At 71.8% G+C, this 166,592-nt stretch carries 148 protein-coding genes and 1 pseudogene; 67 read left to right on the forward strand and 82 right to left on the reverse strand.

Going from position 1 to position 166,592, the window contains the following annotated elements; genetic code table 11:
• Nucleotides 1-113: 113 nt before the first annotated feature.
• Complete coding sequence (locus IEZ08_RS12295; RefSeq protein WP_068926962.1) at nt 114-344, forward strand: DUF3107 domain-containing protein; 231 nt, start codon at nt 114-116, stop codon at nt 342-344.
• 429 nt (nt 345-773) lie between these two features.
• Here the strand turns inward: IEZ08_RS12295 and IEZ08_RS12300 are convergent, their stop codons facing one another.
• Entirely contained in the window at nt 774-1,424 is a 651-nt protein-coding gene (locus IEZ08_RS12300; RefSeq protein ID WP_068926964.1) for a ferritin-like fold-containing protein, read from the reverse strand.
• 669 nt (nt 1,425-2,093) lie between these two features.
• Here IEZ08_RS12300 and IEZ08_RS12305 point away from each other — a divergent pair.
• The 3 genes from IEZ08_RS12305 (at nt 2,094) to IEZ08_RS12315 (ending at nt 5,873) form a co-directional block, all read left to right on the forward strand.
• Nucleotides 2,094-3,884, forward strand: a complete 1,791-nt coding sequence (locus tag IEZ08_RS12305) for a DEAD/DEAH box helicase (protein WP_084780697.1) — start codon at nt 2,094-2,096, stop codon at nt 3,882-3,884.
• Nucleotides 3,885-4,008: 124 nt separating this feature from the next.
• Nucleotides 4,009-4,881 (forward strand): alpha/beta fold hydrolase, encoded by an 873-nt coding sequence (locus IEZ08_RS12310; protein WP_068926968.1) that lies wholly within the window; start codon nt 4,009-4,011, stop codon nt 4,879-4,881.
• Nucleotides 4,882-4,955: 74 nt separating this feature from the next.
• Nucleotides 4,956-5,873 carry an oxygenase MpaB family protein gene (locus IEZ08_RS12315; RefSeq protein WP_068926970.1) on the forward strand — a complete coding sequence of 306 codons (918 nt, stop codon included), beginning with the start codon at nt 4,956-4,958 and terminating at the stop codon, nt 5,871-5,873.
• Nucleotides 5,874-5,895: 22 nt separating this feature from the next.
• Here the strand turns inward: IEZ08_RS12315 and IEZ08_RS12320 are convergent, their stop codons facing one another.
• From IEZ08_RS12320 to IEZ08_RS12335, 4 genes are all read right to left on the reverse strand, one after another.
• Entirely contained in the window at nt 5,896-6,855 is a 960-nt protein-coding gene (locus IEZ08_RS12320) for a RecB family exonuclease (RefSeq protein WP_068926972.1), read from the reverse strand.
• A 5-nt stretch (nt 6,856-6,860) separates the two neighbouring features.
• Complete coding sequence (locus tag IEZ08_RS12325; RefSeq protein ID WP_068926973.1) at nt 6,861-7,574, reverse strand: MBL fold metallo-hydrolase; 714 nt, start codon at nt 7,572-7,574, stop codon at nt 6,861-6,863.
• A 75-nt stretch (nt 7,575-7,649) separates the two neighbouring features.
• Nucleotides 7,650-8,264, reverse strand: a complete 615-nt coding sequence (locus IEZ08_RS12330; protein ID WP_068926976.1) for a MarC family protein — start codon at nt 8,262-8,264, stop codon at nt 7,650-7,652.
• 43 nt (nt 8,265-8,307) lie between these two features.
• Entirely contained in the window at nt 8,308-8,949 is a 642-nt protein-coding gene (locus IEZ08_RS12335) for a DUF6758 family protein (RefSeq protein WP_068926978.1), read from the reverse strand.
• Between the two features lie 89 nt (nt 8,950-9,038).
• Between IEZ08_RS12335 and IEZ08_RS12340 the strand changes: the two genes are divergently transcribed.
• Complete coding sequence (locus IEZ08_RS12340) at nt 9,039-9,443, forward strand: NUDIX hydrolase (RefSeq protein WP_268249328.1); 405 nt, start codon at nt 9,039-9,041, stop codon at nt 9,441-9,443.
• Here IEZ08_RS12340 and IEZ08_RS12345 read toward each other — a convergent pair.
• Nucleotides 9,406-12,693, reverse strand: a complete 3,288-nt coding sequence (locus IEZ08_RS12345; RefSeq protein WP_189242167.1) for a YML083C domain-containing protein — start codon at nt 12,691-12,693, stop codon at nt 9,406-9,408. The genes IEZ08_RS12340 and IEZ08_RS12345 overlap by 38 nt on opposite strands.
• A gap of 488 nt (nt 12,694-13,181) precedes the next feature.
• Here IEZ08_RS12345 and IEZ08_RS12350 point away from each other — a divergent pair, with 488 nt between their 5' ends.
• A complete protein-coding gene (locus tag IEZ08_RS12350; RefSeq protein WP_189242168.1) occupies nt 13,182-13,844 on the forward strand; it encodes a hypothetical protein in 663 nt (220 codons plus the stop codon).
• Entirely contained in the window at nt 13,844-14,419 is a 576-nt protein-coding gene (locus IEZ08_RS12355; protein ID WP_229803067.1) for a DUF6529 family protein, read from the forward strand. Before IEZ08_RS12350 ends, IEZ08_RS12355 begins: the two co-directional genes overlap by 1 nt.
• Here IEZ08_RS12355 and IEZ08_RS12360 read toward each other — a convergent pair.
• Nucleotides 14,409-15,350 (reverse strand): HpcH/HpaI aldolase/citrate lyase family protein, encoded by a 942-nt coding sequence (locus IEZ08_RS12360; protein ID WP_068926988.1) that lies wholly within the window; start codon nt 15,348-15,350, stop codon nt 14,409-14,411. The two genes, IEZ08_RS12355 and IEZ08_RS12360, sit on opposite strands and share 11 nt — an antisense overlap.
• A 160-nt stretch (nt 15,351-15,510) precedes the next feature.
• Here IEZ08_RS12360 and IEZ08_RS12365 point away from each other — a divergent pair, with 160 nt between their 5' ends.
• Together IEZ08_RS12365 and IEZ08_RS12370 are read left to right on the forward strand one after the other, a co-directional pair.
• Nucleotides 15,511-16,080, forward strand: coding sequence for a biotin transporter BioY (locus tag IEZ08_RS12365; protein WP_068926990.1), 570 nt, complete (start codon nt 15,511-15,513; stop codon nt 16,078-16,080).
• Nucleotides 16,081-16,144: 64 nt separating this feature from the next.
• Entirely contained in the window at nt 16,145-16,510 is a 366-nt protein-coding gene (locus tag IEZ08_RS12370; protein ID WP_068926992.1) for a hypothetical protein, read from the forward strand.
• Between the two features lie 6 nt (nt 16,511-16,516).
• Here the strand turns inward: IEZ08_RS12370 and IEZ08_RS12375 are convergent, their stop codons facing one another.
• Nucleotides 16,517-17,461, reverse strand: a complete 945-nt coding sequence (locus tag IEZ08_RS12375) for an EamA family transporter (protein ID WP_068926994.1) — start codon at nt 17,459-17,461, stop codon at nt 16,517-16,519.
• A gap of 130 nt (nt 17,462-17,591) precedes the next feature.
• On the opposite strand from IEZ08_RS12375, the gene IEZ08_RS12380 reads away from it, so the two are divergent.
• On the forward strand, nt 17,592-18,839 hold the full coding sequence (locus IEZ08_RS12380; RefSeq protein WP_229803068.1) for a magnesium transporter MgtE N-terminal domain-containing protein: 1,248 nt from the start codon (nt 17,592-17,594) through the stop codon (nt 18,837-18,839).
• The gene (locus IEZ08_RS12385; protein WP_068926996.1) at nt 18,829-19,326 is read left to right on the forward strand and encodes a DUF1003 domain-containing protein; all 498 of its coding nucleotides are present in this window, start codon (nt 18,829-18,831) and stop codon (nt 19,324-19,326) included. The genes IEZ08_RS12380 and IEZ08_RS12385 overlap by 11 nt, the downstream gene beginning before the upstream one ends.
• Before the next feature lie 52 nt (nt 19,327-19,378).
• On the opposite strand, the gene IEZ08_RS12390 is transcribed toward IEZ08_RS12385, so the two are convergent.
• Complete coding sequence (locus IEZ08_RS12390; protein WP_068929176.1) at nt 19,379-19,840, reverse strand: MarR family winged helix-turn-helix transcriptional regulator; 462 nt, start codon at nt 19,838-19,840, stop codon at nt 19,379-19,381.
• 208 nt (nt 19,841-20,048) lie between these two features.
• Here IEZ08_RS12390 and IEZ08_RS12395 point away from each other — a divergent pair, with 208 nt between their 5' ends.
• On the forward strand, nt 20,049-21,191 hold the full coding sequence (locus IEZ08_RS12395; protein ID WP_068926998.1) for an Mrp/NBP35 family ATP-binding protein: 1,143 nt from the start codon (nt 20,049-20,051) through the stop codon (nt 21,189-21,191).
• 210 nt (nt 21,192-21,401) lie between these two features.
• On the opposite strand, the gene IEZ08_RS12400 is transcribed toward IEZ08_RS12395, so the two are convergent.
• The 4 genes from IEZ08_RS12400 to sigE all read right to left on the reverse strand — a co-directional run bounded on the left by IEZ08_RS12400 (nt 21,402) and on the right by sigE (nt 25,182).
• Nucleotides 21,402-21,773 (reverse strand): sec-independent translocase, encoded by a 372-nt coding sequence (locus tag IEZ08_RS12400; protein ID WP_068927000.1) that lies wholly within the window; start codon nt 21,771-21,773, stop codon nt 21,402-21,404.
• Between the two features lie 185 nt (nt 21,774-21,958).
• Nucleotides 21,959-23,557, reverse strand: coding sequence for a S1C family serine protease (locus IEZ08_RS12405; RefSeq protein WP_068927002.1), 1,599 nt, complete (start codon nt 23,555-23,557; stop codon nt 21,959-21,961).
• A 373-nt stretch (nt 23,558-23,930) separates the two neighbouring features.
• A complete protein-coding gene (locus IEZ08_RS12410) occupies nt 23,931-24,473 on the reverse strand; it encodes an anti-sigma factor family protein (RefSeq protein ID WP_068927004.1) in 543 nt (180 codons plus the stop codon).
• A gap of 76 nt (nt 24,474-24,549) precedes the next feature.
• The gene (gene sigE, locus IEZ08_RS12415; protein ID WP_068927005.1) at nt 24,550-25,182 is read right to left on the reverse strand and encodes an RNA polymerase sigma factor SigE; all 633 of its coding nucleotides are present in this window, start codon (nt 25,180-25,182) and stop codon (nt 24,550-24,552) included.
• 171 nt (nt 25,183-25,353) lie between these two features.
• Here sigE and IEZ08_RS12420 point away from each other — a divergent pair, with 171 nt between their 5' ends.
• The gene (locus IEZ08_RS12420) at nt 25,354-26,004 is read left to right on the forward strand and encodes an O-methyltransferase (protein WP_068927007.1); all 651 of its coding nucleotides are present in this window, start codon (nt 25,354-25,356) and stop codon (nt 26,002-26,004) included.
• A 91-nt stretch (nt 26,005-26,095) separates the two neighbouring features.
• Here IEZ08_RS12420 and IEZ08_RS12425 read toward each other — a convergent pair whose 3' ends face one another.
• The 3 genes from IEZ08_RS12425 to IEZ08_RS12435 form a co-directional block, all read right to left on the reverse strand.
• A complete protein-coding gene (locus tag IEZ08_RS12425) occupies nt 26,096-27,394 on the reverse strand; it encodes a serine hydrolase domain-containing protein (RefSeq protein ID WP_229803069.1) in 1,299 nt (432 codons plus the stop codon).
• Nucleotides 27,395-27,819: 425 nt separating this feature from the next.
• Nucleotides 27,820-29,244, reverse strand: coding sequence for a leucyl aminopeptidase family protein (locus tag IEZ08_RS12430; protein ID WP_068929177.1), 1,425 nt, complete (start codon nt 29,242-29,244; stop codon nt 27,820-27,822).
• Nucleotides 29,245-29,399: 155 nt separating this feature from the next.
• Nucleotides 29,400-29,567 carry a DUF3117 domain-containing protein gene (locus tag IEZ08_RS12435; RefSeq protein ID WP_068901342.1) on the reverse strand — a complete coding sequence of 56 codons (168 nt, stop codon included), beginning with the start codon at nt 29,565-29,567 and terminating at the stop codon, nt 29,400-29,402.
• A gap of 191 nt (nt 29,568-29,758) precedes the next feature.
• Here IEZ08_RS12435 and IEZ08_RS12440 point away from each other — a divergent pair, with 191 nt between their 5' ends.
• Genes IEZ08_RS12440 through IEZ08_RS12450 form a run of 3 tightly spaced genes read left to right on the forward strand, consistent with a single transcriptional unit; the run spans nt 29,759 to nt 31,630 of the window.
• Entirely contained in the window at nt 29,759-30,541 is a 783-nt protein-coding gene (locus tag IEZ08_RS12440; protein ID WP_068929178.1) for a PaaX family transcriptional regulator, read from the forward strand.
• 29 nt (nt 30,542-30,570) lie between these two features.
• Complete coding sequence (locus tag IEZ08_RS12445; protein WP_189242170.1) at nt 30,571-31,353, forward strand: enoyl-CoA hydratase-related protein; 783 nt, start codon at nt 30,571-30,573, stop codon at nt 31,351-31,353.
• 58 nt (nt 31,354-31,411) lie between these two features.
• Entirely contained in the window at nt 31,412-31,630 is a 219-nt protein-coding gene (locus IEZ08_RS12450; protein ID WP_068927013.1) for a hypothetical protein, read from the forward strand.
• A gap of 88 nt (nt 31,631-31,718) precedes the next feature.
• Here the strand turns inward: IEZ08_RS12450 and IEZ08_RS12455 are convergent, their stop codons facing one another.
• Both IEZ08_RS12455 and IEZ08_RS12460 read right to left on the reverse strand, forming a co-directional pair.
• Nucleotides 31,719-32,267 (reverse strand): DNA-3-methyladenine glycosylase I, encoded by a 549-nt coding sequence (locus IEZ08_RS12455; protein ID WP_068927015.1) that lies wholly within the window; start codon nt 32,265-32,267, stop codon nt 31,719-31,721.
• Entirely contained in the window at nt 32,264-32,959 is a 696-nt protein-coding gene (locus tag IEZ08_RS12460) for a hypothetical protein (RefSeq protein ID WP_068927017.1), read from the reverse strand. Before IEZ08_RS12460 ends, IEZ08_RS12455 begins: the two co-directional genes overlap by 4 nt.
• Before the next feature lie 40 nt (nt 32,960-32,999).
• On the opposite strand from IEZ08_RS12460, the gene IEZ08_RS12465 reads away from it, so the two are divergent.
• On the forward strand, nt 33,000-33,380 hold the full coding sequence (locus IEZ08_RS12465) for a hypothetical protein (protein WP_068927019.1): 381 nt from the start codon (nt 33,000-33,002) through the stop codon (nt 33,378-33,380).
• Between the two features lie 31 nt (nt 33,381-33,411).
• On the opposite strand, the gene IEZ08_RS12470 is transcribed toward IEZ08_RS12465, so the two are convergent.
• The 3 genes from IEZ08_RS12470 to dapE form a co-directional block, all read right to left on the reverse strand.
• Nucleotides 33,412-33,999 carry an LOG family protein gene (locus tag IEZ08_RS12470; RefSeq protein WP_068927021.1) on the reverse strand — a complete coding sequence of 196 codons (588 nt, stop codon included), beginning with the start codon at nt 33,997-33,999 and terminating at the stop codon, nt 33,412-33,414.
• Between the two features lie 9 nt (nt 34,000-34,008).
• Entirely contained in the window at nt 34,009-34,803 is a 795-nt protein-coding gene (locus IEZ08_RS12475) for an LOG family protein (protein ID WP_068929179.1), read from the reverse strand.
• Between the two features lie 456 nt (nt 34,804-35,259).
• Nucleotides 35,260-36,321: a succinyl-diaminopimelate desuccinylase gene (dapE, locus tag IEZ08_RS12480; RefSeq protein ID WP_068927023.1), complete on the reverse strand. Its 1,062-nt coding sequence runs from the start codon at nt 36,319-36,321 to the stop codon at nt 35,260-35,262.
• Nucleotides 36,322-36,443: 122 nt separating this feature from the next.
• Here dapE and IEZ08_RS12485 point away from each other — a divergent pair, with 122 nt between their 5' ends.
• Entirely contained in the window at nt 36,444-37,280 is an 837-nt protein-coding gene (locus IEZ08_RS12485; protein WP_068927025.1) for a hypothetical protein, read from the forward strand.
• Between the two features lie 114 nt (nt 37,281-37,394).
• Here the strand turns inward: IEZ08_RS12485 and IEZ08_RS12490 are convergent, their stop codons facing one another.
• The 3 genes from IEZ08_RS12490 to fdxA form a co-directional block, all read right to left on the reverse strand.
• The gene (locus IEZ08_RS12490) at nt 37,395-38,072 is read right to left on the reverse strand and encodes a DUF4178 domain-containing protein (RefSeq protein WP_068927027.1); all 678 of its coding nucleotides are present in this window, start codon (nt 38,070-38,072) and stop codon (nt 37,395-37,397) included.
• Between the two features lie 11 nt (nt 38,073-38,083).
• A complete protein-coding gene (dapC, locus tag IEZ08_RS12495; RefSeq protein ID WP_084780700.1) occupies nt 38,084-39,163 on the reverse strand; it encodes a succinyldiaminopimelate transaminase in 1,080 nt (359 codons plus the stop codon).
• Nucleotides 39,164-39,319: 156 nt separating this feature from the next.
• Nucleotides 39,320-39,646, reverse strand: coding sequence for a ferredoxin (fdxA, locus tag IEZ08_RS12500; RefSeq protein ID WP_062339033.1), 327 nt, complete (start codon nt 39,644-39,646; stop codon nt 39,320-39,322).
• 160 nt (nt 39,647-39,806) lie between these two features.
• Here fdxA and IEZ08_RS12505 point away from each other — a divergent pair, with 160 nt between their 5' ends.
• From IEZ08_RS12505 to IEZ08_RS12530, 6 genes are all read left to right on the forward strand, one after another.
• On the forward strand, nt 39,807-39,980 hold the full coding sequence (locus IEZ08_RS12505; RefSeq protein ID WP_425312315.1) for a putative acetyltransferase: 174 nt from the start codon (nt 39,807-39,809) through the stop codon (nt 39,978-39,980).
• Between the two features lie 64 nt (nt 39,981-40,044).
• The gene (locus tag IEZ08_RS12510; RefSeq protein WP_068927031.1) at nt 40,045-41,142 is read left to right on the forward strand and encodes an ABC transporter substrate-binding protein; all 1,098 of its coding nucleotides are present in this window, start codon (nt 40,045-40,047) and stop codon (nt 41,140-41,142) included.
• 123 nt (nt 41,143-41,265) lie between these two features.
• The gene (locus tag IEZ08_RS12515; RefSeq protein WP_068927033.1) at nt 41,266-42,018 is read left to right on the forward strand and encodes a class I SAM-dependent methyltransferase; all 753 of its coding nucleotides are present in this window, start codon (nt 41,266-41,268) and stop codon (nt 42,016-42,018) included.
• Between the two features lie 109 nt (nt 42,019-42,127).
• Nucleotides 42,128-44,392: a hypothetical protein gene (locus tag IEZ08_RS12520; protein ID WP_176728606.1), complete on the forward strand. Its 2,265-nt coding sequence runs from the start codon at nt 42,128-42,130 to the stop codon at nt 44,390-44,392.
• Nucleotides 44,393-44,395: 3 nt separating this feature from the next.
• A complete protein-coding gene (locus tag IEZ08_RS12525; RefSeq protein ID WP_068927037.1) occupies nt 44,396-46,501 on the forward strand; it encodes a UvrD-helicase domain-containing protein in 2,106 nt (701 codons plus the stop codon).
• Nucleotides 46,502-46,550: 49 nt separating this feature from the next.
• Nucleotides 46,551-48,398 carry a sigma factor-like helix-turn-helix DNA-binding protein gene (locus IEZ08_RS12530; RefSeq protein WP_068927039.1) on the forward strand — a complete coding sequence of 616 codons (1,848 nt, stop codon included), beginning with the start codon at nt 46,551-46,553 and terminating at the stop codon, nt 48,396-48,398.
• A gap of 98 nt (nt 48,399-48,496) precedes the next feature.
• On the opposite strand, the gene IEZ08_RS12535 is transcribed toward IEZ08_RS12530, so the two are convergent.
• The gene (locus tag IEZ08_RS12535; RefSeq protein WP_203863363.1) at nt 48,497-49,306 is read right to left on the reverse strand and encodes a class I SAM-dependent methyltransferase; all 810 of its coding nucleotides are present in this window, start codon (nt 49,304-49,306) and stop codon (nt 48,497-48,499) included.
• Nucleotides 49,303-49,935, reverse strand: a complete 633-nt coding sequence (locus IEZ08_RS12540; RefSeq protein WP_068927041.1) for a maleylpyruvate isomerase family mycothiol-dependent enzyme — start codon at nt 49,933-49,935, stop codon at nt 49,303-49,305. Before IEZ08_RS12540 ends, IEZ08_RS12535 begins: the two co-directional genes overlap by 4 nt.
• A gap of 132 nt (nt 49,936-50,067) precedes the next feature.
• Here IEZ08_RS12540 and IEZ08_RS12545 point away from each other — a divergent pair, with 132 nt between their 5' ends.
• From IEZ08_RS12545 to IEZ08_RS12555, 3 genes are all read left to right on the forward strand, one after another.
• On the forward strand, nt 50,068-50,889 hold the full coding sequence (locus tag IEZ08_RS12545; RefSeq protein WP_068927043.1) for a hypothetical protein: 822 nt from the start codon (nt 50,068-50,070) through the stop codon (nt 50,887-50,889).
• A 30-nt stretch (nt 50,890-50,919) separates the two neighbouring features.
• Nucleotides 50,920-51,399, forward strand: a complete 480-nt coding sequence (locus tag IEZ08_RS12550) for a GNAT family N-acetyltransferase (protein ID WP_141704248.1) — start codon at nt 50,920-50,922, stop codon at nt 51,397-51,399.
• 85 nt (nt 51,400-51,484) lie between these two features.
• Complete coding sequence (locus IEZ08_RS12555) at nt 51,485-52,885, forward strand: ATP-binding protein (protein WP_068927047.1); 1,401 nt, start codon at nt 51,485-51,487, stop codon at nt 52,883-52,885.
• 12 nt (nt 52,886-52,897) lie between these two features.
• Here the strand turns inward: IEZ08_RS12555 and rraA are convergent, their stop codons facing one another.
• Nucleotides 52,898-53,374 carry a ribonuclease E activity regulator RraA gene (gene rraA, locus IEZ08_RS12560; RefSeq protein WP_189242171.1) on the reverse strand — a complete coding sequence of 159 codons (477 nt, stop codon included), beginning with the start codon at nt 53,372-53,374 and terminating at the stop codon, nt 52,898-52,900.
• Between the two features lie 110 nt (nt 53,375-53,484).
• Here rraA and IEZ08_RS12565 point away from each other — a divergent pair, with 110 nt between their 5' ends.
• The gene (locus IEZ08_RS12565) at nt 53,485-56,031 is read left to right on the forward strand and encodes a penicillin acylase family protein (protein WP_189242172.1); all 2,547 of its coding nucleotides are present in this window, start codon (nt 53,485-53,487) and stop codon (nt 56,029-56,031) included.
• A 23-nt stretch (nt 56,032-56,054) separates the two neighbouring features.
• Here IEZ08_RS12565 and IEZ08_RS12570 read toward each other — a convergent pair whose 3' ends face one another.
• Genes IEZ08_RS12570 through mshB form a run of 4 tightly spaced genes read right to left on the reverse strand, consistent with a single transcriptional unit; the run spans nt 56,055 to nt 58,428 of the window.
• Nucleotides 56,055-56,501 (reverse strand): hypothetical protein, encoded by a 447-nt coding sequence (locus IEZ08_RS12570; protein ID WP_068927053.1) that lies wholly within the window; start codon nt 56,499-56,501, stop codon nt 56,055-56,057.
• 14 nt (nt 56,502-56,515) lie between these two features.
• Nucleotides 56,516-57,013: a flavin reductase family protein gene (locus IEZ08_RS12575; RefSeq protein ID WP_229803071.1), complete on the reverse strand. Its 498-nt coding sequence runs from the start codon at nt 57,011-57,013 to the stop codon at nt 56,516-56,518.
• An 18-nt stretch (nt 57,014-57,031) separates the two neighbouring features.
• A complete protein-coding gene (locus tag IEZ08_RS12580) occupies nt 57,032-57,511 on the reverse strand; it encodes a DUF6113 family protein (RefSeq protein ID WP_068927057.1) in 480 nt (159 codons plus the stop codon).
• A gap of 11 nt (nt 57,512-57,522) precedes the next feature.
• On the reverse strand, nt 57,523-58,428 hold the full coding sequence (mshB, locus tag IEZ08_RS12585; RefSeq protein ID WP_189242173.1) for an N-acetyl-1-D-myo-inositol-2-amino-2-deoxy-alpha-D-glucopyranoside deacetylase: 906 nt from the start codon (nt 58,426-58,428) through the stop codon (nt 57,523-57,525).
• A gap of 59 nt (nt 58,429-58,487) precedes the next feature.
• Between mshB and IEZ08_RS12590 the strand changes: the two genes are divergently transcribed.
• Nucleotides 58,488-60,581 carry a S9 family peptidase gene (locus IEZ08_RS12590; protein WP_189242174.1) on the forward strand — a complete coding sequence of 698 codons (2,094 nt, stop codon included), beginning with the start codon at nt 58,488-58,490 and terminating at the stop codon, nt 60,579-60,581.
• 3 nt (nt 60,582-60,584) lie between these two features.
• Here the strand turns inward: IEZ08_RS12590 and IEZ08_RS12595 are convergent, their stop codons facing one another.
• Together IEZ08_RS12595 and IEZ08_RS12600 are read right to left on the reverse strand one after the other, a co-directional pair.
• Nucleotides 60,585-62,330, reverse strand: coding sequence for an ABC transporter ATP-binding protein (locus IEZ08_RS12595; RefSeq protein ID WP_189242175.1), 1,746 nt, complete (start codon nt 62,328-62,330; stop codon nt 60,585-60,587).
• Nucleotides 62,331-62,335: 5 nt separating this feature from the next.
• Nucleotides 62,336-64,039, reverse strand: a complete 1,704-nt coding sequence (locus tag IEZ08_RS12600; RefSeq protein ID WP_189242176.1) for an ABC transporter ATP-binding protein — start codon at nt 64,037-64,039, stop codon at nt 62,336-62,338.
• Nucleotides 64,040-64,141: 102 nt separating this feature from the next.
• Between IEZ08_RS12600 and IEZ08_RS12605 the strand changes: the two genes are divergently transcribed.
• The 3 genes from IEZ08_RS12605 to IEZ08_RS12615 all read left to right on the forward strand — a co-directional run bounded on the left by IEZ08_RS12605 (nt 64,142) and on the right by IEZ08_RS12615 (nt 65,921).
• Nucleotides 64,142-64,375: an RNA polymerase subunit sigma-70 gene (locus tag IEZ08_RS12605; protein ID WP_068927066.1), complete on the forward strand. Its 234-nt coding sequence runs from the start codon at nt 64,142-64,144 to the stop codon at nt 64,373-64,375.
• Between the two features lie 2 nt (nt 64,376-64,377).
• Nucleotides 64,378-64,938: a Clp protease N-terminal domain-containing protein gene (locus IEZ08_RS12610; RefSeq protein WP_068927068.1), complete on the forward strand. Its 561-nt coding sequence runs from the start codon at nt 64,378-64,380 to the stop codon at nt 64,936-64,938.
• 74 nt (nt 64,939-65,012) lie between these two features.
• Nucleotides 65,013-65,921, forward strand: coding sequence for a helix-turn-helix domain-containing protein (locus tag IEZ08_RS12615; RefSeq protein WP_068927070.1), 909 nt, complete (start codon nt 65,013-65,015; stop codon nt 65,919-65,921).
• Between the two features lie 104 nt (nt 65,922-66,025).
• On the opposite strand, the gene IEZ08_RS12620 is transcribed toward IEZ08_RS12615, so the two are convergent.
• The 3 genes from IEZ08_RS12620 to IEZ08_RS12630 all read right to left on the reverse strand — a co-directional run bounded on the left by IEZ08_RS12620 (nt 66,026) and on the right by IEZ08_RS12630 (nt 69,560).
• Entirely contained in the window at nt 66,026-66,763 is a 738-nt protein-coding gene (locus tag IEZ08_RS12620; protein ID WP_068927072.1) for a succinate dehydrogenase/fumarate reductase iron-sulfur subunit, read from the reverse strand.
• 17 nt (nt 66,764-66,780) lie between these two features.
• Nucleotides 66,781-68,703: a fumarate reductase/succinate dehydrogenase flavoprotein subunit gene (locus IEZ08_RS12625; protein ID WP_373294347.1), complete on the reverse strand. Its 1,923-nt coding sequence runs from the start codon at nt 68,701-68,703 to the stop codon at nt 66,781-66,783.
• 74 nt (nt 68,704-68,777) lie between these two features.
• On the reverse strand, nt 68,778-69,560 hold the full coding sequence (locus IEZ08_RS12630) for a succinate dehydrogenase cytochrome b subunit (protein ID WP_084780702.1): 783 nt from the start codon (nt 69,558-69,560) through the stop codon (nt 68,778-68,780).
• Between the two features lie 367 nt (nt 69,561-69,927).
• On the opposite strand from IEZ08_RS12630, the gene IEZ08_RS12635 reads away from it, so the two are divergent.
• The 8 genes from IEZ08_RS12635 to IEZ08_RS12670 all read left to right on the forward strand — a co-directional run bounded on the left by IEZ08_RS12635 (nt 69,928) and on the right by IEZ08_RS12670 (nt 78,780).
• Nucleotides 69,928-70,869, forward strand: coding sequence for a LysR family transcriptional regulator (locus IEZ08_RS12635; RefSeq protein ID WP_189242177.1), 942 nt, complete (start codon nt 69,928-69,930; stop codon nt 70,867-70,869).
• Between the two features lie 100 nt (nt 70,870-70,969).
• Nucleotides 70,970-72,124 (forward strand): PP2C family protein-serine/threonine phosphatase, encoded by a 1,155-nt coding sequence (locus IEZ08_RS12640; RefSeq protein WP_229803072.1) that lies wholly within the window; start codon nt 70,970-70,972, stop codon nt 72,122-72,124.
• A gap of 107 nt (nt 72,125-72,231) precedes the next feature.
• Nucleotides 72,232-73,878 (forward strand): sensor histidine kinase, encoded by a 1,647-nt coding sequence (locus IEZ08_RS12645; protein ID WP_068927079.1) that lies wholly within the window; start codon nt 72,232-72,234, stop codon nt 73,876-73,878.
• The gene (locus IEZ08_RS12650) at nt 73,871-74,311 is read left to right on the forward strand and encodes a response regulator (RefSeq protein WP_068927081.1); all 441 of its coding nucleotides are present in this window, start codon (nt 73,871-73,873) and stop codon (nt 74,309-74,311) included. Before IEZ08_RS12645 ends, IEZ08_RS12650 begins: the two co-directional genes overlap by 8 nt.
• Before the next feature lie 328 nt (nt 74,312-74,639).
• Nucleotides 74,640-75,434 carry a succinate dehydrogenase subunit SdhC gene (sdhC, locus tag IEZ08_RS12655; protein ID WP_068927083.1) on the forward strand — a complete coding sequence of 265 codons (795 nt, stop codon included), beginning with the start codon at nt 74,640-74,642 and terminating at the stop codon, nt 75,432-75,434.
• Between the two features lie 18 nt (nt 75,435-75,452).
• Nucleotides 75,453-77,378 carry a fumarate reductase/succinate dehydrogenase flavoprotein subunit gene (locus IEZ08_RS12660; RefSeq protein WP_068927085.1) on the forward strand — a complete coding sequence of 642 codons (1,926 nt, stop codon included), beginning with the start codon at nt 75,453-75,455 and terminating at the stop codon, nt 77,376-77,378.
• 4 nt (nt 77,379-77,382) lie between these two features.
• Nucleotides 77,383-78,147 (forward strand): succinate dehydrogenase/fumarate reductase iron-sulfur subunit, encoded by a 765-nt coding sequence (locus IEZ08_RS12665; protein WP_068927087.1) that lies wholly within the window; start codon nt 77,383-77,385, stop codon nt 78,145-78,147.
• Nucleotides 78,148-78,408: 261 nt separating this feature from the next.
• Nucleotides 78,409-78,780: an effector-associated constant component EACC1 gene (locus IEZ08_RS12670; RefSeq protein WP_229803073.1), complete on the forward strand. Its 372-nt coding sequence runs from the start codon at nt 78,409-78,411 to the stop codon at nt 78,778-78,780.
• Between the two features lie 146 nt (nt 78,781-78,926).
• On the opposite strand, the gene IEZ08_RS12675 is transcribed toward IEZ08_RS12670, so the two are convergent.
• From IEZ08_RS12675 to IEZ08_RS12735, 13 genes are all read right to left on the reverse strand, one after another.
• Entirely contained in the window at nt 78,927-80,450 is a 1,524-nt protein-coding gene (locus tag IEZ08_RS12675; protein ID WP_189242179.1) for a hypothetical protein, read from the reverse strand.
• A gap of 132 nt (nt 80,451-80,582) precedes the next feature.
• A complete protein-coding gene (locus IEZ08_RS12680) occupies nt 80,583-81,890 on the reverse strand; it encodes a hypothetical protein (RefSeq protein WP_141704250.1) in 1,308 nt (435 codons plus the stop codon).
• Nucleotides 81,891-81,965: 75 nt separating this feature from the next.
• Nucleotides 81,966-82,358, reverse strand: coding sequence for a (deoxy)nucleoside triphosphate pyrophosphohydrolase (locus IEZ08_RS12685; RefSeq protein ID WP_068927095.1), 393 nt, complete (start codon nt 82,356-82,358; stop codon nt 81,966-81,968).
• A 51-nt stretch (nt 82,359-82,409) separates the two neighbouring features.
• Nucleotides 82,410-83,501 (reverse strand): C40 family peptidase, encoded by a 1,092-nt coding sequence (locus IEZ08_RS12690; protein ID WP_068927097.1) that lies wholly within the window; start codon nt 83,499-83,501, stop codon nt 82,410-82,412.
• Complete coding sequence (locus tag IEZ08_RS12695; RefSeq protein ID WP_189242180.1) at nt 83,498-84,160, reverse strand: hypothetical protein; 663 nt, start codon at nt 84,158-84,160, stop codon at nt 83,498-83,500. Before IEZ08_RS12695 ends, IEZ08_RS12690 begins: the two co-directional genes overlap by 4 nt.
• Nucleotides 84,161-84,162: 2 nt before the next feature.
• Nucleotides 84,163-86,580: a type IV secretion system protein gene (locus IEZ08_RS12700; RefSeq protein WP_189242181.1), complete on the reverse strand. Its 2,418-nt coding sequence runs from the start codon at nt 86,578-86,580 to the stop codon at nt 84,163-84,165.
• A complete protein-coding gene (locus IEZ08_RS12705; RefSeq protein ID WP_068927104.1) occupies nt 86,577-89,069 on the reverse strand; it encodes an ATP-binding protein in 2,493 nt (830 codons plus the stop codon). Before IEZ08_RS12705 ends, IEZ08_RS12700 begins: the two co-directional genes overlap by 4 nt.
• A gap of 94 nt (nt 89,070-89,163) precedes the next feature.
• On the reverse strand, nt 89,164-91,860 hold the full coding sequence (locus IEZ08_RS40230) for a TcpE family conjugal transfer membrane protein (RefSeq protein WP_189242182.1): 2,697 nt from the start codon (nt 91,858-91,860) through the stop codon (nt 89,164-89,166).
• A gap of 48 nt (nt 91,861-91,908) precedes the next feature.
• Nucleotides 91,909-92,229 (reverse strand): hypothetical protein, encoded by a 321-nt coding sequence (locus tag IEZ08_RS12715; protein ID WP_141704251.1) that lies wholly within the window; start codon nt 92,227-92,229, stop codon nt 91,909-91,911.
• Nucleotides 92,230-92,359: 130 nt separating this feature from the next.
• Nucleotides 92,360-93,397, reverse strand: coding sequence for a conjugal transfer protein (locus IEZ08_RS12720; RefSeq protein ID WP_189242183.1), 1,038 nt, complete (start codon nt 93,395-93,397; stop codon nt 92,360-92,362).
• 488 nt (nt 93,398-93,885) lie between these two features.
• Nucleotides 93,886-94,062, reverse strand: a complete 177-nt coding sequence (locus IEZ08_RS12725) for a hypothetical protein (protein WP_176728608.1) — start codon at nt 94,060-94,062, stop codon at nt 93,886-93,888.
• Between the two features lie 230 nt (nt 94,063-94,292).
• Nucleotides 94,293-95,381 (reverse strand): redox-regulated ATPase YchF, encoded by a 1,089-nt coding sequence (gene ychF / locus IEZ08_RS12730; protein ID WP_068927109.1) that lies wholly within the window; start codon nt 95,379-95,381, stop codon nt 94,293-94,295.
• 11 nt (nt 95,382-95,392) lie between these two features.
• A complete protein-coding gene (locus IEZ08_RS12735) occupies nt 95,393-96,226 on the reverse strand; it encodes a hypothetical protein (RefSeq protein ID WP_189242184.1) in 834 nt (277 codons plus the stop codon).
• A gap of 133 nt (nt 96,227-96,359) precedes the next feature.
• Here IEZ08_RS12735 and IEZ08_RS12740 point away from each other — a divergent pair, with 133 nt between their 5' ends.
• The gene (locus IEZ08_RS12740) at nt 96,360-97,673 is read left to right on the forward strand and encodes a DNA recombination protein RmuC (RefSeq protein ID WP_176728609.1); all 1,314 of its coding nucleotides are present in this window, start codon (nt 96,360-96,362) and stop codon (nt 97,671-97,673) included.
• 79 nt (nt 97,674-97,752) lie between these two features.
• A complete protein-coding gene (locus tag IEZ08_RS12745) occupies nt 97,753-98,286 on the forward strand; it encodes a DUF6542 domain-containing protein (protein ID WP_068927112.1) in 534 nt (177 codons plus the stop codon).
• Between the two features lie 44 nt (nt 98,287-98,330).
• Here IEZ08_RS12745 and IEZ08_RS12750 read toward each other — a convergent pair whose 3' ends face one another.
• A complete protein-coding gene (locus tag IEZ08_RS12750) occupies nt 98,331-99,302 on the reverse strand; it encodes a 4-hydroxy-3-methylbut-2-enyl diphosphate reductase (RefSeq protein ID WP_189242185.1) in 972 nt (323 codons plus the stop codon).
• Between the two features lie 109 nt (nt 99,303-99,411).
• On the opposite strand from IEZ08_RS12750, the gene IEZ08_RS12755 reads away from it, so the two are divergent.
• Together IEZ08_RS12755 and xseA are read left to right on the forward strand one after the other, a co-directional pair.
• Nucleotides 99,412-100,380, forward strand: a complete 969-nt coding sequence (locus IEZ08_RS12755) for a hypothetical protein (protein WP_189242186.1) — start codon at nt 99,412-99,414, stop codon at nt 100,378-100,380.
• A 52-nt stretch (nt 100,381-100,432) separates the two neighbouring features.
• Nucleotides 100,433-101,644 (forward strand): exodeoxyribonuclease VII large subunit, encoded by a 1,212-nt coding sequence (xseA, locus tag IEZ08_RS12760; protein WP_189242187.1) that lies wholly within the window; start codon nt 100,433-100,435, stop codon nt 101,642-101,644.
• Here the strand turns inward: xseA and IEZ08_RS12765 are convergent.
• Nucleotides 101,619-102,092 carry a GNAT family N-acetyltransferase gene (locus IEZ08_RS12765; RefSeq protein ID WP_068927120.1) on the reverse strand — a complete coding sequence of 158 codons (474 nt, stop codon included), beginning with the start codon at nt 102,090-102,092 and terminating at the stop codon, nt 101,619-101,621. The genes xseA and IEZ08_RS12765 overlap by 26 nt on opposite strands.
• A 51-nt stretch (nt 102,093-102,143) precedes the next feature.
• On the opposite strand from IEZ08_RS12765, the gene IEZ08_RS12770 reads away from it, so the two are divergent.
• Nucleotides 102,144-102,368, forward strand: coding sequence for an exodeoxyribonuclease VII small subunit (locus tag IEZ08_RS12770; RefSeq protein WP_068927122.1), 225 nt, complete (start codon nt 102,144-102,146; stop codon nt 102,366-102,368).
• 77 nt (nt 102,369-102,445) lie between these two features.
• On the opposite strand, the gene IEZ08_RS12775 is transcribed toward IEZ08_RS12770, so the two are convergent.
• Complete coding sequence (locus IEZ08_RS12775) at nt 102,446-103,084, reverse strand: DUF4245 domain-containing protein (RefSeq protein ID WP_189242188.1); 639 nt, start codon at nt 103,082-103,084, stop codon at nt 102,446-102,448.
• Between the two features lie 38 nt (nt 103,085-103,122).
• Complete coding sequence (locus IEZ08_RS12780) at nt 103,123-103,728, reverse strand: TetR/AcrR family transcriptional regulator (RefSeq protein ID WP_068927126.1); 606 nt, start codon at nt 103,726-103,728, stop codon at nt 103,123-103,125.
• Between the two features lie 84 nt (nt 103,729-103,812).
• Here IEZ08_RS12780 and glpX point away from each other — a divergent pair, with 84 nt between their 5' ends.
• Nucleotides 103,813-104,847 carry a class II fructose-bisphosphatase gene (glpX, locus tag IEZ08_RS12785; RefSeq protein ID WP_068927128.1) on the forward strand — a complete coding sequence of 345 codons (1,035 nt, stop codon included), beginning with the start codon at nt 103,813-103,815 and terminating at the stop codon, nt 104,845-104,847.
• A gap of 72 nt (nt 104,848-104,919) precedes the next feature.
• On the opposite strand, the gene IEZ08_RS12790 is transcribed toward glpX, so the two are convergent.
• A complete protein-coding gene (locus IEZ08_RS12790) occupies nt 104,920-105,522 on the reverse strand; it encodes a DUF1707 SHOCT-like domain-containing protein (protein ID WP_229803075.1) in 603 nt (200 codons plus the stop codon).
• Nucleotides 105,523-105,670: 148 nt separating this feature from the next.
• A complete protein-coding gene (locus tag IEZ08_RS12795; protein ID WP_068927130.1) occupies nt 105,671-106,279 on the reverse strand; it encodes a TetR/AcrR family transcriptional regulator in 609 nt (202 codons plus the stop codon).
• Nucleotides 106,280-106,379: 100 nt separating this feature from the next.
• Between IEZ08_RS12795 and IEZ08_RS12800 the strand changes: the two genes are divergently transcribed.
• Nucleotides 106,380-107,555: an MFS transporter gene (locus tag IEZ08_RS12800; protein WP_189242190.1), complete on the forward strand. Its 1,176-nt coding sequence runs from the start codon at nt 106,380-106,382 to the stop codon at nt 107,553-107,555.
• Nucleotides 107,556-107,654: 99 nt separating this feature from the next.
• Here the strand turns inward: IEZ08_RS12800 and iolD are convergent, their stop codons facing one another.
• The 7 genes from iolD to IEZ08_RS12835 all read right to left on the reverse strand — a co-directional run bounded on the left by iolD (nt 107,655) and on the right by IEZ08_RS12835 (nt 116,084).
• Complete coding sequence (gene iolD, locus IEZ08_RS12805; protein ID WP_068927134.1) at nt 107,655-109,505, reverse strand: 3D-(3,5/4)-trihydroxycyclohexane-1,2-dione acylhydrolase (decyclizing); 1,851 nt, start codon at nt 109,503-109,505, stop codon at nt 107,655-107,657.
• Between the two features lie 26 nt (nt 109,506-109,531).
• The gene (gene iolB, locus IEZ08_RS12810; protein ID WP_189242191.1) at nt 109,532-110,368 is read right to left on the reverse strand and encodes a 5-deoxy-glucuronate isomerase; all 837 of its coding nucleotides are present in this window, start codon (nt 110,366-110,368) and stop codon (nt 109,532-109,534) included.
• A gap of 91 nt (nt 110,369-110,459) precedes the next feature.
• Entirely contained in the window at nt 110,460-111,356 is an 897-nt protein-coding gene (locus IEZ08_RS12815) for a class I fructose-bisphosphate aldolase (protein WP_189242192.1), read from the reverse strand.
• A complete protein-coding gene (iolC, locus tag IEZ08_RS12820; RefSeq protein ID WP_189242205.1) occupies nt 111,356-112,378 on the reverse strand; it encodes a 5-dehydro-2-deoxygluconokinase in 1,023 nt (340 codons plus the stop codon). Before iolC ends, IEZ08_RS12815 begins: the two co-directional genes overlap by 1 nt.
• A gap of 89 nt (nt 112,379-112,467) precedes the next feature.
• A complete protein-coding gene (locus IEZ08_RS12825; protein WP_229803076.1) occupies nt 112,468-113,331 on the reverse strand; it encodes a TIM barrel protein in 864 nt (287 codons plus the stop codon).
• Between the two features lie 101 nt (nt 113,332-113,432).
• Nucleotides 113,433-114,416 carry a Gfo/Idh/MocA family protein gene (locus IEZ08_RS12830; protein WP_189242194.1) on the reverse strand — a complete coding sequence of 328 codons (984 nt, stop codon included), beginning with the start codon at nt 114,414-114,416 and terminating at the stop codon, nt 113,433-113,435.
• A 168-nt stretch (nt 114,417-114,584) separates the two neighbouring features.
• Nucleotides 114,585-116,084 carry an aminotransferase-like domain-containing protein gene (locus IEZ08_RS12835; RefSeq protein WP_068927144.1) on the reverse strand — a complete coding sequence of 500 codons (1,500 nt, stop codon included), beginning with the start codon at nt 116,082-116,084 and terminating at the stop codon, nt 114,585-114,587.
• Nucleotides 116,085-116,252: 168 nt separating this feature from the next.
• On the opposite strand from IEZ08_RS12835, the gene IEZ08_RS12840 reads away from it, so the two are divergent.
• Nucleotides 116,253-117,173 (forward strand): DMT family transporter, encoded by a 921-nt coding sequence (locus tag IEZ08_RS12840; protein ID WP_203863365.1) that lies wholly within the window; start codon nt 116,253-116,255, stop codon nt 117,171-117,173.
• 33 nt (nt 117,174-117,206) lie between these two features.
• Nucleotides 117,207-118,220, forward strand: a complete 1,014-nt coding sequence (locus IEZ08_RS12845) for a TolB-like translocation protein (protein ID WP_189242195.1) — start codon at nt 117,207-117,209, stop codon at nt 118,218-118,220.
• Between the two features lie 20 nt (nt 118,221-118,240).
• Here IEZ08_RS12845 and IEZ08_RS40235 read toward each other — a convergent pair whose 3' ends face one another.
• Nucleotides 118,241-118,372, reverse strand: a complete 132-nt coding sequence (locus IEZ08_RS40235) for a hypothetical protein (protein WP_268249327.1) — start codon at nt 118,370-118,372, stop codon at nt 118,241-118,243.
• Between the two features lie 322 nt (nt 118,373-118,694).
• Here IEZ08_RS40235 and IEZ08_RS12850 point away from each other — a divergent pair, with 322 nt between their 5' ends.
• From IEZ08_RS12850 to IEZ08_RS12875, 6 genes are all read left to right on the forward strand, one after another.
• Nucleotides 118,695-120,347 carry a fumarate hydratase gene (locus IEZ08_RS12850; protein WP_068927148.1) on the forward strand — a complete coding sequence of 551 codons (1,653 nt, stop codon included), beginning with the start codon at nt 118,695-118,697 and terminating at the stop codon, nt 120,345-120,347.
• Between the two features lie 118 nt (nt 120,348-120,465).
• Nucleotides 120,466-121,824: a serine/threonine-protein kinase gene (locus IEZ08_RS12855; RefSeq protein WP_268249329.1), complete on the forward strand. Its 1,359-nt coding sequence runs from the start codon at nt 120,466-120,468 to the stop codon at nt 121,822-121,824.
• Nucleotides 121,825-122,175: 351 nt separating this feature from the next.
• Nucleotides 122,176-123,318, forward strand: coding sequence for a serine/threonine-protein kinase (locus IEZ08_RS12860; RefSeq protein ID WP_068927153.1), 1,143 nt, complete (start codon nt 122,176-122,178; stop codon nt 123,316-123,318).
• Nucleotides 123,319-123,353: 35 nt separating this feature from the next.
• On the forward strand, nt 123,354-125,675 hold the full coding sequence (locus IEZ08_RS39515) for a serine/threonine-protein kinase (RefSeq protein ID WP_068927155.1): 2,322 nt from the start codon (nt 123,354-123,356) through the stop codon (nt 125,673-125,675).
• Nucleotides 125,676-125,858: 183 nt separating this feature from the next.
• Nucleotides 125,859-127,250, forward strand: a complete 1,392-nt coding sequence (locus IEZ08_RS12870) for a class II fumarate hydratase (protein WP_068927157.1) — start codon at nt 125,859-125,861, stop codon at nt 127,248-127,250.
• Between the two features lie 34 nt (nt 127,251-127,284).
• Nucleotides 127,285-127,671 carry a tautomerase family protein gene (locus tag IEZ08_RS12875; RefSeq protein WP_068927160.1) on the forward strand — a complete coding sequence of 129 codons (387 nt, stop codon included), beginning with the start codon at nt 127,285-127,287 and terminating at the stop codon, nt 127,669-127,671.
• On the opposite strand, the gene mca (IEZ08_RS12880) is transcribed toward IEZ08_RS12875, so the two are convergent.
• The gene (gene mca, locus IEZ08_RS12880; RefSeq protein ID WP_189242206.1) at nt 127,661-128,554 is read right to left on the reverse strand and encodes a mycothiol conjugate amidase Mca; all 894 of its coding nucleotides are present in this window, start codon (nt 128,552-128,554) and stop codon (nt 127,661-127,663) included. The two genes, IEZ08_RS12875 and mca (IEZ08_RS12880), sit on opposite strands and share 11 nt — an antisense overlap.
• Nucleotides 128,555-128,659: 105 nt before the next feature.
• Nucleotides 128,660-129,562: pseudogene (locus tag IEZ08_RS12885) on the reverse strand (RNA polymerase sigma factor); the annotation flags it as partial.
• Nucleotides 129,563-129,953: 391 nt separating this feature from the next.
• Between IEZ08_RS12885 and IEZ08_RS12890 the strand changes: the two are divergent.
• From IEZ08_RS12890 to IEZ08_RS12905, 4 genes are all read left to right on the forward strand, one after another.
• On the forward strand, nt 129,954-130,712 hold the full coding sequence (locus tag IEZ08_RS12890; RefSeq protein WP_189242197.1) for a 3-hydroxybutyrate dehydrogenase: 759 nt from the start codon (nt 129,954-129,956) through the stop codon (nt 130,710-130,712).
• A 67-nt stretch (nt 130,713-130,779) separates the two neighbouring features.
• The gene (locus tag IEZ08_RS12895; RefSeq protein ID WP_229803077.1) at nt 130,780-132,717 is read left to right on the forward strand and encodes a helix-turn-helix domain-containing protein; all 1,938 of its coding nucleotides are present in this window, start codon (nt 130,780-130,782) and stop codon (nt 132,715-132,717) included.
• 127 nt (nt 132,718-132,844) lie between these two features.
• Entirely contained in the window at nt 132,845-134,203 is a 1,359-nt protein-coding gene (locus tag IEZ08_RS12900) for an MFS transporter (RefSeq protein ID WP_189242198.1), read from the forward strand.
• Complete coding sequence (locus IEZ08_RS12905; RefSeq protein WP_203863366.1) at nt 134,200-135,609, forward strand: tannase/feruloyl esterase family alpha/beta hydrolase; 1,410 nt, start codon at nt 134,200-134,202, stop codon at nt 135,607-135,609. Before IEZ08_RS12900 ends, IEZ08_RS12905 begins: the two co-directional genes overlap by 4 nt.
• Here IEZ08_RS12905 and IEZ08_RS12910 read toward each other — a convergent pair.
• Both IEZ08_RS12910 and IEZ08_RS39520 read right to left on the reverse strand, forming a co-directional pair.
• On the reverse strand, nt 135,594-137,570 hold the full coding sequence (locus IEZ08_RS12910; RefSeq protein WP_084780706.1) for a glycosyltransferase family 2 protein: 1,977 nt from the start codon (nt 137,568-137,570) through the stop codon (nt 135,594-135,596). The two genes, IEZ08_RS12905 and IEZ08_RS12910, sit on opposite strands and share 16 nt — an antisense overlap.
• 92 nt (nt 137,571-137,662) lie before the next feature.
• The gene (locus IEZ08_RS39520) at nt 137,663-138,448 is read right to left on the reverse strand and encodes an aggregation-promoting factor C-terminal-like domain-containing protein (RefSeq protein ID WP_229803078.1); all 786 of its coding nucleotides are present in this window, start codon (nt 138,446-138,448) and stop codon (nt 137,663-137,665) included.
• A gap of 304 nt (nt 138,449-138,752) precedes the next feature.
• Here IEZ08_RS39520 and IEZ08_RS12920 point away from each other — a divergent pair, with 304 nt between their 5' ends.
• The 3 genes from IEZ08_RS12920 (at nt 138,753) to IEZ08_RS12930 (ending at nt 141,448) form a co-directional block, all read left to right on the forward strand.
• On the forward strand, nt 138,753-139,427 hold the full coding sequence (locus tag IEZ08_RS12920) for a response regulator (protein WP_068927170.1): 675 nt from the start codon (nt 138,753-138,755) through the stop codon (nt 139,425-139,427).
• A 72-nt stretch (nt 139,428-139,499) separates the two neighbouring features.
• Nucleotides 139,500-140,906: an ATP-binding protein gene (locus tag IEZ08_RS12925; protein ID WP_068927172.1), complete on the forward strand. Its 1,407-nt coding sequence runs from the start codon at nt 139,500-139,502 to the stop codon at nt 140,904-140,906.
• Entirely contained in the window at nt 140,903-141,448 is a 546-nt protein-coding gene (locus IEZ08_RS12930) for a hypothetical protein (protein ID WP_068927174.1), read from the forward strand. The genes IEZ08_RS12925 and IEZ08_RS12930 overlap by 4 nt, the downstream gene beginning before the upstream one ends.
• 19 nt (nt 141,449-141,467) lie before the next feature.
• Here the strand turns inward: IEZ08_RS12930 and phoH2 are convergent, their stop codons facing one another.
• The 7 genes from phoH2 to abmR form a co-directional block, all read right to left on the reverse strand.
• The gene (phoH2, locus tag IEZ08_RS12935) at nt 141,468-142,790 is read right to left on the reverse strand and encodes an RNA 5'-3' helicase PhoH2 (RefSeq protein WP_068927176.1); all 1,323 of its coding nucleotides are present in this window, start codon (nt 142,788-142,790) and stop codon (nt 141,468-141,470) included.
• Nucleotides 142,791-143,030: 240 nt separating this feature from the next.
• A complete protein-coding gene (locus IEZ08_RS12940; RefSeq protein WP_068927178.1) occupies nt 143,031-143,798 on the reverse strand; it encodes an isoprenyl transferase in 768 nt (255 codons plus the stop codon).
• 186 nt (nt 143,799-143,984) lie between these two features.
• A complete protein-coding gene (locus tag IEZ08_RS12945) occupies nt 143,985-144,431 on the reverse strand; it encodes an SCO6045 C-terminal-like domain-containing protein (RefSeq protein WP_068927180.1) in 447 nt (148 codons plus the stop codon).
• Nucleotides 144,424-145,230, reverse strand: coding sequence for an MbnB/TglH/ChrH family RiPP precursor modification enzyme (locus IEZ08_RS12950; protein ID WP_189242199.1), 807 nt, complete (start codon nt 145,228-145,230; stop codon nt 144,424-144,426). The genes IEZ08_RS12945 and IEZ08_RS12950 overlap by 8 nt, the downstream gene beginning before the upstream one ends.
• A gap of 40 nt (nt 145,231-145,270) precedes the next feature.
• Complete coding sequence (locus IEZ08_RS12955; protein ID WP_068927184.1) at nt 145,271-146,245, reverse strand: TIGR04222 domain-containing membrane protein; 975 nt, start codon at nt 146,243-146,245, stop codon at nt 145,271-145,273.
• 237 nt (nt 146,246-146,482) lie between these two features.
• Complete coding sequence (locus IEZ08_RS12960) at nt 146,483-148,282, reverse strand: phosphoenolpyruvate carboxykinase (GTP) (RefSeq protein WP_068927186.1); 1,800 nt, start codon at nt 148,280-148,282, stop codon at nt 146,483-146,485.
• Nucleotides 148,283-148,574: 292 nt separating this feature from the next.
• Nucleotides 148,575-149,102, reverse strand: a complete 528-nt coding sequence (gene abmR, locus IEZ08_RS12965) for an ATP-binding transcription factor AbmR (protein ID WP_068927188.1) — start codon at nt 149,100-149,102, stop codon at nt 148,575-148,577.
• Between the two features lie 102 nt (nt 149,103-149,204).
• Here abmR and IEZ08_RS12970 point away from each other — a divergent pair, with 102 nt between their 5' ends.
• Entirely contained in the window at nt 149,205-149,804 is a 600-nt protein-coding gene (locus IEZ08_RS12970) for an acyl-CoA-like ligand-binding transcription factor (RefSeq protein WP_068927190.1), read from the forward strand.
• A 71-nt stretch (nt 149,805-149,875) separates the two neighbouring features.
• Here the strand turns inward: IEZ08_RS12970 and IEZ08_RS12975 are convergent, their stop codons facing one another.
• From IEZ08_RS12975 to IEZ08_RS12985, 3 genes are all read right to left on the reverse strand, one after another.
• Nucleotides 149,876-151,201 (reverse strand): C40 family peptidase, encoded by a 1,326-nt coding sequence (locus IEZ08_RS12975; protein WP_229803079.1) that lies wholly within the window; start codon nt 151,199-151,201, stop codon nt 149,876-149,878.
• 249 nt (nt 151,202-151,450) lie between these two features.
• A complete protein-coding gene (greA, locus tag IEZ08_RS12980) occupies nt 151,451-151,954 on the reverse strand; it encodes a transcription elongation factor GreA (RefSeq protein ID WP_068927194.1) in 504 nt (167 codons plus the stop codon).
• Between the two features lie 103 nt (nt 151,955-152,057).
• Nucleotides 152,058-152,486, reverse strand: coding sequence for a DUF4307 domain-containing protein (locus IEZ08_RS12985; protein WP_068927196.1), 429 nt, complete (start codon nt 152,484-152,486; stop codon nt 152,058-152,060).
• 223 nt (nt 152,487-152,709) lie between these two features.
• Between IEZ08_RS12985 and mca (IEZ08_RS12990) the strand changes: the two genes are divergently transcribed.
• Both mca (IEZ08_RS12990) and IEZ08_RS12995 read left to right on the forward strand, forming a co-directional pair.
• On the forward strand, nt 152,710-153,594 hold the full coding sequence (gene mca / locus IEZ08_RS12990) for a mycothiol conjugate amidase Mca (RefSeq protein WP_068927198.1): 885 nt from the start codon (nt 152,710-152,712) through the stop codon (nt 153,592-153,594).
• 34 nt (nt 153,595-153,628) lie between these two features.
• Nucleotides 153,629-153,841: a hypothetical protein gene (locus IEZ08_RS12995; RefSeq protein ID WP_068927201.1), complete on the forward strand. Its 213-nt coding sequence runs from the start codon at nt 153,629-153,631 to the stop codon at nt 153,839-153,841.
• A gap of 3 nt (nt 153,842-153,844) precedes the next feature.
• Here the strand turns inward: IEZ08_RS12995 and IEZ08_RS13000 are convergent, their stop codons facing one another.
• The gene (locus tag IEZ08_RS13000) at nt 153,845-154,993 is read right to left on the reverse strand and encodes a hypothetical protein (protein ID WP_068927203.1); all 1,149 of its coding nucleotides are present in this window, start codon (nt 154,991-154,993) and stop codon (nt 153,845-153,847) included.
• 134 nt (nt 154,994-155,127) lie between these two features.
• Here IEZ08_RS13000 and IEZ08_RS13005 point away from each other — a divergent pair, with 134 nt between their 5' ends.
• Complete coding sequence (locus IEZ08_RS13005) at nt 155,128-155,994, forward strand: alpha/beta fold hydrolase (RefSeq protein ID WP_176728610.1); 867 nt, start codon at nt 155,128-155,130, stop codon at nt 155,992-155,994.
• A 67-nt stretch (nt 155,995-156,061) separates the two neighbouring features.
• On the opposite strand, the gene fxsT is transcribed toward IEZ08_RS13005, so the two are convergent.
• The 4 genes from fxsT to fxsA all read right to left on the reverse strand — a co-directional run bounded on the left by fxsT (nt 156,062) and on the right by fxsA (nt 163,958).
• Nucleotides 156,062-159,949, reverse strand: coding sequence for an FxSxx-COOH system tetratricopeptide repeat protein (gene fxsT, locus IEZ08_RS13010; RefSeq protein ID WP_084780708.1), 3,888 nt, complete (start codon nt 159,947-159,949; stop codon nt 156,062-156,064).
• A gap of 2 nt (nt 159,950-159,951) precedes the next feature.
• Nucleotides 159,952-161,181: a TIR-like protein FxsC gene (locus tag IEZ08_RS13015; RefSeq protein ID WP_068927205.1), complete on the reverse strand. Its 1,230-nt coding sequence runs from the start codon at nt 161,179-161,181 to the stop codon at nt 159,952-159,954.
• Between the two features lie 104 nt (nt 161,182-161,285).
• Entirely contained in the window at nt 161,286-163,763 is a 2,478-nt protein-coding gene (locus IEZ08_RS13020; protein ID WP_189242201.1) for an FxsB family cyclophane-forming radical SAM/SPASM peptide maturase, read from the reverse strand.
• A gap of 21 nt (nt 163,764-163,784) precedes the next feature.
• Nucleotides 163,785-163,958 (reverse strand): FxSxx-COOH cyclophane-containing RiPP peptide, encoded by a 174-nt coding sequence (gene fxsA, locus IEZ08_RS13025; RefSeq protein WP_068927209.1) that lies wholly within the window; start codon nt 163,956-163,958, stop codon nt 163,785-163,787.
• A gap of 509 nt (nt 163,959-164,467) precedes the next feature.
• Here fxsA and IEZ08_RS13030 point away from each other — a divergent pair.
• The gene (locus IEZ08_RS13030; RefSeq protein ID WP_189242202.1) at nt 164,468-166,522 is read left to right on the forward strand and encodes a thioredoxin domain-containing protein; all 2,055 of its coding nucleotides are present in this window, start codon (nt 164,468-164,470) and stop codon (nt 166,520-166,522) included.
• The last annotated feature ends 70 nt before the right edge of the window (nt 166,523-166,592 follow it).

A 166,592-nucleotide genomic window follows, 5' to 3' on the forward strand; every position in this document is an offset into this window, starting at 1 on the left:
ACTTCTGACGGTACGGGCACGCCACGGCGCTGTTCGCTTGACGCGATCAACCGGCGCGTCGGATCCCCGATGGAGCGACGATGGACGGGCAGCCCTCGTCGAAAGGGGACAGTATGGAAATCAAGATCGGGGTGCGTTCCGTGCACCGCGAGCTCGTGGTGGAGTCCGACCTCACGGCCGAGCAGGTGGAGCAGGAGCTGGGCAAGGCGCTCTCCGCTGATCGCGGCATCTTCGCCATCACCGACGTCAAGGGCCGCAGGATCCTCGTCCCGATGGCCTCCCTCGGCTTCATCGAGATCGGCGAAGAGGAGGCCCGGCCGGTCGGCTTCGGCGGCACGCTGTAGCCGCCCCTCCGGCGTCCTGCCTGACAAGGGGTGTCCCGTGAGTCCTCCATGACGAAGGTCCACAGGGCATCCCTGAAGGGGCGTCCTGTGGAACTTCGCCGTGGACAGGACCCGAGAAACACCCCTCCGGATCCGGGGGCGGCAGCCGGGTTCAGCCGCCCGGGCACTCCTCCCGCCCGGCGAACCCGCACCCGCGTGGGCGGCGGACATGACGGACGGCGGCATCCCGTCCTTGATCGGTGGCCGGGCAGTCCGCGCTCCCCCTCCGCAACACCGCGCGTGTGACCCAGCGATTCGGCCCACATCTCGTCAAGGAACTGCCGTAGCGGCGCGAGGCCCTCATGTCTCGCACGGTACAGCCCTTTGGCGCCTCCACGCCGCCCGATCAGCAGACCGGTTCGGGACGCGTTTCCCGGCACGCGCCGACGATCAGGGGCCCGGGGTCAGGCCCAGGGCCTCCATCCGCTTGCCGTGCGCCTCGGTCAGGCGGGTGAACATCCGGGTGATGTCCTCCCCCGCGGTGTTCACCAGCAGCGTCGCCAGCTCCGGCCGGGCGGCGGCCACGTGCTGCCCCTGGCTCAGCGCCTCGCCGACCATCCGCCTGGCCCACAGCGCCAGCCGGCCGCTCAGCTTCGGATCCTCCTTGAGCGCCGCGCCGACCCGCTCCACCGCGAACTCGGAGCGTCCTTCGTCGGCGAGCACCTCCTCGACCAGCTGCCGGGTCTCCTCGTCCACGTGGGCCGCCGCCTCACGATAGAAGTCGAGCGCGATCCCGGTGCCGACGTACGCCTTGACGAGGGCCTCCAGCCAGTCCCCCGGCCTGGTCTGCTCGTGCCAGTCGTCCAGCGGCTTCACGAACGGCGCCATCGCCTCCTCCGGGTCCACGCCGAGCGCGGCGAGCCGGTCGCGGAGGAGTCGGAAGTGCGTGTACTCCGTCGCCGCGAGGTCGCCGAGGGCGGCCCGGTCGTTGAGCGTGGGCGCGTGACGGGCGGCGTCCTCCGCCAACTGGAGGAAGGCGGTCAGCTCGGCATAGGCGAGGACACCGAGGAGGTCGGCGACGCCGGAAGATGAACCACTCATGAAGGCAGCTTACGAGCCAGGCCACCCACGAGGGAGCCCGAGCGCAGCGTCATCGTCAACCCGCGAGGGGGCGCCGGTGAACCAACGGAGGAGCGCCCGCAGCGAGGAACGAGCGAGGACGTGACGACGGAGGGAGCCGGTTACCAGCCCCCGAGCCGCGACGCGCCAGCGTCGCCATGGACACGCGAGGGGGCGCCGGTGAACCAACGGAGGAACGCCCGCAGCGAGGAACGAGCGAGGACGTGACGACGGAGGGAGCCGGTTACCAGCCCCCGAGCCGCGACGCGCCAGCGTCGCCATGGACACGGCCATCAACACAGACGACTCGCCCATTCATTGGGAATACCGAGAAATCGGTTCTCCGTTGTGGTATCGGGTACACTGCTCAGTGAAAGTGCGACCGCACTGTGTTAATCCGGGGGATCCCGCTCCCGGACGCCCCCCGAAGTCGGCGTGACGCCGCAGCGGTCGTTGATGAAATGAGAGGGCTGGCCCTTCCGAGAGGACCCGGCACGGGGAGACTTTTCAGCCCGTGGTCCCGGCAGGACTGCCTTCAACGGAGATTTTAGGCAGGCCAAGCTGACGACCTTCCGAGACCTCGGAGTCACCCCAGAGATCGCCGATGCTCTCGAGACCGAGGGCATCACCACGCCGTTCCCGATTCAGGAGATGGCACTCCCCCTGGCCCTCAGCGGCCAGGACATCATCGGCCAGGCGCGTACCGGCACCGGCAAGACCTACGCCTTCGGCGTGGCCATGCTCCAGCGTGTCGGTAAGCCCAGGAAGAACCGGAAGAAGCCGCGCGGGCTGGTCGTGGTGCCGACCCGCGAGCTGGCCCTCCAGGTCACCGAGGACCTGGTCACGGCCGCAGGCAAGCTCGGTTCCCGCATCCTCACGGTGTACGGCGGGCGCGCCTACGAGCCCCAGATCGAGGCGCTCAAGCAGGGCGTCGACGTCATCGTCGGCACCCCCGGCCGGCTGCTCGACCTGGTCAAGCAGAAGCACCTCGACCTCAGCCAGATCAACGTGCTCGTGCTGGACGAGGCCGACCGCATGCTCGACCTGGGCTTCCTGCCCGACATCGAGCGGATCATCAAGCTCGTCCCGGACGAGCGGCAGACCATGCTGTTCTCCGCGACCCTGCCGGGCGAGATCGTCGGGCTGTCCCGGCGTTACCTCAACCGCCCCACCCACGTGCGGGCCGAGACCAACGACGCCGAGGCCGAGGCGACCCCGCAGACCACGCAGTTCGTCTGGCGCACGCACCGGATGGACAAGATCGAGATCGTGGCCCGCCTCCTGCAGTGCGAGGGCCGCGGGCTCACGATGGTCTTCTGCGAGACCAAGCGCGCCTGCGACAAGGTCGTGGAGGAGCTCAAGGACCGCGGTTTCGCGGCTGCGGCCGTCCACGGAGACCTCGGCCAGGGCCAGCGCGAGCAGGCGCTGCGCGCCTTCCGCAACGGCAAGATCGACGTGCTCGTCGCGACCGACGTCGCGGCGCGCGGCATCGACATCGACGACGTCACCCACGTCGTCAACTACGACTGCCCGCAGGACGAGAAGACCTACGTGCACCGTATCGGCCGCACCGGCCGCGCGGGCCGTACGGGCGTCGCGGTGACCTTCGTGGAGTGGGAGGAGCTCACCCGCTGGAAGGTCATCAACAACGCGCTCTCGCTCGCTTTCGCCGACCCCGTCGAGACCTACTCGACCTCCCCGCACGTCTTCAGCGACCTGGGCATTCCCGAGGGCACCAAGGGCGTGCTGCCGCGCGCCAACCGGTCCCGGGCGGGCCTGGCCGCCGAGGAGATCGAGGACTTGGGGGAGACGGGCCGGATCCGTTCGCGCGGTCCCCGCAAGGGGCGGGACGAGGAACGGGAGGAGCGCCGCGAGCGCCCCGCCCGCACTCCTCGCGAGCGTCGCCGCACCCGCGGCGGGCGGAGTGCCGCCGAGGTCGTCCCGGAGGCCGCCGAGGCCCCCTTGGCCGAGGAGGCCGAGGAGATCGTCGAGGCCGTCCGGCCGGAGCGCCGCCGCGACCGCGTCGCCGACACGGCCCCGGCGCCCGCCGCGGAAGTCCAGAGCCCTGTCGTCGAACGCCCGGTGGAGGCGGACGTGGCACCGCGTAACGACCAGCCCGCGCCCCGGCGCGGCCGTACTCGCAAGGCCGGTCTCAACCCTGAGGTCAGCCTCGGCGAGCCGGTGGCCGAGACGACCCCCGAGCTCCCGGGTCTGGAGGTTCCGTTCCCGGACGACGCGCCGGTGGAGCCCGCGCCCCGGCCCCAGCCCGAGAAGATCATCCCGGCCAGCCCGTTCATGGTGATCTTCCAGTCCCCGGACCTGGCGACGGACGACGACGAGATCGCCCCCTCGGCGGCCTCCGAGCGCGCCCAGAGCCGCCGCCGCAGCCAGCCCAGGAGCGGCGGGGGCCAGCGGGGACCGCGCCGCGGCGGCCAGTCGTAGGACGACGGCCGCGGTGACGCGGAGGAGCACGGTACGGAAGGGACGCACCCCGCGGGGGGTGCGTCCCTTCGACTCTCTCCGGAGACACCGAGTCATACCGACCGTAGAGGTATCGTGGTCTCACGTGAGTACGCCGCGTTTTCTAACCCTGCCTCCTGGCGTCCGCTCTACTTCGATCGAGACGACGGCGGGTTCCTTCGCCGCGCTGGAGGCGCTGCCCGTCAGCGGCGTGCCCGAGCGCTGGCCCGCCCTCCTGGTCCCCGGTCTCACGGGCAGCAAGGAGGACTTCATCGCGGTCCTCCAGACGCTCGCCCAGTCGGGTCGCCGGGTCATCGCGATCGACATGCGGGGCCAGTTCGAGACGAGCGGTCCCGACGACCCGGCCGCCTACACCTGCGCGGCGCTGGGCAACGACATCGACCTCCTGGCGCAGGAGATCAGCGAGGGTGAGCCGGTCCACCTGGTCGGCCACTCCTTCGGCGGCCTGGTCACCCGGGAGGCCGTGATCGACGGCCGCAGCAAGTTCGCGTCCTACACGCTGATGAGCTCCGGCCCCGCGGCGATCGTCGGTCCCCGCGAGCGCGCGGGCCGGGCCATGCTCAGCGAGCTGCCCGAGCTCGGCATGGAGCAGCTCTGGCACAACCGGATGGAGCCCGAGGCCCTGGCCGCCGGGGTGCCGGACGAGATCGTCTCCTTCCTCCGCAAGCGGCTGTTCTCCAACTCCCCCACGGGCATGGTCACCATGACCCGGGAGGTCCTGTCCGCACCCGACCGGTGCGGGGAGCTCACCCAGGTCGAGGTGCCGCTCCTGGTCCTGTACGGCGAGCACGACGACGGCTGGCCGCCGAGCATGCAGGCCGAGATGGCGCTGCGGCTGAACGCCGACTGCGTGGTGGTCCCCGGCGCGGTGCACTCCCCCGCCGTGGAGGCCCCGGAGACCACGGCCGCCGCCCTCATCCGCTTCTGGAACACCGCCGAGGCCCGGCCGCTGAGCTGAGCGCCGACACGCGGGGGCGCAACCGGACCCCTTGTTGGACGGCCCGTCGAATGCCGTGTAATTATCTACTTACTATGGCGAGCATCGAAGACATCGTCGTCCAGCCCCCGCACACCGCCACCTGGCTGGTGCACATCGACCGCTCCATGTGGGTGGGCGGGGTCCGGGGCCTCATGCTCCAGGCCCTCCACCCGCTCGCGATGCGCGGGGTCTGGCAGAACTCCGACTTCCGGCGGGACCCGTTCGGCCGGCTGCGCCGTACCGCGGACTTCGTGGGCCGGGTCACCTTCGGCAGCCCGGACGAGGCCGACGAGATCGGCCGCCGGGTCCGGGTCATCCACCGGAGCCTGCGAATCGACGATCCCGACACCGGCAGGACGCACCGGGTGGACGACCCGGAGCTGCTGCTGTGGGTGCACTGCGCCGAGGTCTCGTCCTACCTGTCCGTGGCGCGGCGGGCCGGCCTCGGACTCACCGACCGGCAGGCCGACCGCTACCTCGCCGAGCAGCGGCGCAGCGCGACCTACGTGGGGCTGCACGCCGAGGACGTGCCGGGCTCGCTGGCGGAGATGGACGCCTACTTCGCGCAGGTACGGCCGCGGCTGAAGGTCACCCCCGAGGCCGCCGAGACCGTCCGCTTCCTGCTGTGGCCCCGGCTCCCGGCCGAGCTGCGCATGCTGAACCCGGGCAAGCCGGTCTACTTCCCGTTCGGCGCGCTGTGCCATCTCTCGCTGCCCCGCTGGGCCAGGCGGATGTACGGCGTGCTGCCCGAGGTGCCGGACGGCACGGTGACCGCGGCGCTCAAGGCGTTCCGGCTGGGCATGAACGCCCTCCCCGAGCCCGTCCACGACCGCGCGTTCATGCCGTCCACCCGGGCCATGCTCGACGCCTCCCGGCGGCGGCTGGGCGCGGCGGGCTACGACGTGAGCCGGGGCCTGAAGGGCCTGACCGACCCCCGTCGCTGGCCCGAGGGCGTCGCGAAGGCCGCCTGAACCCGGCGGGCCGGGCGCTCACTCACTCGGCCAGGCCGTCCCAGGGGGCCTTGTCGGGGGCCGCGGCCCGGCCGTCGGGGCAGTGACGGCGGAAGTCGCACCAGGAGCACAGGGGACCGGTGTTCGGCGGGAAGAGCGCGTCGATCTCCGGCGGGACCTCGGGCGGCGCCTGGACCGCACCCGCGGAACCCGCCGGACGGGAACCGGAACGGCCCGCCGTACGGGAGCCCTGCCGCCGGGTGCCCGCCGTACCGGAATCCGCGGAGCCTGCGGAGCCCGCCCAGGCCCGGTACCCCTCGTCGGCCTCGGCCGCCTCGGTCCCGATCTCCTCGGCCCGGCTCAGATGGCGGGCCAGGGACTCGTCGGTGTGCTCCCACTCGACGACCTCGCCGGTCGGCAGGTGGTGGAGCTCGACCTTCCGGCACGGACGGCGCAGCATGCGGGAGGAGGCGACGGCGTAGACCGCCAGCGCGAGCGAGGTCCGGGCGTCGTCGGCCGTCAGCGGCCGGCGGCCCGTCTTGTAGTCGACCACGACCAGCTCCTCGCCCCGCAGGTCGAGCCGGTCGACCCGGCCCGAGAGCGCGAGGACGGACGTGCGGGTGGCCACGGTCCGCTCCACGCCGACGGGCTCGGCGGAGGGGTCGAGGGTCCCGGCGTACCCCGTGACCATCCCCCGCGCCCGTTCACGCCAGGCGGCCGACTGCTCCGCGTCGCGGAACCCGTCGTTGATCCACGCGTTGCCGAGGAGGACCCCCGCCATCTGCGGAGTCCGCCGGTCGTACGGCTCCCGCCACCAGGCGGCCAGGGCGTTGTGCACGCTCACGCCGACGCTGTTGTGCGCCCACCTGGGTCCCCGCTGCGGAGCCGGCCGGTCCAGGTAGGTGAACCGGTAGCGCCGGGGGCAGTCCAGCCAGGTGTTCAACCTCGACGGGGTGCAGGAGTACAGCCGCCGCGGCATGTCCTCCAGGGGCAGCTGGTCCATGCGGACTAGTCGCCGTCCAGGTTCAGCCGGATCCCGGCCGCGCGCGTCCCGTCGGTCAGCGGGCCCTCCTGCTCGGGCTCGGCGGCGCCGGTCAGCCCGCCGGACAGCCAGGAGTCGAACTTCGGCTCCAGCTCGCCGATGACCGTCTCCTCACCGTGCGCGGGCAGCACGCGGGTGCTGTGGCTCAGGGTGAACAGCCGCCCGCCGATCGTGCTGAGCTGGTCGGCCAGCGCGGGGTACTCGCCGTTGACCTTGCCGGGGCCGTCGGCCAGCAGCGTCTTGCCGGTGAAGACCGCGTCCAGTTCCTCGCAGAAGAGCGAGATGCCGCCGTGGGTGAAGCCGGGGGTCGCCATGACCTCCAGCTCGACGTCGGCGACGGCGAACACGCCCTCGTCCTCCAGCTCGATGTCGGGCCAGGTGTCGGGCCAGGTCCGGCGCCACAGCGGCTTGTCCTTGGGATGCATGGCGATCACGGCCTCGTCCCGGGCGGCCACCTCGATGGCCGCGCCGACGTGGTCGGGCAGGCCGTGGGTGCAGATGACGGCGAGCACCTCCCGGTCGCCGACCTTGTCCAGGATCTTCTCCGCGTCATGCCCGGCGTCGATGACAATGACCTCCTCGTCGTCACCGACGATCCAGGTGTTGTTCTCGACCTTGTGCTCGACGCCGTCGACATCGACGACGCCCTCGGTCACCACTCGCTCGATACGCGCTGTCACGTTTCAGAACTTTACTGCCCGCAGCACACTGTGTTGATAGCGATGCTGCGTTGATAGCGATGCTGCGCGTCGCGGTTATCCCGTCTTCAGGAGGGTGCGGACCGCGGTGATGATGAGCTGCACGGCCAGCGCCGAGAGCAGCAGGCCGGCGATGCGGGTGACGAGCTCGATGCCGTTCTCCTTGATGACCCGGACGATTCCCACCGAGAACCGCATGAACACCCAGAGCAGGATGTGGACGGCCGCGATCGCCAGGGCGAGGGACAGGATGCCGCCGCTCTTGGCCTCCGCCTGCTGGGAGAAGACGATCGTCGCGACGATCGCGCCGGGCCCGGCGAGCAGGGGTGTGCCGAGCGGGACGAGCGCGACGTTCACGTTGGACTTCATCGTGTTGGCCGGCGGCTCGGTCTCCCCGGTGAGCAGCTGGAGGGCGACCAGCAGCAGGAGCAGGCCGCCGGCGATCTGCATGGCCGGGACCTCGACGTGCAGGTAGCCGAGGATCGCCTGGCCGAAGACCGCGAAGACGACGATGAGGCAGAACGCGACGATGGGCGCCTGCCAGGCGACCCGCTTGCGCTCGGCCGTGCCGCGGCCGCTGGTGTAGGCCAGGAAGAGGGGGATGACGCCGGGCGGGTCCATGATGACGAACATCGTGACGAACGCCTCGACGAAGAACTGGACATCGAACACGGATCCCCCCTGAAATCATCCAGGGGGGAAGCGTAGTGGCCGGTCAGGTCTTCTCCCCGCCCAGGCGGGGAGAGAACGCCCCGAACGGAAGCTCGTACGCCTGGCCGTCGTCACGCAGATCGCGCAGGGAGAGCTCGGCGAGGGCGATCAGGCAGCCCGCCTCGGCGGGCCAGGCGATGGTCCACAACCAGTCCCCCAGGGCCTCGCCCGCGTAGGCCGCCCGGTCGGAGCCGGAGTCCACGCACCAGAGCGCGGCCGGATGACCCTTCACGTCGATCTTCGCGTGCGGCGGGCCGTCGCCGAACCCGTCTCCCGGGTCGGGTCCCTCCAGCCCGGCGAACGCCGCGCCGAGCCCGATGCCGGGCTCCTCAGCGATGATCAGAAGGTCTGCGGGCCCGTGGGTCACCGAGGGTCCGGAGAGCGCCACGACGGTGGCCCTGCCCCCGCTGCGCTCATCGCCCACCTCGGCGAAACCGGTGACCAGCCAGCCGGTCGGGAGCGGCCACGGCAACCAGACCGGCACGCGGGCGTTCTGGCTGATCGCCTCCACGGCGGCCGCCGACGGGTGTCTCGGCGGCTGGAGCGGCAGGACGTCACCGTGCAGGCCACACCGCCAAGCGCTTGACCAAGCACTCGGCGGACGGAGCGGGCCGAAACAGCGTGGGCAGGTAGGCGAGGCTCTCACGACTACCCACGGTGCGCTCCTGGCGACCCTTGAGTCAAGGCCGGAGCCCGTTATCCAGCCGTAATCTTGTCCATGTGCGCGTAAATTGTGTGGGAGCGATCATCTTTGACAGCTCTGGACGGATGCTGCTCGTACGCCGCGGGCACCCGCCGGGGGAGGGGCTCTGGTCCGTTCCGGGCGGCCGTGTCGAGCCCGGCGAGTCCGACGCGGAGGCCGTCGTCCGCGAGGTCCGGGAGGAGACCGGGCTGACGGTCGCGGTCGGCAGGTTGGCGGGCACCGTGGACCGTCCCGCGCCGGGGGGCGCCGTCTACGAGATCCGCGACTACCTGGCGGAGGTGACCGGCGGCACGCTCACCGCCGGTGACGACGCCGCCGAGGCCCGCTGGTTCGGCCCCGGCGAGCTTCCGCGTCTGCCACTCGTTCCCGGTCTGCTGGAGGTCCTCTCCGGATGGGCGCTCATCGATCCGCCGCCAGGGTCGAGCGCCACAGGGTGAGATGGTCGGCGTCGTAGGTGGTGGACCGGCCCAGGGCCACCACCTGGTCACCGGAGACCGCGACGGCCGTGAGCCACTGGGCGCCGTCCCCGGCGAGCCGGCCCTCGGTGGGCTCGTGCCGCTGCCACGACAGCCCGTCCTCGGAGGTCCAGGCCGCGCTGTCGCCCTCGCCCGGCACCCCCTGCCGGCCCACCGCCACCACGCCGTCCGGGGTCGCCGCCAGGTCGAGGACGGCGGCCGCCCCGTCGGGTGAGAGCCAGGCCGTCCGCCACGTCGCCCCGTTGTCCCGGGAGACCGCGCCGAACGCCCGCGGCCCCTGCGCGGTCTCCGCCGTTCCGACCGCGACGACCTGGCCGCCGTAGGTGACCACGTGCCGCAGCCCGGCGGCGGTCGCCCCAGCGGGCAGGAGGGGTTTGCGCGCGGTCCAGTTCACGCCGTCGGCCGAGACCCACACCACTCCGGTCTCCTGCGTGCCCGCGCCGGAACCGCCGACCGCCATGTACCCGGAGGAGGTCGGTGAGACGTCGTGCAGGCGCACACCCGCGCCGCCCGCCGGCAGCCTGCCCACCCGGGTGTAACGCTTCAGGTCGGTGGAGAACCACAGGACGGCCGTGGTCGAGCCCAGGTCGCTCTCCTCTCCGGCGAGAACGTAGCCGGACGGGCCGCCCGCGACCGCGTGCGCTGCGAGGAAGGAGCCGTCCCCCCGCGCGAGGGAATCCGTGATCGGCACCCTGCGCCAGCTCCGGCCGTCGGTGGAGACGACGAGAAGCGGTTCGGTGGAGGAGACGCTGCTCATCGTGCTGCCCACGGCCAGCCAGCCCCGCCTGCCGTACGTCACGTCGCCGAGCGCCTGCCAGTGCTCGCCGCCGAGGATCTGCGCGGGCCCGGCGGGCTTCCACGCCTCGCCGTCCTCGCTGGTCCAGATCCCGGCGTCGCCGGAGGCCGCACCGACCGCGACGAACCTGCCGTCCCCGGCGGCCAGCCCGGCCGTCTCGCGCGCGACCCGGTTCAGGCCCTCGATCGTGTCCAACGGGACCGCCTTCGCCTCGCCCCCCTTGGCCGCCGCGATCAGGACGAGCCGGTTGTCCACGCCGACCGTGCGCTGGTCGCCGCCGACGACGAGCGTGCCCTCGTCGGAGACCGTCAGCGCCCGCAACGCGCCCGACACCGTGCCGAGATCGGTGGAGCGGGCCCACACCCGGCCGTCCCGGCTGGTGTAGACGACATAGCGCTCCGGTCCCGACTCCGCGACCGCGAACGCCCCGCTGGAGGAGGACGTCAGGCGCTTGACCCCCGACCCCTGCGGGTCCAGCCCCTCGATGACGCCGCAGCGGTCCCAGGACCCGCCGTCGGCCGAGCAGTGGACGGGCACCTCGCCCTCGGCGGTGCTCTGCTGGGTGGGGACCGCCACGAAACGGTTCCCGGCCACGGCGAGCGTGCCCGGCTGCGGGACGACGCCGTCCAGTTCCCTCCCGGCCCGGATCCAGGACCTCCCGCCGTCTCCGGAGCGCAGGACGATCGAGGACCGTTTCCCGCCCGCGGGCTCGGCCAGCGCGACCACGGCGTCACCGCGGGCGGTCACGGCCCGCAGCCCCCGCGCCTCGTCGGGCGCGCCGAGGTCGCGTCCCCGCACGCGGGTCCATCTCTGCCCGTCGGGCGAGGTCCACGCCACCGGCCCGTGGGTGCCGTCGTCGAGGATCGTGACACCGACCGCGACGAACCCGGACGAGGTCCGGGCGAGATCCACGATCTCGTCCCCGGCCTCGAAGGCGGTCAGCCCCTGGGGGTTCACCGGGTTCCAGTTCTGGCCGTCGGAGCTGGTCCACAGGCTCGGCGGGACGCTCGGCGACTCGTTCCCGGCGGCGAGCCAGCGACCGTCGCCGCCCGCCACCAGCCCGACCGTGGTCGGCCCGGCCTCCTGCCCCACCGGCCCGCTGACCTTGCCGAGCCGCCAGGTGGTACCGCCGTCGGAGGACACCAGGAACAGCGGCCGGCGGACGGGGTCGGTCCGGTCACTCCCCACGGCGACCACGGTGAAGCCCGCCGAGGCGAGGTCGTTGAGCACCTGGCTGGAGCCGTCCGCGCCGTCGGCGATCGGGGACACGAAGCTCTCGTCCCCCGACTGGAAATCGTCTCCGACCAGGCGCAGGCCGGTCGTGAACGGGCTGCTCACCCAGCCCCACAGCACCAGCCCTCCGCCGACCGCGGCGGTCAGGACGAGGACCAGCAGGAAGGGGATCATCAGGCCCCGGCCGCGCCTGCTCCTCGTCGGAGTGGAACGGCGTACGGCCGACGGCGCCGCGGCGGCACGGTGGTGACGCCCGCCGCTGGGGCCGCGCCTGCGGGGCGGGCCCGAGGCGACCAGCCGGTCCGGCCGGGCCGGACGCCCCCCGGGCGGGCGCCCGACCCGCCGTACCGGTTCGAAGTCGTCGAGATCGTCGGGCCCGTCATGCTCCGCCGGGCGGGGAGCCGTACCCTCCGGGCTCCGCGGTTCGGAGGGCAGGTCCCCCATCGGCCTGACCGGCCTCACCGATTCGTGCCGCTCCGGGACGGGAATCCCCGCAGTCTCCGGGGTCTCCGGGGTCTCGGCCCCGGCCGCGGTCTCGCCGGTGGACGCCCGTTCCCGCGGTGGTCCCGAGGCCACCAGCCGGTCCGGCCGGGGCCGCCGGAACCGCAGGGTCCCCTCTTCCTGCTCCCGGGTCCCCTCTTCCTGCTCCCGGACCTCCTCAGACCGCCGGGGCTGTCGCGGCGGGCCCGAGGCGACCAGCCGGTCCGGCCGGTCCACCATTCTGCGGCGCGGTCTCGGCCCGGCGTCCTCGTTCCCCTCTCCGGGCCCCTCTCCGGGCCCCTCTCCGGGCCCCTCTCCGGGCTCCGCGGACCCCGCCGCCCCCGGAGGCCGCTCCGCCGCGCCCGGAGACCGGCCGGGGGTCTCGGAAGTGGGCGGTCCGCCGGTGCCCGTGGAGCCCGCGGCGGGCGTGTAGGGCTGGGCGTAGGGGCGGCGGCGCTCGGTGGGCGGGCGTGGCGGGTCGGGCTCGTCCGGTGCCGGGGCGGCGAAGGGCGGGGACATCCACGGGGAGGACAGCGGCAGTCCCCGGGTGCGGTCGTCGGAGGGACCCGGCGGGGAGTGCTGGATCGTCGGCGGGGACGGGTGGGACTCCTGGGACCCGCTCGTGTGCGCCGTGCTGTCGGGCGCGCCGTCGTCATCCGGCCGCCATTCTCGCGAGCGCGGGTCGTGAGGGCCCGAGGCCACGCTCAGCACCTCCTCGCAGGAAGCCTACGTTCCGGTTTCACCGATCACCGGACCGTTCCAGTTATCCACGTGACACTTAACCGCAAACCCCTACGGGAGCGGCAAATCCACGCGACCCTACTCCTACCCTGCCCGACCGAAACGATCACCTCTCACCTCCGGGGCAGGACGCACACATCCAGAGCAACATGCTCGGGCCGCCATGACGAGACCTCTCTAGGGAGATTCATCAGATCATCGTCCGATTTGTCGCTCTTTACGCGCATGATCCGAATTCCCTTGTCCCGGAGGGAGCAGCTGGATCTCACGTCCCGCGTCGGCGGGACGCTTCGGGACCCTCTGGGGCGCTCCTGGACCCTCTGGGGCGCTCCGGGACCGATCTCGCGAGGAGATTCCGCTGTGATGCCGTTGTGCGGATTACTTCACAGACACCCCGGCCGGTGAGACCTTTCATGGGGGCAGTGAAAGCCCAACCCCAGGGAGCAACCATGAAACGGCTGGGGCCCGTTCTCACGCTGATAGCCGGTGCGGCGATGGCCGTCGTGCTCGGTGTGCTCAGCGCCGCGACCGCACCCCCGACACAGAGTGTCAACGCACAGGGCGAACCCGCCGTACCGGCGGCCGAGGCCACCTCGGAGGCGTCGCCCGAACCCAAGCCCACCAAGACCGTCAAGCCCGTCCCGGCCAAGGCCGACTACGCGGGCCGGGTCCAGGGCAACGGCGGACTCATCGCCATCTCCATCCGGAACGGCAAGGCCATCGGCTACTTCTGCGACGGCAAGGTCGAGGCCTGGCTCAAGGGCAGGGCCGCCGACGGCCGGGTGACCCTCTCCGGTCCCGGCAAGGCCTCCGTCGTGGCGGACCTCGGCGGCGGCAAGGCCGCCGGGACGCTGGAGTTCGGAGCCAAGGAGTGGGACTTCACCGCGCCCACCGTCAAGAAGCCCTCCGGCCTCTACCGGGCCAGCGCGATCGTCCGCGGCGCGCAGGTCCGCGCCGGGTGGATCTACCTTCCCGACGGCAGCCGGGTCGGCCTGACCGTCGTCGACGACCAGCCCGTCGAGAGCGAGATCCCCGAGCCGGGCGAGAACGCGACCGTCGACGGCGTGGAGGTCGATCCCCAGGACGTCGACGAGTTCATCGAGGGGTTCTGATGAGCGACATGGAAACCACGCAGGTCTCACGCCTCCCCCGGGGGCAGCGGCAGGGTCTCGGACCGCTGCTCGTCCCGCTCGTCGTGGGCGGGCTGGTCGCGATCGCGCTGGGCGTGTACGGCCGCGTCCACGCACCCACCGGTTACGCGGTCGGCCCGTCCGGCTTCTCCGCGCCGCTGGCCATGAAGTCCTGGCTCACCACCGGCGCGTTCCTGCTCGCCGTCGTCCAGGTCTTCTCCGCCCTGGTGATGTGGGGAAAGATCAAGATGAACGCCCCGTGGGCCCCCGCCCTGCACCGCTGGTCGGGCCGGGCGGCGTTCATCCTGACGATCCCGGTGGCGTTCCACTGCCTGTACGCGCTCGGCACCCAGTTCGACGTCCCGCGAGTGATGATCCACTCGCTGCTGGGCTGCTTCTTCTACGGCGTGTTCACGGTGAAGATGCTGGCCCTGCCCAAGCGCGGGACGCCCGGCTGGACCCTCCCGCTGCTCGGCGGGCTGACGTTCACCGCGCTGACCGGGCTCTGGCTCACCTCGTCGTTGTGGTTCTTCACCACGATCGGCGTCAAGCTGTAGGCGGAGTGAAGGCGCTGGTGCGCGGGAGTCCGGCGGCCCGTCCCTTGGCCGCCACCACCAGCGCCATCTTCCGCGACGCCTCGTCGATCATCTCGTCGCCGAGCATGACCGCGCCGCGCCGCTCCACCGTCGTGTAGTACTCGTACGCGTCGAGGATGAGCTCGGCGTGGTCGTAGTCCTCCTGCGACGGCGAGAACACCTCGTTGGCCGCCTCGACCTGCGTGGGGTGGAGCACCCACTTGCCGTCGAACCCGAGCGCCGCCGAGCGCCCGGCCACCCGGCGGTAGCCGTCCAGATCCCTGATCGCGAGGTACGGCCCGTCGATGGCCTGCAGGTCGTGTGACCGCGCCGCCATCAGGATGCGCATCAGGATGTAGTGGTAGGCGTCCCCCTCGGTGTAGCCGGGCGGCTGCTCGCCGACCACCAGGGTCCGCATGTTGATCGAGGCCATGAAGTCCGCGGGGCCGAAGACCAGCGTCTCCAGGCGGGGCGACGATCCCGCGATGGCGTCCACGTTGACCAGCCCCCGGGCGTTCTCGATCTGCGCCTCGATGCCGATCCGGCCGACCGGCAGCCCGTTGGCCTTCTCGATCTGGGTCAGCAGCGTGTCCAGCCAGACCACCTGGGTGGCGTCCTCGACCTTGGGCAGCATCAGGCAGTCGAGGAACTCCCCCGCGCCCTCCACGACCTCGATGACGTCGCGGTAGGTCCACTGGGTGCCCAGGTCGTTGACCCGGACGACCCGTACCTTGCCCGACCAGTCGCCCTCACGCAGGGCGGTCACGATGTTCTTGCGCGCCTCCTCCTTGGCCAGCGGCGCGACGGAGTCCTCCAGGTCGAGGAAGACCTCGTCGGCGGGGAGCCCCTGGGCCTTCTCCAGGAAGCGGGGATTGCTGCCGGGGACCGCGAGGCACGAACGTCGGGAGCGCATGGCCACACCGTAGCGGGCGCTTGGCACGGGACGGCGGCCCGGTCCCGTCTATGGCGGTCATACAAAGTCCCACCCCTGTTTCTTGGCGCACCCCTTGAGCGGACTCCTAGCGACATGTCCGAATAATGGGCACGACGCTTCGGTAAAGGGAGACATAACGATGGCAAACGCTTCCTCGGTGGCCCGGCCCGCCGTACTGTCCGACCTCATCCCCGGTGCCCGGGTCCGCGACGTCGCGCTCGTCGTCGGCGGTGCCGCCCTGACCGGCCTGGCCGCGCAGCTCACCTTCCCGATGTGGCCGGTCCCGGTCACCGGCCAGACCTTCGCCGTCGTGCTCGTCGGCGCGGCCCTCGGCATGGGCCGCGCGGCGCTGAGCATGCTCCTCTACATGCTGGTCGGCGTCGCGGGCGTCCCGTGGTTCGCGGAGGGGGCCTCGGGCTTCGGCGGCCCCACCTTCGGCTACGTCATCGGCTTCATCGCCGCCGCCGCCCTGGTCGGCAAGCTCGCCGAGCGCGGCGGCGACCGCACCGTCGCCCGGACCGTCGGCACGATGGTCCTGGGCAACCTGGTCATCTACGCCTTCGGGGTGCCGGTCCTCATGGCCACCCTGGGCCTGGGACTCGGCAAGGCGCTCGCGGTCGGCGTGATCCCGTTCCTCCTCGGCGACGCCGTCAAGATCGCCATCGCGGCCGGTCTGCTCCCCACGGCCTGGAAGCTCGCCCGCCGCTGATCCTCACGGTTCCGTACGGCCTGCGCCCCCGGACTCCGGGCGGCGCAGGCCGTACAGTCATGTCATGGGCGTGATCGAAGAGGGTGCCAAGAAGTCGGCCGTCCTGTGGTTGTCGCTGGACCGGCCCAGGCTGGCCTGGCACACCTGGCACGACGGCGCGATCTACGTGGTCACCGGCGGCGGCGAGCAGGAGCTCCCCGGGCTGGCCGGCGCCGAGCGGGTCGAGGTGACGCTGCGGAGCAAGGACAACGGCGGGCGGCTGGTCGTCTTCGACGCCTCCGTCGAGGTCGTGGACCAGGCCGCGGACGCCGACGCGGTGGCCGCGCTGGCCAAGGACCGGCTCAACGCCGCCGACGGCGCGACCCTGACCGAGCGCTGGGCCGCCGACTCCCAGGTCGTACGGCTCACGCCGCGCGGATCCGCCGCCTGACCCGCGTCAGAGCGCGCCGACCGGCTCCCTGGCCTCCCCCACCGGCTCGGTCAGGTCGGCCGTGGCCCGCTGGGCGAGGTAGGCGCCGGTGAGCACGATCAGGCCGCCGACGATCTGGAAGACGCCCAGCGCCTCCCCCACCAGCACCCAGGCGATCACCGCCCCGGCGATGACCTCCAGCGAGGCCACCGTGGAGCCCACCGCGGCCGACAGCCGGCGGACCGCCGTGACGCCGAGGATGTAGGCGGCGACCGTGGCGATCACGATCATCCAGAGCGCCGCTCCCAGCACCGGCAGGGCGTGGCCGCCCTCCGGCGTGGCGGTCCGGGCGAAGGCCGACCACGGGATGTCCCACGGACGGGAGATCGGCGTGAGCACGAGGGCCGCCCCGAGAAGGCCCCAGGCGATCAGGCCGAGCGGGTCCACGTCGTCGCCGAACCCGTCGCTGAGCAGGAAGTAGCCGGCGCAGCAGGCCGCCGCTCCGAAGGCCAGCAGCAGGCCGAACGGGTCCAGGCTCAGGCCCGACCAGACCTCCACCACGATGCCCAGGCCGACGAACGCGACGACGGCCCCGGTGAACGCCGTGCGCGGCAGCCGTACCTTGCGGATGAAGCGGACCCAGAGCACGACGAGCACCGGCGAGGTGAACTCGATGAGCAGGGTGACGCCCACCGGCAACCTCGTGATCGCCGCGAAGTAGAGCGCCTGCACGCCCGCCACCGCCACCACCGCGTACGCCAGGAAGAACAGCAGCCGCGAGCGCGGGATGCGCAGGGCCCGGGGCCTGGCCACCGCCAGGATGCCCACGAGCAGCAACCCGGCCCCGGCCATCCGTGTCCAGACGGCCTCCAGCGGGGCCAGCCCGGCGGCGGCGAGGTATTTGGCCATCGGGCCGGAGAAGGCGAAACACCACGACGACGCGAACGCGATCAGCAGGCCTGGACGCCTCACACCACACCACCCATGTAACTACCGTTCAAGTCTTTTGATGCTGTCACGTCGGGACAAGAACCGGCAAGAGGATTCCGACATATGGGCGTGCCATGGGACTCTGTCCGCGCATACGACCTACGCTGCAAATGTGAAGATCTTCATCGCCCGGCTCGCCGGTACCCCGGTTTTCGACCCTGCCGGAGACCAGATCGGCCGGTTGCGCGACGTGGTGGTCGCCGTTTCAGGGTCCACGCCACCACCCGTGCACGGACTGGTGGTGGAGGTGCAACCACGTCGCCGGGTCTTCGTGCCGATCACCCGGGTGCTCAATATCGAGGCGGGCTCCGTCGTCTTCAGCGGCCGGATCAACATGCGCAGGTTCGAGCAGCGCGCCTCGGAGTCCCTGGTCATCGCCGAGCTGCTCGACCTGGCGGTCGAGGTGAACGGCGAGAAGATGACGGTGCTGGACCTCGCGATGGAGAGGACCAGAACGTCGGAATGGCTGATCAACAAGGTCGCGCTGGTCAAGGGAGGCTCCGGCCTGGGCCTGCGGCGGCGGGGCGCGAACCTGATCGCGGACTGGGGCGAGGTCACCGGTTTCAGCGCGGTCCAGAAGGACCAGGGCGCGGCCGGCCTGCTCGCCGCCTTCGAGACCGGGCGCGCCGCCGACCTGGCCAGCGCCCTGCACACGCTGTCCGACAAGCGACGGGCCGAGGTGGCCGCCGCCCTCGACGACGTACGGCTCGCCGAGGTCCTGGAGGAACTCCCCGAGGACGACCAGATCGGCATCCTCAGCCGCCTCAAACCGGAACGGGCCGCCGACGTCCTGGAGGAGATGGACCCCGACGACGCGGCCGACCTGCTCCAGGACCTCCCCGCCGAGCAGGCCGAGGCGCTGATGGCGCTGATGGAGCCCGAGGAGGCGGCACCGGTCCGCCGCCTGCTGATCTACCCCGAGAACACGGCGGGCGGCATCATGACGTCCGAGCCGATCATCCTGCCGCCCAGCTCGACCGTGGCGGAGGCACTGGCCCACATCCGCCACCAGGACCACATCCCGGCCGTGGCCACCCAGGTCTACGTGTCCCGGCCGCCCGTCGAGACGCCGACCGGCAGGTTCCTCGGCCTGGTCCACTTCCAGCGCCTGCTCCGCGAACCTCCGGCCACCCTCCTGGGCACGATAATGGACGACTCCCTCGACCCGATCAGACCTGATCTGACCCTGAAACAGGTGACCTCGTACCTGGCCACCTACGACCTGGTGGCGGTGCCCGTGGTGGACGAGGCGGGCCGCCTGGTCGGGGCGGTCACCGTCGACGACGTACTGGACCACCTGCTCCCCGGTGACTGGCGGGAGGACGAGGACAACGGAGGAGGAACCGAGCATGACGACTGACCGGCTCGACCAGCCCAGGGAACTGGGCCCGCGCCTGCGCCCGTCCTATGACCGGGAGGCGTTCGGACGCCTGTCGGAACGCATCGCCCGATTCCTCGGCACCGCCAGGTTCCTCGTCTACATGACCGGCTTCGTCGCCCTGTGGATCACGTGGAACGTCTTCGCCCCCGCCTCCTGGCGCTTCGACCCCTACCCGTTCATCTTCCTGACCCTCATGCTCTCCCTCCAGGCGTCCTACGCCGCCCCGCTGATCCTGCTCGCCCAGAACCGCCAGGACGACCGGGACCGCATCCAGAACGACCACGACCGCCGGGCGGCCGAACGCAACCAGGCCGACGTCGAATACCTGACCCGCGAGATCGCCGCCCTGCGCATCGCCCTCGGCGAGGTCGCCACCCGCGACTACATCCGCTCGGAGCTCCAGCGCCTCCAGGAAGAACTACGCGAGGAATACGAACCGGCCAGTACGGCGCCCCACCACCCTTAGTGCGGCGCGGTCGGGGTACGGCGCGAGCCTCGCCGTACCGGCGGGCCCCGTCTCAGGTGTCGGAGGCCGGGAACAGTTTGTTGAGCATGGCCGCGCACTGGCGGAGTTCGGTGGCGTCGAGGACGTCCAGGAACTGGGCGCGGATCCCGCGCAGGTAGGTGGGGGTGGCCTCGGCCAGGCGCAGGGCGCCGGCGTCGGTGAGGACCGCGAAGAGGCCGCGTGCGTCGCTGGCGCAGGCCTCGCGTTCGACCAGGCCGTCGCGCTGGAGCCGGTCGATGAGCCGGGTCAGGCCGCTGCGTGACAGCAGCACCCGCTCGGCCAGGTCGTTCATCCGGAGTCGCCGGTCGGGTGACTCCGACAGTTGCATGAGCACGTCGTACGAGGCCAGGGCCAGGTCGTGCTCGACCAGCAGATCCGCCTCCAGCAGCCGGGTGATGCGCACCTGGGCCCGCTGGAGCATGCGCCAGACCACCAGTTCCTCGGAACTGATGGAATCTCTTGACTCGCTCGCCATCACGGTCACGGAGTAACCTTAGAACGTTGCACGCGCATCTACATAGCGAATTGTCCGAATCGGCCCATCGCGTGCCGATCTCGGAATTCCCTGCATCCCTGCTGGGTTCGTACCATGGACTCACTGCTGGAACGCCTGGACGACACAAGACAAGGAGGGACGGCAGCCCCCGTCGCCCTCAAGGTGGCGGTCTGATGCCGACACTTCGATGGCACCTACCCCGGAACTCGTAACGGCCGCCCTCGCGACCGTCAACGACCCTGAGATCCGTCGGCCGATCACCGAGCTCGACATGGTCAAGAGCGTTGAGATCTCCCCCGAAGGGATGGTTCGGGTCGGCATCTTCCTCACGGTGGCGGGCTGTCCCATGAGGGACACCATCACCCGCGAGGTCACCGGCGCGGTCTCCAAGGTCGACGGGGTGACCGGCGTCCAGGTGGAGATGGACGTCATGAGCACGGAGCAGCGCAAGACGCTCCAGACCAAGCTGCGCGGCGACCGGGGGCCCGAGAAGGAGATCCCGTTCGCCAAGCCCGGCTCGCTGACCCGTGTCTTCGCGGTCGCCTCCGGCAAGGGCGGCGTCGGCAAGTCCTCCGTCACGGTGAACCTGGCCGCGGCCATGGCCTCCAGCGGCCTGAAGGTCGGCGTCGTGGACGCCGACATCTACGGCCACAGCGTCCCTCGCATGCTGGGCGTCTCCGAGCGGCCCACCAAGGTCGAGGACATGATCATGCCTCCGGTGGCGCACGACATCAAGGTGATCTCGGTCGGCATGTTCAAGCCCGAGGGCAACACCCCGGTGGTGTGGCGCGGCCCCATGCTGGACCGGGCGCTGCACCAGTTCCTCGCCGACGTCTACTGGGGCGACCTGGACGTCCTGCTGATGGACCTGCCTCCGGGCACCGGTGACATCGCGATCTCGGTGGCGCAGCGCCTGCCGTCCGCCGAGATCCTCGTGGTGACCACCCCGCAGCAGGCCGCCGCCGAGGTGGCCGAGCGGGCCGGGTCGATCGCCGCGCAGACCCATCAGCAGATCGCCGGCGTCATCGAGAACATGGCCTGGCTGCCGTGTCCGCACTGCGACGAGAAGATCTCCGTCTTCGGCGAGGGCGGTGGCCAGACGGTGGCGGACGCGCTCACCCGCACGCTCGGCGCCCGGGTCCCGCTGCTCGGCCAGGTCCCGATCGACATGCGGCTGCGCGAGGGCGGCGACGAGGGCAAGCCGCTCGTGCTCACCGACCCCGACGCCCCCGCCGCGGCCGAACTGCGCCGTATCGCCGAAGGGCTGGGCAAGCGGTCGAACAGCCTCAAGGGGCTCCAGCTCGGCATCTCCCCCACGCGCGGCCGTTAGGGCCGTCGGGCCGGGAAAACGAAACAGGAGGCGTCCCCCTCGGGGGGCGCCTCCTGTCCGTCGTATCAGGTCGTCATGAACCCGCGGACGGGATCTCGCCGGGCGATCAGGTGGCCTCGGGGTCGCCACGACCCCGCAGACGGGATCTCGCCGGGCGATCAGGTGGCCTCGGGGTCGCCACGACCCCGCAGACGGGATCTCGCCGGGCGATCAGGTGGCCTCGGGGTCGTACGGCGGGATCTCGCCGTAGCCGAGCTCACTGGCCGCCTCGGCCGCGTAGGACGTGGCGTAGGCCGGAGCGGCCACCGCGGTGGTCGCCGAGGTGCCGTTCCAGTCGTCCTCGAGGTCGGCGGTGAGGTGCTTGCGGACGAAGTTCTTCGGGTTGAGGTCCGCGGGGTCGAAGTCGGAGAACTCCGGGCCCAGCCCGCTCCTCAGGTCTTCCTTGGCGTTGTTGGCCATCCGCCGCAGGTTGCGGATCGTCTTGCCCGCTTGGGCGGCGGCCTGCGGTAGTTTCTCCGGCCCGAAGACGAGCAGGGCGATGACCACCAGCGCCGCGATCTCAGGCCAGCCGAGTCCGAACACTGTGATCTCCTACGGGCTCAACGCCAAGGTCCGCTCTCCGGCGTATACCCCCGGAGTGCTTCCAGACTAATGCCCTCAAGCGCAAGCATGCACCCATAGGTCGTCTGATCAGGAAGGTTCCGGCGGACGCCCCACGCGTGAGGGCGGTTGAGGGTTTCCGGGGCGTCTGCCGTACGGTGGCCGGGTCAGGACGGGGAGGGTTCCGGGGTGGGCGTGCCGATGTCCGCCTGCACCACCATGGTGGTCGTCTTCTCCTGGCCACCGCGCTGGAACTTGACCTCCAGTCTGTCGCCGGGTGCCCTGCCCCGGACGAGGGCGATGAGCTCGTCGCCGCCCTGCAGCGCGATGCCGTTGACTTCGAGGATGACGTCACCGGGCTTGAGGCCCGCCTTGTCCGCCGCACCGCCGGGTGTGACCGGCGGGACGCCCTGCCGGGCCTCGACCGCGATCTTCACTCCGGCACCCTGGTGGGTCGAGTCGATGAGGACGCCGATGCGTGACCGGCTCGCCTTGCCGGTGGTGACCAGCTCCTGGGTGACCCGGCGCGCGTGGTTGACCGGGATGGCGAAGCCGAGGCCGATGCTGCCGCCCTGCTCGCCGCTCAGCTGACGGCCGAGGGTGGCGATCGCCGAGTTGACGCCGATGACCTCGCCGTTGGTGTTGACCAGCGGGCCGCCGGAGTTGCCCGGGTTGATGGCGGCGTCGGTCTGGATGGCGCTGAACCAGGTGGCCTCGGTGCTGTTCTCCTCGCCGGCCTGGACCGGGCGGTTGAGGGAGCTGACGATGCCGGTGGTGACCGTGCCGGTCAGTCCGAGGGGGGAGCCGATCGCGATGACCGGGTCGCCCACCACGACGTTGTCGGAGTTCCCGAGGGTGATCTCCGGCATGCCGAAGGTCTGCTCGGGCTTGACGACGGCCAGGTCGGACTCGGGGTCGCGGCCGACGATCCGGGCGGAGGTGGTCTTGCGGTTGCTGAACTGGATCTGGATCTGCCCGCCGTCCGCGGCGGCCGCGACCACGTGGTTGTTCGTCACCACGTAGCCGCCCTTGATCAGGAAGCCGGAGCCGGTGCCCGCGCCGCCTCCGCCCTCGACGGCCAGCGAGACCACGCTGGGCAGCACCTTGGCCGCCACACCCGCGATCGAGTCCGGCGGCCGGGCGCTGACTCCGCTGGGAGCGGCGGGCAGCTCGTAGGCGCTGTCGGTCAGGCCGCCGTCACGGGTGAGCAGGTAGGTGCCGACGCTGCCGAGCGTCGAGGAGAGCAGCGCGATGATCACGGCGAGGGCGACGAAGGCGCCGGTGCCCAGGCCGCGCCGGACGGGGGCCGCGGAGTTCCCGGAAACGCCGGGGACTCCCGCGACGGTCGCACCGCCGAACGGCCCGCCGGGCGGCGGCGCCCAGCCGGGGCCCATACCCGACGCCTGGGGGGGCGGAGGCGGGGACGCGGCGGCGAAGGTCGCGGTGTCGTTGTGCGGCCGGCCGTACGGCGGCGCCATGACCGTGGTGTCGCCACGCGGACGGCCGGAGGGGTCGCCCCAGCCGACCTCCTCGGCCCGGCTCCAGCCGTCCGGGCTCTCGCCCGCGGACCTGAGCTGCTCCGGAGGCCCTCCCAGCTGGCTCCAGCCGTCGTCCCGGGGGTGTTCGGCGGCGCGGCCGGGCGTGCTCTCGGCGGGCAGGAAGTCCGGCCGGGAAGGCTCCGGAGCGGGGGCTCTCACGCCGGTCAGATCCGACGGCACGCGCCCCTCGGCGGCGTCTCCCTCGTGGGTGCGGGGGTCGTCGGTCATCGAATACTCACTACTCCTCGCCTCGTATGAGGCCGCTCATCGGCAGCAGCCAAGCAATCTTCCCTGGAGCGGCATACGAGAGACATAAAGCACGCCTCCCCCGGAGAGGTCACTCCGGGACAGCGGACGGCCTCCGCCCCGGACCCAGATCGTATGCCCGTCGCGCCACCGCGCATGCCATCCCCGGGATGCCGCTCGTACGGGAGCCCGAACAAGACATACGCCGACGCAACCGGCAAACTATCCGGACGCTCCCAACAAGCTATCGCGCTGGGCTATTTCACGCGGCCGCCCGCCGCGGCGGCCCCGGCACGACGGAACGCGCGGGGTCGCCGCGGCGGGCGGCGGCGGGATCACGAGACGGGCGCGGCCCTCACGGGCTGGGCGTGAGCGGCGTGGGCGAGGGGGTCGGCGTCGCAGTGCCGGTCGGCGCGACGTTCCTGGACTGGTTGGCGAACATCTCCGACGGCGGGACGCGCGGGGCCGACTCGGTGCCGTTCACGACGAACAGGGTGCCCAGCGCCACCGCCGCCGAGGCGAAGCCCACCGCCACGTAGCCGGCCCGGCGGGACCGGCGGGGGCCGGAGGACGCACGGCCGCGGGGCCGGTTGTCCGGCGGGGCGATGCTGTGCATGCTCGGGATCGGTGCCCCGCCGAAGGTCCGGGAGGCCGGGAAGGGCCGCTCACGCGGCGGCAGCGGGCCGCCGGGCTCGGCCATCCGCAGCAGCGACACGGTCAGGTCCGCCGGGATCGACGGCCCGTCCAGGGACCGCAGGCGGCTCTTGAGCGCGCGCATGGTGTCGACCTCGGCCCGGCAGTCCGCGCAGAAGGTCAGGTGCGCCAGGGCACGGTCGCGCTCGTGGTGGTTCAGCTCTCCGTCGACAAGCGCCGAAACACGCTCTCCAAGATGACTCATGCCAGCTCCTTGCCAAGCGGCTCGTTGTGACATTCGCCTCTGACGGTCGTGCTCACTTCGGGCCCTCGCTGCTCTCTCATGCGAATTCCTCCCCGCGCGTGATGGTGGGGGGGAAGTGGTCGCCGCGGGGCGCGCGGTGCTCCAGCGCGTCGCGCAACTGGGCCCGGCCGCGGTGGATGCGGCTGCGGACGGTGCCGAGCTTCACGCCGAGCGTCGCGGCGATCTCCTCGTACGACAGTCCCTCGATGTCGCACAGGACGACGGCGGCGCGGAACTCCGGCGCGAGCGCGTCGAGCGCCGCCTGGATGTCGGCCTCCAGGTGGCTGTCGTCGTAGACCTGCGCGGGGGACGGCTCGCGCCCGCGCAGCCGCTCGGCCGCGTCGTCGGCGAGCCCCTCGAACCGGATGCGCTGCCTGCGCCGCGCCATGTCGAGGAACAGGTTGGTGGTGATGCGGTGCAACCAGCCTTCGAAGGTTCCCGGCGTGTAGTTCGACAGGGACCTGAAGACCCGGACGAAGACCTCCTGGGTGAGATCCTCGGCATCGTGCACGTTGCCGGTCAGCCGGTAGGCCAGCCGATATACGCGGGCCGAATGGGTTCGGACGACCTCCTCCCAGGTGGGAGGCGTCCAGTCAGGCACGGGAGCGTCCACCTGGTGGTCGGATCCGTCCACCAGAACTCCTCTCTCGGGGACCACCGCTATCGCCATAGTGCCTGGTTTTGTCCCTTCGTGCGTACTCATCATCTGCACGACCGGCAAAGGCCGCTTAAACCGTGCAACGCACTGGCCGTGACATGAGTTCCCGATCGGGCCTGACTCCCTTAGGCTGCGACCCAGTGTCTATGTGACGGTGTACGGAGAAAGCGGGAGGAGAGGCCGATGGCAGAGACGCCGACAAGTCCGTTGGAGGCCACTCTGGCCTATGCCGAGGACTTCCATCCCGAGGACGAGATCCTCCGTACCGCACGGCAGCGGGCCGCCGAGGTGGGCGCGCCCCCGATCGCGCCCAGCGGCGGCGCCGCCCTCTGTTTCCTCGCCACGGCCATCAACGCCCGCGCCGTCGTGGAGATCGGCACCGGCTGCGGCGTCTCCGGCCTGTGGCTGCTGCGCGGCATGCGCCAGGACGGCACGCTCACCAGCGTCGACGTCGAGCCGGAGCACCAGCGCCTGGCCCGGCAGAGCTTCGCCCAGGCCGGTTTCTCCGGCGGACGGGTCCGGCTGATCACCGGCCGCGCCCTCGACGTGCTGCCGCGCCTGTCCGACGGCGGCTACGACCTGGTCTTCTGCGACGGCGCCAAGCAGGAGTACGGCGACTACCTCGCCGAGGCCATCCGGCTGCTGCGCCCGGGCGGCATCGTCACCTTCGACAACGCCCTGTGGCACCACCGGGTCGCCGACCCCACCCAACGCGACCCGGACACCGTCGCCGTACGGGAGCTGGGCAAGCTGGTCCGCTCCGACGAACGGCTCCGCCCGCTCCTGCTGCCCCTCGGCAACGGCATCCTCGCCGCCGTCAAGCTCGCCGGCTAGCGCCGTATCCGGCACCGTTCGCCCTGCTGGAGTACGGTCAGCCCTTGAACGGCGACGAACAGCCGGGCCTGCATGACGACGAGCAGGTGCGTCAATCGGTGCTGCTGTCGGCCCGGGGCGTGCCCGTGGCGGAGATCACCGAGATGACCTCCGCCATCCCGACCGGGTCCGTCCGTGCCGCCTTGGCCGCCGCCCCCGTGCCGGGCCCGCACGCCGCCTCCAGCAGGTGGTCCCCGATCGCGAAGTCGATCGCGTGCGCGACCGGGCTACCGTTCTCATCGAGCTGCTGGTAATTCCTCAGATTGATGCCGAAGGCGAACCGGCGGCCGCCGTCGGCATCGGAGAACGCGAAGGTCTGCATTCCGGGGACGCTCCCGTCGTGCCCCCAGAACCTGCCGCACGGCAGGTCGAGGGGGAAGATCCCGAGACCGTAGTCGATCACGGCGCCCGACAGCGACCGGATGGACACGGTCTTCCGCATCTCGGCGAGCAGAGCCGCGTCGAGCAGTTCGCCGCGCAGCAGCAGCCGGAAGAAGCGGTTGAGGTCCTCCATCGTCGAGACGGCCGCAGCCGAGGTCCAGCCCCAGGACATGTTGTAGACGCTGTAGTCCTTGGGCGGGTCGAAGAACCCGAAGAGCGCCTCGTACGCCTTGGAGCTCGGCCCGGGCAGGTACGGCGTACGCGGGAACCACGTGTGCCGCAGCCCGGCCTTCCGGAAGACGTGGTCGGTGATGTACCGCTCGGCGCTCATGCCCGTCACCTTCTCCAGTAGCAGGCCGGCGATGACGAAGTTCGTGTTCGAGTACACCCCGGGCGTCGCCCCCGGCTGCCCGGTCGCGGGGGCGCCGAGCCCCGCCCGCGCCAGCTCCTCCGGCAGGAAGGTACGGAAGCGGTTGGCGTCCAGGCTCCCGACCGTCGGGAAGAGCACCTCGATGTGGTTGGCGATGTGGCTGGTGTGGTTGAGCAGCATGCGTACGGTGATCCGCCGCCCGCGCTCACCCGGGATCACATCCGGCAGATAGCGGCCGACGGGGGCATCGAGCTCGATCGTGCCCTTGCCGACCTGCTGTAACACGGCCACCGCAACGAACGACTTGGTGACGCTCCCGGCCCGGTGCACCATCTCGGGACGCATCGGGCGGCGGGTCTCGACGTCGGCGATGCCTGCGGCGCCCTTCCACCTCCGCCGGCCGTCCACGACGTTCGAATGGATGCCGTACATGCCGGCCTCGTGCACGGCGTCCAGCGTCTGGCGCAGCCGCTGCCGGTCGAGGCCGCCTTCTGCAGTGGCGTCCGCAGTGGCGGCCGCAGGGCTCGCCGCGAACAGCGCGGCGGCCAGGGTCGCGGCTGCCAGCCGCGAGGCGGACGTACCGAATCGACACATGGTCATGGCGCCCAGCATGCGTCTTCCGATTCATGTACCGGCTTGCTCTGCGGCGCGACTGCCGTAGGCACACGGTAGGACGGGCTTACCCAGTGGTAAGACGGGCGTACTCACCGCGCGCCACCGGCCGCACGGTACAGGTGATCGATTCGCTTTCGGCCGCCCGTCGTCGTGGTGGTCTTCTTGGTCTCGCGCTTCTTGGTCTCGCGCTTCTTGGTCTCGCGCTTCTTGGTCTCGCGCTTCTTGGTCTCGCGGCGCTCAGGAAGGGTGAGGCCCTGGGCCGTCCGGCTCAGCAGCCGGACGGCAGTTCACAGCGGCGCGAACGTTGCCTGATGCGGCACCGGGAAGGGCCGCAGACGCCCCGGGAGCCGTTCCCCGGCCGGTCCGCGGCCCGGAGGCCGCGAGGCGGGGAAACAGCCCCTCGTACGGCCTCAGCCGCCCGACAGCCACTCCAGCAACAGGCGCACCCCGAAGCCGGTGGCTCCCTTGGTGAGGATGCCCTCGTCGGCGGTGCTGCGCCCGACCCCCGCGATGTCCAGGTGCGCCCACGGCCGCTTGCCGGTGAACTCGCGCAGGAACAGCGCGGCGGTGATCGAGCCCGCGCCGTAGGTGGATCCCGCCTCGATGTTGGCCAGGTCCGCGACCGACGACTCCAGCGCCGGAACGTAGTCCTCGGTCAGCGGCATCCGCCAGAGCCGCTCGCCGCTGCTCTCCCCGGCCTCGGTCAGTTCGGCGGCCAGCCCGTCGTCGGAGGCGAACAGGGCGCCCAGGCCCTTGCCCAGGGCGATGCTGATCGCCCCGGTCAGCGTGGCGACGTCGACCATGACGTCGGGGTTCAGCTCGGCGTCGGCGTAGGCCAGCGCGTCGGCCATCACCAGGCGGCCCTCTGCGTCGGTGTTGAGCACCTCGACGGTCCGCCCGCCGTACTGCGTGATGACGTCGCCGGGACGCTGGGCCGTACCGGAGAAGGCGTTCTCGGCCGCGGCGATCAGGCCGGTGACGCGGACCGGAGCTCCGAGAGCGGCCAGGGCGCCCAGGACCGCGATGACGACCGCACCGCCCGCCATGTCGGTCTTCATGAACTTCATGCCCTCGGTGGGCTTGATCGACAGGCCGCCGGTGTCGTAGGTGATGCCCTTCCCGACCAGGACGACGTGCTTGAGCGGGGTACCCCCGGCACGGCGCTCGGTGGCGTCCTCGGGCTCGTAGGAGAGCTGGATCAGCCGCGGCGGGCTCACCGCCCCCTGGCCGACGGCCAGGATGCCGCCGAAGCCCTCGGAGAGCAGGGCGTCCTCGTCCCAGATCCGCGCGCTCATCCGGCCGCGCGGGCCCTCCTCGGCCAGCTGCTCCAGGGCCCGCTCCGCGAGCCACTGGGGGGTCTTCACCGAGGAGGGCATGTTGGCCAGGTCTCTGGCGAACGCGACCGCTTCCGCGATCACCCGTCCCCGCTCCACCGCGGCCTCGGCGCCCTCGCCCGCGAACTCGATCGCCGCCACCGGTCCGGAGCCGCTGTTCTCGCCGATCCGGAAGGTGTAGGAGGCCAGCAGCGCGCCCTCCACGAGCGCCGCCCCGGCGGGCCCTGCGGGCAGCACCACGCTGAGCGCGTCCCGCCCCCTGGCCCGGCGGGCCACCGCCGCACCCGCCTTGCGCAGCGCGGCGGCCGAACCGTCGCCGACGCCGTACAGCAGGACCCGGCCGACGGCGTCGCCGCGCGCGACGGGCACCTCGACGATCTCACCCGCCTCGCCCTTGGCCTGGTAGTGGCCGAGCAGCGCGGCGGCGGGCAGCGGGAGCTCGACCTGCGGGTCGAGGTCCGCGTCGAAAGGAACCGCGAGCAGCTCGGCGTCGGCCGGCATCCGGACGGCCGTAGTGATCGAGGTCTGTATGGGCACGTGGTAGCTCCACTTCTCAAACCGGTGAGAACGCCGCGGCCCTGGCACGGGCCACCGCAGGGGGGCCTGTTCGCCAGGGCCGTGTCGTTGGTCGGCGCACCGCCGGGATCAGGTCGGCCTCAGCCGACGACCTTCTTCAGTTCCTCTCCGAGGGCGCCGGCTTCGTCCGCCGAGAGCTCGACGACAAGCCGCCCGCCGCCCTCCAGCGGGACCCGCATGACGATTCCCCTGCCTTCCTTGACGACCTCCAGCGGACCATCGCCGGTCCTCGGCTTCATCGCCGCCATGCGTGTATCCCTTCCTGCTCCGGGCTTTCGGATCTCCCACTGACCCGAGGGTGGCCGACGCATTCACGTCTTCTGTGATGTCCTATTATCCTGCCTCCACGCTCAGAATGGGAACGATCAGCTTCCCCTTTGACACCATCTGGCACCCGGCACCGTTGTACCGGACCCCTCCGGCGACCAAACTTGTCTCCGTGAACGCCCGCGCCGCGCTGTTCGATCTGTACGGGGACCACCTGCGGTCCCGGGGCGGCCGTGCGTCCGTCGCCGCTCTCGTCCGCCTGCTCGCACCGCTGGAGATCGCGGCTCCCGCCGTGCGCACGGCCGTCTCGCGGATGGTCCGCCAGGGATGGCTCGCTCCGGTCCGCCTGCCCCGGGGGCCCGGCTACGAGGCCACTCCGAAGTGCGTGCGCCGTCTCGACGAGGCCGCGCTGAGAATTTACCGAGCCGGGACGATCACCTGGTCGGGCCGGTGGCACCTGATCGTGGTCGAGCCGGTCCGCGAGCGCCCCCGGCGTGAGCGGCTCAGGGCCAGCCTGTCCTTCCTGGGGTACGCGCCGCTGTCGGAGACGACCTGGGTCGGCCCCCGTCCCTCCCCCGAGCTCGACACGCTGATCGCGGGCGAGGGAGTGCACGCCGAACGGTTCGACGCGGTGCTCGACGGCGATGCCCGGGCCCTGGTCGCCCGGACCTGGGATCTGGAGGCCATCGGGGCCGCCTACGAGGAGTGGCTGGCCCGCGCGATGGAACTCCTCGGCGCCCTGCCGGACGACGCCGACGACGACCGGATGTTCGCCACCCGCAGCAGGCTGGTGCACGGCTGGCGCAACTTCCTGTTCCGCGACCCAGGTCTCCCCGCCGACCTCCTCCCGCCGGGCTGGCCCGGCGAGAAGGCACGGGCCTACTTCGAGCAGGAGGCCGCGCGCCTGCTCCCCGCCGCCGCCGCCTTCGTCGACCGCCACCTGGCCGAATCCTGACCGCGCCGAACCCTGAAGGGGGTCTTCCGTTGAACGATGTCCTCTATTCCGTCGACGAAGCCGTCGCCACCATCACGCTGGACCGCCCCGAGGCGATGAACTCCCTGACCGTCCGGGCCAAGACCGATCTGCTCGAGGCGCTGACCAGTGCCGCGCAGGCCTACGCCGTGCGCGCGGTTCTGCTGACGGGGGCGGGGCGGGCGTTCTGCGCCGGCCAGGACCTCACCGAGCACGCCGCCAACCTGGAGGCGGGCCGGGGGCTCAACGACACCGTGCGCACCCACTACAACCCGATCATCCGGGCGATCACGGAGATGGGCAAGCCGGTCGTCGCCGCGGTGAACGGCGTCGCGGCGGGCGCGGGCGCCTCCCTGGCCTTCGCCTGCGACCTGCGGATCGCCTCCGACAGGGCCAAGTTCACGATGGCCTTCACCGGGATCGGGCTGGCCCCCGACTCCGGCGCGTCCTGGACCCTGCAGCGCCTGGTGGGACCGGCCCGCGCGGCCGAGCTGCTCCTGCTGAACGAGCCGATCGACGCCGCCCGCGCGCTGGAGCTCGGCATCGTGTCCAAGGTCGTCTCGGCCGAGGACCTCGCCGCCGAGGCCCGGGCTCTGGCCGTACGGCTGGCACAGGGCCCGACCAGCGCCTATGCCGCGACCAAGCAGGCTCTGGCATCAGCGGCCGGCAGTACGCTGAACGAGGCGCTGGAGCTGGAGGCCGACCTCCAGGACGCCTGCGCCAAAACCGGCGACCACCTGAACGCCACCCGCGCGTTCCTCAGCAAGGAGCGCCCGGTCTTCCAAGGGCGTTAGGCATCGGCGCCGGCGTCGGCCGGGGCGTTCTCCGTCCCGGCGCGTCAGGCTCCGAGCGGTGATCGTCGTCCCGGTGCTGGTCGCGCTCTTCGCCGTGCTGCTGGTGATCGCTCCTCCGACGCTGGGCAAGCCCCTGGGATTCCTGGCCGTGCTCGTCGCCGGCGGGGTCGCCGTGCTCCTGGGGAGGCCGGCGCACGCCCTCCGGACCAGGCTGGGAGTCACCGCCGAGGAGGCGAGGGCGATCGTCGCCGGGGCGCGGGCCCGCCGCCGGGGATGACGCGGAACGCCGGGAGACACGGCTCAGGCTCTCAGGAGGGGTTCAGCCCGGGAGGAGGGGTTCAGGCGCTCAGGAGGGGCTCAGGAGCTCAGGAGAGGCCGTCCCGGACCCAGCAGCCGGAGACGTGGTCGTTGACCAGGCCGATGGCCTGCATCAGCGCGTAGGCGGTGGTGGGCCCGACGAAACGGAAGCCGTGCCGCTTCAGCTCCTTGGCCAGGGCCCGGGAGCCGGGTGTCTGGGCGGGCACGTCGGCGTCGGTCCGCGGCGCCGGGGATCCCGGGTCGGCGTAGCGCCAGACGAGGTCCGAGAGGCCGACGTCGAGGGCCACCCGGGCGTTGGCCACAGCCGCCTCGATCTTGGCCCGGTTGCGGACGATGCCCGGGTCGGCGAGCAGCCGGTCGATGTCGGCCTGGCCGAACGCCGCCACGGCCGGGATGGAGAACCCGGCGAAGGCGGCGCGGAAGTTCTCCCGCTTGCGCAGGATCGTGATCCACGACAGGCCCGACTGGAACGCCTCCAGGGTGAGCCGCTCGAACACCCGGTCGTCACCCTCGACCCGGCGACCCCACTCCTCGTCGTGGTAGGCGATGTACTCGGGTGCGGAGGTCACCCATCCGCACCGCGTGATCCCGGTCACCGGGCCTCCTTCACGTCCTCCCGCCCGGTCGCCCGCGTCTCCTCGTCCGCCTCCCCGGCCCGCTCCGCCGCAGAGGCCCCGTCGCCGCCGTCCCGTTCGCCGGCCGGAGCCCGCTCACCGTCCAGGGGCCCTTCCCCGGCCGGGATCGGCTCGTCGGCCGGAGTCCGCTCGTCGGCGGACATCCGCTCGTCGAGGGGCATCGGCTCGTCGGCGGATTCCGCGGCCTGACCGGCGGCCTGTTCCGGCGCCGGGGAACCGGTGCCCGCCCACGCCTCCCCTGCCTCGACGAGGCCGTTCTCGGGCAGCTCGGCGGGCTCCCCCTCCGGGATCACGGGCTGGTGCCGGGTGACCGGGCCGTACGCCGGGCCGGCGAGCGCTTCCTGGCGGGCCTGGAGCTTCCCGGCGAGCAGCTCCGCCACCCGCTGCTCCAGAACCGCGATCCTGGTGTCACGCTCGCTCAGTGCGTTCGCGACCCGCTGCAGCGTCTCGTCCACGCTCTGCGTGTGATAGCCGACCAGGCTCACGGGGAGCTGCAGGGCCATGAAGTCCACGGCGCTGAGCTGTGCGGCGTCGGGCAGGGTCAGAGGGGGGACGTCGGGGGCGAACTCGGTCAGCTCCCCGCCCCTTCCCATGGCGACCGCCACCACACCGGCGAGAATGGCGAGAGCGGCAAGGGCGAGTACGACCAGCACACTACGAATCGTGCCACAACTCCTGGCTTAGGATCGCGCCATGGTGGCTCTCATGGTGATCGGACCGGACGACGACGGCGAACCCGGCTGGGTGGAGGCCCGTTCGACAACCGAGATCGAGCGGCTCGCCCAGGCCGGGCGCACCGTTCTCGTCACGCCCGCGAAGCTGGCCGGGGAGACTCCCGCGAAGCCGGCCGGGGAGGGCGGCGCGTCCGCGGAGCCCGGGAAGCCGGGAGAGCACGAAGAACCGGGAGAGCACGAAGAAGAGGCCGCGGAACTGGCCGCGGCCTCGATCTGCGCCTGGCTGGGCGCCCGTGTCTTCCGTACCGGCCGTCCCGACCAGGTACGGCTCGCGGTCGAGATGACCGAGTCCCTGGCCGGTCGCCGTCCCCCCGCACTGGCCCGTCGCGGCCTCGCCTGACCCGCTCGCCTGGCTCGCCGGCGCTGCCCGGTCACCCGGCCGAGGCCTCGCCCACCTCCTCCGGGGTGGGGCTCAGGTGCCGGGTCCTCTTCTCCAGGTGCTCGAACGCCTCCTCGACGGTGGTGGTCCAGGAGATCGCGTCGAAGACGTCCGGACGGGTGAAACCCGCCTCGTGCATGTTCCCGACCAGTTCCCGCAGCGGGGCGTACAGGCCCCACGGGTCCAGGACGACCAGCGGCTTGTCGTGGAGTCCGAGCGTCCGGGTGGTCCAGATCTCGAAGAGTTCCTCCAGCGTGCCGATGCCGCCGGGCAGCACCAGGAAGGCCTCGGAGCGGGCGTCCATGACGCCCTTGCGCTCGCGCATGTCGGCGGTGACGATCAGCTCGTCCGAGTCCTCGTCGGCGACCTCGATGTCCACCAGGGCCTGCGGGATCACTCCCACCGTGCGGGCGCCCGCGGCACGGGCGGCGCGGGCCACCGCGCCCATGCACGACACCCTGGCTCCTCCGCTGACCAGGGTGTGCCCACGCCGGGCGAGTTCGGTGCCCACCTCCTCGGCCAGCACCAGGTATTTGTCGTCAATCCTCTGACTCGATGCCAGGAATACGCAGATGAACACAGACCAACCCTATTGGGCGTCGGCGACCGTCCGCTGAACCGACTCCTCCTCGTCCTTGCGCTGACCGGACCTCCCCCGGTCCGCCTCGGCGATGATCCGTACGGCCTCGTCCGGGTCATCGGTGACGTGGATGAGATCCAGGTCCTCCGGGGAGATCTTCTTGGTGGCCGCGAGGGAGGACCTGATCCATTCGATCATCCCGCCCCAGAACTCGCTGCCCATCAGGACCACCGGGAAGGAGGTGACCTTCCGGGTCTGCACGAGCGTCAGCGCCTCGAACAGCTCGTCCAGCGTGCCGAAGCCGCCCGGCAGCGTGACGAACCCGCAGGAGTACTTCACGAACATGGTCTTGCGGACGAAGAAGTAGCGGAACTCGATGCCGAGGTCCACGTACTCGTTCATGTGCTGCTCGAAGGGGAGCTCGATGCCGAGCCCGACCGAGATGCCACCCGCCTCGGCGGCTCCCCTGTTGGCCGCCTCCATGCAGCCGGGACCCCCGCCGGTGATCACGGCGTATCCCGCCTCGGAGAGCTTCCTGCCCAGTTCCACCCCCAACCGGTACTCGGCCGAGTCCTGCGGGGTCCGGGCCGAGCCGAAGACGGTCACCGCCTGGGGGAGCTCGGCCAGCTGCCCGAAGCCCTCCACGAACTCGGCCTGGATGCGCAGCACCCGCCACGGGTCCATGTGGAGCCAGTCGGCCGGCCCTCGCCGATCGAGAAGTCGCTGGTCGTAGGTTGAATCGGGGACGAAGTCGCCGCGGACCACGGCGGATCCCTGACGGCGTTCCGGGCGTGTTCTCTTCATGCCGATCACGCTAGCGCCCCCTTGGAAAAAATCTTGAAAATTCCCTCTGAAAACACGGAACCGGATTTCGACGGGGCTGCGTCTAACTGCCGAGGGTGCTGCTCGGGACTGAAAGTGGCTTTCCCCGCCAAATGGCCGGCGAGGAAAGCCACTTTCTTTTGTGCGGCATCCCTCCGGCGGTTCCGCCTCAGCGTCGCCATCGACCCGCGAGGAGGCGCCGGTGCGCTGGACCGAGGAGGACGTCGGAGCGCAGCGACGCAAGTCCGACGAGGGAAGGCACCGGTTACCAGCCCCCGAGCCGCGACGCCCAGCGTCGCCATCGACCCGCGAGGGGGCGCCGGTGCGCTGGACCGAGGAGGACGTCGGAGCGCAGCGACGCAAGTCCGACGAGGGAAGGCACCGGTTACCAGCCCCCGAGCCGCGACGCCCAGCGTCGCCATCGACACAGCGTCGCGGTCAGCCCAGCCAGGCGAGCATGCGGCGCTCGCATTCGGCGATCTTCTCCAGGGACACGAACTCACCGCGCTGGTGGGCCAGGTTCGGGTCACCGGGACCGTAGTTGACGGCGGGGATGCCGAGGCCGGCGAAGAGGGAGACGTCGGTCCAGCCGAGCTTGGCCCGCGGCACGCCGCCCACGGCCGTCACGAACGCGGCCGCCGCCGGGTGGGTCAGGCCGGGCCTCGCGGCCGGAGCCCCGTCCGTGAAGCGGACCTCGAAGCCGTCGAACACCTCGCTCACGTGGTCCCGCGCCGCCTCCAGGGACAGGTCGGGGGCGAAGCGGTAGTTGACCGTCACCACGCACTCGTCGGGGATCACGTTGCCCGCGACCCCTCCGGCGACGCCCACCGCGTTCAGGCCCTCGTGGTACTCCAGCCCGTCGACCACCGGCATCCTCGCCTCGTAGCCCTCCAGGATCTCCAGCACCGGCCGGGCCGCGTGGATCGCGTTGACCCCGAGCCAGGAGCGGGCGCTGTGCGCCCGCCGGCCCCGGGTGACGACCTGCGCCCGGAGGGTGCCCTGGCAGCCGCCCTCGATCGTCCCGTCGGTGGGCTCCATGAGCACCGCGAAGTCCCCGGCGAGCCACTCGGGACGGTTCCGGCTGAGCCGGAGCAGCCCGTTGCGCTCGGCCTCGATCTCCTCGCAGTCGTAGAAGACGTAGGTCACGTCCCGGCTCGGCGCCTCCAGCGCGGCGGCCAGCTTCAGCGCGACCGCGACGCCGCTCTTCATGTCCGAGGTGCCGCAGCCGTACAGCAGGTCGCCCTCGACCCGGCTGGGCAGGTTGTCCGCGACCGGGACGGTGTCGAGGTGCCCGGCGATCACCACCCGCTCGCCCCGGCCGAGGCGGGTGCGGGCCACGACCGAGTCGCCGTCGCGGTCCACGCTCAGGTGCGGCAGGGCCCGCAGCGCCTCCTCCACCGCGTCCGCGAGCGCCTTCTCCGCGCCGCTCACCGACTCGATGTCCACGATGCGCGCGGTGAGCGCCCCGACGTCCTGAGTGAGATCCAGCCGCGTACTCATGCCAGCGACCCTATCGCCGCCGCTGTGCGCGCGCTCCCCGCGATCTCCGCGCTCCCTGCCGGTACGGCTTACCCGAACTCCACGAGCCGCGCGACGGCCGGGGGGCATGTAGGTTCTTCACCGTGCAGCGGCGGCTTTCCAGAGGTGTCATCACGATCATCGTGATCGTGACCGTGCTCGCGGTGGCCATCACCGCGGGCGTCTTCGTGCTGATCAACCGGTTCACCACGCTGACCGAGGCGACCGAGGGCTGCACGATCACCACCCCGGACGGGACCCTGGAGCTGGAGATCGAGCAGGCCCAGGTGGCCGCCGCGATCGCCGGGGTGGCGCACCGCCGCAAGCTGCCCGAGCGGGCCGTCGTGATCGCCTACGCCACGGGCATCCAGGAGTCGAAGCTGCTGAACCTCGAATTCGGCGACCGCGACTCGCTCGGGGTGTTCCAGCAGCGTCCCTCGCAGGGGTGGGGCACGCCGGAGCAGTTGCTCGACCCGGTCTACGCCTCCGGCAAGTTCTTCACCGCGCTGGTCAAGGTGAAGAACTACCGGAAGATCCCGCTGCACGAGGCGGCCCAGGAGGTGCAGCGCTCGGCTGACGGCTCGCTGTACGCCCAGCACGAGGAGAACGCGAAGATCCTGGCTGCGGCGTTCACCGGCCGGGTGCCCCGCGCGGTGCACTGCTGGTTCTCTCCCGAGGGCGACGAGGAGACCCCCGCGCCCGCCCCCTCCCCGGACGAGGCCAGGCGGGAGCTGGCCCGCACGCTCGGCGCCGGGACCACCCTGGACGTCTCCTCCCGCAAGCGCGGCTGGCTGATCGCCACCTGGTCGCTGGCCCACGCCCAGAAGTACGGCCTGCGCCGGATCCGGTACGACGGGCACGCGTGGAACGTGACAGCGGGTGAGGAGAACGCCTGGCAGGCCGACGCCGGAGCCTCCCGGGAAAGGGTCCAGATCTCCTGACCGCCCGGTCCCTCAGGTCTTCTCCCCGCTCACGCCTTCTCCCCGCTCACGCCTTCTCCCCGCTCACGCCTTCTCCCCGCTCACGCCTTCTCCCCGCTCACGCCTTCTTCCCGATCAGACCTTCTTCCCGATCATGATCGAGCCCGGGGGCAGCGGCTGGGCGTAGGCGGAGGCCCACGGCTCGCCCTGGATCCGCTCGAAGGAGAGCAGGCGGCCGTCGGTCGCGCGGTAGTCGGCGAAGTCGAGCAGTCCGCGCTCCGGCGTCCCGGTGAAGCCCTCGGAGCGGAAGGCCGCGGTGCCCCGCTCCCCCGGGAAGAACTCCACCCCCTCCACGATGATCATCGTCTTGGCGGGAACCATCCCCTGGGTGGGGACCGGCGTCCACAGCAGCACCTCGAGATGGGGCGCGTCGTCCGGGGTGAGGCCGGCTCTCGTCTCGACCGAGAGCCAGCGGTGGCGGCGGCTGCCGTCGTCCAGCAGGTACTCGGTCCACTGGACTCCCTGACACGACAGATACAGCGCGCCGAGGACACGGCTGCGCGCCCCCTGGCACTCGATGGTGTCGCCCACCTTGATCGTGCGCGGGTCGGGATAGTCGATGCCGACGTGGCCCGTGTCGGGCAGGGGAGGAAGCGGCGACGGCCGCTCGGCCTCGGCGGGTAGGGGGGTCTCGCCGGAAGACTCGGCCACGGACGTCTTGCGGTCCTGGCGCGTGGTCGCGTAGAACGCGCCAAGCAGCAGAATCGCGGTGATCGCACTCAGTCCGAGTATCACGGCGACCGCAGGGGTCATGCCGCGGGATCCTACTGGAGGCGGCGCACCGCCGCATCGACACGTTCGTCACTGGCCGTGAGGGCGACGCGGACATGCCGGTTCCCGGCCTCGCCGTAGAAGTCGCCGGGCGCGACGAGGATGCCCTTCTCCGCCAGGGCGCGCACCTGGTCCCAGCAGCTCTCGCCGTTGGACGCCCACAGGTACAGGCCCGCGGTGGAGTGCTCGATCCGCCAGCCGGCCGCCTCCAGGGCCGGGCGGAGCGCCGCCCGGCGCGCGGCGTAGCGGCCCCGCTGCTCGTCGGCGTGCGCGTCGTCGTCCAGCGCCACGGCCATCGCCGCCTGGACCGGGGCAGGCACGATCATCCCCGCGTGCTTGCGGACCTCCAGCAGCCTCCGGATCAGCGCGGGATCCCCGGCAGCGAACCCCGCCCGGTATCCCGCCAGGTTGGAGCGCTTGGAGAGCGAGTGCACCGCGAGCAGCCCCTCGTGCGAACCGCCGCACACGTCCGGGTGCAGGATCGAGATCGGCTGCTCCTCCCAGCCCAGCTCGATGTAGCACTCGTCGGAGGCCACGATCGCGCCGCGCTCGCGCGCCCAGGAGACGACCTTGCGCAGGTGCTCGGCGGGCAGGACCCGGCCGGTCGGGTTGGACGGGGAGTTCACCCAGACCAGCGGCACCCGCTCGGGGCCGAGCGCGAGCAGCCCGTCGGTGGCGTACGGCTCCGCGCCCGCCAGGCGCGCGCCCACGTCATAGGTGGGGTAGGCCAGCTCCGGGAAGATCACCCGCTGGCCGGGGCCGATGCCCAGCAGCGTGGGGAGCCAGGCCACGAACTCCTTGGAGCCGATCAGCGGCAGCACGGCCGCCTGGTCGAGGACGACCCCGTGCCTGCGCCGGAACCACCCGGCGGCGGCGGTGCGCAGCCGTTCGGTGCCGTAGGTCAGCGGGTAGCCGGGGCTGTCGGAGGCGTCGGCCAGCGCCCGCCGTACGACGTCGGGCACCGGGTCGACGGGGGTGCCCACCGACAGGTCGACGATCCCGCCGCCGTGCGCCTGCGCCATCTCCTTGTACGGCGCGAGCCGATCCCACGGAAAGTCCGGCAGCCCGATCACAGTTCTCCCAGCCAGGCATGCCCCGCCCAGGGGGAGCGGGGAAGGTCGTCGACGAAGCCTCCGTGAACGGGACGGCGCGGCGGCCGTCCCGTTCACGTCGGCGTTGGGTGTGCCCGCCGGGCCCTCGCCTCGGCGAGGACCCGGCGGGACGGGCCTCTAGTGGTCCTCGGCCTGCGGGGGCAGGGCCGCGACGATCGGGTGGTCCTTCTCGATCTTGCCGACCTTGGAGGCGCCGCCGGGCGAGCCCAGGTCCTCGAAGAAGTCGACGTTGGCCTTGTAGAAGTCCTTCCACTGCTCGGGAAGGTCGTCCTCGTAGAAGATCGCCTCAACGGGGCAGACGGGTTCGCACGCGCCGCAGTCCACGCACTCGTCGGGGTGGATGTAGAGCATGCGCTCGCCCTCGTAGATGCAATCGACGGGGCACTCCTCGATGCACGCCTTGTCCAGGACGTCCACGCAAGGCTGCGCGATGACGTAGGTCACCTCGGGCTCCTTCTTCTTTACGCACCTAGGCACGACTTCGACCGCGGGTTGCTACGCCCTAGTATTGCCGTGCCCGCCACTTCTCTGAAACGCGAGGGGGTCCTCTACGGTGTCTCCCGCCTTCGGAGCTCGGCTGAGTATCACCATAACCCCTGCTGACGTGGGGAAAAGGGTGACGACCCGGCGACGGGTCCCCGAGGGGTTCCGCGACGCCGTGGGCGAGCTGGAGTTCTGGCGGGACGGCGTGCTGGGCGTGCGCAAGCGCGACGGGACCCTCGTCGAGATCCCCGAGGAGTCGCTCGCCGCGGCCAAGGTGGTCGCAGGCGGGGCGTAAGCCGTTCACCAAGAAAGCTCGCGCCTCCTCGACCCCGTCGGCCGCCGCCATAAGTATCCGGCACGTGACTGTACGCAGCATCGCCGCCGTGGCGCTCTCCGCCGTGACGCTCTCCGCCGCGCTCGCCGGATGCGGGGCCGCCGAGGTTCCGGCACCCCGGAGTGATCAGCCCTCCCAGGTGAAGGTCCAGGCCGCCTCCGTGCGAGAGGGCTTCACGAGCATGGACGGGCTCATCGAGGCGGCCAAGCGGGAGGGCTCGCTCACGGTGATCGCGCTGGCGCGCGACTGGGTGAACTACGGCGAGATCATCGAGGCATTCTCCGACGAGTACGGGATCAAGGTCACCGAGCTCGAACCGGGAGCGAGCAGCACGCGCCAGATGGAGGCCGCCGCGCAGCTCAAGCCCGACGTCTTCGACCTGAGCCTGGAGGTGGCGGTGGCCAACGCCGACTCCTTCGCCCCGTACCGGGTGCACGGCTGGCAGGACATCCCCGACGATCTCAAGGACACCGAAGGGCGCTGGTACGCCGCCTACGGCGGGTACATGTCCATCGGCTACGACTCACGCCGGGTCGCGGCCCCGGCCTCCTACGCCGACCTGCTCAAGCCCGGCTACAGCGTCTGGCTCCCGGGCGACCCGCGGCGGAACGCCGCCGCCTTCGGCGGCGTGATGGCGGCCTCGATCCGGGACGGCCGGGCCGATGCCGAGCGGGGCGTGGAGTTCTTCGCGCGGCTGAAGGAGGCCGGGAACCTCGCCGCACCGGGGCAACCGCCCACCGCCGTCCTCGACTGGGACTTCCTCAACGCCGCCCGGGCCGCCGAGGACGCGGACGACGGGCCGGGCTGGAAGGTCACCGTCCCGCGCGGCGCCGTACTCGGGTCCTACTACGTGCAGGCGGTCAACAAGGACGCCCCGCACCCGGCCGCGGCCCGGCTCTGGCAGGAGTTCCTCCTGTCCGACCGGGGCCAGAACCTGTTCCTGAAGGGCTTCGCCCGGCCGGTCCGGACGGAGGCCATGCGGATGCGCGGCACCCTGGACTCCGAGCTGGCCGGCAGGCTCCCCGCGGCGGACGGCACGCCGGTGATCCTGACCATCCCGGAGGCCGACGCGGCCAAGGCATACCTGCAGCGTGAGTGGGCCGGGACGATCGATCACCAATGATGCTGGTGAGACTGATATGTCGGGACATGCTAAAGGCTCTAAAGTGATGGGAGAGCACCGGAACGGGGCCACCCTGTCTCAGAATGTGAGCTGATCGTCTTGCGATACGACACACCGAGCTTGATGAGGTGGACCGCTCGCACTCATGACACCGGCTTCGGATACGTCTCGGCACACGGCGCCCCCCTGGTCGACCTCCTCGACCCGCAGCCCGGCGAGCGCATCGTGGACCTCGGCTGCGGCACCGGGGTGCTGACCGCCGAGATCGCCTCCCGGGGCGCCCACGTGCTCGGGATCGACGGCTCCCAGGCGATGATCGAGAAGGCCCTGGCGCAGTATCCCGGCCTGGACTTCATCGTCGGCGACGGGCACGACTTCGTACTCGCGCAGCCGTACGACGCGGTCTTCTCCAACGCGGCTCTGCACTGGATGAGCCGCCACCCGGACGCGGTGATCGCCAGCGTCCGCGAGGCCCTGGCCCCGGGCGGGCGGTTCGTGGCCGAGATGGGCGGCGCGGGCAACTGCGCGGCGCTGACGGCCGCGGTGTCCACCGCGTGGCGGGAGTACCGGCTGCCCGACCCCGACCTGCCGTGGTACTTCCCGACCCCGGCCGAGTACGCCACCCGGCTGGAGAAGGGCGGGTTCGCCGTCCGCATTCTCGAGTACTTCGACCGGCCCACGCCACTTGACGAATGCCCCGACGGGGCGGCGGACTGGGTGCGGATGTTCGCCGGATCGTTGCTCCACGGGGTGCCCGCGGACATCGTCGAACCACTGCTGCGCCGGGTGAACGAGCTGGCAGCACCGGCTCTGCGGCGGGAGACCGGCTGGATGGCCGACTACGTCCGGCTACGCTTCGCCGCGGTACGTCGCTGACCAGATCCGTGCGCTGGGGTGATTTGCCAGACTATGGTCTGTTCTATGAATCTCGCTCTCCAGCGATGAGGAGTGGATTGGGCGGCTTGAGGGGCTGGTGAAGGAACGGATGAACTTCTGTCTGAGTGACCTCGTGCCACCGCTACGCTGGAGCGACGCGGCGACGATCCCGGTCCTGCGCGACCAGCCCGGCCTCCCGGACGCCTGGTGGCGCGCCCTGCCGCTGTCCCGGGTGCTCGCCGTGCTCGGGCCCGAGCGGCTCGCCGGGACCCTCTCGGAGATCGCGCTGACGCACTGGCCCGCCGCCTGCCTGGGCGACGTCCTGCCCGCCCTGTACGTCCTGGACCCCGACGAGGCCGCGGAGCTCGACGAGCCCTGCACGGCCATCGCCCTGGACCGGGTCGGAGGGTCCTGGCCCGCGCTCCTCGCGCTCACCGGCCACGACCTCCGCGACCAGCCCTTCGTCAACACCCGGCTCCTCCTCGACACGCTCTTCGGCGCCGTCTTCACCCGCCTGGCCCCCGGCACCGCATCCCCCGCCGAGCCGGTGACCTCCTCCGCCACGGCTGAAGCCCCCCTCGCCGCCGAGCCCGCAGCCTCCCCTGCCGCGGAGCCAGCCATCGCCGAGCCGGTGGCGTCCTCCGCTCCGGCGGACCGGCCCGTCTCTGAGACGGAGGTGAAGGCGAGCGCACCGGCGGGCGCCGAGGCCTTCCCCGAAGCCGGGGCCGAGGCCGAACCCGACACCGCCGCCGGAACCGAGGCTCCCGCCGCGGCCGGGGTGGAGAGCGCCACGGCCGGGCTGCGGATCGAGGACGTCAACCCCGAGTCCGAACCCGAGTCCAAGCCTGAGCCCGAGTCCAAGCCTGAGCCCGAGTCCAAGCCTGAGCCCGAGTCCAAGCCTGAGCCCGAGTCCAAGCCCGAACCCGAGTCCAAGCCTGAGCCCGAGTCCGAGGCGGCCCCCGAGCCGGAGGCCGTCGGCGCCGCGACCGGCGTGGAGGCACGGGAGGCGCAGGGCCCGCAGGACCTGCACGCCCTGATCGACGCGGTGTTCACCGGCCTGGACGACCTGAGCTGGGCCGTCGCGCAGAACCGGGTGTTCGGCGACGAGCCGGCGGCCGTGGAGGCGCTGGCCAAGCTCTTCGCGGTCCAGCCCGAGGTCATCCAGGACGCCGAGGCCGGGTTGCGCAGGCGGCTGGACGGCTGGCTCGCCTCCGCCGCGGCGGCGCCGTACCGGGAGCACCTGGCCCGGATCAGGACGGGTCTCGGCAAGGCCGCCCCCAAGAAGCGGCTGGTCGAGGCGGCCGACTGGCACGCGCGTGAACTTCTCTCCCTCAACGTGCCCGCCTGGCAGTTCGTGCTGGGAACCCTGCCCGACTACTACCTGGTCGACGGCTGGCTGGTGGACGGCGACATCGCGGAACTGCGGCACCGTACCCGCGACCTGATCAGCGGGGCCGAGCGTCCCACGACCGTGAGCAAGGCCCTCGAACTGGTCTCCTCTCTCGGTATCCACCCCGACGTGGCCAAGGAGTGGCTGGAGAACGTTCCCCAGCTCCGCATCCTCGGCACAAACGGTACGAGCAGCACGAACGGCACGAACGGCGCGGCGGCCCAGCCCTCCGGCAGCGCACGCCCCGCCCCGCCCGAGACCGCGGCGTGGTTCACCAGCAGCACGCCCCTCGGCCCGCCGGAGACCGCCCAGGCGCCCAACGGCGCTCCCCCGGTCCCGCCCGAGGCCGTCCAGATCTCCGGCGGCGTGCCTCCCATCCCGTCGGCCGCGGCGCTGGCCCGGCCGTTCGTGGCGGAGCCGCCCGCCGGTGAGGCGGGAGGCGAACCGGACCAGATCAAGTCCCCGGTCCGCCCGCTCAAGGACGTGGCGCTCACCCGGCGCTGCTTCCGGCAGCCCGACGGCCGGTGGTGGCTGAGGATCGACATCACCGACGAGCACATCGAGGGCGCCGAGTGCCCGTTGCCCGGAGGGTTCGCCGCCTACCTGGGGCTGGGGCCCGGCGACAGCCGAACGGTCAGCAGCGCGGCGGGTGAGCTGACCCTGAGCTGGCAGGACCGGCCGGTCCTGGAGTCGCTCGGCCCCCTCCTGCGGGACGCGGGCGCCAAGGAGGGAAGCCATCTGTTCCTGACGCTGTCCGAGGGTGGGGTCCTGCGGGCCAGGCACCTGCCCGCCGCCGGACCGGGAGTGGAGCCGATCATGCGGGCGCTGCGCCTGGTGGGCTACACCGCTCCGTACGAGAACGCCGAGCACGCCGCGCGGGTGATCGCCACCCGGGTCGGGATGGCCGGGCCGGTGAGCCTGCCCGGCCTCCTCACCCGCCTGCGCGAACGTGGGGACCGCGACCTGCACTCCCTGCTGGCGTAGCCGATGCCGCGACTCGCCCTCTCCCCCGAGTTCCCCGCCGAACTCAGCGCCCTGGCCCCGCCGGTGCGCCGGGATGTGGTGACCTCCGTGCGCCGGTTTCTGCAGAACGTGTCGGGCGCCCCGCATCCGGAGCGGGTCAGGGGCGCCAGGGACGACCGGGTCGCCACGCTGCGCCTGGCCGACCGGTACCGCGGCGTCGTGGTCAGGCAGCGGGACGTCTACTGGCTGCTGACCGTCCTGTCGGACGCCGACGCCTGGTCCTACGCCCAGCGTTACCGGTTCGGGGTCAACAGGGCGCTGGGTGTGGTCGAGGTGTGGGACGCGGCGGCGCTGGAGCGGGTGGAGCCGGCGATCCGCAGGGCGGCCGGGGCCTGCACGGCCCGGCTGTTCGCCGACATCTGCGACACCGACCTGGCCTCGCTGGGCATCGACCACCGCTTCCTTCCCCTGCTGCGGCAGATCGCCGATGAGCTGACCCTGGAGGCGCTGGAGCCGCTGCTGCCCCCGACGCAGTACGCGCCGCTGGCCGCGCTGGCCCGGGGGGAGTCGGTGGCCGGGGCCTGGCGGGAGCTGGATCTCTGCCGCGCGGTCACCCCCGCCGCGGGAGACGGGGAGCCCACGGGGTCCGGAGGGTCCGCGGAGCCCGTCGAGCCCGTGGTGGACCCCGACGACCTGACCACCGCGCTCCTGCGCAGCCCGGACCGCGCCGTCTTCGTCGACGGCCCGCGTGAGCTCAACCACGTGCTGGACGCGCCCGAGTGGTGCGTGTTCCTGCACCCCCCGCAGCACCGCCTGGCCCGCGGCGGCCCCTACGACCGGCCGGTCCTGGTCACCGGCGGCGCCGGCACCGGAAAGACCCTCATCGCCCTGCACCGCGCGGCCCACCTGGCCCGGGGCGGGGCGGGCCAGGTCCTGCTCGTCACCTTCTCCCAGGGGCTGATCTCCGATCTCTCCGCCAAGCTCGACCTGCTGATCGAGGACGAGGTGGTGCGCAAGCGGATCGAGGTCGGCAACGTGGACCGGCTCGCCCACCGCATCGTCTCCGACGCCGAGGGGCGCTCTCCCGTGCTCGTCGGCGCCGCCGAGCTGACCGCGCTCTGGCGGGAGGCGGAGAGCGATCACGGCCCGGCCTTCCTGCTCCGCGAGTGGGAGCAGGTGATCCTCGCGCAGAACCTCCGCACCCTGGACGAGTACCTGGCCGTCCCGCGCCCCGGCCGCGCCGTCGAGCTCTCCGCCGAACAGCGCGCCGACGTCTGGCGGGCCGTCGGGCACGTCACCGGCCGCCTGGCCGAACGGGGCAAGCGCACCCTGCTCCAGCTGGCCGCCGAGGCGGCGACCCTGCTCGGCCGGTCCACCGGGGACCTGCTGGAGGAGGCGGAGCCCGGGCGGGAGCCGTACCGGCACATCGTGGTGGACGAGGCGCAGGACCTGCACCCCACGCAGTGGCGGCTGCTGCGCGCGGCGGTGCCGTACGCGCCGGACGACCTGTTCATCGTGGGCGACCCGCACCAGCGGATCTTCGACACCCGGGTGGCGCTCGGCTCGGTGGGCATCGACGCGATCCAGCGGCGGCTCCAGGTGTCCTACCGGCTCCCGCAGGAGATCCTCTCCTGGGGGGTACGACTGCGCGGGGGCGGACCGGCCGACGGTCTGGTGGCCGGGGTTCAGGAGTTGTACGGTTTCCGCGCCACGCGGCACGGCCCGCGCCCGATGGTCCGCGCCTACGATTCGCCGGAGGACGAGCTGAACGGTCTGGTTACGCACGTCTCGCAGTGGCTGGAGGACGGCGTCCGCCCGGAGGAAGTCGGGGTGGCCGCCAGGACCGCGGAACTGGTCCGGGACGCCAGAGCCGCACTGCGTGATTCGGGGGTGCGGGTCACCACGCTTCACGGTATGAAAGGTCTGGAGTTCCGGCGGGCCGCCGTGATCGGCGTCGCCGACGGAATCGTTCCCGCTCCCGGGTCACTCACCCCGGCCGAGGAGGATCCCGCGGCCCGGGCGCACGACCTCCAGCGCGAACGCGGCCTTCTCTACGTAGCGTGCACGCGGGCTCACGAGCTGCTCTACGTGTCCTATTCCGGTCGCGCAAGCCCCTTTCTCCCTACCTGACCACATACTCTGAACTGCGGATACATTCCCCTTTGCCGGTTGGACCCCAATGAACCTCAGCCTGAGCGACATCGCGCCACCCCTGCGCTGGACCTCTCCCGGCCAGGTAGCGCCGATCGCAACCGACACCCGTCTTCCTGAGGCGTGGTGGCAGGCAATTCCGCTGGAGCGGGCCTGCTCCACCATCGGGACCTCCGAGGTCGCCGGTCGGCTCGCCGACCTCGCCTTGGCCTGCTGGGGTCATCTGGTGCTCGGGGACGTCCTGCCCCTGCTCAGGTTCTCCGACCCGGCTGCGAGCGCGCAGACGCCGGAGGCGCTCGGCCGGGAGGCGGTGCACCGGCTCTTCGCCGACGTGCTGCAGCGGTTGCTCGAACCCGTTCCCGAGGACGGTGCCGCGCCGGGCCGCGCCACCCGCCCGGACCGGCCGCTGCCCGACCTGATCGACGGGGTCTTCTCCGCTCTGGACGAGCGGCAGCGCGCCATCGCCAGGGACCGGCTCTACGCCTCCCAGCGGGTGACGCTGGACGAGCTGGCCCAGCGGTTCTCGGTGACGCGCGAGCGCATCCGGCAGATCGAGCGTGACCTGCGCGACCACGTCGAGGCCTGGCTGGCGACCCCGGAGGCCGCCCCGCTGGTGGCGCACGTGTCGTGGCTGCGGGGCCGGCTCGGCTCCGCCGTGCCCGCCGACGACCTGGCCGCCGCGGTGCCCTGGCACCGTACCGACCTGGCCACGCTGGGCATCCCGGCCTGGCGGTTCGTGCGCACCCTGCTGACCGGCTACGAGCAGGTGGACGGATGGCTGGTCGCGGGCGGCGCCGACGAGCTCCGGGAGAAGACGCGGCAGCTGTTCACCGACGGGCCGCGTCCCCTGGCGGAGGCCATCACGCTGGTCAGCCAGCTCGGCATCCGCGAGGACGTGGCCGAGCGCTGGCTGGTCTCCGTGCCGCAGCTGCGGGTCCTGGAGGACCACGTGGTGCCGTGGCCGCGCAGCGTCAACGACAAGGCGGAGGCCGTGCTCGCGGTGGCCGGCAACGCGCTGACGCCCGAGGAGATCCAGGAGCGCATCGGCGAGGACTACAGCCTGGTGGGCATCCGCAACCAGCTCACCGCCGACGACCGGTTCCTGCGCCTGGACCGCAACAAGTACGGCCTGACCCGCTGGGGCGGCGAGCAGTACCTGGGCATCCGCGAGATGATCGTCCGGGAGATCGAGCGGGCCGGTGGCGAGGCCTCGGTCAACACGATCGTGGCCAGCCTGACCGGCCGCTACGACGTGAGCGAGAGCTCGGTGCGCGCCTACGCGGGCGGCCCCGGGTTCGAGCGCACCCAGCGCGGGTGGATCCGGGTGGCCGGGACCGAGCCGGCCGACTACCAGCCGCGCCGGGACGTCTCGGCGACCCGCCGCTGTTTCCGCAGCCGCGACGGCCGCTGGTGGCACCGGGTGGACGTCAACGCCGAGCACCTGCGCGGCTCGGGCTCCCCGCTGCCCACCGGTTTCGCCGCCTACCTCGGTATGGCCCCCGGCGGCCAGCTCACCGCCTCCACCCCGGCGGGCGATGTGGTGATCAGCTGGCACAACCAGCCGACCATGGGCTCCATCCGCCCGATCCTGGCCTCCTCCAACGCCGCCGAGGGCGACCACGTCTTCCTGACGGTCTCCGACGGCGGCGAGCTGCTCACCCGCTACCTGCCCGCGGCGCTGCCCGGCATCCCCGGCCTGAACCGGGCCCTGCACCTGATCGGCTACACCGCCCCGGTCGCCTCCGAGGCCGAGGCCCTGCGGCTGATCGGCACCCGGATCGGCCTGCCCGAGGGCGCCGCCCGCGAGGAGGTCCTGGCCCGCCTGCGCGACCGCGGCGACCGCGACATCCTCGCCTACCTGGAGGGAACCGCCTGACCGTACGTACCCCGAACCCCGCACGAGATGGTGGCGCGCCGTACGGGACGGTGGCGCCGGATGGGGTGCCGAGTGTGTCCGTGCTCGTCTTTCCGGGTTCAGGGAGTGCTTTGCCGGGCGACGATGTGGCGGGCGCGGGGGCGGTGGTCCCACCGGCCCTGTGGGGCGCCCCGCAGGAACTCCGCGCGGAGGCCGGCCACGAAGGTGTCCCCGCGGGCGATGGCGAGAGCGCTCAACGGCCCTGACCGGACGTAGGCGTCGAAGAAGGCCGGCGCGTCGGGATGGGACATCGGGTGGGATGGACGGTCGTCCCGTTCGATGACCGCGCCCTGCGCGCGCAGCGTGGGCACGAGCTCGTCCTCCCATGCGCTGTCCCCGGCCGGCACGTGCCGGCGGACCACCGCGTCCATCCGGGCGAACGGCCCGTCGGACTCGGTGACGTCCGGCCAGTAGACGACGGAGAGCACTCCCCCGGGGCCGAGTGCGGCCAGCCATGACGTGATGGCGTGCTCCGGCCGGGGAAGCTGCTGGAGGCCGAACACGGAGACCACGGCGGCGCAGTTGCCCGTCCAGCGCGGGTCGAGGGTTGAGGCGTCCCCCTCGACGACGGTGACGCCGGGCCGGTCGCCCGCCCGCAGGCGTGCGCGCCGGACCATCTCCGCGGACAGGTCGATGCCGACGATCTCACGATCGGGGAAGAGCTCGATCAGGGCGTCCAGCTCGGGGAACGTCCCGCAGCAGGGCACCAGGACCGGGCCGGAGCGGGTGTCGTCGATTTCGACAGCCTGCACCGCAGCGGTCACCCAGGGGGCGAAGCGGGGGACGAAGTAGGCGTCGTACCCCTCCGCAGCTCCGTCCCAGCCGGCGGCGATGCGTTCGAGGCGGTCGTTCACAGCCTGGTCGTTCACAGCGTGGCCGCGATCCTTTCCGCGCCTCGTCCGGACAGTCCGGCGAGCCCGGCGGCGCGGCCGGTCGCCAGCAGGAGCAGGTCGCCCACCGGGCCGCGGATCTCGTCCGGTCCTTCGCCCGCGGACCAGTCCAGGTCGGTCGCGACCAGCCGCATGCCCTCGAAACGGCGTCGGGCGCCGTAGAAGAGGCTGACGCGGACGTGGTCGAGGGCGGCGGCGGCCTGCTGTGTGGGCATCTCCCGGGTACGGCCCAGCGGGCGGGCGATGTCCTGCCCGTGCACCAGCGCGTCGACCAGCGGGTCCAGCGGACCGGCGCCGGGCGCGCGGTGGTCCGAGCCCGCCGTCGCGCGCACCTGCTCGATGAACTCCGCGGGCCGGTACCGGGCAGCCCGCTGCCGGGCGGCGGTGGAGGTCATCCGGTCCCAGTCACCCCGCGCTCTGATCATGCCCGTGATCGTACCCAGCAGGGTGGTGCGGGTGGACAGCGTCAGGTGGGCGGCCACGTCATGGACCGTCCAACCGGGGCACAGCGAGTCCGCCGCCCACTCGTGCGGTTCCAGCTCGTCCAGGAAGTCGGCGAGGCTCAGGCGCTCGGCGGTCAGCCAGGTCATGATCGTGTTGCTGTCCATGGTCGGTCCTCCGTGTCATGTCCGCACCGGCGTGGCGCCGTACAGCATCACTACGAACCGGGCCCGGCTGGATGGACACCGTCCCCGAGAATTTTTTCGGCCCTCTGATCACCCTCCCGTTAGGCTCGGGGCATGTTGCGGCTCCATGACGCGGTGCGGCGGCGGGCCGAGCCGGTCGTGCCGGAGGGCGCCCGTTCCCTGCGGCTGTACGCCTTCGGCCCGCCCGCCGGGCACCGGCTCCACCTGGGGGACCTCCGGTCGTTCCTGCTGGCCGACCTGGTCGGGCGGCTCGCTGGACGGCGCCGGGTGCGGGTGCTGACCTGCCACGTGACCGACGGGGAGGCGTTCGCCGACGACCTGCCTGCGCTGAACGTCCGGCCTCCGGACCGCTCGCTGCCGGTGGATGAGGCGATGGCGCTGTTGTCCGGATCTGCCCCCGGGGTGACCGAGCCGGGCACGCCTCCCGGACTGATCGTCCTCGATCCGGGCGTGCCGGGGACCGCCCGGTGGACCGGGAGCGGGCGGCTGTCCTTCGAGGGCCGGGAGCTCCTCCCCGGGCAGGACGGATCCGGTTCCGTACGGCTCCGGGACGTCGCGGAGGCGGACCTGGATCCGCTGGCCGTACGGCTGGCGCTGCTGGGACACCGCTACCGCGAGGACGCGGAGCTCACCTGGGACGCCCTGCGCGCCGCCGACGGGACCCTGCGGCTCTGGCGTTCCCGGGTCGCGACGTGGTCGGAGGCGCCGAGCGCCCCGATGCCCGCCGACCGGGTCGCCGCGATCGAGGGCGCCCTCGACGACGATCTCGCCACCCCGCTCGCCCTGCGGCTCATGGACGAGCTGGAACGGGACGAGTCACTCGCCCCCGGCTCCCGCTTCGAGGCGTTCCTCCACCTCGACCAGATCCTCGCCCTGGCCCTCCCCTCGGAGATCGGCCGCCCCCCGGCCGGTTAAATGTCGGTGCCGCCCGATAGCGTCGCGATCATGAGTGAGAACGGTGTCGCCGTGCGGCGGGCGCAGGCGCGGGATCTGGACGGTGTGGTGGCCTGCAGTGCGGCGCTGTTCGCCGAGGACGCGGGCGCCCGCGACCCGGCGCTGAACGTGAACTGGCCCCGGGAGTACGGCGCGGCGAAGTTCGCCGAGGCCATCGGCGACCCCGGCCGCCTGGTGCTGGTGGCCGACGACGGCGGGCAGGTCATCGGCCACCTGACCGGTTCGGTGTCCGGTCCCACCCCGATGCGCCCGGTCGTGGTGGCCACCCTCGGCAGCGTCTACGTCCGGCCCGCCTACCGCGGCCAGAAGATCGGCGCCCGGCTGGTGGCGGAGTTCCGGGCCTGGGCCCGCGAGAACGGCGCGCAGTACGCCGGGGTGACCGCGTACGCGGGCAACGAGGGGGCGTCCCGCTTCTTCGAGCGCAACGGCTTCGGGATGCACGCGGTGGTCCGGGAGACGGCCCTCATCTGACGCGGCACTTAACTTACGAGCCACGTGACTTACATTTGATGCTACTTACCTCTGACGTAAGTTACGTGGCATGTTAGTTTGAGTTATGGCCTCTCAACGTTTTGTCGGTCGCGCAGCGGAGCTGGAGGCGCTGGAACACTGGTGGGAGAGCCCTTTCCCACGTCCCGGGCTGGTATGGGGTCGCCGTCGTGTCGGCAAAACCGCCCTCATCGAACACTTCGCCGCCGGACGACGTGTCGTCTTCCACACGGCGGCGCGGCGCCCCGTCCTGGACGAACTGGCGGAGCTCTCCAACCGGATGGCGGCCACCGTCTCGATCTCCGGACGCGACCTGCGCACGCGGCCGTACGAACGCTGGGAGGACCTGCTGGAGGAACTCGCCCTCGCAGCCCGCGACGAACCGCTCCTGCTGGTCCTCGACGAGTTCCCTGAGCTGATCGCCATATCTCCGGCGCTGCCGGGAATCCTCCGGGCGTTCCTCGACCGGTCACGCGGGAAGACACAGTTGCGCATCCTGATATGCGGATCGTCGGTACGCACGATGGAGGCCATCCAGGACTACCGGGAGCCGCTCTACGGACGGTTCGACCTGACCCTGCTGCTCCACCCTTTCCGCCCGCACGAGGCCGCAGCGATGCTGCCCGGGCTCCGGCCCGCGGAGCGCGCGCTGGTCTACGGAATCGTCGGCGGAATGCCGCAGTATCTCGAATGGTGGGACCAGGACGCGTCGGTGACCGACAACCTCCGGCGACTCGCCTGTCGTCCGGGCTCCATACTGCTCACCGAAGGTGACCGGGTGGTCAATTCCGAAGCCGAGGCCGGCAGCCTTCCCGCCGTGGTGCTCTTCGCCATCGCCTCCGGCAAGACCAAGCACCAGGAGATCGCTGACGCGATCAAGACGGAACCGAGCCGTACTCTGGACCGGCTCATCCAGATGCGGCTGGTGGAACGTCAGATTCCAGTGACCGAAGACCCCCGGCGCAGCCGTAAGAGGATCTACCGCATCGCCGACAACTTCCTCGCCTTCTATCTGGGTGTGCTCGAAAGCTATCGAGCCGAGATTGAGCGTGGACTCGGCCCTGCCATCGTCGGCGAGATCGTCTCCGATCTGGACGACCACATGGGGGCGGTGTACGAGGAGGCTTTCCGGGAGCACCTCAGACGCCTGGCAGTGGCCGGGCGTCTGGGCCCGTCCGTCGTCGCGGTGGGCCCGTGGTGGCGCACCGATGGGCAGGATCAGATCGACGCGGTGGTCATCGGGCGGCGCAACCGTACGAAGGTGCCCGTCATGGTAGGTGAGTCCAAGTGGGCTCGCGAGGTGGACGCGGCACGGCTCTGCCGCAAGCTCGCCGCCAAGACAACCGAGTTGACCGCGGCCCCAGACGATCTCACCTATGCCGTCTGCGCCCGCGAGTCGATCGTCAACGCCTCTCCCGAGATTCTCACCGTCACGGCCACCGACATCTTCGCCTCGGACCTCACCTGACCGGCGGACGCGTCAGAGGGCGTGCGGGGCGACGACGATGCCGTCCTCGTCGCTGTAGAGCCAGGAGCCCGGGGCGAAGGTGACCTCGCCGAAGGTGACGGGGACGTCGATCTCGCCGGCGCCGTCCTTGGCGCTCTTGCGGGGGTTGGAGCCGAGGGCCTTGATCCCCAGGTCGAGAGTGGCGAAGGCCGCGGTGTCCCGGACCGCCCCGTTGATCACGACGCCGGACCAGCCCGAGGCGACGGCGGAGGCGGCGATCAGGTCGCCCATCAGGGCGGTGCGCAACGAGCCCGCGCCGTCCACGACCAGGACCCGGCCCTGTCCCGGCGTCGCCAGAACCTGCTTGACCAGGGCGTTGTCCTCCAGGCAGCGGATGGTGGCGATGGGGCCGGCGAAGCGGGGGCGCAGGCCGTACGAGCGGAACTGCGTCACGCAGCTCGCCAGGATGTCGCCGTGGGCGTCGATGAGATCGGCGGTCGTGAACTCCATGCGCCGAATTCTGGCGGATACGACAATGGCGCCCCTACGTCGGGGGGCTGACAGACTTGCTGGGACATGTCACCTAGGAGGTCTTTGTGAGGTTCCGGCCGTATGCCTGGATGCCCCGATCGCTGAAGTGGCTCGCGCGGGCGGTCACCGTCATCGTGGTGCTCGGGCTGGCTCTCGGCGGGGTGGTCGTGTGGAACGTGCGGGCGTCCTTCCCCCAGCTCTCGGGCGAGCTCAAGGTCGCCGGCCTGGCCGGAAAAGTCACTGTATACCGTGATAAAAACGGCATCCCGCACATTTATGCGGACTCCTCGGAGGACCTCCTCCTCGCCCAGGGATACGTCCACGCCCAGGACCGGTTCTTCGAGATGGACTTCCGGCGGCACCTGACCGCCGGGCGGCTCTCGGAGATGTTCGGCTCCTCGACGCTCGTCGAGGACAAGGTCATCCGGACCATGGGCTGGCGGAGGGTGGCCGAGCAGGAGCTGCCGATGCTGACCGAGCAGACCAGGCACGCCCTCGACTCCTACGCCGCGGGCGTGAACGCCTGGCTGGAGAGCCGCCGGGGGGCGGCGGACAGGAGCCTGGAGTACGCGGTCCTGAAGCTGACCAACTCCGGCTACCAGCCCGAGCCCTGGACCCCGGCCGACTCCCTCTCCTGGCTCAAGGCCATGGCCTGGGACCTGCGCTCCAACATGTCCGACGAGATCAGCCGGGCGCTCGCGGCGACGAAGCTGCCCGCCGAGCGGGTGGAGCAGCTCTGGCCGGAGTACCCCTTCGGCACCAACCGGCCGATCGTGACCCGGGGCGCGGTCTCCGGCGGGAAGTTCGACCAGGACGCCGACCCGCGCGAGGAGCGCGAGCGGGAGAACGAGAACGCCACGCGTCTCGACGCCGACGTGCTGACCCGCGCCTCGCGGGCCCTGCGGGCCGTGCCGAGCCTGATGGGCGACCCCGCGGGCGGGAACGGCATCGGCTCCAATTCCTGGGTGGTGAGCGGCGAGCACACGGCCTCCGGCAAGCCGCTGCTGGCCAACGACCCGCACCTGTCGGCCGCCCTGCCCTCGGTCTGGTACCAGGCGGGGCTGCACTGCCGTACGAAGAGCGCCGCCTGCCCCTTCGACGTCACGGGGTTCACCTTCTCCGGAGTGCCCGGCGTGATCATCGGGCACAACGGGAAGATCGCCTGGGGCTTCACCAACCTCGGTCCCGACGTCGCCGACCTGTACCTGGAGAAGATCAAGGACGGCTCCCACCTGCTGAGGGGCGAGTGGAAACCGCTCACCACCCGGACCGAGACGATCCAGGTGGCCGGGGGCGAACCGGTCCGCCTGCAGGTCCGGGAGACCACGCACGGGCCGATCATCTCCGACGTCATGACGGACGTGCGCGAGGCGCTGCCCGGCGCGACGAGGACCGCGGGTGAGCAGGCCGACGCGGTCGCGCTCCGGTGGACCGCGCTGGAGCCCGGCCCGACCGCGGATGCGATCTTCGCCCTCAACACGGCGCAGAACTGGCAGGAGTTCCGCGCGGCGGCCGCCAAGTTCCAGGTGCCCGCGCAGAACATCGTCTACGCCGACACCGAGGGCAACATCGGCTACCAGGCGCCCGGCCGGATCCCCGTCCGCGCCCGCGGCGACGGAACCTGGCCGGTGCCCGGCTGGACCGGCGAGTACGACTGGAAGGGCACGATCCCCTTCGACGAGCTGCCCAGCCTCTACAACCCGCCGGAGGGCTACATCGTGACCGCCAACAACGCGGTCGCCGACCCGGCCGTCTACCCGCACCTGCTCACCCGGGACTGGGCGTACGGCTACCGCTCCCAGCGCATCCGGGACCGCCTGACCGCGGCGCTGAAGGAGGGCAAGGTGGACGCCGCCGCGATGAGCGCCCTGCAGCAGGACACCCACAACGGCTTCGCCCGGTTCCTGGTGCCGAAGCTGATGGACCTGGACGTGGCCGGTCCCGCGAAGCAGGCCCGCGAGCTGCTGCGCGGGTGGGACGGCTCCCAGCGGGCGGACTCCGCCCCGGCGATGTACTTCAACGCCGTCTGGCGGCACCTGCTCATCGCGGCCTTCAACGACGACCTGCCCGAGGGCGCCCGGCCGGGAGGCGGCGACCGGTGGTTCGAGGTGGTCCGCGCGATGCTGGAGCGGCCCGGCGACCCGTTCTGGGACGACGTCACCACGGACGGCGTCAAGGAGGGCCGGGACGACATCCTGCGCCGGGCCATGGGCCTGGCCTACGACGAGCTGAACGAGCGTCTCGGCCCGGACCCCCGGGACTGGCGCTGGGGCGACCTGCACGCCCTGAAGCCGACCCACCAGTCGCTGGGTTCCTCGGGCGTCGCCCCGATCGAGTGGCTGTTCAACCGGGAACCGCTCCCGGTGGCCGGAAACGACGACGCGGTCAACGCCGCCGGCTGGGACGTGCAGGAGGACTACGCGGTGGGCTGGCTGCCGTCCATGCGGATGGTCGTCGACCTGGCCGACCCCGACAGGTCCCAGTGGATCAACCTGACCGGCGCGTCCGGGCACGCCTTCCACGCCAACTACGCCGACCAGGCGCCGCTGTGGGCGAGCGGGCGGACCACCCCGATGCACGCCCGCGAGGAGTCGGTGCGGAAGGCGGCGGCGAACACGCTGACGCTCGTCCCGTGAGGCCCCGAAGAGACGGCCGGGAGTCACTCCCCGCCGGAGCGCCTCCGCGCCGCCCTGACCCACCACGGCGGGACGCGCGGGTAGTTCCCGTCCTCCAGGTTCGCCAGCCGCTCGAAGACGTTCCACGACGCCTGGTTCCCGCAGACCAGCATCGAGACGATCACCGCGACGACGTAGAGCGGGAGCATCACGGGGCCCACGCAGACGGCGTACTGCGAGGCGTGCCGGTCCTCGTGGCGGAGCAGGGCGCCGCTGAGGTAGCCCTCCGCCTCATCGTGCCGGGTCAGGACCACGTTGCCGACGGTGAACGCCCCCGCGACCGGGAACGGGATGCGGTAGCCGTGCGCCAGGATCAGCCCGTCGGGCCCCGGCGTCACCCGCGCGCGGCCGAGGCGGGCCACCAGCAGCCCCAGGGGCGTGGACAGGTTCACGTAGTTGATCGTCCGCCGCATCCGGTGCCATCGCCGCATACGGTGATTGTGGGCTATCCCGACAGCCGACGGTAGCGGCCCTCGTGGTAGAGCAGGGGCGAGCCGTCGGCCGGAGTCGCCACCGCGACCACCTCACCGACGACGATCGAGTGGTCGCCGCCGTCGTGGACCGCGGCCGTCCGGCACTCGACGGTGGCCAGGGCGTCGTCGAACAGCGCGACGCCGAGCCGGCCGTGGTGGTGCGGGTGTCCCTTGAGCCGGCCCTCGATGGGACGGCCCCGGTGGGCGAAGAAGCGGGAGGCGTCCTCGGCGGTGTCCCGCAGGACCGACACCCCCCACACCCCGGCCGAGAGCACGGCGCCGTGGAAGCGGGCGATCTTCTCCACGCAGAACAGTGCGAGCAGGGGGTCGAGGGAGACCGAGGCGAAGGAGTTGACGGTCATCGCGTAGTCGGTCCCGCCGAGCCGGGTGGTGACGATCGCGACGCCGGTCGCGAAACGCCCCACCGCCCTGCGGTAGGCGTCGCGATCGACCCGTTCCTCTGACTGCACGGAGGCCACCCTATGCAATCAGGACGGATCGGGCTTCACCCGCCCCAGGCCGTACGACCGCCCGGTGAGGAGCCACGACCCGCCGCCCCCGGAGGGGACGAGCAGGACGCCCGCCAAGATCGAGAGCACGCTCCCGTAGAGGTAGACGTACCCGGAGACGTCGTTGGCGATGATCACGTCACCCTCCGGGCGCTCGGCCAGCCAGAGCATGGTGGCCAGGAGCCAGCCCACCGCGGGCGTCAGCGCGGGCGCCTTGCCGCCCATCATCCGCCCCGCGCCGTAGCAGACCGCGAAGAGCAGGGCGACCCAGCCGACGGCCGAGACCGGGACGGGCCGGATGTACCACGAGTGGTGGAAGCCGCCGAGCAGGCCCGCCAGGACGCCGAACAGGGCGAGCACGGCGTACGTCAGGACGGTGAGGGCCGCCGGGCCCCGCTCCGCGCCGCGGACCCGTCCCCGGGCGTACCCGGGGATCTGCCCCGGGACCTGCTCTGTCACATTCACCGAGGCTATCCGATCCCGGCGAACAGATCGTCTTCGCGGTCGTACGGCTCGCCGATGCCGCCCGCCTCGACCGGCGCTCCCTTCCCCGCCGGGCCGGGCACACCGGCGCGGAGGATGAAGTGCTCGACTCCGAGCGCCTGCTGGCCGACGTTGTTGGACAGGGCGAACCAGGGCGCGTCCACGCTGATCTGGGTGGCGTGCGCGCGCATCGCCTCCAGCTTCGCGCCGACGTGCTCGCGGGCGTCGATCTCGGTGGTGACGTCCTCGTCCGCGCAGCCGTACGGCAGATCGTCGACGTCCTCGATGAGGAACCCGACCCCCGCCTCGCGCATCGCCTCGGTGGCCTGGCGTATCGACGACCTGGTCATCGCGGTGAAGTAGAACTTGGCGACCCGCCACGGCTCGCCCTCGCCGAACGCCGGGTCCGCGGCCAGTTCGAAGGCCCGCCGGGAGACGCGGTGGGCCTGGATGTGGTCGGGGTGGCCGTAGAAGCCGTTCTCGTCGTAGGTGACCAGGACCTGGGGCCGTACCTCGCGGATCACCTTGACCAGCTCCCCCGCGGCCTCGTCGAGATCGGCCTGCCAGAAGGCGTCCGGCCGGCCGTTGGAGGCGGCGCCCATCATGCCGGAGTCGCGCCAGCGGCCGGGACCTCCCAGGAAGCGGTGATCGGTGACGCCGAGCGCCGCGCAGGCCGCGGCGAGCTCGCCGACGCGGTGCCGGCCCAGGGTGTCGTCGCGGTCGGCGGTCAGGTGCGCCAGCTCCGCCGGGATGACCTCTCCCTCCTCGCCGAGCGTGCAGGTGACGAGGGTGACCCGGGCGCCCTCGGCCGCGTACTTGGCCATGGTCGCCCCGGTGCCGATGGTCTCGTCGTCGGGGTGGGCGTGCACGAGCAACAGACGCCGATCATTCATGTGCCAGAGCGTATCGGCGGCTCATCCGGCCGCCCCCACAGACCTGGCAGGATGGTGCCATGAGTGAGAGCTTCCCTCGTCTGCACGCCAGGACCCGCCGTTTCACCCTGGGAGTGCCGCGTGGTTTCACGATCGCGCCCGACGGCTCCCGGATCCTCTTCCTGCGGACGAAGGGCGGCTCGGACGCCGTCACCTGCCTGTGGGAGTTCGACGTCGCGAGCGGCCGGGAGCGCCTGGTCGTCGACCCGCGCACGCTGGACGCCGACGAGGAGAACCTCCCGCCCGAGGAGCGCGCCCGCCGCGAGCGCAGCCGGGAGCAGGCCGGCGGCATCGTCGGCTACAGCACCGACAGCGCGGTGACCACGGCCGCCTTCGCCCTGTCCGGCGCGCTCTACGTCGCCGACCTGCGCACCGGGGACACGCGCCGGCTCGCCACGCCCGGCCCGGTGATCGATCCGCGCCTCTCCCCCACCGGCGGCCACGTCGGCTACGTGACGGGTGGCGCGTTCCACGTCCAGGACCTCGACGGCGGCCCCGGTGACGGGGCCGGCCGCGCGCTGGCGACCCCGGAGGCTCCCGAGGTGACCTACGGCCTGGCGGAGTTCGTCGCGGCCGAGGAGATGGGCCGCATGCGGGGCTACTGGTGGTCCCCCTCGGGCGACGCGGTGCTGGTCGAGCGGGCCGACGAGTCCCCGGTGCGCACGTGGTTCATCGCCGACCCGGCCAACCCGGACCGGCCCGCCACCGAGCAGCGCTACCCCGCCGCGGGCACGCCCAACGCCGTGGTCGAGCTCTTCGTGCTGGGCCTGGACGGCTCGCGCGTGCCCGTCCCCTTCACCGACGAGTACCTCGTCACGGCCCGCTGGGACGCCCACGACCTGCTGATCGTCACCATGTCGCGCGACCAGCGCTCGATGAGCCTGTTCCGGGTGGACCCCGCGACGGGCGCGACCGCTCTCGTCCGCCGGGACACCGACGACGCCTGGGTGGAGGTCGTCACCGGCGTTCCCGGTCACCTGTCCGACGGCACCCTCGTCTGGGTCGCGGACGCCGACGGCGGACGCCGCCTGATCATCGGTGACGCGCCGGTCACCCCGCCCACCCTCCAGGTCCGCGACGTCCTCGACGTCGAGGGCGACGCGGTGCTCTTCCGGGCCAGCGGCGGCGACCCCGCCGAGATCGCCCTGTGGGCCTACCGCGACGGCGGCATCACCCTGGTCAGCCCGGCCGAGAGCGGCGTCTACAACGGCCGCACCGCGGGCGGCACCCTCCTGGTCACCGCGCAGACCCTCGGCAGCGAGGGCACCACGGTGCAGGTCTCCCACCACGGCGCGCCGCGCGGCCACATCTCCTCCCACGCCGAGCGTCCCGGGCTGGACCTGCGGGTCTCCCTCATCCGCGCGGGCGAGCGCGAGCTGTCCACCGCGGTGATCCTCCCCTCCGGCCACGTGCCCGGCTCCGCGCGGCTACCGGTCCTGATGGACCCGTACGGCGGGCCGCACGCCCAGCGCGTCCTGGCCGCCTCCGGCGCCTTCCTGACCAGCCAGTGGTTCGCCGACCAGGGCTTCGCGGTGGTCGTCGCCGACGGCCGGGGCACCCCGGGCCGCGGCCCGGCCTTCGAGCGGGCCATCCTGCACGACCTGGCCACCCCGGTCCTGGAGGACCAGGTGGACGCCCTGCACGCGGTCGCCGCCCAGTACCCCGACGACCTCGACCTGTCCCGGGTCGGCATCCGCGGCTGGTCCTTCGGCGGCTACCTGGCGGCCCTGGCGGTGCTCCGCCGCCCCGACGTGTTCCACGCCGCGGTGGCCGGGGCGCCGGTGACCGACTGGCGCCTGTACGACACCTGCTACACCGAGCGCTACCTCGGCCACCCCGACGAGGGCCACTACGACGCCTCGTCGCTGTTCGGCGACGCGGGCAAGCTCGACCGCCCGCTCCTGCTCATCCACGGCCTGGCCGACGACAACGTGGTCGCCGCGCACACGTTGCGGCTGTCGTCGGCGCTGCTGGCCGAGGGCCGCCAGCACAGCGTGCTCCCGCTGTCCGGCGTCACCCACATGACCCCGCAGGAGGTCGTGGCCGAGAACCTGCTGCTGCTCCAGGTCGACTTCCTCAAGAGGTCCCTGGGGATCACGGAAGATCTCGGCTGAGGCCTACCGGGACGTGCCGTGCCAGCTGCTCCACAGGGCGGCGTAGGAACCTCCCGCGGCGACGAGCTCGTCGTGGGAGCCCAGCTCGCTGATCCGGCCGTCCTCGACCACCGCGACCCGGTCGGCGTCGTGCGCCGTGTAGAGGCGGTGCGCGATGGCGATCACGGTGCGGCCGTCGAGGACCGCCGCCAGCGAGCGCTCCAGGTCGCGGGCGGCCCTGGGGTCGATCAGCGAGGTGGCCTCGTCGAGGACCAGCGTGTGCGGGTCGGCCAGGACCAGGCGGGCGAGCGCGAGCTGCTGCGCCTGGGCCGGGGAGAGGGTCTCCCCGCCCGAGCCGACGACGGTGTCCAGACCGTGGGGCAGGGTCTCGACCCACTCCCAGGCGTCGACCGCCTCAAGGCACTCCCGGACCCGGGCGTCGTCGGCGTCCGGGCGGGCGATCAGCACGTTGTCGCGGAGCGTGCCCCGGAACACGTGGTGTTCCTGGGTCACCAGGGCGACGTGGCCGCGCAGGTCGTCCAGGGGGAGTTCGACGAGCGGGGTGCCGCCGACCGTGACCGCGCCCTCGCGCGGGCCGTGGACGCCCGCCAGCAGGCGGCCGAGCGTGGACTTGCCCGCGCCGGACGGGCCGACCATGGCCAGCCGCTCCCCCGGCCGGACCGTCAGGTCGATGCCGTGCAGCACGTCGTGGCCCTCGCGGTAGGCGTAGCGCACGCCGTCGGCCCGCAGCTCCTCCCCGTCGGGGACGCCGGAGCCGGCCTCGCGGTCGTCGGGCACCTCTGCCACGCCCAGCAGGCGGGCCATCGAGGCCCCGCCGACCTGGAGCTCGTCGATCCACATGAGCAGCCGGTCGAGCGGGTCGGCGAGCTGCTGCACGTAGAGCACGACCATCGTGATCTGGGCCAGCGAGACCCACTCCTCGATGTAGAGCAGGCCGCCGGCGACCAGCGTGACGGCGATGGGGATCACGTAGCTGAAGTCCACCGCCGGGAACCAGACCGTGCGCAGGCCGAGCGTGTAGCGCTCGGCCGCCCACGAGCGGGCGATGTCGGTGTCGGTACGCCGGTGGCGGCGCTCCTGCAGGCCCAGCGCCTCGACCGTGCGGGCGCCGTTGACCGTCTCGGCCAGGCCGTCGGTCATGTCCGCGTAGGCGGCGCTCTCGCGGAGGTAGCCGGCCGTCGCCCGCCTGAGGTACCACCGGGTGGTGAACCACAGCAGCGGGGCCGACGAGAGCGCGAGCAGCATCAGCAGCGGGCCCGCCAGTACGAGCGCGCCGACGCTGATCGTGATGGTGACCATCGCGATCAGCGTCTCGGGCACGGCGTACCGCACGGTCCGCGACAGCGCGTCCACGTCCCGCGAGGTCCGGCTGATCAGGTCGCCCGACCCGGCGCGCTCGACCGTGGACAGCGGCAGGCCGAGCACCCGGCCGACGAACTCCTCGCGCAGCTCGGCGAGGACCTTCTCGCCCAGCCGGGAGGAGGTCAGGACGGCGAACCTGACCAGCAGGGCCTGGAGGGTCAGGAACCCCGCGACGGCCAGCGCGACCGCCGCGACGTCGACCCGGACGCCCTTCTCGATGTCGTGGACGAGCCCGCCCAGCAGCCACGGCACCGTCAGGCCGGCGACGGCGGCCAGACCGTGCAGGGTCAGCGTCACCGCCAGCTCCCGCGGATACCTCAGCGTGAGCCGCCGGGCGTAGGCCCGGACCTGTGCCTGGTCGGCGACCGGCAGGATCTTCCTGCTCATCCGGCTCAGCCCTCCTCTCGGGTGACGGTGGCGGCGTAGGCGGGCGCGGTGGCCAGCAGCTCCCGGTGGGTGCCACGGGCCCGCACGACCCCCTCCTCGACGTAGATCACGTGGTCGGCCCGGTCGAGCACCAGCGGGCTGGTGGTGCAGACCAGCGTGGTCCGGCCGGACCGGGCCTTGGCCAGCCGGTCGGCGATGCGGGCCTCGCTGTGGGCGTCGACGGCGCTGGTGGGCTCGACCAGGATGAGCACCTCCGGATCGGCCGTCAGGGCGCGGGCGAGCCGGAGCCGCTGCTGCTGTCCGCCGGAGAACTCCCGGCCGGCCTCGGCGACCTCGCTGTCCAGGCCGTCCGGCAGAGCGCCGATGATGTCCTCGGCGCACGCGGTGTGCAGCGCGGCGGCGAGATCCTCCTCCGACGCCTTGCCGGTGGTGTCCAGCTCGTCCCGGAGCCGCCCGGCGAACAGCGCGGCGCCGTTGTCGGCCACCAGGATCCGGCGGCGGACCTCGGCCAGCGGCAGCCTGTCCAGCGGCACGTCGCCGAAGTCCACGTCGCCGTCGGTGTAGCGGCCGAGCCGGTCGGCGATGGCGATGGACTCCTCGGGAGAGGCCGCCGCGACGGCGGTGAAGATCCCGGGACGGACCGCGACCCCGGAGGCCACGTCGCGCAGCAGGCCCCCCTGGCAGGCGGCGCCGGAGTCACCGGTCCCGCCGGCCACCTCGGGTTCCAGGTTCAGGATCCGCACCACCCGGCCGGCGGCGACGTGCCCCTTGGCCAGCTTGTCGGCCGCCTCGGTGAGGGTCCGCATCGGGGCGATCAGGAAGACGGCGGCGCCGTAGAAGGCGACGAGGTCGCCGGTGGTGATCTCGTCCCGGAGGGCGAAGGTCGCGCCCAGCCAGGTGACCCCGGCGATCAGGAGGCCGGGCAGCAGGATCTGCGCGCCCTCCAGCACCGACTGCACCGAGGCCACCCGCACGCCGGCATGCCGCACCTTCTGCGACTCCCCCGCGTATCGGTCGGCGAAGACCTGCTCGCCGCCGCCGACGCCGCGCAGCACCCGCAGGCCGGCGACGATGTCGGCGGCCCGGGTGGAGAGCTCGCCCTGCAGGTCGCGGTGCTCGTGCTGGCGCCGGTGGAGCGGACGCAGCAGCGGCGCGACGGCGACCGTCATGATCGGCACGCCGACCAGGACCGTCAGGCCCAGCGGCACGGAGGTCCTGATCAGGATGACGGTCACCGTGACGATGGCGAAGACCGAGCCGACGGCGCGGAGCAGGATGTCCAGCGCGTTGCCGATGTGGGCGATGTCGGAGTTGCCGACGCTGACCACCTCGCCGGTGGACACGCGCTTGGGCAGCGTCGCGCCCAGCCGGGTCGCCTGCCTGGCGATGACCTGGACGGTCCGGTAGGCGGCGCTCAGCCAGTTGAAGACGGCCATCCGGTGCCGCATGGTGCCCGCCACCGCCTGCACGGTGCCCAGGGCCAGCACCACCGCGCCGCAGATCAGCAGCGCCGAGGTGTCCTCGGCCCGGATGGCGTCGATCCCCGCGCCGACCGCGATGGGCACCAGCGCCATCGCGATCCACCACACGATGGCGTAGCCGATGCCGACGGCCAGGGGACCCGCCTGGCGGCGGGCGACCCAGAGCAGGTAGCGGATCGGCGATCGGGCGTCGGGGGTGCCGGGGTCGGCGACAGGTAAGGAACGCATAACCGTTCCAGGCTGGCAAGGTCCGCCCTGGTCAGGCAAACCATTTTCCGGCCTCCGTCAACTCTCGTTGACATCTCGCTGGCGTCAACATAGATTGACAGCATGAGCGATACGGCGCAACTGGCCTCCGACGCCGGCAGCCGCGACCCCGCCGTCGGCCTGCGGGCCGTGCGGGCCCTGCGGATGCTGGTCGAGCGCCTGGAGGCCCTCCAGGTCGAGAACGCGCGCGAGCAGGGCTGGTCCTGGCAGGAGATCGCCCACTGCCTGGAGGTCTCCCGGCAGGCGGTGCACAAGAAGTACGCGGGGGGCCGGGGGCTCCTGAGGAGGGAGAAATAGTCATGTTCGAGCGGTTCACACGGGACGCCCGCCAGGCCGTCAAGCTCGCCCAGGAGAACGCCCGGCGGCTCAACCACCACTTCGTCGGGAGCGAGCATCTCGTGCTCGGCCTGCTCGACCAGCCGGACAGCGTCGCGGCCCGGGTGCTGGCCCGCCACGGCCTGGACCACGAACGGGCCTACCGGGCCGTGTTCGACATGATCCCGCCGCACGCGGGCGACCGGCTCGACGCCGACGCCCTGGAGGCGATCGGCATCGACCTGTCCGCCATCCGGGAGCGGGTCGAGGCCGCCTTCGGTCCCGGCTCCCTGGACCGGCCGCCGCAGCGCGACCGCCAGGGCCGCCTCTTCAGCGGGCGGCACGTCGCCTTCACCGGCCCGGCGAAGAAAGCCCTGGAGCTGTCCCTGCGCGAGGCCGTCCACCTGAAGCACAACCACATCTCCGACGGCCACCTCCTGCTGGGCGTCCTGCGCGCCGGCCCCGGCCCGGCCCACCGCGTCCTGTCCCAGATCGACGTGGACCTGGAGATCCTGCGTCAGGAGGTCGTCACCGAGATGGCCTGACCCGGCGGGCGGGCCGTACGGCAGGGTAGAAAACGGTTTGAACCTCCAGTGACTGGAGGATTGAGGATCGCCTCGTGACCGACCGCACCGAGCTGTTCACCATCGGGCAGCTCTCCCATCACACCGGCCTGGCGGTGCGCACCATCCGCTTCTGGTCCGACACCGGCCTCCTGCCGCCGGCGCGCCGCTCGACCGGCGGCCACCGGCTCTACGACGCCGCGGCCGTGGCCCGCCTGGACCTGGTCCGGACCCTGCGTGAGCTGGGGCTCGGCCTGGACACGGTCCAGCGGGTCCTGGCCGGGCAGGCCACGGTGACCGATGTCGCCAGGACGCACGCGGACGCCCTGGACGCGGAGATCCGCGTCCTGCGGCTGCGCCGCGCGGTGCTGCGGTCGATCGCCCAGCGTGGAAGCACAACCGAGGAGATCAGACTCATGCACGAGATGGCCCGGCTGTCCGCTCAGGAGCGGCAGCGCCTCATCGACGACTTCGTCGACCGCGCCTTCGAGGGCATCGACCCCGACGCGCCGGGAGCCCGCATCGCTCAGGCGATGCGGAGACTCCCGGCCGAGCTGCCCGACGAACCCGCTCCCGAGCAGGTGGACGCCTGGATCGAGCTCACCGGGCTGCTGGCCGATGAGGGCTTCCGGCAGCGGGTGCGCCAGATGGCGGTGGCGGGCGCGGCCGGAGGGGAGGAACGGGAGCCGTACGACTCCGCGCCGATCGTCGAGCACGCCGGGGGCGCGGTGAGGGCGGGTATCGCCCCGGACGGCGCCGAGGGCCGCGCGGTCCTGGAACGGATCATCGCCCCGGACACGCCGGCCGAGGAACGCGTCCGGCGGGCGGAGGAGATCGAGATGTTCACCGACCGGCGGGTGGAGCGTTACTGGCAGCTGATGGGCATCCTCAATGGCTGCGAGCCGTTCCTGCCGGCCGCCGCCGCCTTCGAGTGGTTCGCCGCCGCCCTGCGCGCCCATTCCTGAACCGCGGGCCGGGAAACGGCTGCGGGCCGTACCTCCCCACGAAGGTACGGCCCGCACCTGGCGCCGGGGACAATCCCCGGCAGGAAGACCCTACGGCCTCCGGGTCACTTCGACGCCCTGAGGTAGTCGCGGTTCATCCGGGCGATGGTGTCCAGCGGGATGCCCTTGGGGCAGACTGCCGTGCACTCACCGGTGTTGGTGCAGCCGCCGAAGCCCTCGGCGTCCATCTGCTCGACCATGGCCTTGGCGCGGGAGTCGCGCTCGGGCTGGCCCTGGGGGAGCAGGGACAGGTGGGTGATCTTTGCGGCGGTGAAGAGGGAGGCCGAGCCGTTGGGGCAGGCGGCGACGCACGCGCCGCAGCCGATGCAGGTGGCCGCGTCGAACGCCGCGTCGGCGTCGACCTTCTTCACCGGGACGCTGTGCGCGTCCGGGGCCGAACCGGCCGGGACGGAGATGAAACCGCCCGCCTGGATGATCCGGTCGAACGCCGAGCGGTCCACGACCAGGTCCTTGACCACCGGGAACGGCGCGGCGCGCCACGGCTCGATGGTGATGACCGCGTTGTCCTCGAAGTGCCGCATGTGGAGCTGGCAGGTGGTGGTGGCCACCTGCTCACCGTGGGCGACACCGTTGATGACCATGCCGCACATGCCGCAGATGCCCTCGCGGCAGTCGTGGTCGAAGGCGATCGGGTCGTCGCCCTCCAGGATGAGCCGCTCGTTGAGCACGTCCAGCATCTCCAGGAAGGACATGTCCGGGGACACGTCCTCGACCCGGTAGGTGACCATACGGCCCTTGTCCTGGGGGCCGTTCTGGCGCCAGACCTTGAGAGTGAGGTTCATACCCTTGGCTCGCTCGCTCACTTGTAGCTCCGCTGGCTCATCTTGACGTACTCGTAGTCCAGCGCTTCCTTGTGCAGGATCGGCCCCTGCTCGCCGTACTCCCAGGCCGCGACGTAGGCGAAGTTCTCGTCGTCGCGCAGGGCCTCGCCGTCGGCGTCCTGCGACTCGGCGCGGAAGTGGCCGCCGCACGACTCGGTGCGGTGCAGCGCGTCGATGCACATCAGCTCGGCCAGGTCGAAGAAGTCCGCGACCCGTCCCGCCCGCTCCAGCGCCTGGTTGAGCTCCTCGGCCTGGCCGGACACCTTCACGTTCTCCCAGAACTCCTCGCGGAGCTCGGGGATCCGCTCCAGGGCCTTGCGCAGGGACTCCTCGGTGCGCTCCATGCCGCAGTAGTCCCACATGAGGCGGCCCAGCTCACGGTGGTAGGAGTCTGCGGTGCGGGTGCCGTTGACCGAGAGCAGCTTGTCGATCTTGCTGCGGACCGCGGTCTCGGCCTCGGCCACGGCCTCCTCGTCGACCTCGCCGTAGGGGCCGTTGGCCAGGTAGTCGCCGATCGTGGTCGGCAGCACGAAGTAGCCGTCGGCCAGGCCCTGCATCAGCGCGGACGCGCCCAGGCGGTTGGCGCCGTGGTCGGAGAAGTTCGCCTCGCCGATCACGAACAGGCCGGGGATCGTGGACTGCAGGTCGTAGTCCACCCACAGGCCGCCCATCGTGTAGTGGACGGCCGGGTAGATGCGCATCGGCTGGGTGTAGGGGTCCTCGCCGGTGATGCGCTCGTACATCTCGAAGAGGTTGCCGTACTTCTTCTCCACCGCGTCCCGCCCGAGGCGCCTGATCGCGTCGGCGAAGTCGAGGTAGACGCCCAGACCGCCGGGACCGACGCCGCGGCCCTCGTCGCAGACGTTCTTGGCGGCGCGGGAGGCGATGTCACGCGGGACCAGGTTGCCGAAGGCCGGGTAGATGCGCTCCAGGTAGTAGTCGCGCTCCTCCTCCGGGATCTCCGCGGCGGGACGGGTGTCGCCCGCCTTGACCGGCACCCAGACACGGCCGTCGTTGCGCAGCGACTCCGACATCAGGGTCAGCTTGGACTGGTAGTCGCCGCTGACCGGGATGCAGGTCGGGTGGATCTGCGTGTAGCAGGGGTTGCCGAAGTAGGCGCCGCGCCGGTGCGCCCGCCAGATCGCCGTGGTGTTGCAGCCCTTGGCGTTGGTGGACAGGAAGAACACGTTGCCGTAGCCGCCGGTCGCCAGCACGACCGCGTCGGCGAGGTGCCGCTCGATCTCACCGGTGACCATGTCGCGGACGATGACGCCGCGCGCCCGGCCGTCGCTCACGATCAGGTCGAGCATCTCGTGGCGGGTGTGCATCTTCACGGTCCCGGCCGCGATCTGCCGCTCCAGCGCCTGGTAGGCGCCGAGCAGCAGCTGCTGGCCCGTCTGACCGCGGGCGTAGAAGGTACGGGAGACCTGGGCGCCGCCGAAGGAGCGGGTGTCGAGCAGGCCGCCGTACTCGCGGGCGAACGGCACACCCTGGGCCACGGCCTGGTCGATGATGTTCACGCTGACCTGGGCCAGGCGGTAGACGTTCGACTCGCGGGCACGGAAGTCGCCGCCCTTGACGGTGTCGTAGAACAGCCGGTAGATCGAGTCGCCGTCACCGCGGTAGTTCTTGGCCGCGTTGATACCGCCCTGCGCGGCGATGGAGTGCGCGCGCCGCGGCGAGTCCTGGTAGCAGAACGAGGTGACGTTGTAGCCCAGCTCGCCCAGGGTCGCGGCCGCCGAACCGCCGGCCAGGCCGGTGCCGACCACGATGACGTGGAGCTTGCGCTTGTTGGCCGGGTTGACCAGCTTGGCACTGAACTTCCGCTTCTCCCAGCGGTCCTCGATCGGGCCCTCGGGAGCCTTGGTGTCCCGGATCGGCTCGCCCTCGGTGTAGAACACGCCGCCCACGCGGCCTCCCTCTCCGGTCACGTCCGCAGAGGTGCTCTGCTCGCCGGCTCGCTCGTTGCGCTTGCTCACTTGATCACTCCGATCATGACCGCGACGGGGACCGTGAGGAAACCGAGGACCAGCACCGCGGAGACCCCGGCGGCGGTCAGCTTCAGCGGCCGGTAGCTGCGGCCGCTCGCCAGGCCGAGGGTCTGGAACGCGCTCCACAGGCCGTGGCGCAGGTGCAGGCCGACCATGAGAACGGCGACCACGTAGAAGGCGGTGACCCACCAGCGCTCGGGGGCGAAGCTCGCCACCAGCCGCTCGTACGGCGTGCCGTCCCAGCCGGCCGGGTTGACCGTGCCGAAGGTCAGGTCGAGCAGGTGGTAGATCACGAACAGCAGGATGACGACGCCGCCGTAGCGCATGGTGTGGACGGCGTAGCCGCTCGCCTGGGCCTTGCGCCTGGCCGCGTACCTGACCGGACGGGCCTTGCCCGCGCGGCGGGCCAGGGAGATCGCCGACCACATGTGCAGGATGATCGCGACACCCAGCACGACCTCGACGATGGTGAGCGCGACCCGGCCGGGCAGGAGCGGCTCGCCCATGGTGCGCAGGAAACTCGCGTACTCGTTGAACGAGTCCGCGCCGAAGAACGCCTTGAGGTTGCCGGTCATGTGACCGACGAGGAAGAGCACCAGGATGGCGCCCGTGACGGCCATCACGGCCTTCCTCCCGTTGGAGGAGCCCAGGAACCCGCCCCGCCGCCCGGGCGTCGGGGTCGGAGGAGTCCGCTTGGGCGTCACCGGCGTGGCGGGAGTTCCCGCTGGGGGGTCAACCGGCGCGGTGGAACTTCCGCGCTCAATCATGGCAGTCACGTCCGCAACCGTAGGAAAAGGACTTAAGTCCCGTCCAAGTCATCACAGGTGTGGTTTCCATAGCCTGTGGCTATCCCCTGTGTTTACCCGGGGCTTACAACCGGTGGTCAGCGGCACGAGTGCGAGCAAATTCACAGTGTTCATGGCGATGCTGACGCGTCGCGGCTCGGGGGCCGGTAACCGGCTCCTGCCGTCGTCACGCTTCGTCGCTGCGCTCCGGCGCGCTCCTCCGTTAGTCCACCGGCGCCCCCTCGCGGGTCCATGGCCGTGCTACGCACGGCGGCTCGGGGGCCGGTAGCCGGTGCCGGCGGGAGGGCGGGCGGGGGCGGGGATCGTGGCGGCCGTACGCTTGGGAAACGTGCAGTTCCAGCAACTGGCCTACTTCGTGGCTGTCGCCGAGGCCCGGCACTTCACCCAGGCCGCCGAGCGGATGCGCGTCGCCCAGCCGTCGCTGAGCAAGCAGATCAAGGCGCTGGAGACCGACCTCGGCGCGCCGCTGTTCAGCCGTGCCCGGGGCAACGTCACGCTCACCCCCGCCGGAGAGGCTCTGCTCCCGCTGGCCCGCCGGATACTCGCCGACGCGGAGACCGCCCGCCGGGAGGTCGCCGAGCTGGCCGGGCTGCGCCGGGGGCGGGTACGGCTGGGCGCCACGCCCTCGCTCTGCGCCGGGCTGATGGCCGACGCGCTGGCCAGGTTCCATCGCGCCTATCCCGGCATCGAGCTGCTGGTGGAGGAGGGCGGCTCCCGTGACCTGGTCCGCGCCCTGGCCCGCGGTCAGCTCGACCTCGCCCTGATCATCATGCCGCTGCAGAGCGACGACCCCGCCCTGGTCACCGAGGAGATCCTCCGGGAGAACCTGGTCGTCGTCTCCCCCTCGTCCTCGCGTGCGCGCCGGCCGTACCTGCGCATCCAGGAACTGCGCGAGCAGCCGATGGTGATGTTCCGACGCGGCTACGACCTGCGCGAGGCCACCCTGGGCGCGTGCCGCCAGGCCGGGTTCGAGCCGCGCTTCGCCGTGGAGGGCGGCGAGATGGACGCCGTGCTGCGGTTCGTGGAGGCGGGGCTGGGCGTCGCGCTGGTCCCCTCCATGGTGCTGGACGGCCGCCCCGGCCTGACCGGGACCCCGCTGGCCCCGCCGGGCCTGCGCCGTACGATCGCCATCGCCCACCGCAAGGACGTCGAGCCCACCCGCGCCGCGCAGGCGTTCCGCGCCACCCTGCTGTTCTTCCTCGCCGAGGCCGCCCACGACGGCAGCCTCCCCGAGGGCGTCGAATTGCTCCCGGGTGGTCCCGAGCGGTAAGCCCTAGATCAGGAATCAATCACATGTCCTCCTCCGAAGGACTGGCCCGTTATTCTTCAAAGGTCGAACAAGTGTCCCCTCGAACATGCGAAGAGGCGTAGTGACCGCTCCGCCCAACGAAACACTCACGCTTCTCCTCGTCGAGGACGATGCTGGTGACGCCTTCCTGGTGGAGGAGCTTCTCGCCGAGGCCGAGAACCCCCCGAAGATCATCTGGGTGCGCAGTCTGGCCGAGGGACGGATCCGCCTGACAGACGAGGTCAAGTGCGTGCTCGTGGACCTCTCGCTCCCCGACGCGTCCGGGCTGGAGGCTCTGGAGCAGGTGCTCGCCATGGCGCCGCACGCAGCCGTGCTCGTGCTGACCGGCCTGAACGACTCGCACGTGGGCGTGGAGGCGGTCTCCGCCGGAGCCCAGGACTTCCTGGTGAAGCAGGACATCGACGCCCGGCTCCTGATCCGGGCGGTCCGCTACGCCATGGAGCGCAAGCGCGCCGACCTGGCCCAGCGCAAGCTGGTCGAGGTCGAGCTGACGACCAAGGAGAACTCCCGCCTGGAGCGCGGGCTGCTCCCCGTCCCGCTGCTGGAGCCGGGGGCGCTCCACCACGAGGCCCGCTACCTGCCCGGCCGCCAGCGCACGCTCCTCGCCGGCGACTTCTGGGACACCGTGCAGAGCCCCGACGGCGCCGTGCACGTGGTGGTCGGCGACGTCTGCGGGCACGGACCGGACGAGGCGGCGCTGGGAGTGGCGCTGCGGATCGCCTGGCGGACCCTGGTCCTGGCCGGGCACACCGGCAACGACGTGCTGCGCACGCTCGACTCGGTGCTCCGCGTCGAGCGCAAATCCTCGGAGATCTTCACCACGCTCTGCACGATGACCGTGGAGCCGGGACTGCGGCACGCCCGCATGCACGTCGTCGGCCATCCGCCGCCCCTGCTGATCCGCGACGGTGCGATCGAGGTGACGCCCGGAACGCCGTCCGGCCCACCCCTGGGGATCTTCCAGGGCGTCGAGTGGTCCCCCATCGACGTGCCGCTCGGCGACGAGTGGTCCGTCCTGCTCTACACCGACGGGCTGATCGAGGCCACCGTGGGCGGAGGCCCCGACCTGCTCGGCACCGAGGGCCTGGAGCGGCTGGTGCGCGAGCAGGGCGGCATCCACCTCGACCGGCTCATCGAGCGCGTCATCGAGCTGAACGAGGACCCGCTCAACGACGACCTGGCCGCGGTCCACATCTCGCGGAACGGCAGGCGGTGAGATGACGGGTGGTGAGATGCCGGGCGGTGGCGGACTCCGGCGGTGTGAGCTCCCGGCCGGCGCGGACCGCGGGCCGGTGACGGACTGCGGGCGGTGAAGGACTCCGGATGATGAGCGACCGCACGCGACCGCGCCCGCTTCCCGACCCGCCGCCCGCCAGGGGCTTCGGCAAGCTGCCGGTGGGGCGATGGTTCCTGCTCGCGAGCTCGGCCGTGGCGCTGATGTTCGCGATCGCCGCCGCGGTCACGGTCGTCGCGATCGGCGCGGCCCGCGAGGCCAAGACGGTCGTCGTCGACGTCGTCGACCCCGCGGCCCTGCGCACGCTGGAGCTGTCCGGGGCGGTGAGCACGCAGGAGAGCGCGGTGCGCGCGTACGGCAGGACCGGCGAGGCACAACACCTGCGGGACTACCGGGCCGCGGTCGAGAAGGAGACGGCCGCGCTGGACGCCATCGGTGAGCTGCTGCCCCGCATGCCCGAGCCGGGCGTCATCCGGGCCGAGCTCGACGCGATCAGGCAGGCCACCACGGCCTGGCGGAGGGAGTACGGCGACGCCGTCATGGACGCCGCCAAGCCGGGTAGGTCGGAGGAGATCCTCACGGAGGACGCCAAGTCCGGCAGCGAGCACTACGCCGGGGTCCGTGCCTCCCTGACCGCGCTGGAAGACCACCTGACCCGGGCGCACACCGCCGCGGGCGCCCGGCTGGACCAGTCCTGGCAGTCGGTCTACGCCGCCGTCGGCGGGGTGGCCACGGTGCTGGTCCTGGCCTTCGTCGGCTTCGCCGTCATCGTCCGCTACGCCGTGCTGAGACCGGTGGCCGAGCTGACCGGACAGGTCCGCGCGGTCGCTCAGGGCGCCTTCGACCACCGGCTCAGGGTCGAGCGCCCCGCCGAGCTGGCCGAGCTCTCCGGTCACGTGGACGCCATGCGCCGCCGCATCCTCGCCGAGTGGCACCGGGCCAGCGAGGCGCAGGCCAGGCTGGAGGAACAGGCGGTGGAGCTGCGCCGGTCGAACGGAGAGCTGGAGCAGTTCGCCTACGTGGCCAGTCACGACCTGCAGGAGCCGCTGCGCAAGGTCGCCAGCTTCACCCAGATGCTGGAGCAGCGCTACGGCGACCAGCTCGACGACCGGGCCAAGCAGTACATCGCGTTCTCGGTGGACGGCGCCAAGCGCATGCAGTCGCTCATCAGCGATCTGCTCGACTTCTCCAGGGTGGGCAGGCTCGGCGGCGAGCGCTCCCCGATCGACAGCGCCATCCCCCTGAAGGAGGCGCTGGACAATCTGTCCGCCCCGATCGAGGAGACGGGGGCGACGGTGACCTTCGACGAGATGCCGGTGGTGTACGGCAACCGCCAGCAGCTCACCCAGCTGTTCCAGAACCTCATCGGCAACGCGGTGAAGTTCCGCTCCCGGCAGCCGCCCGTCGTGCACATCGGGGCACGCCCGGCCGGGGACATGTGGGAGTTCTCCTGCAGCGACAATGGGATCGGCATCGAGAGCAAGTACACCGACCGGATCTTCCTCATCTTCCAGCGGCTCCACGGCCGGGACGTCTATCCGGGCACCGGCATCGGGCTGGCGCTGTGCAAGAAGATCGTCGAATACCACGGTGGAGAGATCTGGGTGGACGCCAAGGATTCCGACAACGGTCATGATTCCGGCGCTTCCCGCCAAAAAGATGCAAAAGATGTTAAGCAACTGGAAAGCGGGACGACGTTCCGCTGGACCCTTCCCCGAGGAGACACCGATGAATGACTTCCGCTGGATCGACGTCCTCCTGGTCGAGGACGACCCGGGAGACGTCCTGCTCACCCGGGAGGCCTTCGAGCTCAACAAGGTCAAGAACAAGCTCCACGTCGTCAACGACGGCGAGCAGGCCATGGCCTTCCTCCGCAAGGAGGAGGGGTACGAGGACGCCCCCACGCCCGACCTGGTCCTCCTGGACCTCAACCTGCCCCGCAAGGACGGCCGCGAGGTGCTCCAGGACATCAAGTCCGACGAGAACCTGCGCCGGATCCCGGTGGTCGTGCTGACCACCTCGGAGGCGGAGGAGGACATCCTGCGCAGCTACAACCTGCACGCCAACGCCTACGTCTCCAAGCCGGTGGACTTCGACCAGTTCATCAACGTGGTCCGGCGGATCGACGACTTCTTCGTGACGGTGGTGAAGCTGCCCCACTCGGTCTGACGTCGCCCCAGCCCATCGCTCTGGAATTTATGTGGTATTCGTCGCGATTTACACTTTTTATGGCAGCTAGTGCCTTTTGAGGCTTTTGGGGGGGCTATCTGACCTCTCCGCGACCTCTCGCTTGCCCGACGTGACGGGAATCACACCGGCTCTGCGAAAATGTGAGTGACGCTTCTCACACAACCGATGAGCCGCGTCGTAACGTATCCCCCACCAATGTGTGCGCGCACGCCTGAGCCGGCGCGACCGCGGCCCGGCGGGCGGCACAGCTGAAGCGACCCGGACCCCCTTTGCCGAACGGGGTCCGCGGGAGGTGGAGAGGTCTCGCATGACCCAGACAACGGCCGACAGCTCGGCCCCGGCCAGAAGGCAGCGCGCGCAGATCAAAGAGCGCACCCTGCGAACCGACCAGTGGTGGCGTTATCCCCTGGTCACCTTCATCATCTTCACGGCGTTCCTCGTCTACGCCACGTGGGCGATCTTCGATAACGACTTCTTCGTCGCGCCGTACCACGCGCCGTTCGCCTCGCCCTGCCTGGCGGAGGCGGTCTGCGAACCGGACGCGCGACTGTTCGGCTGGGCGCCCCTCGGCGACTGGTACACCTGGCCGCCGGGCCTGCTGATCCTCGGCCTGCCGGCCGGGTTCCGCTTCACCTGCTACTACTACCGCAAGGCCTACTACCGCGGCTTCTGGCTCTCGCCCCCGGCCTGCGGCGTCAACGAGCCGCACAGCAAGTACACCGGCGAGTCCCGCTTCCCGCTGATCCTGCAGAACATCCACCGCTACTTCTTCTACGCGGCGATCGTGATCGGTCTGATCCTCGCCTACGACGCGGTCAAGGCGCTCATCGAGAAGCCGGGCGGGATCGGCACCTGGGTCCTGATCGGCAACGCGATCCTGATCAACCTGTACACCCTGTCGTGCCACTCGTGCCGCCACATCACCGCCGGACGCCTGAACCACTTCTCCAGGCACCCGGTCCGGTACCGCGCCTGGACCTTCGTCTCCAAGCTCAACTCCAAGCACCAGGAGCTGGCCCTGATCTCGATGTTCTCGGTCATGGGCGCCGACCTGTACGTACGGCTGGTCGCCAAGGGCGTCCTCTCCTTCCCGTTCGCGTAAGGAACTGTGGAACCTCACATGGAAATCGAGCGTCACGAATACGACGTCGTCGTCATCGGGGCCGGCGGGGCGGGGCTGCGGGCCGCCATCGAGGCCCGGCAACAGGGCAAGCGCACCGCGATCGTCTGCAAGTCGCTGTTCGGCAAGGCCCACACCGTCATGGCCGAGGGCGGCGCCGCCGCGGCCATGGGCAACGTCAACAGCGACGACAACTGGATGGTGCACTTCCGCGACACCATGCGCGGCGGCAAGTTCCTCAACAACTGGAGGATGGCCGAGCTGCACGCCAAGGAGGCCCCGGACCGGGTCTGGGAGCTGGAGGCCTGGGGCGCGCTGTTCGACCGCACGAAGGACGGCAAGATCAGCCAGCGCAACTTCGGCGGGCACGAGTACCCCCGGCTGGCCCACGTCGGCGACCGTACCGGCCTGGAGATGATCCGCACCCTGCAGCAGCGCGTGGTCGCGCTCCAGCAGGAGGACGAGAAGCTGCACGGCGACCCCGAGGCGTACATCAAGGTCTTCCAGGAGTGCACGATCACCCGCCTGCTCAAGACCGGCGACAAGGCCGCCGGCGGGGCGGGCAGGGCGGGCGGCGTCATCTCCGGGGCCTTCGGCTACTGGCGGGAGAACGGCAAGCTCATCCTGTTCGACGCCCCCGCGGTCGTGCTCGCCACCGGCGGCATCGGCAAGTCCTACGTGGTCACCTCCAACTCCTGGGAGTACACCGGGGACGGCCACGCGCTGGCGCTGCTGGCCGGGGCGAAGCTGATCAACATGGAGTTCATCCAGTTCCACCCGACCGGGATGGTCTGGCCGCCGTCGGTCCGCGGCATCCTCGTCACCGAGTCCGTCCGCGGCGACGGAGGCGTGCTGCGCAACTCCGAGGGCAGGCGCTTCATGTTCGACTACATCCCGGACGTGTTCAAGGACAAGTACGCCACGACCGAGGAGGAGGCCGACCGCTGGTACACCGACCAGGCCAACAACCGCCGGCCTCCGGAGCTGCTGCCCCGCGACGAGGTGGCCCGGGCCATCAACGCCGAGGTCAAGGCCGGGCGCGGCTCACCCCAGGGCGGCGTCTACCTGGACGTCTCCACCCGCCTGCCGGCCGCGGAGATCGTCCGGCGGCTGCCGTCGATGCACCACCAGTTCAAGGAGCTGGCCGACGTCGACATCACCGCCGAGCCGATGCAGGTCGGCCCGACCTGTCACTACATCATGGGCGGCGTCGAGGTCGACGCGGACACCGGGGCGGCGTCCGTGCCAGGCCTGTTCGCGGCGGGTGAGGTCTCCGGCGGCATGCACGGCTCCAACCGGCTCGGCGGCAACTCCCTGTCCGACCTGCTGGTGTTCGGCCGCCGGGCAGGCGCCGGAGCCTCGGCGTACGTGGACGGCCTGAAGGCCCGGCCGGTGGTCTCGGAGGAGTCGGTGACCGCGGCGAGGGCCGAGGCGCTGGCCCCGCTGGAGCGCAGCGGCGAGAACCCCTACGAGGTCCACCAGGAGCTGCAGCGGACGATGAACGACCTGGTCGGCATCATCCGCAAGGCCGAGGAGATCACCGAGGCGCTGGAGTCCGTGGGCAAGCTCAGGGAGCGGGCCAAGGGCGTCGGCGCCCCCGGCGGCCGGATCTACAACCCCGGCTGGCACCTCGCCCTGGACCTGCGCAACATGCTCCTGGTCTCCGAGTGCGTGGCGCGGGCGGCACTGCTGCGCGAGGAGAGCCGCGGCGGCCACACCCGCGACGACTTCCCCGGCATGTCCCCCGAGTGGCGGCGCAAGCTCCTGGTCTGCGGCGCCTCCCCGGACGGGTCGGAGGTCACCGTCGAGGAGAGGACCCAGCCCGCCATGCGCGACGACCTGATCAGGCTGTTCGACCGGGCCGAGCTGAAGAAGTACATCACCGAGGAAGAGCTGGCCGACTTCGACGCGCTGGTCAAGGAGTAGAGCCATGGGTTACAAGGCGAAGTTCCGCGTGTGGCGGGGCGAGGGCGGCGAGGGCAGGCTTGAGGACTTCACCGTCGAGGTGAACGAGGGCGAGGTCGTCCTCGACATCATCCACAGACTCCAGGCCACCCAGGCCCCCGACCTGGCCGTACGGTGGAACTGCAAGGCCGGCAAGTGCGGTTCGTGCTCGATGGAGATCAACGGCAAGCCCCGGCTCGGCTGCATGACCCGGATGTCCACCTTCGCGGAGGACGAGACGATCACCGTGACGCCCATGCGGACGTTCCCGGTGATCAAGGATCTGGTCACGGACGTGTCGTTCAACTACGCCAAGGCCCGGGAGATCCCCTCCTTCACGCCGCCGGCGGACGTCCAGCCGGGCGAGTACCGCATGCAGCAGATCGACGTCGAGCGGAGCCAGGAGTTCCGCAAGTGCATCGAGTGCTTCATGTGCAACAACGTCTGCCACGTGATCCGCGACCACGAGGAGAACAAGCCGGCGTTCGCCGGGCCGCGCTTCCTGATGCGGATCGCCGAGCTGGACATGCACCCGTACGACGTGGCCGACCGCAAGGACGCCGCGCAGGAGGAGCACGGGCTGGGCTTCTGCAACATCACCAAGTGCTGCACCGAGGTCTGCCCCGAGCACATCAAGATCACCGATAACGCGTTGATCCCGATGAAGGAGCGCGTCGTCGACCGCAAGTACGACCCGCTGGTCTGGCTCGGGGACAAGATCTTCAGGCGTTCCCGGACGACGAAGAACTGACCCTCCTCGCCGTACCGGACCGTCGGCTCCGGTACGGCGAGACGCGGTTAGGAGCGCAGGGCCGCTCACGGCTCGCCGCTCGCCTTGACTTCCGTCCTCATCAGCGATGGCCCGTCTCATGTCTTGCGGAGGCACCGAACCGGGTCTGGATCCCCACCGCTCCATGGGCGCAACCAGGACCTCTTTACCGCGTCGTGGGAGGGAGGGAGTTCACGCGCGGCTGTGCCCAGCCTAGGTTGGAGATGAGACGGGGGAAATGTCATGCATGTCGTGGTGAGCGCAGAGACAGGACGGGATGACCAACTCAGGGATCTGTACGCGTGGCTGCAGGAAGAGACGGACCTGCGCGGACGCGTGGTAATGGAGGAGCGGCCTCCCGATCCCGGAACACTGGGACCGGGCACCGGGGCGCTGCAGGTCCTGCTGGAATCGGGAGGCGCGCTCGCCTCGATGTCCGCGGCGGTGGTCTCCTGGCTGCGCACCCGGACCGGAGAGGTGAGCGTCAAGATCGTCGACGGTGACAAGGAGATGGAGGCCACCGCAGGCGGACTGAGGGATCTCGACCACGCCCGGGTCGACGAGATCACCGAGCAGGTCGTCCAGACGTTCCAGAGGGTCGACAGCCGGGGATAACCCGCGGCCGAGGCCCGGGTCGTCCGGGAGGACGGCGACTGAGCGGTCCGCGCACCTCGGGCGACTACGCCTTCGACGCAGCCTGGTCGGGCGCCTACCTGCTCACCTCGTCCAGCAGGGACGAGGCGTCCCGGCTCACCCCGCGGTTACTTGCCCTTACGGCGGAACAGGCCGCGCTTCTTCTCGCCCGGTCCCGATCCGGGGATCGGGTGAACCGCCGTGCCGGTGGGGCCCTCCAGAGCTCTCGGAGGCGGCGGACCGGCGGGCGGGGCGAAAGGAGGTGAGGGCGGTTCCTGTCCCTGGGGAGGCATCGGCGGCCCGGGGAACGGCATCGTGCCACCGGGACCGTTGAGAGGGCCGCCGGGGAAAGCACCGGGGCCCTGGGGACCGGCGTGGAGGTGGCCGGAGTTCTGGGGCGGCTCGGGCGGGAGACCCGGAGGTGGATCGGCGGGACCCTGCGGAGGGCCGATGCGCAGATCACTGGGGCCCGGGGGCGGGGTGGGGGCGGACCAGGGCTCGGAGCCGCCGGGGAGGCCGGGGTCCGGGGGGAACCCGTCCGGGGGCGGGAATGCCGGATCCTGGAGGGCGGGGTCCTTGGGGAACGGGCCGGGGTGCGGTTCGGGATGCGGTTCGGGGGTGAACCACGGCGATTCGGGACCGGAGGAGTGCGGCCGGGCCGCCGGGTCGTGGGGATGGGGCGCGTAAGCCGCCGGGTCGTGGGGATGGGGCGCGTAAGCCGCCGGGTCGTGGGGATGGGGCGCGTAAGCCGCCGGGTCGTAGGGCTGGGGGTACTGCTCGGTCGGGTAGACCGGCGGGTACATCTGCATCGGGACGAAGCTGATGATCGGGGCGTAGGCCGTACCGCCCTGGTAGACCGCGTGCAGGCCCGGTGCGGAGGCGTAGCCCGGACCGGCGGGATAGCCCTCGGCGACCGTCGGGCGGGGGCCGGCCCGGCGGACGGCGGCGGCGTGGGCCATCCGGCGCAGCCTGCCCTCGAAGATCAGGACGGCGAACAGCACGAGCAGGACCAGGATCAGCGCGGGGATGCCGAGCTGACGGCTGAGCGTGGTCGCGTCGTAGTCCGAACCGGCGTTGCGGATCTCGTACGGCACCGCGGCGGAGTCGTCGGCGAACGTGCTGTCGGACGTCTCGGGTGACGGGGAGGCCGTCGGGATCAGGGAGGGCGTCTGCTGCGTGGTCGGGAAGACGACCTCTTCGTCGGGGGTCGAGGCGGTCGTCGGCGGCGGCTCGACGACGGGTGCCGAGGTCGGCACCTGGACCGGCGGAGGCGCCGACGTCGCCGGGGGTGTGGGGGGCTTGGTCGTCGCCGCAGGCGCGGGGGGCTTGGTCGTCGCGGGGGTCTTCGACGGCGTGACGGTGACCCGCACGGTGACCGTCTCCTGGTCGGGCTCGGGCTCGGGCTCCGGCTCGGGCTCACCGGGGGTGTGAGTGATCGTGACGGTGACGGTCGGGGTCGGCTCCTCCTCGCACGGGGCCGAGGGATCGACGTCGCATCCCGGAATCGAGGAGGGGTCGAGGAGGACGGCCCGGGTGGCCGCGTCCGCCCGGCCGGGGCCGGTCAGCGACGCGGTGGCGAGTATGACCGCGCCGCTCAGGCCGAGGGATACGAACACGGCCGAGACAGCTGCCGTACGGCGGGATCTCGTCACCGGTGCCTCCGTGCATTCCCCGAGCGACTCACATCGAAGAAATACTAGTCGGAGAAAAGTAACAGCAAAGCAGCCTTTACCATACAGATCACAATCTCGCTGACGGCGCTGTCACGCGGGCCCCGGTGACCCTCAGAACATGCGGCCCCGGCGGAGTCTGGCCTGAAGCCAGAGCAGGCAGAGCAGCCCCCCGATGGCCACCCCCGCGACCGGCAGGCCCCGGATCCCGCTCAGCGGGCTCGACTGTCCCACGACCTCCAGTTGCCGTTCCGGCTCCGCCGTCGCCGGGCCGTGGTGGATCTCGCGGGGCAGCGGGGCGCCCAGAGGCTGCTCCGCCTCGGGCCGGTGCTGCGGTGCGACCGGGGAGGGCACGGCCGGTGGCATCCGGATCGACGGGGTGTTCCAGACCGGCGCGGGCGCCTGGCCGACCACCGTCCACCCCGGCGGCACGAGCACGGGCGCGGGAGTGGGCGTGGGTACCGGCGGAGCGGTCGTCGGGCTCCCGCTCAGATCACCGGGAGCCGTGGGACCCGGTGCGGGGCTCGCCCCTCCCCGTCCGGGCCGCCTGGGCCGCTTCTTCTCCGACCCGGAGTCGGCGCCGCCGCCGGGAAGCACCTGCTCGTTCCTTCCCCTGCCGTCGCCGCGAGGCCGCTTGGGGCGGTTCTTCGCGGGTGCGGCGTCCGGCCGCGCGTTCTCCCCCGCCGCGGAGGGTGGGGGAGACGGCTCCGGCGTCTGCTCGCGGGGCGGTTCGGAGGGTACGCCCCGCGGCTCGCATTCCTCCGGCGCCTGCTGGTCCTGTGTGCCCGGTGGACGGCAGTCGTCCATGGTGGGGTGCTCCTTGCCCGGGCTCGGAGGGGACTCCGGGTCCTCCGAAGGCTTCGGCGCGGCCGGCGCGGGTGTCGCCGGAGGCGTCCGCGGCCTGGGCTGCGGCTTGCCCGGGACCTGCGGCACCGGGGAGACCGGGGGAACGGGCGGGACCCCGCTCGGGCCGCCCGCGGCGGCCGCCCCGGCGTCCACGAGGCATTCGAGGAGGTCGGAGTGGACCGCCGGGAACGGCCACGCGCCGGATCCCGGCTCACCCGGCGCGTTCGACTCACCCGGCGCGTTCGGTTCACCCGGCGCGTTCGGTTCACCCGGCATATTCGGTTCGCCTGCCGCGGCGGCCCCGCCGGGCAGCTCCGGCCAGGCGGACCAGACGCCCTGGGAGTCCGGGTCCGGCCGTTCCAGCCGGATCCAGAACCCGGTCGTCTCGCTCAGCGGCACCCAGGCCCACAGCGGGAGCGTCCCCGTCTCGGCCACCGGAGGCGCCTGGGAGAGGCAGGACAGGAGGGGATCGTCCTGCCCGAACGCGCCCGCCGACGCGCCGCCCACCGTGACCGCCCCCGACCCCACGGCCGATACGACCAGGGCATGCTTCAGCCACCCGCCTTTTACGCCCACCGCACGTCTCCGATCCCCTGACCCGGGCGCGCGATAAATACGCCCCGTAACTGTTATGTCACGGTGCGCTATCTTTCAATCCTTGACGAGCACGTCTCGTACGGCATGCACGATCGGCAGGTCCGCGGGGAGCCAGGCCACCTCGTCCAGCCGGTCCATCGAGAGCCAGCGCAGCCCCAGGTGCTCCTTGGCCTCCGGATCCCCCTGCGCGATCGTCGCGATCCACACCCGCAGGACGTAGCCCTCGCTCAGCGGCCAGTCGCCGCCGACCCGCTCCCCCACCTCGATCAGGACCCCCAGCTCCTCCTGGCACTCCCGGACCAGGGCGGTGAGGTCGTCCTCGCCCGGATCGACCTTTCCTCCCGGGAACTCCCAGCCGCCGGCCAGCTCCGGCGGCTCGGCCCGTTGCGCGGCGAGAAGCCTGCCGCTCCCGTCGACGATCGCGGCCCCCACGACGACTCTCCTCATGACGTCTGATTCTGTCCCATGACCGGGACCCCTTCGCCCTGAGTCGATCTCTCAGCCCTGTTTCCTCAGTTCGAGCTGGGCCATGACCGAGGGGTTCCGCAGGGGGCGGGTGAAGCCGACGATGCCGGCGCGGTCGCGGTAGGTGGTGACCTTGATCGGACCGCACAGGCGGCACCTGGCCTCGATCATCTTGCCCGGCGCGACGACCATGCCCACGTGGCCCGGCCGGTCGGGGCCGGTGCCGGGACCGGAGTTGAAGAAGACCAGGTCCCCGGCCTGCTCCTCACCCGCGGGGACCTCCACCCCGAACGGCCACTGGCCGAAGGTCGTGCGCGGGATGGACAGGCCGACGCTCCGGTAGGCCATGTAGATGATCCCCGAGCAGTCGAAGGCGTCCGGCCCGGTGCCGCCCCACAGGTACGGCTTGCCGCGCTGCGCCAGCGCGTAGCTGAGGATCCCGGCCACCACGTCGTCGGGTGCCGCCGCCACCAGGGGCGGGTCGCAGGCGGGCTCGGCCTCGGGCGGGGTGCCGACCTCTCCGTCCTCGGCGTACTTCGCGGCGATCTCCATGACCTGGTCCACGTACCACCAGGCCCGGTTGTAGACGAACAGCGCCTGCCGCACGTTCTCCGGCGCCCCGTTGCGCTTGAGCATCTTGGCCGCGCCGAGAATGGCGTCCGCCGGGTTGTAGACGTCGGCCCAGCCGTCGCCGTCGCCGTCGGAGGCGTACCCGTTGAACTCCGACGGGATCTTGATCTTCGCCTTCCCGCCCCACGTGCTGATCAGGAACTGCATCGGCCCGGCGGCTCCGGCGTGGTTGGTCCCGCTCCGCACGCCGGGGAGGGTGGAGCGCCCGTGGTCGGTCTCCCGTTTGCCGACCCCGGCGAGCACGTTCCACTGCACGCCGACCTTCTCGCCGTGCTCGCGGTAGAGCTTGAGGTACTCCTCCGGGATGTCGGAGGTCGCCGTCTCGGACTCGTCGGCCGCCTGCCTGGCGCTCTCCTCGCAGCCGGGGAGATCTCCGCCGCCGGTGAACGAGGGGAAGGTGCTCACCATCATCATCGGAGCCATGATCAGGGTGAGCAGGCACAGCCCCGCGACAGCGAGGATCAGTGTGATCCGGACCGTCCTGCCGCCGTTCACCCGCCCGCCCCCGTGATCTGGTCGTCTCCTTCCTGGCCTGCGTCGGCGGGCTGGAGGTCGTGGACGCGCCAGCCGTCGCCGACCGGGATGAGCGTGACGGCGTACTCGTCGGTGCGGTCCCTCGGCCCGCCCTTGGAGGTGATCCGCTCGGTGCAGGCCACCACGAAGACCACCGAGGAGCTCTGGACCTGCCGGATCTCCTTGACCGTCGCCGAACCGGCGGAGACCACCTCGTCGGCCCGGTTCGCCTCCACGAACGCCGCCGCGGTCCGGGCCCGCACCAGCACGTCGGCGAACTCCGCCGTCGCGTAGCCCCGCAGCCGGTCCCCGTGGGCCACCGGGTCCTCGCGGTGGTCGTAGGTGCCGTACTCGGCGGTGAAGCGCCGCGCGTAGTCGGCGGCGGCGGACAACTCCTGCTTGGTCATCGGCAGGTAGGAGTAGACGTCGAAGGGCGCGTCACTGGCCGTCGCGGCCGGGCGCGACGGCTCCTCGGTCACCCGCACCGGTGGTTCCGGCACGGTACGGCTGACGCCCGCCGGATCGGCCCGGCTCTGGCCGAGGTCCCCGGTGTCCGCCAGGGTCAGGTAGACCCCGACCAGCGCGAGCAGCCCGACGAGCACCCCGAACACGAGCCCCCGGCGGTTCCCGCCCCCGGCCATGGTCAGTCCTTGCCGGGGTCGGACGGGCGGAGCCAGAACGGCACCGGCGCCTCATCGGCCTGCCGGGCGGACCGGCTGGTCAGCCAGAGCGGGGGCGCCTCGGAGGACCGGCCCGATCGCCCGGAGCCACCGGCCGGAGCGCCCCCCGGCGAACCGCTGCCCGACGAGCCGCGCGAGCCACCGCCGCCGAAGATGCTCCCGCCCGAGCTCCGTGAACTTCGCGACCCGGACGAATCGCGCGAACCGCCGCCGAAGATGCTGCCCCCCGAGCTCCGCGAGCCCGAGGAGCCTGAGGAACCGCTCGAAGAACCGCCGCCGGACGAGCCGCGCGAGCCGCCACCGCCGAAGATGCTCCCGCCCGAACCGCCCGAACCGCCCGAACCGCCCGAGCTCCGCGAGCTCCGAGCCCCGCCGGAGGGCGCCGCCGGGGCGGACCCGCCGGAGCGGGACGGAGAGGACCAGCCTCCGCCGGACCGGCCGCCGAACCAGCTGCCGGACCCGCCCGTGCCGGTGGAGGCCGAGCCCCCCGTCCTGGCCGGGGGCACGGTTCCCGCCGTACGGCCGGCTGATCCGCCCGCCGTACGGTTCCCGGAGAGGTTGAGGGGCGGCGCCGCGCCGGTGCGCGGGGCGGTGACCGGACGGCCCGTGTTCTTGCGCCGCCCGCCCGCCGGGGTGTCGGTGTCCAGCGGCGCGGGCTGCGCGGCGACCGGGACCCGGGTGCCCGACGGCGTGCCCGCCGGGCCGCCCTCCTCGCCCCGGACCCTGCCCTGGGCGACGGCGGCCGCCGCCCCGGCGGACGCCCCGCCGGCGAGCGCCGCGGCCTTCAGCATGGGCTCCGCCTTGCGCATGCCCCACCGGCCCGCCCGCGCGGCGGCGACCGGCGGCAGCACGCCCGCGGCGCGCTGCAGGGTCGGTGCGGAGGCGGCCTCGCCCAGCATGCGGGTGGTGAACGTGTGCCCGTCCATCGAGGCGAACAGGTGCTGGAACGGCCGCCGGTAGAAGAAGACCGCGATCGTCAGCAGCGCCATGAACATGACCTGCATGCCCCACGGCATGGCGGTGGAGATGATCAGCGCGTAGCCGTACACCAGCACGCTCAGCACCAGGGCGAGCACCGCCTGCCGCAGCAGCGTGCCGATCAGCATCTCCACCCAGCGCATCGCGATGATCCGCCCCGAACCCGGATGCACGCCGATCAGCAGGAAGACCGGCGCGAGGATCAGCAGCAGCAGGAAGCCGATCTTGAGCGCCAGGAGCGACACCGCCACCAGGAAGATCAGCACCCCGGCGACCATCGCGGCCATGAGCGCGCCGATCGCGATGCCCAGCCGGCTCGTCCAGTCCTTGCCCTGGAAGAGGAAGTAGATCGGGGTGGTCTTCAGGTACTGGGCGACGTCCTCCTCGTAGCGGGCCTGGTGGGCGCTGCTGTCGGGGGTCTGCGCCGCCTGCTGCTCGGCCGCGTCGATCGCCTGGATGTTCAGCAGTTCGGGACCGAACTTGGCCACCACCGGGGCGCCGGCGTCGGCGGTGCCGAACTGGCCCATCAGCCACGGCTTGCAGACCAGCGTGGACCACAGCGCGTCGGCGTTCTGCTCCACCGCCGGGGTGCCGCTCTGGCCGTACCCTCCGGTCATCGCCTGCGGGCTGGTCTCGCCCTTGGCGGGCATGCAGGAGGCCCCGCCCGCGCCGGGCAGGCCGGAGAAGGCGGAGTTGACGACCTCGCCCGTCTTGTCGGTGACGACCTTGCCCAGTCCCGTGAGGTCGCCGGGGCGGCTGAAGAACCAGACCGCGACGGTGACCGCCAGGACCATCCAGATGACGCCCTCGGCGGTCGTGGTCGCGCGCTTGCGGATGAGGCCGTACCACGCCAGCCAGATGGCTCCGAGGATCACGATCGGCCGCAGGAACGGCCAGTACATCGCCTCGGAGAGCCGCTGCACGATGTCGTCGACGACGTTCTTGATCGACTCCAGCGGGCCCTCGGTCGTCGCGGCCTGGTAGGTCGTGATGGTCAGCCGGTCCAGCGCCTTGGCCCAGGAGAAGACCGTGTTGGCCCAGGCGTTGCCGAGCACCGCGGCGACGTCGTCACAGCCGAGCTCGTGGGTGTGCCAGAACAGGCCGCTCATGCCGTAGGTGCCGTAGTTCGTCCGGACCGCCGGGGCCTGCGCCGCCGCACCCTCCGGAGGCGGAGGTTTGACCAGGCCGTCCACGCCCGCGCCGACGACCTCGGGCGCCAGGTCCGGGGAGAGGTCGCACGGGGCCGCGGCGGCGATGGAGCCGCCCGTGGGGAACACCAGCGGCAGGGCCGTGAACGCCGTGAACGCCACGAGCGCGACGGCGATCCGCCTGCCCGGCCGCCACCGCCTCCCGGCAACACGTCTCCCGAGGAGACGCCTCAGCCCCTGGGCGGAGCCTTTCATGAACGCACCTCCAGCGTCGTCGCCCCCGGCCTGCCGACTCTGTCGCCCCCGGAAAGATCATGCACGTTCTCGTCGGGTTTCTCATGGGTGGGGTTCGTGTCGAGCCAGCGCAGCAGCTCGCCGGAGATCAGATCCACCCCGATACGGCCCGCACGGCCGTCCAGATCGCGGAAGATGCACTCACCGTTGCCCAGTGAACGCAGCACCGCCTTGTGCTCTTCGGACGGATCCACCCCGAGCAGCGCCATCACGTGCTCCACCTCGACCCGTTCGGTGGAACGGAAGGCGAACACCGACGACAGGCAGTTCGTCACCTGCTCGTTCAGCAGGTCGCCGGCGTTCTGCGAGACCAGGACGAGCGCGGTGTTGCGCGAGCGGCCCATCCGGCTCACCTCGGGCACCAGCTTGGCGCCCTCCGGCGTGGAGGTGATGGCCCACGCCTCGTCCAGGAAGATCGCCTTGGGGGTCCGCCGGTCGAGGCCGTTCATCAGGCCCCGCGCGAACTGGGCGACCAGGTAGAGCAGCGCCACCGACAGGCGCTGCTCGTAGGAGTAGTCGTCCCGGCCGGTGACGGCGTCCGGCAGGGTCAGCCCGCCGAGGGTGAAGACCGTGGTCCAGCCCTCGGTGTCGATCTGGTCGCCGCCGGAGGGGTCGAAGCAGAGCCGGGCCAGGTGCATCTCCGACATCGAGCGCAGCACCGCGCCCAGGTTCTTGGAGGCGGCGTCCTCGGCCTGCTCCAGGTAGTCGACGACCTTGCCCAGCGACGGGTCGTCGCCGTTGGACACCGCCGCGACCGCCTGGATCATCGCCGACTCGCGCTCCTCCGACATGCGCGGCAGCAGCAGCCGCAGCGTCTCGGTGGCCATCGTTTTTTTAGCCGCGAGGTCGTCGCCGAAGGAGAACGGGTCGAGCAGCCCGGGCGCCGCCGAACCGAGCGGGATGATCCGCGCCTTCCTGCCCCGCTCCTGCAGGAGCCGGACCAGGGACTCCGCGTCGCCCTTGGGGTCGATCACCGCCACCGTGACCCCGCGCATCGCCATCTGGTAGATCATCAGCAGCGCCAGGGTCGTCTTGCCGCCGCCCGGCTCACCGGTGATCGCGATGGCCGTCGGCCGGTTGCGGGCCGCCGCCACCAGCGGGTCGAAGTGCACGATGCTGCGGGCCCGGCCCAGGGTCTCCCCGATGTACGGCCCCGCCCAGCCGGCGTTCGTCTCGTCCTCGCGGTCGCCGAGATCGACCGTGGCCGTGGCCATGCCGCCCGCGATGGTCCGCAGCGGCTGCCGCTGGGCGTAGGCGTTGACCCGCACCCGCTCCCCCGGCAGCGCCTCGCAGAACAGCGAGAACTGGTCACCGGTGGAGTTGACGATGTCGATGCCCATGTCGCGGTAGTGCTCCGCGACCGCCTCGACCCGCTGCACGCAGATCTCCTCGGTCGGCGCGGAGACGATCAGCCGGTGCCAGCCGTACACGAACGGCAGGCGTTCCTTGGTGATGCCGTGCTCCAGCATCCGGGCGGCGTCGATCTGCTCGGCCAGGGCCAGCGGCGCCTCCGCTCCGGCCTCCCGGATGTGGATGTCCATGTCCCGGGCGTGCGCCAGCTTGCGCGCGACGTCCTTGCTGGCCTTGACCGGGGGGATCAGCCGCATCCTGGAGCTGATCTCGACCGGGAAGGGCAGCTGGTCGGCGTAGTGCATCCACGGTTCGCCGTCGGGGAAGGGCATCAGATCGGGGAAGCGGGCGAACGACAGGTGCGCGACGTAGGAGTCGCCGTGCGGCTGCTCGATCCGCAGCAGCGACCTGCCGTTGTGGATCTGCCCCTCGACCAGGGACTCGATCTCCCCCTGACCCCACCGCCGCTTCGGGCTGGCCGAGGCGGGCGGGTCGCCGAGAGAACCCGTCGCGGCGTGCTGGAACAGCCAGGCGATCTCGGTGGAGGTGGCGTGCCGGGCATAGAGGGCGCTGGTCCCCAGCGCCCTCCCGAGCCGCTCGGCCGAGTCGGTCCACCGGGTGATCTCCGCCTTGGGGATCTGGTCGTCCTCGATTCCCAGGGCCTTCTCGCTGCGCTGGTAGAAGCCGAAGAGCTGGGCGAACACCCCAGTGCCCAGCTGCACTCCGCGCGGGCCGAGCCGTACGCCGAGGTAGACCTCCTTGGTCCAGAAGTCCTTGGCCCAGACGTGGCGGTACATCTCCTCCAGGTAGTCACGCCAGCCCGGACCCTCGTCGGAGGTGGCGTTGAGCGCCATCGCCCACTCCGCCGCCGGGTAGGTGCGGTGCGCCACCCGCAGGTGGACCTCGGCGTCCGGCATCCTGATCGCGGCGAGCGCGATCGTGATGTTGGTGGCCAGCGCCTCCCGCTCCTCGGGCGTGACGAACTCGTAGCTCACGGTCGGCAGCCGGAAGTAGGCCCATGCCGACGAGTCGGTCAGCAGGATCCGGTCGTCGAAGTACCGGACGGCGAGGCGGCTGCGCGCCCTCGACCCGCGGCTCATGCGCCCTCCTCCGCCGGCCGCGTGAACCTCCGGCCGCCGTGCTCATCGGCTCGCTCGTCCACAGGCCCTCCGTGTTCTCTCGCGCCCCGGGGGATCACTGGGCCACTTCCTCCTCGCTCATGCGTGCCGTCCGTGCCGCTCCGAAGCCGGCCACCACCACACCGGCCAGCGCGAGGTAGGCGCGGCGTCCCGGCGCCCGCAGGTGGGACGGCTCCACCCGGTCGGACCTCCCGGGAGCCAGTTCGTCCTCCCAGGGCACCCGGACGATCGCCCGGCACCTGCCGCGCGCGACCGCCTCGGCCTGCTCCACGTCGTTCATGCTCCGGCGGCTCACGCCGTTGACGACCATGACCGCCCGCCGGCGGAGGTCCGCGCAGCCGTGGCCGTCGAGCCACTCGTACGTCATCGCGACGGCGTCGGGCCCGTCCTCGCTGGCGGGGACGACCAGGACCAGCTGGTCGGCGTGGGGCAGGACCCGCGCGGCCAGCGCCGCCGCGGGGTCCATGATGATCAGCTTGTAGTGCTCGTCCAGCAGGTCCATGGCCCGGCCGAGCCGCCGGTCGGAGAAGAGCGCGCGATCGGCCATCCGCTGCTCGGCGCCCGCGTCGGCGTCGCCCGCCAGGACCTCCAGACCGGAGGCGCAGCGGCTGGTGTAGGCGCGCATGCCCAGGTAGCCGTGGACGCGGTCCAGCCCGGCCAGCAGGGAGCTCAGCGTCTCGGGCGACTCCCCCTGGATCCGGGAGGACAGGGCGTGGGCCCCGGTGCCGGCGTCGACCGCGAGCACCCGGTCCTCACGGTAGCGGGCCAGGGTGTGGCCGAGCATGAGCGCCGTCGTGGTCTGACCCGCGCCACCGGTGCACCCCAGCACCACCACCCTGCGGCTGCCGCTGAAGACCCCCCTGGCCCGCGCCTCGTCGACCTCGGACCCGTCCGTACGGCCCCCTCCCGGCCCCATCACCACCTGGGCCAGGCGCCGCCATCCTCCCTCGGAGTCCCGGCCGACGACCGACTCCACCCGGCGGACCCTGGTCTCGCCCTGCCCCTGCCCCTGCCCCTGCCCCGGCCCGGGCACCGGCACGTCGGCCGGTGAGGCGTCGCGGGGCACGGCCCGGATCGACACGTTCACCGGGTTCCCCGAATTCGCCGGGTTCGCCGGGTTTCCTGGATTCATGGGGTTGCCCGGCGCGAGTCCCGGCCGTGCCGGCGGCCACACCTTCCGCTCTCCACCGGTGGGGGGCTGCCCCTTCCGGTGCTGGGCCAGGATGCTCTCGTCCGTCTCCGTCCGCGCCTCGGCGGCGTGGGACTCACCCGGATCCGGTACGGCCGGCCGCCGGACAGACGCCCGCTCCGTCTTCCCGGCGTCCTTCCCTGCGGACGTCTCACGCGGCACGGCGCCCCGTCCCCCGTCCTCCACAACGGATGTCTCCTGCTGCCGGGAGGCCGCACGAGTCTCACTCACGCCCTGTACCGCGGCCCGGCCGCCATCCGCTGCGGATGTCCTCTCCCGTTGAGAAGCCACCGACGACTCACTCGCGCCGTGTGTCGCGGCGGCCCGGCCGATATCCGCTGCGGATGTCCTCTCCGATTGCGAGGCGACCGACGACTCACTCACGCCCTGTGCCGCGGCGGCCCGGGTCCTCTCCGGCACGACGGGCACGCCACCCCCACCGTCCGGGGTGACTCCGGGCACCTGAGCCGGAGGCGAAGGCGGGCTGGGAGGCGGCGAGAACCGGTCGGGGCCGGTGGCGGCGGCCAGCTTGCGCAGGCGGCGGAGCGCCTCGGTGTCGACCGGGGTGGCCCGCCCGGCCGGTGCCCGCTTGGCCGGGCGGGTCGTGGCGGGCGTGGAAGGGACGGGCGTGACGGAGGAAGCGGGCTCGGCAGGCTCGGCGGACTCGGGCGCGGTGAGTGTGGACTCGGCGGGCTCGGGTCCGTCTGGCCTGGACTCGGCGGGCTCGGGCTCGGGCTCGACGGAGGTGTCTGGGGCGGTCACCGGGACGGCCGGGGCCGGATCAGCCGGGAGCGGCGAGGGCGGCTCGGAGGCCGCCGTCAGGGGGGTCTCGGGAACCACGGTGAGCGGTCTGTCCGGGGTCCCGGCCGGGGGCGTCTCGTGGAACCGTACCGGCGGCCTCTCCGGGATCCCGGTCTGAGGCCTCTCGGGGAGGGAGGCCGGCGGCCTCTCCCGGATGACGGCCGGAGATTCCGCGGAGGCCGCGACCGCCTGGCCGAGAGCGGGGGCGGTGCCCCTGCGGGGGGCGTAGGCCGATCCCCAGACAACGCGGTCGCGCGTGACCGGAGCCCCCGCCGCGGCGGCCGCGGCCGCCGCCACCGCGGGGCGGACCGCCCGGGACGGTGCGGCGACCCGCTTGGGCTGTGCGTGGCGGGCCTTGCGGGCGGTCTTGACGCGGACCGGAGCGGCCTGCTGGGGAGCCGCCCGCCAGACCCGGCCGGTCAGGGTGATCTCGGCGGGCTCCGCCGCCGGGGCCATCCGGCACCAGGTCCGCGGCTCGCCCAGGTAACGCACCTGTGACTGGAGCAGCTCGGTGAGCCGCTTGTTCTCGATCACCGGCCGGGTGGAGAGCCAGGTCACCACTCCAGGCGGCACCAGGTAGACCACGTGCCAGGGCGGCCCGAAGTCCACGCCGACCAGCCACAGCAGCAACGACCACGGCGCCATCACACCCACGAACACACCGATCCAGACAATCGGAAGCGGCATCGGCAGCCGTAGGTCGTACAGCTTGTAGAGCCGCTTCTCAATCCGCCAGATATTGGTATATGTGGGCAGGTCCACCCGTTCCTCCTCTCCACCGCTCGCCGTCCCGTGCCTTCAGGTGCGCGCTCAGCCTCCCGTAATCCCCAGGGCGCCGGCGATCGCCTTGGCCGTCACCTCGATGATGTTGGGCACGTAGAAGATCACTCCGATGGCGATGGCCAGGATGATGAACTGCACGAACCTGGTGATCTCGCGGGTGAACAGGAAGAACAGCGCCACCACGGAGACGATGACGAGGAAGAGCGGGGCGAAGAACCGGCGGAGGAAGTCAGCCAGGCCCTCGGTGTTCACGCCGGCCGGTGGGGCGGTCGGCTGGCCGGTCGGCTGCTGGGCGAGATCGATCGCACTCATGTCGATCACGCTCAGCAGGATGGTCTTCAGGGTCACGTCTCGTCCTCCGTGCTCACGACCGCGCGCGCCGGGCGGCGACGAGCCCGCGACACGCGGACCGCCTCGCCACCGGCTCGCCGGCCAGGGGGGCTCTGTTCACTGTGGACCGGCACCGTTCGATCATGCGTCACCCCACGGACCGTCCGGCGCCGCCGATGCTCTCGACGAACCACTTGTCGCCCTGTTTGACCACGGTGAGAAGGTAGGACTGCTCCAGCTTCCCGTTCATTTCACCCGGGTCTCCTCCCGAGGTGGAGTCCGCGGTCGGAGACCCGTCTCCGGGCACGCCCCACACGACCGTGGCGGTCACCTTCCGGGAGGCCCCGCTGTCGAGGGGCACGACGAGGTCCTTGAGCTCCACGAAGGTGAACGCGCCCCCGAACCCCTCCAGGGTGACGCCGGCCGCGGCGTACTGCTGCAGGGAGGCGGTATCGCTGGCGGCGTAGGCCTTGAAGAAGTTGGCCATGGACGTACGGAGCTCCTGCTCGGCGGTCGCGTCCCGCTGGGGCTCACCCTCGGCGGGCAGGGCCGCCGAGGCCGGGGCGGGCAGGATGCCCGGCCGCCCGGAGACCACGAACCGCTCCGTCTCACTGTCGTAGAAGACCGGTACGGAGAGCAGCTGGCGGCGGTTGCCCGCCTGGAACATCAGGGTCACCACGGCGTTCTGCGCGTCCTCGGCCTGCACGTCGTACGGCTGGATGGCCCCGGCGCTCATCCTCCCGAGCCCGTCCCAGCCGAACTGCGGCTCGGCGCCGTCGGGCAGGAAGGGCGCCAGCCGACCGGCCCGTTCGGAAGCGCGCACCGCGTCGAAATTCAGGTAGACGGCGGCGAACTGGCTGGCGAAAGAGGTGGCCTGGGTTCTGGGGAATCCCTGGTCGGCGGGGGCGGGAGCATTCTGGCCGGTCGCCCCTTGCCGAGTAAACCTCTCAAAAGGTGCACGGACCCCATTCACCACGATGACCACAATTAACGCCCAGAGGACGGCGCGACCGACCCACACCAGCCAGCGACCACCCCCTCCGGACCAGCCGCCGCGGCGCGGCACGCGCCGCCCGCGCGCCGGGGCGCTCCGGGGCCCGGGATCGTCGAACGCATCCGGGTATGCCGAAAGCTCTGGGTCATCGGAGATCCGAGGATCCCGCTGGACCGCCGACCTTCGAGCCATCACGCCTCCGCTCGCGCCGATTCCCCCGGCTGGCGCGGTGTCGTATTACTCCCGATCCCATTAGTCATGGCGAGGCAATTACCCTAACCGCTCAGCTGATTCTTCCAGGAAAACCACGCCCATGCTGCAGGCATCGCCCTCACTGAGCAAACCGGATCTGAGACCGGGCGAGAGCAGTTACCCCCTCGAGAGGGACGAAAGGAGCACATCACCCCTGGCCAGCGCAGGCGTTGGTTACCGAAAAGCCACCCATTGCTATCCATAGGGCGCCGGGAGTGTCGCGACCTGCGCCTTTAGAAGAGGGTCAGCCCGGGAGACGTGACGGAGCGTCACAACGCGATGCCTCCACCAGGCCCACGGATGAGGACCTGTCATGCCGGGCCGACCCGAGCCGGCCCGGACCGACCCGGAGAGCTGCGCGGGGACCGGCGCGGAGAACGGCACGGGGACCGGTGAAGGGCGGCACGGGGTCGCCGGAGGCACACGGGTCAGTCGTCGGACGGGTCGAAGCCCGTGCACGGCTGGAACGTCCACGCGCGGGGCATCCGCGCGCCGAGCAGCTTCCGCGCCAGACCGGGGTCCATCTCCTCCAGCACCCGGAGCAACGGGCCGCCCGTCTCGCGCGGATCGGGCGGCTCAGGGGTCTCACGTCTGTGCGAGGTCATATTCGCAGCGTGCGCCACCGTCCCCCCGGATGTCCAGAGAACCCGGGGACGGGGAATGCCGATGTCCCCCCGCGGGGACATCGGCAGCCGCTGTCTCCGGCACGGCGGACACTCCGCACCGGAGGGGTGTCCGCCATGGTGAGAGCGTGCGGGGCCACACCCTGCGGGACCGGCCACACCCTCGTGGGGGCGGGGCGCACCCTCCGGGGGAGGGTCATACCCTCGTGGGACTACACGTTGAAGCGGAACTCCACGACGTCACCGTCGCGCATCACGTAGTCCTTGCCCTCGATGCGGGCCTTGCCCGCCTGCCGGGCGGCGGCGATGGAACCCGCCTCCACCAGGTCGTCGAAGGAGACGACCTCGGCCTTGATGAAGCCGCGCTGGAAGTCGGTGTGGATGACCCCAGCCGCCTCGGGGGCGGTCGCGCCCTTGCGGATCGTCCAGGCCCGCGTCTCCTTCGGACCGGCCGTCAGGTAGGTCTGCAGGCCGAGCGTCTCGAAGCCCACCCGGGCGAGCTGGGACAGGCCGGACTCCTCCTGGCCCACGGACTGCAGCAGCTCCAGCGCCTCCTCGTCGGAGAGCTCCACCAGCTCAGACTCGATCTTGGCGTCGAGGAAGACGGCCTCGGCCGGGGCCACCAGTCCCGACAACCGGGCCCGCAGCTCCTCGTCGACCAGCTCGTCGGCGTCGAGGTTGAAGACGTACAGGAAGGGCTTGGCGGTCAGCAGGTGCAGCTCGCGCAGGTCCGCCAGGTCGATGCCGGCACTCTTGGCCCCGGCGTACAGGGTCGTGCCGCCGTCGAGGAGCTTGGACGCCGCCTCGGCGGCGTCCAGCGCGGCCTTGCGGTCCTTGTTGGTCCTGGACTCCTTCTGCAGGCGCGGAATCGCCTTCTCCAGCGTCTGCAGGTCGGCGAGGATCAGCTCGGTGTTGATCGTCTCGATGTCGCGCTCCGGGGCGACCGCGCCGTCCACGTGGGTCACGTCCGGGTCGCTGAAGACCCGGATCACCTGGCAGATCGCGTCGGTCTCGCGGATGTTGGCGAGGAACTGGTTGCCCCGCCCCTGCCCCTCGGAGGCGCCCCTGACCAGGCCGGCGATGTCGACGAACTCCACCTTCGCCGGGATGATCTTGGCGGAGCCGAAGATCTCGGCCAGCTTCTCCAGGCGCGCGTCGGGCACACCGACGATGCCCACGTTGGGCTCGATGGTGGCGAACGGATAGTTCGCCGCCAGGGCGTTGGCGGTCTTGGTCAGCGCGTTGAAAAGCGTGGACTTACCGACGTTGGGCAATCCGACGATGCCGATGCTCAGGCTCACGTGACCCGAGTTTACGGGGAACCGCGAAGTGCTGTCCGCCGCAGGCACGTGACCGGACGCTGGACGCCGGGTTCCCGGACCCGCAGGTAGCGGTCCGAGAGCTCGGGACAGCGGCCCCGGGTGGCGGCTCTGGCGGTCACCCGCGCCCAGGCGCCGGCCGAGTCGCACGGCGTCCTGACGAGCGCTTCGCGGCTCACCAGACGACCCGCGGGCCGGGTCACGCAGTCGCCCACCCGGAGTATCCGGCCGCCCCCGGCCAGGCACGCGACCTCCCGCTCACCGACGACCAGCGCGTCGAGCGCACGCGCCGGGCACGCCGCCGCCCGGTCCACCACCGCCAGCACCTTGCCGTACCAGCCGGGCTCGGAACAGGGCCGCTCTCCTCCGCGCAGCGCCAGGCAGTCACCGGGGCGCAGCATCCCGCCACCGCCGCCCGGCTCTCCGGCGTGCGGCGGCCGGAGGGTGCGCACGCATGCCGTACGGCTCGGCTGAGGGCTGCGCAGGACCGCCTGGGCGTCCGCCGCGCCCGCGCCCGGCAGGGGCCTGATCCTGACCAGTTCGTCGGTCTCCACGGGGCAGCCCGCCGCCTCCGCGTCGGCCATGGAGATCACCCTCCCGTCGGCGTCCTCGCAGGCGGCCAGCTCGTATCTGTCGTTCTCCCGCGCGACGCAGGCACCCCGCTCCCAGGCGAACCGCACCGTGGCCGCCGCCGCCCGGGCCGCTCCCGGCTCCGGGCTCGCGCGTCCGGCGACGAGCACGCCCGTCGCGGTGATCACCACCACCATCGCGGCGACGGTCACCCCCAGCGCCGGCGCCATCTTCGTGCCCCACCCGCGTGCACCCACAGACGATCCCCCACTTTCCGTGTTCACTATGAAACTTTGAGTGACAGATTGCCGGTGCGCAAGTGGATTGACCGGTCGTTGCCGAAGGCGTGTCGCGCGGCTGGAAGCCGTCGATCCTGGGATCATGCGGTGAATGGACGTCATGGCACTCGCCTTCCAGCTCGCCGTGGGACTCGCCGCGGGACTCGCGATCGGGTTCCTGCTCGGCCGGGCGCGCGCCTCCACCGGTGCCGCGGACGTCGCCACCCGCCTGGCGGAGGCCGAGGCGCGCGCCAGGGCGGCCGAGGAGAAGGCCGCCTACATCGAGGGGCAGCTCGCCGACCGGTTCCAGGCCCTGTCGGCCCGCGCGCTCGACGTCAACAACCTGCGCTTCCTGGAACTGGCCGAGGGCCGGCTGGCCGCGAGCCGCGCCGAGGCGGCCGGGGAGCTGGAGCAGCGCAAGCAGGCCGTCGAGCATCTGATCGAGCCGCTGAAGGACACCCTGGCCCGGGTGGAGGCCCAGCTGCGCGACACCCAGGCGGGTCAGCGGGCCGCCCACGCCGAGCTGACCCGGCACATCGACATCGTGCGGGAGAGCAACGACCGGCTGCGCGCGCAGACGACCGCCCTCGTCCGGGCCCTGCAGCGGCCCGACGCCCAGGGCCGGTGGGGGGAGATCCAGCTGCGCAGGGTCGCCGAGATCGCCGGCATGCAGCGCTTCTGCGACTTCGACGAGCAGGCGAGCGCGTCCACCGCCGACGGCGTGCTCCGCCCCGACATGGTGGTACGGCTCGCGGGCGGCAAGAACATCGTGGTCGACTCCAAGGTCTCCCTGGCCGCCTATCTGGAGGCCGCGGAGTCCGCCGACCCCGACCACCGCTCCTCCCGGCTCGGTGACCATGCCCGGCACGTGCGCGAGCACGTGGACCGGCTGGCCGCGAAGACCTACTGGCAGGCGTTCAACCCCGCGCCGGAGTTCGTCGTGCTGTTCATCCCGGGCGAGGCGTTCCTCGCCCCGGCGCTGGAGCACGATCCCGGCCTGCTGGAGCACGCCATGCGCCGCCGGGTCCACATCGCCACCCCGACCACGCTGATCACCATGCTCCGCACCGCGCACTACGCCTGGCAGCAGGCCGCGCTCAGCGAGAACGCCCGCGCGGTCTTCGAACTGGGCAAGGAGCTCTACGAGCGGCTGGGCAGCATGGGACGGAACATGGACGCCGTGGGCCGCTCGCTGAGCAGGGCCGTGGACGCCTACAACCGCACCGTCGGCTCCCTGGAGACCCGGGTCCTGGTGAGCGCCCGGAAGCTCAACGACCTGGGCCTGGTCGAGACCGACCTGGACGCTCCCGCCGCGGTCGAGGACCTGCCGCGCACCCTCACCTCACCGGAACTGGTGGGAGAAGAAGAGTCAAGCTCGTCCCTCATCTCCCGGTTGAACGGTAAGTTGGCCAACGACCTGCCTTGAGGGTGTTTCCTGAAACCGGGGGGAGCCGGACACTGGAAACCGCGGGGTGGTGTGAGGGGGCGATGGGCGAGGTGATCGCATGAACGGGCGCAACAGTGAGCGGGACCGGGCCTCCGGCATCCGGCTGACCGCACGGGGCGCGGTGGCGTCCGTGCTGACGCTCACCCTGCTGGGAAGCCTTCTGAACACGCTGTTCGGGCTGCCCGCCGCGGTCGGCCTGGCGTTCCTGGGCGGGTGCGCGGTCGCGGTGGCGCTGGTCAACCCGCGCGACCTGCTCTCGATGGTGGTCTCCCCGCCCCTGGTCTTCTTCTCGGCCGTGCTGATCTCCGAGGCGATCCGCTCCCTGACCGCGCCCTCCCCGGTCCAGGCTTTCGGCCTCGGCATGTTCACCGCGCTGTCCGGCGGGGCCCCGTGGCTGTTCGTCGGCTCGGCGCTGGTCCTTCTCGTCGCCTGGCGGCGCGGCCTGGCCCGGTGCGTCCGCGACCTGCGGGAGGAGATCCGCGCCAGCGCCCCCGACATCCCTCGCCCGCGGACCGGCGGCGACAAGGGCTTCGTCCCCGAGCCGGAGGGATACTTCGAGCCCCGGGTGTACGGCACTCCCCGGGAGCCGTGACGCGGCTCCCGGGGAGGTTCTCGGTCCTCAGACGGTCGCGGTCCTCAGACGGTCGCGGCCCGCAGGTCCTTGCGGAGCTCGTGCGGGAGGGCGAAACGCACGTTCTCCTCGACGGAGTGGACTTCCTCGACGTCGTCGAAACCGTGCTCGGCGAGCCGGGCCAGGACTCCGGCGACCAGCTCGTCGGGGACCGAGGCACCGCTCGTCACGCCGACGGTGGTGACGCCGTCGAGCCATTCGTCCTTGATGAAGGAGGCGTTGTCGACCAGGTAGGAGGCGTCGGCCCCGTGGTCGAGGGCGACCTCGACCAGGCGCTTGGAGTTGGAGGAGTTCTCCGAGCCGACGACGATGACCAGCTGGGCCTCCGCGGCGATCTCCTTCACCGCGACCTGGCGGTTCTGGGTGGCGTAGCAGATGTCGTCGCTCGGCGGGTCGAGGAGGTTGGGGAAACGCTCCTTGAGCCGGGAGACCGTCTCGATCGTCTCGTCCACCGACAGGGTGGTCTGCGACAGCCACACCAGCCGATCGGGGTCCTTCACCTGTACGGAGTCGACCGAGTCGAGGCCGTCCACGAGCTGGATGTGGTCGGGGGCCTCGCCCGCGGTGCCCTCGACCTCCTCGTGGCCCTCGTGACCGATCAGGAGGATGTCGTAGTCCTGGGAGGCGAAGCGCTTGGCCTCGTTGTGCACCTTGGTGACCAGGGGGCAGGTCGCGTCGATCGTCTTCAGGCGGCGCTGGGCGGCCTCCTGGTGGACGGCCGGGGAGACTCCGTGCGCCGAGAAGACCACGATGGCGCCCTCGGGGACCTGCTCCGTCTCCTCGACGAAGATCGCCCCGCGCTCCTCCAGCGTCTTCACCACGTGGGTGTTGTGAACGATCTGCTTGCGGACGTAGATCGGAGCGCCGTACCGTTCCAGGGCCTTCTCGACCGCCTGGACCGCACGGTCGACTCCCGCGCAGTAACCGCGGGGCTTCGCCACAAGTACGCGACGGGTCGCGCGGGTCTCTGAAGTCATGTTCTTATGCTACGTGGAGTGCCCATGGGGACTGCCCATGCGCCCCTTGACCTCGCAAGGCGTCATCTTGCTAGACAATATGTCCAACCAGACCTCCCAGGGAGACGAAATGTCAGTCCCCGATCTCTTCCGTAAGGCGAAGGACCTGCCGCTCCAGATGCTGCAGGCCGCCCTCAGCGGCGTCGGCCAGGCCCTGCTCCTCGGTGACCGCGTCCGCAACCGGATCAAGGGCGCCGGATCCACCGACGAGGAGCTCGACGAGACCCGTACCACGGCCGCCGACCAGCTGGCCGGGAGCGAGGAGAAGTCCGAGGAGAAGCCGGCCCGCCGCGAGCCGGTCATCTTCGCCCCGGCCAAGCCCAAGACCGCCCCCGCCGAGGCCGCCGAGACCAAGCCGGAAGCCCCCGAGACCAAGACTGAGCCTGGGGCCAAGACCGGAGCCAAGGCCAAGACCGGAGCCGAGACCAAGACCGGAGCCGAGCCCGAGGCCGCCGAGGTCAAGGCGGAGGCCGGGCCCGCCCCGGTCGCGCTCGTCCCGGCCGCGCCCGTCGCGGCCGGGACCACGCCGGAGCCGATCACCGAGATCGCCACGCCGCCGGCCGTGGAGGTCGAGGTCGCCGCGGTCGACGTCGCCGAGCCGGATCAGAACGGCGCCGCCGCCGTCGAGGTCGTCGAGACCAAGCCGGCCAAGCCCAGGACCACCAGGGCGAGGACCACGGCCGGGACCGCGAAGCCGAAGAGCGCGACCGCGAAGCCCAAGGCAGCCGCCGGAGCCGGGGCCGGGGCCGCGAAGCCCAAGGCCGCGAAGACCCGCAAGGCCGCCACCACCGCCGAGGCCACCGAGACGGTCGAGACGGTCGAGACGGTCGAGGCCGTCAAGGCGGGGGTCGCGGCCGTGCCCGCCGAGCCGCTGCCCGGCTACGCCGAGCTGACCGTCGCCTCCCTGCGCGCCCGGATGCGCGGCAAGAGCGCCGAGCAGATCAAGGAGCTGATCGAGTACGAGAAGGCCACCTCGGCCCGTCCCGAGGTCGTGCGGATGTACGAGAACCGCCTGACCAAGATCGAAACCGCCGAGTGACCGCACCCCGCGCGGAAGGTCCTCCCGGAGGTTTTTCCGTAAGGTCTTCCGCATGAGCGCGAAGACCACGCCGGAGCAGCCGCTGCCGGTCCGTACCGTGCTGCAGATGGTCGGCGGCTGGATCGGCAAGCTCGGCACGGTCTGGGTCGAGGGCCAGATCACCGAGCTGACCGCGCGCGGCGGCACGGTGTTCCTGACGTTGCGTGACCCGGTGGCCAACATGTCCGCCCGGGTCACCTGCCCGCGCGGCGTCTACGAGGCGACCGTCCCCCGCCCCGTCGACGGGGCCCGGGTCGTCATGAACCTGAAACCGGACTTCTGGGTCAACCGCGGCTCCTTCGCGTTCACCGCGCTGGAGATGCGCCCGGTCGGCGTCGGTGAGCTGCTGGCCCGGCTGGAGCGGCTGCGTCAGGTGCTCGCCGCGGAAGGCCTCTTCAGCGCCGACCGCAAGCGCCGCCTGCCGTTCCTGCCCGGCACGATCGGCCTGATCTGCGGCCGCGACTCCGCGGCCGAGCGTGACGTCCTGGAGAACGCGCGCCGCCGCTGGCCGGCGGTGCGGTTCGCGGTCGAGCAGGTCGCCGTGCAGGGACCGTACGCCGTGGGCGAGGTCACCGAGGCGCTGCGCAAGCTCGACGCGGACCCCGAGATCGAGGTGATCGTGATCGCGCGGGGCGGCGGGTCGATGGAGGACCTGCTGCCCTTCTCCGACGAGGCGCTGGTCCGGACGGTGGCCGCGTGCCGTACCCCGGTGGTCAGCGCGATCGGCCACGAACAGGACAGCCCGCTGCTCGACCTGGTCGCCGACGTGCGGGCCTCCACGCCCACCGACGCGGCCAAGAAGGTCGTCCCGGACGTCGGCGAGCAGCTCACGCTCATCCGCCAGCTCCGCGACCGGGGCCGCCGGGTGGCCGGCGGCTGGCTGGACCGCGAGCTGGCCTGGCTGGCCGCGGTGCGCTCCCGCCCGTCCCTCGCCGACCCGGTCCGCGAGATCGAACGCCGTGCCGAGCAGGCCGAGCAGCTGCGGGACCGGGCCCGGCGCGCGCTCACCGGCTCCCTGGACCGGGCCGAGGCCTCCCTGCACCACCTGCGCGCCCGCCTGGTCGCCCTGTCCCCCGCCGCCACCCTGGAGCGGGGCTACGCGATCGTGCAGCGCCCCTCGGGCGAGGTCGTACGGCGCGCCGCCGAACTCGCTCCCGGCCAGGAGCTCACCCTCCGCTTCCCCGACGACCGGGTCACCGTCAGGAGCGAGGAGCCCGCCACGTGAGCGAGGGGTAGCCGTCCTCGACGAAGCCGAACTCCCGGTAGAGCGGCTCGCCGTCGGAGGTGGCGTGCAGGTCCACCTTGCGGATGTCGTTGGCGCGGTACCACCCCATGAGCGCGCTCATGATGGCCCGGCTGTGTCCCCGGCGCCGGTGGCCGGGGTCGGTGGTCATGCCCTGGATGTAGCCGTATCTGCCGTCGGGCAGGCTCGGCCCGGGGAAACGGTCGAAGATGAGCCCCACCCCGCAGGCGGCCAGACCGCCCGCGGGGGCGTCGACCACGTAGACGGCCGTGTCGGAGGTGCCGAGCCGGTCCCTCAGGCTGTCGGCGTAGGCCTCCTGCCAGCGGCTCTCGACGGGGAGGCTGCCGTCCTGCGCCATGCGGTCGGCCAGGATCTGACGGAGGCGGACCAGCTCGGGGATGTCGTCGGGGGTCGCGTCACGCACGCTCATCGCCTCATCCTCCCACCCGTCCCATCCGTCTCACCGTCTAGGGTTGGGCACGTGGCCGATGACAAGACACCGTCGTACGAGCAGGCGCGCGAGGAGCTGACCGAGGTGGTCCGCCGACTTGAGACGGGCGGGCTGACGCTGGAGCAGTCGATCGAGCTGTGGGAACGGGGCGAGCGGCTCGCCGCGATCTGCGAGGAGTGGCTCCAGGGCGCCCGGGTGAAGCTCGCCGCGGCCATGGCCAAGCGCGGTCAGCCCGACCCCGACTCCCCCTTCTGAGTCTCCGGTCCCGTCGTGAAGGCGGCGGGGCGGCGGGCGGCGAAGGCGCGGCGCCCGGCGACGTTCCCCCGGGCCCTTTATCCGGTGGCGGAGGGGCTGGGCGTGGCGGTGGAGGCAGGAGCCGGGCTGGAGGTGACGGCCGGGCTCACGGAAGGGCTCGCCGAAGGGCTCGCTGAAGGGTTCTCGGTGGGCCTGGGCTGCCGCTTGAGGGCGGTCGCCAGGGCGGTCAGCTCGTCCCAGCCGGCGGTGCCGGTGACGACGACGGTGGAGTCCGGCAGGAGCCGTACCAGTGAGCGCTGGTTCTTGTCCTCCCGGAAGCGCTGCTCCCAGGTCTCGCCGGCGATCTGGACGGTGCCGGTGGCCCGGTTGCTGTTGGCCATCCGGCTGGCGAACCCGGCCGCGGGCTTCTCGTCGCTCTGGATGAGCATGGCGTGCTTGCGGGTGGCGGTGGCGAAGCCGAGCCGCCAGGTCACCACGCCCTTCTGGTTCGTCATCCGGGAGCTGTTGGGCACCCAGTTCGCCGGGACCGGCTCCGGCGTCCACACCTGGTACGGCGCGGCGCGGCGCATGTTGGCCGCGTCGATCGAGTAGTTGATCTCGGGGACGCGGGCGGGCCCGCCCTTCGGAGCCGCGACCAGCAAGAAGGCCACGACACCGACGAGGCAGACGCCCATCGCGAAGACGTAGCCGTAGAAACCCTGGGTGAACCGTTGCACGACTGGCGAGACTACCTTCCCGGTGGACCGGTCGGTCGTCAGGGGCGCTGGATCTGGCCGATGATGCCCAGCACGTCCTCGGCGAGCCTGCGGGAGGCGGTCTCGTCCTCTGAGAGCGCGACCTCGGAGACCGCGGCGGCGAGCGCGCCGGTGAGGACCACGACCAGCGCGCCCTCGTCCCCCTCGAACAGGGCGGCGTTGCGCTTGGCCCACTGGCGCAGCCGGTCGCGCATGATGATCTCGAAGCCGGGCGGTCCGTCGCCGCGGAGGAACAACGCGGCGAGCTCGCGCTCGTCCAGGCAGCCCTCCAGGTACGCGCGGGCGCCGGCGATGAACAGCCGCATCGGGTCGGTCTCGCCGTCGGCCCTGGCCGTCTGGACCGCCTGCTTGGTGCGCTGCGTCTGGCGGGCCTGGAACTCCTCGAAGAGTGTCAGGTAGAGGTCGGCCTTGCCGGAGAAGTGGTGGTAGAGGCTGCCGACGCTCGCACCCGCGCGCGCGACCACGTCGGTGACGCCCGCCTCGGCGAAACCGCTCGTGACGAAGGTCTCCCTGGCCGCGGCCAGAAGCGCGCCCCGCGTGGCGGCACCCCGTTCGGAGGTCCGCGCGGTCGCCTTCGTTACCGGCCGTTCCGTGTCGCTGCTCATAGTGGCCACACATTATCCTCCTCCGCCGGGCAAGGAAGGGACAACTACGATCGGGTTCAGAATCCACGAGAGGGGCTTTCCGCCATGTCCGAGCAGACGTCCGTCCCCGCCGCCCTCGCCACGGGCGAGCATGCGCCTGATCGAAACCTGGCCCTCGAACTGGTCCGGGTGACCGAGGCGGCCGCGATGGCCGCGGCCCGCTGGGTGGGACGCGGTGACAAGAACGGCGCCGACGGCGCGGCGGTCAACGCGATGCGCCAGCTGATCAACACGGTGTCGATGAACGGCGTGGTGGTGATCGGCGAGGGGGAGAAGGACAACGCGCCGATGCTCTACAACGGCGAGTCCGTGGGCGACGGCAGCGGTGCCGAGTGCGACGTGGCCGTGGACCCGATCGACGGCACCCGCCTCACCTCCCTGGGCATGCCCAACGCGATCTCGGTCATCGCGGTCAGCGAGCGCGGCTCGATGTACGACCCGTCGGCCGTCTTCTACATGGACAAGCTGGTGACCGGGCCCGAGGCGGCCTCCTCCGTGGACATCAACGCGCCGGTCGCCGACAACATCGCCGCGGTGGCACGCGCCAAGGGGGGCGAGTCCTCGGACGTGACCGTGGTCATCCTCGACCGGCCCCGCCACGAGAAGATCATCCGGGAGATCCGCGAGACCGGCGCGCGGATCAAGCTGATCACCGACGGCGACGTGGCCGGTGCGATCATGGCGGCCCGGGTGGGCACCGGCGTCGACCTGATGCTCGGTATCGGCGGCACGCCCGAGGGCATCATCGCGGCCTGCGCGCTCAAGTGCCTGGGCGGTGTGATCCAGGGCAGGCTGTGGCCGCAGGACGACGCCGAGCGCCGCCGCGCGCTGGACGCGGGTCTCGACCTGGACGCCACGCTGACCACGGACGACCTGGTCAGGTCCGACGACGTGTTCTTCGCCGCGACCGGGATCACCGACGGCGAGATCATGCAGGGCGTGCGCTACCGCGGCGGCCACGCCGTGACGAACTCCCTGGTCATGCGCGGCCGGTCCGGCACGATCCGCAAGATCGAGTCCGAGCACCAGCTCTGGAAGCTGCGCGCCTACAGCGCGATCAACTTCGACACCGCCGTCTGACCTCTCCGGGTACGGCACCCGCACCGCGGTCGGGCGTCCCCGCCGGACCTCCTGGGGAGGGACGGCGGGCGGTCAGCGGCGGAACCAGGAGCGGCGGGGGCGCTTGGGCGACTTGGCGACGATGCTGCCCAGGGAGACGAGGCCGGTGATCTCGATGACCGGGCCGTCGGGGGAGGGCGGGACCTGGTTCTTCTTCCCGCCCAGGACGGCCGAGGCGGGCATCTCGATCCGCACGCCCTCCGGGACGATCAGCGTGAGCGTTCCCGCCATCACGGTGACCTGGAGGGTGATGTGGCGGGACTGGAGCAGCGCCTCACGCAGGTCGAGGGTGACGTTGGCGCAGACGGCGGTGGCGGAGTAACGCGTGGGCACCACCCACCGGCCGGAGCGCTCCTCCGAGCCGAAGAAGGCCGTCACCGGGCGGACGTCGGTCCGCAGCGGCTGCTCCTCGAGCGGGAGCAGGTCGGCGGTGAGGGCGGCGAGCTCGCCCAGCGTGCGGGTCCGGTAGAGCTGTTCGAGCCGTTCCTCGTGCTCGTCGTGGGTCAGGCGCCCGTCGGCGAGCGCGTCGTTCAGGACCTCGGCCACCCGGTCCCGGTCGACGTCCCCGGCCCGTAGGTCGCCGGGGCGCGGTTCGGGGGTGTTGTCACGGATCGCGGGAGGCCAGGAGAAGTCCACCCTTCGACGATAAGCCCTGCCCGGCCGTGCGTCGGCGGGAGACCGCCCGCCGGGGCCGGCGCACGGCGGCGAGGTCCTCATGTCGGAGGCGGAGCACGGCGATACGGGTCCCGCGTCGGAGCCGGAGCACGGCGGCGAGGTCCCGGCGTCAGGGCCGGAGCACGGCGATGAGGTCCTCGACGTGGCCGCGGAAGACGGCGGCCATGTCCAGCCGCTCGGGATCCAGGAGCCACTGGGTCTGCAGGCCGTCCATCACCGCGATCAGCCGGGCGGCGTGCGCCTGCGGGTCGATGTCCGACCGGAACTCACCGGTCTCCACCGCCCGGGCGAGCACCCTGGCCGTCTCGTCGCGGAGCCGCCGGTAGCGGTCGCGGGCCCACTCGTGGCCGGGGTGGTCCGCGGTGACGGCCTCGCCGCCCATCACGGTGAAGAGCTGGACGAGACCGGGGACGCGGGAGTTGTGCTCGACCACGTCGACCAGGACGCGCAGGGCCTCGGCACCGGTCCGCACGGCGCCGGAACGGTGACGGCGCAGGTCGAGCTCGTCGCGGTATTCGAGCACCTCGACCAGGAGCCGCTCCTTGTTCTGGAAGTGGTGGAGCAGCCCGGCCTGGGAGATCTCGGCCCGCTCGGCGATGCGCGCGAGAGAGGTCCCGCGGTAGCCGTTCTCCGCGAACTCCTGCAGGGCGATCGCCAGGATGCGCTCCCTGCGCGCCTGTCCCGCCGCATATCCACGCCGCTGCCCCGCCGCCCGCACGTCAAGCACCCTACAGCGCGCGGTCAGGCCATTGACCGTGGGGAACGCCGCCCCTACTCTGACGGAAACTTGAACCCCCCTCATGTTCATGGAGGCCGTGGTGCCGACCCCGCGTGACAGGCAGGCACGGGTGGCGACCTGGGCCGCCTTCTTCGTCCAGGGCCTCTGCTTCGCCACGCTGCTCACCCATGTGACCGACCTGCAGCGCAGGTTCGAGCTGAGCGACGGCGACCTCACCCTGGTCCTGCTGCTGGTGCCGGTGATCGCGGGTGTCGGGAGCGCCGCCGCGGGCTTCCTCGCCGCCCGGTACGGCAGCGCCCTGGTGCTGAGGATCTCCCAGCTGGCCGTCTGCGTCATCGTGGTCCTCCTGGGCTGGAACGGCGGCCTCACCGGCCTGTACCTGCTGAGCGCCGCGTTCGGCCTCGCCGTCGGGGCGGTCGACGCGACGATGAACATGCAGGCCGTCGCGGTCGAGCGCACCTACGGCATGAGCGTGCTGACCGGCTTCCACGCGGTGTGGAGCGTCGGCTCGATGCTGGGCGCCGGGGCCAACTCCGCCTTCAGCGCGCTCGGCGTGGATCTCGGCTGGTCCTTCACGGTCCCCGTGGTGATCGGCGCGGTCATCTCCCTGGCCATGCTCCCCCGCCTCTACGGGCGCGAGGAGGAGCGGGCGACCGCGCAGGCCGTGGAGACGGCGGCGGCCCGGGTGCCGTGGCGGCCGATCATCCCGCTCTGCCTGGCGATGGCCTTCCTCTACGTCGGCGACGCGGCCGTCTCCAACTACAGCACCGTCTACATGGAGGGCGCCCTGGCGGCGACCGGCTGGCTGGTGCCCTTCGCCTACTTCGCCTACCAGGCGGCGATGCTCCTCGCGCGGATCCCCGGGGACCTCGCCGTACGGCGGTACGGCCCGGCCCCGGTGGTCCGGCTGGGCGCGGTGGCCGCCGCGCTGGGTCTGCTGGGCGTCGTCGTCGCCCCCGGTCCCCTGGTGGCCGTGGTCTCCTTCGGCCTCGTCGGCGTCGGCCTGTCGATCATCGCCCCGCAGTCGTTCTCCGCGGCGGGCCGCTTGGGCGCCGGGGCCGAGACCGCCATCGCCCGGGTCAACCTGTTCAACTACGTCGGCTTCGTCGTCGGCGCCGCCGCGGTCGGGACGATCAACGACCTGGTGAACGTGCGGGTGGCGTTCATCCCCGCCGCGGTGCTGGTGGTGCTGATCGTGTTCCTGGCGAGGGGCTTCCAGCCCCGGGCCGCCGAGGTCGCGGCGCGTCAGGGATAGCGCCCGCCGCAGTCACTGCGGCCACCGCGGTCACGGGGATCACTGCGGCCACGGCGGTCACGACGGTCGCCGGGAACACCCGCCGGGCCGGGCGCCGCCTCACAGGTAGGGCCGCTGGTCGCGCTTGGCCGCCTCGTAGGCGGCGCGGGCCCGCCGTACGTCCTCGTGTTCGGAGACCTCCGCGACCGGCACGTCCCACCAGGCCGTGGTCGCGGGGCCCGGGCCGGGGACCGTCTCGACGTGGACGACCGTGGTGCGGGTGGACTCTCGGGCCTTGGTCAGGGCCACGCGCAACGACTCCGGGCCGTCGGCGCGCAGCACGTCGGCGCCCAGGCTGGCCGCGTTGGCGGCGAGGTCGACCGGGACGAACACGCCGTCGAGCTCCCCGGTCGCGCCGCGCATCCGGTAGGCGGTGCCCAGCCGCCGCGCCCCCACCGCCTCCGACAGACCGCCGATCGAGGCGAAGCCGTGGTTGTCCACCAGGACGATCACGAGCTTGACGCCCTCCTGCACCGCGGTGACGATCTCCTGCGCCATCATCAGGTAGGACCCGTCGCCGACCAGCACGAACACCTCGCGTTCCGGCGCGGCGAGCTTCACCCCGAGCCCTCCGGCGATCTCGTAGCCCATGCACGAGTAGCCGTACTCCACGTGGTAGCCCTTGGGCTCGCGCGCCATCCACAGCCTGTGCAGATCTCCCGGCATCGACCCGGCGGCGTTGACCACCACGCCGTCCCGGGCGACCTCGTTGAGCATCCCGAGCACGACCGGCTGGGTCAGCTCCTCCCCCGTGGTGACCAGGGAGACCTGCTCGTGCCAGGCGTGGGCGAGCTCGGCGGCCCGGCCGGTCCATCCCTCCTCGGCCCGCCAGTCCCCCAGCGCCCCGAACGCCTCCAGCGCCGCACGGGCGTCGGCGACGAGCATCTCCCCGGCGTGCTTGGCCGCGTCGAAGGCGGCGACGTTGACGTTGAGGAACCGGGCCCGCCCGAACAGCGTCCGGGAGGCGGTGGTGAAGTCGCTGTAGCGGGTTCCGACGCCGATCACTAGGTCCGCCTCCCGCGCCAGCTCGTTGGCCGCGGCGGTGCCGGTGTGACCGACCGCGCCGACCCAGCAGGGATGGTCGTACGGCACCGCGCCCTTGCCCGCCTGCGTCTCCGCCACCGGGACGCCGTGCCGCCCGGCGAAGCGCGCCAGCGCCCCGCCGGCTCCGCCCGCCCCGCTGTAGGCGACCCCGCCCCCGGCGACGACCAGCGGCCGGCGCGAGGCGCGGATCAGCTCCAGCGCGCGGGCCAGCGCGGCGGGCTCCGGCACCGGCCGGGCCACGTGCCAGACCCGCCGGGCGAACAGCTCCTCGGGCCAGTCGTACGCCTCGGCCTGCACGTCCTGCGGGAGCGCCAGGGTGACCGCGCCGGTCTCGGCCGGGTCGGTCAGCACCCGCATGGCCGCCAGCAGGGCGGAGGGCAGCTGCTCGGGCCGGTTGACCCGGTCGAAGAACCGGGAGACCGGGCGGAGCGCGTCGTTGACCGTCACGTCGTAGGAGCGCGGGTCCTCCAGCTCCTGCAGCACCGGGCTGGCGACCCGGGTGGCGAAGACGTCACCGGGCAGCAGCAGCACCGGGATGCGGTTGATCGTGGCCAGCGCCGCGCCGGTGACCATGTTCGTCGCGCCGGGGCCGATGGAAGTGGTGCAGGCCAGGGTGGACAGCCGGTCGCGGGCGCGGGCGTAGCCGACGGCGGTGTGCACCATGGCCTGCTCGTTGCGGGCCAGGTAGTACGGGAGCGCGTCGCCGGTGCCCGCGCCCCGCTCGGCCAGCGCCTGACCGAGGCCGGCCACGTTGCCGTGGCCGAAGATGCCGAAGACGCCGGCGACCAGCCGCTGCTCGACGCCGTCGCGCTCCGACCACTGGGCGGCGAGGAACCGCACCAGCGCCTGTGCCACCGTGAGCCTCATCGTGACTCCTTAGCGGGGGGACTCCCTCAGCGGGGACTTCCCTGGCGGGGGGCCCGCGTCATGGGGACCCGGGGATCGGCCGGCCGGCCCGCCCAGGAGGAGCGGACCCACGCGTGCCGGGGATCGTCGCAGAAGGCCATGGACCGCTTCTCGGCGGGCCCGGCCAGGACGTTCAGGTAGTACAGGTCGTAGCCGGGGGCGGCCATCGAGGGACCGTGGTAGCCGTGCGGGACGAGCACCACGTCACCGCCGTTCACCTCGGCCAGGGTGTCGTGCGTGCCGTACACCCGCTGGTAGCCGGGGCCGCCCTCGAAGTAGTAGATCTCCTCCAGTACGGCCTCCTGCTCCGAGGCCGTGTCGTGCTTGTGCGGCGGGTAGGACGACCAGTTGCCGCCGGGGGTCAGCACCTCGACCGCGACGAGCTTGTCGCAGTCGAAGACGTCGGGCGCGCAGAAGTTGTTGACCTGCCGGGTGGCCTGACCGGCGCCGCGGACCTCCACCGGGACCCGGTCGGCGGGGCCGTACCGGACGGGCAGGTGCCGGGACGCGCGGGCGGAGGGGAAGGCGAAGCGGCCCTCGCCGGTGATGCGGGCCGTGGCCCCGACGGGCAGGTAGGCGAAGTCCGTCACCTCCTCGAAGACGGAGACGCGGCCGTTGAGCGTGAGCCGCACCCCGTCGCACTCGACCGCGCACGAGCCGGACATCGGCAGGACGAGCATCTCCTCGTCGCCGGTGGCGAACTCGACGCTCTCACCGGACAGGTGGAGGAGACGGAGCCCGGTGTAGGTCCAGCCGGCCGACTCGGGCGTGATCCACAACGCCCACGGGGCCAGGGCCGTGCTGCCCGCCGGGATGAACGTCATCGCGCCTCCCCCGGTCTCGGCCCGGCGGTCTCCCCGGGCCGCCGCCCGGCGGGACGTGGCACGGCCGCGCCGTACCGATGTGATCGTTGTCTCATGCCGCCTCCAGCATCGCCGCCGCGGTGTCCACCGCCGCCGCAACATCGTCATCGGAGGGGTACAACAACGCGCGGCCCACGACAAGCCCCCGGACGCCGGGGAGCCGCAACGCCTTGCGCCAGGCGGCGTACGCCAGGTCGGGCGCGTCCCCGGGATCGCCGCCGAGCAGCAGCGTGGGCAGGGTGGTGGCGGCCATCACCCGCTCCATCTCGTCCACCACCGGGATCTTCAGCCAGGTGTGCGCGGAGGTCGCGCCGAGCCCCTGCCCGACGTGCACGGCCCGGATGACGCCCTCCGGGGACAGGTCGTGGGTGACCGCCCCCTCCACCCGCCGCGACCAGAACGGCTCCACCATCGCCACCAGCCCGCGCGCGGCCAGCTCGGTGACCGCCCGGCCGCAGGCTTCGAGGGTGGCGGCGGTGGCGGGCTCGTCGACGCCGATCCGGCAGAGCATCTTGCCCCCGTCCAGGCCCATCCTGGCGATGGTGGCGGCGTCGTAGGCGGTGAAGCGGTCGTCGAACTCGAACGCCGTGCCGTGCACGCCTCCCCGGTTCATCGACCCGATGACGACCTTCCCCTCCAGCGCGCCCAGCAGGAGGAGGTCCTCCACGACGTCGGGGGTGGCCAGCACCCCGTCGACGCCCGGCCGGGCCAGCGCCACGCAGAGCCGCCGGAGCAGGTCCACCCGGCTGGCCATGGCCAGCGGCCGGTTCCCGACGCCGAGCGCGCCCCGGGCCGGGTGGTCGGCCGCGATGATCAGCAGCTGCTCGCGCTTCTCCATCAGGCTCCTCCGGCGCCGCGCCGCGGCCGCCTCGGCGATCCGCCAGGGGTGCCGCGCCCTGGTCTCGATCAGCTTGCGGTAGCCCGCCTCTCCGGGACCGGCCTCACTCATCACCGGCTCCCCCGGCCCGGCCGGTTCTCACCCCGCGGCTCCCCATCCGGCTGTTTCCCGTTCTGCGGCTCCCCGCCCGACTGTTTCCCGTTCTGCGGCTCCCCGCCGGGCCCCTCCAGCAGCTCCAGCACCTCGGCCGCCGTGGGCATCGCGGGCGCGCACGCCAGCCGCCCGGCCACGATCGCCCCGGCCGCGTTGGCGAACCGCAGCGTGCGCTCCAGCGGCCAGCCCGCCAGCAGGCCGTGACAGAGCGCCCCGCCGAAGGCGTCACCCGCGCCCAGCCCGTTGACGACCTCCACCGGGACCGGCGGGACCTCCACCGTCTCGGCCGCGGTCATGCCGAGCACCCCGGCCGCCCCCCGTTTGACGACGGCCAGCTCGACGCCCGCCTCCAGCAGCGCCTTGCCCGCCTGAAGCGGTTCCCGTGTGCCGGTGGCCACCTCCACCTCCTCCAGGTTGCCGACCGCGACGGTGACGTGTCCGAGCGCCTCGCGCACCCGCTCGCGGGCCGTCTCCTCATCCGGCCAGAACATCGGCCGGTAGTCCAGGTCCAGCACCGTGTACGGCCTCCGTCCACGGGCCCGCCAGGCCGCCAGGTGCGCGCCGCGCGACGGTTCGGCCGACAGCCCGGTCACGGTGGCCCAGAACAGCCGGGCCCCGGCGACGGCGGGCAGGTCCAGCTCCTCCGGGAGGATCTCCAGGTCGGGGGCCTTGGGGTAGCGGTAGAAGTAGAGCGGGAAGTCGTCCGGCGGCCGGATCTCGCAGAACGTCACCGGGGTCGGCAGGCCCGGCACCGCGGTGACGTACTGGTCGCCGACGCCGTACCCGCGCAGCGCGTCGTGGACGAACAGCCCGAACGGGTCGGCCCCGGTCCGGGTGATCACCGCGCTGGAGCGGCCCAGCCGGGCCGCGGCCACGGCCACGTTGGTCGGGCTGCCGCCCAGGTATTTGCCGAAGGTCTCCACCTGCCGCAGCGGGACCCCGACCTGGAGCGGGTAGACGTCCACCCCGACCCGCCCCATGGTCAGCACCTCGGGGATCGCACCGGGGCTCACGCCGGAGGCCGCGCCGGGAGTTACGGCGGGCGTCGTGCCGGGGCTCCCGCCGGGGATCACAGTCCCTCCAGGTAGGCGAGGCTCTCCCGCACGTTCCGCGCGGGGTCGGCGTCCCTGGAACCGAGGATGACGTCCTGCTCCAGGACATACCAGCCGGGGTACCCGGCGGCCCTCAGGACGGCCACGATGCCCGCGACGTCCACGTCCCCCTGTCCGAGCGGGCGGTAGATCCCTTCCCGCACGGCCTGGGTGTAGGTCAGCCCGCCCGCCCGGACCCGCTCGGCCAGGCCCGCGTCGACGTCCTTGAGGTGGACGTGGGCGACGCGGCCCGCGGCCCGCCGGGCCAGGTCGCCGGGGTCGGTGCCGCCGATCAGCAGGTGGCCGGTGTCCAGGCAGAGGGGGACCGCGCTGCCGTCGAGGACCCGCTCCACCTCCTCCGCGCTCTCCACCATGGTCCCCACGTGCGGGTGCAGGGTGACGGCGCGGCCGAACTCCCTGGCGTTGCGGAGGATCCTCTCCAGGTTTCCCAGCAGGGTCTTCCAGCCGCGCGCGTCCAGCACCGGCTTGGCGTCGTAGCCGTCGCGCCCGGTGGCGGCGGCCAGGACGACGACGTCCACGTCTCCGTCCCGGAAGGCCCGCATGGTGGCGCGCACCTCCGGGAGCGGGTCGTGGTGGGGGTCGTGCAGGACCACGGGTACGAACCCGCCGACCGCGCGCAGGCCGTACTGGCCGAGGAGGGAGCGGCACCGCGACGGCGAGGGCGGCAGGAACCCCGCCGGGCCCAGCTCGGTGGCGTTCAGGCCCAGCTCGGCCATCTCGGTGAGGACGCGTGAGCGGTCGAGCTGGTGGCCCCAGCCGGGAACCTCGCAGACCCCCCAGGAGATGGGCGCGCCCGCCGTCCTGAGCGCGCCGCCCTCCACCGGGCCCCCCTCCGCCGGGCCCCCCTCCGCCGGGCCCCCCTCCGCCGGGCCCCGCCTCTCCGAACCCCGCCTCATCGCACCACCCTTCATCGGACGACCCTTCACCGGACGACCTCGGCCACGCGGACCGTGCGTCCCTCGCGGAGGGACAGGTCGGCCGCCTCCGCGACGTAGAGCGCGGCCAGCGCGTCCTGCACCGTGCACGGGCTGTCCGTCTCCCCGCGGGCGGCGGCGAGGAAGGCGCCGAGTTCCGCCGCGTAGGCCGGCGCGAATCTGGTGGCGAAGTCGGGCCACGGCTCCGCCCCCGGCTGCAGTCCTTCCGTGCTGGTCAGCGGGGACCGCTGGTCGAGGCCGACCACCTGGGTCCGCAGGGTCCCGGCCAGTTCCATCCGCACGTCGTATCCGGCGCCGTTGTAGCGCGAGCCCTGCAACGTGACCAGGGTGCCGTCGTCCATGGTCAGGATCGCCGCGCTGGTGTCGACGTCCCCGGCCGCGGCGAAGAACGCCTCACCGCGGTTGGCGCCCGTCGCGTGGACGGTCTCGACCTCGCGGCCGGTGACCCAGCGCAGGATGTCGAAGTCGTGGATGTGGCAGTCGCGGTAGATCCCGCCGGACGTCGCGATGTAGCCGGCGGCGGGCGGGCGGGGGTCAGCGGTGATCATGTGGACCCGGTGCAGCACGCCGAGCCCTCCGCCGCGCAGGGCCGCGCGGGCCGCGGCGTATCCGGCGTCGAACCGGCGCTGGAACCCGATGTGCACCACCGTCCCGCTCTGCTTGGCCGCCTCCAGCACCCGGACCGTGTCGTCCACGCCCGAGGCGGCGGGCTTCTCGCAGAACGCCGGGATCCCGGCGGCGCAGGCACGCAGCAGGAGCTCCGCGTGCGTGGCCGTGGGGGTCGCGATGACCACGGCGTCGGTGCGGAATGCGTCCCCGATCCTGGCCCGCGCCCCGAGCCCGGCGGCCACTTCGCCCGCCCGCGCTCCGTCCGCGTCGGCCACCACCACCTCGTCGACGCGGGGATGCGCGGCCAGCGTCGCCGCGTGGAACGTCCCGATCCGTCCGAGACCAACTAGACCAACACGCATATTGACGCCTCCGGTGAAGAGAGCGGCTGGCCTCCAGTTCTAAGCGACGGTTCCGTACTCGTCAAGACTTTGTCATGACATTCGGACTATCTATCAACCCATGCCATATCACCCGTGACACAGGCCACGGCCGCCGGCGATCCCCCGCGTCCGGCGGGAAGGGCGTGATCAGCGGGGAACCCGTTCCGCGACGGCCCGGACCACCTCGCCGGCATGGTGGACCGGGAGGCGGGCGAAGCCCACGACCAGGGCCGGCGGGCCCGGTCTGTGGCGCATCGGGCCCACCGGCTCGGCCGCGAGGCCGCATTCCTGCGCCGCCCGGGCGGCGGCCCGCTCGTCCCAGTCCTCGGGCAGTTCGGCCAGGAGGTGGAGCCCGGCGGAGACGCCGTGCACGGTGATCTCGGGCAGGTGCTCGGCCAGGGCCCGGACGAGGGTGTCGCGCCGGGTGCGGTACTCACGGCGCATCCGCCGCAGGTGCCGGTCGTAGGCCCCGGACCGCACGAAGTCCGCCAGCGCGTACTGCTCCAGCACCGGAGAGCCCATGTCCACCTCCGCCCGCCCCCGCCGCACCGCCCCGGCGATCTCCGGAGGGGCGGCCACCCAGCCGAGCCGGAGACCGGGGGCCAGGGACTTGCTGACGCTGCCGGCGAGCACCACCCGGTCCGGGGCGAGCCCCTGCAGGCAGCCCACCGGATCGCGATCGAACCGGAACTCGGCGTCGTAGTCGTCCTCCAGGATCGTCGCCCCCGCCGCCGCGGCCCACTCGATCAGCTCGGCACGGCGGCGCGGGGAGAGCACGACCCCGGTCGGGTAGTGATGGGCCGGGGTGAGCAGCACCGCCCGGACCCCGGTCGCGGCGAGGGCGCCGACGTCGACGCCCTCCTCGTCCACCGGGACCGCGACCGGGTCGGCCCCGGCCGACCTGAGCAGCGGTAGCTGACGCAGGCCGGTCGGGTCCTCGACCGCGAGCCGGATCCGGCCGGGACGCGGCGCCGCACGGGCGTCACCGTCCACGAACCAGCTCAGGTTCTCGCCGCTCCGGCCGGTCGGCGAGAGCCGTCCGGCCAGCGCCTGGACCGTGAGGCTGAGTCCCTGGGCCACCCCGCCGACGATCACCAGGTTCTCCGGCGTGACGTCGGCTCCGCGGACCCTGCGCAGGTAGCCGGCCAGTTCCTCGCGCAGCTCCGGCACTCCGCCGGGATCGCCGTAGTCCAGGGCGTCGGCGGGCAGCGCGGCGAGCGCCCGCCGCACCGAGGCCAGCCATCGCTCGCGGGGGAACGACCGCAGGTCGGGCGAGGTGGGACGGCGCCCGTAGGCGCACTCGTGGGCGGGCGACCCGGGATCCGGGGCTCCAGGATCCGGGGCTCCAGGATCCGGGGCACCAGGATCCGGGGCACCGCCCGATCCCGCCGGGGCGCGGCAGGCCATGGGGGCGACGCGGGTCCCGGCGCCGACCTTGGAGATCAGGAACCCCTCGGCGACGAGCTGCTCGTACGCCTCCACGACCACGCCGCGCGAGAACCCCAGGTCCCTGGCCAGTTCCCGGCTCGCGGGCAGCCGTTCCCCGGCCGCCAGCCTGCCGTGCCGTACGGCCGCGCGCAGTTCACGGGCGATCTGCCCGGCGATGCCGCCCGCCGCCCGGTCGATGCTCAGGTGCAGATCCGCCAATGTGCCCCGTCCTCAATCGAATGATCGTTAGGCGGGGGCGTCCGCCTGGCCGAGGCCGGAGACGCGCGTCCCGCGCCGGCGATCATGTGGCCGCGATCCGATTGGTCCACTATCTCATCCGCTGATTGGTCTCGGTGGGTGAACCATTCGATCCCTAGCATTCCCGGCATGAGCACAGATGTCATCCCCCGCTCCGGGGAGACCCGGGGACTCACCACCCGCTCCGGGGAGACCCGCGGACTCGCCCAGGCGGGCGGAGCGATGTTCCTGGTGGGCACCCTCGCGGGAGTCGCCGGCGCGATCCAGGACTATCCCCTCTACGGCGGCCAGGCGCTGCGCTACCTCCTGGCCGCCGCCGTCCTGCTGGCCGTGACACGCCTGGCGGGCCTGAGGTTCGTACGGCTGACGCCCCGGGAGACCGCCCTCCTGGTCGCGCTCTCCCTGACCGGACTCGTCATCTTCAACATCTGCGTGATCGAGGCGACCCGGCACGGCGGTCCCGCCCTGGTCGGCACCGTGCTCGGCACCGTCCCGCTGGCCCTGGCCCTGCTGGACGGCCGCCCCTCGCCCCGGGTGATCGGGGCGGCGGCCGTGGTGGTCGCCGGGGCGACGGTGGCCACCGGCCTGGGCAGCGGCGACCTGACCGGCCTGCTGTGGTCGCTGGGCGCGCTGGTCTGCGAGGTCTGCTTCTCGTTGCTGGCCCTGCCGCTCCTGCCCAAGCTGGGCGCGGTGCGGGTCTCGGCGTACTCGGCGGCGCTGGCCGTACCGCTCCTCATGGCGGCCGGCCTGCTGATCGACGGCACCGCGATGGTGCGCGTGCCGACCCTCGGCGAGGCCGCGGGCCTCGGCTACCAGTCGATCATCGTGACGACCGTGGCGTTCTTCCTCTGGTACAACGCCCTGCCCCGGCTCGGCCCCGGCCGGGCGGGCCTGTTCGCCGGGCTGATCCCCGTCGGCGCGATCGCCACCGGCGCCGTCCTCGGCCTCGGCGCGCCGTCGGCCGCCGACCTGGCCGGAGCCGCGCTGGTCGTCACCGGCATCGTCATCGGGCTCTCGGCCCCCGCCCCGTCACGCGTCACCGGCTCTTGACGGGGCGGGGGCGGGCGTTGCGAGGATGGCGGAATGCCGCTACGGACAGCGCGCGCGACGGCGGCGACCATGACGGCCGCGGCGACGACCGCCGTCACGTTCATCGCCACCGTCATCGCCGCCCTCACGGTCGCCGCCCCGCACGCCGGAGCCGCGTCGGCCGAGCCGGTGATCCGCTACGCCGGGCTGGCCGGCAACTGCCTGCGGAGCGACGGCACCCGGCGACCGTGCGGCCCGTGGAAGCTCTGGCTGAGCGACGGCCGCGTCGTCGCGCTCCCCGACGCCCGGCGGATCGCGAAGACCGAGACCGGATACCCGGCCGCCGCGCCCCTCTCGATCTCCCCGCACGGCGCCCGGGTCGCGTACTTCCGGGAGGACGACGGCGCGCTCATGATCTGGGAGGCCGCCACCGGCAGGGCGCGCCGGGTTCCCGGCGTGGGGTGGCCGGGCGACCTCAGGCTCGTCGAGATCACCCTCTCCACGCGCGCACGATTTGTCGGCGTATACGGCCTCCGGGGCTCCCGATGGGTCGACCGGGTCGTCGACACGGTCACCGGCAGGAGTTTCACCCTGCCCGAGGGCCGGCGTTCCTTGAGGTTCAGCCCGGACCTGAAGCACATGCTGGCCGACGGCCAGAGCGTGACGGAGATCTACTCGACCGCGACGTGGTCGGTGGAGAGACGGTGGGTGAAACAGCGGCGGACGGACCACCTGTACGGCGACCTCGCCCCCGACGGCGTCACCGTGGCCACCGCCCTCAGGACGGAGACCCGTGGTTCCGCCGGGAACACGGTCACCCTCCACAACCTCGCCACCGGCGAGCGGAGCACCCTCTCCCTCCGGCTCCGCTCCGGCGAGACCGTCCACCGCGCACGCTGGGACGGGGCGGGCCGCCTCGACGTCCTGACCTTCTCCACACGGCACGTGGCGAACCGGTTCCGCACGACGTACACGTGGTACCGGCTGGACCGCGCGACGCACGGGCTGCGGCGGCTCGACTCCTTCACCGCCACCTCGGCCCTGTGGAACCACCGGCCGGCCTTCTGAGGACCCCGGCGGCGCGGGCGTCAGTGGTGCAGCGGCGGCTGGAACTTGTCCTCGTCGGCGATCATGCGCAGGACGATGGTGAGGAGCGAGCCCACGAGCCCGCCGATGATGAGCACCCCGATGGCGTAGAGCACCACGTACCCGATTTCCATGATTCCTCCTCCGTGGAGACGGACCGAGTCCTCATCTCCATCTTCGTGACCTCACATCGCGGGGACGCATTCTCCGGCCAACGCCCGGTAAAAGCTCCGCCATTTCTCCGGCGCCGGACGGGGTGTCCGCTGGCGCGGGCACGGCGCCGGACGGCGGCGCACCGCCGGTACGGACGGCACGCGGGAGCGCGGCCCCCCGGCGGCGGGTGATCCGTCGGGGGTGGGCTGCTCCGGAACGGCCGGTGGGAGGCCGTACCCTCTATGAGGATCCGGAGAACGGCGAGGATCCGGAGAAGACCCCCGGCACGGAGGATCAACGACGATGCCCGAGTTCGACTACACCGACCTGCTCCCGCTGGGACCGGATGAGACGGAATACCGTCTGATCAGCAGCGAGGGGGTGCGTGTCGTCGAGGCCGCGGGCCGCCGGTTCCTGGAGGTCGAGCCCGAGGCGCTGCGCCTGCTCACCGAGACGGCGATCCACGACATCTCCCACTATCTCCGGTCGTCGCATCTCGCCCAGCTCCGGAAGATCATCGACGACCCGGAGTCCAGCGGCAACGACCGGTTCGTCGCCCTCGACCTGCTGAAGAACGCCTCGATCTCGGCCGGCGGCGTGCTCCCCATGTGCCAGGACACCGGCACCGCGATCGTGATGGGCAAGCGCGGCCGGCACGTGCTCACCGACGGCGCCGACGCCGAGCACGTCTCGCGTGGCGTCTACGACGCCTACACCAGGCTCAACCTGCGCTACTCCCAGATGGCCCCGATCACCATGTGGGAGGAGAAGAACACCGGCTCCAACCTCCCCGCCCAGATCGAGCTGTACGCCGAGGACCCGCACGGCCACCCGGACGAGTACAAGCTGCTGTTCATGGCCAAGGGCGGCGGCAGCGCCAACAAGTCGTTCCTGTACCAGGAGACCAAGGCGGTCCTCAACGAGAAGCGCATGCTGGCCTTCCTGGAGGAGAAGATCCGCTCCCTGGGCACCGCGGCCTGCCCGCCGTACCACCTGGCGATCGTCGTGGGCGGCACCTCCGCCGAGTACGCCCTGAAGACGGCGAAGTACGCCAGCGCCCGCTACCTGGACTCCATCCCCACCTCCGGCTCCCCCAGCGGCCACGGCTTCCGCGACACCGAGCTGGAGGCGAAGGTCTTCGAGCTCACCCAGAAGCTCGGCATCGGCGCCCAGTTCGGCGGCAAGTACTTCTGCCACGACGTCCGCGTGATCCGGCTGCCCCGGCACGGTGCCTCCTGCCCGGTCGCCATCGCGGTCTCCTGCAGCGCCGACCGCCAGGCCCTCGCCAAGATCACCCCTGAGGGGATCTTCCTGGAGCAGTTGGAGACCGACCCGGCGCGGTTCCTGCCGGACACCACCGACGAGCACCTGTCGGACGACGTCGTGAAGATCGACCTCAACCGGCCGATGGCGGAGATCCTCACCGAGCTGACGAAGTACCCGGTCAAGACCCGCCTGTCACTGACCGGCCCGCTGGTCGTCGCCCGCGACATCGCGCACGCCAAGATCGGCGAGCTGCTCGACGCGGGCGGCGAGATGCCGCAGTACATGAAGGACCACGCCGTCTACTACGCCGGTCCGGCCAAGACCCCCGAGGGCTACGCCTCCGGCTCCTTCGGCCCGACCACCGCCGGCCGGATGGACTCCTACGTCGAACGGTTCCAGGCCGCGGGCGGCTCCATGGTGATGCTCGCCAAGGGCAACCGGTCCCGGCAGGTCACCGAGGCCTGTCAGAGGTACGGCGGTTTCTACCTCGGCTCGATCGGCGGCCCGGCCGCCCGCCTGGCCCAGGACTGCATCAAGAAGGTCGAGGTCCTGGAGTATCCGGAGCTCGGCATGGAGGCCGTCTGGAAAATCGAGGTCGAGGACTTCCCGGCCTTCATCGTGGTCGACGACAAGGGCGGCGACTTCTTCCAGGACACCACCGGCCCCGTACTGTCCATCGGCCGCCGCTGATCCGGGACCAACTGAGCACCCTTCCGAGCGCCTTCTGCCCCGCCGTCTCCTGACAGATCACGATATCGTCCTGCCGTGTCGATCACACCTGGCTATCTGTCTGGCGGGGCGCTACCGCCTGCTCTCGGTGATCGGTCAGGGCGGGATGGGCACGGTGTGGCTCGCCCGGGACGAGCGTCTCCGCCGCGAGGTGGCGGTCAAGCAGCTCCTGCTCCCGCCGGGCCGGAACGCGGCGGGGACGGCGCAGCTCCGCGAGCGGATGGAGCGCGAGGCGCTGGCCATGGCCCAGGTACGGCACCGGGGCATCGTCACGGTCCATGACGTCCTCGCCGAGGACGACCAGCCGTGGATCGTCATGGAATACCTGCGGGCGGACTCCCTGGACGAGTTCGTCCGGAGCCGGGGTCCCCTGCCCCCCAGGCTCGCTGCCGAGATGGGCGGGCAGGTACTCGACGCGCTCGTCGCGGTGCACCAGTCGGGCATCCTGCACCGCGACATCAAGCCGAGCAACGTGCTCCTCACCCGGGACGGCCAGGCGGTCATCACCGACTTCGGAATCGCCACCTTCGACGGCGCGGCCACGCTCACCGAGTCCGGCCAGGTCATCGGGTCGCCCGCCTACATGGCTCCCGAGGTGGTCAACGGCCACCGCGCCACGGCCGCCTCCGACCTGTGGTCACTGGGCGCCACGCTTTTCTTCACCGTCGAGGGAAGATCCCCGTACCAGCGCGAGACGGCGGTCGCCGTCCTGGCCGCACTGATCATCGAGGAGCCGCCGACGCCGGAGAACGCCGGCCTCCTGGGCCCGGCGATCGCCTCCGTGCTCCGCCGGGATCCCACGGAGCGCGCCTCCGCCGCCGAGCTCGCCCTGCTCCTCGGCGCGGCGGCCGCCCCGGCGGGAGCCGTCCCGTCCCGTCCCGATCCCGAACGGACGGTTCGGGTCAGACCGGCGTACGGCGCCACGCCGGATCGGAGCACTCCCGTCAAGGAGCCCGGACAGTCCGCTCCGGCCCTCCGGAACCGGCGGTCGGGGAAGACGGACCAGGACTTCGGGCGTTTCTGGTCGAGTCCGGTCAAATGGAGCGGGGCGAAGAAGGCGGCGGCCGCGCTCGGCGTCTGCGCCCTGGCAGCGAGCGTCTTCATCGCCTGGCTGAACGGCGAGCGCGATGATTCTTCTCGGCGGCCCACGGCCGTCTCGGCCACGCCGGCGCCGAAGGGCACTTCGGTCGCCGGGCGGGTCCCCACCCTCCGCATCACCTGTGTGCTGGACACCTGCGCCCATGTCCTGGTGCGTGCGCAGGACGTCGGCGCGCTTCTCGACCGGGAGCTGACGGCCGGGGAGCAGGTCCAGTTCTTCGACGCCCGTCTCGACGTGGTACTGGAGGACGCGAGTCTCCCCGAGGTCGACGTCAACGGCGTGCCGCGGGATTGGGGGAAGCCCGGCGAGCGGCAGGAATTCAGCGTCACCCGGGAGTGACAGAACCCGCCGCGGGACTCGGGAACCGGCGTACAGGATCATCCTGATCCGCATGCGCTCCCTCGCGTATCCGACGGCCTGCCCGCCCAGTAGTCCGAGTATGAGCGTCCCGCCCTGCCGGCGACGGCGGTAGCGGGGCCCCAGCGTCGCTCCATGCCGCTGTGGGCCGCGTCGGTGCCGTATTTCGTGGCGGTAACACCCTTTTCTCCGCAGGAGGAGCAGGTAGAGTCGGGCGCCGAGGTGACAAATCGCGTCTCCACGATTACAAGACAGAAAATCTGACCACATTAGGCAAGAAACTTCGGGCCTGTCTCTACTGGTCACATTGCGCGAATAGGTAAGCTGCCCCTCATGCGTGCGCCGTCCGGATACCTTCTTGCCGCGCGCTACCGGCTCGTCGAGCCGGTCGGGCGCGGCGGCATGGGCACCGTTTGGCGAGCGCGCGATGAGCTCCTCGGGGGCGAGGTCGCGGTCAAGGAAGTCCGGCTGCCCCTGGTCCTGGACGAGGACCTGCGGGCCGAGCTGTGCGCCAGGACCGAGCGCGAGGGACGGGCGACCACGATGGTCGCCCACCCGTCGGTGATCACCGTCTTCGACGTCGTCACCGAGGACGACCGCCCGTGGATCATCATGGAGCTGCTCCGGGCCAGGTCGCTGGAGCAGCTGATCAAAGAGGAGGGCCCGCTGCCGCCCCGCCGGGCGGCCGAGATCGGGCGGCAGGTGCTGGGCGCGCTGCGCGCCGTGCACGCCAAGGGCATCCTCCACCGCGACGTGAAGCCCAGCAACGTGCTGGTGACGGAGGAACGCGCGGTCCTCACCGACTTCGGCCTCGCGGCGCTGGAGGGCGAGGTGTCGATCACCCAGGCGGGCATCGTGCTCGGCTCGGCCGGATACATCGCGCCCGAGCGGGTGCTGGGCTCCAAGGCGAGCCCGGCGGCCGACCTGTGGTCGCTCGGCGCGACCCTCTACACCGCCGTCGAGGGCCGCGGCCTGCACGGGCGCCGTACGGCCGCCGCCGCACTGGCCGCGCTGACCAGCGGTGAACCGATCCCGATGGAGAAGGCCGGGCCGCTCGCCCCGGTCCTGCAGGGCCTGCTCACGATCGACCCCACCACCCGGCTGGACGCGGTCCGCGCCTCGCTGATGCTGGCCCGGGTCGCGGCCGGAGGGTCGGCCGAGGAGCCGCTCGCCCGCGCGGCGGGCAAGGCCGTCCGGAACACTCCGATGATCGGCGCTGCCCAGTTCCCCCCGTTCGGCCGCAGGCCGCAACATCGGGGGCTGCACCGTGCGGGCTCGGCCCCGATCGCGGGCCCGCCGCCCGTCCCGACGCCGGTGCCGATGCCTCGCGCGCACCGGCGTCCCGCCGAGGGGGTGCATCGCAAGCCGCTGGATCCGTGGCCCACACCGCGCCCTCTTGTGAGATTTATGTCACCTTTTATTCGCCTGATGCTCCCGCGTCGCCTATGGCCTAGGGAACTCCGCAAGCGAGGGTAAAGCGGTGCTCAAGGAATAATCGCTATCTTCTTCTCATGCCGGAACAGCAGATGCGCGTGCTCGCTGACCGCTACGAGCTGGTCGCACCGCTCGGCCGAGGAACGATGGGCACCGTTTGGCGTGCCTACGACCGATCCCTGGGCCGCGAGGTCGCGATCAAGGAGATCCGTCAGGAGCCCGGGCTCAGCGAGGCACAACGCGCCGAACTGCGGGAGCGCATGATCCGCGAGGGTCGTACCGCCGCCCGCATCAGTCACCCCTCAGTCGCCACCGTCCACGACGCCATCATCGAGGACGGCAGTCCGTGGATCATCATGGAGCTGGTCCAGGCACGCTCACTGGAAGAAGTGGTCGAGGAGGAGGGCCCCCTCCCGCCCCGCCTGGTCGCCGAGATCGGAGTGGACCTGCTGGGCGCGCTGCGCGCCGCGCACGCCCAGGGCATCCTCCACCGCGATGTGAAGCCCGGCAACGTGCTGATCACCGAGAACGGCCGGGTCGTGCTGACCGACTTCGGCATCGCCAAGGCCGAGGGGGACACCAGCCTCACCCAGACCGGCATGGTCATCGGTTCTCCCGGCTACACCGCGCCGGAGCGGGCCCGGGGAGAGCACACCGGGCCCGAGTCGGACCTCTGGTCGCTCGGGGCCACGCTGTACTTCGCGGTCGAGGGACGCCCGGCCTACGAGCGCTCCTCGGTGGCCGAGACGCTGGCCGCGCTGATGACCGAGAGCGCCGATCCGCCGGTCCAGGCGGGTCCGCTCCGTCCCGTGCTCGAACGGCTCCTGGAGAAGGACTACACGACACGGCCCACGCCCGCCCAGGCCACCGCCATGTTGCGGGCCGTGGCCGACACCCCCTCGGGGACCGAGCCTTCCGCCCTCACCGAGTCCTCCGCCCCCGCTGTTCCCGTTGCTCCCGTGTCACCCGAGCCGCCCGAGCCGCCCGAGCCGGCTGAGGCCCCGGAGAGCCCGGCGTCCTCTGGCGACGAGCCCGCCCCCGCCCCCGCAGGCGGTGACGGGCCCGCGGCGGACGAGGAGTTCGACGCCGATCGCACCATCGTGGTCGCCCGGCCCAGGAACGGCCTCCGTCTCCCCGAGACCGGCGAGACCCCCGTCGTCGCCATGCCCCCGGCGGCGCCGTCCGCGGCCCCGGCCCGGTCTGCCGCCGAATCGGTGCCCCCGGCGGCGGAGGCGCAGACGTCCGGCGGCGCGCTGCCCGGAGCTCCGATCGACGACGCCGCGGCGACGCCCCCGCAGGGATTCCCGATCACGCGGGAGCCGGGCACGCTGGTGGCCGGCAGGCCGGGCGGTCCCACGAGGCCGTCGGCCCCCGCGTCGCAACCGGCCGGGCTCTCCGCGGACGACGAGCCGACCGAGACCGGGATGCTGCCCGGTCGCGTGGGACCGGCCGGGCCCGGCGAACCGCTCCCGGGGCAGGGCACCGGTCCGGGTACCGTCCCCGGTCACATGCCGGGTCCGGGCTCGCACCCGGGGCCGGTCGCCGGTCCGCCCCCGGGCCCGTACGGAGGTCCCGTCGCCGGTCCGCCCCCGGGCCCGTACGGAGGTCCCGTCGCCGGTCCGCCTCCGGGGGGTCCGCACCCGGGCCCCGTACCGGCCCTTCAGGGAGGCTGGCAGCACCCTCCCCCACCGGGTTCGGTGCCGCCCAACGGCGGGTTCGCCCCGCCGTCCGGGCTGGGCACGGACCTGTTCGCCATCACGGGCGGGCAGCAGCCCGCCACGCCGGTCAGGCCGCGGAACGCGCGGATCGGGATCCTCGTGCTGCTCGGCGTGGCGGCCGCCTCGCTGGTGATCATCATGATCCTGGTGGCCGCGGCCTTCGCCGAGACCAAGGTGAACGGCGCCGCCACCGCCCCGGACCCGTCCTCCACGGTGGAACTGCGGCGGCACCAGGATCCCTCCGGGTTCACGATCGACGCACCGGCCGCGTTGAAGACGTCGGCCAAGGGGGACGACGTCGTCTTCAGCGCCGCCGACGACGTCCGCTACATCCGGGTGAACACCGCGGCGCACCGCTCCGACGACGTCAGGGAGGCCGTCACCGCCGCGGAGAAGGCCGCGGTCAAGGCCGGGGACTTCCCCGGCTACCGGCGGATCGGCGTCACCGAGGTCGAGGGCGGCCCGTACCCCGGAGCGCAGGCGGCCGACTGGGAGTTCACCTACGTCGCCAACGGCGACACCGTGCGCGTCCTGGCCCGCTTCGTGAGCGTCCCCGGGGAGAGCGACCACACCGTCTACTGGGCGGTTCCCCAGATCTCGTGGGAGGGACAGGCCGGGCTGCGCGAGCTGGTGCTCTCCTCCTTCCGGCTCACCGGGCAGGGGGGCACGGACGACGCCTGAGCGCCGGACGCCGATACCGGGGCCGGCCGGCCGGTACCGGTACCGGCCGGCCCCGGGGCGGCGCATGAGCGCGCCCCGGGCGGCGGGGGATCGCGACGGCGAAACCCGCGGCGGCGGAAATCGTGACCGTGAGAACCCGACCGCCGAACGGTCCCCTTATCCCGCGCGTTGCAGACTGAGTCCATGAGCGAGTATCGGATCGAACATGACTCGATGGGTGACGTGCGTGTTCCGGTGAACGCGAAGTGGCGGGCCCAGACCCAGCGGGCGGTCGAGAACTTCCCGGTCTCGGGGCGAGGGCTGGAGAGCCCGCACATCGCGGCCCTCGGGCTGATCAAGGCGATCGCCGCCGAGGTCAACGCCGAGCTGGGAGTGCTCGACAAGGAGCTGGCCCAGGCGATCGCCGAGGCCGCCACCGACATCGCGGAGAACGAGTGGGACAGCGAGTTCCCGATCGATGTCTTCCAGACCGGTTCCGGAACCTCCTCCAACATGAACGCCAACGAAGTGATCGCCACCCTGGCCGAGGAGCGGCTGAACCGCCCCGTCCACCCCAACGACCACGTCAACGCCTCCCAGTCGTCCAACGACGTGTTCCCCACCTCCATCCACGTCGCCGCCCTGACCGAGGTGACCTACCACCTCGTCCCGTCCCTTCGGCACCTGGCCACCGCCCTGCGGCAGAAGGCGATGGAGTTCGAGCAGGTGGTCAAGGCGGGCCGTACGCACCTGATGGACGCCACCCCGGTCACGCTGGGCCAGGAGTTCGGCGGCTACGCCACCCAGATCGACAACGCCGTGGCCCGGGTGCGCAGCGCGCTGCCCCGGCTGGCCGAGCTCCCGCTGGGCGGGACCGCGGTCGGCACGGGCATCAACACGCCGCCGGGCTTCGCCTCGAAGGTCATCGAGAAGCTCCGCGAGGCCACCGGGCTCCCGTTCACCGAGGCCCCCGACCACTTCGAGGCCCAGGGGGCCCGGGACGCGGTCGTGGAACTCTCCGGCCAGCTCAGAACCGTCGCGATCTCCCTCAACAAGATCGCTAATGACCTCCGCTGGATGGGCTCGGGCCCGCGCGCCGGGCTCGCCGAGATCAACCTCCCCGACCTGCAGCCCGGTTCCTCGATCATGCCCGGTAAGGTCAACCCGGTCATCCCCGAGGCCGTCTGCATGGTCGCCGCCCAGGTCGTGGGGAACGACGCCGCCGTCGCCTTCGCCGGGGCCTCGGGCAACTTCGAGCTCAACGTGGCGCTTCCCGTCATGGCGCGCAACATCCTGGAGTCCGTACGGCTGCTCGCCAACGTCTCCCGGCTGCTGGCCGACCGCTGCGTCCACGGCATCACGGCCAACGCCGACCGGCTGCGGGAGTACGCCGAGTCGTCTCCGTCCATCGTCACCCCGCTCAACCGCCACGTCGGCTACGAGGAGGCCGCGAAGATCGCCAAGCAGGCGCTGGCCGAGCGGAAGACCATCCGCCAGGTCGTCATCGAGCGCGGTCACGTGGCGGACGGCACCATCACCGAGGAGCAGCTCGACGCCCTGCTCGACGTGCTCTCCATGACCCGTCCCCCGGCGTAGCCGGGAGCCCCCGGACACCTGGAAGACTCGGCCCATGACGCAGATCAAGTTCTACGGTCGCCGCGACGTCTGGGCCCCGCTCCGGCGGGAGCTGTCCGACGTCGTGCACGACTGCCTGGCCGAGGTGTGGAAGCTCCCGCAGGACAAGCGGTTCCACCGCTTCCTGCTGCTGGACGACGACGACCTGCTCTGCCCGCAGCGGAGCGAGCGCTACCTGATCATGGAGATCGTCTGCTTCTCGGGCCGGTCGGACGAGGCCAAACGCGACCTGATCCGGACGTTGTTCGACCGGACCGGGCAGGCGCTCGGCCTCGACCCGGAGGACCTGGAGATCGTCATCCTGGAGGCGCCCAAGGTGAACTGGGGCATCCGCGGCGTCCCGGGTGACGAGCTGGCCCTGACCTACCCGGTCACGCTCTGAGCTCACGGAGCTCCGGGAGCTCCGGGAGCTCCGGGAGCTCGCGGGGCTCCCGGAGCCCGGCGAACAGGTCGGTCTCCGGGAGCTCCGTCTCGACGTGGGAGCGGGCGAGCTGGTAGTCCTCGGTGGGCCAGATCTCCCGCTCCAGGTCACGGGGGGTGGCGAACCAGGGCCCCTCGGGGTCGATCTGGGTGGCGTGCGCCTTGATCGCCCGATCCCGGGTCTCGAAGTAGTCGTCGCACGTGATCCGGGTGGTCGTGGTCAGCTCGGGCATGCCCTCGAACCAGTCCTCCGTGATCACGTCCGCCAGCGGCGACTCCAGCCCCCGGGCGAGGAGCCCTTCGTGGATCGCGGAGAACCACTCACGGGAGAAGGAGACCATGTAGTAGAGCTTGAGCGGCTGCCACGGCTCGCCGGCGCCCGGGTAGCGGCCGGGGTCGCCCGCCGCCTCGAACGCCTCGACGGACACCCGGTGGGTCATGATGTGGTCGGGATGCGGATAGCCGCCGGTCTCGTCGTAGGTGAGGATCACGTGGGGCCGGAACTCGCGCACCGCCGCCACCAGCGGCGCCGCGGCGACCTCGAGATCCTGTACGGCGAAGCAGCCCTCCGGCAACGGCTCCCCCTCCCCGGGCAGGCCGGAGTCGACGAAGCCGAGCCAGCGGTGCCCGACGCCGAGGATCGCGGCGGCCTCGGCCATCTCCGCGCGCCGGATCTCCGCCATGTTCTCCAGGACCCCGGGCCGGTCCATGGCCGGGTTGAGCACGTCGCCGCGCTCCCCGCCGGTGCAGGTGCAGACCAGCACGTCCACCCCCTCGGCGGCGTAACGGGCCAGCGTCGCCGCCCCCTTGCTCGACTCGTCGTCGGGATGGGCGTGCACCGCCATCAGCCGCAGAGTGTTCGTGCTCACGGTTTCTCCTTAAGGTGGGGGTCGGCCGCGTCGCCAGCCGAGATGGTCGCCAGCCGAGATGGTCGCCGGCCGAGATGGTCGTCAGCCGAGGTAGCCGCGCAGGGCGCGCGACCGGGACGGGTGGCGGAGCTTGGACATGGCCTTGGCCTCGATCTGGCGGATGCGCTCCCGTGTCACACCATAGATCTTGCCGATCTCGTCGAGGGTGCGGGGCCGCCCGTCGTCGAGGCCGAAACGGAACGCGACCACGCCGGCCTCGCGCTCGGTGAGGGTGTCCAGCACCGAGCGCAGGTGATCGCGCAGGAGATCGGCGGCGACGGCGTCGTCGGGCGTGACGGCCCCGGTGTCCTCGATGAGGTCGCCGAACTCGCCGTCGCCCTCCGTCCCCAGAGGGGTGTGCAGGGAGACGGGCTCACGGTCGTAGCCCTGGATCTCGGCGACCTTGGCGGGGGTCAGGTCGAGCGCGCGGGCCAGTTCCTCGGCGGTGGGCTCGCGGCCGAGGTCGGCCAGGAGCTCCCGCCGGGCGCGGGTCAGCCTGTTGATCAGCTCGACCATGTGCACCGGGACCCGGATGGTCCGGGCCTGGTCGGCCACGGCCCGGCCGATGGCCTGCTTGATCCACCAGGTGGCGTAGGTGGAGAACTTGAACCCGAGGGTGTGGTCGAACTTCTCCACGGTGCGGATCAGCCCGAGGTTGCCCTCCTGGATCAGGTCCTGCAGGAGCAGGCCGCGGCCGGTGTAGCGCTTGGCGACCGAGACGACCAGCCGGAGGTTGGCCTCCAGCATGTGCTCCCTGGCGCGCAGGCCGTCCTCGGCGATCCGCTCCAGCTCCACGCGGGTCTCCGCGGCCAGCCCCTCGCCCGCGGCCTCCAGCCGCTCCCGGGCGAAGGCGCCCGCCTCCATCCGGCGGGCGAGCTCGACCTCCTGCTCGGCGGTGAGCAGGGGGATCGTGCCGATCTGCTTGAGGTAGTCCTTGACCGAGTCCGTGCCGGTGGTGATCAGGGGCGTCTCCTCACACGAAATTGTGTCTATCCTAAATTTAGGATCAACACACCTATCCGCCAAGTCAAAAATATGTCGAACCCAAAAATCGACCGGATCCCCGAGCCCGTCCTCTCATCGAACACGGTTTCGATCGTACGCCGATCGACTGACATCGCGGCGGCTTTCGGGCGGCGGAAACGACCGCCGCCACCGCTTCCCGCGCGCACCGCCGCCGCTTCCCGCGGAGGAGGACCCCACCCTCGGCCATCGCGAGGGGCCCGCTCACCGGAACGCGCGCGAGCACCGCACATGAGCGCCACACATAACCCGTAAGGGCAGTGTGTCGGCCGGCTACATGGGCGGGACCCGGGTGGTTGCCTAGATTCACACCATGATTGACCTGACGGGGCGGCGGGCCGTGGTGACCGGCGCGGGCAGCGGGATCGGGCACGCCTGCGCGCGGCGGCTGGCCGCCGCGGGAGCGCACGTGGTGGTGGTCGACGTGGACGCCGAGGCGGCCGGGAAGGTGGCCGCGGAGGTGGCGGGGACACCGGCCGTCGCGGACCTGTCGGATCCCGGCTTCCTGGACGCCCTCCCCCGCGACCTCATCGACGGCACGGACGTCGTGGTGAACAACGCCGGGTTCCAGCACGTGGCCCCGGTCGAGGCCTTTCCTCCGGAGATCTTCACCAAGATCCTCAAGGTCATGGTCGAGGCGCCGTTCCTGCTGGTCCGCGCGGTCCTGCCGGGAATGTACGAGCGGGGATGGGGGCGGATCGTGAACATCTCCTCGATCCACGGCCTGCGCGCCTCGCCGTACAAGGCCGCCTACGTCACCGCCAAGCACGCGCTGGAGGGGTTGTCGAAGGTCGTCGCCCTCGAAGGCGCGCCGCACGGCGTCACCTCCAACTGCGTGAGCCCCGCCTACGTGCGCACCCCGCTGGTCGAACGGCAGATCGACGCCCAGGCCGAGACCCACGGCATCGGCAGCGACGAGGTCGTCGAGCGGATCATGCTCGCGTCCGCCGCGATCAAGCGGCTGATCGAGCCGGAGGAGGTGGCCGAGCTGGTCGCCTACCTGTGCGGCCCGCACGGTTCCTTCATCACCGGCGCCTCCCTGCCCGTGGACGGCGGCTGGACCGCCCGCTGACCCCCGCCACCGGCCTTCCCACCGGTCACCGACCGATATGTCTGTTATGGACCCCACAATGGACGACATGAGCGCACGGGTGTTCCTCGACCTGCTGGCCAGGGAGGCGTCGGCGGTGGAGTTCGAGGGCCCCGTCCTGGCCGCCCGGACCGCCGGCGCGTCCCCCCGGGCCCTGGCGGAACTGGAGGAGGCGAAGCTCACCGCGCTGAAGGTGCGGGAGCTGCTGCGGCGCCGGGCCAGGCGCGAGGCGGAGCTGTCGGCGCTGTTCGACACCGCGGGCGACCTGGCCGGTCTGCGCGACCTGGACGCCGTCCTGGAGGCCATCGTGCGCCGGGCCCGGCAGCTGCTCGGCACCGACGCCGCCTACATGACCATGCACGACCCCGTCCGCGGCGACACCTGGATGCGGGTCACCGACGGCTCGGTCTCGGCCAAGTTCCGTGCGCTCCGCCTGGCCATGGGGGCCGGGCTGGGCGGGCTGGTGGCCCAGACCGCCACGCCGTACGCCACCGCCGACTACTTCGCCGACGAGCGCTTCCGCCACATGACCGACATCGACGACGCGGTGAAGGAGGAGGGCCTGGTCGCCATCCTCGGTGTGCCGCTCAAACTCGGCGGGCGGGTCATCGGGGTGCTGTTCGCGGCCAACCGGAGCGTGCGGCCGTTCACCCAGGACGAGGTGGTGCTGCTCGGCTCGCTCGCCGCCCACGCGGCGGTGGCCATCGACAACGCCCGTCTGCTGCAGGAGACCAGGAACGCCCTGGAGGAGCTCAGCGAGGCCAACCGGCAGGTCAACGCGCACAGCGAGGCCGTGGAGCGCGCCGCGCTCGCGCACGACCGGATGACCGGGCTGGTGCTGCGCGGCGGCGGGGTCGAGGACGTTGCCGCCGTGGTCACCGAGGTGCTCGGTGGCTCGCTGGTGGTGCTGGACGGCGGCGGGCGGCCGATCACCGGCGACGTGGGCGATCTGGAGCCGGGGACCGGGCCGGACGACGGGGACGGCACGGGCCCGCGCCGGCACCGGCCCGGGGAGGGCGCGCGCGGCCCGGCGGCGACCGCCGCGATGATCGCGGACGCCGCGCAGGCGTCCCGGGCGCTGGGCCGTACCGTCCGCAAGGACAACCTGCTGGTCGCCTCGGTGGACGTGGGAGCCGAGCCGCTGTGCACGCTCGCGCTGCGGGCCGAGGGCCAGGTGGCCGACACCGACCAGCGCATCCTGGAGCGGGCCGCGCTGGTCACCGCGCTGCTGCTGCTGTTCCGCCGTACGGTGGCCGAGGCGGAGGGCCGGGTCCGGGGCGAGCTGCTCGATGACCTGATCTTCCATCCCGAGCTGGACGGGCTGGCCGACCGGGCCCGGCGGGTGGGGGTGGACCTGGACCGCGACCACGTGGTGATCGTGGTCCGCCACGAGGGACGGCGCGAGCGCGCCGCGTTCTGGGCCTCCTCCCGGGCCACGCTGGAGCACGGGCTCGCCACCCAGCGGGGCGACGAGCTGGTGCTCCTGCTCCCCGGTGACCGGCCGGGACCGCTCGCCAAGCGGATCGCGGCCGAGCTGAGCGCGTCCCTCGGCCATCCGGCCACCGCGGGCGCCTGCGGCCCGGTCCGGGGCCACGCCGGGGTCGCCGCCGCCCACCGCGAGGCGCGGCGCTGCGCCGACGCGCTGCTGGCCCTGGACCGGGCCGGGGAGGGGGCCGGCGCCGCCGACCTGGGCTTCGTCGGGCTGCTCATCGGCGACGGACGCGACATCGGCTCCTTCCTCGGCACGGCGCTCGGCCCGGTGGTCGACTACGACGCCCGCCGCGGCACGGCGCTGGTGCGCACCCTCACGGCGTACTTCAGCGCGGGCGGCTCGCTGTCCCGGACGGCCGACGCCCTGCACATCCACGTCAACACCGTCACCCAGCGCCTGGACCGGATCTCCCAGCTCCTGGGGGCCGACTGGCAGGAACCGGAGCGCGCGCTGGAGATCCAGCTCGCGCTGCGCCTGCACCGCCTGCGCGGCTGAGCGGGACACCCCGAACCACCCACATAGCGGTCCCGCCGGGTATGGGGGCCGGCCCCATAGGAGTGACGCCGGTCACTACGTACGGTGAGCCGACATCCCCCAACGGCGACTCCCCATGGTGAGTGAGATGGCAGAAAAATCCCGCACCCCCATCAAAAAGATCGTCGGTGCCAGCCTCGTCGGCACCACGATCGAGTGGTACGACTTCTTCCTGTACGGCTCCGCCGCCGCCCTGGTCTTCCCGGCGCTGTTCTTCCCCAAGTCCGACCCGCTCACCGGCACGCTGCTGTCGTTCCTCACCTACGCGGTCGGCTTCGTCGCCCGCCCGCTGGGCGCGCTGGTCTTCGGCCACTACGGCGACCGGCTCGGCCGCAAGAAGCTGCTGGTGATCAGCCTGCTGCTGATGGGCGGCGCGACCTTCCTGATCGGCTGCCTGCCGACCCACGCGGCGATCGGCTCGGCGGCCCCGCTGCTGCTGACCGCGCTCCGGCTGGTGCAGGGCTTCGCGCTCGGCGGCGAGTGGGGCGGCGCGGTGCTCATCGTCTCCGAGCACGGCGACCCCGCGCGGCGCGGCTTCTGGGCCTCCTGGCCGCAGGCCGGGGCGCCGGGCGGGAACCTGCTGGCCACCGCGGTGCTGGCGGTGCTGGCCGCGGTCCAGTCCGACGAGGCGTTCACCGCCTGGGGCTGGCGGATCCCGTTCCTGCTCTCGGGCCTGCTGGTCCTGGTCGGCCTCTGGATCCGGCTGTCCATCAGCGAGTCGCCGGTCTTCCAGCAGGCCGTGGCCAACGCCGAGCCGAGCACGACCCTGCCCATCGTCGAGGTCTTCCGCCACCACTGGCGTGACGTGATCACCGCGATCGGCGCCCGCTTCGCGGAGAACGTCTCCTACTACGTGATCACCGCGTTCGTGCTCGTCTACGCCGTGGAGGCGGCCAAGCTGCAGAAGGGCTTCGTGCTCAACGCGGTGCTGATCGGCTCGGCCGTGCACTTCGCCTCGATCCCGCTGTGGGGCGCGCTCTCCGACCGGCTGGGCCGCCGCCCGGTCTACCTGCTCGGCGCGGCCGGCGTCGGCCTGTGGACGTTCGCCTTCTTCCCCCTGATCGACACGGGCAACTTCGCCGCGATCACCCTCGCCGTCACGGTCGGCCTGGTCCTGCACGGCGCGATGTACGGCCCGCAGGCGGCGTTCTTCTCGGAGCTGTTCGGCACCAGGATGCGCTATTCGGGCGTGTCCTTCGGCGCCCAGATCGCCTCGATCATCGCCGGCGGCCTCGCCCCGCTGATCGCGGTGGCGCTGCTGCAGGCGTACGGCTCCGCGGTGCCGGTCATGCTCTACGTGGCAGCGGCCGCCGTACTGACGTTGATCACCGTCTTCGTCGCCAAGGAGACCCGGGGCCGCGACCTCCTCACCCTTGAGGCCGGCGCCGGTGAGACCACCGGCGGGATCGCCTCCTCCACCGCCGCGGCCGAAGGCGTCAAGCCGTGAGCCGGCCGCGCGGGCTGACCCCGCTCGCCTCCGGGCTCGCCGTCGCCGCCACCGCCGTGCTGGTGGTGGGCACACCGGCCGTGAGCGCGGAGGCGGCGGCCACCGGCCCGGAGAGAACGGCGATCGCGGACACGCGCACCGCGAGGACGACCGGCACGGGCGGGCACTGCGACCGGCAGGGCAGGATCGTGGTCCCCGGGGCGGAGAAGCAGATCGTCTCCTGCCTCGACGACCTCACCACCGCGGGGACCGCGGTCTCGGGGCACACCGACCCCGCCGACTGGGCGGGGCTGCACCCGGCGGGCGCGGTCAACCCGACGGGCGTGCCCGGCATCCAGGTCGACGGATACTTCCCGGACACCTCCGCCACCAACACCAACCACGGCTGGAAGCACGACTCCCAGTTCGTGCTCCGCCTCCCGGACGACTGGAACGGCGGCCTGGTCGTGGCGGGCACGCCGGGCAACCGGGAGCAGTACGCCAACGACTTCACCATCTCCGACTGGGCGCTGGCCAAGGGCTACGCCTACGCGGCGACCGACAAGGGCAACACCGGCCTCGCCTTCTACAAGGACGGCAAGGAGCCCGGGGACGCGATCGCCGAGTGGAACCACCGGGTCACGCAGATCGCCGTCGCGGCCAAGGCCGTCGCCGGGCAGCGGTACGGCAGGCTCCCGAAGCGCACCTACGCGGCGGGCGTCTCCAACGGCGGCTACCTCGTCCGCTGGCAACTGGAGAACCGGCCGTGGCTGTACGACGGCGGCATCGACTGGGAGGGCACGCTCTGGCGGGTCAAGGGTGACAACCTGCTGAACTTCCTGCCCCCGGCGCTGCGGGCCTACCCCCGGGGGGACGACCAGGCGATGTACGACGCCGGGTTCGCCAGGGGCTCGGAGTTCCTGTGGCCGTTCCACCACCAGGTCTACTGGGACCTGACCCAGCGGGTCTACCGGGAGGAGCTGGACCCGGGCTACGACGGCGACACCGACGCGGGCACGCCGTACTGCGCCCCGGGCACCCCGGCGTGCGACGCCGACTACGACTACGACGCGCGCAGGCCGTACCGGGCCGTCCGGAAGATCGCGCTGACCGGGCGGATCGGCAAGCCGCTGATCACCGTGCACGGCACGCTGGACGCGCTGCTGCCGATCTCCCGCTCCAGCGACGTCTACGCGGAGATGGTCGGTGACCGTCCCTTCCGCTACTACCGGATCACCGACGGCACCCACACCGACGGCCTGTACGCCGCCTATCCCGACCGGCTCCGGCCGCTGCTGCCGTGTTTCCGCAGCGCGTTCGAGGCCATGGAGGGCTGGGTGGAGCGGCGGCAGAGCCCGCCGCCGAGCGCGACGGTGCCGCGCCCGGCCGGCGGAGACCTCGTCAACGAGTGTCAGCTGGGCATGTAGCGCTGCTGCATGGTCCGGGTGGCCCGGATCATGTTCCGGGCGCCGGGGATCCGCTGGGCGAGGCGCCGCAGCCGCGGGTAGCGGCGCTCGGGGACGGCGGGCGCGGCGGCCCGGCGGATCTCCACCCGGCCGCCGCGGCTCACCTCCACCCCGAAGCGGAGCCCGATCTCCTCGTCGTCCACTCGCAGGAACGGCATCCACTCGCCGGGCGCCAGGTAACCCTGCCGCGGCAGCCGCCGCATCGGGATCCTGGCGATCAGCCGCCCGGCGGCCAGGCCGGGCACACCCGGCTCAACCAGGGCGGGCGCGCAGACCTCGCGTGTCCCGCCCGGTGCCTGCCGCAGCACCAGCTCGGCGGGCGGGCCCCCGCTCGGCGGCATGTACGGCACGGGCACGACGACGAAGACGTGGTCGCGCTGCCGGGTCAGCGTGGTCCCGGGCGAGACGAGGACGACCGACTCGGGGAACGAGCGGGGTTCCACACAGATCCCCAGCTCCCCCTGGTCGGACCACCAGGGCACGATCGGCCGCCGGGCCTGGTCCGCCAGGGTCGCGGTGCAGTCGACCGGTGAGCCGGTCACGCGGGCCCGGGCCTGGTGGACCCCGCCGTGCACCCGCATGTGGACCTCCCACAGACCGGCCGGGAGCGGCCCTGCGGGAGCGGCGTCGTCGGCGTCGAGCGTGGCCGTGCCGGTGACCTGGATCCGGACCCCGTCACCGTCGGGCACGCGGACCACCGCGCAGGTCACCGGGAGCCTGCGGACCTCCCCGGTGGCGCCGTTGCGCAGGTAGACCTCGAAGCGCGTGCTCGCCACCGCGGCGGTGACGTCGGCCACCTCGGGCGGGAGGTCGAGGCCGTTCAGGGGCAGCGGCGACGTCCACAGCAGGCGGTCCCGTCCGTGCGGGAGGAACCTCACCGGATTGCCGTCGCCCCAGATGATCTCACCGGTCACGCTCATGACGAGGGCGCCGTCCCGCCAGGAGACGTCCTTGACCTCGGCCTTCAGATGGGTGCCCTGCGTGGCCTGGGCCAGCGCGACGAGCAGGTCGAGCCGCCCGGCGCGCAGCAGCGCGGCGCGGGCCCGCAGGCTGACCGGGAGGTAGTGGTCCAGCCGCTCGGGGAAGCGCTGGACGGTCAGTTCGCGCAGGGTGGTGAAGGTGACGGTCCGTTCCGAGGAGGACGCGACGAACCGGGTGCCGCCGAGCCTGCGGATGACCGCGGTGCGGAACCAGTGCGCGTACAGGCGGTCGCGCCTGCGCCCCCGGGGGACCGACTCGTCGATGACGTCGAGCAGCTTGCGCAGCTCGGTCACATGGACGTGGGGGGTGACCGGCGGCTCCGGTCTCCGCCCGAGGTAGCAGCAGGCCGGTCCCGCCATGACGGTCACGGCCGCGGCCCGCAGGTAGGCCCGCAGGACGAAGGACTGCTCGGCCAGGATGCCGCCGGCGCCGGGGAAGGCGAGCCCCTCGGCCACCAGGAAGGCCCGGCGGTAGAGCTTGTGCGGGGTGAGCAGGGACAGCAGCCGGTCGCCCAGGATGTCGGCGTGCTCGCGGTCCCTGCTGAAGACGACCGAGGGCGGCCCCCACTCGCCGGCCAGCGGGGCGACCAGGACGTCGGCGCCGGTCTCCACCGCGCGCCGGTACATCCGTTCCAGCGCCGTGCGCTCCAGGTGGTCGACCTGGTCGAGCATGTAGACGTACTCTCCGGTGGCGACCTCGAGGGCGGCGTTGCGACCGCGCATCGGCGAGCCGATGTGCTTCAGTCGCAGGACGCGGACGTTGGGATGCGTCCCGGCGATGGCGTCGAGACGCTCCTCGATCCCGTCGTCCGACCCGTCGTCGGCGAAGATGACCTCGTAGTCCTCCGGAGGCATCGACTGCTCAACCACTGTGCGGAGACACGCGTCGGCCGTGCCCCCAGGGTTGTGAACCGGCACTATCACGCTGACCTTCGCACCCATACGTCCAGGATGCGTCACCGGTCGTGTTCAACCGGCTTGACCAGCCGGTCTATAGTCTTTTCAGGGGATTTCCAGAGGTTCTCCGGGAGTCCTCAGTACCAGCCCTTGGCCTGGGAGTGAGCCCACGCGCCGCAGGGCGAGCCGTAGCGGCCCTTGATGTAGTTCAGGCCCCATTCGATCTGGGTGGCCGGGTTGGTCTGCCAGTCGGAGCCCGCGCTGGCCATCTTGTGGCCGGGCAGCGACTGCGGGATGCCGTAGGCGCCGCTGGAGCGGTTCATCGCCCGCTCGTTCCAGCCGCTCTCCTTCATCCAGAGCTTCTCCAGGCAGCCCCACTGGTCGGCCCAGCCGCGCGCCTCCAGCATCTGCTTGCCCAGCGCCTTGTTCCCGGTCGGGTTGGCGCTTCCGGGCGGGAACTGCGTCGGGTCGAACCCACCCCCGCCGGGCGCCTCTTTGACGATCTTGATGGGGTCGAGGGGATCGCGCCCCTCACGCTTGCGCTTGAGCTCGTCGGCCTTGAACGCCTGGACCGCCTGGGCCTTGAGCGCGTCGGCCTCGGGGTCGGGGCCGAAGGGGTCGCCGCCGCCGCCGAACACCTTCGCCACATCACGGAGGGTGAGCGTGGTCTCGGTCGCCGCCGAGGCGTTCTGGACGGCGGTGTAGACGGTGAACCCGCCGCCCCCGACGACGACCGCCGCCGTCAGGCCGAGAACGGCGGCACGCTTGGGAGACAGCCGGCCCCGCTTCTTGACCGCGGGCGGCGCCTCTGCCGCGGGGGGCTTCCCGGTGGCGGCGGGTCTCCTGCCGGCACGGCGGGAGCTGGACGCCCTGCGCCCCCGGGAGGGGGAATTCCCCTGCTCGGGGGACGATCCTGAACTCACGACCTATGAGCTTGCCGTGAACCGGGGGGTGCTTCGCAACCGGAACGGGGAATTAGGTCGGCATCCAGGGGTGATGGCGTGCGACACGGAGTACTGATCCCCTGGTTAAAAGGACTTTTCCGACACTTGACCGAGCAATGTGATTTTCGTCACAACAGCACGACGGACCCTGCCCCCGCAGGCCCCTGTCCTCCGGGGGAGAGCCTTCACCAGGCTTTCCGACCACCGTGACGGCGGCGTGGCCCCTGTGTCACATTTTCATGACATAGCGGGTGTTATGAGGTGATAGAAGAATAATGACCAGGTGGCCGGCATTCTCCTCGTTGAAGACGATCCCTCGGTCCGCACCGCTCTTGAGCTGGCGCTGGCCCGTCAGGGGCACTCCGTCACCTCCTGCCCCACGGGCGAAGAGGCGCTGGACCATATCCGCTCCCGCCGGCCCGAGATCGCCATCCTCGACGTCATGCTGCCCGGAATCGACGGGGTCGAGGTCTGCCGCCGGATCCGCAAGATGGACCAGCTCCCGGTGATCCTCCTCACCGCCCGGGGGGACGACCTCGACGTGGTCGTGGGCCTGGAGGCCGGAGCCGACGACTACGTGGTCAAGCCGGTCGAACCCCGTGTGCTGGACGCCCGGATCCGCGCGGTCCTGCGCCGGGTGGAGTCCGTCGTCTCCGACCGCATCACCTTCGGCGACCTGGTCGTGGACCGCGGTGCGCTGAAGGTCTCGCTGGCCGGCAGGGAGATCCACCTGACCCCCACCGAGCTCCGGCTCCTGCTGGAGCTGGTCCGCCACCCCGGCCAGGTGCTCAACCGCAGATACCTGCTGCGGGCCGTCTGGGACCACACCCACGCCGCGGACTCGCGGCTGGTGGACGCCTGCGTGCAGCGGATCCGCGCCAAGATAGAGCCGGTGCCGGCCGAGCCGGAGTTCATCCACACGGTGCGCGGGTTCGGCTACCGCTTCAGCCCGCCGTGAAGCCCTGCGAGACCGCGACGAGGCCGCTGTGAGGCCGCTGTGAGGCCGCTGTGAGGCCGCTGTGAGGCCGCGATGAGGCGCCTCTACGCCAGCCTGCGCGGGCGCCTGGTCATCGCCTTCACCCTGATCGCCGTCGCGGCCTCGGCTCTGGTCGCGGGGATCGGTTACGAGCTCGTCAAGCAGCGGGTGATGGAACGCGCGGAACAGGACGCCCTGGCGGACGTGCGGGCCACCCTGGAGGGCACCCGGGTGCCCATCGGCGCGTTGTGGCCGGGGGACAGCCCGCCGACCGACATGGAGATCACCGTCCTGCAGAAGAGCCTGCGGCCGCAGAACGGGGCCGTGGTGGTCCGGTACGAGGAGTATCTGTACCCCGACGGCGACTTCGCCATGGGCGACGTCCCCCCCGACCTCCGGGCGCGGGCCGCCGACCGTACGGTCTCCAAGCGCGAGCGGCTGCACGGCCGGATGTGGCTGGTGATCGGCACCCCCGTGTGGCGGGTCGAGCCCATCCACCTGCCGCAGCCCACCGGAATGAGCGTCTTCGTGTTCGCCCCCCTCGACGCGGAGGAACAGCTCCTGAGCGGCATGCGCAGGTCGCTGGCCACCGCCGGGACCATCATGCTGGTCGTCGCGCTCGCCGTGGCGCTGGTCTCGGCCCAGGGGGTGCTGCTCCCGGTCCGCCGGCTGGGCTCGGCCGCCAGGGCGCTCGGCGCCGGGCACCTGGACACCCGGCTCCCCGTCCACGGCCAGGACGAGCTGGCCGAGCTCACCGCGACCTTCAACGACACCGCCGCCGCGCTGGAGCGCAGCGTGTCGGAGCTGCGGGCGCTGGAGGCGATGTCCCGCCGGTTCGTGGCCGACGTCTCCCACGAGCTGCGGACTCCGCTGACCGCGATGACGGCGGTGACCGACATGTTGTCGGAGGAGGCCGACCGGCTGCCCCGGGAGTCGGCCGCGGCCGTACGGCTGGTGCTGCGCGAGATCGAGCGGTTGCGCACCATGGTGGAGCAGCTCATCGAGGCGAGCCGGTTCGACTCGGGCACGGCCACCCTGAGCCTGGAGGCCGTGAACGTCGCCGACGCGATCCAGGACTGCCTGGAGATGCGCGGATGGTCGGAGAAGGTGGAGGTGAAGGCTCTGCGGGGGCTGGCCTTCACCCTCGATCCCCGGCGCTTCGACGTCATCCTCGCCAACCTGGTCGGCAACGCCCTGCGGCACGGCGAGCCGCCCGTCGTCGTGACCGCCCGCGTCACGCCCCACGGTCTGGAGGTGAAGGTGCGCGACCACGGCAAGGGCATCCCCCCGGGGGACCTGCCCCACGTGTTCAACCGCTTCTACAAAGCCGGCACCGGCGGTGACGGCAGCGGGCTCGGACTGTCCATCGCCCGCTCCAACGCCCAGCTGCACGGCGGCACGATCTCGGTGCGCCGGCAGGAGCCGGGCACGCTCTTCACGGTCTGGCTCCCCCCGGTATGAGAAGGATCGCCTGCCTGCTCGCCGCCCTCGTCCTGCTCGCCGGGTGCGGCGTCACGCCCACCGAGGTGATGGACCGGGGACGCCCTCCGGTGATCAGCTACAGCCCGGCACGGGTGACCGTCTACCTGGTCCGCGACGGACGGCTGGAGCCCGTCCAGATCCCGGTGATCTCCGACTCCGCCAAGAACATCGTCACCACGCTGTTCCGCGCCGGGCGGCAGCCGCCGAGACCGGGGCTGACGAGCGAGCTGAACCGGTTCAGCCACTACGACAGCAAGACCACCCGCTACAGCGACGTCTCCCAGCGGGACGATCCGGCGGGGGACCTGGGGTACCGGCTGAACGTGGTCATCTCCGGCGAGGGCCGGCTCTCCCGGCTGGGCCTCGCCCAGATCACCTGCACGGTCCGGCAGAACAAGCAGGAGAGCATCTGGAGCGTCGAGATCACCCGGCTTTTCCCCGGGGTTCCGGAGTCGCTGGGCGAGCACAACTGCTTCGACTTCCGCGACCTGGCCGCCGAGGGAGTACGGCTCCCGCCGTGATCCCCCGGCGGCCCCGGGGTCACATCGTCACGTCCTCCAGCATCTCGGTGACCAGCGCGGCGATCGGCGAGCGCTCCGAGCGGGTCAGCGTGACGTGCGCGAACAGCGGGTGGCCCTTGAGCTTCTCCACCACCGCGACCACGCCGTCGTGCCGGCCCACCCGCAGGTTGTCGCGCTGGGCGATGTCGTGGGTGAGCACGACCCGGGAGTTGGCGCCGATCCGGCTCAGCACGGTGAGCAGCACCCCCCGCTCCAGCGACTGGGCCTCATCGACGATCACGAAGGCGTCGTGGAGCGAGCGCCCCCGGATGTGGGTGAGCGGGAGCACCTCCAGCATGCCCCGGTCGATGACCTCCTCGATCACCTCGGGCGTGGTGATGGCGCCCAGGGTGTCGTAGACGGCCTGGGCCCAGGGGCCCATCTTCTCGTTCTCGGTGCCGGGCAGGTAGCCGAGTTCCTGACCGCCCACGGCGTACAGCGGGCGGAAGACGATGACCTTGCGGTGCTGGCGGCGCTCCAGCACCGCCTCCAGACCGGCGCAGAGCGCGAGCGCGGACTTGCCGGTGCCGGCCCGGCCGCCCATCGAGACGATGCCGACCTCGGGGTCCATCAGGAGGTCCAGGGCGATGCGCTGCTCGGCGGAGCGGCCGTGCAGGCCGAACACCTCGCGGTCGCCGCGGACCAGCCGCACGGACTTGTCCGGCATCACGCGGCCCAGCGCCGACCCCCGGCTGGACAGCAGCCGCAGGCCGGTGTGGGTCGGCAGGTCGCGCGCCTCGGCCAGTTCCACGCTGCCGCGGTCGAAGAGCGTCTCGATGTCCTCGTCGGGCACCTGGAGCTCGTCCATCCCGGTCCAGCCGGACTCCACGACGAGCTCGGCCCGGTACTCCTCCGCGGCGAGCCCGATGGACGCGGCCTTGATCCGCATCGGGAGGTCCTTGGACACGAGAACCACGTCGAGTCCCTCCGCGGCCAGGGAGCGCGCGACGGTCAGGATGCGGGTGTCGTTGTCGCCGAGCCGGAAGCCGGCGGGCAGGATGGACGGGTCGCTGTGGTTGAGCTCGACCCTGACGGTGCCGTCGCCGATCGGCATGGGCTCGTCCAGACGTCCGTGTGTCACCCTCAGGTCGTCGAGGTGCCGCAGCGCCTTGCGCGCGAAGTAGCCGAGCTCGGGGTGGTGCCGCTTGGCCTCCAGCTCGGTGATGACGACGATCGGGAGGACGACCTCGTGCTCGGCGAAGCGGCTTATGGCCGCGGGATCCGCCAGGAGGACCGAGGTGTCCAGGACGTACGTACGCCGACCGGCGACCGACGACGTGGATGAGGACGAAGGGTGTGCCACGCGTTCTCCCCCGGGCGCCGTGGGCGCCCTGCCATGAGCTGGGATGCGGACCGGACCCGGGCCCACGCTCGCGACGCGCCGAGCAGGGACCGGAGACCGGCCCTTCTTCGCGGGTCGTGACGCAAAGGCGGGCCCTCTCCGGAGTAGGCGGGGTTTATCCGCCTACCTCTTACGGTACGTCCTGAATTCCCCCATTCCAATGGGATAAGCCTGACCGAAAGGGGGTGTTCACGTTGCGTTTCAGGTGCCGTACCGACGGTGCCGCGCGGCGTACGAGCGGAGCGCCCGCAGAAAGTCGACCCTGCGGAAGTCAGGCCAGTAGGCCTCGCAGAAGTAGAACTCGGAGTGGGCGCTCTGCCAGAGCAGGAAGCCGGACAGCCGCTGCTCCCCCGAGGTCCGGATGACGAGATCCGGGTCGGGCTGGCCGCGCGTGTAGAGATGCTCCGCGATGTGCTCCACATCGAGGACCTCGACCAGGTCCTCGATGGTCGCCCCCTTGCTGGCGTGCTCCAGGAGGAGGGAGCGCACCGCATCAGCGATCTCACGCCTTCCTCCATACCCAACCGCAACGTTCACAATCAAACCGGGACGGTGCGCTGTGGCTTCTTTTGCATTTTTCAGGACATGTGCCGTGTGATCCGGCAGAAGATCGAGTGCCCCCATCGGCTTGATGTGCCAGCCGGCGTCCACGAGCTCCTGGACCACGTCCTCAATGATCTTCATGAGGGGTTCGAGCTCGTCCTTGGAGCGGTTGATGTTGTCGCTGGACAGCAGCCAGACCGTGACGACCTCGACGCCCGCCTCCCGGCACCAGCAGACGAGTTCGGAGATCTTGTCGGCGCCCTTGCGGTGGCCCCGGCTGACGTCCTCGATGCCCATGGCCCGGGCCCAGCGGCGGTTGCCGTCGACGATCACACCGACGTGACGGGGGACCATGTCCCGCTCCCGGGACAGCTTCGCCTCAAGCCGCCGTTCGTACAGCCGGTAGACGAGATCACGCACGCCCATGTGGAGTCCCTCCCCTCAACGCCCGCCGTCGAGGGCGCTGACAGGCAATTATCGCCGCCCGGCGGACCCCTCGGCCCCCTCTGGGGATTCTTCCGGAGAAGACGGACTTTTCGGTCCGGCTATTCCCTCGCCCGACCTCCCCGGCCGCACGGCTCTGCCCGCCCGGTCACACCCGGCACGAGCCGGTCACCGCCCTCGGAGGCGGACCCACCACCGGGGCCGCGGGACCGGCTCCGGGACCGGGACCGGCTCGGGAGCCGGGTCGAGAGCCGGGTCTCCGGCGATCCGCCCCGCCGCCCTGAGCGCCTCGGCGAAGTCCCGCGCGTCGGCCCGGGATCCCCCGGGCGGCTTGGGCCGGCCCCTGGCATAGGCGGCGAACTCGGCCGCGAAGTCACCGCCGAGGGCCCTGACCAGGTCGGGCCGGAGCCGGGCCACCTGACCCCGCCGTTTGGCGATCAGGCTGGAGGCCTGGATCCGCAGCCGTTCCCCGTCGAACCCGGCGGGCGTCTCCCCGCCCGCCACCAGGGCGGCCAGCAGCTCGGCCTGCGCCCTGGCCAGCGCGTCCCGCGCTCCGGGATCGGGCGGGGGGCCGGGAGAGGAGCCGGAGGCGGGCTGCGGACCGTTTTCAGACACGCGCCATCGCCCCGCGGATCCGGCCCAGCTCGGTCTCCAGCGCCTCGTCGCTGGGATAGTCGTCGTCCCATTCCAGCAGCACGCCGGGCGGGTCCACCCGGGCGCACAGCTCCGACAGGATGTCGAGGACATCGTCGGGGACGCGGGCGGTGTGGGTGTCGTGCCAGACGCCGCCGTGCGAGTGGCCGCCGGCGACGTGGACGTAGGCCAGCTCCGACAGCGGCAGGCCGTCCAGCGCCTCGACGGCGGACAGACCCAGGTTGACCTGGTTGGTGTAGAGGTTGGCCACGTCGATCAGGAGCTTCACCCCGGTCGCGGCGACCAGCTCACCGAGGAACTGCGCCTCCGTCATCTCGTCCTCGGGCCAGCCGAACAGCGCCGCCACGTTCTCCAGGGCCAGCGGGACGTCGAGCGCGTCCTGCGCCCGCCGTACGTTCTCGATCACCACTCCGAGCGCCTGGCGGGTGCGCGGCACGGGGAGCAGGTGACCGGCCTCCAGCCCGCCCGCGCGGACGAAGGCCAGGTGCTCGCTGACCAGCGGCGCGCCCAGCGCCCCGGCGCACGCCGCCAGGTGCGCCAGCCGGGCCGGGTCCGGCGGCTCCGCGCCGCCCACCCCCAGGCCGACCCCGTGCGGGATCACCGGCACGCCGCGTGCGCGCAGCACCCGCAGCGACTCCGGGAGCCGGTCGGGACGGATGTTCTCCGCGATGACCTCGACGAACCCGATGTCGGGCAGCCGCTCCACGGTGAGGTCGATCTCCGGCCGCCAGCCGATGCCGACGCCCAGGCGTTCAGTCACCCCGCCTCCCCCGCAGCTCGCTCCACCCCCGCCTGTCCGGTCATCCGCCGCCGCACCCTCCGCCGCAGCCACCACCGCCGCCGCAGCTCGATCCGCCACCGCCCGAGTCACCGCCCGAACCGCCGCCGGAGTCGCCGCCCCAGCCGCCGGAGCCGAAGTCCCCGCTGCCGTAGGAGAGACCGTCGCCGGAACCGCCCGATCCGCCGCCGCAGGAGCCGCCCACCGAGCTGGTGGCCTGGTCGCGGCGCTCCAGTTCCGCGGACAGGGCCGGGTCGCCGAGCTCGCCGAGGCCGTACAGGGCGACGGGCGCGCCCACGGCGAAGGCCAGGTCGCCGGTGACGGGACGGGCTCCGCGGACGTGGACGAGCCGGGCGGAGTTGAGCACGTCGTGCCCGGCCTTGCTGAGCGCGTCGCGCAGGGCCCGCTTCTGCCTGCGGTAGGAGAGCAGCCCGATCAGCGCAGAGAGGGCGCCGCCCAGCATCGCGACGACGGCCAGGCCGCTGGACAGCCCGATGACGAGCGTGCCGACGGTGAAGAGCACCGCGAGCACCGAGACGGTCAGCAACCGGCTCAGCCGGTTCTGCGCCCCGGCCAGGGCCCCGTCGGGCACCAGCAGGCCCATGCTGAGCAGGCGGTAGCGCAGGCCGTTCATGGCCGCGCTGTCGGCCACCGTACGGCGCAGCTCCCCGGCCGGGCAGGTGCCCGAGCGGGCGGCGAGGGCGTCGAGGACGGCCTGCTCGATCGGGTCCGGGGACGGCGGCGCCCCGGCGATGAGGGAGAGCTGGCCGCCCCGGGCGACCCGGATGCCGCCGCCCCTGGCCAGCATGCCGAGCGCGGTGTTGATCGTACGGAGCGGCCCGCCGGCCAGATAGGCCAGCTCGTAGGGGCTGAGCGGGCCGCCGCGATGGCCGGCGGCGGCGTTGCGGACCCTGCGGTACTCGGTGCTCACAGCCGTCGCCGTGGTGGTGACCACCACGAGGAGGATCACCGCGATGACGACCAGGACGATGTCCATGCCCACCTCCGGGGAACGCCGGGGGCCCGTGCCCCCTTCGCCAGATAGACGTACGGGAGGGCACGGAAGTTGCGACCTGTGTCACGGTCCAACAAGGCCCGCGACCAGGGTACGCAGCCGGGACGCCACCTTGAACCGCCACGGACCAGCCTTTATCAGCTTGTATCAGCGTAAAGACCCTGGAGACGCCGGGACCCCGCCCTCGCGCGGTGCGAGGACGGGGTCCCGGTACGGCCGTCAGCCCAGGCGGTCGACCAGGGCGTTGTACTCGTCCCAGAGCTCCTTGGGGAGGTGGTCGCCGAAGGTCTCGAAGAAGGCCGGGATCAGCGCCGCCTCCTCCTTCCAGACCTCGGTGTCCACGCTGAGCAGGGTCTTCAGGTCCTCGGCGGGCATGTCGAGGCCGTCGGTGTCCAGCTCGGCCGGGAGCAGGCCGATCGGCGTCCGGACGGCCTCCGCCTCGCCGTTGAGACGCTCCACGATCCACTTGAGGACGCGGCTGTTCTCACCGAAGCCGGGCCAGATGAACTTCCCGTCGGCGTTCTTGCGGAACCAGTTCACGTAGTAGACGCGCGGCAGCTTCGCGCCCTCGCGCTGACCGATCTTGATCCAGTGGGCGAAGTAGTCGCCCATGTTGTAGCCGCAGAACGGGAGCATCGCGAAGGGGTCGCGGCGCAGCTCGCCGACCGTGCCCTCGGCGGCGGCGGTCTTCTCCGAGGCGATGTTCGCCCCGATGAAGACGCCGTGGTTCCAGCTCAGCGCCTCGGTGACGAGCGGGACCGCGGTGGCGCGGCGGCCGCCGAAGAGGATCGCGGAGATCGGCACGCCCTTGGGGTCCTGCCACTCGGGGGCGATCGTCGGGCACTGCCCGGCGGGCACCGCGAAGCGGGCGTTGGGGTGGGCGGCGGGCTCGTCGCTGCCCGGGGTCCAGTCGCGGCCCTTCCAGTCGGTCAGGTGCGCCGGGGGCTCCTCGGTGAGGCCCTCCCACCACACGTCGCCGTCGTCGGTGAGGGCGACGTTGGTGAAGACGCTGTTGCCCCAGAGCGTCCTGATCGCGTTGGCGTTGGTGGACTCGCCGGTGCCGGGCGCGACGCCGAAGAAGCCGGCCTCGGGGTTGATGGCGTACAGGCGGCCGTCCTCGCCGAAGCGCATCCAGGCGATGTCGTCGCCGATCGTCTCGACCTTCCAGCCGGGGATGGTCGGCTGGAGCATGGCCAGGTTGGTCTTGCCGCACGCCGACGGGAAGGCCGCCGCGACGTAGCGGGTCTCCCCGCTCGGCGGGGTGAGCTTGAGGATGAGCATGTGCTCGGCCAGCCAGCCCTCGTCGCGGGCCATGGTGCTGGCGATGCGCAGCGCGTAGCACTTCTTGCCGAGCAGGGCGTTGCCGCCGTAGCCGGAGCCGTACGACCAGATCTCGCGGGTCTCGGGGAAGTGGCTGATGTACTTGGTCGGGTTGCACGGCCAGGGCACGTCGGCCTGACCGGGCTCCAGCGGGGCGCCGACCGAGTGCACGGCCTTGACGAAGTCGCCGCGCTCCTCGATGAGCCGCAGGGCGCTCTCGCCCATCCTGGTCATGATCCGCATCGACACGGCCACGTACGGCGAGTCGGTGATCTCGACGCCGAGCTGGGAGATCTCACCGCCGAGCGGGCCCATGCAGAACGGGACGACGTACATGGTCCGCCCGCGCATGGACCCGGCGAAGATCTCGGCGAAGGTCGCGCGCATCTCGGCGGGGGCGATCCAGTTGTTGGTCGGGCCCGCGTCCTCCTCCTTCTCGGAGCAGATGTAGGTGCGGTCCTCGACGCGGGCGACGTCGCTCGGGTCGGAGGCGGCGTAGAAGCTGTTCTGCCGCTTGCTCAGCCGTTTGAAGGTGCCCTGCTCGACCAGCAGGTTCGTCAGGCGCGTCCACTCGGCCTCGGAGCCGTCGCACCATTCGATCCTGTCGGGCCGGGTGAGCTCGGCGATCTCCCTGACCCATGCCGCGAGTCCCTCGTGGGTGGTCGGGGTGGAGGTGGATACGTCAACGGTTGCGGTCACTGTGGCAGCTCCTCACGCTTCTCAGGGCCAAATCATCATTGACGACGAAACCGGACTTAATCCAATTGGCGTAGACCAGTGAATGCGTCCGGCCGGGCGTCGTAACGACCCCGGTCCGCACCCTGTCATCGGGCGTATGCCCTGGCAGAGACCGTGGTGTTCGGAGAGACCTACCCAGAGGAGAGGAGTTTAAAGAAAGCGTTTCCGGCAGTGGTATAGGCCAATGACGGAGGTCTAAACCATTATTCAAAGTGGTTCAGACCAATTTCTCGCCGGTTTCCCCTGTCCAGCGTCAGGAACTCAGGTCGGGCCCGGAGGCGCGGACCCGGTCGACCTGCTGCAGCGCGTCGCGCAGGTCGGCCAGCCAGGTGTCGGTGTGGGCGCCCACCAGGCGCACGCACCAGGCGAGCGCGTCGCTGCGGCTGCGGGCCACCCCGGCGGCCACCAGAGTGTCCAGCACCCGGCGCTCCTGCTGCCGCAACCTCGTCATAACGGGAACCGACAGTGTGGTGAACATCACCGTCCGGTCACCCACCCGCACCCCCCAGGACACCTTCCGCCGGAAGCGGTGCTCCGCCTCCCGGGCGATCTCGATGCGCCGTTCCCGGGTCTCCTCGCGGAAGCGCTGCACCCCGCCCTCCACGGCGGCGGCCCGCTCCACCTCCGAGGCGTCCTGCGCCGAGGCCGGCGGCCGGAGCGTGCCGATCACCGAGATCTCCTCACGGTCGAGCACGATCTCCGGCGGGCCTTCGAACCACTCCTCGGGCAGCCGGCCGGAGAACCAGCCACGGAGTTTCTCACGTGCTTCTTCATTTTCCATGTAATGAAGATTACAACTCCTTGACTCACCGGACCAGGTTGCTCCGAGGACAGATGTCAGTTCCGCATCGGAGACGCGCCGGAGAGGGGCGACAATCTGCAGATGGACTCTCCACCGCACGCCGAGGGGCTGCGTGAACGCAAGAAGGCCAGAACCCGGCGGACGATCCAGGAACACGCCCTGCGCCTGTTCGCCGAGCAGGGCTACGAGGCGACGACGGTGGAGCAGATCGCCGAGGCCGCCGAGATCTCGCCCAGCACGTTCTTCCGCTACTTCCCCGCCAAGGAGGACGTGGTCCTCCCGGACGACTACGACGCGCTCGTGACGGCCCTGCTGGCCGCCCAGCCCGCGGACCTGGAACCGGTGCCGGCGCTGCGCGCCACGATGCGCGGGGCGTTCGGGCGGATCTCCGCGGAGGAGGAACGGAGGATCCTCGCCCGCGCCGAGCTCCAGCTCGGCCATCCCGCGCTGCGCGCCAGGACCGTCGACACCCTCATCGGCACCATCGACATGCTCGCCGCGGGCGTCGCCGGACGCCTGGGCCGGGACGCGGCGGACCCGCTCGGCCGCACGGTCGCCGGAGCCGTCGTCGGCGCCCTGGTCCCGGCGCTGTTCTCCTGGGTGGCCGGCGGCGGCGCCCGGCGCCTGGCCGACGTGGCCGACGAGGCCCTCGCCCTCCTGGAGTCCGGTCTGCGCCCCTGACGGCCCGCGCCCCTGACGGTCGGGCCCCCGAATCCCGCCGGCTTCCGCCGACGCCGGCCGGCGACGCCGGGCTACCGCACCCGGGCGGCGATCTGGGGGCTGATCCGGACGGCTCCGGCGAAGTTCTTCGTGGTGACGGGGACGAGCTTGACCACGTCGCCGGTCCGCGGGGCGTGCAGCATCTTCCCGCCGCCCCAGTAGATCGCCACATGGGAGACGTAACCGGGGTTGGTCGGGTCGTGGCGCCAGAACAGCAGGTCACCCGGCTGGGCCTGGTCGAGGGGGATCTGCGGGCCCGACACGAACTGCTGGTGCGTCACGCGGGGCACCCTGACGCCCGCCTGGGCGTAGGCCCACTGCACCAGGCCCGAGCAGTCGAAGGTGTCCGGTCCCTCGGCGCCCCACACGTACGGGCGGCCGAGCTTGCCGATCGCCGCCGTGAGCGCGGCCCGCACCTGGTCGGCGGTCATGAACGCCTCCACCGGCCAGACCTTGCGCGGGGACGGCGCGAAGACCGGGTTGACCGTGGCGACCTGGCTGCCCCTGGGCAGGACCTTCAGCAGGGCGGCACGGAGCCTGGCCGTGTCGGCCCCCGGGGCGCTGATCACCAGCGCGTTGTCCTCGGGGATCCCGAGGGCGCGCGCGGTCGTGCGGGAGACCACGGCGTCGATCGCGCCCATGCCCATCGTCGCGTAGGCGCCCACCCGCAGGGCGTGCCCGGGGGCGGTGACGGTCTTGCCCAGCGTCATCCCCCCGTCGTTGCCGAGGACGAAGGAGACCGCGATCTCTCCGCTCGCCAGGCTGTTCCAGAGCCTGTCGGAGGTCGCGGTGGGCCGGGGGGTGTAGGCGCGGAACGTGGAGGGGTCGACCCCCAGCGTCTGCACCCGCTTGCCGTCCAGGACCACCTCGGCCGCGTCGGCGCGCTCGATCGCGCGGACCCCGGCGACCCGGGCGACCTTCGCCACCGCGGCCGAGCTCAGCGGCCGGTGCGCGACCACGAAGAGGTGCGGTTTACGGATCACGGTCAGCGGCGCGACGGGCTGCGGGGCCGGCTCGGCGGACGCCTGGACCGGCGGCCGGACGGGCTCCCCCGCCGCGTCGCTCCCCGCCCCCGGCTCTCCTGTCCTCGGCTCTCCTGTCCTCGGCTCTCCGGTCGCGGGCCTGGTCAGGGCGACGTTCTCCCGGTTCTCCCGGCTCCCCCGGTCCTGCTCCGGCGGCAGCTGGGCCAGGACCATCAGGTCGGCGGCGAGGACCGCGACGAGAAGGACGGCGATGACCGGGACCGCCCGGGCCGCCATACGGGTGGAGCGGTGGCCGTACCGGATCCGGGGCCGGTAGGCGAAGTCCTGGCGGATCTGGCGGATCAGACCGGGGCCGCGCGCCCGCCGATCGAACACCTCAGTCCCCCTTCCGCCCGTGGGCCGTGAGGAATCCCGCACCACGGGGCCGCCGTACATCGGAGCTTGCCGTACATCGCCCCCGGGCGCATGCGAACCCACCGAAAAGCGGTCCACTCGTGACACTACGAAGAGGCCCGGAGAACACTACGGAGAGACCCCGGAGACACGGCGATCCGCCGGGACACAGTCCCAGCGGATCATCTGTTTCCGTCTCGCGGGGCACGACGCGTGTGCGCGCCGGGTGGGTCAGTTACCCCCGTTGTACGGCACCGCCTCAAGGATCTCCACGGTGTTGGAGCGGCCGTTCGGCATCGTGTAGGTGGCCTTCTCGCCCACCTTCTTGCCGTTGATGGCCGCGCCCAGCGGGGACTTCGGCGAGTAGACGTCGATCGGCGCGCCGCTCTCCTCCCGGGAGGCCAGCAGGAACGCGACCTCCTCCTCGTCACCCTCGAAACGGACGGTGACGGTCATGCCGGGCCCGACGACGCCCTCGGTGCGCGGCGCCTCTCCGACCTTGGCCGTGTCGAGGATCTGGCGGAGGTGGAAGATGCGGGCCTCCATCTTGCCCTGCTCGTCCTTGGCGGCGTGGTAGCCGCCGTTCTCCCGGAGGTCGCCCTCCTCGCGGGCCGCCTCGATCTTCTTCGCGATGTCCACGCGCCCCGGCCCCGAGAGGTATTCGAACTCCGCCTTCAGGCGGTCGTACGCCTCCTGAGTGAGCCAGGTGACGCTCTCGTTCTGGGAGTCGGCCACGGGTTCTCCTTGCTTCCTCTGTGGGGCTTCGTGCTGGGTAGCGGACGGTCGAATCTCGACAGGCTAGCAAGTTAACGGCTCGAACGCTTCCCCAAATGTCTCACTATACGAGATAGCAGTACTCCACGTCGCTGGAAGTGGCCTGGGCACTGGTCTCTATCCGTTCGGTTAGCCGGACATATCCCTCACCAGCCGGAATATCCACATCGCGGCCTCCGACTTCGATGTGGTTGACGTCCATGGCGTGCAGCCGGCAACGGGCCGCGCGGTCGGCGGACTTGACGACCTCGAAGGTGATCTGGACGTGGTCGGGCCGGGCGAGGTCGAAGGCCACGACCTGGCTGATGACCTCGGTGTCGCCTTTGGCCGCCCACATGATGTAGCCCCAGCCGCCGGCCAGCACCGCGCAGAGGATCGCGATCACGCCGTGGACCACGAAGCGCCCCCTGCGCTGCGGGCGGTCGGGGAAATCACCGGGGGTGCCGAGCACGGGACCCTCGAATCGGCCCTGCTCGGCCTCACTGGTGGCCATGGCGGAATCTCCCTGCACTTCTCCGGCGTTATCCGAGACAATTGTCCCGCGCGGGGGCCTCGCCCCCGTCACCGCCTTAGAGAAACTAACCTCTTCCTGGAGTGATCCACACCAACCAGGGAGCGGAGCTACCGGAGCTCGTTCCGCGGACGGCGCCCAGAGCGGCCACCCGTGGAACCGGGCGAGGGTCAAGCGCGACCGTCACAGAGGAGACACCGAGCCCGTGAGTGCACCGCTGAGGCTGATGGCCGTTCACGCGCACCCCGACGACGAGTCCAGCAAGGGCGCCGCCACGATGGCGCGCTACGTGGCCGAAGGCGTGGACGTGCTCGTGTGCACCCTTACCGGAGGGGAACGGGGCTCGATCCTGAACCCCAAGATGGACCGCCCCGAGATCCTTGCGAACATCGCCGAGGTCCGGCGGCTGGAGATGGAGCGCGCGCGCGAGATCCTCGGCGTCGGGCAGCGTTTCCTCGGCTTCGTCGACTCCGGCCTCCCCGAGGACGAGAGCGAGCCGCTGCCCGAGGGGTGCTTCGCCCTGCAGCCGCTGGAGGTCGCCGCGGCGCCCCTGGTGGCGGCGGTGCGCGAGTTCCGGCCGCACGTCATCCTGACCTACGACGACGACGGCGGCTACCCGCACCCGGACCACATCATGACCAACCGCGTCTCGGTGGAGGCGTTCGAGGCGGCCGGCGACCCCGACCGCTATCCCGGGGCGGGCGAACCCTGGCAGCCGCTGAAGCTCTACTACCACATGGGGTTCACCAAGGAGCGTTTCGAGGCGCTGCACGAGGCCATGACCGCGCGCGGCATCGGCTCGCCGTACGCCGACTGGATCGCCCGCTGGGAGGACCGCCCGCAGAAGTGGGAGGTGACCACCCGCGTCCCCTGCGGCGAGTACTTCGAGACCCGCGACAAGGCCCTGCTCGCGCACGCCACCCAGGTGGACCCGGACGGGTTCTGGTTCGTCTGCCCCTGCGACCTGCAGCGCGAGATCTGGCCGACCGAGGACTACCACCTGGCCCGCTCACTCGTGGACACCGAGCTTCCCGAGGACGACCTGTTCGCCGGCATCCACGCCGACGAGGTGTCGCACGCCTGCTCCTGACACGACCATGAGGGGGCGGTGGCAGACTTGAGCTGTGATTGCATTCGACACCGTCCCCAAAGGCGACGTCAGCCCGGGCCTGATCGGGTTCCTCGTCGTGGCGGCCCTGGGATTCGCGCTCTTCCTCCTCATCAAGTCCATGAAGCGGCAGATCTCGAAGATCGAGGTCCCCTCCGAGGCGGAGCTGCGCAAGGTCCCGGCCCAGGCCGAGCAGCGTACGCCGGAGGGCGGCGACCGGCCGAGCTGACCCTCAGTCCGAGGACGACCAGGCCCGCTCCAGGGCCCGGGGCAGCCCCCAGTGCCCCAGCGGGGTCAGGACCTCGCTCTTGTCGACGATCCCCAGTGACGCCCACAGCGGCGTCACCGAACCGAACAACATCTCGGCGGCCTCCAGATCCTCCGGGTCGTCCAGGTCCACGTCGATGTCGTCGGACTCGGCGATCAACCGGGCGATCCGCTCCGGCGAGGCCAGCACCCCCGGGCCACGCCGTGCCAGGGCGGCGACCACCGCCAGCCAGTCCGCGTGGTGGATGGCGCACAGCGCGGCCAGCACCGAGTCCTCATGGCTGAGCTCAGCCTCCAGGTCGGCGAACTCCTCCAGCGTGTCGTCCTCCTCCGGCAGGTCGGAGACCGGCCCGGCGATACCCGCCACGACGGACAACCAGAGATCCTCGTCGTCCTCGGGCAGCGGCTGCCCCTCGTATCCGGCGCACGCCCGCAGCACGTTCCCGGGATATCCGGGCGCGGCCAGCATCTCGCGCAGCTGCGCGCACGCGGCCCGCAGCTCCCGGGAGGGCCGCGCCGGCTCGGGCAGCTCCGCCAGGATGCGCCGCAGCTCGGCGAGGGCGTAGGCCTCCTCCTCGTCCCAGGCGGCGAACATCTCCTCGTCCTGCTCGTCGCTCACCACCGTCCTGGGGATCCGGCCGTCGGGCAGCGGGGTGCCGAGCCAGCGCTCCTGCAGCTCCTCGTAGGTCTCACGGGCGTTCCCGTCCCGGCGGGCGAGGGCGTCCGGATCGATCTCACCCGCGGCGACCCGCTCCTCCAGGTGGGCGACCAGCCGGCGGTACATCTCCTCGGCGACCGGACCCCGCTCGTCCTCCTCCGGCCAGACGAAGAAGCTCCGGGTGAGCAGCAGCGGCTCGGTCCCGGTCGACTCCAGCCACCACTGCACGTCGCCCACCGTCGCGTTCCCCGCCTCTATCGCGCTGAGCGTCGCCTTGGCGGACTCCCAGAAGGCCACGGACAGCGGGTTGCCCGCCGCGAACAGAGCGCGCCGCAGGTCGGGAAGGGCCACCAGGGCGACCCCCGAGGGCACGGCGAGAAGGGCACGCGCCACATCGCGCCGCGTCAGCTCGGCGGCCGGACGATCGGAGTACGCGCAGACGAAGTCGAGATCCACGCTCCGTGAGCCTACGCCTCCCCCGGGGTCCGCGGGAGATGGCGGGCACCCCGACCACCCGACGGGCAAACTCCCGGTACGGAAATCCACAAAACGGGAAACATCTTCAGGGTCGGACAACGGGGAGGTCGGCCTTGACGGCACTGGTGCACACGCCGGACGGAAGGATACTCGGGGTCGAGGAGAGCGGAGTGCCGGACGGGAAACCGATCTTCCTGCTGCACGGCACCCCCGGCAGCAGGATCGGGCCGTCGCCGCGCCCCACGATCCTCTACCGCATGGGAATCCGGCTGATCACCTACGACCGGCCGGGATACGGGCTCTCCGACCGGCTCGCGGGCAGGAGCGTCGCCGACGTGGCGGCCGACGTGGCGGCGGTGGCCGACGCCCTCGGGATCGGGCGCTTCGCGGTGACCGGCCGCTCAGGCGGCGCGCCGCACGCGCTGGCCTGCGCGGCGCTGATGCCGGAGCGGATCACCCGGCTGGCCGCGCTGGTCCCACTGGCCCCGCGCTGCGCCGAGGGGCTCGACTGGTTCGAGGGCATGTCGCGGTCGAACGTGATCGAGTACACTGCGGCGGCCCGGGACCCGGTCGCGCTCACCGCCCTGCTGACCGGCGTCGTCGACCAGGTCAGGGCCGACCCGACCAGGCTGGTCCCGGCGTTCGACACCGAGCTCCCCGAACCCGACCGGCACGTCGTCGCCGACTTCGGGATCCGGCGGATGCTGGCCATGAACTTCGCCGAGGCACTCCGGCAGTCCGCGGGCGGCTGGGTGGACGACGCCGTCGCCTTCAGCGGGCCGTGGGGCTTCGACCCGGCCGCCATCTCCGTGCCGACCCTGCTCTGGCACGGGGACGAGGACGTCTTCTCCCCCGTCGGCCACGCCCGCTGGCTGGGGCAGCGGATCCCGGACGCCACAGTGATCATTCAGGAGGGCGCCGCCCACTTCGGCTCACTGCGCGTCCTTCCCGACATCCTGAGCTGGCTCGCCGACGGGTGACCCGGCCCTCGCCGGGGACCGCTCCACTCCGGCCGGAGCAGAGCGGTCCCCGGCCGCCGGAACGGCGTCAGAACGGCTGAGGTTCGAGGTCGCGGTTGATCCGCCGCCACTGCCGCAGGTGGGCCAGCGTGGGATGATCCTCACCCAGCACGCGGGCCTTGACCGCCAGCACCCGCTCCCGCAGCCGCTCCGCCTGCGCCGTACGGTCCGACGCGCGCAACGTGATCGACAGGTTGGCCTCACACGTGAGCGTGTCCGGATGCTCCGGGCCGAGCGTGTCCCGCAGCGCGTCGAGCGTGCGGCGCTCCAGCGCCTCCGCCTCCGTCGTCCTTCCCTCGTCGGCCATGCAGTTGGCCAGGTTGATCGCCGCGGACAGGGTGAAGGGGTGGGTCTCGCCGAGCCGGTCGGACAGGCCGCGCAGCACCTCCCCGGCCTGTCCCGCCGCCCGGCTCACCTCTCCGGTGCCGCGCAGGTAGATCGCCAGGTTGTTGCGGGCGATCAGGGTGCCCGGATGGGTCTCACCGAGACTCTCCCAGTAGATGCGCACGATGGCCGCGGCGCGGTCGCGGGCCCCCTCCTTGTCGTTCAGGGCCGACTCGCAGCAGGCCAGCTCAAGAGTGGCGGCCAGCGCGTCGGGGGTGCCGGGGTAGCGCAGCCGGTAGCGCTCCTCGGTGTCCTTGGCCAGCTGCCAGGCCTCGTCCTGGTCGCCTGCCCGGCGCAGGGAGACCGCCAGGCTCTTGGCCGTCCTGAGGGTGTCGACGAAGTTCTCCCCCAGGGTCTCCCTGTAGTGCTGGAACGTACTCTTGAGGATCTCCACCGACTCGCGGTAGTTCCCGAGCTCGCGCAGATCCCGGGCGAGCTGGGAGGCGGAGTAGAGCGTGTAGGGGTGGATGGGGCCGAGCACCCGGCTACGCCGCCGGAAGGTCTCCTCGTCCAGCTCGCGGGCGTTGCGGCTGTCGCCGACGAGCCGGTAGGACAGCGCGAGGTTGTGCGCGGCCGCGAGGGTCCGCGGGTGGTCCTCGCCGTACAGCGTCTTCCACCGGTCGAAGGTCACCCGGTCCATCTCCAGCGACCTGGTGTAGTTCCCCAGGCCGCGCAGGTCGGCGGCGAGACCTCCGGCGGTCATGAGCGTGTGCGGGTGCCGCTCGCCGACGACCCTGCGCTGCATGTCCCTGACCCACTCGTCCAGGTCGTGGGCCTCCTGGTACTTGCCCTGGGAACGCTTGACGTTGGCCACGTTGAACAGCAGGTGCAGGCGCTGGCGGTCCTCGACGCCGAACTTCTCCTCCCAGTAGTTGGCCAGGAGGTCGCCCAGCACCAGCGCGCTGTCGAAGTCGCCCCGCTTCCACAGGTAGCGCACCCGGTCCGTGAGGAGCTGCCGGGTCTCCTCCTCCACGCACTCGGTCGCGCGGGACGGCTGCAGGTGCTGCCAGATGAGGTCGTAGCGGGTCCAGTTCTCCGGGTCGTCCACCTCGCCCTGACGCGGCCTGGCGCCCACCAGGATGGTGTGCACCTCGTGGCAGGCCTCCTCCTGCTCCTCCCGCGTCATCTGGCTGCGGATGACGGACTGCACCAGCCGGTGCACCTGGATCGTGTTGTTCCCCTGGTCCACCCGGCCCAGCGCGAACCTGCCGATCTCCTGGATCACCTGGCCGAGCACGAGCTTCTCGCGCAGGGAGTCGTCGTACGGCAGGAGCGAGCGGATCATCTCGTCGCTGTAGAGCAGGGACATCGAGATCGGCTCGGGGGCGAAGAACGCGCACAGCTGCAGCAGCCGCACCGCCGCGGGCGAGTTCTCCCGGAGCTTGCTCAGCGACAGGTTCCAGGTGACCGCCACGGGGTGGGGGTAGTCGGCCGGCTGCCGCATCGACAACACCCGGGCGGTCTCCGACTCCAGCTGCTCCACGAACGTGGCCGCGGGCATGCCGGTCTCGGCGAGCCACGCCGCGGCCTGCTCCACCGCGATCGGCAGGTGGCCCAGGGCCGCGGCCACCTCCAGCGCGTCCTCCGCCGCCAGCCCGGGGACCCGGCGGCTCAGGTGCTCCAGGCTCTCCTCCCGGCTGAAGACGTCGACCTCCAGCGGGGCGGCCACGCTCGACCAGGCCTGGTTCCGCGAGGTGATCACCACGTGGCCGGTGCCGCCGGGGAAGAAGTCCCGCAGGTCGTCGGGGTCGCCGGCGTTGTCGAAGATCAGCAACCAGCGGGAGTGCGGGCTCCCCAGCCGCAGCGCCTCCCGCACCGCCCCCACGACCTCGGCGATGTTCTCCCCGACCCGGATGTCGAGTTCGCGGGCCAGCTCCTCGAAGGAGGAGTTGATCCGCTCGCGGTCCTCGGAGGGCACCCACCAGACCAGGTCGTAGTCGGCCTTGAAGCGGTGGGCGTACTCCAGCGCGACCTGCGTCTTGCCCACGCCGCCCAGGCCGTACAGCGCCTGCGGCAGCACCACCGCCGTGCTGCCGCCCGTCAGGTGCTTGCGGAGGGTCTCCAGCACGGTGCCGCGGCCGGTGAAGGCGGCGTTGCGGGTGGAGACGTTCCACACCCGGGGCTCGCTGCCCGGGAAGCGCGCGCCCACGGCGGACAGATCCGCCGCCGCCAGCGCCTCGTTCCCGCCGAAGGCCTTCAGCAGGGTCTCGGCGGCAGGGCGTTCACCGAGCCTGGTCAGGTCGCTCAGCGCCCGGTCCCCGAACGGCGGCGGGAAGCGGGACTCCGTGACCCGCACCGGGACCAGCTCGCCCCGGCCCGCCGCCTCCACGGCCGCCGCCTGCGTCCACACCTCCAGCGCCCGGGGGGCGCGCACGTAGGCGTCGGAGAGCACCACCAGGGTCCGGGGGGCGTCCCCGTCGGCGTCCGCGGCCTCGTCCACGTCGACGCCGCGCAACATGACCCGGTAGCCCTGGCGGTCGAGGACCGCCGCGATCCAGTCCGCCCACATCCGGTCCTCGTGCGCGTAGCTGACGTGCACGTCGGTCTGGAGCGCCGGGTGCCGCCGGACGAACATCTCCAGGTGGCGGAGCCGTACGGACTCCTCCATGCGCGGGAACGCGGAGACCTCGCCGTTGGTGATCACCGCGGTGAGCCGCTCGAAGGCGGCCAGCAGCGAACCCGGGCGCGCCGCGTCGTCGCCGAAGGTCGAGAGGATCTCCTCGAAGGCGTAGAAGGGCGTGTAGGGAATCTCGACCGCGCCCCAGTACTCGTCCGCCTCCTCCGTCGTCATGCCCCTGGGGAAGCCCTCGAACTTGCGGCGCGCCAGCGCCCGCCCGACGTCGCACCGTTCCTTCTCGCCCATGTCGATGCGCATGGGGACGGGAAGGATCCTGATGTTGCGGTCGCGGTAGCGCTCGCTGATGTCCCTGGCCATCTGCGAGGCTCCGTCGATGCCCTGGTTGGCCAGCGTGAAGCAGTCGACCAGGACGTCGGGCATCTGGACCGTGCAGATCCCCGCGATGTCGCTGGTGCCGGTGCGGCTGTCGATGAGGATGTAGTCGTAGCAGGCCTTCATGTCGGCGCGCAGCGCGTCGAAGAACTGGCCGCCGCCCTGCCGGTCGTAGAAGTTGTCCCAGTTGAACCCGGACACCGGCGAGGAGTAGTCGCGGTTGACCCGGCCGGGTGAGAGGTAGTCGAGGCTGCCGCCGTCGGGGAACTCCCAGTCGAGGGAGATCGCGTGCTTCTCCGCCTTGGCGTACTCCTTGTGCCAGTCGCCGGGGCGGGGCTCGTTGCGCATCGCGGCCCACTGGTAGTCCGCGATCAGGTCGATGACGCCCGCCGTGGTGGCGGCCACCCCCGGCGCGAGGAACGGGTTGAAGAACTTGTGCAGGCCCGGGGACTCCAGGTCCCAGTCCACCACGAGCACCCTCTTGCCGGCGCTGGCGAGGATCCACGCGGTGTTGGCCAGCGCCATGGTGCGCCCGGTACCGCCCTTGTATGAGTAGAAGGTGATGACCTGTCCTTCGCTCATGGTCACTCCTCGGGCCTGGTCAGCTTGGGACGATCGATCTTGTCCCCCTCGGGCGGGTAGGCGGGAGCGCGGTTGAGATAGCGCTGCTCCGCCCTGCGCAAGACGTCCGGCAGCATGTCCCTGAAGTCGTCGAACGTGGGGATGTACGGCCTGGCCTCCGGCTCGGCCAGCTTGTTGCCCAGGGCCGCCCGGAGGTGGCTCCTGAGCAGCTCCTGGTGCTCGGTCGTCTCGGGATCGTCCCGGTTCCAGGGGACCATGACGGTCACCCAGGGCCGGCCCGTCCGGTCCACCGGGCCCAGCACCCGCCTGCACGCCTCGCCGGGGGTCGCCCACGGGTCCACCAGCACCACCCCGGGCGCGTGCGAGTCGTCCGCGGAGAGCATCTCGGCGTGCTCGTCCAGGGAACCGATCTCCGGCAGGAACCCGCGCGAGCGCGCCACCTCCGCGACGCAGGCGGCCAGCGGCCTCGACTCGTCACCGCTCCGGTAGGGGTCCCACTGGGACGGCGTCTCGCCGTAGTAGAAGGGGCTGCGTCCCGGCGGCATGCTCCCGTGGTCGGGCGCCACGACCGTCACCGTGATCGGCCGCTCCGGCGTGCTGTCGGCGAAGACACTCCGTGCCTCGGTGAAGTTGGGGATGTCCGCCCGCGGCATCGGGGTGTTCTCCGCCACCTCGATGATCCGCCGCCCGAGCTCGTGGACGGCGTTCTGGTAGTGGTCGCGGTACTTCTTGAGCTTCATGATCCCGTAGAAGCCCTTCTCGGCGTAGTGCCTGCCGAGATCGGCGTGGTTGAACTGGATGTCCCGCGCGACCTGCGGCATCCACTCCACCCGGACCGGCGTCCAGAGCGCGGGCACGATCGCGTCGGGCATCACCCCGCCGGCCGCGACATGGTCGCTGGCGCGGTTCACGAAGGAGGCCCACTCCTTGCCGCACGCCTCACTCTCGAAATACCGGGGCGAATAGAGAGGGACGAACACCCGGCAGCTGGAGAGCTGCTCGGACAGGGTCCGCGGCCAGTTCTCCCCCGTCCGCAAACCCCGGTCCATGTATCCCGCCGCACCGGCGGGCAGGCCGGTGTGATGCATGATGTAGTCGCAGAGCGCGCGGAAGAGTTTCTCGACCCACTGATTGGGATCGCCGTAGTCCGTCCCGTCGTGCGGGGGGACGTGGGCGTAACTGAGGAAGAAATACGGCCCTGGAGAACCCCCCGCAGGGTACGGCGCAGTCATCCGCCTCCTCCCGTATGGAATCACTATAGAAACGCGACATTTATTGGAAAAGTGTCAGGCGCGCGTTTTCCGTGTTTCCTGCGGGGATCGGGAGATCTCCGGGATTACGGGCGTCCCGGGGGCGAGGTGGCGGCCGTCCATCTCCGCCGGTGATCGCGCGCGGAACGGGCCGCGGCCTCCAGGACCGCCGCCGGGACCGGTTCGTCCAGCCACGGGGTGACCGCGTGCCGCATGCTCTCCACGAAGCGCGCGCCCAGCGGGGTCAGCGCGCCGGACAGGGCGAGCGTCTCGATGGCCTCGGCCGTGTCCCGCCGCCAGCGGGCGAACTGCGCCTGCGCCGGATCGGGCGCCGAGTGCCTGCGGGCCCGCCAGAAGTCGGTGACCGCGATGTGCGCGTAGGTGCCCTGGAGCAGGCCCTCCAGCGGCCGGGGGTCGTCCCGCCAGGGCGCGTAGAACAGCCGGGTGTCCTTCTCGTCGTAGAGATCGAGGATGTCCAGGATGGCGCCCATCTTGACGTGCTGGAACTCATGGATGACGAGGAGCGCGAGCGTGGCGGGGTCGTCGGGCAGCGCCGCGGCGACGGCGCCGAAGGCGTGCCGCGCGGTCGAGCTGACCTCCCGGCCCTCGGGCGCCGGGGTGAGCGGCATCAGCGTGGTGAGCCCGGCGCGCAGGCCCGGGGCGTACTCGGGGTGGTCGGACTCGATCAGCGCCCACGCGCGCTCGAACGCCGACTGCCAGGCCGCGGCCTCCTCCCCGGTGAGGCGGGCGGCGGCGGGCCACTGGTGGCAGTCCCGGAACGGGTCGGTGTCCTCAAGCGCGACGGAGAAGTCACCGGCCGAGAGCCGCCGGACGGGGTGCCAGGCCGGCCCGCCGCCACCCGGAGTGATCACGCCGAGAGCCCCGTGCCCGGGGAGCCGGAAGGAGCCCCCCTCCGCCTCCAGCCGCGCCGTACGGCGGGAGCCCGGTTCCGCGCCTCCCGGGTCCACCTCCAGGACGCCCAGCGTGGGCAGGTGCACCGAGCCGCCGAGCACCTGGACGTCGAGGGCGGCGGTGACGCCCGCGCGGATCGCGGCGGCGGCGGCGACGTTGGCCAGATGGCCCGCGTGCCCGCGGTCCCTCAGGCACTCGGCGGCCCAGACCCGCACGTAGGGGTGGGCGAGCACGGCGTCGACCACGCCGGGATGCGTGCCGTCCAGCGTGGCGATCAGCTCCCACGCCCCCCGGGCGGCGGTTCCGTCGCCGGCGGCCGGGCTCACAGTCCGGTTCGCAGCCGGGTTCGCAGCCGGGTTCGCAGCCGGGTTCGCAGCCGGGTTCGCAGCCGGGTTCGCGGCCGGGTTGACGGCCGTGTTGACGGCCGCCAGCAACGCCCGCCGCAGGCTGCGCTGCGACTCGGCCAGGTGGAAGACCTCGTGCCGGCCGCCCCGCCCGGAGGCCAGTGCGTCGACGGCGGCGGCGGGAACGGTGTGCGTGGGAGCGGACATCCTCTTCCTGCGGCGGATGTGGGTGATGAGTTTGAACAGGTCGGCGGAGAACACGCTGGGGTTGGCGAAGCCCGAACCGGTCCGGTAGCGGTGGGCGTAGAGCCCGCCCCCGCAGCTGTCCACGACCGGACACGCCCGGCACTCGTCACAGAGACCGTCGAGGCCCTGCTGCCGGGCCAGGATGCCGGTGTGCCGGGCGACCTCGTCGAGGGTGTGGCGCAACACGTGCAGGCCGGTCCCGGGCGCCCCGTCGAAGGCCGTCTTCAGCGAGTCGGCCTGCTCGTAGCTCCCGTCGGTCTCGATGACGACCAGGTCGGACGGTTGCAGGCCGAGCGACTCGGTGAGACTCGACCCGCCGCCGAGGGTTCTGATGATCGACTCGAACATCCTGACCGGCGGGGAACCGCCCTCGGCCGTCCACGCCTCGAAGACGGTGATCAGCCAGTCGGCGTAGGCGGTGGGCGCCGGGCGCGGCGGCGGGTCGTCCCACGTGGCGTGCGGGAGGAGGAAGTCGATGTGAGGCGGGTCGAGCGCGGCGAGCGCGCGGTAGACCGCGACCGGGTCGTTGGCCACGTCGATCGTGCACAGCAGCCCGGCGTACAGCTCGGGCCGGGAGCGCAGCATTTCGACGGCGCGGACGACCAGGTCGTAGCTGCTGCGGCCGTCGGCGAAGCGCCGGTGCCTGTCGTTGGCCGCCCGGTCGCCGTCGAGCGAGACGCCGACCTTGATCCCGTACTCGGCGAACACCTCGCAGAAACGCTCGTCGAGCAGGACACCGTTGGTGTGGATGCGCAGGTCGAGCTCGCAGAGCCCGCCGAGCCGGGACCGGAGCTCGGCCGCGATCCGGCCGAGCCGGTCACGCCCGGCCAGCAGCGGCTCGCCGCCGTGCATGACCACGTGCACGGTGTCGAGCCCGTGTTCCTTGACGTGTTCGGCGATACGCAGTGCGGCCCAGAAGACGATCTCGTCGGAGATCACCTTGGGTCTGCCGCGCCAGCTCTGGTCGGCGTGCTCATAGACGTAACAGTGGTCGCACGCGAGGTCGCACCGGCTGTGGACCTTGAGGACGAACTGCCGGAACGGCACGAAGGGCCCGCTCATGGCGGTGGCCCTCCCCGCCCGTCAGATCGACGAGTTGAAGGCAGCCACCGGAACGCGCCGGATCTCCGACGCGTCGGGAAGGAGCCTGCGCACGATCTCGTCGAACTCAGCCTCACGGACGAGCGAGAGCGGGACATCACGCAGATCCCGGACATCCGATGCGATTTCGGTCTGCTTCTCATCCGTCGCGTTCATATCCTCAAACCGCTCTATGGGCCGACCAGGCACGACAGGAGCCTGGATCGGGGGGATGTAAAGAAAAGTGAGAACTCAAGCGAATTCTAACGCGGCAAAGGTACATCCCCTCAGAGGGGGCGAGCGGGAAGACAGTGAAACATTACACACCCGTTACACGGACCTGCCTAGCCCAAGCGACTAAGGAGCCGTTCGTCCTTTTTGTTAGTTCTTGCGCATCTAGTACCTCACTGATGAGGTAAGAGAGATAGGGGAGAAACAGGGCACGTTTTGCCGAACCTGCGAACTTCCCGCAGCCGGGACGGCCCATGGGACGCCCGGGACGCCCCGTCCGTCCGGACGGCCCCCGGGATGGCGCCGCACCGGCCCTCCCGGCCAGGTGTCCGCGGTATCCGCGGTATCCGCCTCCCCGTTTAGCTGGAACGGCCCCATCCGGGAAAGACTCTCTGGCACGGCCCTCAACGCCTCGCGCCGCGAGAGCACACGCACCACGCACCCAGGAGCGCTTGATGAACAGGCTCAAGGACGCCACAAGTCCCTACCTGCTGCAGCACGCCGACAACCCGGTCCACTGGTTCGAGTGGGGCCAGGACGCCTTCGACGAGGCCAGGCGCCGGGACGTACCGCTGCTGATCAGTGTGGGCTACTCGGCCTGCCACTGGTGCCACGTCATGGCCCACGAGTCCTTCGAGGACGAGGAAACGGCCACACTGATGAACGAGCACTTCGTCAACGTCAAGGTGGACCGCGAGGAACGGCCGGACGTCGACGCCGTCTACATGAACGCCACGCAGGCGATGACCGGTCACGGCGGGTGGCCGATGACCGTCTTCGCCACCCCGGACGGCCAGCCCTTCTACACCGGCACCTACTTCCCCCGGCCTCACTTCCAGCGCCTGCTGACCGGAGTGTCGAACGCCTGGAACGGCGACCGCGAGGCCGTCCTCACCCAGAGCGGGAAGATCGTCGAGGCGCTGAGCGAGCACGCGGCGTTCCCGGCGGGCCCGCTGCCCACACAGGAGATCCTCACCGGGGCGGTCCGGAACCTGGCCGCCTCCTTCGACCCCGGCCGCGGCGGATTCGGCGACGCCCCCAAGTTCCCGCCCTCGATGGCCCTGGAGTTCCTGCTGCGGTACGGCGCCGCCGCCGGGACGCCCGAGGCGGAGACGGCACTGTCGATGGCCGGGCGGACGCTGGAGACCATGGCCCGGGGCGGCATCTACGACCAGCTCGGCGGCGGGTTCGCCCGCTACAGCGTGGACGCCGAGTGGGTGGTGCCGCACTTCGAGAAAATGCTCTACGACAACGCGCTGCTGCTGCGGGTCTACACGCACTGGTGGCGCTCCACCGGCTCGGACCTGGCCAGACGGGTGGCGCTGGAGACCGCCTCCTTCCTGCTGGCCGAGATGCGCACCCCGGAGGGCGGCTTCGCCTCGGCGCTCGACGCCGACAGCGAGGGCGTCGAGGGCAAGTTCTACGTCTGGACCGTGGACGAGCTCCAGGAGCTCCTCGGCGAGGAGGACGGCGACTGGGCCGCCGGGGTGTTCGAGGTCACGGGCGCCGGGACGTTCGAGCACGGCACCTCGGTGCTGCAACTGCTGTCCGACCCGGACGACCCCGCACGGTTCGAGCGGGTCCGCGCCGCCCTGCTCCAGGCCCGCTCCCACCGGGTACGGCCCGGCCGCGACGACAAGGTGGTCGCCGCCTGGAACGGCCTGGCCATCGCCGCCCTCGCCGAGACGGGTGCCCTGTTCGACCGGCCCGACCTGGTGGAGGCGGCGCGGACGGCGGCCGTCCTTCTGGACGAGCTGCACATCCAGGACGCGAGCGGCCCCGGCGGCCTGGGTAACCCGGACAGCGCGGAGACCGCCGGCGTCTCCGGGACCGTCCGGCTGCTGCGCACCTCCCGCGACGGACGGGCCGGAAGCAACGCCGGCGTGCTGGAGGACTACGCGGACCTGGCCGAGGGCCTGCTCACCCTGTACGGGGTGACCGGGGAGACACGCTGGTTCCAGCGGGCCGACGAGTTGCTGGAGACCGTCCTCACCCACTTCCCCGACGGCTCCGGCGGGTTCTTCGACACCGCCGACGACGCCGAGCGCCTCTTCCAGCGCCCGCAGGACCCCACGGACAACGCGACCCCCTCCGGCCAGTTCGCCGCCGCCGGGGCGCTGCTGTCACACGCGGCGCTGACGGGATCGGCCCGGCACCGCGAGGCGGCGGAGGCGGCGCTGGGCACGGTGAGCGTCCTGGCCGCCCGCCACGCCCGGTTCGCCGGGTGGGGCCTGGCTGTGGCGCAGGCCGCCGTCTCCGGTCCCGTCGAGGTGGCCGTGGTCGGCCCCCGCGACGATCCCGCCACCGCCGCCCTGCACCGAACCGCCCTGTCGTCCACCCTCCCGGGCCTGGTCGTCGCCCTCGGCGAGCCCGGCCTGTCCAGCGTTCCCCTGCTCGCGGGACGTGGTCTGGTGAACGGCTCCCCGGCGGCCTACGTCTGCCGGGGCTTCACCTGCAGACTGCCCGTGACCACTCCTGCCGCCCTGGAGGAGGAACTCAGCCGGTCCTGAAATCTCCACGGCTTAGTGACTGTTGCGAAACGTCCTCCAAGAGAGTGAGCGTTCGTTGAAGATCACTCTC

The organism is Planobispora rosea (assembly GCF_014648175.1).
In the GTDB taxonomy this organism is placed as follows: Bacteria; Actinomycetota; Actinomycetes; order Streptosporangiales; family Streptosporangiaceae; genus Planobispora; species Planobispora rosea.

Bases quoted from the DNA above. Each gene is read 5' to 3' on its own strand.
- IEZ08_RS12900 (WP_189242198.1), top strand. From the start codon at position 132,845: ATGGCAGAAAAATCCCGCACCCCCATCAAAAAGATCGTCGGTGCCAGC.
- fxsT (WP_084780708.1), bottom strand. From the start codon at position 159,949: ATGAGCGAAGGACAGGTCATCACCTTCTACTCATACAAGGGCGGTACC.
- IEZ08_RS40235 (WP_268249327.1), bottom strand. From the start codon at position 118,372: ATGGAAATCGGGTACGTGGTGCTCTACGCCATCGGGGTGCTCATCATC.
- IEZ08_RS12545 (WP_068927043.1), top strand. From the start codon at position 50,068: ATGTTGCGGCTCCATGACGCGGTGCGGCGGCGGGCCGAGCCGGTCGTG.
- IEZ08_RS12525 (WP_068927037.1), top strand. From the start codon at position 44,396: ATGCCGCGACTCGCCCTCTCCCCCGAGTTCCCCGCCGAACTCAGCGCC.
- IEZ08_RS12405 (WP_068927002.1), bottom strand. From the start codon at position 23,557: ATGACCGACGACCCCCGCACCCACGAGGGAGACGCCGCCGAGGGGCGC.
- sdhC (WP_068927083.1), top strand. From the start codon at position 74,640: ATGACCCAGACAACGGCCGACAGCTCGGCCCCGGCCAGAAGGCAGCGC.
- IEZ08_RS12860 (WP_068927153.1), top strand. From the start codon at position 122,176: ATGCGTGCGCCGTCCGGATACCTTCTTGCCGCGCGCTACCGGCTCGTC.
- iolB (WP_189242191.1), bottom strand. From the start codon at position 110,368: ATGACGTTCATCCCGGCGGGCAGCACGGCCCTGGCCCCGTGGGCGTTG.
- IEZ08_RS12890 (WP_189242197.1), top strand. From the start codon at position 129,954: ATGATTGACCTGACGGGGCGGCGGGCCGTGGTGACCGGCGCGGGCAGC.
- IEZ08_RS12650 (WP_068927081.1), top strand. From the start codon at position 73,871: ATGAATGACTTCCGCTGGATCGACGTCCTCCTGGTCGAGGACGACCCG.
- IEZ08_RS12620 (WP_068927072.1), bottom strand. From the start codon at position 66,763: ATGAACCTCACTCTCAAGGTCTGGCGCCAGAACGGCCCCCAGGACAAG.
- IEZ08_RS12755 (WP_189242186.1), top strand. From the start codon at position 99,412: ATGTCAGTCCCCGATCTCTTCCGTAAGGCGAAGGACCTGCCGCTCCAG.
- IEZ08_RS12355 (WP_229803067.1), top strand. From the start codon at position 13,844: ATGAGCGACATGGAAACCACGCAGGTCTCACGCCTCCCCCGGGGGCAG.
- IEZ08_RS12840 (WP_203863365.1), top strand. From the start codon at position 116,253: ATGAGCACAGATGTCATCCCCCGCTCCGGGGAGACCCGGGGACTCACC.
- IEZ08_RS12295 (WP_068926962.1), top strand. From the start codon at position 114: ATGGAAATCAAGATCGGGGTGCGTTCCGTGCACCGCGAGCTCGTGGTG.
- IEZ08_RS12385 (WP_068926996.1), top strand. From the start codon at position 18,829: ATGACGACTGACCGGCTCGACCAGCCCAGGGAACTGGGCCCGCGCCTG.
- IEZ08_RS12955 (WP_068927184.1), bottom strand. From the start codon at position 146,245: ATGGACATCGTCCTGGTCGTCATCGCGGTGATCCTCCTCGTGGTGGTC.
- IEZ08_RS12550 (WP_141704248.1), top strand. From the start codon at position 50,920: ATGAGTGAGAACGGTGTCGCCGTGCGGCGGGCGCAGGCGCGGGATCTG.
- IEZ08_RS12725 (WP_176728608.1), bottom strand. From the start codon at position 94,062: ATGACCTCGCACAGACGTGAGACCCCTGAGCCGCCCGATCCGCGCGAG.
- IEZ08_RS12590 (WP_189242174.1), top strand. From the start codon at position 58,488: ATGAGTGAGAGCTTCCCTCGTCTGCACGCCAGGACCCGCCGTTTCACC.
- IEZ08_RS12390 (WP_068929176.1), bottom strand. From the start codon at position 19,840: ATGGCGAGCGAGTCAAGAGATTCCATCAGTTCCGAGGAACTGGTGGTC.
- iolC (WP_189242205.1), bottom strand. From the start codon at position 112,378: ATGGGGCGGGTCGGGGTGGACGTCTACCCGCTCCAGGTCGGGGTCCCG.
- IEZ08_RS12745 (WP_068927112.1), top strand. From the start codon at position 97,753: ATGAACGGGCGCAACAGTGAGCGGGACCGGGCCTCCGGCATCCGGCTG.
- IEZ08_RS12520 (WP_176728606.1), top strand. From the start codon at position 42,128: ATGAACTTCTGTCTGAGTGACCTCGTGCCACCGCTACGCTGGAGCGAC.
- IEZ08_RS12665 (WP_068927087.1), top strand. From the start codon at position 77,383: ATGGGTTACAAGGCGAAGTTCCGCGTGTGGCGGGGCGAGGGCGGCGAG.
- IEZ08_RS12315 (WP_068926970.1), top strand. From the start codon at position 4,956: ATGGCGAGCATCGAAGACATCGTCGTCCAGCCCCCGCACACCGCCACC.
- IEZ08_RS12540 (WP_068927041.1), bottom strand. From the start codon at position 49,935: ATGGACAGCAACACGATCATGACCTGGCTGACCGCCGAGCGCCTGAGC.
- IEZ08_RS12305 (WP_084780697.1), top strand. From the start codon at position 2,094: ATGGCACTCCCCCTGGCCCTCAGCGGCCAGGACATCATCGGCCAGGCG.
- dapE (WP_068927023.1), bottom strand. From the start codon at position 36,321: ATGAGTACGCGGCTGGATCTCACTCAGGACGTCGGGGCGCTCACCGCG.
- IEZ08_RS12565 (WP_189242172.1), top strand. From the start codon at position 53,485: ATGCCCCGATCGCTGAAGTGGCTCGCGCGGGCGGTCACCGTCATCGTG.
- sigE (WP_068927005.1), bottom strand. From the start codon at position 25,182: ATGGCGATAGCGGTGGTCCCCGAGAGAGGAGTTCTGGTGGACGGATCC.
- IEZ08_RS12630 (WP_084780702.1), bottom strand. From the start codon at position 69,560: ATGATTGAGCGCGGAAGTTCCACCGCGCCGGTTGACCCCCCAGCGGGA.
- IEZ08_RS12705 (WP_068927104.1), bottom strand. From the start codon at position 89,069: ATGAGCCGCGGGTCGAGGGCGCGCAGCCGCCTCGCCGTCCGGTACTTC.
- IEZ08_RS12985 (WP_068927196.1), bottom strand. From the start codon at position 152,486: ATGGCCACCAGTGAGGCCGAGCAGGGCCGATTCGAGGGTCCCGTGCTC.
- IEZ08_RS12845 (WP_189242195.1), top strand. From the start codon at position 117,207: ATGCCGCTACGGACAGCGCGCGCGACGGCGGCGACCATGACGGCCGCG.
- rraA (WP_189242171.1), bottom strand. From the start codon at position 53,374: ATGGAGTTCACGACCGCCGATCTCATCGACGCCCACGGCGACATCCTG.
- IEZ08_RS12430 (WP_068929177.1), bottom strand. From the start codon at position 29,244: ATGCCGGCCGACGCCGAGCTGCTCGCGGTTCCTTTCGACGCGGACCTC.
- IEZ08_RS13015 (WP_068927205.1), bottom strand. From the start codon at position 161,181: ATGACTGCGCCGTACCCTGCGGGGGGTTCTCCAGGGCCGTATTTCTTC.
- IEZ08_RS12870 (WP_068927157.1), top strand. From the start codon at position 125,859: ATGAGCGAGTATCGGATCGAACATGACTCGATGGGTGACGTGCGTGTT.
- IEZ08_RS12750 (WP_189242185.1), bottom strand. From the start codon at position 99,302: ATGACTTCAGAGACCCGCGCGACCCGTCGCGTACTTGTGGCGAAGCCC.
- IEZ08_RS12515 (WP_068927033.1), top strand. From the start codon at position 41,266: ATGAGGTGGACCGCTCGCACTCATGACACCGGCTTCGGATACGTCTCG.
- IEZ08_RS12700 (WP_189242181.1), bottom strand. From the start codon at position 86,580: ATGAAAGGCTCCGCCCAGGGGCTGAGGCGTCTCCTCGGGAGACGTGTT.
- IEZ08_RS12910 (WP_084780706.1), bottom strand. From the start codon at position 137,570: ATGGGTGCGAAGGTCAGCGTGATAGTGCCGGTTCACAACCCTGGGGGC.
- IEZ08_RS12815 (WP_189242192.1), bottom strand. From the start codon at position 111,356: ATGAGTGAGGCCGGTCCCGGAGAGGCGGGCTACCGCAAGCTGATCGAG.
- IEZ08_RS12595 (WP_189242175.1), bottom strand. From the start codon at position 62,330: ATGAGCAGGAAGATCCTGCCGGTCGCCGACCAGGCACAGGTCCGGGCC.
- IEZ08_RS12465 (WP_068927019.1), top strand. From the start codon at position 33,000: ATGGTGGCTCTCATGGTGATCGGACCGGACGACGACGGCGAACCCGGC.
- IEZ08_RS12395 (WP_068926998.1), top strand. From the start codon at position 20,049: ATGGCACCTACCCCGGAACTCGTAACGGCCGCCCTCGCGACCGTCAAC.
- IEZ08_RS39515 (WP_068927155.1), top strand. From the start codon at position 123,354: ATGCCGGAACAGCAGATGCGCGTGCTCGCTGACCGCTACGAGCTGGTC.
- IEZ08_RS12350 (WP_189242168.1), top strand. From the start codon at position 13,182: ATGAAACGGCTGGGGCCCGTTCTCACGCTGATAGCCGGTGCGGCGATG.
- IEZ08_RS12490 (WP_068927027.1), bottom strand. From the start codon at position 38,072: ATGACCCCTGCGGTCGCCGTGATACTCGGACTGAGTGCGATCACCGCG.
- IEZ08_RS12720 (WP_189242183.1), bottom strand. From the start codon at position 93,397: ATGGCTCGAAGGTCGGCGGTCCAGCGGGATCCTCGGATCTCCGATGAC.
- IEZ08_RS12320 (WP_068926972.1), bottom strand. From the start codon at position 6,855: ATGGACCAGCTGCCCCTGGAGGACATGCCGCGGCGGCTGTACTCCTGC.
- IEZ08_RS12555 (WP_068927047.1), top strand. From the start codon at position 51,485: ATGGCCTCTCAACGTTTTGTCGGTCGCGCAGCGGAGCTGGAGGCGCTG.
- IEZ08_RS12740 (WP_176728609.1), top strand. From the start codon at position 96,360: ATGGACGTCATGGCACTCGCCTTCCAGCTCGCCGTGGGACTCGCCGCG.
- IEZ08_RS13030 (WP_189242202.1), top strand. From the start codon at position 164,468: ATGAACAGGCTCAAGGACGCCACAAGTCCCTACCTGCTGCAGCACGCC.
- IEZ08_RS12610 (WP_068927068.1), top strand. From the start codon at position 64,378: ATGTTCGAGCGGTTCACACGGGACGCCCGCCAGGCCGTCAAGCTCGCC.
- IEZ08_RS12425 (WP_229803069.1), bottom strand. From the start codon at position 27,394: ATGACCATGTGTCGATTCGGTACGTCCGCCTCGCGGCTGGCAGCCGCG.
- fxsA (WP_068927209.1), bottom strand. From the start codon at position 163,958: ATGAACGCGACGGATGAGAAGCAGACCGAAATCGCATCGGATGTCCGG.
- IEZ08_RS12600 (WP_189242176.1), bottom strand. From the start codon at position 64,039: ATGCGTTCCTTACCTGTCGCCGACCCCGGCACCCCCGACGCCCGATCG.
- IEZ08_RS12370 (WP_068926992.1), top strand. From the start codon at position 16,145: ATGGGCGTGATCGAAGAGGGTGCCAAGAAGTCGGCCGTCCTGTGGTTG.
- IEZ08_RS12925 (WP_068927172.1), top strand. From the start codon at position 139,500: ATGAGGCGCCTCTACGCCAGCCTGCGCGGGCGCCTGGTCATCGCCTTC.
- iolD (WP_068927134.1), bottom strand. From the start codon at position 109,505: ATGAGGCTCACGGTGGCACAGGCGCTGGTGCGGTTCCTCGCCGCCCAG.
- IEZ08_RS12765 (WP_068927120.1), bottom strand. From the start codon at position 102,092: ATGAGCGTGCGTGACGCGACCCCCGACGACATCCCCGAGCTGGTCCGC.
- IEZ08_RS12875 (WP_068927160.1), top strand. From the start codon at position 127,285: ATGACGCAGATCAAGTTCTACGGTCGCCGCGACGTCTGGGCCCCGCTC.
- IEZ08_RS12605 (WP_068927066.1), top strand. From the start codon at position 64,142: ATGAGCGATACGGCGCAACTGGCCTCCGACGCCGGCAGCCGCGACCCC.
- IEZ08_RS12685 (WP_068927095.1), bottom strand. From the start codon at position 82,358: ATGAGGAGAGTCGTCGTGGGGGCCGCGATCGTCGACGGGAGCGGCAGG.
- IEZ08_RS12850 (WP_068927148.1), top strand. From the start codon at position 118,695: ATGCCCGAGTTCGACTACACCGACCTGCTCCCGCTGGGACCGGATGAG.
- IEZ08_RS12670 (WP_229803073.1), top strand. From the start codon at position 78,409: ATGCATGTCGTGGTGAGCGCAGAGACAGGACGGGATGACCAACTCAGG.
- IEZ08_RS12420 (WP_068927007.1), top strand. From the start codon at position 25,354: ATGGCAGAGACGCCGACAAGTCCGTTGGAGGCCACTCTGGCCTATGCC.
- IEZ08_RS12475 (WP_068929179.1), bottom strand. From the start codon at position 34,803: ATGAAGAGAACACGCCCGGAACGCCGTCAGGGATCCGCCGTGGTCCGC.
- abmR (WP_068927188.1), bottom strand. From the start codon at position 149,102: ATGGAAAATGAAGAAGCACGTGAGAAACTCCGTGGCTGGTTCTCCGGC.
- xseA (WP_189242187.1), top strand. From the start codon at position 100,433: ATGAGCGCGAAGACCACGCCGGAGCAGCCGCTGCCGGTCCGTACCGTG.
- IEZ08_RS12570 (WP_068927053.1), bottom strand. From the start codon at position 56,501: ATGCGGCGATGGCACCGGATGCGGCGGACGATCAACTACGTGAACCTG.
- IEZ08_RS12530 (WP_068927039.1), top strand. From the start codon at position 46,551: ATGAACCTCAGCCTGAGCGACATCGCGCCACCCCTGCGCTGGACCTCT.
- IEZ08_RS12660 (WP_068927085.1), top strand. From the start codon at position 75,453: ATGGAAATCGAGCGTCACGAATACGACGTCGTCGTCATCGGGGCCGGC.
- IEZ08_RS12300 (WP_068926964.1), bottom strand. From the start codon at position 1,424: ATGAGTGGTTCATCTTCCGGCGTCGCCGACCTCCTCGGTGTCCTCGCC.
- IEZ08_RS12830 (WP_189242194.1), bottom strand. From the start codon at position 114,416: ATGCGTGTTGGTCTAGTTGGTCTCGGACGGATCGGGACGTTCCACGCG.
- IEZ08_RS12360 (WP_068926988.1), bottom strand. From the start codon at position 15,350: ATGCGCTCCCGACGTTCGTGCCTCGCGGTCCCCGGCAGCAATCCCCGC.
- IEZ08_RS12940 (WP_068927178.1), bottom strand. From the start codon at position 143,798: ATGGGCGTGCGTGATCTCGTCTACCGGCTGTACGAACGGCGGCTTGAG.
- IEZ08_RS12435 (WP_068901342.1), bottom strand. From the start codon at position 29,567: ATGGCGGCGATGAAGCCGAGGACCGGCGATGGTCCGCTGGAGGTCGTC.
- mca (WP_189242206.1), bottom strand. From the start codon at position 128,554: ATGGCGGTGCACGCCCATCCCGACGACGAGTCGAGCAAGGGGGCGGCG.
- IEZ08_RS12895 (WP_229803077.1), top strand. From the start codon at position 130,780: ATGAGCGCACGGGTGTTCCTCGACCTGCTGGCCAGGGAGGCGTCGGCG.
- mshB (WP_189242173.1), bottom strand. From the start codon at position 58,428: ATGAATGATCGGCGTCTGTTGCTCGTGCACGCCCACCCCGACGACGAG.
- IEZ08_RS12365 (WP_068926990.1), top strand. From the start codon at position 15,511: ATGGCAAACGCTTCCTCGGTGGCCCGGCCCGCCGTACTGTCCGACCTC.
- IEZ08_RS13020 (WP_189242201.1), bottom strand. From the start codon at position 163,763: ATGAGCGGGCCCTTCGTGCCGTTCCGGCAGTTCGTCCTCAAGGTCCAC.
- IEZ08_RS12645 (WP_068927079.1), top strand. From the start codon at position 72,232: ATGATGAGCGACCGCACGCGACCGCGCCCGCTTCCCGACCCGCCGCCC.
- IEZ08_RS12970 (WP_068927190.1), top strand. From the start codon at position 149,205: ATGGACTCTCCACCGCACGCCGAGGGGCTGCGTGAACGCAAGAAGGCC.
- IEZ08_RS12410 (WP_068927004.1), bottom strand. From the start codon at position 24,473: ATGAGTCATCTTGGAGAGCGTGTTTCGGCGCTTGTCGACGGAGAGCTG.
- IEZ08_RS12930 (WP_068927174.1), top strand. From the start codon at position 140,903: ATGAGAAGGATCGCCTGCCTGCTCGCCGCCCTCGTCCTGCTCGCCGGG.
- glpX (WP_068927128.1), top strand. From the start codon at position 103,813: ATGTCCGAGCAGACGTCCGTCCCCGCCGCCCTCGCCACGGGCGAGCAT.
- IEZ08_RS12780 (WP_068927126.1), bottom strand. From the start codon at position 103,728: ATGAGCAGCGACACGGAACGGCCGGTAACGAAGGCGACCGCGCGGACC.
- IEZ08_RS12695 (WP_189242180.1), bottom strand. From the start codon at position 84,160: ATGGCCGGGGGCGGGAACCGCCGGGGGCTCGTGTTCGGGGTGCTCGTC.